Annotated in this window: 212 protein-coding genes and 5 pseudogenes (1 of these 217 only partly in view); 127 read left to right on the forward strand and 90 right to left on the reverse strand. The window is 71.5% G+C overall.

Translation table 11 applies throughout. The annotated features are described in order from the left end of the window. Positions 1-1,548, reverse strand: a 1,548-nt coding sequence (locus KUM49_RS43775) for a transposase (protein ID WP_217242537.1), incomplete at its 3' end; no start/stop codon positions are given. Positions 1,549-1,944: 396 nt separating this feature from the next. Then, the gene (locus KUM49_RS43780; protein WP_217242538.1) at positions 1,945-3,213 is read right to left on the reverse strand and encodes an MFS transporter; all 1,269 of its coding nucleotides are present in this window, start codon (positions 3,211-3,213) and stop codon (positions 1,945-1,947) included. A 737-nt stretch (positions 3,214-3,950) separates the two neighbouring features. On the opposite strand from KUM49_RS43780, the gene KUM49_RS43785 reads away from it, so the two are divergent. From KUM49_RS43785 to KUM49_RS43795, 3 genes are all read left to right on the forward strand, one after another. Continuing rightward, positions 3,951-4,952: a C-terminal binding protein gene (locus tag KUM49_RS43785; RefSeq protein ID WP_217242539.1), complete on the forward strand. Its 1,002-nt coding sequence runs from the start codon at positions 3,951-3,953 to the stop codon at positions 4,950-4,952. Then, on the forward strand, positions 4,952-6,016 hold the full coding sequence (locus KUM49_RS43790) for a phosphotransferase family protein (RefSeq protein WP_217242540.1): 1,065 nt from the start codon (positions 4,952-4,954) through the stop codon (positions 6,014-6,016). The genes KUM49_RS43785 and KUM49_RS43790 overlap by 1 nt, the downstream gene beginning before the upstream one ends. A gap of 85 nt (positions 6,017-6,101) precedes the next feature. Next, positions 6,102-6,632 carry a cupin domain-containing protein gene (locus KUM49_RS43795; RefSeq protein WP_217242541.1) on the forward strand — a complete coding sequence of 177 codons (531 nt, stop codon included), beginning with the start codon at positions 6,102-6,104 and terminating at the stop codon, positions 6,630-6,632. A 100-nt stretch (positions 6,633-6,732) separates the two neighbouring features. Here KUM49_RS43795 and KUM49_RS43800 read toward each other — a convergent pair whose 3' ends face one another. Next, positions 6,733-7,632, reverse strand: coding sequence for a LysR family transcriptional regulator (locus KUM49_RS43800; protein WP_217242542.1), 900 nt, complete (start codon positions 7,630-7,632; stop codon positions 6,733-6,735). 181 nt (positions 7,633-7,813) lie between these two features. Here KUM49_RS43800 and KUM49_RS43805 point away from each other — a divergent pair, with 181 nt between their 5' ends. From KUM49_RS43805 to hypE, 20 genes are all read left to right on the forward strand, one after another. Continuing rightward, a complete protein-coding gene (locus KUM49_RS43805) occupies positions 7,814-8,986 on the forward strand; it encodes an acyl-CoA dehydrogenase family protein (RefSeq protein WP_217242543.1) in 1,173 nt (390 codons plus the stop codon). 183 nt (positions 8,987-9,169) lie between these two features. After that, a complete protein-coding gene (locus tag KUM49_RS43810) occupies positions 9,170-9,667 on the forward strand; it encodes a flavin reductase family protein (RefSeq protein ID WP_217242544.1) in 498 nt (165 codons plus the stop codon). Positions 9,668-9,823: 156 nt separating this feature from the next. After that, complete coding sequence (gene denD, locus KUM49_RS43815; RefSeq protein ID WP_217242545.1) at positions 9,824-10,840, forward strand: D-erythronate dehydrogenase; 1,017 nt, start codon at positions 9,824-9,826, stop codon at positions 10,838-10,840. 100 nt (positions 10,841-10,940) lie between these two features. Further along, positions 10,941-11,255, forward strand: a complete 315-nt coding sequence (locus tag KUM49_RS43820) for a DUF6400 family protein (RefSeq protein ID WP_217242546.1) — start codon at positions 10,941-10,943, stop codon at positions 11,253-11,255. Beyond that, on the forward strand, positions 11,242-11,499 hold the full coding sequence (locus KUM49_RS43825; protein WP_217242547.1) for a hypothetical protein: 258 nt from the start codon (positions 11,242-11,244) through the stop codon (positions 11,497-11,499). The genes KUM49_RS43820 and KUM49_RS43825 overlap by 14 nt, the downstream gene beginning before the upstream one ends. 158 nt (positions 11,500-11,657) lie before the next feature. Continuing rightward, entirely contained in the window at positions 11,658-13,364 is a 1,707-nt protein-coding gene (locus KUM49_RS43830) for a hydrogenase maturation protein (protein ID WP_217242548.1), read from the forward strand. Between the two features lie 138 nt (positions 13,365-13,502). After that, the gene (locus tag KUM49_RS43835; RefSeq protein ID WP_217242549.1) at positions 13,503-14,591 is read left to right on the forward strand and encodes a hydrogenase expression protein HypE; all 1,089 of its coding nucleotides are present in this window, start codon (positions 13,503-13,505) and stop codon (positions 14,589-14,591) included. Positions 14,592-14,667: 76 nt separating this feature from the next. Continuing rightward, positions 14,668-16,452 carry a nickel-dependent hydrogenase large subunit gene (locus KUM49_RS43840; protein WP_217242550.1) on the forward strand — a complete coding sequence of 595 codons (1,785 nt, stop codon included), beginning with the start codon at positions 14,668-14,670 and terminating at the stop codon, positions 16,450-16,452. Then, positions 16,449-16,985, forward strand: coding sequence for a hypothetical protein (locus tag KUM49_RS43845; RefSeq protein WP_217242551.1), 537 nt, complete (start codon positions 16,449-16,451; stop codon positions 16,983-16,985). Before KUM49_RS43840 ends, KUM49_RS43845 begins: the two co-directional genes overlap by 4 nt. After that, on the forward strand, positions 16,982-17,650 hold the full coding sequence (locus tag KUM49_RS43850) for a DUF5947 family protein (protein WP_217242552.1): 669 nt from the start codon (positions 16,982-16,984) through the stop codon (positions 17,648-17,650). Before KUM49_RS43845 ends, KUM49_RS43850 begins: the two co-directional genes overlap by 4 nt. After that, positions 17,647-18,339 (forward strand): DUF6084 family protein, encoded by a 693-nt coding sequence (locus KUM49_RS43855; protein ID WP_217242553.1) that lies wholly within the window; start codon positions 17,647-17,649, stop codon positions 18,337-18,339. The genes KUM49_RS43850 and KUM49_RS43855 overlap by 4 nt, the downstream gene beginning before the upstream one ends. After that, positions 18,336-19,766: a hypothetical protein gene (locus KUM49_RS43860; protein WP_217242554.1), complete on the forward strand. Its 1,431-nt coding sequence runs from the start codon at positions 18,336-18,338 to the stop codon at positions 19,764-19,766. Before KUM49_RS43855 ends, KUM49_RS43860 begins: the two co-directional genes overlap by 4 nt. Continuing rightward, the gene (locus tag KUM49_RS43865) at positions 19,763-20,308 is read left to right on the forward strand and encodes a hydrogenase maturation protease (RefSeq protein ID WP_217242555.1); all 546 of its coding nucleotides are present in this window, start codon (positions 19,763-19,765) and stop codon (positions 20,306-20,308) included. Before KUM49_RS43860 ends, KUM49_RS43865 begins: the two co-directional genes overlap by 4 nt. 11 nt (positions 20,309-20,319) lie before the next feature. Continuing rightward, positions 20,320-20,424 carry a hypothetical protein gene (locus KUM49_RS50980; protein WP_374200275.1) on the forward strand — a complete coding sequence of 35 codons (105 nt, stop codon included), beginning with the start codon at positions 20,320-20,322 and terminating at the stop codon, positions 20,422-20,424. 125 nt (positions 20,425-20,549) lie between these two features. Beyond that, positions 20,550-20,945: a hydrogenase maturation nickel metallochaperone HypA gene (hypA, locus tag KUM49_RS43870; RefSeq protein ID WP_217242556.1), complete on the forward strand. Its 396-nt coding sequence runs from the start codon at positions 20,550-20,552 to the stop codon at positions 20,943-20,945. Between the two features lie 3 nt (positions 20,946-20,948). Continuing rightward, positions 20,949-21,734: a hydrogenase nickel incorporation protein HypB gene (gene hypB / locus KUM49_RS43875; protein ID WP_217242557.1), complete on the forward strand. Its 786-nt coding sequence runs from the start codon at positions 20,949-20,951 to the stop codon at positions 21,732-21,734. Next, complete coding sequence (hypF, locus tag KUM49_RS43880) at positions 21,731-24,124, forward strand: carbamoyltransferase HypF (protein ID WP_217242558.1); 2,394 nt, start codon at positions 21,731-21,733, stop codon at positions 24,122-24,124. The genes hypB and hypF overlap by 4 nt, the downstream gene beginning before the upstream one ends. Positions 24,125-24,155: 31 nt before the next feature. Next, the gene (locus tag KUM49_RS43885) at positions 24,156-24,476 is read left to right on the forward strand and encodes a HypC/HybG/HupF family hydrogenase formation chaperone (protein WP_217242559.1); all 321 of its coding nucleotides are present in this window, start codon (positions 24,156-24,158) and stop codon (positions 24,474-24,476) included. Beyond that, the gene (gene hypD / locus KUM49_RS43890) at positions 24,473-25,609 is read left to right on the forward strand and encodes a hydrogenase formation protein HypD (RefSeq protein WP_217242560.1); all 1,137 of its coding nucleotides are present in this window, start codon (positions 24,473-24,475) and stop codon (positions 25,607-25,609) included. Before KUM49_RS43885 ends, hypD begins: the two co-directional genes overlap by 4 nt. Continuing rightward, on the forward strand, positions 25,602-26,681 hold the full coding sequence (hypE, locus tag KUM49_RS43895) for a hydrogenase expression/formation protein HypE (protein WP_254402708.1): 1,080 nt from the start codon (positions 25,602-25,604) through the stop codon (positions 26,679-26,681). Before hypD ends, hypE begins: the two co-directional genes overlap by 8 nt. Before the next feature lie 92 nt (positions 26,682-26,773). On the opposite strand, the gene KUM49_RS43900 is transcribed toward hypE, so the two are convergent. Further along, on the reverse strand, positions 26,774-27,157 hold the full coding sequence (locus KUM49_RS43900) for a hypothetical protein (protein ID WP_217242561.1): 384 nt from the start codon (positions 27,155-27,157) through the stop codon (positions 26,774-26,776). A 179-nt stretch (positions 27,158-27,336) separates the two neighbouring features. Between KUM49_RS43900 and KUM49_RS43905 the strand changes: the two genes are divergently transcribed. Together KUM49_RS43905 and KUM49_RS43910 are read left to right on the forward strand one after the other, a co-directional pair. Then, positions 27,337-28,095, forward strand: a complete 759-nt coding sequence (locus KUM49_RS43905; RefSeq protein WP_217242562.1) for a response regulator transcription factor — start codon at positions 27,337-27,339, stop codon at positions 28,093-28,095. Positions 28,096-28,097: 2 nt separating this feature from the next. Further along, on the forward strand, positions 28,098-29,210 hold the full coding sequence (locus KUM49_RS43910) for a sensor histidine kinase KdpD (RefSeq protein ID WP_217242563.1): 1,113 nt from the start codon (positions 28,098-28,100) through the stop codon (positions 29,208-29,210). Positions 29,211-29,290: 80 nt separating this feature from the next. Here KUM49_RS43910 and KUM49_RS43915 read toward each other — a convergent pair whose 3' ends face one another. Both KUM49_RS43915 and KUM49_RS43920 read right to left on the reverse strand, forming a co-directional pair. Beyond that, positions 29,291-30,850 carry a carbohydrate-binding protein gene (locus tag KUM49_RS43915; protein ID WP_217242564.1) on the reverse strand — a complete coding sequence of 520 codons (1,560 nt, stop codon included), beginning with the start codon at positions 30,848-30,850 and terminating at the stop codon, positions 29,291-29,293. Positions 30,851-31,140: 290 nt separating this feature from the next. Beyond that, positions 31,141-32,262 carry a glycosyl hydrolase 53 family protein gene (locus KUM49_RS43920; protein ID WP_217242565.1) on the reverse strand — a complete coding sequence of 374 codons (1,122 nt, stop codon included), beginning with the start codon at positions 32,260-32,262 and terminating at the stop codon, positions 31,141-31,143. 308 nt (positions 32,263-32,570) lie between these two features. Between KUM49_RS43920 and KUM49_RS43925 the strand changes: the two genes are divergently transcribed. The 9 genes from KUM49_RS43925 (at position 32,571) to KUM49_RS50545 (ending at position 42,869) form a co-directional block, all read left to right on the forward strand. After that, entirely contained in the window at positions 32,571-34,166 is a 1,596-nt protein-coding gene (locus tag KUM49_RS43925) for an alpha/beta hydrolase (RefSeq protein WP_217242566.1), read from the forward strand. A 248-nt stretch (positions 34,167-34,414) separates the two neighbouring features. Then, positions 34,415-36,097, forward strand: coding sequence for a cellulase family glycosylhydrolase (locus tag KUM49_RS43930; RefSeq protein ID WP_217242567.1), 1,683 nt, complete (start codon positions 34,415-34,417; stop codon positions 36,095-36,097). Between the two features lie 252 nt (positions 36,098-36,349). After that, positions 36,350-37,600, forward strand: a complete 1,251-nt coding sequence (gene hemA, locus KUM49_RS43935; protein WP_217242568.1) for a 5-aminolevulinate synthase — start codon at positions 36,350-36,352, stop codon at positions 37,598-37,600. Then, positions 37,597-38,139, forward strand: a complete 543-nt coding sequence (locus KUM49_RS50540) for a GNAT family N-acetyltransferase (protein ID WP_217242569.1) — start codon at positions 37,597-37,599, stop codon at positions 38,137-38,139. Before hemA ends, KUM49_RS50540 begins: the two co-directional genes overlap by 4 nt. Next, on the forward strand, positions 38,136-39,242 hold the full coding sequence (locus tag KUM49_RS43945) for a Gfo/Idh/MocA family oxidoreductase (RefSeq protein ID WP_217242570.1): 1,107 nt from the start codon (positions 38,136-38,138) through the stop codon (positions 39,240-39,242). The genes KUM49_RS50540 and KUM49_RS43945 overlap by 4 nt, the downstream gene beginning before the upstream one ends. After that, a complete protein-coding gene (locus KUM49_RS43950; protein ID WP_217242571.1) occupies positions 39,239-40,525 on the forward strand; it encodes an MFS transporter in 1,287 nt (428 codons plus the stop codon). The genes KUM49_RS43945 and KUM49_RS43950 overlap by 4 nt, the downstream gene beginning before the upstream one ends. A 15-nt stretch (positions 40,526-40,540) precedes the next feature. Further along, positions 40,541-41,431: a LysR family transcriptional regulator gene (locus KUM49_RS43955; RefSeq protein WP_217242572.1), complete on the forward strand. Its 891-nt coding sequence runs from the start codon at positions 40,541-40,543 to the stop codon at positions 41,429-41,431. A 197-nt stretch (positions 41,432-41,628) separates the two neighbouring features. Next, entirely contained in the window at positions 41,629-42,030 is a 402-nt protein-coding gene (locus tag KUM49_RS43960; RefSeq protein WP_217242573.1) for an SseB family protein, read from the forward strand. Then, on the forward strand, positions 41,931-42,869 hold the full coding sequence (locus KUM49_RS50545; RefSeq protein WP_308407007.1) for a LysR family transcriptional regulator: 939 nt from the start codon (positions 41,931-41,933) through the stop codon (positions 42,867-42,869). Before KUM49_RS43960 ends, KUM49_RS50545 begins: the two co-directional genes overlap by 100 nt. A 63-nt stretch (positions 42,870-42,932) precedes the next feature. On the opposite strand, the gene KUM49_RS43970 is transcribed toward KUM49_RS50545, so the two are convergent. From KUM49_RS43970 to KUM49_RS43980, 3 genes are all read right to left on the reverse strand, one after another. Next, entirely contained in the window at positions 42,933-43,319 is a 387-nt protein-coding gene (locus KUM49_RS43970) for a MarR family winged helix-turn-helix transcriptional regulator (protein WP_217242574.1), read from the reverse strand. A gap of 91 nt (positions 43,320-43,410) precedes the next feature. Next, on the reverse strand, positions 43,411-43,755 hold the full coding sequence (locus KUM49_RS43975; protein ID WP_217242575.1) for a VOC family protein: 345 nt from the start codon (positions 43,753-43,755) through the stop codon (positions 43,411-43,413). Positions 43,756-44,719: 964 nt separating this feature from the next. Further along, positions 44,720-45,751 carry a LacI family DNA-binding transcriptional regulator gene (locus KUM49_RS43980; protein WP_217242576.1) on the reverse strand — a complete coding sequence of 344 codons (1,032 nt, stop codon included), beginning with the start codon at positions 45,749-45,751 and terminating at the stop codon, positions 44,720-44,722. A 263-nt stretch (positions 45,752-46,014) separates the two neighbouring features. Here KUM49_RS43980 and KUM49_RS43985 point away from each other — a divergent pair, with 263 nt between their 5' ends. Continuing rightward, positions 46,015-46,830: a hypothetical protein gene (locus KUM49_RS43985; protein ID WP_254402710.1), complete on the forward strand. Its 816-nt coding sequence runs from the start codon at positions 46,015-46,017 to the stop codon at positions 46,828-46,830. Here the strand turns inward: KUM49_RS43985 and KUM49_RS43990 are convergent. After that, a complete protein-coding gene (locus KUM49_RS43990) occupies positions 46,809-47,174 on the reverse strand; it encodes a hypothetical protein (protein ID WP_217242577.1) in 366 nt (121 codons plus the stop codon). The genes KUM49_RS43985 and KUM49_RS43990 overlap by 22 nt on opposite strands. After that, positions 47,150-47,437 (reverse strand): hypothetical protein, encoded by a 288-nt coding sequence (locus tag KUM49_RS43995; RefSeq protein ID WP_217242578.1) that lies wholly within the window; start codon positions 47,435-47,437, stop codon positions 47,150-47,152. The genes KUM49_RS43990 and KUM49_RS43995 overlap by 25 nt, the downstream gene beginning before the upstream one ends. Before the next feature lie 185 nt (positions 47,438-47,622). On the opposite strand from KUM49_RS43995, the gene KUM49_RS44000 reads away from it, so the two are divergent. The 15 genes and pseudogenes from KUM49_RS44000 to KUM49_RS49530 all read left to right on the forward strand — a co-directional run bounded on the left by KUM49_RS44000 (position 47,623) and on the right by KUM49_RS49530 (position 63,072). Next, complete coding sequence (locus KUM49_RS44000) at positions 47,623-49,644, forward strand: beta-galactosidase (RefSeq protein WP_217242579.1); 2,022 nt, start codon at positions 47,623-47,625, stop codon at positions 49,642-49,644. A gap of 200 nt (positions 49,645-49,844) precedes the next feature. Then, on the forward strand, positions 49,845-50,132 hold the full coding sequence (locus KUM49_RS44005; RefSeq protein WP_217242580.1) for a helix-turn-helix domain-containing protein: 288 nt from the start codon (positions 49,845-49,847) through the stop codon (positions 50,130-50,132). Positions 50,133-50,199: 67 nt separating this feature from the next. Beyond that, positions 50,200-51,162, forward strand: a complete 963-nt coding sequence (locus KUM49_RS44010; RefSeq protein ID WP_217242581.1) for an SMP-30/gluconolactonase/LRE family protein — start codon at positions 50,200-50,202, stop codon at positions 51,160-51,162. 165 nt (positions 51,163-51,327) lie between these two features. After that, the gene (gene crcB / locus KUM49_RS44015) at positions 51,328-51,783 is read left to right on the forward strand and encodes a fluoride efflux transporter CrcB (protein WP_217242582.1); all 456 of its coding nucleotides are present in this window, start codon (positions 51,328-51,330) and stop codon (positions 51,781-51,783) included. Then, positions 51,780-52,169: a DUF190 domain-containing protein gene (locus tag KUM49_RS44020; RefSeq protein WP_217242583.1), complete on the forward strand. Its 390-nt coding sequence runs from the start codon at positions 51,780-51,782 to the stop codon at positions 52,167-52,169. Before crcB (KUM49_RS44015) ends, KUM49_RS44020 begins: the two co-directional genes overlap by 4 nt. Continuing rightward, positions 52,166-52,540, forward strand: a complete 375-nt coding sequence (gene crcB / locus KUM49_RS44025) for a fluoride efflux transporter CrcB (protein ID WP_217242779.1) — start codon at positions 52,166-52,168, stop codon at positions 52,538-52,540. The genes KUM49_RS44020 and crcB (KUM49_RS44025) overlap by 4 nt, the downstream gene beginning before the upstream one ends. A 126-nt stretch (positions 52,541-52,666) precedes the next feature. Then, positions 52,667-53,503, forward strand: a complete 837-nt coding sequence (locus tag KUM49_RS44030; RefSeq protein WP_217242584.1) for an undecaprenyl-diphosphate phosphatase — start codon at positions 52,667-52,669, stop codon at positions 53,501-53,503. Between the two features lie 176 nt (positions 53,504-53,679). Beyond that, positions 53,680-54,357 carry a FadR/GntR family transcriptional regulator gene (locus tag KUM49_RS44035; protein WP_217242780.1) on the forward strand — a complete coding sequence of 226 codons (678 nt, stop codon included), beginning with the start codon at positions 53,680-53,682 and terminating at the stop codon, positions 54,355-54,357. Then, a complete protein-coding gene (locus KUM49_RS44040) occupies positions 54,354-55,796 on the forward strand; it encodes an amino acid permease (protein ID WP_217242585.1) in 1,443 nt (480 codons plus the stop codon). Before KUM49_RS44035 ends, KUM49_RS44040 begins: the two co-directional genes overlap by 4 nt. 32 nt (positions 55,797-55,828) lie before the next feature. After that, complete coding sequence (locus KUM49_RS44045; protein ID WP_217242781.1) at positions 55,829-56,845, forward strand: asparaginase; 1,017 nt, start codon at positions 55,829-55,831, stop codon at positions 56,843-56,845. 179 nt (positions 56,846-57,024) lie between these two features. Next, the gene (aspA, locus tag KUM49_RS44050) at positions 57,025-58,437 is read left to right on the forward strand and encodes an aspartate ammonia-lyase (RefSeq protein ID WP_217242586.1); all 1,413 of its coding nucleotides are present in this window, start codon (positions 57,025-57,027) and stop codon (positions 58,435-58,437) included. A 19-nt stretch (positions 58,438-58,456) separates the two neighbouring features. After that, positions 58,457-58,630, forward strand: a pseudogene (locus KUM49_RS49525) (N-acetylglucosaminyltransferase); the annotation flags it as partial. A gap of 583 nt (positions 58,631-59,213) precedes the next feature. Then, positions 59,214-60,143, forward strand: coding sequence for a glutaminase (locus tag KUM49_RS44055; protein ID WP_217242587.1), 930 nt, complete (start codon positions 59,214-59,216; stop codon positions 60,141-60,143). A gap of 128 nt (positions 60,144-60,271) precedes the next feature. Then, a complete protein-coding gene (gene mptB, locus KUM49_RS44060) occupies positions 60,272-61,672 on the forward strand; it encodes a polyprenol phosphomannose-dependent alpha 1,6 mannosyltransferase MptB (protein WP_217242588.1) in 1,401 nt (466 codons plus the stop codon). Continuing rightward, on the forward strand, positions 61,669-63,072 hold the full coding sequence (locus KUM49_RS49530) for a glycosyltransferase 87 family protein (RefSeq protein WP_254402728.1): 1,404 nt from the start codon (positions 61,669-61,671) through the stop codon (positions 63,070-63,072). Before mptB ends, KUM49_RS49530 begins: the two co-directional genes overlap by 4 nt. Positions 63,073-63,131: 59 nt before the next feature. Here the strand turns inward: KUM49_RS49530 and KUM49_RS44065 are convergent. The 3 genes and pseudogenes from KUM49_RS44065 to KUM49_RS44075 all read right to left on the reverse strand — a co-directional run. After that, positions 63,132-63,968: pseudogene (locus KUM49_RS44065) on the reverse strand (D-alanyl-D-alanine carboxypeptidase family protein); the annotation flags it as partial. A gap of 106 nt (positions 63,969-64,074) precedes the next feature. Further along, positions 64,075-65,217 (reverse strand): transcription termination factor Rho, encoded by a 1,143-nt coding sequence (rho, locus tag KUM49_RS44070; RefSeq protein ID WP_217242590.1) that lies wholly within the window; start codon positions 65,215-65,217, stop codon positions 64,075-64,077. 287 nt (positions 65,218-65,504) lie between these two features. Further along, positions 65,505-66,332, reverse strand: a complete 828-nt coding sequence (locus KUM49_RS44075) for a class I SAM-dependent methyltransferase (protein ID WP_217242591.1) — start codon at positions 66,330-66,332, stop codon at positions 65,505-65,507. Between the two features lie 169 nt (positions 66,333-66,501). On the opposite strand from KUM49_RS44075, the gene KUM49_RS44080 reads away from it, so the two are divergent. The 4 genes from KUM49_RS44080 to KUM49_RS49535 all read left to right on the forward strand — a co-directional run bounded on the left by KUM49_RS44080 (position 66,502) and on the right by KUM49_RS49535 (position 72,372). Continuing rightward, a complete protein-coding gene (locus KUM49_RS44080) occupies positions 66,502-67,221 on the forward strand; it encodes a nuclear transport factor 2 family protein (protein WP_217242592.1) in 720 nt (239 codons plus the stop codon). Then, positions 67,218-67,499: a YciI family protein gene (locus KUM49_RS44085; protein WP_217242593.1), complete on the forward strand. Its 282-nt coding sequence runs from the start codon at positions 67,218-67,220 to the stop codon at positions 67,497-67,499. The genes KUM49_RS44080 and KUM49_RS44085 overlap by 4 nt, the downstream gene beginning before the upstream one ends. Next, positions 67,496-68,758 carry an RNA polymerase sigma factor gene (locus KUM49_RS44090; RefSeq protein WP_217242594.1) on the forward strand — a complete coding sequence of 421 codons (1,263 nt, stop codon included), beginning with the start codon at positions 67,496-67,498 and terminating at the stop codon, positions 68,756-68,758. Before KUM49_RS44085 ends, KUM49_RS44090 begins: the two co-directional genes overlap by 4 nt. A 269-nt stretch (positions 68,759-69,027) precedes the next feature. After that, positions 69,028-72,372 carry a SpoIIE family protein phosphatase gene (locus tag KUM49_RS49535; RefSeq protein WP_308407008.1) on the forward strand — a complete coding sequence of 1,115 codons (3,345 nt, stop codon included), beginning with the start codon at positions 69,028-69,030 and terminating at the stop codon, positions 72,370-72,372. A 35-nt stretch (positions 72,373-72,407) separates the two neighbouring features. On the opposite strand, the gene KUM49_RS44105 is transcribed toward KUM49_RS49535, so the two are convergent. Next, the gene (locus KUM49_RS44105) at positions 72,408-73,760 is read right to left on the reverse strand and encodes a family 16 glycosylhydrolase (RefSeq protein WP_217242595.1); all 1,353 of its coding nucleotides are present in this window, start codon (positions 73,758-73,760) and stop codon (positions 72,408-72,410) included. A gap of 382 nt (positions 73,761-74,142) precedes the next feature. On the opposite strand from KUM49_RS44105, the gene KUM49_RS44110 reads away from it, so the two are divergent. Beyond that, positions 74,143-74,868 (forward strand): class I SAM-dependent methyltransferase, encoded by a 726-nt coding sequence (locus tag KUM49_RS44110; protein ID WP_217242596.1) that lies wholly within the window; start codon positions 74,143-74,145, stop codon positions 74,866-74,868. A gap of 358 nt (positions 74,869-75,226) precedes the next feature. On the opposite strand, the gene KUM49_RS44115 is transcribed toward KUM49_RS44110, so the two are convergent. The 3 genes from KUM49_RS44115 to KUM49_RS44125 all read right to left on the reverse strand — a co-directional run bounded on the left by KUM49_RS44115 (position 75,227) and on the right by KUM49_RS44125 (position 77,889). Beyond that, positions 75,227-76,393, reverse strand: coding sequence for a serine hydrolase domain-containing protein (locus KUM49_RS44115; protein WP_217242597.1), 1,167 nt, complete (start codon positions 76,391-76,393; stop codon positions 75,227-75,229). A 112-nt stretch (positions 76,394-76,505) separates the two neighbouring features. Then, positions 76,506-76,910, reverse strand: a complete 405-nt coding sequence (locus KUM49_RS44120; protein ID WP_217242598.1) for a nuclear transport factor 2 family protein — start codon at positions 76,908-76,910, stop codon at positions 76,506-76,508. A gap of 10 nt (positions 76,911-76,920) precedes the next feature. Continuing rightward, positions 76,921-77,889, reverse strand: a complete 969-nt coding sequence (locus KUM49_RS44125) for an acetylxylan esterase (protein WP_217242599.1) — start codon at positions 77,887-77,889, stop codon at positions 76,921-76,923. A 102-nt stretch (positions 77,890-77,991) separates the two neighbouring features. Between KUM49_RS44125 and KUM49_RS44130 the strand changes: the two genes are divergently transcribed. Next, a complete protein-coding gene (locus KUM49_RS44130) occupies positions 77,992-78,129 on the forward strand; it encodes a hypothetical protein (RefSeq protein WP_217242600.1) in 138 nt (45 codons plus the stop codon). 213 nt (positions 78,130-78,342) lie between these two features. Here KUM49_RS44130 and KUM49_RS44135 read toward each other — a convergent pair whose 3' ends face one another. The 3 genes from KUM49_RS44135 to KUM49_RS44145 all read right to left on the reverse strand — a co-directional run bounded on the left by KUM49_RS44135 (position 78,343) and on the right by KUM49_RS44145 (position 80,589). Further along, entirely contained in the window at positions 78,343-78,927 is a 585-nt protein-coding gene (locus tag KUM49_RS44135) for a hypothetical protein (protein ID WP_217242601.1), read from the reverse strand. 239 nt (positions 78,928-79,166) lie between these two features. Further along, positions 79,167-79,991, reverse strand: a complete 825-nt coding sequence (locus KUM49_RS44140; RefSeq protein WP_374200276.1) for a ferredoxin reductase — start codon at positions 79,989-79,991, stop codon at positions 79,167-79,169. After that, positions 79,984-80,589 (reverse strand): sulfite oxidase-like oxidoreductase, encoded by a 606-nt coding sequence (locus tag KUM49_RS44145; protein ID WP_217242602.1) that lies wholly within the window; start codon positions 80,587-80,589, stop codon positions 79,984-79,986. Before KUM49_RS44145 ends, KUM49_RS44140 begins: the two co-directional genes overlap by 8 nt. A 220-nt stretch (positions 80,590-80,809) precedes the next feature. Between KUM49_RS44145 and KUM49_RS44150 the strand changes: the two genes are divergently transcribed. Beyond that, positions 80,810-81,736 (forward strand): NADP-dependent oxidoreductase, encoded by a 927-nt coding sequence (locus KUM49_RS44150; RefSeq protein ID WP_217242784.1) that lies wholly within the window; start codon positions 80,810-80,812, stop codon positions 81,734-81,736. A 2-nt stretch (positions 81,737-81,738) separates the two neighbouring features. Continuing rightward, complete coding sequence (locus KUM49_RS44155; protein WP_217242785.1) at positions 81,739-82,524, forward strand: GNAT family N-acetyltransferase; 786 nt, start codon at positions 81,739-81,741, stop codon at positions 82,522-82,524. A 22-nt stretch (positions 82,525-82,546) separates the two neighbouring features. Here the strand turns inward: KUM49_RS44155 and KUM49_RS44160 are convergent, their stop codons facing one another. Next, positions 82,547-82,948, reverse strand: coding sequence for a MarR family winged helix-turn-helix transcriptional regulator (locus KUM49_RS44160; RefSeq protein ID WP_254402734.1), 402 nt, complete (start codon positions 82,946-82,948; stop codon positions 82,547-82,549). 263 nt (positions 82,949-83,211) lie between these two features. On the opposite strand from KUM49_RS44160, the gene KUM49_RS44165 reads away from it, so the two are divergent. Further along, a complete protein-coding gene (locus KUM49_RS44165; RefSeq protein WP_217242604.1) occupies positions 83,212-84,054 on the forward strand; it encodes a putative protein N(5)-glutamine methyltransferase in 843 nt (280 codons plus the stop codon). A gap of 99 nt (positions 84,055-84,153) precedes the next feature. Here the strand turns inward: KUM49_RS44165 and KUM49_RS44170 are convergent, their stop codons facing one another. Beyond that, complete coding sequence (locus KUM49_RS44170) at positions 84,154-86,145, reverse strand: SpoIIE family protein phosphatase (protein ID WP_308407015.1); 1,992 nt, start codon at positions 86,143-86,145, stop codon at positions 84,154-84,156. Between the two features lie 383 nt (positions 86,146-86,528). On the opposite strand from KUM49_RS44170, the gene KUM49_RS44175 reads away from it, so the two are divergent. From KUM49_RS44175 to KUM49_RS44190, 4 genes are all read left to right on the forward strand, one after another. Further along, the gene (locus KUM49_RS44175; protein WP_217242605.1) at positions 86,529-87,404 is read left to right on the forward strand and encodes a hypothetical protein; all 876 of its coding nucleotides are present in this window, start codon (positions 86,529-86,531) and stop codon (positions 87,402-87,404) included. A 131-nt stretch (positions 87,405-87,535) separates the two neighbouring features. Continuing rightward, entirely contained in the window at positions 87,536-87,901 is a 366-nt protein-coding gene (locus tag KUM49_RS44180) for a hypothetical protein (RefSeq protein ID WP_217242606.1), read from the forward strand. 325 nt (positions 87,902-88,226) lie between these two features. Continuing rightward, positions 88,227-90,242, forward strand: coding sequence for an NADPH-dependent 2,4-dienoyl-CoA reductase (locus KUM49_RS44185; protein ID WP_217242607.1), 2,016 nt, complete (start codon positions 88,227-88,229; stop codon positions 90,240-90,242). A 31-nt stretch (positions 90,243-90,273) separates the two neighbouring features. Then, positions 90,274-90,849, forward strand: coding sequence for a PadR family transcriptional regulator (locus tag KUM49_RS44190; protein WP_217242608.1), 576 nt, complete (start codon positions 90,274-90,276; stop codon positions 90,847-90,849). On the opposite strand, the gene KUM49_RS44195 is transcribed toward KUM49_RS44190, so the two are convergent. Then, entirely contained in the window at positions 90,846-91,382 is a 537-nt protein-coding gene (locus KUM49_RS44195; RefSeq protein ID WP_217242609.1) for a hypothetical protein, read from the reverse strand. The two genes, KUM49_RS44190 and KUM49_RS44195, sit on opposite strands and share 4 nt — an antisense overlap. A gap of 183 nt (positions 91,383-91,565) precedes the next feature. Continuing rightward, positions 91,566-92,573 carry a fibronectin type III domain-containing protein gene (locus tag KUM49_RS44200; RefSeq protein WP_308407009.1) on the reverse strand — a complete coding sequence of 336 codons (1,008 nt, stop codon included), beginning with the start codon at positions 92,571-92,573 and terminating at the stop codon, positions 91,566-91,568. 408 nt (positions 92,574-92,981) lie between these two features. On the opposite strand from KUM49_RS44200, the gene KUM49_RS44205 reads away from it, so the two are divergent. Further along, entirely contained in the window at positions 92,982-93,704 is a 723-nt protein-coding gene (locus KUM49_RS44205) for a glycoside hydrolase family 75 protein (RefSeq protein WP_217242787.1), read from the forward strand. A gap of 70 nt (positions 93,705-93,774) precedes the next feature. Here the strand turns inward: KUM49_RS44205 and KUM49_RS44210 are convergent, their stop codons facing one another. Next, entirely contained in the window at positions 93,775-94,536 is a 762-nt protein-coding gene (locus KUM49_RS44210; protein ID WP_217242611.1) for an SDR family NAD(P)-dependent oxidoreductase, read from the reverse strand. 131 nt (positions 94,537-94,667) lie between these two features. Between KUM49_RS44210 and KUM49_RS44215 the strand changes: the two genes are divergently transcribed. Beyond that, the gene (locus tag KUM49_RS44215) at positions 94,668-95,306 is read left to right on the forward strand and encodes a TetR/AcrR family transcriptional regulator (RefSeq protein WP_217242612.1); all 639 of its coding nucleotides are present in this window, start codon (positions 94,668-94,670) and stop codon (positions 95,304-95,306) included. Positions 95,307-95,321: 15 nt separating this feature from the next. On the opposite strand, the gene KUM49_RS44220 is transcribed toward KUM49_RS44215, so the two are convergent. The 7 genes from KUM49_RS44220 to KUM49_RS44250 all read right to left on the reverse strand — a co-directional run bounded on the left by KUM49_RS44220 (position 95,322) and on the right by KUM49_RS44250 (position 101,463). Next, complete coding sequence (locus tag KUM49_RS44220) at positions 95,322-95,732, reverse strand: PTS-dependent dihydroxyacetone kinase phosphotransferase subunit DhaM (RefSeq protein ID WP_217242613.1); 411 nt, start codon at positions 95,730-95,732, stop codon at positions 95,322-95,324. Beyond that, a complete protein-coding gene (gene dhaL / locus KUM49_RS44225; RefSeq protein ID WP_217242614.1) occupies positions 95,725-96,324 on the reverse strand; it encodes a dihydroxyacetone kinase subunit DhaL in 600 nt (199 codons plus the stop codon). Before dhaL ends, KUM49_RS44220 begins: the two co-directional genes overlap by 8 nt. A gap of 49 nt (positions 96,325-96,373) precedes the next feature. Then, complete coding sequence (gene dhaK, locus KUM49_RS44230) at positions 96,374-97,366, reverse strand: dihydroxyacetone kinase subunit DhaK (protein WP_217242615.1); 993 nt, start codon at positions 97,364-97,366, stop codon at positions 96,374-96,376. A 134-nt stretch (positions 97,367-97,500) separates the two neighbouring features. Then, positions 97,501-98,676 (reverse strand): pyridoxal phosphate-dependent aminotransferase, encoded by a 1,176-nt coding sequence (locus KUM49_RS44235; RefSeq protein ID WP_217242616.1) that lies wholly within the window; start codon positions 98,674-98,676, stop codon positions 97,501-97,503. Positions 98,677-98,804: 128 nt separating this feature from the next. Beyond that, on the reverse strand, positions 98,805-98,993 hold the full coding sequence (locus KUM49_RS44240; RefSeq protein WP_217242617.1) for a YbdD/YjiX family protein: 189 nt from the start codon (positions 98,991-98,993) through the stop codon (positions 98,805-98,807). Then, a complete protein-coding gene (locus tag KUM49_RS44245) occupies positions 98,990-101,143 on the reverse strand; it encodes a carbon starvation CstA family protein (RefSeq protein WP_374200279.1) in 2,154 nt (717 codons plus the stop codon). The genes KUM49_RS44240 and KUM49_RS44245 overlap by 4 nt, the downstream gene beginning before the upstream one ends. A gap of 98 nt (positions 101,144-101,241) precedes the next feature. Next, a complete protein-coding gene (locus KUM49_RS44250; protein ID WP_217242618.1) occupies positions 101,242-101,463 on the reverse strand; it encodes a DUF3311 domain-containing protein in 222 nt (73 codons plus the stop codon). A gap of 166 nt (positions 101,464-101,629) precedes the next feature. On the opposite strand from KUM49_RS44250, the gene KUM49_RS44255 reads away from it, so the two are divergent. From KUM49_RS44255 to KUM49_RS44275, 5 genes are all read left to right on the forward strand, one after another. Next, on the forward strand, positions 101,630-103,192 hold the full coding sequence (locus KUM49_RS44255; protein ID WP_217242619.1) for a sodium:solute symporter: 1,563 nt from the start codon (positions 101,630-101,632) through the stop codon (positions 103,190-103,192). Next, entirely contained in the window at positions 103,189-103,776 is a 588-nt protein-coding gene (locus tag KUM49_RS44260) for a SigE family RNA polymerase sigma factor (RefSeq protein WP_374200277.1), read from the forward strand. The genes KUM49_RS44255 and KUM49_RS44260 overlap by 4 nt, the downstream gene beginning before the upstream one ends. A gap of 110 nt (positions 103,777-103,886) precedes the next feature. Beyond that, entirely contained in the window at positions 103,887-104,222 is a 336-nt protein-coding gene (locus tag KUM49_RS44265; RefSeq protein ID WP_254402740.1) for a hypothetical protein, read from the forward strand. 102 nt (positions 104,223-104,324) lie between these two features. Then, on the forward strand, positions 104,325-104,885 hold the full coding sequence (locus tag KUM49_RS44270) for an isochorismatase family protein (RefSeq protein ID WP_217242620.1): 561 nt from the start codon (positions 104,325-104,327) through the stop codon (positions 104,883-104,885). A 170-nt stretch (positions 104,886-105,055) separates the two neighbouring features. Next, positions 105,056-105,751 carry a type 1 glutamine amidotransferase domain-containing protein gene (locus tag KUM49_RS44275; RefSeq protein WP_217242621.1) on the forward strand — a complete coding sequence of 232 codons (696 nt, stop codon included), beginning with the start codon at positions 105,056-105,058 and terminating at the stop codon, positions 105,749-105,751. A gap of 78 nt (positions 105,752-105,829) precedes the next feature. On the opposite strand, the gene KUM49_RS44280 is transcribed toward KUM49_RS44275, so the two are convergent. Together KUM49_RS44280 and KUM49_RS44285 are read right to left on the reverse strand one after the other, a co-directional pair. After that, the gene (locus KUM49_RS44280) at positions 105,830-106,180 is read right to left on the reverse strand and encodes a hypothetical protein (RefSeq protein ID WP_217242622.1); all 351 of its coding nucleotides are present in this window, start codon (positions 106,178-106,180) and stop codon (positions 105,830-105,832) included. Positions 106,181-106,275: 95 nt separating this feature from the next. Continuing rightward, complete coding sequence (locus KUM49_RS44285; RefSeq protein WP_217242623.1) at positions 106,276-106,641, reverse strand: DUF6479 family protein; 366 nt, start codon at positions 106,639-106,641, stop codon at positions 106,276-106,278. Positions 106,642-106,770: 129 nt separating this feature from the next. Here KUM49_RS44285 and KUM49_RS44290 point away from each other — a divergent pair, with 129 nt between their 5' ends. The 5 genes from KUM49_RS44290 (at position 106,771) to KUM49_RS44310 (ending at position 113,227) form a co-directional block, all read left to right on the forward strand. Continuing rightward, positions 106,771-107,145, forward strand: coding sequence for a four-helix bundle copper-binding protein (locus KUM49_RS44290; RefSeq protein WP_217242624.1), 375 nt, complete (start codon positions 106,771-106,773; stop codon positions 107,143-107,145). 112 nt (positions 107,146-107,257) lie between these two features. Continuing rightward, positions 107,258-108,427, forward strand: a complete 1,170-nt coding sequence (locus KUM49_RS44295; RefSeq protein ID WP_217242625.1) for an acyl-CoA dehydrogenase family protein — start codon at positions 107,258-107,260, stop codon at positions 108,425-108,427. Between the two features lie 9 nt (positions 108,428-108,436). Next, complete coding sequence (locus KUM49_RS44300) at positions 108,437-109,336, forward strand: oxygenase MpaB family protein (RefSeq protein WP_217242626.1); 900 nt, start codon at positions 108,437-108,439, stop codon at positions 109,334-109,336. A 21-nt stretch (positions 109,337-109,357) separates the two neighbouring features. After that, positions 109,358-111,595 (forward strand): serine/threonine-protein kinase, encoded by a 2,238-nt coding sequence (locus tag KUM49_RS44305; protein ID WP_217242627.1) that lies wholly within the window; start codon positions 109,358-109,360, stop codon positions 111,593-111,595. Between the two features lie 54 nt (positions 111,596-111,649). Next, complete coding sequence (locus KUM49_RS44310) at positions 111,650-113,227, forward strand: NAD(P)/FAD-dependent oxidoreductase (protein ID WP_217242628.1); 1,578 nt, start codon at positions 111,650-111,652, stop codon at positions 113,225-113,227. Positions 113,228-113,295: 68 nt separating this feature from the next. Here KUM49_RS44310 and KUM49_RS44315 read toward each other — a convergent pair whose 3' ends face one another. Beyond that, complete coding sequence (locus KUM49_RS44315) at positions 113,296-115,089, reverse strand: serine hydrolase (RefSeq protein ID WP_217242629.1); 1,794 nt, start codon at positions 115,087-115,089, stop codon at positions 113,296-113,298. Between the two features lie 202 nt (positions 115,090-115,291). Between KUM49_RS44315 and KUM49_RS44320 the strand changes: the two genes are divergently transcribed. The 3 genes from KUM49_RS44320 to sigJ all read left to right on the forward strand — a co-directional run bounded on the left by KUM49_RS44320 (position 115,292) and on the right by sigJ (position 118,983). After that, a complete protein-coding gene (locus KUM49_RS44320; protein WP_217242630.1) occupies positions 115,292-116,401 on the forward strand; it encodes a nitronate monooxygenase family protein in 1,110 nt (369 codons plus the stop codon). Beyond that, positions 116,398-117,951, forward strand: a complete 1,554-nt coding sequence (locus tag KUM49_RS44325; protein WP_217242631.1) for an acyl-CoA synthetase — start codon at positions 116,398-116,400, stop codon at positions 117,949-117,951. Before KUM49_RS44320 ends, KUM49_RS44325 begins: the two co-directional genes overlap by 4 nt. Before the next feature lie 165 nt (positions 117,952-118,116). Continuing rightward, positions 118,117-118,983 carry an RNA polymerase sigma factor SigJ gene (sigJ, locus tag KUM49_RS44330; protein WP_217242632.1) on the forward strand — a complete coding sequence of 289 codons (867 nt, stop codon included), beginning with the start codon at positions 118,117-118,119 and terminating at the stop codon, positions 118,981-118,983. A gap of 45 nt (positions 118,984-119,028) precedes the next feature. Here the strand turns inward: sigJ and KUM49_RS44335 are convergent. After that, positions 119,029-119,583 (reverse strand): annotated as a pseudogene (locus tag KUM49_RS44335) (penicillin acylase family protein); the annotation flags it as partial. Between the two features lie 38 nt (positions 119,584-119,621). On the opposite strand from KUM49_RS44335, the gene KUM49_RS44340 reads away from it, so the two are divergent. Further along, positions 119,622-121,121, forward strand: coding sequence for an acyl-CoA synthetase (locus KUM49_RS44340; RefSeq protein WP_217242633.1), 1,500 nt, complete (start codon positions 119,622-119,624; stop codon positions 121,119-121,121). A gap of 135 nt (positions 121,122-121,256) precedes the next feature. Then, on the forward strand, positions 121,257-122,120 hold the full coding sequence (locus KUM49_RS44345) for an alpha/beta fold hydrolase (protein ID WP_217242634.1): 864 nt from the start codon (positions 121,257-121,259) through the stop codon (positions 122,118-122,120). A gap of 33 nt (positions 122,121-122,153) precedes the next feature. Here the strand turns inward: KUM49_RS44345 and KUM49_RS44350 are convergent, their stop codons facing one another. Together KUM49_RS44350 and KUM49_RS44355 are read right to left on the reverse strand one after the other, a co-directional pair. Further along, positions 122,154-123,896, reverse strand: coding sequence for a sulfatase (locus tag KUM49_RS44350; RefSeq protein ID WP_374200278.1), 1,743 nt, complete (start codon positions 123,894-123,896; stop codon positions 122,154-122,156). A gap of 183 nt (positions 123,897-124,079) precedes the next feature. Further along, on the reverse strand, positions 124,080-125,720 hold the full coding sequence (locus tag KUM49_RS44355) for an acyl-CoA synthetase (RefSeq protein WP_217242636.1): 1,641 nt from the start codon (positions 125,718-125,720) through the stop codon (positions 124,080-124,082). A gap of 179 nt (positions 125,721-125,899) precedes the next feature. On the opposite strand from KUM49_RS44355, the gene KUM49_RS44360 reads away from it, so the two are divergent. The 8 genes from KUM49_RS44360 to KUM49_RS44395 all read left to right on the forward strand — a co-directional run bounded on the left by KUM49_RS44360 (position 125,900) and on the right by KUM49_RS44395 (position 132,464). Continuing rightward, on the forward strand, positions 125,900-126,700 hold the full coding sequence (locus KUM49_RS44360; RefSeq protein ID WP_217242637.1) for a crotonase/enoyl-CoA hydratase family protein: 801 nt from the start codon (positions 125,900-125,902) through the stop codon (positions 126,698-126,700). Between the two features lie 47 nt (positions 126,701-126,747). Continuing rightward, positions 126,748-127,689 (forward strand): Zn-ribbon domain-containing OB-fold protein, encoded by a 942-nt coding sequence (locus KUM49_RS44365; RefSeq protein ID WP_217242638.1) that lies wholly within the window; start codon positions 126,748-126,750, stop codon positions 127,687-127,689. After that, the gene (locus KUM49_RS44370; RefSeq protein ID WP_217242639.1) at positions 127,690-128,721 is read left to right on the forward strand and encodes a thiolase domain-containing protein; all 1,032 of its coding nucleotides are present in this window, start codon (positions 127,690-127,692) and stop codon (positions 128,719-128,721) included. After that, entirely contained in the window at positions 128,718-129,884 is a 1,167-nt protein-coding gene (locus tag KUM49_RS44375) for a thiolase domain-containing protein (protein ID WP_217242640.1), read from the forward strand. Before KUM49_RS44370 ends, KUM49_RS44375 begins: the two co-directional genes overlap by 4 nt. Positions 129,885-129,967: 83 nt before the next feature. Next, a complete protein-coding gene (locus tag KUM49_RS44380) occupies positions 129,968-130,210 on the forward strand; it encodes a DUF397 domain-containing protein (protein WP_217242641.1) in 243 nt (80 codons plus the stop codon). 140 nt (positions 130,211-130,350) lie between these two features. Then, positions 130,351-131,253 (forward strand): universal stress protein, encoded by a 903-nt coding sequence (locus KUM49_RS44385; protein WP_217242642.1) that lies wholly within the window; start codon positions 130,351-130,353, stop codon positions 131,251-131,253. A 58-nt stretch (positions 131,254-131,311) separates the two neighbouring features. Next, a complete protein-coding gene (locus KUM49_RS44390; protein WP_217242643.1) occupies positions 131,312-131,989 on the forward strand; it encodes an ABATE domain-containing protein in 678 nt (225 codons plus the stop codon). Then, positions 131,967-132,464, forward strand: a complete 498-nt coding sequence (locus KUM49_RS44395; protein WP_217242644.1) for a hypothetical protein — start codon at positions 131,967-131,969, stop codon at positions 132,462-132,464. The genes KUM49_RS44390 and KUM49_RS44395 overlap by 23 nt, the downstream gene beginning before the upstream one ends. Before the next feature lie 5 nt (positions 132,465-132,469). Here KUM49_RS44395 and KUM49_RS44400 read toward each other — a convergent pair whose 3' ends face one another. Both KUM49_RS44400 and KUM49_RS44405 read right to left on the reverse strand, forming a co-directional pair. Beyond that, positions 132,470-134,437: an N-acetylmuramoyl-L-alanine amidase gene (locus KUM49_RS44400; RefSeq protein ID WP_217242645.1), complete on the reverse strand. Its 1,968-nt coding sequence runs from the start codon at positions 134,435-134,437 to the stop codon at positions 132,470-132,472. Positions 134,438-134,707: 270 nt separating this feature from the next. Then, complete coding sequence (locus KUM49_RS44405) at positions 134,708-135,850, reverse strand: aminoglycoside phosphotransferase family protein (protein WP_217242646.1); 1,143 nt, start codon at positions 135,848-135,850, stop codon at positions 134,708-134,710. A gap of 244 nt (positions 135,851-136,094) precedes the next feature. Here KUM49_RS44405 and KUM49_RS44410 point away from each other — a divergent pair, with 244 nt between their 5' ends. Next, entirely contained in the window at positions 136,095-137,588 is a 1,494-nt protein-coding gene (locus KUM49_RS44410; RefSeq protein ID WP_217242647.1) for a hypothetical protein, read from the forward strand. Positions 137,589-137,641: 53 nt separating this feature from the next. Here KUM49_RS44410 and KUM49_RS44415 read toward each other — a convergent pair whose 3' ends face one another. Further along, a complete protein-coding gene (locus KUM49_RS44415; protein ID WP_217242648.1) occupies positions 137,642-139,072 on the reverse strand; it encodes a PP2C family protein-serine/threonine phosphatase in 1,431 nt (476 codons plus the stop codon). A gap of 408 nt (positions 139,073-139,480) precedes the next feature. On the opposite strand from KUM49_RS44415, the gene KUM49_RS44420 reads away from it, so the two are divergent. Next, positions 139,481-139,894, forward strand: coding sequence for an SsgA family sporulation/cell division regulator (locus tag KUM49_RS44420; protein ID WP_217242649.1), 414 nt, complete (start codon positions 139,481-139,483; stop codon positions 139,892-139,894). Positions 139,895-139,923: 29 nt separating this feature from the next. Here KUM49_RS44420 and KUM49_RS44425 read toward each other — a convergent pair whose 3' ends face one another. Both KUM49_RS44425 and KUM49_RS44430 read right to left on the reverse strand, forming a co-directional pair. Beyond that, positions 139,924-141,030 (reverse strand): chemotaxis protein, encoded by a 1,107-nt coding sequence (locus KUM49_RS44425; RefSeq protein WP_217242650.1) that lies wholly within the window; start codon positions 141,028-141,030, stop codon positions 139,924-139,926. A gap of 166 nt (positions 141,031-141,196) precedes the next feature. Then, a complete protein-coding gene (locus KUM49_RS44430; protein ID WP_217242651.1) occupies positions 141,197-142,795 on the reverse strand; it encodes an alpha/beta hydrolase in 1,599 nt (532 codons plus the stop codon). Between the two features lie 284 nt (positions 142,796-143,079). Here KUM49_RS44430 and KUM49_RS44435 point away from each other — a divergent pair, with 284 nt between their 5' ends. Then, positions 143,080-143,760, forward strand: a complete 681-nt coding sequence (locus KUM49_RS44435; RefSeq protein ID WP_217242652.1) for a chaplin — start codon at positions 143,080-143,082, stop codon at positions 143,758-143,760. A 102-nt stretch (positions 143,761-143,862) separates the two neighbouring features. Here the strand turns inward: KUM49_RS44435 and KUM49_RS44440 are convergent, their stop codons facing one another. From KUM49_RS44440 to KUM49_RS44450, 3 genes are all read right to left on the reverse strand, one after another. Beyond that, positions 143,863-144,624: a class I SAM-dependent methyltransferase gene (locus KUM49_RS44440; protein WP_217242653.1), complete on the reverse strand. Its 762-nt coding sequence runs from the start codon at positions 144,622-144,624 to the stop codon at positions 143,863-143,865. 13 nt (positions 144,625-144,637) lie between these two features. Continuing rightward, complete coding sequence (locus tag KUM49_RS44445; protein WP_217242654.1) at positions 144,638-148,936, reverse strand: aminotransferase class I/II-fold pyridoxal phosphate-dependent enzyme; 4,299 nt, start codon at positions 148,934-148,936, stop codon at positions 144,638-144,640. Between the two features lie 160 nt (positions 148,937-149,096). Continuing rightward, positions 149,097-149,582 (reverse strand): nucleoside deaminase, encoded by a 486-nt coding sequence (locus KUM49_RS44450; RefSeq protein ID WP_217242655.1) that lies wholly within the window; start codon positions 149,580-149,582, stop codon positions 149,097-149,099. Between the two features lie 158 nt (positions 149,583-149,740). On the opposite strand from KUM49_RS44450, the gene KUM49_RS44455 reads away from it, so the two are divergent. Continuing rightward, positions 149,741-150,517 (forward strand): GNAT family N-acetyltransferase, encoded by a 777-nt coding sequence (locus tag KUM49_RS44455; RefSeq protein WP_217242656.1) that lies wholly within the window; start codon positions 149,741-149,743, stop codon positions 150,515-150,517. 39 nt (positions 150,518-150,556) lie between these two features. Here the strand turns inward: KUM49_RS44455 and KUM49_RS44460 are convergent, their stop codons facing one another. Further along, positions 150,557-151,264, reverse strand: a complete 708-nt coding sequence (locus KUM49_RS44460; RefSeq protein WP_217242657.1) for a TetR/AcrR family transcriptional regulator — start codon at positions 151,262-151,264, stop codon at positions 150,557-150,559. A gap of 136 nt (positions 151,265-151,400) precedes the next feature. Here KUM49_RS44460 and KUM49_RS44465 point away from each other — a divergent pair, with 136 nt between their 5' ends. Together KUM49_RS44465 and KUM49_RS44470 are read left to right on the forward strand one after the other, a co-directional pair. After that, on the forward strand, positions 151,401-152,360 hold the full coding sequence (locus tag KUM49_RS44465; RefSeq protein WP_217242658.1) for an SDR family oxidoreductase: 960 nt from the start codon (positions 151,401-151,403) through the stop codon (positions 152,358-152,360). A gap of 61 nt (positions 152,361-152,421) precedes the next feature. Further along, positions 152,422-153,381 carry an NAD(P)-dependent oxidoreductase gene (locus tag KUM49_RS44470; RefSeq protein WP_217242659.1) on the forward strand — a complete coding sequence of 320 codons (960 nt, stop codon included), beginning with the start codon at positions 152,422-152,424 and terminating at the stop codon, positions 153,379-153,381. A 23-nt stretch (positions 153,382-153,404) separates the two neighbouring features. On the opposite strand, the gene KUM49_RS44475 is transcribed toward KUM49_RS44470, so the two are convergent. The 3 genes and pseudogenes from KUM49_RS44475 to KUM49_RS44485 all read right to left on the reverse strand — a co-directional run bounded on the left by KUM49_RS44475 (position 153,405) and on the right by KUM49_RS44485 (position 155,019). After that, positions 153,405-154,313: a GNAT family N-acetyltransferase gene (locus KUM49_RS44475; RefSeq protein ID WP_217242790.1), complete on the reverse strand. Its 909-nt coding sequence runs from the start codon at positions 154,311-154,313 to the stop codon at positions 153,405-153,407. Positions 154,314-154,451: 138 nt separating this feature from the next. Further along, a pseudogene (locus KUM49_RS50985) lies at positions 154,452-154,733 on the reverse strand (sigma factor); the annotation flags it as partial. Between the two features lie 19 nt (positions 154,734-154,752). Further along, positions 154,753-155,019, reverse strand: coding sequence for a GlsB/YeaQ/YmgE family stress response membrane protein (locus tag KUM49_RS44485; RefSeq protein WP_217242660.1), 267 nt, complete (start codon positions 155,017-155,019; stop codon positions 154,753-154,755). A 168-nt stretch (positions 155,020-155,187) separates the two neighbouring features. Here KUM49_RS44485 and KUM49_RS44490 point away from each other — a divergent pair, with 168 nt between their 5' ends. Next, positions 155,188-155,925, forward strand: coding sequence for a phosphotransferase (locus KUM49_RS44490; protein WP_217242661.1), 738 nt, complete (start codon positions 155,188-155,190; stop codon positions 155,923-155,925). A 98-nt stretch (positions 155,926-156,023) separates the two neighbouring features. Here KUM49_RS44490 and KUM49_RS44495 read toward each other — a convergent pair whose 3' ends face one another. The 3 genes from KUM49_RS44495 to KUM49_RS44505 all read right to left on the reverse strand — a co-directional run bounded on the left by KUM49_RS44495 (position 156,024) and on the right by KUM49_RS44505 (position 159,614). Next, positions 156,024-156,464, reverse strand: a complete 441-nt coding sequence (locus tag KUM49_RS44495; protein WP_217242662.1) for an SPW repeat protein — start codon at positions 156,462-156,464, stop codon at positions 156,024-156,026. Between the two features lie 124 nt (positions 156,465-156,588). Then, positions 156,589-157,962, reverse strand: coding sequence for a deoxyribodipyrimidine photo-lyase (locus KUM49_RS44500; RefSeq protein ID WP_217242663.1), 1,374 nt, complete (start codon positions 157,960-157,962; stop codon positions 156,589-156,591). Between the two features lie 74 nt (positions 157,963-158,036). After that, the gene (locus KUM49_RS44505) at positions 158,037-159,614 is read right to left on the reverse strand and encodes an SDR family oxidoreductase (protein WP_217242664.1); all 1,578 of its coding nucleotides are present in this window, start codon (positions 159,612-159,614) and stop codon (positions 158,037-158,039) included. A gap of 204 nt (positions 159,615-159,818) precedes the next feature. On the opposite strand from KUM49_RS44505, the gene KUM49_RS44510 reads away from it, so the two are divergent. After that, on the forward strand, positions 159,819-159,986 hold the full coding sequence (locus KUM49_RS44510) for a hypothetical protein (RefSeq protein ID WP_217242665.1): 168 nt from the start codon (positions 159,819-159,821) through the stop codon (positions 159,984-159,986). Between the two features lie 150 nt (positions 159,987-160,136). Here the strand turns inward: KUM49_RS44510 and KUM49_RS44515 are convergent, their stop codons facing one another. Beyond that, positions 160,137-161,090 carry a LysR family transcriptional regulator gene (locus tag KUM49_RS44515; protein WP_217242666.1) on the reverse strand — a complete coding sequence of 318 codons (954 nt, stop codon included), beginning with the start codon at positions 161,088-161,090 and terminating at the stop codon, positions 160,137-160,139. Between the two features lie 372 nt (positions 161,091-161,462). Between KUM49_RS44515 and sfnG the strand changes: the two genes are divergently transcribed. The 7 genes from sfnG (at position 161,463) to KUM49_RS44550 (ending at position 168,685) form a co-directional block, all read left to right on the forward strand. Beyond that, positions 161,463-162,584: a dimethylsulfone monooxygenase SfnG gene (sfnG, locus tag KUM49_RS44520; RefSeq protein ID WP_217242667.1), complete on the forward strand. Its 1,122-nt coding sequence runs from the start codon at positions 161,463-161,465 to the stop codon at positions 162,582-162,584. A gap of 47 nt (positions 162,585-162,631) precedes the next feature. Continuing rightward, entirely contained in the window at positions 162,632-163,849 is a 1,218-nt protein-coding gene (locus KUM49_RS44525) for an acyl-CoA dehydrogenase family protein (protein WP_217242668.1), read from the forward strand. Positions 163,850-163,902: 53 nt separating this feature from the next. Beyond that, the gene (ssuE, locus tag KUM49_RS44530; RefSeq protein ID WP_217242669.1) at positions 163,903-164,457 is read left to right on the forward strand and encodes an NADPH-dependent FMN reductase; all 555 of its coding nucleotides are present in this window, start codon (positions 163,903-163,905) and stop codon (positions 164,455-164,457) included. A 3-nt stretch (positions 164,458-164,460) separates the two neighbouring features. After that, on the forward strand, positions 164,461-165,645 hold the full coding sequence (locus tag KUM49_RS44535; protein WP_217242670.1) for an SfnB family sulfur acquisition oxidoreductase: 1,185 nt from the start codon (positions 164,461-164,463) through the stop codon (positions 165,643-165,645). Between the two features lie 26 nt (positions 165,646-165,671). Continuing rightward, positions 165,672-166,814: an LLM class flavin-dependent oxidoreductase gene (locus KUM49_RS44540; RefSeq protein ID WP_217242671.1), complete on the forward strand. Its 1,143-nt coding sequence runs from the start codon at positions 165,672-165,674 to the stop codon at positions 166,812-166,814. A gap of 121 nt (positions 166,815-166,935) precedes the next feature. After that, positions 166,936-167,376 (forward strand): peptidoglycan-binding protein, encoded by a 441-nt coding sequence (locus KUM49_RS50550; protein WP_308407010.1) that lies wholly within the window; start codon positions 166,936-166,938, stop codon positions 167,374-167,376. Positions 167,377-167,536: 160 nt separating this feature from the next. Next, on the forward strand, positions 167,537-168,685 hold the full coding sequence (locus tag KUM49_RS44550) for a hypothetical protein (protein ID WP_217242672.1): 1,149 nt from the start codon (positions 167,537-167,539) through the stop codon (positions 168,683-168,685). On the opposite strand, the gene KUM49_RS44555 is transcribed toward KUM49_RS44550, so the two are convergent. The 7 genes from KUM49_RS44555 to KUM49_RS44585 all read right to left on the reverse strand — a co-directional run bounded on the left by KUM49_RS44555 (position 168,650) and on the right by KUM49_RS44585 (position 175,995). After that, entirely contained in the window at positions 168,650-169,681 is a 1,032-nt protein-coding gene (locus KUM49_RS44555; RefSeq protein ID WP_374200280.1) for an acyl-CoA dehydrogenase family protein, read from the reverse strand. The two genes, KUM49_RS44550 and KUM49_RS44555, sit on opposite strands and share 36 nt — an antisense overlap. Before the next feature lie 93 nt (positions 169,682-169,774). After that, on the reverse strand, positions 169,775-170,467 hold the full coding sequence (urtE, locus tag KUM49_RS44560; RefSeq protein WP_217242674.1) for an urea ABC transporter ATP-binding subunit UrtE: 693 nt from the start codon (positions 170,465-170,467) through the stop codon (positions 169,775-169,777). Then, positions 170,467-171,255 carry an urea ABC transporter ATP-binding protein UrtD gene (urtD, locus tag KUM49_RS44565; RefSeq protein WP_217242675.1) on the reverse strand — a complete coding sequence of 263 codons (789 nt, stop codon included), beginning with the start codon at positions 171,253-171,255 and terminating at the stop codon, positions 170,467-170,469. The genes urtE and urtD overlap by 1 nt, the downstream gene beginning before the upstream one ends. After that, the gene (urtC, locus tag KUM49_RS44570) at positions 171,252-172,346 is read right to left on the reverse strand and encodes an urea ABC transporter permease subunit UrtC (RefSeq protein ID WP_217242676.1); all 1,095 of its coding nucleotides are present in this window, start codon (positions 172,344-172,346) and stop codon (positions 171,252-171,254) included. The genes urtD and urtC overlap by 4 nt, the downstream gene beginning before the upstream one ends. Then, a complete protein-coding gene (urtB, locus tag KUM49_RS44575) occupies positions 172,343-173,239 on the reverse strand; it encodes an urea ABC transporter permease subunit UrtB (RefSeq protein WP_217242677.1) in 897 nt (298 codons plus the stop codon). Before urtB ends, urtC begins: the two co-directional genes overlap by 4 nt. 72 nt (positions 173,240-173,311) lie before the next feature. Then, positions 173,312-174,568: an urea ABC transporter substrate-binding protein gene (gene urtA / locus KUM49_RS44580; protein ID WP_217242678.1), complete on the reverse strand. Its 1,257-nt coding sequence runs from the start codon at positions 174,566-174,568 to the stop codon at positions 173,312-173,314. Between the two features lie 314 nt (positions 174,569-174,882). After that, the gene (locus tag KUM49_RS44585; RefSeq protein ID WP_217242679.1) at positions 174,883-175,995 is read right to left on the reverse strand and encodes a substrate-binding domain-containing protein; all 1,113 of its coding nucleotides are present in this window, start codon (positions 175,993-175,995) and stop codon (positions 174,883-174,885) included. A 148-nt stretch (positions 175,996-176,143) separates the two neighbouring features. On the opposite strand from KUM49_RS44585, the gene KUM49_RS44590 reads away from it, so the two are divergent. The 4 genes from KUM49_RS44590 to KUM49_RS44605 all read left to right on the forward strand — a co-directional run bounded on the left by KUM49_RS44590 (position 176,144) and on the right by KUM49_RS44605 (position 180,092). After that, positions 176,144-176,590, forward strand: coding sequence for a MarR family winged helix-turn-helix transcriptional regulator (locus KUM49_RS44590; protein ID WP_217242680.1), 447 nt, complete (start codon positions 176,144-176,146; stop codon positions 176,588-176,590). A gap of 100 nt (positions 176,591-176,690) precedes the next feature. After that, complete coding sequence (locus KUM49_RS44595; protein WP_217242681.1) at positions 176,691-178,037, forward strand: aldehyde dehydrogenase family protein; 1,347 nt, start codon at positions 176,691-176,693, stop codon at positions 178,035-178,037. 194 nt (positions 178,038-178,231) lie between these two features. Next, entirely contained in the window at positions 178,232-179,122 is an 891-nt protein-coding gene (locus tag KUM49_RS44600) for a glycoside hydrolase family 19 protein (RefSeq protein ID WP_217242682.1), read from the forward strand. Positions 179,123-179,186: 64 nt separating this feature from the next. Then, the gene (locus KUM49_RS44605) at positions 179,187-180,092 is read left to right on the forward strand and encodes an aldo/keto reductase (RefSeq protein WP_217242683.1); all 906 of its coding nucleotides are present in this window, start codon (positions 179,187-179,189) and stop codon (positions 180,090-180,092) included. A gap of 32 nt (positions 180,093-180,124) precedes the next feature. Here KUM49_RS44605 and KUM49_RS44610 read toward each other — a convergent pair whose 3' ends face one another. Continuing rightward, positions 180,125-180,583, reverse strand: a complete 459-nt coding sequence (locus KUM49_RS44610; protein ID WP_217242684.1) for a pyridoxamine 5'-phosphate oxidase family protein — start codon at positions 180,581-180,583, stop codon at positions 180,125-180,127. A 76-nt stretch (positions 180,584-180,659) separates the two neighbouring features. Between KUM49_RS44610 and KUM49_RS44615 the strand changes: the two genes are divergently transcribed. Beyond that, positions 180,660-181,322: a 1,4-alpha-glucan branching protein gene (locus KUM49_RS44615; protein ID WP_217242685.1), complete on the forward strand. Its 663-nt coding sequence runs from the start codon at positions 180,660-180,662 to the stop codon at positions 181,320-181,322. A gap of 7 nt (positions 181,323-181,329) precedes the next feature. Here KUM49_RS44615 and KUM49_RS44620 read toward each other — a convergent pair whose 3' ends face one another. Beyond that, the gene (locus KUM49_RS44620; protein ID WP_217242686.1) at positions 181,330-182,037 is read right to left on the reverse strand and encodes a dienelactone hydrolase family protein; all 708 of its coding nucleotides are present in this window, start codon (positions 182,035-182,037) and stop codon (positions 181,330-181,332) included. A 169-nt stretch (positions 182,038-182,206) separates the two neighbouring features. Between KUM49_RS44620 and KUM49_RS44625 the strand changes: the two genes are divergently transcribed. Next, positions 182,207-182,617 carry a VOC family protein gene (locus KUM49_RS44625; protein WP_217242687.1) on the forward strand — a complete coding sequence of 137 codons (411 nt, stop codon included), beginning with the start codon at positions 182,207-182,209 and terminating at the stop codon, positions 182,615-182,617. Positions 182,618-182,641: 24 nt separating this feature from the next. After that, the gene (locus tag KUM49_RS44630) at positions 182,642-183,712 is read left to right on the forward strand and encodes an adenosine deaminase (RefSeq protein ID WP_217242688.1); all 1,071 of its coding nucleotides are present in this window, start codon (positions 182,642-182,644) and stop codon (positions 183,710-183,712) included. Here KUM49_RS44630 and KUM49_RS44635 read toward each other — a convergent pair. Together KUM49_RS44635 and KUM49_RS44640 are read right to left on the reverse strand one after the other, a co-directional pair. Continuing rightward, complete coding sequence (locus tag KUM49_RS44635; RefSeq protein ID WP_217242689.1) at positions 183,694-184,209, reverse strand: DUF664 domain-containing protein; 516 nt, start codon at positions 184,207-184,209, stop codon at positions 183,694-183,696. The two genes, KUM49_RS44630 and KUM49_RS44635, sit on opposite strands and share 19 nt — an antisense overlap. Before the next feature lie 28 nt (positions 184,210-184,237). Further along, on the reverse strand, positions 184,238-185,122 hold the full coding sequence (locus KUM49_RS44640) for a LysR substrate-binding domain-containing protein (RefSeq protein ID WP_217242690.1): 885 nt from the start codon (positions 185,120-185,122) through the stop codon (positions 184,238-184,240). A gap of 126 nt (positions 185,123-185,248) precedes the next feature. Between KUM49_RS44640 and mgrA the strand changes: the two genes are divergently transcribed. Further along, a complete protein-coding gene (mgrA, locus tag KUM49_RS44645; RefSeq protein WP_217242692.1) occupies positions 185,249-186,241 on the forward strand; it encodes an L-glyceraldehyde 3-phosphate reductase in 993 nt (330 codons plus the stop codon). On the opposite strand, the gene KUM49_RS44650 is transcribed toward mgrA, so the two are convergent. Continuing rightward, entirely contained in the window at positions 186,231-186,518 is a 288-nt protein-coding gene (locus KUM49_RS44650) for a DUF1905 domain-containing protein (protein ID WP_217242693.1), read from the reverse strand. The two genes, mgrA and KUM49_RS44650, sit on opposite strands and share 11 nt — an antisense overlap. Positions 186,519-186,613: 95 nt before the next feature. Beyond that, positions 186,614-186,982: pseudogene (locus KUM49_RS44655) on the reverse strand (nuclear transport factor 2 family protein); the annotation flags it as partial. A gap of 334 nt (positions 186,983-187,316) precedes the next feature. Between KUM49_RS44655 and KUM49_RS44660 the strand changes: the two are divergent. The 6 genes from KUM49_RS44660 (at position 187,317) to KUM49_RS44685 (ending at position 195,187) form a co-directional block, all read left to right on the forward strand. Continuing rightward, a complete protein-coding gene (locus tag KUM49_RS44660; RefSeq protein WP_217242694.1) occupies positions 187,317-187,727 on the forward strand; it encodes a hypothetical protein in 411 nt (136 codons plus the stop codon). 46 nt (positions 187,728-187,773) lie between these two features. Further along, the gene (locus KUM49_RS44665) at positions 187,774-190,113 is read left to right on the forward strand and encodes an FHA domain-containing protein (protein WP_217242695.1); all 2,340 of its coding nucleotides are present in this window, start codon (positions 187,774-187,776) and stop codon (positions 190,111-190,113) included. 9 nt (positions 190,114-190,122) lie between these two features. After that, positions 190,123-190,668: a hypothetical protein gene (locus KUM49_RS44670; RefSeq protein ID WP_217242696.1), complete on the forward strand. Its 546-nt coding sequence runs from the start codon at positions 190,123-190,125 to the stop codon at positions 190,666-190,668. After that, positions 190,658-191,647: a serine/threonine-protein kinase gene (locus KUM49_RS44675; RefSeq protein WP_217242697.1), complete on the forward strand. Its 990-nt coding sequence runs from the start codon at positions 190,658-190,660 to the stop codon at positions 191,645-191,647. Before KUM49_RS44670 ends, KUM49_RS44675 begins: the two co-directional genes overlap by 11 nt. 151 nt (positions 191,648-191,798) lie before the next feature. Next, positions 191,799-194,819, forward strand: a complete 3,021-nt coding sequence (locus KUM49_RS44680) for a CHAT domain-containing protein (RefSeq protein ID WP_217242698.1) — start codon at positions 191,799-191,801, stop codon at positions 194,817-194,819. 35 nt (positions 194,820-194,854) lie between these two features. Then, a complete protein-coding gene (locus tag KUM49_RS44685) occupies positions 194,855-195,187 on the forward strand; it encodes a CU044_2847 family protein (protein ID WP_217242699.1) in 333 nt (110 codons plus the stop codon). Between the two features lie 32 nt (positions 195,188-195,219). Here KUM49_RS44685 and KUM49_RS44690 read toward each other — a convergent pair whose 3' ends face one another. Continuing rightward, positions 195,220-196,440 (reverse strand): streptophobe family protein, encoded by a 1,221-nt coding sequence (locus tag KUM49_RS44690; protein WP_254402752.1) that lies wholly within the window; start codon positions 196,438-196,440, stop codon positions 195,220-195,222. A gap of 231 nt (positions 196,441-196,671) precedes the next feature. Between KUM49_RS44690 and KUM49_RS44695 the strand changes: the two genes are divergently transcribed. Next, on the forward strand, positions 196,672-197,826 hold the full coding sequence (locus tag KUM49_RS44695; protein WP_217242701.1) for a DUF6777 domain-containing protein: 1,155 nt from the start codon (positions 196,672-196,674) through the stop codon (positions 197,824-197,826). A 130-nt stretch (positions 197,827-197,956) separates the two neighbouring features. Next, a complete protein-coding gene (locus tag KUM49_RS44700; RefSeq protein ID WP_217242702.1) occupies positions 197,957-198,412 on the forward strand; it encodes an ATP-binding protein in 456 nt (151 codons plus the stop codon). Positions 198,413-198,517: 105 nt separating this feature from the next. On the opposite strand, the gene KUM49_RS44705 is transcribed toward KUM49_RS44700, so the two are convergent. Together KUM49_RS44705 and KUM49_RS44710 are read right to left on the reverse strand one after the other, a co-directional pair. Then, positions 198,518-199,408, reverse strand: a complete 891-nt coding sequence (locus KUM49_RS44705; protein WP_217242703.1) for an RNA polymerase sigma factor SigF — start codon at positions 199,406-199,408, stop codon at positions 198,518-198,520. 278 nt (positions 199,409-199,686) lie between these two features. After that, positions 199,687-200,460 carry a class I SAM-dependent methyltransferase gene (locus KUM49_RS44710; RefSeq protein WP_217242704.1) on the reverse strand — a complete coding sequence of 258 codons (774 nt, stop codon included), beginning with the start codon at positions 200,458-200,460 and terminating at the stop codon, positions 199,687-199,689. A gap of 87 nt (positions 200,461-200,547) precedes the next feature. On the opposite strand from KUM49_RS44710, the gene KUM49_RS49545 reads away from it, so the two are divergent. After that, the gene (locus KUM49_RS49545) at positions 200,548-200,967 is read left to right on the forward strand and encodes a helix-turn-helix domain-containing protein (protein ID WP_217242706.1); all 420 of its coding nucleotides are present in this window, start codon (positions 200,548-200,550) and stop codon (positions 200,965-200,967) included. A gap of 20 nt (positions 200,968-200,987) precedes the next feature. On the opposite strand, the gene KUM49_RS44720 is transcribed toward KUM49_RS49545, so the two are convergent. The 3 genes from KUM49_RS44720 to KUM49_RS44730 all read right to left on the reverse strand — a co-directional run bounded on the left by KUM49_RS44720 (position 200,988) and on the right by KUM49_RS44730 (position 203,575). Next, positions 200,988-201,590, reverse strand: coding sequence for a ClpP family protease (locus tag KUM49_RS44720; protein ID WP_217242707.1), 603 nt, complete (start codon positions 201,588-201,590; stop codon positions 200,988-200,990). A gap of 2 nt (positions 201,591-201,592) precedes the next feature. Then, positions 201,593-202,231, reverse strand: a complete 639-nt coding sequence (locus KUM49_RS44725; protein WP_217242708.1) for an ATP-dependent Clp protease proteolytic subunit — start codon at positions 202,229-202,231, stop codon at positions 201,593-201,595. A 132-nt stretch (positions 202,232-202,363) separates the two neighbouring features. Further along, positions 202,364-203,575, reverse strand: coding sequence for an epoxide hydrolase family protein (locus KUM49_RS44730; protein ID WP_217242709.1), 1,212 nt, complete (start codon positions 203,573-203,575; stop codon positions 202,364-202,366). Positions 203,576-203,699: 124 nt separating this feature from the next. Here KUM49_RS44730 and KUM49_RS44735 point away from each other — a divergent pair, with 124 nt between their 5' ends. Beyond that, positions 203,700-204,182, forward strand: coding sequence for a VOC family protein (locus KUM49_RS44735; RefSeq protein ID WP_217242710.1), 483 nt, complete (start codon positions 203,700-203,702; stop codon positions 204,180-204,182). 3 nt (positions 204,183-204,185) lie between these two features. Here KUM49_RS44735 and KUM49_RS44740 read toward each other — a convergent pair whose 3' ends face one another. Continuing rightward, positions 204,186-205,094 (reverse strand): SGNH/GDSL hydrolase family protein, encoded by a 909-nt coding sequence (locus tag KUM49_RS44740; protein ID WP_217242711.1) that lies wholly within the window; start codon positions 205,092-205,094, stop codon positions 204,186-204,188. 255 nt (positions 205,095-205,349) lie between these two features. On the opposite strand from KUM49_RS44740, the gene KUM49_RS44745 reads away from it, so the two are divergent. Next, entirely contained in the window at positions 205,350-206,150 is an 801-nt protein-coding gene (locus KUM49_RS44745; protein WP_217242712.1) for a VOC family protein, read from the forward strand. Between the two features lie 31 nt (positions 206,151-206,181). Then, positions 206,182-206,886, forward strand: a complete 705-nt coding sequence (locus KUM49_RS44750) for a ribonuclease H (RefSeq protein ID WP_217242713.1) — start codon at positions 206,182-206,184, stop codon at positions 206,884-206,886. 13 nt (positions 206,887-206,899) lie between these two features. Here KUM49_RS44750 and KUM49_RS44755 read toward each other — a convergent pair whose 3' ends face one another. Further along, positions 206,900-207,352 (reverse strand): SRPBCC family protein, encoded by a 453-nt coding sequence (locus KUM49_RS44755; protein ID WP_217242714.1) that lies wholly within the window; start codon positions 207,350-207,352, stop codon positions 206,900-206,902. Between the two features lie 149 nt (positions 207,353-207,501). Here KUM49_RS44755 and KUM49_RS44760 point away from each other — a divergent pair, with 149 nt between their 5' ends. Further along, positions 207,502-208,719: an FAD-dependent monooxygenase gene (locus KUM49_RS44760; RefSeq protein WP_217242715.1), complete on the forward strand. Its 1,218-nt coding sequence runs from the start codon at positions 207,502-207,504 to the stop codon at positions 208,717-208,719. A gap of 15 nt (positions 208,720-208,734) precedes the next feature. Here the strand turns inward: KUM49_RS44760 and KUM49_RS44765 are convergent, their stop codons facing one another. Next, complete coding sequence (locus tag KUM49_RS44765) at positions 208,735-210,459, reverse strand: cholesterol oxidase substrate-binding domain-containing protein (RefSeq protein ID WP_217242716.1); 1,725 nt, start codon at positions 210,457-210,459, stop codon at positions 208,735-208,737. 135 nt (positions 210,460-210,594) lie between these two features. Between KUM49_RS44765 and KUM49_RS44770 the strand changes: the two genes are divergently transcribed. Beyond that, positions 210,595-211,578 (forward strand): aldo/keto reductase, encoded by a 984-nt coding sequence (locus KUM49_RS44770; RefSeq protein WP_217242717.1) that lies wholly within the window; start codon positions 210,595-210,597, stop codon positions 211,576-211,578. Between the two features lie 20 nt (positions 211,579-211,598). Here the strand turns inward: KUM49_RS44770 and KUM49_RS44775 are convergent, their stop codons facing one another. Further along, complete coding sequence (locus KUM49_RS44775) at positions 211,599-211,940, reverse strand: hypothetical protein (RefSeq protein ID WP_217242718.1); 342 nt, start codon at positions 211,938-211,940, stop codon at positions 211,599-211,601. A gap of 393 nt (positions 211,941-212,333) precedes the next feature. After that, positions 212,334-212,762 carry a hypothetical protein gene (locus KUM49_RS44780; protein WP_217242719.1) on the reverse strand — a complete coding sequence of 143 codons (429 nt, stop codon included), beginning with the start codon at positions 212,760-212,762 and terminating at the stop codon, positions 212,334-212,336. 153 nt (positions 212,763-212,915) lie between these two features. Between KUM49_RS44780 and KUM49_RS44785 the strand changes: the two genes are divergently transcribed. Next, positions 212,916-213,416, forward strand: a complete 501-nt coding sequence (locus KUM49_RS44785) for a DUF6328 family protein (protein WP_217242720.1) — start codon at positions 212,916-212,918, stop codon at positions 213,414-213,416. A 51-nt stretch (positions 213,417-213,467) separates the two neighbouring features. On the opposite strand, the gene KUM49_RS44790 is transcribed toward KUM49_RS44785, so the two are convergent. From KUM49_RS44790 to KUM49_RS44800, 3 genes are all read right to left on the reverse strand, one after another. Then, the gene (locus KUM49_RS44790; protein ID WP_217242721.1) at positions 213,468-213,893 is read right to left on the reverse strand and encodes an SsgA family sporulation/cell division regulator; all 426 of its coding nucleotides are present in this window, start codon (positions 213,891-213,893) and stop codon (positions 213,468-213,470) included. Positions 213,894-213,955: 62 nt separating this feature from the next. Continuing rightward, positions 213,956-214,987 (reverse strand): hypothetical protein, encoded by a 1,032-nt coding sequence (locus KUM49_RS44795; protein ID WP_217242722.1) that lies wholly within the window; start codon positions 214,985-214,987, stop codon positions 213,956-213,958. 93 nt (positions 214,988-215,080) lie between these two features. Beyond that, positions 215,081-216,052, reverse strand: a complete 972-nt coding sequence (locus KUM49_RS44800; protein WP_217242723.1) for an LLM class F420-dependent oxidoreductase — start codon at positions 216,050-216,052, stop codon at positions 215,081-215,083. 85 nt (positions 216,053-216,137) lie between these two features. Between KUM49_RS44800 and KUM49_RS44805 the strand changes: the two genes are divergently transcribed. After that, entirely contained in the window at positions 216,138-217,598 is a 1,461-nt protein-coding gene (locus tag KUM49_RS44805; protein WP_254402715.1) for a serine hydrolase, read from the forward strand. On the opposite strand, the gene KUM49_RS44810 is transcribed toward KUM49_RS44805, so the two are convergent. From KUM49_RS44810 to KUM49_RS44845, 8 genes are all read right to left on the reverse strand, one after another. Continuing rightward, positions 217,590-219,215, reverse strand: coding sequence for a serine/threonine-protein kinase (locus KUM49_RS44810; RefSeq protein ID WP_217242724.1), 1,626 nt, complete (start codon positions 219,213-219,215; stop codon positions 217,590-217,592). The genes KUM49_RS44805 and KUM49_RS44810 overlap by 9 nt on opposite strands. Positions 219,216-219,381: 166 nt before the next feature. Continuing rightward, positions 219,382-220,341 (reverse strand): threonine/serine dehydratase, encoded by a 960-nt coding sequence (locus KUM49_RS44815; RefSeq protein WP_217242725.1) that lies wholly within the window; start codon positions 220,339-220,341, stop codon positions 219,382-219,384. 81 nt (positions 220,342-220,422) lie between these two features. Next, entirely contained in the window at positions 220,423-221,451 is a 1,029-nt protein-coding gene (locus tag KUM49_RS44820) for a polyprenyl synthetase family protein (RefSeq protein ID WP_217242726.1), read from the reverse strand. Next, positions 221,448-222,488 carry a tetratricopeptide repeat protein gene (locus KUM49_RS44825; protein ID WP_217242727.1) on the reverse strand — a complete coding sequence of 347 codons (1,041 nt, stop codon included), beginning with the start codon at positions 222,486-222,488 and terminating at the stop codon, positions 221,448-221,450. The genes KUM49_RS44820 and KUM49_RS44825 overlap by 4 nt, the downstream gene beginning before the upstream one ends. Positions 222,489-222,672: 184 nt before the next feature. Then, the gene (locus tag KUM49_RS44830; RefSeq protein WP_217242728.1) at positions 222,673-223,350 is read right to left on the reverse strand and encodes an AIM24 family protein; all 678 of its coding nucleotides are present in this window, start codon (positions 223,348-223,350) and stop codon (positions 222,673-222,675) included. A 114-nt stretch (positions 223,351-223,464) separates the two neighbouring features. Beyond that, positions 223,465-224,865: a CAP domain-containing protein gene (locus KUM49_RS44835; protein WP_217242729.1), complete on the reverse strand. Its 1,401-nt coding sequence runs from the start codon at positions 224,863-224,865 to the stop codon at positions 223,465-223,467. A 92-nt stretch (positions 224,866-224,957) separates the two neighbouring features. Next, positions 224,958-226,211 (reverse strand): serine hydrolase, encoded by a 1,254-nt coding sequence (locus tag KUM49_RS44840; RefSeq protein WP_217242730.1) that lies wholly within the window; start codon positions 226,209-226,211, stop codon positions 224,958-224,960. A 146-nt stretch (positions 226,212-226,357) separates the two neighbouring features. Beyond that, on the reverse strand, positions 226,358-226,434 hold the end of the coding sequence (locus KUM49_RS44845) for a hypothetical protein (RefSeq protein WP_217242797.1). 259 nt of this gene lie beyond the right edge of the window; 77 of the gene's 336 nt are visible here — the last part of the coding sequence; its start codon lies off the right edge, out of view; its stop codon occupies positions 226,358-226,360.

A 226,434-nucleotide genomic window follows, 5' to 3' on the forward strand; every position in this document is an offset into this window, starting at 1 on the left:
GGGCGGGGCGGGGCGGGGCGGTGTCGTCCGTCGCCGGATCGGGTGCCCGAGGGGGCGTTGCCCGACCGCGATGCTCGCCGCATCGTGCCGGGAAATCCTGCGTCGCGGGGTGGCCAGGGGCTTCTGCCAGTGCTGGGCACCCCAGCGAGAGGTGTAGGCCGGGTCAACCGCCACGACGGCGATGTTCTGCTCGGCGGCCATCGACACCAGCCGGGCCCTGAGCTTCGCGGTCGGGAAACGGGACAGCAGGCGGCGGAAGCGTTTGTTGCGGCCGTGCTTCTCCCGGCTGGTGCCGTCGGTGAAGTCGAGGTCCTCGATCGCGATCGCGGCGGCCCCGCACCGGCGGGTGTGGTGCAGCAGCCGACTCAGCGCGTGCCGGATCTGTGCGTCCCGGTGCTCGGTACTGCCGGTGAGGTCGTAGAAGTAGCGTTGCGGTTCGCCGACCGGGTTGCCGTGCACGTCCAACTGCCAGGCGGCGAGGTGGTCGTCGTTCATGTCCACGCCCACCACCCCCCGGACGAGGGCCGCGTCCAGAGGCAGGCTGGGGGTGGCAGCGCGCTGCCAGGAGGCGGTCACATACCAGCGGCCACGCGCCACATCGTGGTGGATGCGGTACGCCACCGCCCGGTTCGCGGTGACCCGGTCACACCACTCCTGCCCGCGGTGCGGAAACGCCACCGTCGCGTCGAGGACGTAACGGCCGTGCGGTGCATTGGCCAGATGGGCCAGCGGGGCCGGGAGCTTGACCGAGAGCCGGCCGGTGTCGGTGACGCGGATCGTCTCGTTGCCGAACCGTTTTCCGGACTCTCCGTCGGCCGCCAGGAACATCCGCTCCGCCTGCCACCGCTCCCGCCACGCCGCTGCCTCCAGCCCGGCCGCCTCAAGGTGGTGACGGGCGTTCGCGAGACGCTTGCCGCCGCGCACCACGTGCACCCGGCCCGCCTTCCAGTCCGCCTCCACTACCACGAGACGATCCTTCAAGCCATGCGGGCGACGGGACTTGGCATGCCACTCACCACGCGAGGCATAGCCGCGCACCAGCCCTGTCCGCTTGTCGGCCCTGGCGCCCAGCGGCCGGGCCAGTCGCGCCTCGATGGACGCGATCTGCCCGCGAAGCCAGGCCAGGTGGGTGGCCTGGCCGCGCCTTGCCAGCGCCCACTGGTCATGGGTGGCCTTGGTGATACTGCCCGCCCACCGCGCCGACGACCTCCCCGTCAGCGCCCGCTTGCGCACCGCCCACGAGACCGCATCATGCACCGCCCGCTTGCGCACCGCCCACGAGGCCGCATCATGCACCGCCCGCTTGCGCACCGCCCACGAGGCCGCATCATGCACCGCCCGCTTGCGCACCGCCCACGAGGCCGCATCATGCACCAACCCCTGCCGGGAGCGCTCCGCGAGATCACCCGCCGCCAGCGACCCCAGGAACATCCCGACCTCGGCGAGGACCGCCGCATCCGACTCGCTCACCCGCAGCCGATCCCGGATCGCCACCCCCGCCGGGCCGGGCACCACGAACGACGCCGCCAACTTCCGTAGCGCGCCCACCCGTTCACCCCCGCCCGGCCGAAGAGCCCCGTCACGGCAGTCAACGAGCAACCTCCGCAAAGGTCACCCATTCGACCCAAGAACTCCCGTTCCCCTCCCGAGAGCCAAGGGTCACAGCACACCCCGGACAGGGGAGCCCCCTGACGCACAGCGGAACAACCGCATCCAGCACCGGCACTCACTCACGCTCACCAGAAGGCACTCATGTTCAGTAAACCGGCAGCAGTTCCCGACCCCTTCCGGGCGATCGCCACGGGGCCTGCCCACCGCTCGGCGGTGGGCAGGCCCCGTGGCATGTCTGAGGTGGCCTTCTTGTGCTGTCGGAGGAACGCCGCCGTGTGGCACCGGGCGGGCGCCCGGTGCCACACGGCGGCAGATGTCCGGCGGACCGACTCGCTAGCGGACCGCGTTGTTGAACTTCGAGGGGCGGACGAAGGTCAGGGCCAGGGCGCCCACCAGCGGCAGCACCGTGACCTGCAGCAGCCCTGCCCGGTCCCAGCCGAAGGAGTCCACCAGGGCGGCGAAGAGCAGGCCCGAGAAGGCCGCCGGTCCGTAGTAGCTGGTGACGAAGAGCCCGGAGGCGCGTCCGATCTGCGCGGGGCGGACGGCCCGCTGTATCGCGCTGTTGGTGTTGGGGTATACGAAGCCGAGGCCGAAGGCGCCCATGAGGAAGGCGAACACGCACTGCATGCCGATTCCGGCCTGCGTCTCGTAGATGCACACGCTGATGGCGGAGACGGCCACCATGCTCAGGATCAGCAGGTTGCGCTGGTTGAAGCGGTCACCGAGCCAGCCGCCGAAGACGGCCGTCATACCGCCGAAGCCGAGGCAGCTCATGGCCAGGGCGGCCTGCCCGGAGGTGTAGTGCAGCGAGGTGATGAGGAACGTCGGGTAGAGACCGAGGAACCCGTAGATCGCCACACCGCTGAGGACCGCGTGGACGGCCAGGGCGATGGTGTTGCGGTTGTAGGCGGAGGCCGGCATGTACTCGTAGGTCTTGGTCGAGACGACCTTCTCGACGGAGTGCTCGGTGAGACCGGATTTCACGAGGAAGACGGCGGCGGCGGCGATCAGCAGGCCGGCCGCGCCGAACAGGTAGAACGGCGAGTGCCAGGTGCCGTGCATGCTCATGAGCTGTACGCCGATGAGCGGGGCGATGAACACGCCGATGGAGTAGCCCATGCCGATGAAGCCGAAGGCGAGGCCCCGCCGGTGGGCGAAGAAGGCGCCGATCGCCGCGAAGATGGCGGCGGACTGCATGCCCTCCCCGAAGCCGGAGACGACCCGGTACAGGGTCATGTCGGCGAGACCGGTGGCCAGAGGCGTGGCCATGGTGCCCAGGGAGTAGATCACGATGCTGACCAGCAGCACCGTCTTGCGGCGGAAGCGGTCCAGGAGGTAGCCCGCGGGCAGGCCGGCCAGGGCCATGCCGAGGGTGAAGTTCGTCGCCAGCAGCCCGCCCTGCTCCAGGGAGAACCCGTACTCCGCACGGATGTTGGGCAGCAGGGGAGGAAAGACCTGGCGGTCCATCGCGTTGACCATGTAGGAGAGGACCAAAACCAGGAAGCCCACCCCGATCATCGGGCGGGACAGGGGGGCCGGGGTCTTTTCCTGCGTGTCGCTTGCGGGCACCGCACTGGTGTCGACTTGCGCTGCGTGAGTCATAGCGGCTCCTGAGGAGGAATGGGCCACGGCAGGCCGCGGCGGATCCATCGCCGGTACGGGGCCGTACGGGCGATGAAGAGAAGCGGTGAGCGGAACACGGACTCGAGTCGACGGCGATGGTGTCGGCGACTGGCGGAATGAGGGCGACGGGCTGCCGCGCGGTCGGACACCGCATGCGGAATTCAGCCGTATATCGCCCGTCGGGGACGTCCGTGGCCATGGCGTCTTCGACAGCCGGACCCCGTGCGGACACTTATCGGTCACACGGTCGGCGCTGGCAGAAACCATGAGGGCGAAGTCTCTTGCGCGTCAAGGTGTGAACGCCGGATTTCTTCGGCGTTTCTCGATTTCCCGTGATGGCGGGGTTCCTCGGACCGGCGCGAGCCCCGCCGCAGGGATGCCGGCGACCGGGTGCGCGGCGCACTCTTGACGGGGAGAAGACGCGGAATGCTATCGTTAGCACCACGTGGCTGTGACAAAGTGATTCGACGTGCCCCGACATCTCGTGATCCGTTCCAGGGGCATCCCGCGGCGCCCGCACCGACCACAAGTCGGCGAGCGCCGGCGACCCCGACCCGAGCCCAGCGACCCCCTCCCCCCGCCCTGGCGGCCGACGGCCCACCGGACATGCCGACGGCCGCCCTTCCGGGTGGCGATCAGACCCGCTCATCGGACGCGACCGGGCGTGAACCCGGCCGGTCCGCAGCGGCCGCACGATTCTGCGAGGACGACCTGCCATGAACCCACCGAGCCGCCCAGGCACCGTGCTGCTCACCGACTACGCCTGGCCCGACGACTCCGTCGAGCGATCGGTCATCGAGGAGGCCGGCCACACCCTGGTGACCGGCCCCGCCGATCCCGCCTCGGCCGAGGCGATCGAGGACCTGGTGGCCGAGCACCGGCCCGCCGGAATTCTGACCTGCTGGGCCCCCGTCTCCGCCACCGCGATCGGCACGTCGCCGGATCTGCGGATCGTGGCCAGGCTCGGGGTCGGACTCGACAACATCGCCGTGGACGCCGCCACCGAGCGCGGTGTGTGGGTCACCAACGTGCCGGACTACTGCGTCGAGGAAGTCTCCGACCACGCCGTCGGCATGGTGCTGGCCTGGACGCGGGGCCTGGCCGTGTCCGACCGGGAGGTCCGCGCGGGCCGCTGGGATCCCGCCGGTGCCCGGCTGCGCCGACTGTCGACGCTGACCTGCGGCGTCGTCGGCTACGGGCGCATCGGACGTGCCACCGTGCGCAAGCTCGGTGCGTTCGGCTGCCGGATCCTGGCCCACGACCCGCATCCGCCGAAGGACGCCCCCGGAGTGGAGATGGTGGGCCTGGAGGAGCTGCTGCGCCGCAGCGACGTGGTGATCCTCCATGTGCCGCTCACGCCGGACACGCACCACATCATCGGCGCCGAGCAACTGGAGCTGATGTCACCGGGCGGTCTGCTGGTCAACGTCAGCCGGGGCGGCCTGGTGGACACCGACGGGGTCGTCAAGGCGCTGGAGAGCGGACACCTGGACGGAGCCGCCTTCGACGTACTGGAGAGTGAACCGCACGTCCCCGCGGAGCTGCTCGACCAGCGGGGAGCGCTCCTCACCCCGCACATCGCCTTCTCCTCCGACGCCTCGGTCACGGAACTGCGCCGCCGCGCCGCCGAGGAGGTCGTACGGATCCTGGCGGGCGAGGCACCGGCCCACGCCTGCAACCGCCCCCTCGGTCCGACCACCGGGTCCGGTGACCGGTGATGAGCCCGACCTCCGCACAGCTGGACCCCGGCCCCGTGCCCGACACCGCGCTGGCCGACTTCCTGACCGCCCACGCCCTCGCCGGACCCGGCGAGGCCGCCCGCTGGACGCCGCTGGCCGGCGGTGTCTCGTCCGACCTGTGGCGAGTGGACCTGCCAGGACGTTCCCTCTGCGTCAAACGCGCCCTCGCCAAGCTGAAGGTCGCCGCCGACTGGCAGGCACCGGTGTCGCGCAACGCCTACGAATGGGCGTGGATGCGGTTCGCGTCCGGGCACCGCCCGGACAGCGTGCCCGAGCTGCTGGCCCACGATCCCGAAGCCGGTCTCTTCGCGATGGCGTTCCTGCCTCCCGAGGACTACCCCGTGTGGAAGGCGCAGCTGCTGGGCGGCGAGGTGCGGCCGGCGACCGCGGCGGCCGTCGGAGAGCTGCTCGGCACCCTGCACGCGGCGAGCGCCGGCGACTCCGCCGTCACCGCGGAGTTCGCGACCGACGACAACTTCCACGCGCTGCGCATCGAGCCGTACCTGCTGGCCACCGCTGCCGCGCACCCCGGCCTGAGCGACATCCTCCAGGATCTCGCCGACCGTACGGCCACCACGCACCTGGCCCTGGTGCACGGTGACGTCAGTCCCAAGAACATCCTCGTCGGACCGTCCGGTCCCGTGCTGCTGGACGCCGAGTGCGCCTGGTACGGCGACCCGGCCTTCGATCTCGCCTTCTGCGCCAACCATCTGCTGCTCAAGAGCCTGGTGGTACCCGAGCGCCGCGCCGATCTCCTGCGGTCCGCCCGCGTGCTGGTGGAGGAGTACGTCCGGTGCGTCGACTGGGAGCCCCGGGCGGCCCTGGAGATGCGGGCCGCGTCGCTGCTGCCGGCGCTGCTGCTCGCGCGTGTGGACGGCAAGTCCCCGGTGGAGTACCTCACGGACGACCGGCACCGGCTGTTCGTACGCACGGTGGCATCGGCCCTGCTCAGGGCGCCCGCCACCACAGTTGCGGACGTCCTGGACACCTGGGCGACCGAGCTCGGGTCCTCGACAGGGCCCGGCAGCGGCCGATCCGACTGACCGACTGACGCGATCGATCCAACGGGTCCGGCGGCCCTGGCCCGGTGGATCCACGGACCCGACTGACGTGATTAAGGAGAGACACATGCGCAGAGTCGTCACCGGCCATGACGAGAGCGGCAGGTCGGTCGTCGTCAGCGACGGTCCCGTCCCGCGCAGCCGGGAGTTCACCAGCCTGCCGGGCTGGGTGTCCCGCCTGCCGTGGGCCACCGAACCCGGCGAACCGGTCGGCCGGACCGGGGAGGACCCCACGCCGAAGGTCACCAGCCTGCTGCCGGGGCCCGGCGCCACGCGGTTCATCGTGCTGACCTTCCCGCCGGACAGCGCGATGGCCGACCCGGCGTTCGACCCCGTCGCCTTCGACCAGGAGCAGCGGGCCGACTCGCCCGGTATCGCGGACCTCATGGAGCCGGACGGCATGCACACCACGCCGACCGTGGACTACGGCATCGTGCTGCAGGGCGAGATCGTCCTCGAACTCGACGACGGCCGGTGCACCCACCTCTCGGCAGGGGACATCGTGATCCAGAACGGCACCCGCCACGCCTGGCGCAACCACAGTGACCAGCCGGTCACGATGGCCTTCGTCCTCGTCGGCGCGGAACGCGACGGCTGACGCGGCAGTCGGTTCACGGCCCTCGGTCGGGGTTCCGTGCATGTCATCGGGAGGCCGAACGCCCGACGGCTGGCGGCCGACGCGCCCCGCCACACGCCCGTCAGCCGCTTGTCCGCGGAGTCTCCGGACCAGCGAGCGTGTCCTTGGCGTACTGGAGGAAGGCCCGCGCCCGGTGGGTGGGGGTGACGTGTGCCGCGTGGGCGATCACGAGCTCGACTTCGTCCAGCGGGTCGCTCAGGGGCACGGACGCCAGGGGAAGTCCCTCGACACTGGTGTCGGTCGGCCAGGACTGGATCAACGTGGCGAAGCCGAGGCCGCGGGCGACCATGCTGCGGACCGCCTCGATGCTCGAGGTCCGGTACCGGATGTTCGGCTGTGCTCCCGCGAGGGAGAACCAGTGGTCGGCGTTCTGCTGGGCCGGAGGCTCGGAGTAGATGATCAGTGGTTCGTCCGCCAGTTCGGCGAGTGAGACGGACTCGCGCTCCGCCATCGGATGACCGGCGGACACGATGACGTACGGACGGCTGGAGCGCAGCGTCGTGCAGGACAGACCGGGCTGGTCGCCGAACGCGTACAGCAGGGCCAGGTCGCAGGCGCCCTGGAGCAGGGCCTGTCGCATCTCGTCCAGCTGACCCTCGATCAGTTCGAGGTCGACCGCCGGGTGTACCTGCCTGAACCCGTCCACCAGGGGTGGGATGAGGAACGGTGTCAGGGCCGCGTAGCACCCGATCGTCAGGCGGCCGGCCAGCCGGCCTTCCTCCGCCTGTGCGCTCGCCCTGAGTTCGTCGGCCTGCGCCAGCATGGCTCGGGCACGGTCCAGGACCCGGCTGCCGGCCTCCGTGAGGAAGGCTCCCTTCGCCCGGCGTCGTACCAGCAACTGGACCCCGAGGCGGCGCTCCAGGTCGGCGATCGCCGTGGAGATGCTCGCCTGGGAGGCATGGCACCGCATCGCCGCCGCGCTCATGGAGCCCGTGTCCGCCACCGCGACGAGGTATTCCAATTGGCGTAGGGAAAAATTGGCCGCCATTTCGCTCCTGCTGTCATGGGATCCCTGAATAAGCCTTATAGGAAAGTTCTGGTTTTCCTGGCCGTAACGCGGGTGTCATCCTAAGCCGCAGTCGCCTTCTGAAAAAAGGCTCGGTCGACGACCAGCCCCCGCACATTCAGCTAGGAGCCCTTTCATGGCCACGCTTCTTGACCCCGCTCGATCCCAGGACCGACGAACCGGCGACAGTGTGCTCGGTCGAGTCGGTGCACTTCTTCCCGAGATCGCGGCACGTTCTGCCGAAGGTGAGAACGCACGGGCCGTCCCGGCGGATCTCGTCGCCGCCCTGCGCGAGGCGGGCGTGTTCCGGATGGCCCTGCCCACCGTGTGGGGCGGAGAGCAGCTGGGGCTGCTGGAGGCCGCCCGGGTGGTGCGGGAGATCGCACGAGCCGACGGCTCGACGGGCTGGACGGTTCAGGCCGCATCGATGGCCTGGTTCTTCGTACGGTCGCTGCCCCGCACGACGCTGGAGAACGAGGTGTTCGCGGGCGGTGCCGACCTGATGCTCCGTGGCGCCGTGGCTCCGAAGGGGCTGGCGACGCCGGTGAAGGGCGGCTACCGGCTCAGTGGCCGCTGGCCGCTCGCGAGCGGCCCGTTCACCCCGGACTGGATGCTCGGAGGATTCCTCGTCGAAGGGGCGCCTCCGCTGCCGGACGGCCGCCCGGACATGCGGGTCGCGCTGTTCCGGCCCGAACAGGTCACCTTCCTCGACACGTGGGACGCGGTCGGCCTGCGTGCCACACAGAGCACCGACTTCACGATGGACGACGTCTTCGTGCCGGAACACCACACGGGGCCGATGTTCGGCGACAACAACATCCCCGCTCCCCTCTACGACCTGCCGTACTCCCCGACGGGGGCCTCGCACGACGCCGTCGTACTCGGCGCCCTGGAGGGTGCGCTCGCCGATCTCTCCGCGCTCGCCGCCACCAAGCGGCCGGCGTTCAACCCCAGGGCGCTGCTCGGCGAGGACCCGGTGTTCCAGGAGAAGTTCGCTGAACTGTACGTGCGCACCGCCGCACTGACGGCCCTGTCGGAACACACCGCACGCCTCGTCATGGACCGTGCCCTCGCCGGCGAGGCGCCCACCCCGGCCGAGTGGTTCACGTACACCGGCGGCACGCAGCACATCCATCACGACGGCATCCGGATCCTCAACGAAATCATGACTCTCTCCGGCAGCGCGGGCCTCTACAACGCCAGCTCACTTCAGCGCCGCTGGCGCGATGTCCGCTGTGTTTCCCAGCACGTGGTCGGCAACAACGGTGCGATACGGCAGCTGGGCGCGGTCTTGTCGGGGAAGAGCTGAAACCCGCCGCGGGCGGTGCCCCCGAGTACCGCTCTCCACGATTTTGAGCCCGCGCCAGAAATCACCCCACCATTCTTTGGAGAAAGCGATGAATACGCCATTCACCCCCGATCCACGAACCAGTGCGAGTCCCGTTTCGAAGCGCCCGCACTTCACCCCCCGCCACCTGACGGGTGGTCTCCGGTGAGCCCTCTCAGCGCCACACCGGCCAATCCCGCTCTCCTGCGTCAGGCCTTCGGCTGCTTTCCGTCCGGGGTGACAGCCGTGTGCGCGCTCGACTCCGGCAACCCGGTGGGCATGGCGGCGAGCACGTTCACCCCGGTATCCCTGTCGCCCGCGCTGATATCGGTCTGCGTGCAGGACACCTCGACGACCTGGCCCAGACTGCGTCGGCGAAACCGCGTGGGGGTGAGCGTGCTGGCCGAGGGGCAGGACGCGATCTGCCGGTCACTGGCCGGCAAGGCCGGCGACCGGTTCACGGGCGTCGACTGGGATGCCGACGAGGAGGGCGGGGTCTACATCCACGGCGCGAGTCTCTGGCTGGACTGTTCACTGCACGCCGAACTCCCCGGGGGCGACCACACGATCGTGCTGCTCGAGATCCACGGGCTGAAGGCCGAACCCGAGCGCGAGCCCCTGGTGTTCCACAACAGCCGGTTCCGGCGCCTGGCCGTCTCGTAGGTCTCAGGGGAGGGCATCGGTACCCCCTCACAGGCGGCGGCAATCACCGCCCGACCCAGCAGGCCCGACCGGACTCCGGTCGGGCCTGCTGGGTCTTTCGGGGATCGGGCCGGGTGCGGGATCGTGGGATGTCGGGTCGCTGAGTGGGGGTATGCGGTGCGGATCGTTGTCACAGGGGCGTGCGGGTTTCTGGGGCGCCTGCTGACCGGGGAGCTGCTGACGAGGCGGGCGTTCGCCGGTGTGCCGATCACCCGGCTGGTGCTGGTCGACCGTGTCGCGTGGCCTGACGCGCCGCGGGCGGATGATCCGCTGGTGGAGGTGGTGCACGGTGATGTGGTCGACCACCTGACGGAGGTGTTCGCGGCGCCGGTGGATGTGCTGATCCATCTCGCGGCGGCGTTGTCGGCCGAGTGCGAGGCCGACTTCGACCTCGGCATGCGTGCCAACGTGGACGCCACCCGCGCGGTGCTGCAGGCGGCGCGGGCGCAGTCGGCGGCCGGCGGGCCGGTGACGCGGCTGGTGTTCGCCAGCAGTCTCGCCGTCTACAGCTCCCAGTCGGCCGGGGAACCGGCGCAGGTGGTCAGCGAGTCGACGCTGCCGGTGCCGCGATCGAGCTACGGAACGCAGAAGCTGATGTGCGAGTACCTGATCGCGGACCTGACGCGCCGCGGCGTCATCGACGGGCGGGTCGCCCGGCTGATGACCGTCGCGGTACGGCCGGGCAGACCGAACGCGGCCGCCTCCGGCTTCGTCTCCGCCATCATCCGAGAACCGCTCGCGGGACTGCCGGCCGTCTGCCCCGTCGACCCCGGCCTGCAGGTGGCCCTGTCCTCGCCGCGACGCACCATCCAGGCCATCCTGCGCATCGCCGAGGCCGAACGCGGCACCGGGCCCGGGCGCCTGGACGGCACGATGCCGGTCAACCTGCCCGCCCTGACCGTCTCGGTCGCCGAGATGCTCGCCGCACTGCGGCAGGTGGCGGGCGCCAGGGCCGCCGACCTGGTGACCGTCGTCCCCGACCCGGCCGTGGAAGCCGTCGTCGGCTCGTGGCCGGCCGTCTTCGACAACCGGCGCGCCGCCGGCCTCGGCCTGCGACCCGACGCGAGTTTCATGTCCGTGCTGCGGGACTATCTCGCCGATCACCCGGACGCGGTCACCGGCGCGTCGCGCTGACGGCGCTTGCGGCGGCGGGTGCCGCAGTGGTCGCGGTCCCGCTGTGACTTCTCCCACCTGCTCTTGCCCGAGCGAGGACGGCTTACCTACGTTCGGTCGCATGTCCTCCCCTGGTCCCGCCCTTCCCGGCGAACCGGACGATCCCGCCGCAGCGAGCAGGCCCGCGGCGGACCGTTCGGACGCCCCCGCACCGTTCGACCTGCACGTCGACCTGAGTGCACACGAAATGCTCCGGCGGGCTCATGTCCTGGCCGCTCTCGGCCCCGACTGGGACCCCGTCGCGGCGCTGCGGGGCGAGGAGGAGGCGTACGCGCTGCTGTACTCCGGCCTCAGCGTGGAGCAGCAGCGCCTGTACGACGACCTGGTCTCGGCCGGTGTGCTGCCGCGCAGAGGGGGCGGCCATGCTGCCGCTTGACCCGCAGGCCGACATCGGGCGCCGCGCCTGGGTCGCCTGCCCGAGCTGTGACGACCATCGCGGGTGCGCCACCTGCGAGCAGCGGCGTACCTGCTCCGAGCACTGGCGCTATCTGCTCTCCAACACCGGCAGCCTGCTCCACCTGCAGTGCCCTTCGTGCACCCACATCTGGTCGCACGAGACGCACTTCGGCGTCACCCGCTCCGCGTGGGGGCGTGCTGCCGGCGGCCTGTGGCCGCGGTGAGCATCCGACAGCCTTGTCCGTGATGAGGCCGGACGGCGGATCGGCACCTGCTTTCGGATGACCTCCCCGTCTGTTGACGGGGTCGAGGGGCCGACGTATTTGAGGATCGAAGCCGGTCGGGTCCTCCCTGCCTGCCGTTCGTCCGCCCGGAGGCAGCTGTGCACATCCTGCTCGTAGCCAGCGCGTTCAACAGCCTCACCCAGCGCGTCCACGCCGAACTGCGCGACCGCGGTCACACCGTCGCGGTGGAGCTCGCCCTGCCGGGCAGCCCGTTGCCGGACGCCGTACGTCGGCACGCACCGGAGCTCATCGTGGCGCCGATGCTGAGGACGGCGATTCCCGAAGAGGTGTGGACAGCGCACACGTGCCTCATCGTCCATCCGGGGCCCCTGGGCGACCGCGGGCCGTCCTCCCTGGACTGGGCGATCCACGAGGGCGCCGGCGACTGGGGCGTCACCGTCCTGCAGGCCGACGGGGAGATGGACGCCGGCGATGTCTGGGCCTGCGTACCCTGCCGGGTTCCTCCGGTGTCCAAGAGCGACCTGTACCGGGGGGAGGTCGCCGACGCCGCCCTCGCGGCCGTCCTGCTCGCCGTCGAGCGCTTCGCGGGCGGAAGCCACGTTCCGCTCAAACAGGGCGTGGGACCCCAGGCGGAAGCCCACCTGTGCGTGCGTCCGTACCTCGACCAGAGCGTCCGGCGGATCGACTGGGCCGCGGACTCCACGCGGACCGTCGTCCGCAAGCTCCGGGCGGCGGACTCGCAACCCGGTGTGCTGGATGTGCTGGCGGGCGGCGAGTGGTACCTGCACGGCGGCCACCCCGAGGGTGCGCTGCGCGGCCGGCCGGGCGAGCTCCTGGCCACCCGGGCCGGGGCGATCTGCCGGGCCACCAAGGACGGCGCGGTCTGGATCCCCGAGCTGCGGCCCCGGCGGACGCACGGGCAGCCGCCCACGTTCAAACTGCCCGCCGTCCAGGCCCTGGGCGACCGGCTGCCGCCGCTGCCCGAGCACGCCCTGCCCCTGCTGCCCGACGCGGGACACCGCACCTGGACGGACATCCGCTACCGGGAGGAGGGGAACGTGGGCTTCCTGTCGTTCTCCTTCCCGGGCGGCGCCATGAGCACCGCGCAGTGCCGACGCCTGCTGGACGCCTACCGGGAAGCGTGCGCGCGACCCACGTCGGTGCTGGTGCTGGGCGGCGAACGCGATTTCTTCTCCAACGGGATCCACCTCAATGTCATCGAGGCCGCGGACGACCCCGGCGCCGAGTCCTGGGCGAACATCAACGCCATCGACGATCTGGTCGAGGCGGTCCTGACGACGACGGACCGGCTGGTGGTCTCGGCGCTCGGCGGCAACGCCGCGGCGGGCGGGGTGATGCTCGCGCTCGCGGCGGACGAGGTGTGGTGCCGTTCGGGAGCCGTACTGAACCCGCACTACCGGCTGATGGGCCTGTACGGGTCCGAGTTCTGGACGTACACCCTGCCGCGCAGGGTGGGGACCGCGACCGCCGAGCGACTCATGGGCGAGGCGCTGCCGGTGAGCTCGGCGGGCGCCCTGTCCCTCGGACTCGTCGACCGGGAGCTCGACTGCGGCCCGCAGGAGTTCGCCCCGCAGGTCGGCGTCCTGGCCGCCCGCCTGGCGGCCCTGCCGGCCACCGCGTCACGGATCACCGCGAAGAAGACCGACCTGGACCGGCAGGAGAGCGTGACCCCGTTGGCGGTCTTCCGGGAGCGGGAGCTGGCCCGGATGCGCCGTACCTTCGACGACCCGGACGCTCCGTTCCACGCTCTGCGTCGCGCGTTCGTCCGCAAGGAGCGGCCACTGTGCACTCCGCCGCACCTGAACCCGGCTCCGGTCGCGTAAACGGGTTTGGCCGCGTCGGACGCTCACGTCACCGGAATGGCCCTCGATCAGGTCTCATCACAGCCGGGCCGCTGGTACCAAGAAGAATGTCGGCCGAAATACCGGCCTTCATCCCATACCTCCCCAGGAGGCGGTCCCATGACTGAGGTGACGCCGGACACGGTCGGCGCTGCGGACGCCACAGGCGCGCCCGCCGACGAGACACCCACGATCCACATTCTCTGGATCAACGCCGGGCTGAGCTGTGACGGCGACTCGGTCGCGTTGACCGCGGCCACGCAGCCGAGCATCGAGGAAATCGTGCTCGGCGTACTGCCGGGTCTGCCGAAGATCGCCGTCCACTGGCCGCTCATCGACTTCGAGTGCGGTCCGGTCGGCGGCTCGGACACGTTCATCGAGTGGTTCTTCAAGGGCGAGCGCGGCGAGATCGACCCGTTCGTGCTGGTCGTCGAGGGCTCCATCCCCAACGAGGCGATCAAGCCGGAGGGCTACTGGTGCGGCTTCGGGGACAACCCGGAGACCGGCCAGCCGATCACGACCAGCGAGTGGATCGACCGGCTCGCGCCCAAGGCCCTGGCCGTCGTCGCCATCGGTACCTGCGCCACCTACGGCGGCATCCACGCCATGGCGGGCAACCCGACCGGCGCGATGGGTGTGCCGGACTACCTCGGCTGGGACTGGAAGTCCCACGCCGGCATCCCGATCGTGTGCGTTCCCGGCTGCCCGATCCAGCCGGACAACTTCTCCGAGACGCTCACGTATCTGCTCTACCAGGCGGCCGGCGCCGCCCCGATGATCCCGCTGGACGACAAGCTGCGTCCGACCTGGCTCTTCGGGGCCACCGTGCACGAGGGCTGTGACCGCGCGGGGTACTACGAGCAGGGCCAGTTCGCCCTGACGTACGACTCGCCGAAGTGCCTGGTCAAGCTCGGCTGCTGGGGCCCCGTCGTCAAGTGCAACGTGCCCAAGCGCGGCTGGATGAACGGCATCGGCGGCTGCCCCAACGTCGGCGGCATCTGCATCGCCTGCACCATGCCCGGGTTCCCCGACAAGTTCATGCCGTTCATGGACGAGCCCCCCGGCGCGAAGGTGTCGAGCAACGCCAGCGGCGCCTATGGCGCGGTGGTTCGCAAGCTGAGGTCCATCACGGCCAAGACCGTGGACAAGGAGCCCAAGTGGCGGCAGACCGGCGACAAGATCACCACCGGATACCGGCCACCGTGGTGAGACCCCGCCGCAGGTGATCCACCCCCACGATCCGTCCACCCCCCTCCTCCCGCGCAACGAAGGGCACGGCACAACGATGGCACTGACTACGAAGGCGGCCGGCGACGGCAGCGGCCTGGTGGAGATGGCCTGGGACCCGATCACACGGATCGTGGGCAGCCTGGGCATCCACACCAAGATCGACTTCAAGCAGAAGCGGGTCGCGGAGTGCTACAGCACCTCGTCGGTCTTCCGCGGCTACAGCGTCTTCATGCGCGGCAAGGACCCCCGCGACGCCCACTTCATCACCAGTCGCATCTGCGGGATCTGCGGGGACAACCACGCCACCTGCTCGGTGTACGCCCAGAACATGGCGTACGGCGTGAAACCCCCGCACCTCGCCGAGTGGATCATCAACCTCGGCGAGTCCGCGGAGTACATGTTCGACCACAACATCTTCCAGGAGAACCTGGTAGGGGTCGACTACTGCGAAAAGATGGTCAAGGAGACCAACCCCGGTGTCCTCGAACTGGCCGAGCGCACCGAGGCACCGCACGCCGGGGAGCACGGCTACCGCACCATCGCCGACATCATGCGGTCGCTGAACCCGATCGAGGGCGAGTTCTATCGCGAAGCCCTCCAGGTCAGCCGCTACACCCGGGAGATGTTCTGCCTCATGGAGGGCCGCCATGTGCACCCCTCCACGCTCTATCCGGGCGGCGTAGGAACCATCGCCTCCGTGCAGCTCTTCACGGACTACCTCAGCCGCCTGATGCGGTACGTCGAGTTCATGAAGCGGGTCGTGCCCCTGCACGACGACCTGTTCGACTTCTTCTACGAGGCCCTGCCCGGGTACGAGGAGGTCGGCCGGCGCCGCGTCCTGCTCGGCTGCTGGGGAGCGCTCAACGACCCCGAGTACTGCGACTTCACGTACGCGAACATGACCGACTGGGGCCGGCGCATGTTCGTCACGCCCGGCATCATCGTGGACGGCAAGCTCGTCACCAACGACCTCACCGAGATCAACCTCGGTATCCGCATCCTGCTGGGCAGTTCCTACTACGAGGACTGGCAGGGCCAGGAACAGTTCGTCACCCACGACCCCCTCGGGAACCCGGTCGACCCGCGCCACCCGTGGAACCAGCACACCATCCCCGCCCCGCAGAAGCGGGACTTCGACGACAAGTACAGCTGGGTCATGTCGCCCCGGTGGTTCGACGGCAAGGACCACCTCGCCCTGGACACCGGCGGCGGTCCCATCGCCCGGCTGTGGTCCACCGCCCTGTCCGGGCTCGTCGACACCGGGTACGTGAAGGCCACCGGCCACAGCGTGGTCATCAACCTGCCCCGCACGATGACCAAGCCGGAGACCACCTTCGAGTGGAAGATCCCGCAGTGGTCCAACGCGCTGGAGCGCAACCGCGCCCGCACCTACTTCCAGGCCTACACCGCCGCCGTCGCCCTGCACTTCGCGGAGAAGGGGCTGGAGGAGGTCCGGGCCGGACGCACCCAGACCTGGGAGAAGTTCGAGGTGCCGGACGAGGGCATCGGCGTCGGATTCACCGAGGCGGTGCGGGGTGTCCTCTCCCACCACATGGTGATCCGCGACGGCAAGATCGCCAACTACCACCCGTACCCGCCCACTCCCTGGAACGCCAGCACCAGGGACACCTTCGGCACGCCCGGACCCTACGAGGACGCCGTGCAGAACACGCCGATCTTCGAGGAGAACTCCCCGGAGAACTTCAAGGGCATCGACATCATGCGCGCGGTCCGCAGCTTCGACCCCTGTCTGCCGTGCGGAGTCCACATGTACGTCGGCGGCGGCAAGACCGTGCAGAAGATGCACGTGCCGACCGGCCTGAGCGGACTGGGCGGATGAGCGCGGTGACGGGGACGCGCCCCGTGAACGCGGAGCAGACCGGCCGCCGTGTCGAGGAGGTCCTGGACCGTCTGGCGGGCGCCGGTGACCCGACGGCCGCCGCGGCCGCGGAGGAACTCGTGCGGTCCCTCATGGACTTCTACGGCTCCGGCCTCGCCCGCATCCTCCAGCTGCTGCCCGCTTCCGGCGAGCCTCTCGCGAAGCTGCTCGACGACGCACTCGTCGCGAGCCTCCTCGTGCTGCACGACCTTCACCCCGAGGACCGGGACACCCGTATCGCCCGGGCCCTCGACAGCGTCCCGGACCACGCCCTGGAACTGGTGGCCTTCGACGAGGAGAGCGGCACCCTGAGGCTGCGGACGCGGGCGGGCGGCGGCTGTGGCTGCGGCAGCGGCGACAGCGCCCGGCAGGCCGCCGAGGACGCGCTCGCCTGCTTCGCACCGGAGGTCAGGGCCGTCGACGTACAGGACGCGCCCGCGGAGCCCGCCCTGCTCCAGATCGGCACCGGCCCGGCGCCGGCGAAGACCCGATGAGCGCGTCCCAGGCGCCCGTGCGGCCACCCGGTCCAGGCCCGCGGACATCCGGCCTGCGCAGGTTCCTGACCGAGCGCCCGCCGCAGCCGGAGCGGTGCGAGCTGTGCGCGGTGGCGGTGCCCGAGGAGAACCACCGCCACCTCGTCGACACCGAGAAGCGCGCCCTCGCCTGCGCCTGCGTCTCCTGCGCCCTGCTGATGGAACAGCCGGGCGCCGCGGCGGGCCGCTTCCGCGCGGTCCCGGCCCGCTACCTCACCGACCCCGGCCACCGCCTCGACGACCGTGCGTGGGAGTCGTTGCAGATCCCGGTCGGCGTCGCCTTCTTCTTCCGCAACGCGGCGCTGGACCGGCTGGTCGCCCTCTACCCCAGCCCGGCCGGAGCCACCGAGAGCGAACTCGAACCGTCCACGTGGACGGAGGTCCTGGGCGGCAGCCCGCTCGCCGATCTCCTCGAACCCGATGTGGAGGCACTGCTGCTGCGCCGCACCGACGGCCGGTGCGACTGCTACCTCGTCCCCATCGACATCTGCTACGAACTGGTCGGCCGCATGCGCCTGTTGTGGCAGGGCTTCGACGGCGGGGCCGAAGCACGGGCCGCCCTCGACGCGTTCTTCGCGGACATCGCGCGGCGCGCCCGGCCCGTGGGCGAGGTGGGCCGGTCGTGACTCGGTTCTCGTTCGCCTGCACCGGTGTCCGCGCCGACCGGTACGCCGCCGGACCGACCCTCGTCTTCCGGCTGCGCGTCACCGCGGCAGACAACGCCCGCGTGCACGCGCTCGCGCTGCGCTGTCAGATCCGTATCGAACCCGCCCGTCGTGGCTACGAGACCGCCGAGGCCGACGCCCTGGCCGATCTCTTCGGCGAGCGCTCGCGCTGGGGCAGCACCCTCCAGCCGGTGCAGTTCGCCCAGGTCTCGGTGATGGTCCCCAGCTTCACCGGAGAGATCGACACCGACCTCGTCGTGCCCTGCACCTACGACATGGACATCGCCGCCAGCCGCTACCTGGCCGCCCTCACCGACGGTGAGGTCCCGCTGCTGATGCTCTTCTCGGGTACGGCGTTCACCGGCGCGGGCGGTTTCCAGGTCGAGCCGGTCCCCTGGGACCGCGAGGCGGCCTTCCGGATGCCGGTCACCGCATGGCGGGAGATGGTCGAGCAGCACTTCCCCGGCTGCGGCTGGATCCGGCTGCCCCGCGACACCATGGACGCCCTGCTCGCCCACCGCTCCCGGCACGCACTGCCCTCCTGGGAGGCGACCGTGCGGGCCCTGCTCGAAGAGAGCGGCGCCGCGGACCCGCCCGGGACGGACCCGTTTCTCGCGCTCACCGGCACCACCGGAAGGATGGATCCGTGACCGTGACCGCGTTCGCCCCCGAGACCGAGGAGCGGTTCGCCCTCGCCCGGCAGGTGGCCGACGCCGTGCTCTTCGAGGGCTACGTGCTTTACCCGTACCGGGCATCGGCGGCCAAGAACCGGCTGCGCTGGCAGTTCGGGGTGCTCGTGCCGCCCGCCTGGGGCGCCGAGTGCGAGGAGCACGACTTCCAGCACACCGAGTGCCTGCTGGAACCGAAGGCCGGCGCGACCCTGTCGGTCGAGCTGCGCTTCCTGCACGCCCGGCGGCGGACCGTGCAGCAGGCCCGCTCGGACGGCGGCTACGACACCGTTCCCGAACTCCACCTGGACGACCGGGTGTTGGTGCCCTGGGACGAGGGGGCCGAGGAACGCGTCGAGGTGGTCGCGACGGTGGACGAACTGCTGGGGGACGGCGTCACGTTTCCCTTCGAGCGACCCGCCCGCGAGGACACCGAGCCGGTTCTGGACGCGGCCGGCCGGACCGTGGGCCGACTGGTCCGGCGGTGCGAGGAGATCAGCGGCGCCGTGCGCCTGTCCGCCGACGAACTCGACGGGCCCTACCGGGCGTTGCGGCTGACCGCCATCGTCGAGAACACCACTGACTGGACACCCCCTGAGGGCCGGAGCGCCGACCGGGACGCGGCGCTGCCGCACTCCCTGGTCGCCGCGCACCTCCTGATGGCCCTCAGCGCCGGATCGTTCCTGTCGATGACCGATCCCCCCGAGTGGGCCAAGGGAGCGACCGCCGCCTGCCGCAACCTGCACACCTGGCCCGTACTCGCCGGTGAACCCGGCCGCGCCGACCTCGTGCTGTCCTCGCCGATCATCCTGGAGGACCACCCGGCCATCGCACCGGAAAGCCCCGGCGCGCTCTACGACGCCACCGAGATCGACGAGATCCTCGCACTGCGGACCGCGGCCCTGACCGACGAGGAGAAGCGCGAGGCCCGGGGCACCGACGATCGGGCGGCCGCCGTGATCGACCTCGCGGACTCGATGCCGCCCGAGGTTCTGGAACGCCTGCACGGCGCGGTACGCAGCCTGCGGGAGGTGACCGGCGCCGCCGCGGCTCCCGCCGCCGCGGACGGGTTCCCGGACGAGTACGGAGTGCCGCGCCCGGACACCCCCTGGTGGGACCCGGCGAGCGACGCCGGCTTCGACCCGGCACAGGACCGGGTCGTCGTGGACGGCCGGTCGCTGGGCGCGGGCAGCCGCGTGCTGCTGCGACCGGGCCTGCGGCGCACCGACGCACAGGACCTGTTTCTGCAAGGGCGCAGCGCGACGGTCGAGGCGGTGCTGCACGACGTGGACGGCGGCGTCCACCTGGCGGTGACGGTCGAGGGCGATCCGGGCGCCGACATCCGCCGCGAGCAGGGCCGGTTCCTGTACTTCCAGCCCGACGAGGTCACACCGCTGGAGGACGCGTGAACCTTCCCCCACCGCCGGGCCCGAAGACCCTCGTCGCAGGCATCGGCAACATCTTCCTCGGGGACGACGGATTCGGCGTGGAGACCGCGCGCAGGCTCACCGAGCGCCAACTGCCCGCCCACGTCGAGGTCGTGGACATCGGCGTGCGCGGGGTGCACCTCGCCTACCAGCTCCTGGACGGCTACGACACCCTCGTCCTCGTGGACGCCACGGCACGCGGCGAAGCACCCGGCACGCTGTACGTGATCGAGTACGACGGCCCTGGCGCGGGCGAGCCCCAGGGCGCCCCCGCGATCGACGGCCACCGGATGACCCCCGACACCGTCCTGGCGTTGCTGGGCACGCTCTGCGCCGGGACCGGCGGCGAACCGCCGCGACGCACCCTGATCGTCGGATGCGAACCGGCCACGGTCGAGGAGGGCATCGGTCTCAGCCCGCCGGTGTCCGAGGCCGTACCCGAGGCCGTACGGCTGATCGAAGAAATGCTGCGGGACGGCGAGCCGTCCGTGGCGCGCGCTACGACCACGGAGGCTTCGAAGTGAGGAGAGACGGGATGAAGAAGACCATCGTCGGTGGGGCGGCCCTCGCCGCCGCGGCCGCACTTGTCGCACAGGTACTTCCCGACATCAGGCGCTACCTGCGGATCCGACGCATGTGAACCGGGTTCACGACGAGCGCTCCCTGACGTTGCGTCGAACGGCGTACCCGGCCGACGGCGACGGCGTGCCGGGCCGTCGAACCCGGGCAGCTCGCCTCTAATGACGGCTGGGAGGACACAGACCTATGCACGAGATGTCCGTCGCGCTCGCCGTGATCGACCAGGTGGAGAAGGCCGCGGCCCAGGCCGGTGACGTCACGGCGGTGCTGTCGGTGCGGCTTCAGGTCGGTGAACTGGCCGGTGTCGTGCCCGACTCCCTTTCCTTCTGCTTCGAACTGGCCTGCGCCGGAACCGTGCTGGAGGGCGCCGAGCTCGTCACCGAAGCGGTGCCGGGGCGGGCCCGCTGCGCGTCCTGTGCGCACGAGTGGGCCGTGGGCATGCCGCCCCGGCTGACCTGTCCCGAGTGCGGCGGGGTGGACACCGACCTGCTCTCGGGCCGGGAACTCCAGATCGCCGGCGTGCACTGGGAGGACGGCCGGACGCACGCGCAGACCCGCGAACCGATCTCCGAGGAGCGCTGAACCATGTGCCGTGTGGTCGACCTGCAGCAGGCCGTACTCGCCAAGAACGACGCGACCGCGCACACCCTGCGCGCCCGCCTCGCGGCTCGCGGCACTGCCGTCGTCAACCTGCTGTCCAGCCCCGGCAGCGGGAAGACCGCGCTGCTGGAACGCGAACTGCTGCTGGCCCGCGAGCGGTCCGTTCCGGTCGCGGCGCTGACCGCCGACCTCGCCACCGAGAACGACGCGACACGGCTGGCGCGTTCGGGCGTGCCGGTCAAGCAGGTCCTCACCGACGGCCTCTGCCACCTGGAGGCAGGGATGCTCGGCGGCCACCTCGAGGGCTGGCTGCCCGATGACACCCGGCTGCTGTTCGTGGAGAACGTCGGCAACCTGGTCTGCCCGGCCTCCTACGACCTGGGGGAGACACTGAGAGTCGTCCTCGCCTCCGTGACCGAGGGCGAGGACAAGCCGCTGAAGTACCCCACCGCCTTCGGCCTCGCCCACCTGGTCGTGGTCACCAAGACCGACATCGCCGAGGCCGTCGCGTTCGACGAGGGCGCGTTCCGCGCGAACGTGGAGCAGGTCAACCCGGGCGTCGAGGTGCTCCTGACCTCGGCACGCCGGGGCGAGGCGATCGGCGCGCTGCTCGACAGGGCGCTGGCGGCGGCGGACGGGGCGCCCGTCCACACCCCCGTCATGGCCCGCAAGCCGGACACCTCGCGAGCCGGGGAGCCCGCACATCACCACCACGGCCATGGGCACGCCGTCCCGGACGCCACCGGCTCCATGGCCCAGACCCGCTCGTGAGCGGTCCGCGGCCCTCGACCGTCGTCGCGGACGACCTGCCGCTGCGCCGTCGGGTCGTCGTTCGGGGAGTGGTGCAGGGCGTGGGCTTCCGGCCGTACGTGTACGGCCTCGCCACCGAACTCGCCCTGGCCGGACACGTGACCAACACCCCGGAGGGCGTCGTCGCCGAGGTCGAGGGAACCGCCTCGGCCGTGGCCCGGTTCTGCGAGCGGATCGCCCTCCACGCGCCCCCGCTGGCCCACGTGGAGTCCGTCCACCACAAGGAGCTGCCGGTCACCGGCGGCGGCGCGTTCACGATCCTCGCCTCCCGTACCGACGGACCGGCCCGCACCCTGGTCTCCCCGGACACGGCCACCTGCGCCGACTGCCTCCGTGAACTGGCCGATCCGGCCGACCGGCGACACCGCCACCCCTTCGTCAACTGCACCCACTGCGGACCGCGCTTCACGATCGTCACCGGTGTTCCCTACGACCGGGCGAACACCACCATGGCCGGCTTCCCGATGTGCTCCGACTGCGCCCGCGAATACGCGGATCCGGGCGACCGCCGTTTCCACGCCCAGCCGGTCGCCTGCCCCGCCTGCGGTCCGCGGCTGCGTCTGCTCGTGCCCCTGCCGCCGTTCGGCGGACGGCCGGAACACGTCGGCGGGACGGACCCGGTGGCCGAAGCCCGCGCGCTGCTCGCCCGGGGCGCGATCCTCGCCGTGAAGGGCCTGGGCGGCTACCACCTCGCCTGCGACGCCACCGACGCCGAAGCCGTCAGCCGACTGCGGCGCCGCAAGAGCCGGGGGAACAAGCCGTTCGCCCTCATGGCCAGGAGCGCGGACGAGGTCGGGCACCTCGTCCGGCTGAGTGCCGAGGAGCGCGCCATGCTGGAGAGCGGCATGAGGCCGATCGTTCTGCTGCGCCGTCGTACGAACCCGTCGTACGAGGCGGAGGCCGTGCGGCCGGCCGAGGCCGTCGCGCCCGGCAGCCCCGACCTCGGTGTGATGCTGCCGTACACACCCCTGCACCATCTGCTCCTCGGCCTGCCGGGCGACGCCGTGGGCCCCCGGCTGCTGGTGATGACCAGCGGCAACGTGGCCGGTGAACCGATCGTCACCGACGACGAGGAGGCGCTGGAGCGGCTGGCGCCCCTGGCCGACGCCTGGCTCACGCACGACCGGCCGATCCATGTGCCGTGCGACGACTCCGTGGTCCGCGTCAGCGACGGCAAGCAGCTGCTCGTCCGGCGGGCTCGCGGCTACGCCCCGCTGCCGGTCACCCTTCCACTGCCCGTGCGGCCGGCCCTCGCGGCCGGCGGCGACCTCAAGAACGCGTTCTGCCTCGGCGAGGGGCGGCGCGCCTGGCTGTCCGCGCACATCGGCGACATGGACGACCTGGGCACGCAGCGCGCCTTCGAGCGTGCCACGGCGCAACTGGAGTCCATCACCGGCGTGCGCCCCGAGACCCTGGTCGCCGACCGGCATCCCGGCTACCGCTCCGCCCGGTGGGCCGAGAGGAACGCCGCCGGGCGGCCCGTCGTGCGCGTCCAGCACCATCACGCCCATGTCGCCGCCGCGATGGCCGAGCACCAACTGGACGGCACCCGGCCGGTGATCGGCGTCGCCTTCGACGGCACGGGCCACGGCGACGACGGCGCCGTATGGGGCGGGGAGATCCTGCTCGCCGACTACGACGGCTTCGTCCGGTTCGGGCATCTCGCCTACGTCCCGCTCCCCGGTGGAGACGCGGCGGTGCGCAGGCCGTACCGGATGGCGCTGTCCCACCTGCGCGCGGCCGGCATCGGCTGGTCGGACGACCTCGCCTGTGTCGCCGTCTGCCCGCGTGACGAACTCAACGTGCTGGAGCGGCAGTTGCAGCGCAACCTGAACTGCGTCCCCACCTCCAGCATGGGCCGGCTCTTCGACGCCGTGTCCTCTCTCGCCGGCGTGTGCCATCGCGCCGGATACGAGGCCCAGGCAGCCGTGGAGCTGGAAGGCGCCGCACTGAACGCGCCCGCCGACGACCCCATCACGTACGCCTTCGCCCTGCGCACCCCGGAGCCGGACGGGGACGGAGCCGTGCGAGCCGACCCGGCACCCGTCCTCGCGGCCATCGTCGGCGATCTGCGGGCGGGTGTGGAGCCGGCCGTGGTCGCGGCCCGCTTCCACCGGGCCGTGACCGCTCTGGTGCACCGGATCTGCGTACGGGCGCGAGAGCAGCACGGGCTGGACACCGTCGCCCTGACGGGAGGCGTGTTCGCCAACACCCTGCTCTCCTCGGCCTGCGCCGACGCCCTGCGCGAGGACGGCTTCACGGTCCTGCGGCACCACCTGGTCCCGCCGGGCGACGGCGGACTGGCGCTCGGCCAGCTCATGGTGGCCGCCCGCGCCACCACCGCCCACTGACCCACGCACCACCCACAGCAAGGAGAGGCCCATGTGCCTGGCGGTACCGGGCAGAGTGCTCGACATCGAGGAACGGGACGGCACCCGCATGGCCACCGTCGACTTCGGCGGCGTGGTCAAGGAGGTGTGCCTGGAGTACCTGCCCGATCTCCAGGTCGGCGAGTACGCCATCGTCCACGTCGGATTCGCCCTGCAACGCCTGGACGAGGAGTCGGCGAAGCAGACGCTCGAACTCTTCGCCGAAATGGGCCTGTTGCAGGAGGAGTTCGGCGACCCCTGGGAACTGGCCGCGGAAGCGGGACCGGTCACCGGGCACACGGGCGAGGACACCGTCGAGGAGGTGCGGAAGTGAAGTACATCGACGAGTTCCAGGACCCCGGACTGGCGCGCCGGCTCCTCGACGACATCCACTCCACGGTCACCCGGCCCTGGGCCCTGATGGAGGTCTGCGGAGGACAGACGCACAGCATCATCCGCCACGGCATCGACCAGCTCCTGCCCAAGGAGGTCGAACTGATCCACGGTCCTGGCTGCCCCGTCTGCGTGACCCCGCTGGAAGTCATCGACAAGGCCCTGGAGATCGCCTCCCGCCCGGACGTGATCTTCTGCTCCTTCGGTGACATGCTCCGGGTGCCGGGCACCGGCCGGGACCTGTTCCAGGTCCGCAGTGAGGGCGGCGACGTACGCGTCGTCTACTCACCGCTGGACGCCCTGCGGATCGCGCAGCAGAACCCGGACCGCGAAGTGGTGTTCTTCGGCATCGGTTTCGAGACGACGGCACCCCCCAACGCCATGACCGTCCATCAGGCGCGCCGCCTGGGCATCCCGAACTTCAGCCTGCTGGTGTCCCACGTCCGCGTGCCGCCCGCCATCGAGGCGATCATGTCGGCGCCGAAGTGCCGGGTACAGGGGTTCCTGGCGGCCGGGCACGTGTGCAGCGTGATGGGCGTGGGGGAGTACCCGGAACTGGCCGAACGCTTCCACGTGCCGATCGTCGTGACCGGATTCGAGCCACTGGACATCCTCGAAGGCATCCGCCGGACCGTGCGCCAGTTGGAACGCGGCGAGCACACCGTCGACAACGCCTACGCCCGCGCCGTCCGTCCGGAGGGCAACCCGGCCGCCCGCGCCATGCTGGAGGACGTCTTCGAGGTCACCGACCGGGCGTGGCGAGGCATCGGCGTGATCCCCGACAGCGGCTGGCGGCTGGCGGAGAAGTACCGCGACCACGACGCCGAGTACCGCTTCTCCGTCGAAGGCATCCAGACCCGGGAACCGGCCGAGTGCCGCAGCGGAGAGGTGCTGCAGGGACTGCTCAAGCCGCACGAGTGCGAGGCCTTCGGAACCCTCTGCACGCCCCGCACCCCCCTGGGCGCCACCATGGTCTCCAGCGAGGGCGCCTGCGCCGCGTACTACCTCTACCGGCGCCTGGACCTGCCCTCCACCACGACCACCACGGACCGGGAGGCGAGCCCCGTTGTCTGACACCACCGACCTCGCGGCCACGGCAGTGGACCCGGCGGCCTGGACGTGCCCGGCCCCGCTGCGCGACCGCCCCCGTGTCGTCATGGGCCACGGCGGGGGCGGGGCACTGTCCGCCGAACTGGTCCAGGAGATCTTCGCGCCTGCCTACGGGGGAGCGGCGCTCGCCCAGATGGGTGATGCCGCCGCTCTCTCGCTGGGCGGCGCCCGGCTCGCCTTCTCCACCGACTCCTTCGTGGTGCGGCCGCTGTTCTTCCCCGGCGGCAGCATCGGCGACCTCGCCGTCAACGGCACCGTCAACGACCTGGCCATGAGCGGCGCCCGCGCCGCCTACCTCTCCTGCGGATTCATCCTGGAAGAGGGCGTCGAACTGGACGTCGTCTCCCGGGTGGCCGAGGCGCTGGGCGCGGCGGCCCGCACCGCCGGCGTCGAGGTGGCGACCGGCGACACCAAGGTGGTCGAGGCCGGCCACGGCGACGGGATCTTCATCAACACGGCCGGCATCGGCCTCATCCCGGAGGGCGTCGACCTGCGTCCTCAGCGGGTCGTCCCCGGCGACGTCGTGATCGTCAGCGGCGCCATCGGCGTGCACGGCGTGGCGATCATGAGCGTCCGCGAGGGCCTGGAATTCGGGGTGGAGATCGACAGCGACTGTGCGGCGCTCGGCGGCCTGGTCGACGCCATGCTCGCCGTCACCCCGGACCTGCACGTGCTGCGCGATCCCACCCGAGGCGGCCTGGCCGCCGCGCTCAACGAGATCGCGGCGGCCTCCGGTACCGGGGTGGTCATCCGGGAGCGTGACGTCCCGGTGCCGTCGGCCGTGGCCAACGCCTGCGCCATTCTGGGCCTGGACCCCATGTACGTCGCCAACGAGGGCAAGCTGGTGGCCTTCGTCCCGCGCGAGCACGCCGACGCCGTCCTCGCGGCGATGCGTGCCCATCCGCTGGGTGCGGACTCCGTGATCATCGGCGAGGCCGTCGAGACACATCCCGGCATGGTGGTGGCCCGGACCGGGCTGGGGGGCACGCGGGTCGTCGATCTGCCGATCGGGGAGCAGCTGCCGCGGATCTGCTGACGCGAGGACGATCAGGGCCTGATCCGCGGATCAGGCCCTGACCGGCCGGTGCTCGGGGCAGGCCCTGGCCCGGCCGGTGCTCGGGGCAGGCTCTAACCCGGTCGGCGCTTGGACGGCGGGTCCTGCGGGTCCACGCCGGTGAACGCGGAAGCGTCCCTCGTGCCGCTGGGGCGCTTGGAGCGGCCCTTGCGTTCGGTGTCCCGCATGCCCTTCTCGTTCTCGCCGCCGTACTCCTCGCCGCGTGCACTGTCGCTTTCGACCGTGTCACCAGGAACGGACTTCGTCTCCTCCTTGGACTTCTTCCGGCCCGGCCCCTTGCCACCGGCTTGCTCGGCGTCGAAGGAGCGGCGAGCGCTCGGGTTGTCCTGCTGCCGGGTCTCATCCACATCGGGCGACCAGCCGTGCTGCCCGGTGCCCTGGTGACGGCTCGGGCCCTTTCCGTGGGAGGGCTCGGACGAGGGTGTTTTCTTCGGCATGGGCCGACCTGCCTGTTCAGTGGGGGGGACGCCGGTCACGCGTCGCCGCGATGGGGAAATTATCCCTCTTTGTCATATTTCAGGCACATTGTGCGGGCTGTGGTCCGAGTGTTCTTACGAAACGAGGACATCGAGGCCGGCGCTCCGTGCGGGAGCGAGGCCGGTGGGAGGGTGGGGGCATGCAGCAGTCGTACGCATCTCCAGGCCCCGGACCCGTTCCGCGCGGGCCCATGGACGCGGGCCGCTTTCTCGCCGCGGATGACGACCTCACCGCCCCCACCGTCGCCGAGGTCGTCCCCGGCCGTCTCGACCGCGCCGGACACGGGGTGGGCAGGGCAGAGGACGGGCCGTCCGCGCTCACATGTGCCGCCGCGCACCGGCCGGACCCGGTCGTGCTGGACCTGACGCTGCCCGGCATGGACGGCCTGGGGGTCTGCCGCCGTATACGCGCCCGCGGCCCCGTGCCGGTCGTCACGCTCACCGCCCGCGGCGACGAAGGCGACCGGATCCTGGGCCGGGAGGCGGGCGCCGCCGACTACGTGACGAAGCCCTTCGGTCCCCGTGAACCGGCGCTGCGGGTCGCATCAGTGCCGCGCCGGAGCCGACCCGCCGTCGCGGCTCGGCCCGTGCACGCGCCGGGCCTCGCCGCCACCCCGGCCGCCCCCCGCGCCACCAAGAACGCCACCGAACACGGCCTCACCCTCCGCCAGTTCGACCCGTCCGCCTTCCTGTTGCGCCACCACGGGCGCGCCCACAGCCGGGATGAGCCGATGCGCGAGGCCGGGGCCGGGGACTTCGACGACCTGTCCACCGGCACCGCCCATGCGCGCGGGCCGCGGGGCGAGGTGGAGGAGGGCCCGGCCCCGGACCGGCTGATCCAGACGGTGTGGGCCGTGGGCCACCGCCTTGACACCACGCCCCGCGAGGAGGCGGTCTGAGCATGCGCGACACCCTCCTCATCGCCCTCTTCGCCTTCCTCGGCGCCGTCACGGCCGGGCTGCTCGGGGCGGGCGCACTGTGGCTGATCCGGCGACGCTCGCTGACCGCGTCCCTCGCCGTGGTCTCCGCCGTGGCCGTGACCGCCATGCTCGCGGGCACGCTGGCCGTGGCGCAGGCGATGTTCCTGTCCTCGCACGACCTGAGCGTCGTCACCACGGTCGTCGCGATGGCGGCGGTCGTCTCCCTGGCCACCGCGCTGCTGCTCGGCCGCTGGGTCGTCGCCCGCAGCCGGGCGCTCACCGCCGCCGCCCGTTCCTTCGGTGACGGCGGTCATTTCGCGGCTCCCGACGGCCCGGCCACCGCCGAACTCTCGGCACTCAGCAGGGAGTTGGCCGCCACCAGTGCCAAGCTGGCCGAGTCCCGCGATCGCGAGCGGGCCCTGGAGACATCGAGACGCGAACTCGTCGCCTGGATCTCGCACGACCTGCGCACGCCCCTCGCCGGGCTGCGCGCCATGTCCGAGGCCCTGGAGGACGGCGTCGCCGCCGACCCGCAGCGCTACCTCCGCCAGATGCGCACGGAGGTCGAACGCCTCAACGACATGGTGGGGGACCTCTTCGAGCTCTCCCGCATCCACGCCGGGGCGCTCGCCCTCTCCCCTTCCCGTATCTCCGTGTACGACCTGGTCGGCGACGCCCTCGCGGGAGCGGACGCCCTCGCCCGCGAGTACGGGGTGGTGCTGGTCGGTGACCGCATCGAGCCGGTACCGGTCGAGGTGGACGGCAAGGAGATGAGCCGGGTGCTGGGCAATCTCCTGGTCAACGCGATCCGCCGGACCCCGTCCGACGGTACGGTCGCGGTCGCCGCCGAGCGCTCCCTGGACGGGGTGGTCCTGTCCGTCACCGACGGCTGCGGCGGCATCCCCGAGGAGGACCTGCCGCGGGTCTTCGACACCGGCTGGCGCGGCACGCACGCCCGTACCCCACCCGCCGGCGCCGGTCTGGGCCTCGCCATCGTCCGGGGCATCGTGGAGGCCCACCGCGGCCGGGCCGCCGTGCGCAACGTCCCCGGCGGCTGCCGCTTCGAAGTGACGCTCCCCGCGGCCGAGGCCTGATCGGGGAGCGTCCCTTCGGGCGGGGAGCCCGACGTGGACCGGCACCGGACCTTTGCCGGCCTCGACACCTTCTACTGGTTCTACTTGCCGAAGGTCACGACGAGGCGTCCGTCCGAAGCGTAGGACCACTTCATCGCGCCGGTGGAGGAGGAGCACCGGGAGCCGTTCGAGCCGGACCAGAACTGGTTGGTGCTGTCGGAGTTGCCGATGATCCGGTCGTTGGTGCCGCTGCCGCTGCGGCACGAGGTGTTGTCGCGGAAGACCGACGTGCCGCCGTCGAAGCTGAAGTTGCGCTCGGTGTTGTCGATGCTGAGGTTGCCCGACACGGCCATCGAGCCGGGGTTGCTGTTCCAGGTGAACCCGTGCTTGCCGTTGTGGTAGGCGATGCTGCGCCGGACGATGTGGTTCACCGCGATGTCGTCGCCGCCCAGCTTGTAGCCGTTGCGGTCACCGTTGCCGGCCTGGGAGCCGTCGGTGAGGGTGCCGTTGTCGTAGGCGAGGGAGTCCTCGATGGTCACCGCGCCGATGGGTCCGGTGTCGGTCTTGGTGTAGAGGTCCCAGCCGTCGTCGATGTTGTTGTGGGCAACGGCGTAGCGGAACACGTTGCCGGGTCCGGAGGTGAGCTTCGCGGCGAAGCCGTCGGCGTCCTCGCCGTCGGAGTCGGCGTTGTCGTGCGACTCGGCGCTCAGGACGAGGTTGTTGGACGGCCACTGGCTGCTGGGCGTGCTGGAGAGCATCCGTGAGAGCTGCAGGCCGGTGTCCCGGTTGAAGCGCGTCACCGTGCGCTCGAAGATGTTGTCGCTGCCGCCGACGAAGATCCCGTTGTCACCGGCACGTTCCACGACCAGGCCCTTGACGTGCCAGTACGAGCCGTTCACCGCGAGTCCGCGGTTCGCGGGGTCCTCTGTCTGGGCGGAGAAGTTCAGTACCGGCGTCTCACCCGGGTAGGCGGCCAGTTCCGTACGGTCGCTCGCCGTGCCGTTGTTGCCCGCCGGGACGGTGACCGTCTGCGAGTAGCGGTAGGTGCCGCCGCGCATGTAGATCGTCCCGCCGGGGGTGATCCGGCTGATCGCCGAGGTGAGCGTGGTCGGGGCCGCCTGCGTTCCGGCGGCGCCGTCGGTGCCGTTCGGCGCCACGTACAGGGCGGAGCCCGTCGGTGGCGTGGTGGTGCCGCCCACCTCGGCGTCGAGGTAGTCGATGTTGGGCAGGCCGACGGCGGCGGTGGGGCTGAGCCGGACGGTGTTGCTGCCCGAATTCACCGGTACCGTCAGCGTCCTGGTCGTCCACGCGCCCCACGTGCCGGTGGACTCGAACGACGCCGTCGTGACCGTGGAGCCGTTCACGATGACGTTCGCGGTGCGTGCGGTGGTGGTTCCGTTGGCGAAGCGGACGCTCAGTGTCGCCGTGCCCGCGGTGGCGGCGTTCACGGTGAACTGGGCGTGCGCGCCGACCGCGTTGTTGGCGTTGCAGAAGCCGCTGCCGGAGTAGCCGGCCCAGTCGGAGTCGATGGTGCCGGTGCAGACCGCCGGGGAACTCTCGGCCTCGTAGCGGGTGGGAGCTGCCTGCGCCGTGGTGCCGGAAACCACGACGAGTGTGCCGGTCAGCAGGCTGATGGACGCGATGACGGGTCTCAGTTGCATCGTTCGTCTCCAGGTGGGTTGTCTCGTCCGACCAGGGGCGGCTCGGTGAACGGGGCCAACCGGGTGCCGTGATGCGGCTTGTTCGGCATCATGAATGGGGCAGGACGCCGAACCTTGCACCCAGCTGGGAGAAAGCGCTTTCCCCGGACGGTAGAGGGGTCGCCGTGAACGCGTCAACGGTCGTGTACATGATCGTTGTTCACAGGGGTGAACTCCAATGAGTCGGTCCCGGGCAAACGAAACGGCACCGTCCGCAGACGGTGCCGTTCGCTACTGCTGGATTTCGGGGACTACGGCGTCCACTTGACGTTCGGGTTCAGCTGGCCGGTCCAGTTGAAGATGGCCATGTTGTCCCAGCCGTTGCCGCTGTTGTTGATGTCGGCCGGATCCCAGCCGTTGCCCTTGACCGCGTACCAGGTCGGTTCCCAGTAGAAGACGCCGATCGCGCCGGCGTTGCGGGCCGTGTTCTGCACGGCGGTGAAGTTGTCGGCCTGGCCCTGCCAGGTGAGCGGGTAGCCCGAGCAGCCGGAGTTGATCGAGTTGGTGGTGCTGTCCGCGTCCGCCGAGGTGAACGGGTACGCGGTCTCGGCGATGACGACGTCCTTGCCGTACCGGGACTTCACGTCGGACACCACGCTGCCCATGTTGGCCAGCGTGCCGTGCCACGGGCAGTAGTAGGACAGCCCGGTGATGTCCCAGTTGACGCCCTTGGCCTTGATGCCGTCGTAGAACCAGCGGGCATGCGCGTCGCTGTCCGAGTTGGCGGTGTGGATGATCACCTTGGTGCCGCTGTTGCAGGCCTTGGTCGCGTTGTAGCCCGACTTGAGGAGCAGGCTGAGGTTGGTGAAGTCGTTGTTCACCACCCTGCCCTCGTTCCACAGCATGCCGACGTTGATCTCGTTGCCGATCTGCACGCTGTCCGGGGTGGTGCCCTGGGACTTGAGGCTGTTGCAGACGTCGTACGTGTAGTCGTAGACGTCGGTCTGCAACTGTCCGATGTTGTGGCTGGACCAAGCCGCGGGCTTGTACTGCTTGCCCGGGTCGGCCCAGGTGTCGGAGTAGTGGAAGTCGACCAGCAGCTTGAGGCCCCTGGCCTTGACCTGCTTCGCGTAGGCCAGCACCTTCGCCTTGTTGTTGTAGCCACTGGCCGGGTTGTTCCATACCCGCAGGCGGACGTAGTTCACGCCGGCGCCCTTGAGGATGTCGAGCGGGTCCTTGGCGGTGCCGCTCGCGTCGTAGTACTTGGCGCCGAGATCGAGGGCCCGCTGCGCGGTCGAGACATCGGCGCCGAGCATGGTGAGGGTGCCCGCGGCGGAGGCGGTCGTGGGGGTGGTGAGCAGGGACGCGGGCAGGGCGACGGCTGCCATGAGCAGGGCGGCCTTCACTGTGCGACCTGGACCGTTCACGGTCATCCCGAACTCCTTTGATCGAGACGTGCGAGCCGAGCGGGGGCTTGGCATGCGCATGTTGCGGTTTCCGTGAACGTTCACAGTAAGGGAGGTAACAAGGGCTGTAAATATATGTGTCGCGCGGATTTCGTACAGGTCGCAGGCCTAATGCTGATGCGGCCTGCTTGGGTACGTGCACAGTCATAGATCACCAGGTGGTCCGGGTGTCCTGGGCACCGTTATCTGATTGATCATCAATTTCCTTGTTCCGCAAGGAGGTTCGGGCCATGCTGTGATCCGTCTGTGAACTCCTGATTCATGGAGGAACATCTGTGACGTCCAACCCCCCACCGACCTCACGCCCGACAGGCCGCCGAAGACTGGCCGTCGGAGCACTGGTCACCGCACTGTTCGGCCAGTTGCTCGCCGGAACCGCCGTCGCAGCACCCTCGGCCACGACGCCGTCACCCGGGCGAATAGCCTGGGAACCCTGCCAATCCCCGACCGGTGAGGGCACCTTCGAGTGCGCCACCATCAAGGTCCCCGTGGACTGGAAGCGGCCGAGCGGCGCCACCATCGACCTGGCCCTCGCCCGTCACCTGGCGACCGACCCCGAACACCGGATCGGCTCGCTGCTGATCAACCCCGGCGGCCCGGGCGGCTCCGGGGTGGGCTTCGCGTTCAGCGCGCCCAACTCCTTCTCGCCCGAACTGCTGGAGCGCTTCGACATCGTGGGCTTCGACCCGCGCGGCGTCGGCCTCAGCAACCCGGTGATGTGCGACGAGGACCGGGTGGCCGAGCAGGGCGGACTCCTCTACCCGGACAGCGCCTCCTCCTTCGCCGCCCTGCGTGAGGCGAACCGTGCGCTCGGCGAGAACTGCCGCGACCTCACCGGGCCGCTCGTCGACAACATGGACACCGCGAGCGTCATCCGCGACATGGAGGCGATCCGGGCCGGCCTCGGCGAGAAGCGGATCAGCTACTACGGCGTGTCCTACGGCACCGGGATCGGCCAGCAGTACGCCGAGCGCTACCCGCACCGGGTCCGTGCCATGACGATCGACTCGAACATGGACCACAGCCTCAACCCGTGGACCTACCAGAAGACCGAGACCGTCGCGATGGAGGAGTCGTACGGCCAGTTCGCCGACTGGTGCGCGCGGACCGCCTCCTGCGTGCTGCACGACCAGGACGCCCGTGCCCTGTTCGACTCGCTCTACAAGCGGGCCGACGCCGGTGAGCTGGTCCTGCCGGGCGACCCGCCCTACACCTTCACCACCCAGGACCTCCAGGGCCTCGCCTTCGGCTACATGTACGACCCGGCCACCTGGTTCCAGTTCGCCGAGGACCTCGCCTACCTGGACGCCCCCGACCCCGCGGCGGCACGGTCCCTCGGCAAGCGCGGCGAGCCGACGGAATTCGCGTACCTCCCGGTGATGTGCCAGGACTACGACTTCGACGTGCCGTCCTACGGCACGCTCGCCCGCTTCGAACGCCAACTGGCCCGCCTCGCCCCGGTCACCCGGCTCAGCTCCCTCGCCTGGACGGACCTGACCGGCTGCCAGAACTGGCCGACCGAGGTGACCAACCCGCCCCACCGGCTTCGCGTCGACGGCACCCCGCCGATCCTGGTGACCAACAGCCGGTACGACGTGGCCACCCCGCACTCCTGGGGGTCCAACGCGGCCCGCCAGATCGGCCGCGAGGCCGTGTTCCTCACGTACGACGGTGTCGGGCACGGCGACTACTGGCTGAGCCCCTGTGCGCGTGACGCCATCGACACCTACCTGATCACCCTCAAGACCCCCCGCAAGGACACCCATTGCCCTGCGGTCTGGCCGGCCGGGCCCTCCGCCCAACGGCAGTCGCCGAGCGGAGGTCTCGTCAACCCGCTGCCCGAGCTGCTGGGCACGGGAGCGCGCCGGTGAGCCGCGTGACGCGGCCTGCTCCGGCGCGGTGGTGAGCGCGGCCTGGTCCGACGCGGCCGTGAACGCGGTCTGATCGGACGAGGTCGTGAGTGAGGGGGCGCGGTCCCGGTCGGGGCCGCGCCCCCTCGTGTGCCACGTGACGATGCGTGCGCGATGTCTTGACGTGTACTTGGCATAGTGGCTTCATGGGAGCGCTCCCATGACACTGCTGATGCCTGAGTTTCTCGGCGCTCACCCCTGGAGTCGCAATGAGAACGAGAAGAAGCACGACACGAAAGGACCCGTTGGGCCGTCTGCTGACCGGCCTCGCCACCCTGCTCGGCCTCGTGGTGCTCGGCGTCCTCTCCCCTGTCGCAGCCCAAGCCCAAGTCAAAGCCCAAGCCCAAGTTCAGGACCAAGCGCAGGCCGCCGGCCTGCACATCAGTGACGGCCGTCTGCTGGAGGGCAACGGCAACGACTTCGTCATGCGCGGCGTCAACCACGCCCACACCTGGTACCCGGGCGAGACGCAGTCGCTGGCCGACATCAAGGCGCTGGGCGCCAACAGCGTCCGCGTCGTGCTCTCCGACGGCCACCGCTGGACCGAGAACAGCCCCGCCGACGTGGCGAACGTCGTCGACCAGTGCAAGGCCAACCGGCTGATCTGCGTACTCGAGGTGCACGACACCACCGGCTACGGAGAGGAGGCCGCGGCCGGAACGCTCGACCACGCCGCCGACTACTGGATCGGTCTCAAGGACGTACTCGCCGGCGAAGAGAACTACGTCATCATCAACATCGGCAACGAGCCCTGGGGCAACACCAACCCTGCCGGCTGGACCGACCCCACGATCGCGGCCGTGAAGAAGCTGCGCACCGCCGGCTTCGAGCACACGATCATGGTGGACGCGCCCAACTGGGGCCAGGACTGGCAGGGTGTCATGCGCGCCAACGCCCAGTCCGTCTACGACGCCGACGTCACCGGCAACCTGATCTTCTCGATCCACATGTACAGCGTCTACGACACCGCCCAGGAGATCACCGACTACCTGAACGCCTTCGTCGACGCCCAACTGCCCATCCTGATCGGGGAGTTCGGTGGGCCGGCCGACCAGTGGGGCGACCCCGACGAGGACACCATGATGGCCACCGCCGAGGCGCTCGACCTCGGCTATCTGGCCTGGTCCTGGAGCGGGAACACCGACCCGATCCTCGACCTGTCGATCGGCTTCGACCCCGACCGGCTCAGCTCCTGGGGTCAGCGCATCTTCAACGGCGCCAACGGCATCGCCCAGACCTCCGAGGAAGCCACCGTGTTCGGCGGCGGCAACCCGGGGGACACCCAGGCCCCGACCGCTCCCGGCGCCCCGACCGCATCCTCCGTGACGGCCACCTCCGCCGCCCTCACCTGGAGCGCGGCCACCGACAACGTCGGCGTCGCCGGCTATGACGTGGTCCGCGTCAGCGGCGGCACCGAGACCAAGGTCGCCGCCTCCGCCACCAACTCGGTGACGGTGACCGGCCTGACCGCCGCCACGTCGTACACCTTTGCCGTCTACGCCCGGGACGCGGCCGGGAACCGCTCGGCCCGCTCGGCCACGGTGACCGTCAGCACGGGCAGCGCCCCGAGCGGGAACTGCTCCGTCGCCTACCGCGCCACCAACGAGTGGTCCGGCGGCTTCCAGGGCGAGATCGTCATCCGCAACACCGGTACCGCCGCCATCAGCGGCTGGACGCTCGGCTTCAGCTTCGCCAACGGCCAGACCGTCAACAACATGTGGGGCGGGACGCCCACCCAGAGCGGCGGCACGGTGAGCGTCGCCCCCGCGTCCTACACCTCCACCATCCCGGCCGCGGGCTCGGTCACCCTCGGCTTCATCGCAACCAAGGGCACCACCAACACCGCGCCGACCGCGTTCACGCTCAACGGGACGGCCTGCGCCACGTCTTGACCCGAGACCTGGCCGGTCTTCCTGTTGTACCGGCAGTCGTCATGGACGTGTGCGAAGCGCGTCCATGACGACTGCCGCGTCCGCATCGGTCCCGGGCGCGCGATCAGGCGTCATGCGGCCCGCGCATCTCACATACGTCACCGACATTGGTGTAGGTGACATTCATATTGGTCTACTGCTCGGGACAGAGAGCCTGTCGTCGCCCTCGGGGGCGGACGAGGACAGAGAGCAGTACACCACCACATGTACCCCATGTACGAGGAATACCTGGCCGGCAAGCTGGAAGACCTCCGCGAGCGCGGCCAGTACCGGGAGTTCGTCGACATCAACCGGCGGGCGGGAGCCTATCCGGAGGCCGTGCACCGCGGCGCCGACGGTCGTCCGAGGCCGGTGACCGTCTGGTGCAGCAACGACTACCTCGGTATGTCGCAGCACCCGGACGTGCTCGCGGCGATGCACCGCGCGGTCGACGAGTACGGTGCCGGCTCGGGCGGCTCCCGCAACATCGGCGGCACGCACGCCCATTACGCGGCGCTGGAGTCCTCGCTCGCCGACTGGCACGGCAAGGAAGCCGCGTTGGTCTTCCCCACCGGCTACGGCTCGAACGACGCCACGCTCCAGTGCCTGCTGCGCGTCCTGCCGGACCCGGTCATCGTCTCCGACGAACTGAACCACGCCTCGATCATCAACGGCATCCGCAGCACCCGCGCGGACCGCGCGATCTTCCGCCACAACGACGTCGAGCACCTGGACCGGATCCTCGCCGAACAGCCCGCCGGCCGGCCGAAGATCGTCGCCTTCGAGTCCGTGTACTCCATGGACGGCGACATCGCCCCGATCCGCCAGATCGTCGAAGTCGCCGAGCGGCACGGGGCGTTGACCTACCTCGACGAGGTGCACGCGATCGGCATGTACGGCCCGCGCGGCGCCGGCATCGCGGCCGACCTGGGCGTCGCCGACCGCGTCGACATCATCCAGGGGACCATGGCGAAGGCCATCGGCGTGATCGGCGGCTACATCACCGGCTCGGCCACGCTGATCGACGCCGTGCGCAGCTTCGCCTCCGGCTTCATCTTCACCACCTCGCTGCCGCCCGCCGTCGTCGCCGCCTGCCACACCAGCGTGGAACACCTCAAGACCTCCGAGACCGAGCGCGAGGCCCTGCACCGCAAGACGGCACGGCTGCGCACGGCACTGCGAGCCGCCGACATCGAGATCATGCCGTGCAGCAGCACCCACGTCCTGCCCGTGCTCGTCGGCGACGCCGACCTGTGCAAGCGGTCCGCGCTGCGGCTGCTGGAGGAGTACGGCGTCTACCTCCAGCCCATCAACTCCCCGACCGTTCCGGTGGGAACCGAGCGCTTCCGCATCAACGTCACCCCGAACCACACCGACGAGGACATCACCCATCTCGTCCGCTCGCTCACCGAGGTCTTCACCGGCTTCCACGAGCTGACGGACCGTCGGGCAGCGGAGGCGGCGAGCGTGGGGCGGGCCGCGTGAGCGCCGCCGAAGCTCCCGCGCCGCCCGTCCGAGCCGCCGTACCGAAGGACATCGACGAACTGGTACGGCTGCGCGCCCTGCTGCTGGAGGACCCGGAATCCGCCGCGCCGTACGCCGTCGACTCCCCGGAGCAGAGCGCAGCCTGGCGGTCCCTGTACCGCGAGTGGCTGGCCGCCCGGCTCGAAGGAGCAACGCACGTGCGGGTGGCCGTCGTAACCGGCCTGGACCGGCTGAGCGCCTGTGCCACCGCCGTCGTCGACGAGCGCGCACCCTCGCCCGCCTGCCCGAGCGGCCGGGCCGGATGGATCCAGTCCGTGGTGACCGACCCCCGTGACCGCGGCCGGGGACTGGGGGCCGCCGTACTCGCCGATCTGACCGAGTGGCTGCACCGCCAGGGCGCGGACGAGATCGTCCTGCAGACCACGCACACGGCCGCCGAGTTCTACCACCGCTGCGGATTCAGGCCGACGGGCGAGGACCTGCTGTTCAAGCCGCTGCACACGCCCGCCCCTCCCGCCCGACAGAAGAGCCCCGCATGAATCAGCGACCCACCGACCCGCCCGACACGCTGCGCGTCCTCGTGGCCGGCATGGGATACGCCGGGTCACGCTTCCTGACCTGCCTGCGCAGCCTGTCCGGCGCCCCCGAACTCGGCGCCCGGCTGGAGATCGCGTACCACGCACGCCACCGCACCCGCGAGGACATCCCGTACTTCGCGTCCCTGCGCACGGCCCTGGACGAGTTCGCCCCCGACCTGGTCGTCGTCGCCGTCACGGACTCTGCGCACGCCGAAATCCTCACCGGCCTCTACGGCTACCAGGGCTTCGTACTCGCCGAGAAGCCCCTCACCTCCGGCCGCGACGACCTCGACGCCGTGGCGGACGCGCTGCGCGGGGCGTCCGGCTTCGCACTGGACCTGGTGGAGCGCTACTCGGAGACCACGACGGCTCTCCAGGAGTACGTACGCGATCACGACCTCAGCCTCGTGCGCGCCCACGCCACCTGGGGCAAGGACCGCATCAACGACCACCGGCCCACGGTCGGTGTGACCAGCGAGGTCATCCACTCCCTGGACCTGCTGCGTCAACTCGGCCCGGAGAGTGCGGAGTTGTTGGTCCAGGGCGCCGTGGGCGTCTGCTCCGACTTCTCGGTCTCGGGACCGGACGTCCTCGACAGCGTCGCCCTCACCGCCCGCCTTGGAGACGCCGTGGTCAGCACGTACAGCAGCTTCACCAACATCGTGCGACAGCGCACGGTCGACTGCGCCTTCCGCGCACCCGACGGCGGCCTCGTGTACGCCAGCACGGAGTACGACACCCCGGTCTGGGACGCCGACCACCTGCGCGTGTGGAAGCGGGAGAACGGCGCCGACGTCACCCTGTGCGAGGTCGACACCCGGGGCCGGGAGGCACCGGCCGGCCTGCGCGGTGTCGTCAAGCTCCGCCGCCTCACCGCGGACGCCCTGCGGTACGCCCATCGGCGCCAGGATCCCGCTGTGCCGTTCGCCGGGCTCGACGAGTCCCTGGACCTGCAGCGACTGCTCAACCGAATCGAAGCGACGGCCCGCGTCACCGGCCCCGCCCGCTACTTCCCGGGCGGGCGCGCGGTGATCGCCGAGGCGGACTGGGAGCGACTGGGATGACCACAGCACAGACCCCACAGACCCCTGGGACACAGGCTCCCGGCACCCCGGCGGCCCGCCCGCACAGCGGACGCTTCGTGCTCCTGCTCGCCCTCGGCGCCTTCGCCCTCGGCCTCGACGCGTACGTCATGGCCGGCCTGCTGCCGGACGTCGCGGGGGACCTGCACGTCACCGAGTCCTCCGCCGGGCAGATGGTGACCGTCTTCACCCTCTGCTACGCCCTGGCCGCACCCTTCTTCGCGACCGCCCTGGCCGGCCGTCCGGCCCGGGTCGTGCTCGGTGTGGCGCTGGCCGTGTTCACCCTCGGCAACGCGCTCACCGCCGTGGCCCCCGCGCTGCCCGTGCTGCTGATCTCCCGGGCGCTGGCGGGGATCGGCGCCGGCGTGTACTCACCGATGGCCGCCGCCACCGCCGCCGGGCTCGCCGGGCCGGAGCGGCGCGGGCGCAGCCTTGCGCTGGTCATGGGCGGCATGAGTATCGGCACGGTCGTCGGCGTGCCCATCGGTGTCCTGCTCGCCGAGCAGGTCGGCTGGCGCGGCACCCTGTGGCTGATCACCGGCCTCGGCGCCCTCGCCCTCGTCGGCATCGCCGTCCTCCTGCCGCGGAACGAGGCCGCCCCTCCGCCGCCGCTGCGCGAACGCGTCCGCATCCTCGCCGAGGGCCGGGTCGCGGGCATCGCGTGCGTGTCCCTGCTCGGCGGGATCGCCAGCCTCGGCCTGTACACCTACCTCGCCCCGGTCCTCGCCGACGCCGCGCACCTGCACCAGAACGTGTGGGCGCTGTGGGCGTGGGGGGCGGGCGGCGTCCTGGGCAGTCTCCTCGTCGGCCGGCTGGTGGACCGTACGGGAAAGCCGTTCGCCGTGGTCGGCTCCGTGCTGCTGCTGCTCACCCTGGCGCACCTGGCACTGCCGGCCGCTGCGCACGCCTCCTGGGCGCTGGTGGTGCCGCTGGTGGTGTGGGGGGCCGCCGGCTGGGCCCTCCAGGTGCCGCAGCAGCATCAGCTGATCGCCGCCCAGCCCCGTCACTCCGCGGTGGCGGTGTCGCTGAACAGCTCCGCCGTCTACCTCGGCAGCGCCATCGGTTCCGCCCTCGGTGGCATGGTCCTGGCCGCTGGACTGCGGCCCGCCTTCCTGCCGTACTGCACGGCGGCCCTGGCCGCCCTGGGCCTGCTGCTCCATCTCACGGTGGTACGGCGCTTCAGCCGACGCGGCGCCCCCGACGCCGACGAGACGGGTGTCACGAGCGCCGTTCCGGAGCCGTGTGCCAGTAAGGCGCGGGGGTGAACTAACCTGATCAATATGGACATCGGCATACACCACCTGCGGTGCTTTCTCACGCTGGCCGAGGAACAGCACTTCACTTGGGCCGCCGACCGGCTCGGTGTCTCCCAGCCCACGCTCAGCCGCCAGATCCGGCGCCTCGAAGAGGCGCTGGGCCGGTCCTTGCTGGACCGCAGCACCCGTCACCCGCAGCTCACCGCGGAGGGCCTGCGGCTCCAGGCCGAGCTCAAGGTGTTGCTGCCCCGGCTTGAGGCGGCGCTCAGACCGCCGGCCACCGACCGCCCGCTGCGGCTCGGCTACAGCTGGGGATTCCCGATGCGCCGGGGGCGCCGGGCCGTCGAGTTGATGGAGCAGGAGCACCAGGTACTGGTGGAGCTGGTGCGCCGGGACGACCGGACGGCGGGGCTCGCCGACGGCTCCGTGGACGCGGCGCTGGTGTGGGGTCGTGTCGAGGACCCGCGGTACACGGCCGTGGAGGTGCTGCGCGAGGAGCGGGTGGCGGCGATCTCCCGCCGCTCCACGCTCGCCGTGCGCGACTCGGTCAGCTGGCGTGACCTGGGCCGCCGTTGTCTGGTGCTGAACACGGTCAGCGGCACCCTCACCCCGGACGACTGGCCGACCGGGACCCGGCCCGAGATCGGCGCGGAGGCCGCCAACCTCGACGAGTACCTGCACGCCGTGGCCGCCCGCCGTGGCGTCGGCGCGTTGCCCGCCTCGGTCGCGGCCGGAAACCCGGACCCCGACGTCCGGTACCTCCCGGTCACCGGCGCCCCACCCGCCGTCCTCTCGTACGTGCGTCCGCGCACCAACCCGCATCCGCACGCCGCACACCTGGTGGCCGCGCTGACCGGGAGCACCGCCCGCCGCACCCCGAGCAAGGTGGGGACGGCGGCCTCCGGGGTCTCCTGATGCCGGGCAGGTATCACGTGCGCGAACGCCTGCCCGCCCCTGCCGTTCTGGGCCCCCTGACTCGCGAGCCGTCCCGTCATCCGTCGAGATCCGGATGAATGCTCCGGCCGCGGTCGGGTACGCGAGCAGGACCGCACTCGGGGCGATCTTGCCCCGCGCGGGCCGCACGACCGCCGCTATCAGGGGAATCATCAGTCATGGAAACACCTGCGTACGACAACACCGTCACACCGGCCCGGCGGGCGCTGGACGCGCTGGCCGAGAACACCGAGGACACGGCGGCACTGGCCACCCTCGCGAGCAGCGAGGTGCTGGTGCCGGTGCCCGACGACGCCGGTCAGGAGGATGCCGCTGATTCCAGCGTGGTGGCGCTGCCGGTCCTCGAGCAGCCGGACGGTGCCCCCGTGGTGCCCGTCTTCACCTCCGAACCGGAGATGGCCGAGCTCCTGCCGTACGTCTCCCGCTACCGTCTGGTCCCGCTGGGCGCACTCGCCGCACAGTGGCCGGCCGACGACCTGTCCCTGACCATCGACGCGAACTCCGCGCACCCGCTGACCCTCACGTCGGAGGGCGTCCGCACCCTGCTGGCGAGGCCGTAGGGGCGAGCGGATCGGGCCCGGCCACCGCTCAGCGGCAGGGGGATCGGCCGAGCGGCTTCCACCGCGCCGCCCGGACCCTGTCCCTGAGCCGGTCGGCGGTCAGCCGGCACGTCCGGAAACGGGAGAAGACCCTCGGCCTGCCCGTCGTGGAACGCGAGGGACGCGGCACGCGGTTCACCCCCGAGGGCCGCCGGCTGCTGGAACAGGCCCGCCGCATCCTCGCCGTGCACGACGAGGCCGTACGCACCCCGCTGAAATCCGACGGCGACACCGTCACCGTGGGCACCACCGAGCACGCCGCCGACCAGTTCCTGCCCCGGCTCACCGCCGCGGTCCAGGAGGTACGGCCCGGCTGCCGCGTCCGCTTCCGCATCGACCGTTCCGCCCGCCTCGTCGAGGCCGTGGAGCGGGGCAGCGTCGATGTGGCGGTGTACGTCACGGAGGCCGCCGCCACCGAGGGCACCCCCGTCGGCGGCCTCCCGCTCACCTGGCACGCCGTCCCCGGCTGGGAGCCGCCGCCCGCACCGGCCGCCGTCCCGCTGGTCGCCGTCGAGGACCCCTGCGCGATCCGCCGCCGGGCCATCTCCACCCTCGCCGCACAGGGCGTGCCCGCCACGGTCGTCGGCGACGCCGGCTACCTCGCGGGCGTCCTCGACATCGCCCCCACCGGCCAGGGCGTGGCCCTGCTCGCCGCCGTGGGCCCCGCCCCGGACGGCCTGACTCCGTACGGGGGTCTCCCCGCGGTCACCCCGATACCGATGAGCGCGCTGGCCCGCCCCGGGGCGGATCCGGCCACGGTCGAGGCCGCCTTCCCCGCGGTACGGGACCTGCTGCGCTGACGCGGAGATGCGGACCGGAGCGGTCCGGACCGGTCGGTCCGGACACCGGACATGGGGCCGGCGTCAGGCCAGCGTCCGGGCCAGCACCTCGCGCTGCAGCGGCAGCACCTCGGCGTGCAGGTCGCGGCCCTTGCGGGTCAGGGCGACCCACACGCCCCGCCGGTCCTCCATGCAGACCGAGCGCTCCACCAGTCCGTCCTTCGCCAGGCGTCCGATGAGGCGGGACAGCGCGCTCTGGCTGAGATGCACCCGCCCGGCGAGGTTCTGCACCCGGCACTGGTCGCCTTCCTCGGGCGCCTCGGAGGCGAGCACGTCGAGGACCTCGAAGTCGCTCGCGCCCAGCCCGTGCGGGTGCAGCACGCGGTCGATCTCGCACATCGTGCGCGCGTGCACCGACAGGATGTCCCGCCACTGATCTTCGAGCCGGGGACCGGCCGCGTTCACTGCCATACACCAATGTTAATGCGTGTGCATCGACATCGGACGAAGAGAACGGCTCGGGCGTGCTCGGGCCGTTCCGGATCCGGAAGGGGCAGGCGGCTCAGGCGTCCTGGACGAGCCCGACGAGGTTCCCGTCCGCGTCCTTCACCGAGGCGATCATCCTGCCGCCGCCGACCTCCTGAACGTCCTGGAGCAGTTCGGCGCCCGCGTCGAGCAGCGCGGCGAGCCGGCCCCGGATGTCGGCGACGTGCCAGTAGGGGACGGGGCCGGTCATGCCCTTGGCGTGTCCGTTCGGGTCCAGGCCGACGTCCTGGCCGGCGTCCTTGAAGCCGACGTAGTAGGGCTCGTCCGCGTACGGCTCGACCTCCAGCAGGGCGCTGAACAGGGCCTTCGCCCGGGCGATGTCCTTGACGGGGTAGACGATCGTGTTGAGACCGGCGGTCATGGCGGGCTCCTCGGTGCTGCGCGGACCGACGGATTTCGTCGGTGGTCCCACGCTAGGCCGGGCGGCGGGGGAGCGGCTTCTCCGATCCTGACCGTTTGCCGCGAGCCTGTCGGGCCACCGCCCGCCGGGAGCGGAGACACGCGGGCAGATCCCCGTGATCACAGACGTGCGCGCACTCCGGCCCGGTCGAGCGAGGCCGCACCGCGGCGATACGGGCGCGCAGGGCGTCGGCCTCCCGCCGCAGCAGCACGTCACCCGGCGCCGTCGGTGCCACTCGCAGTCGTGGTGCGGATCGCGTCCAGCGACACGCCCGCTCCTCGCTGCGCGGCACGACGGCCACCGCACGCACACGCGATCATCGGCGCGCCGTAGGGGCGAAGCCCTGCCGGTCCCGTGCCCGGGTGATCAGCCCCACCGACTCCCCGTACCGCAGCACGTGAGGGACCGGCCCGAAGTGCTCCGCGACGCCGGCCCGGTCACGGTGGCTCCCCGCGCCGCACGCGCCCACTGCTGACGTGCTCTCCGCGGTGGTTTCGGCGACCTGCGCGTCGAGCTGGGACGACGGTTCTCACCGGCCCGGACGCCCTGCCGCTGCTGTGCAGTCTCGCCAAGGCGGTGTGTGCCGCCGGGCGGTGAGCCGGGAGCGGACCGAGGGCGGGATCGCCGAGCAGCGGCAGGGCGTGGAGGGAGTCCGGCTGTTCGTGCCGGTGTCAACGTTTCCTGGCCTCGGCCACGAGTCCGCTCTGCTGCCCCGGGTCGGTTCGCGAGTCCGCCCCCGAGACCCTCGAGTTGGTTCACGAGTCCGGCCGGATGCCTCGGCTGGTTCACGAGTCCGGCCGGATGCCTCGGCTGGTTCACGAGTCCGGCCGGATGCCTCGGCTGGTTCACGAGTCGGCCGGATGCCTCGGCTGGTTCACGAGTCCGGCCGGATGCCTCGGCTGGTTCACGACTCCAACCCGATGCCTCAGGCCGACTCCCGCTTCACGAGTTCCGTCGGCAGAATCACCGCCGCCGCGTCCTCGCCGCCGATCTGCGCCAGCAGCACCCGGACCATCTCGGCGCTGATGCGGTCCCAGGGCTGCCGGATCGTCGTCAGTTCGGGCCGGGAGGCCAGGGCGGCCGGCGAGTCGTCGAAGCCGCCCACCGCCACGTCGTCCGGCACCCGCCGCCCCGCCCGCTCCAGCGCCGTCAGGACGCCCTGCGCCATCAGGTCGGAGGCGACGAAGACGGCGTCCACGTCCGGGGCCTGCGCGAGCAGCCGCTCGCCGCCGGCCTCGCCGCTGGCCCGGCTGTAGTCGCCGGAGACGACGAGCCGTTCGTCGATGGCGACGCCTGCCTCGGTGAGCACTTCCCGGTATCCGGCGAGGCGCTCGACACCGCCCGGCGTGTCCAGCGGGCCGGTGACCACGCCGATGCGGCGACGGCCCAGGGACAGCAGGTGGCGCACCATGTCCCGGGCACCGTCCCGGTCGTCGGCCGCCACGTAGCTCACCCGGGAACCGAGCCCGATCGGCTTGCCGCAGGCCACCAGCGGGACGCCCGCCGCACGCAGCTCCTCGGCGATCGGGTCCCCGGAGTGGCTGGAGACCAGCAGTACCCCGTCGACGTGCCCGGCGGTGATGTAGCGCGTGATGCGCCGCCGCTCGTCCTCGGTGCCGGCCAGCATCAGCAGCAGCGGGATGTCATGGGCGGCCAGCGCCTGGGTGCAGCCGCGCAACAGGACGTTGAAGTTGGGGTCCTCGAAGAACCGCTCCTGCGGCTCGCTCAGCAGGAACCCCACCGAGTCGGAACGCCCGGTGATCAGCGAACGCGCGTGCCGGTTGACGACGTACCCGGTCTTGCGGATTGCGGCGTTGACCGCCTCCTGGGCGGCGGGGCTGACGTAGTGCCCGCCGTTGAGCACGCGTGAGACGGTGCCGCGTGAGACCCCAGCCTCCCGTGCCACGTCGTGGATCGTCGGCGCTCTCCGCCGGGCCCCCGCATTGTTCATGGTCACGACTCTAAGGCCCCGGCGGTCCGATGACGGCCGCCCTGTCGGCGGGATGACCGCGGGGGAGGACCACTGGATGCCCATGTTCGCCCTGAGGGGCATGGCCCGCCTCTGGGGGCCCCGCCGCCTGCGACTACGCCTGTTGACCCGCACACACTCTCAGCTTGTTTTTTAAGGTCGGACCGGGCAGTGGCGACATGCGGCAGCGGGTCACCGACCGCCCGAGCAAATCCGATGGCACCGACAGCCTTCCGACGACAAACTGCCCGGTGAACACCCTGCCACCGCCGACCGACCCGCTCCTCCTGCCGGTACGAGACCCGCGCGCCCGCGACCTCGTTCTCGACTATGCGGACATGCACGCTCTGGTTGCCGACCTGGTTCTGCCCGGCGATGCGTCGATACACGTCATGAGCGCGATGGAAACCTCCCGCGAGCTCATCCGGCACTCCTCCTACCGGTACGAGTTCGCCACCGTCGCCGTCACGCATTCCCTGTTCGCCCTGGAGCACGTCCTTGCCGAGCGTCTGGCCACGAACGAACCCCTCCACGAGCTGATCGAGCGGGCCGCCGACGCAGGGCTCATCACGGCCGGACTCGCCGCCGAACTCGACCGCAGCCGACTGCTCCGTGACAAACTCACGCAGGGCGCCGAGTCAAGTGCCGCCCTCCGCCCGATCCGGGCCGTCACAATGGTGCGTGCAGTCCTCGATGCCGTCTCCCTGCTCCTTCGCCCACCGTCCGCGGCAGGGACGGCAGCGCCCGACGTGGGCGGAGCACAGCCCGAAGACGGACTCGCCCGGCTGTGGGAGGACCACCTGCGCGCACTGTTCCCCCACGGCTTCCGCGGCGTGGACTTCGACGGCGTAGATCTGGTCCTCCTGGACGCCGACGTCGCCGGCCTCGTGCAGAGAGAGCTGAACGGCGGACTCGCGGACAGTGGCATCGCTTACCTCTGGGGCTGCATCACCGACCTCGACAAGATCGTGCCCCTGATCAACGAGGAGTACTGCGCCTCCTACTTCACGAAACTTCGGACGCTGGCTCAGGTCGCAGCAGCGCCCTATATCCCCACCGCGACCTGACCACCGGGTGAGACCTGGGGCCTCCCACGACCCTCGACCTTGATGACCTCCAGGTCGTAGAGGGCAGCCCGTCTCGCCGGGTCGTCGAGGCGGCCGACGCCGGTCACCCGGTACTGAGTGCCGGGCGGGAGGATGTTCTCCGCCTCGTCGTCGGACTCGCCGACGGATGTGACGTCGAGCGTCTGGGCGCCCGGTGGCTCCTTGATGCGGAAGAACGTGCCGTCTTTCTTGCCGCGGCCCGGGTGGCGTCCTTTCGCTGGTGCTGGAGGAGACGACTCCCTGGTCGTGAATCCGTGGTCGTGGAAGACGTCGCCCTCGCTCAGGTCCATGACGTGGTTGCGCATCCCCGGTACAGGGTCTTCTCGCTGGTGGTGGGCTCCTGGGCGTCGATGAGGTCGCTGAGGACCGACACCTGCCGCCGTACGTCTTCCCTGGTGACGTCGGCCGGGAACGCGCCGAAGCGCAGGTGCCGGTTCATGTCGTCGTAGGCGGCGAGCGTGTACGCGTGGAGGACTTCGCAGTGTCCCTCGGCCGAGTAGCGGGGTTGCTGCCCATGAGCCCGCCGTTGGGGTGCCGGGTGGGGCCGCCGCCTGCCTCGTCTCCGCACGCTGAGCGAAAGTGAAAGCCGACAATTCCCTTGGCTTCTCCCGTGGCGCCGAGCTGACTGTGATCGTGCACAGCATGCTTCGCTTCCAAACCCTTGGCAAGCCTCACCCTTGTACGGTTATCTTGGCCCGCAAGCTACTGGCGCTGTGTGTGCACGTTCCCAACCACCAGAAACGGGAGAGACCCATGCCGGAGACCACCCCCAGGGGCCTCACCAGGCTCGCCTTCGGCGGGGACTACAACCCGGAGCAGTGGCCCGAGAGCGTGTGGGAGGAGGACGTACGGCTGATGCGGGAGGCCGGCGTCACCATGGTGAGCGTCGGGATCTTCTCCTGGGCGCTGCTGGAGCCCGCACCCGGAACATACGACTTCGGCTGGCTGGACCGGCTCCTGGACCTGCTGCACGACAACGGCATACGCGTCGACCTCGGCACGCCCACCGTGGTGCCCCCGGCCTGGTTCTACGGCGCCCACCCCGACGCGCTGCCCCTGACGGCTGACGGCGTACGCCTCGCGTTCGGCTCACGGGGCGCGATCTGCCACAGCAACGCCGACTACCGCGCGGCCGCCGCGAACATCACCACCCGGCTGGCCGAGCGTTACGCCGGGCACCCGGCCCTGGCCATGTGGCACGTGCACAACGAGTACGGCGTCCCGGTCTCCGCCTGCTACTGCGACTCCTGCGCCGCCCACTTCCGCCGCTGGCTGGCCACGACGTACGGGACCGTCGACGCCGTCAACGAGGCCTGGGGCACCGCCTTCTGGGGACAGCGCTACGCCGGCCTCGACCAGATCAACCCGCCGCGCACGGCGCCCACGGTCGGCAATCCGGGCCAGGCGCTGGACTACAAGCGGTTCGCGGACGCCACCATGCGCGAGAACTTCCGCACGGAGCGGGACATCCTGCACCGCCTCTCGCCCGGCATCCCGGTCACCACCAACTTCATGACCGCGTTCAGCCAGTGCGACTCCGTCGACTACTGGGCCTGGGGCCGCGAGGTCGACCTGGTCACCAACGACCACTACCTGATCACCGACGGCCGCCGCACGCACGTCAACCTCGCGATGGCCGCCGACCTGACCCGCTCGGTCGCGGGCGGCGCCCCGTGGCTGCTGCTCGAGCACTCCACCTCGGGCATCAACTGGCAGCCCCGCAATCCCGCGAAGGCCCCCGGCCAGATGGCCCGCAACTCCCTCGCGCACGTGGCGCGCGGCTCCGAGGGCGCCATGTTCTTCCAGTGGCGCCAGTCGCGGCGCGGCGCCGAGAAGTTCCACTCGGCGATGGTCCCGCACGGCGGCACGGAGACCCGTGTGTGGCGCGAAGTGGTCGAACTGGGCGCGTCCCTCGACTCGTTGAGCACCGTCCGGGGCACCCGCGCCGTCGCCGACGTGGCGGTCCTGTGGGACTGGCACTCCTGGTGGGCGCAGAACCTCCAGTGGCGCCCCAGCGAGGACCACGACCCGCGCGAGCGCGCCGACGCCTTCTACGAGGCCCTCTACGACCGCCACCTCACCGTCGACTTCGCGCACCCGGAAGCCGACTTGTCGGCCTATCCCCTTGTCGTCGTCCCCGCGCTGTACCTGATGACGGAGGCGGCAGGCCGCAACGTCAAGGAGTACGTCGAGAACGGCGGCACCCTCGTGGTCTCCTACTTCTCCGGCATCGTCGACGAGCACGACGCCGTGCACGAGGGCGCCTACCCGGGGGCGCTGCGGGACGTACTCGGCCTGACCGTCGAGGAGTTCTCGCCGCTGCTGAAGGACCAGTTGGTGCGCATCACCGGCCCCGACGGCTCCGAGCTCACCGCGGACGTGTGGACCGAGTTCGTGGTGCCGCGCGGCGCCGAGACCGTGTGGACGTACACCGACGGCCTGGCCGCCGGCCACCCGGCCGTCACCCGGCACCGCCTCGGCGAGGGCACCGCCTGGTACGTCTCCACGCGCCTGGCCGCCGAGGGCCTGGACGCCCTGCTGGGCTGGGCCGTCGAGGACGCCGACATCGGCACCCGTGCCGACCTGCCCCGCGACGTCGAGGTGGTACGCCGGACCGGCGAGTCGGGCACCTATCTGTTCGCGATCAACCACACCGCCACGGACGTCAAGGTGCCGCTGGACGTCGACGGCACGGAGCTGCTGACCGGTGAACGGGCCGCGGGCCGCCTCGGCGTCCCGGCGGGGGCCGTCCGCGTCGTCCGGCTCGACGGCTGAACCGACTCCCCTCCGCCCGTGCGAGCGCACGGGCGGAGGGGAGGGGCCTCGCACCCCGCCAGGCACAGCCCTGTGCCGAACGACCTTTTCTCGCAGGGGAGTTCGGTACCGGACAACGTCGCGGAGTCCCGTGCGCGGTGGCATCGGCTGCGCCACAGTGGGAAGACGCTGTACGAGGAGCCCGGACGGAGGGAAACGCGATGCTGAGGACTCCCACCGGCGCGAGGCGTCTTGTCATCCTGGAATGGCTGAAGGACCCGGCCGCGCACTTCCCGCCGCAGCCGTACGGCGATCCCGTGACGGACGGGGTGACCGCCGACGCCGTCGCCGGGAAACTCGGGGTCCGCCGGGCCGTCGCCGAGACCCATCTCGACCTGCTCGCGGACATCGGCCTGCTGCGCACCAGGCGGATCCGGCGCCGCACCCACTACCGGCGCGACGAGATGCGGATCGCCGAGGTGGCGCGCATGTTCGAAAAGGGCTGGTAGGCGACCGGCCCGCGGGGGTACCCGCCTGCGAGGAGGACGTGCCCCCGGCAGCGAAGGGCAGGCGCGCATGAACCGTCCCACGGCTCTGCTTCCCCGCCACTACGTGGCGATCGGCGGCCGCGGCCCCGAGGACGTGGTGGCCGACGACCGCGGCCGCGTGCTGACCGGCGTCCAGGACGGCCGGATCCTGCGCCTGAGCGGCCTGACCGACCCCGCCACGACCCGCGTCGAGGTGCTCACCAGGACCGGAGGCAGGCCGCTCGGCCTCCACCTCCTGCCCGACGACGCCCTGTTGGTGTGCGACGCCGAACGCGGACTGCTGGGCGTGGACCTCACCGACGGCACGGTACGGGTCCTCGCCGCCTCGATGGCGGGGGAGCGGCTGCGCTTCTGCAGCAACGTGGTCGCCCTCTCCGACGGAACCGTGTACTTCACCGTCTCCAGCCGCCGCTACCCGCTCGAGGAGTGGATCGGCGACCTGGTCGAGCGCACCGGCACAGGCCGGCTCCTGCGCCTGGTCCCGGGCACCGACGAGCCCGAAGTCCTGCTGGAGGGCCTGCAGTTCGCCAACGGCCTCGCACCGAGCACCGACGAGACCTTCCTGGTCGTCGCGGAGACGGGCGCCTACCGGCTGACCCGGTACTGGCTCACCGGACCGAAGGCGGGCCGCGCCGAACCCTTCGTCGAGAACCTGCCGGGCATGCCCGACAACCTCTGGCGCGGTGCACCGGACGGCCCGATCTGGGTCCCGCTGGCCGGCCCTCGCGTGCCGCCCCTCGACCTGCTGCACCGCGGCACCCCCGACGTCCGCCGCACCGCCGCCCGCATCGCCGTGCGCGCCCCGTTCCGCCCCTCCGGCACGATCGGCATCCTCGCGGTCGACGACCACGGCGAGATCGTCCACCACCTCAGCCGCCGCCGCTCCGGCTTCCGCATGGTCACCAGCGTCTGCGAGACCGACGGCCACCTGATCCTGGGCAGCCTGTGGGAACCCGGCATCGCGGTCTGCGAGGCGCCGCACCCGAAGTGACCCCGACCCGGACCGGGGTTAACCTGTTGACCAGCCGCGATCACCACGCGGCGCGGCGGTGGGGCCCGCCGTACCCGAACCGCGGCCCGGATGCCGCCAACGGTCCCTACTTGCGATGGAGCGTGCCCGCACGCCAGGGCCCCGGCGAGTAGGAGTCGTACGACCATGACAGCCCAGGAGACCGACAGCCTTCGTGTCCCCGCCCCGCGACAGCCCGTCTGGCGTGGCCAGGCACCGGTCGTCGCGGTGGTCGCGCTCGGCGGTGCCCTCGGCGCCACCGCCCGGTACGCGGCCGCTGTGTGGTGGCCCGCCCAGCCGGGCGGATTCCCCTGGGCGACCTTCTGGACCAACGTCGCCGGCTGTGCCGTCATCGGCGTGTTCATGGTGGTCATCACCGACGTGTGGGCCGCTCACCGGCTCGTCCGCCCCTTCTTCGGCACCGGCGTCCTCGGCGGCTTCACCACCTTCTCGACGTACGCGGTCGACATCCAGAAGCTGATCGACTCCGGCCATCCCCGCACGGGGCTGGCCTATCTCTTCGCGACCCTGGTCGCGGCGCTCACGGCGGTGTGGCTCACGGTCGCGGCCACCCGCCGTGTGCTGAAGTGGAGGCGGCCATGACGAGGCTGACCGGCAGCGCCCTGCGGGTGACCGTCTTCGTCGGCGAGCACGACACCTGGCACCACAAGCCCCTCTACAGCGAGATCGTGCACCGCGCCCACGGGGCCGGCCTCGCGGGCGCCAGCGTCTTCCGCGGCATCGAGGGCTTCGGCGCCTCCTCCCTGATCCACACCTCCCGGCTGCTGTCCCTGAACGAGGACCTGCCGGTGGCCGTCGTGATAGTGGACGACGAGGAGCGGGTACGGGCGTTCCTGCCGCAGCTCGACGAACTCGTCACCGAGGGTCTGGTGATCCTCGACGACTGCGAGGTCATCAGGTACGTCGGCCAGGAGGACGAAAAGGATGAAAAGGGCGATCCGGGCGCGAAGGGTAAGAGGTGGTTGTGAACTGGCTGCTGGTCGTCGCGGGTGCCATGGTCGGCGCCCCGCTGCGCTATCTCACCGACCGGGCGGTGCAGTCCCGGCACGACTCGGTCTTCCCCTGGGGCACCTTCGCGGTGAACCTCACCGGCTGTCTGATCCTCGGCCTGCTGGCCGGCGCGGCGGCCTCGGGAGCCGCCGGTTCCCACCTCCAACTGCTTCTGGGGACCGGCCTGTGCGGGGCGCTGACGACGTACTCGACGTTCTCCTACGAGACGCTCCGGCTGGCCGAGACGGGGGCGGAGTTCTACGCCGCCGTCAACGTGATCGGGAGTGTGGCGGCAGGTCTGGGGGCCGCCTTCGCGGGCGTGGCGGTGGCTCAGGCGGTGTGGGCGTAGGCGCTCGGCTGCCGGTCCGGTGCGGTTCGTCCGGCGTCCGCGTCCGGCCCGGCTCTCGTGTGCGTGTAGTAAGACGGAGCCCCCCTGAGAAGAGCCACACCCGCCTCCTGAGCAGAACTGGATCCCATGAGCGTCATCAGTGTCGGTCAGGCCGTCGTCCTCGGAGCCGTCGAGGGGGTGACCGAGTTCCTGCCCGTCTCCTCCACGGGCCATCTGAAGATCGTCGAGGGGCTGATGGGCATCCCGGTCGACGACGACTCCGTCGTCGGGTTCTCGGCCGTGATCCAGGTCGGGGCGATCGCCGCCGTGCTGGTGTACTTCTTCAAGGACATCGTGCGGATCGTCTCGGCGTGGGGCCGCGGGCTGGTGAACAAGGAGGAGCGTCACCACCACGACCACAAGTTCGCCTGGTGGGTGATCTGCGCGACCATCCCGATCGTGGCCGTCGGCCTGGCCGCCAAGCCGCTCATCGAAGGACCGCTCGCCTCGCTGTGGGTGGTGGCGGGCTCGCTGATCGTCGGCAGCGGGGTGATGTGGGCGGCGGACCAGATGGGCCGGCACAAACGCGGGGAGGACGACACCTCGTTCAAGGACGCCATGCTGGTGGGCAGTTCACAGATCCTCGCCCTGCTCTTCCCGGGCTTCTCGCGCTCCGGCGCCACCATGTCCACGGCGCTGATCCTGGATCTGGACCGGGTGGCGGCGACGCGGCTGTCGTTCTTCCTCGGCATCCCCGCCCTGACCGGAGCCGGGCTGTACGAACTCAAGGACGCCCTCGGGGCCGGCGTGGGCGCGGCGCCGCTCGCGGTCGGTACCGTCGTCTCCTTCGGTGTGGCCTACGCGTCCATCGCCTGGCTGCTGCGGTTCGTCGCCAAGCACTCCTTCAACGCCTTCGTGGTCTACCGGCTCATCGTGGGAGTGCTGCTGTTCGGGCTGCTGGCCACGGGCGGGCTGAGCGGCTGACCGACGGTGGCCTAGGCGGTCGCCCGCACGGGGTGTGAAGACACTTTCAGGCTTCACGCCCCGTGAATTCACCGTTTCAGACACCTTGACAGGGGCCTCACGACCCCCGGAGTATCACTCCCGTGAACCTGTCAGACAGCCAGACAGCCAGTCAGGGCCCGCGGCGCGTCAGTGCCATGGAAGCGGTGCTCGGGCATCTGCGAAGTGCCATCGAGCGCGGCGAGTACGCGATCGGCGACAAGCTCCCCTCCGAGGCGGAGCTGTGCCGCACCCTCGAGGTCTCCCGCCCCGTGCTGCGCGAGGCCCTCAGGGCCCTGCAGACCATGGGGCTGACCGTCTCCAAGACCGGCAAGGGCACCTTCGTGGTCGCGAGCGCCGTCGAGGACCCCACCTTCGGCGACTACGCGGCCAGCGACCTGCTGGAGGTGCGCCGCCACGTCGAGATCCCGGTCGCCGGGTACGCGGCCCGGCGCCGCACCGCGGAGAACCTCGACCACCTGGTCCACCTCCTGGACCGGATGGAGCGGGAGACCGACACCACCGCGTGGGTCGCGATGGACACGCTGTTCCACCTCGGCGTGGCCGAGGCCGCCCAGAACCCGGTCTTCCGCCGGGTCATCGAGGAGATCCGCGACGCACTGGCCCGCCAGTCGGCGTTCCTCAACGAACTGGGCGGCCGGCGCGAGCAGTCCAACCGCGAGCACCGGGCGATCGTCGAGGCGCTGATGGACGGTTCCGAGACCGACGCGGTGGAGGCGATGGCCCACCACCTCGACCGCGTCGAGACCACCCTCACCGACATCGTGCGCCCCACGCGCACGGACATCCCCACGGAAGGCGGACCCGAGGCGTGAGCGAGCAACACCTCAAAGAGGCGACCCGCGAACAGACCGCGCACGTCGACGCCGGAGACGCCGGCTACAGCAAGTCCCTGAAGTCCCGCCATGTCAACATGATCGCCATCGGCGGCGCCATAGGCACCGGCCTCTTCCTCGGTGCCGGCGGCCGCCTCGCCGAGGCCGGGCCCTCCCTCTTCGTCGCCTACGCGGTCTGCGGCCTCTTCGCCTTCCTGGTCGTCCGCGCGCTCGGCGAACTCGTCCTGTACCGGCCCTCGTCGGGTGCCTTCGTGTCGTACGCCCGCGAGTTCCTCGGCGAGAAGGGCGCCTACGTCGCGGGCTGGATGTACTTCCTCAACTGGGCCACCACCGGCATCGCCGACATCACCGCCGTGGCCGTCTACACCCACTACTGGGGCATGTTCTCCGACATCCCGCAGTGGGTGATCGCGCTCATCGCGCTCGCGGTCGTCCTCACTGTGAACCTCATATCCGTGAAGATGTTCGGCGAACTGGAGTTCTGGTTCGCGATCATCAAGGTCGGCGCGCTCGTCGCCTTCATGCTCATCGGCATCTTCCTGCTGGTCACCCAGCACCCGGTCGACGGGCACAATCCGGGCCCGTCCCTGATCACCGACAACGGCGGCGTCTTTCCACACGGCCTGCTGCCCATGCTGCTGATCATCCAGGGCGTCGTCTTCGCCTACGCCTCCGTCGAGCTGGTCGGGGTCGCGGCGGGTGAAACCGAGAACCCCGAGAAGATCATGCCGAAGGCGATCAACTCGATCATGTGGCGTGTCGGTCTGTTCTACGTCGGCTCGGTGGTCCTGCTGTCCATGCTGCTCCCGTGGAACAAGTACACGTCCGGCGAGAGCCCCTTCGTGACGGTGCTGTCCAACATCGGCGTCCCGGCGGCCGGCGGCGTGATGAACCTCGTCGTCCTCACCGCGGCCATGTCCTCGCTCAACTCCGGCCTGTACTCCACGGGCCGCATCCTGCGCTCCATGGCGATGTCCGGCTCCGCCCCGAAGTTCACGGGCGTGATGAGCCGCAGCCAGGTGCCCTACGGCGGCATCCTGCTCACCAGCGGCATCTGCGTCCTCGGCGTCGGCCTCAACTTCGTCGTCCCCGCCGACGCGTTCGAGATCGTGCTCAACTTCGCCGCGATCGGCATCCTCTCCACCTGGGGCATGATCATGGTCTGCCACCTGGTGTTCTGGCAGAAGACGCAGAAGGGCGAACTGTCCCGCCCCTCCTACCGGTTGCCGGGATCCCCCTGGACCGAGCTCGTGACGCTGGCCTTCCTCGCCTCCGTCCTGGTCCTCATGTACGCCGACGGCGGCGCCGGCCGCACCACGGTGCTGTGCCTCCCGCTGATCGGCGGGGCGCTGGTCGTCGGATGGTTCGCCATCCGCCGCAACACCGCGCGCAAGTCCACCACCGGAGCCGACGCGTGATCCACGCGCCGGCCGACCCCACCCAGGCAGTGATGCACAACAGTTCCGTCGCGGACGCACCCCTGATCCGTGAGCCCCTTCACGCTCCCGTCGCCCACCTCATACGCGGCGGGGTCGTGGAGGGCATCCACTACGGCTCCGTCGTCGTCCTCGACGCCGGCGGCCAGGTCCACTTCCAACTGGGCGACATCGAGGCCGCCTTCTACCCCCGCTCGGCCCTCAAGCCGGTCCAGGCCGTCGCCATGGTCCGGGCGGGACTCCCGCTCGACGGCGAACTGCTCTCGCTCGCCGCGGCCAGCCACTCCGGCGAGGAACACCACCTCGCCGGTACCCGGCGGATCCTGGAGCTCGCCGGACTCACCGAGGACCACCTGCGCAACGTCACCGACCTGCCCTTCGACCCGGTCGTCCGGGACGACTGGATCCGGGACGGCAGGATGCCCTCCCGGATCGCCCAGAACTGCTCCGGCAAGCACGCGGCCATGCTGTACCTCTGCAGGCTCAACGGCTGGACCCTGGACGACTACACCGACCCCGGGCACCCGCTCCAGCAGGCCATCGCCGAGATCGTCGAGGACCTCACCGGGCAGCGCATCGCCCAGGTGACCGTCGACGGCTGCGGAGCGCCCCTGTTCTCCGTCTCGCTGCACGGCCTCGCCCGGGCCACCGCCCGCATCACCACCGCCGCACCCGGCACGCCGGAGGCGCGGGTGGCCGACGCGATGCGCGAGCACGCCGAGATGGCGTCCGGCTCCGGCCGGGACGTCGCCGCGCAGATGCGGGCCGTGCCGGGGCTGCTGGCCAAGGACGGGTTCGAGGGCGTGCACGTCGCTGCGCTGGCTGATGGCAGAGCGGTTGCCGTGAAGATCGCGGACGGGGCGAACCGGGCACGGATCCCGGTGGCCGCGGCCGCCCTCGCGCGGGCGGGCGTCGACCCGGAGCTGCTCAGCGAGTTCGCGGGCGAGCCGCTGCTCGGCGGCGGCGAACCGGTCGGCTGCGTACGACCGGTGCGGGCGCTCGATCCGGTCACTTTGTCGGCCTGCGCCTGACGGCAGCAGGGCGGCTGAGCGACGTCGGGGTGCTGTGTTCTGCCGGCTGCGGGTTCGCCGTGGCCGGTCGCGCAGTTCCCCGCGCCCCTGGATGTTCTGGCCGCCGCAGTCGAATCGCTCGGCCTCCTCCACTTCCACCCGCTTCCTCACCCTCGCCCTCAGAAAGAGGCCGCACTCTCATGACCACCGCCACCCGTACCGAGCACGATCTGCTCGGCGACCGCGACGTCCCCGCCGACGCGTACTGGGGCGTCCACACCCTGCGCGCCACCGAGAACTTCCCCATCACCGGCACCCGGATCTCCGCCTACCCGCACCTGATCGACGCGCTCGCCGCGGTCAAGGAGGCCGCCGCCCTCGCCAACGAGGAGCTCGGCCTGCTGGAGCCGAGGAAGGCCGCCGCGATCGTCGAGGCCTGCCGGGAGATCCGCGAGGGCAAGCTGCACGACCAGTTCGTCGTCGACGTCATCCAGGGCGGCGCCGGCACCTCGACGAACATGAACGCCAACGAGGTCGTCGCCAACCGGGCGCTGGAACTGCTCGGACACGCCAGGGGCGAGTACCGGCACCTGCACCCCAACGAGGACGTCAACCTCGGTCAGTCGACCAATGACGTCTACCCGACCGCCGTCAAGGTCGCGACGGTCTTCGCGGTCCGTGGACTGCTCACGGCGATGTCCGTACTGCAGGACGCCTTCGCCCGCAAGGCCGTCGAGTTCCGCGAGGTCCTCAAGATGGGCCGTACACAGTTGCAGGACGCGGTGCCGATGACGCTCGGCCAGGAGTTCTCCGCCTACGCCGTCATGATTGACGAGGACCGCCACCGTCTTGCCGAGGCCGTCGAGCTGATCCATGAGATCAACCTGGGTGCCACGGCGATCGGCACCGGGCTCAACGCCCCCTCCGGATACGCCGAGTCGGCCCGTCGCCACCTCTCCGAGATCACCGGACTGCCGCTGGTCACGGCCGCGAACCTGGTCGAGGCCACCCAGGACTGCGGCGCGTTCGTGCAGATGTCCGGCGTGCTCAAGCGGGTCGCCGTCAAGCTCTCCAAGAGCTGCAACGACCTGCGCCTGCTGTCCTCCGGGCCGCGCGCGGGCCTCGGCGAGATCAACCTGCCACCGGTGCAGGCCGGTTCGTCCATCATGCCCGGCAAGGTCAACCCGGTGATCCCCGAGGTCGTCAACCAGGTCGCCTTCGAGGTGATCGGCAACGACGTCACCATCACCATGGCCGCCGAGGCCGGACAGCTCCAGCTCAACGCCTTCGAGCCGATCATCCTGCACTCCCTGTCGGAGTCCATCACCCACCTGCGCGCCGCCTGCCTCACCCTCGCCGAACGCTGCGTGGATGGCATCACGGCCAACACCGAGGCGTTGCGCGCGAGCGTGGAGAACTCCATCGGCCTGGTCACCGCCCTCAACCCGCACATCGGCTACACCGCGGCCACCGACATCGCCAAGGAGGCCCTTGCGACCGGCCGGGGGGTGGCCGAGCTCGTGCTGGAGAAGGGCCTGCTGCCGGCCGAGCGCCTGGCGGACCTCCTTCGGCCGGAGGTGCTAGCCGGCAGCGGCACGGCGCGGGCGGTCTGACGTACGGCATCCGCGTGCCCTGGACTGGTGCGAGGCCAACGCCGTGCGTGTGTCCTGCCGCCGCGGTGCCGCGTCCTGCCATCGCGAAGCCTGGCCCCGTCGCACCCGGTGCAAGGAGGGCAACCTCGCACACTTCTACGACCACTGGGGCTACAGCGACCACGACGTGGTCGCCCAGCTCGACGTCGACCACGACGCTCAACCCGCCGGGGAAGCGTGCGCCTGCCTCCAGCCGCAGCCGGTCGCCCGGCTTGAACCGCAAGGCATCGGCACGCCGGAGCGTGCGCCAGGCGGTCTTCGGCGTCCGGCCGTCGTCGCTGTCGTCTCCCCGAGGACTGAGATAGAACGTTCGTCCGTCCTTCGGGTTCTCCAGCAGGGGCACGTACGGGGTGGGCATGCCGCACCCGGCCAGTAGCACCGCCGTCGCGCACAGGCCGCCTGCGGTACTTCGCCGCAGCAGACCGGCGAACCACCCGGTGCTCTTCCTGTCGGCCTGCCGCTGCAAGCCGGTGGCTCCGTCGCCTTCGTTCCGCTGGCGCAACATCGCTCCTGTCTGCTCGATGGCCGCGCGGACCCCGATTCGTGGGGGCCGCAGGCTTTCACCCTGACGTGAGAGCCCGGGATCGGCGGGCCAGCACCCGCGGTGCGGACCAAGACATTCCTGATTGGCCTCTTGCCGTACCGCCACGGCTGCCGCACACGAGACCGGCCCGCGTCCCCACGGCCGGCGCGGGTCCCACGGCGACCCGGGGACACTCCAAGGACAGGCGTGCGGCATGATGACGCTCATGTCCCCGCAGTTCCAACCGGTCCTGGAGCGCATCGCCGCCGAGATCGAACGGACCCCCGTCCGCGGCCGGCCCGCCGACTACATCCCGGCGCTCGCGGCCTGCGACCCGCGCAGTTTCGGCATGGCCGTGGCCGAACTGGACGGCACGGTGTACGGGGTGGGCGACTGGCGGGAGCCGTTCTCCACACAGTCCATCACCAAGGTCTTCACCCTCGCCCTCGACCTGGCCCGCGAGGGCGACCAACTCTGGGAGCACGTCGGCCGCGAGCCCTCCGGCAACCCCTTCAACTCCCTGATCCAGCTGGAGTACGAGAACGGCATCCCCCGCAACCCGTTCATCAACGCGGGCGCGCTGGTGGTCACCGACCGCCTCCACACCCGTACCGGCGACGCGTCCTGCGAACTGCTCGCCTTCCTCCGCTCGGAGTCCGGCAACCCCGCCCTGGACTTCGACAAGGAGGTCGCCGCCTCCGAGTCCGCGCACGGCGACCGCAACGCCGCCCTGGCCCACTTCATGGCGTCGTACGGCAACATCGGCAACCCGGTCCCGGTCCTGCTCGACCAGTACTTCCGGCAGTGCTCCCTCAGGGCCTCCTGTGCGGACCTCGCCCTGGCCACCACGTTCCTGGCCCGGCACGGCGTGCGCGCCGACGGCACGCGGCTGCTCACCCAGAGCCAGGCCAAGCAGGTCAACGCGGTGCTGCTGACCTGCGGGACGTACGACGCGGCGGGTGACTTCGCCTACCGGGTGGGCCTGCCCGGCAAGAGCGGGGTGGGCGGTGGCATCATCGCGGTGGTTCCGGGGCGTTGCACGCTGTGCGTGTGGAGCCCGGGGCTGGACGAGCGAGGCAACTCGGTGGCCGGGGTCGCGGCCCTGGACCGCTTCACGACCCTGACGGGCGTGTCGGTCTTCTGACCGGCGAGCGGTCCCGGAACCGGTCCGGCAACGTCTCCTCACATGCCGGTCACACAGGGGCCCCCGCCCGGAGACGGGTACGTCGCTTTACGGCCACCCGACGTTGACACGCTTCCCGAGTGTTGGCCATGGCTTTCCCCGTCGATCTCCGCCGCTGCCAGGTACTGGGCCTCGCCGGAACCGCCTTTCTCGCAGCGGGAGGTGAGACCGCGGGAGCCCTTCCGGTGCGTGAACTCCTGGCTCCGGCCTCCGCGCACGCCGTGCTCGGTCTGGTCGGCGCGTACTTCGGTGTCGTCCTGCTGATCGCGGCCTGGATCCTGCTCGGGCGGCTGATCCACGGATCCGAGCCGCCCGGCCCGCGCGCTGTGACGGGGATCCTGGTGCTCTGGGCGGCACCGCTGCTGCTCGCGCCCCCGCTGTTCAGCCGGGACGTGTACAGCTACCTCGCGCAGGGCGCCATGGTCGACGCCCACCTGGACGTCTACGCGCATGGCCCCGCCCGGCTCGGCGGCCCGCTCGCCGCCGAGGTCTCCCCGTTGTGGCGGCACACCGGAGCCCCGTACGGCCCGGTCTTCCTCGGCATGGCCTCCGCACTGTCCGGACTGACGCGGGGCGAACTCCCCGCCGGTGTCCTCGGGATGCGGGTCGTCGCGCTGCTCGGCGTCGGACTGATGGCCGCCGCGCTGCCCCGGCTCGCCCGGCACAGCGGCGTCGACCCGGCCGCCGCGCTCTGGCTCGGCGCCCTGAACCCGCTGGTCCTGCTCCACCTGGTCGCCGGCGCCCACAACGACGCCATCATGCTCGGCCTGCTCGGCGCCGGCCTGGTCGCGGCCCTGGGCCGGTGGCCGGCGCTGGGCGCCGTCCTCGTCACTCTTGCCGCGCTGGTCAAGGCGCCCGCCGTACTCGGGCTCGCCGCGGTCGTCGTCCTCCAGGTGGGCGCGGGACACGGCCGTACGAAGGCCGTCGTCACCACCGCGCTCGCCGCGTCGGCCACCACGGTCGCCGCGACCGCCGTCGCCGGCACGGGATACGGCTGGGTGGGCGCCCTCGACACCCCCGTCTCGCCGCGGAACTGGGCCCTGACCAGCCTGCTCGGCCGGGCGACGCGGGCGCTGCTGGAGCGGGTCGGCAGCGATCTGGCGCCCCTTGCGGTCCCGGCGTGGCACGCCTTCGGGATCGTGGCGGCCGTGGTCGGCGTCCTCGTCATCTGGCTGCGGCTGCGTCCCCGGCCGGTGTACGCGCTGGGCCTGAGCCTGGCGGCCGTGGCCGCCCTCGGCCCGGCGATCCGCCCCTGGTACGCCCTGTGGGCCCTGTTCCTCATCGCCGCCGCGGCGCCCAGCGCCCCGGTGCGGCACCGGGTGGCCGCCGTGACGGGTGTGCTCGCGCTCGCCACCCTGCCCAGCGGCGGTCCGGCCGACACCGGGCAACTGGTCCTGGCGGTCTGCGGCGGTCTGCTCGCCGTGGTCGTCCTGTGGCACGTCCACCAGGCGGCTCCGGCGCCCGCCCCGGCGCCGGGGCGGGCGGCATGATGCCGGCCCGCACCGACCGCGCGAGGCTGCTGTTCGTGCTCGCGCTCGCCGCCGTCGTGACCGTGTTCACCGCGAGCGTGCCGCTGCTGCGCGACTGGTTCGACCTGCGCGTCTACCACGGGGCCGTGGACAGCTGGGTCCACCACGGCGGGCGGATCTACGACTACCGGGTGCCCGGGACGCCGTACGGCTTCACCTATCCGCCGTTCGCCGCCGTCGCCATGCTGCCGATGGCGATGCTCGACCTGCGCGCCGCGATCGCCGTCGCGCTGCTGCTCAACCTCGCCGCCCTGGCCGTGGTGCTGCGCATCCTCACCGGACCGGCCTGGCGGCGTTACGGCTGGTACGGCTGCGCCCTGGGCGCCTGTGCGCTCGCGCTGTTCGAACCGTTGCGCGACACCATCAGCTTCGGCCAGGTGAACCTCCTGCTGCTGGCACTCGTACTCGCCGACGCCCGGCTGCTCACCACCGGCCGGGGCCGCTGGGCGGGGGCCGGGATCGGTCTCGCGGCCGCGGTGAAGCTCACGCCGGTGCTCTTCATCGGGCTGCTGCTGCTCGCCCGGCGCCCCCGGGCCGCCGCGGTGGCGAGCGCCGTCACCGCCGCGGCGACGACGCTCGCGGCCTGCGTGGCGCCCGACGCCTCGCGCTTCTACTGGACCGAGGCGATGTGGGACACCACCCGGGTGGGCCGACTGGACTACGTCTCCAACCAGTCACTGCAGGGGGTCCTGGCCAGGCTGGGTGAACCGGACCGCGCGGTGTGGGCCGTGGCGGTCCTCCTGGTGCTGTGCGTGTGGGCGTTCCGCGCCCGCCGGGCGGTCGCCGCGGGGGAGTGGACGACCGCGTTCGCCCTCACCGGCCTGACCGCCTGCCTGGTCAGCCCGATCACCTGGGTGCACCACCTGGTCTGGCTGCTGCCGTCCTTCGCGGTTCTGGTCCGCGCCGGGCACCCGCGGACCGCGGGCGCCCTGTACGCGGTGCTGTGCACCAGCGTGGTCTGGCTGTGGTTCGACGACGCGTCCGGTGTCGGAGGATTCCTCGGTGGCAACGCCTACACCTGGATCACGCTCGGACTGCTGCTGTGGCTGCCGGTCGGTCAACTCCGCTCGGCAGCAACGGCCTTGCCCCGCAGCACCAGCACCAGCACCAGCGCCACGGCCCCGGCACCGAGCGCGGCGGCACCGGCGATCGCCCCCGTCCGGGGCCAACGAGGCCCGGTGTCCGTGGCGGGCAGCGCAGCCGCGGGCAGTGCGGTCGCGGACAGTGCGGCCGGTCCGGAGCGCGGCTTCGCCCGGAGTGCGTCGAGCGAACCCACCGGCTCCACACGACCGGCCGCGGCGAAGCCCCAGTCGAGCAGTTCCCGGGCTTCCTCGTACACGGCGAAGCCGCCGCCCGCCTGAGGGTTCATCACCGTCACGACGAGCGTGCGCCCGTCCCGGCGGGCGGCGGCGACGATCGTGTTGCCGGCGTTGCTGGTGTAGCCGTTCTTGATGCCGATCAGCCCCCGATACCGCCGCACGCCGTCGTCTCCGGTCAGCAGCCGGTTGGTGTTCCGGATCGGGTACGACCGTCCGCGGCGGCCGGGGAACCTGGCGTCGACCGTGCCGCAGTACCGAGTGAACTCCGCGTTGCGCAGCCCTGCCCGGCCGAACACCGCGAGGTCGTAGGCCGAGGACACCTGCCCCGGCATGTCGTACCCGTCCGGTGACACCACCCGCGTGTCCCGGGCGCCGAGGGCACGCGCCTTGGCCTGCATCCGCGCGGCCGTGGAGCGCCAGCCGCCGCTGAGTCCGGCCAGCACGTGCACGGCGTCGTTGCCGGAGTTGAGGAACACCCCGCGCCACAGGTCGGCGACCCGGTAGGTGCGGCCCTCCGCCACTCCGACCAGGCTGCTGCCGGAGCCGATCCCGGTCAGTTCCGCCTCACGGACCGTGTGCCGGATGCCGCGCGGGAGGGCCGGCAGCACGGTGAGGGCGAACAAGGTCTTCAGGGTGCTGGCGGGAGGCAGCCTGCGGTGCGCGTTGTGTGCGGCGAGCACCTCGCCGGTGCGGGAGTCGGCCACCAGCCACGAGAGCGCGGAGACGTCCGGCACCCCGGGCACCCCGGCGCGCGCCCGGATCTGGGTTCCGGAGCGGTACAGCAGGGCGGGCTGCGGGGTCGCCGCCCGCGGCACGCCGGGCGGGGAGGGGTCGGCCCCCGTGTGCCCCGCCGCGGCAGCGGGCGCGAACGCGAGCAGGCCCACCGCGCAGAGCGCAGAGGCGGCCAGGGCAGCCCGGGAAGTAAATCCGATCGTCATACCGCAAACGTAGGAATGAAGTCGTCGCACAGGGCGCTGCCCGGGCCGAGCGGGGCCCGCGAGCACCCGGATGCCGCATGCCGGGCCGCCGTTCCCGGGCGATTCGTCAGTCGGCGGGCAGCGTCGGCCGGATACGGCGCAGGAACGTCGCGTTGTCCGGGGTTTCACGCATCCGCTCCAGCAGGGTCTCCATGCTCGGCTGGCCGTCGCGGGTCTGCAGGGCTCGGCGCAGACCGCGTACGGCGGTCAACTCGGCCGGGGACAGGAGGAGTTCCTCGCGGCGGGTGCCGGAGGGGTTGATGTCGACGGCCGGGAAGACGCGGCGGCCCGCGAGGTCTCGGCTCAGGCGCAGCTCCATGTTGCCGGTGCTCTTGAGCTCCTCGAAGAAGAAGTCGTCGGCGCGCGAACCGGTCTCCACCAGGGCGGTGGCGAGGATGGTGAGCGAGCCGCCCTCCTCGGCCAGGCGGGCGGCGCCGAAGAACCGCTTGGGGCCGATCAGTGCGGTCGCGTCGACACCGCCGCTGAGGGTGCGGCCACCGGCGGCGGCCGCGTTGTTGTGGGCCCGGCACAGCCGGGTCAGGGAGTCGAGCAGGATGACGACGTCCTCGCCCTCCTCGACGAGCCGCTGGGCCCGCTCGATGACGAGTTCGGCGAGTGCGATGTGCTGCCTGGGCGCCTTGTCGAAGGTCGAGGCGTGCACCTCGCCGCGCACGGAGCGCCGCATGTCGGTGACCTCCTCGGGGCGTTCGTCGAGCAGCACCACCATCAGCCGGGCCTCGGGATGGTTGCCGGCGACGGCGGCCGCGATCTGCTGCAGGAGGACGGTCTTGCCGGTCTTGGGCGGGGCCACGATGAGCCCGCGCTGTCCCTTGCCGACGGGGGCGAGCAGGTCGGTGACGCGGCCGGTGAGCCCGGCCGCCGGGTGTTCGAGACGCAGCCGCTCCTGCGGGTGCAGCGGTGTCAGCTCGCGGAAGTGGCGACGGCCCCGCTGCTCCTGCAGGCCGCGTCCGTTGATCCGGGCGACTTCGCTGAGCACCCGCTGGGCGCCGCGTACGCCGTCGATGTGGTCGCCCTTGCGCAGGCCGTACCGGCGGATCAGCTGGGGAGGGACCTGGAGGTCGGAGGGCGTGGGGTGGAGGTCCAGGGGGCGCAGGTGCCCCTTCCCGTGCGCGTCGATGTCGAGGACGCCGGTGGCGACTCGGGCCGGGGCCTGCTGCTGGACAGGAGGGTGTTCGAGTGTGGTGGTCATGAGGGGTGGTCCTTTCACGGACGGAAGTGCTTGGGGCATGCGGAGGAAGGAAGGGGTGAAGCCGCGAGGGGAGGCGGAGCGAAGACACGCCTCGGCGGCGGGAACGCACCTCGGGCACGGCGCATGAGGCCTGCGACGAGGTGGTGCTGGGAAGCCGATGTGCCGGCCGTGGAACGGCGGGCGGTGCGGCTGGTGGAGAGGAACTGGCACCGGCGCCCGGAACGGGCGTACACAAGTGCTGACAGCAATGTACCACGCGGTGCGCGGTCAGGTCAGTGACGCGGGACTCAGCGTTGGGCCAGCAGGCCGTACAGGAGGGGGATGCGCGGCTCGGGGAGCCGCCACCAGCCGGACGGCGTACGGACCATCCGCGGCCAGCGCTGCCAGGGCAGTTCGTCGCTCTCCCGCAGTCGTCGCACGGTCAGTCCCGCTCCCGTCAACGCGCCGACGACCTCTCCTATTCCGTGCATCCACTCGTAGCTGTCGGTGGCGCCCTGGACGGGCGGGCCGTCGGTGTAGGTGTGGGTCGCGTCCCGGCGTACGGGGCCCTCGCCGCCCAGGTAGTTGTGGCGCAGCAGCAGCTCGGGTCCCTCGCCGGGGGCGGGCTTGGGGCCCAGCGAGTTGAGCAGCGGATGGAACTCGACGATGTACAACCGGCCTCCGGGACGCAGGAGTTGGGCCACGACCCCCGCCCAGCGCTCCAGGTCGGGCAGGTAGCACAGGGCGCCCTTGCCGGTGTAGACGACGTCGAACCGCCGTCCTTCCAGGGCCTCGACGGCGTCGTAGACGTTCGCGCACACGTACCCGACGTCCAGCCCCGCCTTGGCCGCGATGTCGTTCGCCGCCGCCACGGACGCCTCGGAGAAGTCGAGGCCGACGGCCCGGGCCCCGCGCCGGGCGAAGGCGAGCGTCTCGGTGCCGAGGTGGCACTGCAGATGGAGCACGTCGCGGCCGGCGAGGTCACCCAGGTCGTCCCACTCGAAGGCGCCGAACCAGCGCTCGGGGTCGAGGTCCTGGTCGAGTCCGTAGAACCGGCTGGCGAGGTGGACGGGGGTGCGGGCGTCCCAGTTCGCCCGGTTGACCCGCATCAGCCGCTCGTGCTCGTCGGTGGTCATGACGGCATCCAACCGTGAACGGTCCCGGACCACCAGCCAGAGGGAAGCGGCGGCGGGCCCGCCCTTCGCCCCGGCCTCCTTTCGTACGACTCGTGCGACCGGCATGTCGATTTCGCGGGGTCCCGTTCGTCGGTGGGGTGTAGGAAGCTCAAGAGCACCGGGAGGACCCATGAAGTACATGCTGCTCGTCTGCGGTGACGACACCGCCGACGCCTCGGGGATGGCTCCCGTCGAGCCCTGGGTCGAAGGGCTCGGCGACCGCGGCGTACGACTGCACGGCCACCGGCTGGCCCTGCCCACCGACGCCGTCACCGTCCGGGTGCGCGACGGCGAAGTGCTGCGCACCGACGGGCCGTTCGCGGAGACCAAGGAGTATGTCGCGGGCTTCGACGTGCTGGAGTGCGACAGTCTTCAGGAGGCGATCGAGGCGGCCGCCCAGCACCCGGTGGCGGCCATCGGGGCCATGGAGGTGCGCCCCTTCTGGGAGGACGAGGACCACGAGGGCGAGATCCGCCGGCTCGACGCCGAACTCACCGCGGCGGCCCGCGAACGTGACGTCGACCGACTGCTGGCCTGCTACGCGCCGGACGTCGAGGCCTTCCACCTGGCCACCGGTCAGGAACCGCACGGCATCGACGCCTTCCGCAAGGCGGCGGACGCGGTGTTCGCGTCCGTTGACGGGCCCGTCACCCGCGAGGTGCTGGAGTTCCGCGTCCATGTCGACGAGAGCATCGCCTTCGGCCACGCCCTCGTGCGGCTGCGCGCCCCCCGCGCGGACGGCGAACCACTGGACGACATGGTGCGCGTGACCACCGGCTACCGGAACATCGGGCCGCGCTGGGTGATCGCCCACGAGCACGTGTCGGTCGCGCTGGAAGGACGGCCGTGAAGTACCTGCTGTTCGTCTGTCTGCCGGCGGGCGCCGAGGACGCACGCCCCTTCGACGGGGCCACCGCGCGTCTGCGCCCGCCGGACGACGCGACCACCGTGCGGGTCGAGGACGACGAAGTCCTGCTCAGTGACGGGCCGTTCACCGGGGACGACGCGTACGTGACCGCGGTCGACCTCGTCGAGGCCGACGACCTGGACGAGGCGATCGCGCTCGCCGCCCGGCACTCCTGCCTGGTCCGCGGCGGTCCGGTGGAGGTGCGGCCGGTCTGGGAGTGAACAAGGGGCGCGCGGCGAACGACGTCGAGAAAGCGGTCGCCGCCGCCTTCCGTGAGGAATGGGGCCAGGTCGTCGCCACCCTGATCAGGGTGACCGGCGACTGGGACCTCGCCGAGGAGTGCGCCCAGGACGCCTTCGCCCAGGCCCTCGGCCGGTGGCGCCGTGACGGGGTGCCGCTCCGCCCCGGTGCCTGGCTGACGACGACCGCCCGCAACCGGGCCGTCGACGTACGGCGCCGGGAGGCGGTGGGCGCGGAGAAGCTGAGGGAGGTGGCGGTGCTGGCGCGGGACGAGCCGTCGTACGAGGGCGAGGGTGAGGACGGCGGGGTGGGGGACGACCGGCTGCGGCTCATCTTCACCTGCTGTCACCCGGCGCTGCCGATCGAGGCCCGGGTCGCGCTGACGCTGCGCACGCTCGCCGGGCTCACCACACCGGAGATCGCCCGCGCCTTCCTCGTCCCCGAGGCGACCATGGCGCAACGCCTGGTGCGGGCCAAGCGGAAGATCCGCAACGCCGGCATCCCGTACCGCGTGCCGCCCGCCCATCTGCTGCCCGAACGGACGACCGGTGTGCTCGGCGTGGTCTACCTCCTCTTCAACGAGGGGTACGCGGCCACGTCCGGCGCCGATCGCGTCCGGGCGAACCTCTGCGCCGAGGCGGTCCGGCTGGCCCGAGTCCTGGCCCGCCTCATGCCGGACGAGCCCGAGGTGCTCGGTCTGCTCGCCCTCCTGCTGCTGCACGACGCCCGCCGGGCCACCCGGGTGGACGCGGCCGGCGATCCGGTGAGCCTGGAGGACCAGGACCGTACGGTGTGGGACCGGGCGGAGGCCGAGGAGGGCGCCGCCCTGCTGGAGAACGCACTGCGGCGCGGCCGCCCCGGCCCCTACCAGATCCAGGCCGCCGTCGCCGCCTGCCACACCACCGCACCCACGGCGGCGGAGACCGACTGGGCCGACATCGCCGGGCTGTACGGCGAACTGGAGCGGTTCGTGCCGTCGGCCGTGGTCCGCCTCAACCGCGCGGTGGCCGTCGGCATGTCGGAGGGGCCGCAAGCGGGCCTCACGCTGGTGGCGGAGCTGGAACGCGAGGGCGAGCTGGCCGACTACCACCTGCTGCCCGCCACCCGCGCCGACCTGCTGCGCCGCGCCGGGCGTCCCAGGGAGGCGGCCCAGGCGTACGAGCGGGCGCTGGAGCTCGTGGAGAACGACGCGGAGCGGCGGTTCCTGGAGCGGCGGCTCGTGGAGTGTCGATCCGCGTAGCGGCCGTTCGTCGGTGGAGTGACAACAGCTCCCACCACCGGAGGCCTGGCTGAGCGCTGTGCGCCGTGATGACCGACCGACGGCACCGGCCGCCCCCGACGCGTACGACGGGCCGGGCACCCCCGACGTCCGGCCGGCGGCGCTCCGCCTGGGCCGTTGACCGGCATTGTGATGCCAGTCACAGAAGGGCTAGGGTGAAGTCGCTCGGAGTACGCCGGGCGGCGTGTCGAACCGCGGTGCGCGACCCGGCCCGTCTCCGGGTGAGGGAAGTGATCCCCTTGTCCGTCGCCTGGGACGACATCGGCGGACTCGTCGATGCCCACGAACGTTTCCTGGCCGGGGCGCTCGTCGACGCCACGGTCCGGGACTCGGTGCTCGACTCCTGGAAACGATGCAGGTCGGCGGGGCTCGAGCCGGACCAGCTGCTGGTCCCGTACGCCCCGGACCTGATGCTGGAGGACCGGTTCCTGCGCGCCGCCGACCCGGTTCTGGCGGATCTGAGCGCGTCGCTCACCGAGGTCGGCATGACCATCGCTCTCTGCGACGCGAGAGGCCGCATGGTCCAGCGGCTCGGCGGCGACCGGCAGCTCCGCGACCGCCTCGACGAGGTGCGGTTCGCGCCCGGCTTCGACGCTTCCGAGCGGGTCGTCGGCACCAACGGCGTCGGCACCGCGCTCGCCGAGCGAAGCCCCGTCTTCGTCGTCGGCCGTGAACACTTCGCCGACTGCCTCCAGCCCTTCGCCTGCGCCGGAGCGCCCGTCCGCGACCCCTTCAGCGGACGTATCGAGGCCGTCCTCGACCTGACCTGCCTGCGCACCGACAGCGACCCCACCATGCTGCGGCTGGTCCGCGAGGCCGCCCGCGGCATCGAGGCACGGCTGCTGGAGCAGTCCACGCAGCGCGAGCGGGCGCTGCTCGCGGCGTACCGGCGAGCGGGCCCCGACGTGGGCGGGTGGCCGCGCCAGCCCCGACTCGCGGCAGCCGACCTGGGAGACGGCCGCGGCGACGGCGGCCTCGGCCGCATCGACCTGGCAGTACTGCGGGAGAAGGCCGAGGAACTCCTCGCCTCGCCCCAGCGCACCCTCGACGAGGTCGTCCTGTCCGGCGGCCGTGTCGCCACCTTGCTGCGCCGCCCGGTCATGGGCGCGGCGGGCGAGACCGGCGTGGTGGTCGAGGCCCGGATCCTCGGCGGACCACGACTGCGCCAGGCCGGATCAGCGGCGGCGGGGACGGGCTCGACGAGTCTGCCGGAGGCCGGGGTGACCGGGTCCGGATCGATGGTGGCGGGGGTGGCTGCGGCGGGACCGCCAGGGGCCGGGATGACGGCTGCCGAGGTGACGGCTCTCGGCGTGACGGGGGTCGGATCGGCGGCGGGCCCGCCCGGGGCCGAGGTGACCCCGGCCGGACCCGCCAAGGACGGGGCGCCTTCGGCGGGACCGGCAGAGGCCGGGATGACGGCTGCCGAGGTGACGGCTCTCGGCGTGACGGGGGTCGGATCGGCGGCGGGCCCGCCCGGGGCCGAGGTGACCCCGGCCGGACCCGGGGAGGACGGGGCGCTTTCGGCGGGACCGGCAGAGGCCGGGACGACCGCCGCCGGGACGCCCTCGTCCAACAGCGTGACGGACGTGCCGCCCGCACCCGCGCCGACGGCTGCCCGGGCCCTCGCGGAGGCGCCGGCCGCGCCGGTACCCGTGCCCGCGCCGACCGCGGGCGCCGGCACACTCCTGCCCGCCCCGCCCGCCAAGCCACCCGTGCCGACCCTGCGCCCGCTCGTCGCCGTGCCGTCCGTGACCGTCCCCGCCGCACCACAACCCGCGCCCGCCGCGGACACCGACTCCTCGTCGGCCCGCACCCGGCCCGGCGAGGACGACGGCGGGACCGACGACCGCCTGCTGCTCGTCGGCGAGCCGGGGGTCGGTCGGCTCGCCGTGCTGGCCCGCCGGCGCCTGGAGCTGTTGCACGACGCCGGCGTCCGCATCGGCACCACCCTCGACGTCACGCGCACGGCCGAGGAGCTGACGGAGGTGGCCGTCTCCCGGTTCGCCGACTTCACGGCCGTGGATCTCCCGGACGCGGTGCTGCAGGGCGACGAGCCGGGCCCGTTCGGATCCGGTGGCCAGTTGCGCCGGATCGCGTTGGGCTCCGTCCAGAAGGTGCCCTACCTGTACGGCGTCGGCGACCCGGTCCACTACCTGCCGTCCACCCCGCAGGCCCGCAGCCTGGAGAGCAGGCAGTCCGTACTCGAACCCGTGCTCGTCGAGGCCGAGGGCTGGCTTGCCCAGGACCCGGCACGGCTCGAACAGGTCCTCGCGGCCGGCATCCACTCCCTGATCACCGTGCCGCTCCGAGCACGCGGTGCGACCCTCGGCGTGGTCAGCTTCTACCGCTCCGAGAAGCCCGCCCCGTTCGAGGAGGACGACCTCTCCCTGGCCCAGGAACTGGCCGGCCGCGCGGCGATCTGCATCGACAACGCCCGCCGCTACACCCGCGAGCACAACACGGCCCTCGCCCTGCAGCGCAGCCTGCTGCCCCGGGGCCGGCCCGAGCAGAGCGCCGTCGACGTCGCCTACCGCTATCTGCCCGCGCAGGCCGGGGTGGGCGGCGACTGGTTCGACGTCATCCCGCTCTCCGGCGCCCGGGTCGCCCTCGTCGTCGGCGACGTCGTCGGCCACGGACTGCACGCCGCCGCCACCATGGGCCGGCTGCGGACCGCCGTACACAACTTCTGCTCCCTGGACCTGCCGCCCGACGACCTCCTCACCCACCTCGACGACCTGGTCGGACGTCTCGACCGGGGCGAGGGCTGGGCGGTGGACAACAGCCAGGCCGACTGCGGAATCGTCGGAGCGACCTGTCTGTACGCCGTTTACGATCCGGTGTCCCGGCGCTGCACCCTCACCCGCGCCGGGCACCCCTTCCCCGCCGTCGTCGCCCCCGATGGCACGGTGGAGTTCGTCGAGCTGCCCTCGGCGCCGCCGCTCGGACTCGGCGGGATGCCCTTCGAGACCGTCGAGCTGGAGCTGGCCGAAGGCAGCCAACTCGTCCTCTACACCGACGGCCTGATCGAGGACCGGCACCGGGACATCGACTCCGGCCTCGACCTGCTGCGGACCGTCCTGGCCCATGCCGACCGGGCGCCGGAGGACACCTGCGAGGCGGTCCTCGACGCCCTGCTGCCGGAGCGGCCCAGCGACGACGTGGCCCTCCTCGTCGCCCGCACGCACGTCCTGGGGCCCGATCAGGTCGCCCAGTGGGACCTGCCCAGCGATCCGGCGGTCGTCTCCCGTGCCCGCGCGGCGGTCACCGAGCAGCTGGCCGCCTGGGGCCTGGAGGACCTCGCCTTCTGCACCGAACTCATCGCCAGCGAACTGGTCACCAACGCCATCCGCCATGCCACCGGCCCGGTCCAGCTCCGGCTGCTCCGCGACCGCGCACTCATCTGCGAGGTCTCCGACGGCAGCAGCACCTCACCCCGGCTGCGCCGCGCCCGCACCGAGGACGAGGGCGGACGCGGCCTCTTCCTCGTCGCCCAGCTCACCGAACGCTGGGGGACCCGCTACACCCCGAACGCCAAGATCATCTGGACCGAGCAGCCCCTGCCGCACACCTCATGAGGCGACCAGCGCGTTGGTCGGGAAATCCGACAGGGTCAGTGCTGCCAGACCCTCACATAGTCGACCATCATGTCGGCGGGAGTCAGCCTTGGACCGCCGTGCTGATCGCTGACCCCGTTGTTGAGGATCAGGTACATCGGTTGTGACGTGATTCCGGACGTGATCTGTCCGACCTGCTTTCCGTCGTAGTAGTAGGTGACGGAACCCGATTTCCATTCGGCGCCGTACGTGTGCCATCCGGTGAAGTCACCGGACGCGCAGCCGCCGGGGCCGCCCGCATCGGAATGGAAGTGGTAGCACGCGCGGCCGCCCAGCCCTTCCATGACGTCCATTTCACCGTCGGTCGGCCAGTTCTGCCCGTCGGTCCAGAAAGCGGGCCAGTTGGCGATCTGTGAGTCGGACCCCGGTGAGTAGATTCTGGCCTCGAAAGCGCCATAGGTGAACTGGGCTTTGTCGTTGCTCTCGACCAGGCCGGAACGGTACGGGTAGGTGATGCCGTTGACCGTGGTCTGCTGCTGAACTGCCGTCAGGTGCAGCGAGCCGCCGCTGACACTGACCTGGGACGGGGCGTAGGCACCGATTTCGGCGGAATTGACCGGCTTTGTGGTGCAGGTGGGGCAGCCCAGCCAGTTGGGGTTCCACTTCGTGGAGTCGAGCGTGGTGCCGCTGAACTCGTCACCGAACACCTTCCGCCAGGTGCCGGGTATGCCCAGCGGAAGGGCCGAGTCGGTCACGGGGGTCTGGGTGGGTGTGGGTGCCGCGGTGGTGCCAGGGGTGACGGTCGGGCTCGGGCTGGTGCTCGGGCTGGGTGCCGAGGACGGGGCAGGGCTCGCACTCGCGGTGGGGCTAGGAGAAGTGCTCGCGCTGCCGGAGGTGAACGTCTTCGCCGGGGGCAGTTGGTACCGTTTGCCCTGAATCTTGTAGGTGACGAAATAGGTGTACGTACCTGCGGGAAACGTGCGGCTGCCCGACGTGAAGGTCGTCCCGGAGGTGCCCAGTCTCGCTGAGGTCGTACCAGGAAAGTCGAAGTGCGAACCGTTTCCTGAGCGCGCGGCGACCGTCAGTTCCTGCACTTTTGTCGTGCGGTCGGAATGGAGTGTCGCGGTGGCCGCGAATTGTCCGCCGGGTGTTGCCGCGACCGACAGGGAGTCGACGGTCACGGTGGCCGATGTCGATGCGGGCTGGCTCGCTCGCGCCGTGGTGCCTGCGGCGACAACTGCCGCGGCGAGGAACAGCGGCGACAATTTGTGGACCATGGTGAGCCGGGGACGGCGTCTTGGTTTCTCGCTTTTGGTCATGTGCATGTGGTGGTCAACCTTTCCCCCCGCGTGTCCGCCTGTGAGTTCGCGATGGAGTGACTCGAACGCACTGGACTTTGCGGGAGTCAATTCCGGTCCGCAACCACCGTGTGCACCGCGGGACGGGTTCGTTAAATCCTCCCGTTCTCAAATGTGTATGTGTCGGGGGCCGGTTGAGGGAATCGAGCCCCGTGCTGTGATGTGCGCCATAGCGGTTTCGCTTTCCCTGTATATGGGACCTAATGGGCAAGTCGCCCGATTCTTGACGGAAGTGCCGGGTCGCGGAGTCCGGCCCGGCTTGCGGGCACGCGGAAGACAGCCGTCCGTGCACCCCAGAACTCCACCACCGCATCCCAGCCACAGCCGCGCCATCGAGGTCGATCGGCGGCGCCTCCTCGCGTACCGACCAGGCGGCCCGGTTGTGCTCACCCGAACCGCGCTTCCGCCTCCCGGTGCGCCTAAGCTGATCCGGGTGTTCAGCCCCGAAGGCCCCAGTCTCCGCGAGCTCGCCGTCCAGGCGCTGTCGTCCGTCGAACGCGGTTACGACCTGCTCGCCCCGAAGTTCGACCACACCCCCTTCCGCACGCCCGAGCCGGTGCTAGACGCCGTCGCCTCGGCGCTGGGGCGCATGGGCCCCTTCGACGCCGGGCTCGACCTGTGCTGCGGGACCGGCGCCGGCGTGCCCGTGCTGGCACAGGTGTGCCGGCGGAGCGTCACCGGGGTCGACTTCAGCGCGGGCATGCTCGACGTCGCACGGGAGCGCACCAGGCCCGCCGGGCCGCAGGTGTCCTGGGTGCGCGCGGACGCCCGTGCCCTGCCGTTCGGCCCCGCCTTCGATCTCGTCGTCAGCTTCGGTGCCTTCGGGCACTTCCTGCCGCGCGAACTGCCCGGCCTGTTCGCCCAAGTCCACGGTGTCCTGCGCCCTGGCGGGAGCTTCGTCTTCCCCGTGCTCGCCCCGCCGCGCCCCACGTCCCCCGCCTACTGGATGCTGCTGGGCTTCGACGCCGTGATGCGGGTGCGCAACGCCGTGTGGCGGCCGCCGTTCGTCATGTACTACCGGGCCTTCCGGCTCTCGGAGGTACGGCGGGAGCTGGAGCGCACCGGATTCGAGGTGGACCTGCACACCCTGCCCGAGTTCGGGCGCCGACGGGACGGCAGCCCGCGGGTCCGGATGGTCGTCGCCCGACGGCTGCCGTAGCCGGGCACAGACGTCTGACCCCGGGGGGCCAGGCGAAGCGGCGTACCGACGGCAGGAGTTCTCGCTCCGAGACCCCGAATGATCGCCTCCTCCGCGCGCGGCCGGGCTTCACCGGGACGGGCTTGTCGCAGCTGCCCGGGTGTGGCGGGCCCGCCGTGTGCCACAGGCTGCCCGCCTTGCCCGCGTGCACCCGGCTGCCTTCCCCGGCACCTGCCGCCCCCGCCGCGACCGGCCGGTCGGCGCCACGGGATGCGGCTGCCCGCCACGGCAGTTGAGCGATCCGGGCGTCGATCGCCTCGACGCCTCGGGTTTCCGTCGTGCAGCGGTGCTTACGGCATCCGCGCCGAGGCCGGTGGCGTCACAACGCCCCGTACAGGGCGTCGATCAGTGCCATCTTCCGCGGGTCGTCGGCGATGTGAGGCCCCATGCGGTTCATCACGTACCCCAGTGACACTCCGGCCTCCGGGTCGGCCAATCCGCACGAGCCGCCGAAGCCGTCGTGTCCGAAAGCCCGCGGGTTGGGCCCGTACGACCCGTTCGGCCCGCTGAGCCACAGGCCCAGGCCTATCTCCGTGTCATGCTCGAAACCGGCGCCCAGCACCAGGTCGCGGCAGCTGCCCTGCCCCTCGCGCACCCGCTCGGCGGCCTCGGGGGAGAGGACGCGGTGACCGTCGTACGAGCCCCGGCCCGCGAAGACGCCGTAGAGCGCGGCGACGGCCCGCGTGGTGCCGTGGCCGTTCGCGGCGGGAACCTCGGCCGCGCGCCAAGCGGGCGTGTTGGCCTCGGCCGCGCCCACCGGAGGGTTGGCGATCGCGGCGATCGCGGCGGGCGTCAACTGACGGAACACCGCGGCCTGTTCACTGCTCGACGCAGCCGGCGGGTGCACCAGCTCGGCGACCCGCCCGGCCTCCTTCTCCGGCAGCCCGACGGTGAAGTCGATCCCGAGCGGAGCGGTCACCTCCCGCTCCAGGAACGCACCCGGCAGCAGCCCCGACACGCGTCGTACGACCTCCCCGACCAGGAAGCCGTACGTCAGCGCGTGATACCCGGACCGGGTCCCCGGCTCCCACCAGGGCTCCGTCGCGGCGAGCCGCCCAACGGTCAGCTCCCAGTCGCAGAGCTGGGCGAGGGTGTGCGGCTCGCGCAGCCCCGCCAGCCCGGCCCGGTGCGAGAGCAGATGCCGTACGAGGACCTTCTCCTTGCCCGCCGCGGCGAACTCCGGCCAGTACAGGGCCACCGGCGCGTCGAAGTCGAGCAGCCCACGGTCGGCGAGGATGTGCGCGCACAGGGCGACCGGGCCCTTCGTCGTCGACCACACGTTGACCAGCGTGTCGCGCTCCCACGGGCGGGTGCCCGCCGCGTCGGACCAGCCGCCCCACAGGTCCACCACCGTCTCGCCGCCGGCCACCACGGTGACCGCGGCACCCAGCTCCCCGCGGTCCCGGAAGTTCTCCTCGAACACCGTGCGCACCGCGCCGAAGCGCTCGTCGCAGTGGCCGTGGACCGCCGGCTCGTTCTGGGACATAAACCCTCCGTCGCCTTCCGGAAGTCCGGGCCGCCGTGCCGCGACCCGGGCCCCAAGAACATACCGACTGGTCGGACCGGGCGGAAGGTGTCGTACACGAAGGCGGAAGGCCTCAGAGAAAGAAGAGCGCCCCTTCCGGCTCGCGGTGACCCGCGATCGTGTGCCAGTAGTCGCGGGTCTCGACCGCCAGGCCGGCTCCGTCGAACCGCACGAAGACGCAGCCGGCCAGCGTGGACGCCTCGCCGGCCTCCTGGGAGAACACCCGGAACTCGGCCACCGCGACCCCGTCCCGGCCGACGACCGGCGGCGAGAACCGGACATCCGTCACCTGCTCCTGGGCGAACGACCAGCGCAGGTACTCCGCCAGTCCGGCCCGGCCGCGGTGTGGCTCGCGGAAGGGCATGGAACGGTGCACGCAGTCCTCGGCGTACAGCTCCAGCAGCCCCTCCACGTCGTACCGGGCCCAGGACCGCTCCCAGACGCGCACGAACCGCTCCGCGGCCTCATCCGGCTCCACGCGCGGCCTCTCAGGCGTACGACCGCAGCCAGCGCACCTTGGCCGCCTCCTGGTAGGGCCCGCCGCCCTCGTGGTCGTTGAAGTCGTACACCTCGATCGTCTTCTCTTCGTGCGCCCAGCCGTTGAAGGCCGCGAAGACGGTGGAGGGCGGGCAGGTCTGGTCCTCCAGAGCCACCGAGAACAGGGCGGGGGCCCGGCCGCGGGACGCGAAGTGCACGCTGTCGAAGTAGGAGAGGGTGCGCAGGGCGTCCTCGGCGCGGCCGCGGTGCGTCTTGAGGTAGAGGCCGATCTCCCGGTACGGGTGGCGGTCCGTGAGCGTCGCCGCGCGCGGGTAGTCGCACAGGAACGGCACGTCCGGCGCGACGGCCGCCAGGTCCGGGACCAGACCGCCCACCGCGATCGTGATGCCGCCGCCCTGGCTGGCACCGATCGCCACGGTGCGCGCGGGATCGGCCAAAGGATGCGAGCGGGCGGCCTCGACGGCACGCACCGCGTCCGTGAACACCCGGCGGTAGTAGTAGTTCTCCGGGGCGTCGATGCCCCGCGTCATGAACCCGGGGTACGCGGGCGCGCCGCCCACCGGGTCGGCGGTACCACCGCCGCCGCCCCAGGCGCTGCCCTGACCGCGGGTGTCCATCACGAAGTGCGCCCGGCCCGTGGACGCCCACAGCAGATGCTCGTGCGGCAGACCGCGCCCACCGCCGTACCCGACGAACTCCACCACCAGCGGGATCGGCGCGGAGACCTCGGCGGGGATCGTGAACCAGCCCTTCACCGGGTGGCCGCCGAACCCGGAGAACGTCACGTCGTACACCTTGACGGTGGACAGACCCGTGTCGACGAGTTCGAAACGGGCGTCCAGATCGTGCTCGCGTGCCTCCTCGAGCGTCTTGGACCAGAACGCGTCGAAGTCCTCGGGCTCGGTCGACGCGCTGCGGTACTCGCGGAGCTCGTCGAGCGGAAGGTCGAACTGGGCCATCTGGAACCGCCTTTGCGGAGAGAGCGTGCGGATGATCACACCGTACGGTGATGATCGGACGACTCGCCAGGTCTTTTGCCTCGCACGCGACTGCACGGCCCCATGACGTCTGCCGTCGAAGCGCCGGTCGAGCTGGTGGAACTGCTGGTCAGGGACGCCGAACTGCTCGTCGTCGACGGGGGCGGGGTATCCCGGGCGGCTGCGTGCGGTCACGGGTGGTCGGGTCACCGGTCCCGCTGACTGGGACGCGCGGACGAAGTCGCCCGGTCGGCGCGGTGAGACCCGGTGGAGGGTTGGCCACGCTGCGGGCCCGCTCGGGCGTGGACGACGGTGGTCGCCGTGAAGGTACGGGGCGACCGGGGCGAACCGGTGCTGCCGGGACCGGCGGACGCGCTGCGGACCCATGGCGGAATCGCGCGGGGTATGCGGCGGCAGAACTGGTCGCCGGGCCGGTCACGCCCTGCGGCGCGTCCACTGCGGCTCGGTGAGGGCCCAGTCACGTTCCCACTCGGCCATCCGGCGACGGTTGGCCGCCCCGCGTACGACGGAGTGGCCGAGGAGCACCACCGCGGCCGCGCCGCCGGCCGCGCACGCGCCGATGGAGAGCGTGTGCTGCCAGACCGCGCTCTCGTCCGGCGGCGGGAGCACGCTGCGGCCCTTGCTGTCGAACCACACGTCCACCACCTCACCCCGTTGCGACCCCGCCGGCACACGTGCGCTGGCCGTCCGCGGGCCGGCTCCCGGCTCCGTCCAGCGCACGGTGGCCCGGTGGGCGTGCTCCCGGCCGCCCTGCACCGAGGGCAGTGAGCCGGCGGTCCTGCCGATGACCTCCGCGCGGACGCGATGGCGCTCGGCGCGCTGTTCCACCGCGGCCGCGCGGGCCTCGGAGTGGGCCCATGAGGCGGCGAACGCCCCGACCAGGGGAGCTCCCACACAGATCAGCACCGCGACGGCCAGCACCGTCCACGCCTCGACGACGTCCGACCGGCGCCGCAGCGGACTGCGCCGCCAGCGCCAGCCGCGCACCCGGGTTCGCATGTCGACCTCCGCACCGCGCACGCCTGCGAGTGCCCCCAAGCATCCAGTACCCGTTTCCCCGGCATCGTTCACCGGCGGCCCCGCGTTCGGGCCGCCGGACAGGAGTGCCCAACAGGGTGGTGCCGAAACGCCAAAGGGCTCCGGGGGCTCCGGGGGCCGCGTGAGCCGGCCACGAGGGCACGGCGGTCACGTTCGGTGACGCGCAGGGCTCTGCCCGCGACGCGTTCGGTTCCCGCCCGTCAGCCGAAGCGTTCGATCCGGATACGGTCCACCGGCTGACCTGCCTCGACCAGCAGCCGCGAGGCGTGCTCGGCGAAGGCGTTGGAGCCGCACACATAGGCCTCCCACCCACCCGGAGGCTGCTCGGCCAGGAGCGGCGCCACATGTGCGGCGGACACACGTCCCACCGGCGCACCCTCCGGCGCGCTCCGCGTGAACACCGGCGTGGTCTCGGCGCCCAACTCCCGCGCGTAGATGAGCTCTTCGGGGCCGCGCGCCGACACCAGCATCCGCAACGGCACGGACAGGCCCCGCGCCCGGTGGTGGCGCACCATCGACATCAGCGGTACGACACCGGAGCCGGCGCCGATCAGCAGCGCCGGCCGGTCGCCGGGCCAGGCGAAGAATCCGCTCAGCGGACCGCGTACCTGGACCTCGTCGCCGGGCCCCGCCACCGTGTGGAACCAGCCCGAGACCTCGCCGCCCTCCACGTGGTCCAGGGTCAGCTCGATGTGCCCGGAGTCGTCGGGGGCGGACGCGATCGAGTAGTGGCGCTGCGCCGCGTAGCCGTCCTCGGCGGTCAGCCGCAGCATCAGGTGCTGGCCGGGCAGATGTCCCGCCCAGGCGGGCACCGCGAAGCGGTAGGTGGAGGCGCGCGGGGTCTCGCGGCGGATCTCGGTGAGCGTGGCGGTCTGCCACATCGAGGCGGCCCGGTTGCTCACGGCGATCCGCCCGGGCACGGCGAACCGCGTCGCAGGCGTGAAGCCGGAAGGAACGGAGTCGGGGGACACGAAGCCGGCGGTGGTGGAGGCAGGGGGACCGGGGGAAGTGGACGTCTCAGTCACCGGAGTACCGCTGCTCCTCCCAGGGGTTGCCCCGCTCGTGATAGCCGTTCTGCTCCCAGAAACCCGGCTCGTCGTGGTCGAGGATCCGCAGGCCCGCGATCCACTTGGCGCTCTTCCAGAAGTACAGGTGCGGCACCAGCAGCCGTGCCGGCCCGCCGTGCTCGGCGGCCAGTGGCTTCCCGTCGTACTCCCAGGCGATCCAGGCACGCCCGCCGGTCAGGTCGGCGAGCGGGAGGTTGGTGGTGTAGCCGGTGTGGGAGTAGGCGACGGCATGGGTCGCGGAGTCCTGCGGCCGCACCACGTCCAGGAACGTGTCCAGCGAGACCCCGCCGAACCGCACCCCGAACTTCGACCAGCTCGTCACGCAGTGGATGTCGCCCTCGTAGGCGGACGCGGGCAGCTCGTGCGCCTGTGCCCAGTCCCAGGTGCGGGGCGCCTCGACCAGCCCGTCGACTCGGAACGTCCAGTCGGCGGGCGTCAGGTCGGGCGTGACCTCCGCGGACAGGACGGGCCAGTCGTCTCCGGCGTCGTACTGGCCGGGCGGCAGCCCCGGGTTGTGGAGGCGGGCGCGTCCGGTGAAGCCTCGGGTGACGTTCATATGGGTCCAGCGTGTCAGCGACGGCAGTTCCTTACGCGCTCAACCGTACGCGCACGTCGGAGATGCCCCGGCTTCGGGGCAGCCCGCGATCATTAAGGGCGCGTGAACTCTCCGGCGCCCCGGGAATAGCGGACCGCCGCTCCTCCTTGCCGACTGGTGTCGCAACCCGTGTCTCATACATCCGCCTGACCGGCGGCGACAGCGAAGGAGCGTGGCAGCAGTGCCCAAGGCGTACGTCTTCACGAGGTACGGCGGTCCGGAGACCGAGGCCCTCGTCGAGGTGGCCCGGCCTGTGCCGGGCCCCGGCCACCTCCTGATCGCGGTACGAGCCGCCGGCGTCAACCCCGTCGACTGGAAGCTGCGCACCGGCTTCCGCCGTCCCGGAGGCACCGGCGACCGCGAGTTCCCCGCCGTCCTCGGCAGCGAGGCCTCCGGGGTCGTCGAGGAGGTCGGCGAGGGCGTCGAGGGGGTCGCCGTCGGGGACGAGGTCTTCGGCAACACGGCCGCCGGCGCCTACGCCGAGTACGCCCTGCTGCCCGCCGCGGTGGCCGCGCACAAGCCCGCCGCGTTGTCCTTCGCCGACGCCGCGACCCTGCCCGTCGCCGCCGCGACCGCGTACGACGGGATCCGCCAGCTCGGCCTGCCGTCCGGCGCGACCCTGCTCGTCACCGGCGCGGGCGGCGGCGTCGGCGCCGCGGTCCTGCAGCTCGCCCGCGCCTTCGGACTGGGCGCCGTCGGCGTCGCGAGCGTGGGCAAGAAGGACTTCGTCGAGTCGCTCGGCGCCGTGCACGTTCCCTCCGGGCCGAACTGGGCCGAGCGGGCACGGGCCGCCGCGCCCCAGGGCGTCGACGGGGTCTACGACCTCGTGGGCGGCGACGTGCTGTCCGAGGCGGCGCGGTTGCTCACCGACCGGACGAAGCTGATCACCGCCGGTGCCCCGCCCGAGGACGTGGAGCGGCTGGGCGGCGCCCGGGTGGCCCGAGCCCGCAACGCGGCCGTCCTGGAGGCGGTGGCGCACCTCGTGGTGAACGGCGACCTGAACCCGCGCATCACCGAAACGTTTCCGCTCGACCGGGCCGGCGAGGCCCTGCGCACGGTCGAGGGCGGCCACGCCCGCGGCAAGGTCGTGATCGAGGTCGCCCGATGACCATGGAAGCCGCACAGGCCACGGACGGGCCCCGGCCCACCGCGCAGTCCGCCGACCGCCCGCGGACCGGCGAAGCCGCCCACGTCCTCGACAACCCCGCCCGCGCCGCGCTGACCGGACCGCATGCCCACCTCGCCGAGCGGCACGGCCGGATCCTGCGCTACCCCATGGACGTCACACCGTGGCTGGCCCTCTCCGATGAGCCCGACGCCGACGACTGGGCCGACCTCGCGGCCCTCGCGGGCCCCGGCGCCGAGGTGCCGCTGCTCGGGTTCCGCGGACGTGTCCCCGACGACTGGGAGATCACTTTCCGCATAGAGGGCGTCCAGTTCGTGGACGACGGTCTGAGCACCGCCCCGGAACCCGAGGCGGTCCGCCTCGGCCCCGACGACGTGCCCGAGATCCTCGACCTGGTCGCCCGCACCCGGCCCGGCCCCTTCCTGTCCCGCACCATCGAACTCGGCACCTACCTCGGCATCCGGCGCGGCGGAGCCCTCGTGGCCATGGCCGGTGAGCGGCTGCACCCGCCGGGCTGGACCGAGATCAGCGCGGTCTGCACGGACCCCGCCTTCCGCGGCGAAGGCCTGGCGACCCGGCTGATCCTCGCCGTCGCCCACGGCATCCGCGAGCGCGGCGAAACCCCGTTCCTGCACACCGGCGCCGGCAACACCGATGCCATCCGGCTCTACGAGTCCCTGGGCTTCCGCCTGCGCCGGACCACCGCCTTCATGGCCGCCCGGGTGCCGGAACGGCTGCCCGAGGGACGTACGGCCCTACCGGTGTCGTAGCCGCAGGGAAGCGGCAGGGGAGTCAGTCCTCCTCGGAGCCGACCGCAGGCCAGGCGTTGTACCGCAGGAGATACCGGGCGAACCGCTCCAGGTCGTCCGCCGGCCAGTCCGCGAGCCGTTCCCGGAAGGCCGCGCGGCGGCTCTCGGTGACCTGGGCCAGGATGTGGCGGCCCGCCTCCGTGAGGTCCAGGACCTGGACGCGGTGGTCCTGCGGGTCCTGGCGCCGCTCGACGAGCCCGGCTCGCTCCAGGGCGCTCACCTGGCGGCTGACCGTGGACTTGTCGAGGGCGTAGTGCGCGGCCAGGTCGGTGGCGCGGCAGCCGCCGCTCTCCTCCAGGTGGCCGAGCAGGGTGTACGAGACCAGCGACAGCTCCGGATGCATCCGTCCGGCCGAGGCCCGGGCCCGGCGGGCGAAGGACGTCATCTCGCGATGGATGGTCTCCACGGCCGCGTCGTGGGCGCTTGCTGCGGGTGCTTTCACGGTTCCTCCCTCAGGCCACTGGTTGCATAATACAACTCGTGATCGTTGGGGTAGTGTGTCCGCGCTGTGCCCGTCGTGAACGACCAAGGAGGTGAGACCCATTACCGCTGTGTCAGGTCGGGTGCTCTCTCCTCGAACCGGCGCGGATCACCGCCAGTAGGCGGCCGCGAGAGCACCCTTCGGCTTCCGAAAGGCTCTCGGCTTCCATGCCTCAACTTTCGCCCTCGTCTCCTGCCTCTCCGTCGTCACCCGCTTCCCCTTCTTCGCCGCCGTCCTCCCGCTCGTCCCATGACGCCGTCGTGGCCGCGCTCCGCGCCGCCGGCTGTGTCTTCGCCGAGGACGAGGCGCGGTTGATCCTCGACGCCGCCCGTACCCCGGCCGAGCTGGCCGCCATGGTCGACGGCCGCGTCCTGGGCCGGCCCCTCGAACTCGTCCTGGGCTGGGCCGAGTTCCGGGGGCTGCGGATCACCGTGGAGCCCGGCGTCTTCGTGCCCCGCCGCCGTACCGAGTTCCTCGTCGGGCAGGCCGTCGCCCAGGTCCCCGACGCGTCCGTCGTGGTGGACCTGTGCTGCGGCTCGGGTGCCGTCGGCGCCGCCCTCGCCACCGCGCTCGGCCACGTCGAACTGCACGCCGCCGACATCGAACCCGCCGCGGTGCGCTGCGCCCGCCGCAACGTGACCGCCGTCGGCGGTCACGTCCACACGGGCGACCTCTTCGACGCCCTCCCCGCAACACTGCGCGGCCGCGTCGACATCCTGGCGGCCAACGTGCCGTACGTCCCCACCGGCGAGGTCGCCCTCCTGCCCGCCGAGGCGCGCGACCACGAGCCGCTGGTCGCCCTCGACGGCGGTGCGGACGGCCTGGACGTCCTGCGCCGGGTCGCGGCCGAGGCCCCCCGATGGCTCGCCCCCGGTGGCTGCCTCCTGGTCGAGACGAGCGAACGCCAGGCGCCGGCGGCCGTCGAGGCCTTTCTTCGCAGCGGTCTCAAGACGCGCCTGGCCGTGTCCGAGGAGATGTACGCCAACGTGGTGGTCGGAACCCGGCCGTAGTCGGCCGTGGCGCGACCGTGGGCCGACGGCGTTGCGCCCGCCAGGGTGTTGCCGGGCGGAGCCTTCGGTCGCGCCCCCGGTCGCGCCTGCCACGTCAGGTCAGGGGGTGGTCTGCACCCGGGCGATGAGCAGTGCCACGTCGTCGGAGTTGTCGGGCTGGTGCAGGGTGCGCAGCAGGAGGTCGCAGACCTCCTCCAGCGGGCGGTCGGGGCCGTCGAGCAGGGCCAGCAGGGCGTCCAGGCGTTCGTCGAGCGGGTGTTGCCGGGTCTCGACGAGGCCGTCGGTGTAGAGCACCAGCCGGTCACCGGGTTCGAGGTCGACGGTCGTGGTGGAGAAGGCGACGCCGCCCACGCCCAGCGGGGCCCCGGTGGGCAGATCGAGCAGCTCCGGTGGGCGGCCCGGACGCAGCCGGGCGGGTGGCAGGTGCCCGGCGTTGGCGATCCGGCACTGCCGCAGCTCCGGGTCGTGGACGACGTACACACAGGTCGCGATCGACTGGTCCGGGCCGTCGGTGATCCGGTCCAGATGCTCCAGGAGCCGGGCCGGGTCCAGGTCGAGGGAGGCCAGCGTGTTCGTCGCCGTGCGCAGTCGGCCCATGGTCGCCGCCGCGTTGAGACCGCTGCCCATCACGTCGCCCACCACGAGCGCGGTCTTGCCGCCGTCCAGCGGGATCACGTCGAACCAGTCGCCCCCGACCTCGGCGGTGGCGCCGGCGGGCTGGTAGCGCGAGGCGACCTCCAGGCCGCCCGTCACGGCCGGATGGCTGGGCAGCAGGCTGCGCTGGAGGGTGAGGGCGGTGTCGCGGGCGTTCTGGTACCAGCGCGCGTTGTCGATCTGCACGGCCGCGCGGGACGCCAGTTCCCGGGCGAGCAGCACGTCGTCCTCGGTGAACGGCAGCGGGCTGCGGGTGCGCTTGAGATCGAGGGCGCCGAGCACCTCGCCGCGCGCGATCAGCGGCACCGCCAGATAGGAGTGCACGCCCGCCCGGGCCAGCAGCTCGACCGCCTCGGGGGAGCGGGCGATGCGGGGCAGGTCCCCGGCCGCGACCTGCGCGACCAGGACCGGCTGTCCGGTGCGCACGCATTCGGTGACGTGGCGGTCGGGGGCGTACCGGGCCACGTGTCCGGGCGGGTCGGCGGCACGCAGGGCGTCCGGGGCGCGGTCCGCCTCGACGGCCAGGGCCCGGATGACGGCCGGTTCCGCCGGGCCGAGCGTGCTGGGCCTGCCCTGCACCACCGCTTCCAGCAGATCCACGGCCGCGATGTCGGCGAGGTCGGGCACGGCGACCTCGGCCAGCTCCCGGGCGGTGCGGTCCAGGTCCAGGGTGGTGCCGATCCGGGCGGAGGCGTCGGCGACGAGGGCCAGGCGCCGCCGCGCGGCCTCCGCCTCGACGGCCGCCCGGTGCTGCTCGGTGACGTCCGCCACCGAGCAGGCCACGCCCAGTACGGTCCCGACCGCGTCCTCCAGCCGGTAGAGCGAGACCGACCAGGCGTGCTCCTCCGCGGGATCGGCCGGTGTCCGGCCCACGCTCCGCTGGTCGAGCAGCGGCCGTCCCGTCTCCAGCACCCGGCGGGCCGCGGACTCGAGGGCCTCGGCGTCGATGTCCGGCAGGACGTCGCCGATGGCGCGTCCGACGTGGTCCTCGGCCGGGATGCCGTTGATCCGCTCCAGCGCCGGGTTGACGGAGACGTACCGCAGGTCGGTGTCGAGGACGGCCAGCCCGGTCGGGGACTGCGCGACCATCCGCGTGGACAGCGCCACGTCCCGCTCCAGCCGCCGTAGGGTCGACTGGTCGGCGGCGAGGCCCAGGGCGTAGACGTCGCCCCGGTCGTCGAGAAGCCGCATGTTGCGGAACTCCACCAGCTTCGTGGTGCCGTCCTTGTGCCGCACGGGGAACGCACCGGCCCAGCCCTGACCGGTCTCCATGACGTCGGCGAACAGCTTGGCGACCAGGTCGACATGCTGCTCGTGGATCATCAGGTGCGCCGCGTAGTGCCCGAGCGCCTCCCGGGCCGGGTAGCCGAACAGCTCCTCGGCCTGCGGGCTCCACAGCACGATGCGCCCTTCGGTGTCCAGGACGATCGATGCCACCCCGAGCACGTCGAGGAGCCCGCTCGGCTGCACCGGACCACGCACCGGCCGCGCGGCCGGGTCGCCGGACCGTACCTGCTGCTCGCCGCCCTCGGTCACCGGGCCCTCCCGGCTGCTCTCATTGCACGCACCGCCTTCGGCCGCCCTCGCGGCACGCAGTTCCCCCGTATGACTCCACTTGTTCTACCGCGTCCAGCCGTCTCTGTGACGTCACCGGGGGCTTCTTCCACCATCCCGCAACACGGCGGTGGCCGTCCGGCGAAGCCGGAGCACGGCGTCGTGACCGAGCCGACACCCCCGTCAGCGTATTGGTCTGTACATGACCATCCGGGCGGGCCACACTGTCCGCCGAGTACTCCCACCCCCCCCCGGAGGAGCCTTCCATGCCCCTGCGCGCCCGGCAACGTTGTCGGGCGGTCCTCGTGGCCGCCGTCGCCCTCACCGCCGCCACGGTCCTGGGAACCGCCCCACCCGCCTTTGCCGCCGACACCTGGACCGAGGCGGGCTCCGACCGCGCCGACCCGCTGACCGAGAGCCAGGGACTCACCTCCGTCGAGGTCCCGGCCGGGGCGGCCAACCGGTACACGGGGATCGGCACCATCCCCGTCGGCCTCAGCAGCCGCGGCTGGAACCACGTGGGCGACCCCGACACCTCCTACGACGGCCACTACATCGAGCCCTACCAGCGGGACTCCGGCACCACCAAGATGTTCCGCGTGCAGTCGCCGGACGGGACCTGGTCGGAGTACGTCCACACGCTGGGCTCCGGGGAGGCGCTGAACAACTCCTGGGTCGCCGTCTCGCCCGGCGGCCAGTGGATGCTGGCGGGGGAGTACGGCACCATGAGCCGGCTGCTGGTCTTCCCCACCCCGGGCGTCAACCCGGCCACCTCGCCCTCGGCGAACCTCCCGCAGGCCGCCACCGTCCGCCTCGACCACGCCGTACGCGACGTACAGGGCTGCGACTTCCTCAGCGCGACCCGGCTGCTGTGCTCCTCGGACGATCCCGCGGGCACGCTCTTCGGCATCACCAAGCCGCTGCTCCAGATCGACCTGACGGCCGAACCCAACGGCACGTCCGACGTCACCGGCCACGTCACCGCGCTGCGTCAGCTGCCCCTGCGCAGTTCCTGCTCGGGCACCTTCGAGGCGGAGGGCATCGACTACGACCGCCGTACCGGCACCCTGCGCGTGATCGTCGTGTCGCCGGGGTTCTGCGTCCTGACCGACAGCACGACGTACCGCTTCACGCGGGGCTGACCGTGCCGGCCGAGGGTGTGGGGCGGCGCCGGTAGTGCTCTGCCCGCGGTGGTGCTTATCTGGGGGTGGGGTGCGGTACCGCAGGGTTTGCCCCGCGGCACCGCAGCGCGGCCACGAGAGGAGCGATCACGATGGACAGCGAGCGACCGCACCCGGAATCCGTCTCCGTGGAACTGAGCGGCAGCAAGGAGGACGCCCGGATCGTGTTCGACACCCTCTGCGCGTGCTTCGGGTCCGACCGGGGCGCGGAGGACGTACCCCGGGACCACCACGAGGTGCGTCCGACCGTGTGGCTCGGCACCTTCGACGTGGCCGACGAGCACGAGGGCTGCCCGCCGGCCAGTCTCGGCTCGTCCGTCATGGCCGACGTGCAGGGCGGCTACTGGGCCGTCGACCGGTTCCGTACGACTCTGGACTCCCTCTTCACCGTGCATGACCTCACCACGGTCTCCGGCGACCAGGAGAGGGAACTGCACGTGCGGCTGGAGAGCCACTAGAACCGGGCGCGGCCGGCGCGCGGGACGAGTGGGCGACGATCGGATCGTCAAGCCCGCCGCGTTCCGCGCCGGCCGTCCCGGCGGCGTGCGACGCATGTGCGCGCTCGCGGCCTAGGGGCATCGGGCGGGGGCCCGGCCGCGCGCCGCCGTGCTCGTCGAAGATGCCGTCGAGTCTGCCGCGCGCCGCACGTCACCCTCCGTGCGGACTTCCCCGGCGTCCGACGTGGTCGGCATCACCCCTCCCCGATTGTGCAACTAGTTGCATAAAGCGGGTCCGGTCCTCTAGAACAAGAGGGCACGACACCGCCGCGCACGGAGGGCCCTGATGAGCCGTTACCCGCACCTGCTGTCCCCGCTCGATCTGGGCTTCACCACGCTGCCCAACCGCGTCCTCATGGGGTCGATGCACGTCGGCCTGGAAGAGGCCGAGCGCGGCTTCGAGCGGATGGCGGAGTTCTACGCCGCCCGGGCGCGCGGGGGAGTGGGCCTGATCGTCACCGGCGGTATCGCCCCCAACGACGAGGGACGGCCGGGCGAGGGCGGCGCGAAGCTCACCACCGACGCCGAGGCCGAGCAGCACCGCGAGATCACCGAGGCCGTGCACCGCGAGGGCGGCCGGATCGCGATGCAGATCCTGCACTTCGGCCGGTACGCCTACCACCGGGACCTCGTCGCCCCCAGCCCCCTCCAGGCGCCGATCAGCCCCTTCGTGCCGCGCGAGCTCACGGACGCCGACGTCGAGAAGACCATCGACGACTACGTCCGTACCGCCGGCCTGGCCCGGCAGGCCGGGTACGACGGCGTCGAGATCATGGGCTCCGAGGGCTACCTGATCAACGAGTTCATCGCCGCGCAGACCAACCACCGCACCGACCGCTGGGGCGGCTCGTACGAGAACCGCATGCGTTTCCCCGTCGAGATCGTCCGGCGGGTGCGCGAGGCCGTCGGCGAGGACTTCATCCTCATCTACCGGCTGTCCATGCTGGACCTGGTCCCGGGCGGCTCGACGCTCGACGAGGTGATCACCCTCGCCCAGGCCGTCGAGGCCGCCGGGGCGACCATCATCAACACCGGCATCGGCTGGCACGAGGCCCGCATCCCCACCATCGCCACCTCGGTGCCGCGCGGCGCCTACACCTGGGTGACCAAGCGGCTGATGGGCCAGGTGTCCGTCCCGCTCGTGACCACCAACCGCATCAACTCCCCCGAGGTCGCCGAGGAACTGCTCGCCGACGGCTGCGCGGACATGGTGTCCATGGCCCGCCCGATGCTCGCCGACCCCGACTTCGTCGCCAAGGCCGCGGCCGGCCGCCCCGAGGCGATCAACACCTGCATCGGCTGCAACCAGGCGTGCCTCGACCACACCTTCAGCGGCCGGATCACCTCCTGCCTGGTCAACCCGCGCGCCTGTCACGAGACCGAGCTGGTCCTCGCCCCGACCCGGCTGCGCAGGCGGGTGGCCGTCGTCGGCGCGGGACCGGCCGGTCTCGCCTGTGCCGTCAGCACGGCCGAGCGCGGCCACGCGGTGACGCTCTTCGACGCCGCGAGCGAGATCGGCGGCCAGCTCAACGTCGCCCGCAAGGTCCCCGGCAAGCAGGAGTTCGACGAGACCCTGCGCTACTTCCGCCACCAGCTCGACGCCCACGGTGTCGACGTACGGCTCAACACCTGGGTGGCCGCCGAGGACCTCGCCGACTACGACGAGGTCGTGGTCGCCACCGGCGTCACCCCGCGCACCCCCGACATCCCTGGCGTCGACCACCCCAGCGTCGTCGGTTATCTCGACGTCCTGCGCGACGGCGCCCCCGTCGGCGACCGCGTCGCCATCCTCGGCGCGGGCGGCATCGGTTTCGACGTCGCCGAATTCCTGACCGACGGCGGCGACAAGACGAGCGAGGACCCGGCGACGTACTTCCGCCAGTGGGGCGTCGACATGGACTACGCGGCACCCGGCGGACTCACCGCCCCCGAGCGTCCCGCCCCGCCGCGCACCGTCCACCTCCTTCAGCGCAAGACCACCAAGGTCGGCGCCGGCCTCGGCAAGACCACCGGCTGGATCCACCGCACCGAACTCAAGCACCGCGGCGTCACGATGGTCCCGGGTGTGCGCTACGACCGGATCGATGACGCCGGCCTGCACGTCACCGTCGGTGACACGAGCACGGTGCTGGAGGTCGACACCGTCGTGCTGTGCACGGGGCAGGATCCGCGCCGTGACCTGTACGAGGCACTGCTCGCCGCGGGCCGCAGCGTCCACCTCATCGGCGGTGCCGACCTGGCCGCCGAACTGGACGCCAAGCGCGCCATCAAGCAGGGCACCGAGCTGGCGGCGGCACTGTAGGGCCGTATGACGGCCTCCCTAGGATGACCCCATGTCACTCCCGCACGCGATCCTCACCGCCCTGCTCGAAAGGCCGTCGTCGGGCCTGGATCTGACCCGCCGGTTCGACCGGTCGATCGGCTACTTCTGGTCGGCGACGCATCAGCAGATCTATCGCGAGCTGGGAAAACTGGAGGCCGAGGGCTACATCAGGGCGCTGCCCGCCGAGCAGCCGGCGCGCGGGCAGAAGAAGAGCTACGAGGTCCTGCCCGCCGGCCGCGCCGAACTCGGGCGGTGGACGGCCGCGGCGCAGGACCCCAAGCCGCACCGCGACGCGCTGCTCCTGCGCCTGCGCGCCGCGGCCGTCGTCGGCACCGCGGGTCTGGAGTCCGACCTGCGCCGCCATCTCGACCTGCACCGGCTGCAGTTGGCCGAGTACGAACAGATCGAGCAGCGCGACTTCCCGCCCGGCCACGACAGCGCGCAGGCCAGGCTGCAGCACCTGGTCCTGCGCGCGGGCATCGAACTGGAGACCTTCTGGACGCAGTGGCTCACCGAGGCCCTGGCGGAACTGCCCGCTCTCGAAGAGGGGCTCGGCCAGGGCCCGCCCGGCGGATCGGGTCCCTAGAGCCGGTAGGGCTTCGAGCGGCGGCGCAGGAACCAGACGGTGGCCAGGGCGCCCGCCCCCACCAGGGTTCCTCCGGCGACCAGCGTGAGCGTGCCGTAGTCCTTCGTCGCGCCGCCCACGCCGCCCATGACACCCCGCGACGGCGTGGCCGTGGCGGAGACCGTGGGAGTGGACACGGGGGTCACGATGACCGACTGGGTGCCCGCGGTGCTGTTGTCCGCGCAGCGGACGATGACGGTGTAGGTGCCCGCGCTCACGCTCGACCAGGCCGCCGACTGAAGGTTGCTCGTCCCGGACAGCGACACCTGGCGGCCCTGTGCGAAGGTCGCCTGGCTGCTGTTCAGGAGTGAGGCCGTGCCCCAGTTGCCGTTGACCTGCGTACAGGCGCTGGTCGTGACGGAGACCGTGGACCCGGTGGTGCTCACGGAGATCCCCGGGCCGGCGGCAGCCGGCGTCGCGGTCAGGGCGAGCGGCAGCGCGGCGGCGGCTGCCACGGTCAGGCCGGAGCGGAGCAGAAGCTGAGTAGTGTCCATGGACCTGTTCCTCCGGCGGCACGGTTGGCGGTACATCCCTTGCGCCGCCGAGGATTGGGAACGCCCGTGCTGCCCTCAACGGGAAGCCAACGTGCCCACGGCCCGTCCCGCATGCGGACGGCGTCCGGTCGGGTGACGCCTTCCGTCGTCCGGCCGCGGTGGGAGCGGAGGCGGGAGCGGTCGTCACGGCCGCGGGGTGGCGCCCGTGGTCACCGTCCGCTCCGCGGAGAAGCCTCCCCAGGTGCCGTCCGGCAGCTTCGCCCGGATCCGCACCCGATGACTGGCGCCGGCCTCCCGTCCCAGGTAGAAGCCGTATGTCGCCCGGTCGCGCGGCGCGGACCCGCCGAACACCAGCGAGGTGGCGGGGCGGCCGTCGAGGTGGACCTGGTACTCCGTGACCGTCCCGCCCGTGCGTGGCGGCACCCAGGCGAGGTCGAGGTGATACGCCCCGTCGGCGCGCCGGGTCGTCGCCTCGAAGCCGGTGGGAGCCGTGTCCCGCCCGTCGTCGGTGCCCGCTGTGGTGAGGCGCAGCGGAGCACCGGCGGGCGAGACGTTGTCGGCCGCGTCCCTCGCCCGCACGGTGAAGGAGTAGCGGGTGCCCGGACGCAGCCCCGTGACCACGGTCGCCGTCTGGTTCCCGCCCACACTGTGGATCTTCGTGGGGCCCTGGTGGATGTCGTACGACGCCACGGCCCGGTCGTCCGTCGAGGCGGCCCAGGACAGCTGGACCGCCCGGCTTCCGGCCGCTCGGCCCCGCAGCCCGCCCGGCCGCGTCGGGGCCGAGCGGTCCGCCGCCACGACCGCCGGAGTGGTCGCCCGCACCTCCTGGCTGCGGGGCCCGAGGCGCCCCTCGGTGTCCCTCGCCCGCACGGTGAAGACGTACACGGTGGACGGCCTGAGCCTGGTGACGTCGACCATGTGCCGAGAACCCGGTATCTCCTGGATTTTGGTGGTGTCGCGATACACCTCATAGGCGCCGACACCGGGGCCGGCATCCACCGACAGCGCGTTCCACATGACGTGCACGCTCGTCGCACTGCCGGCGGTGGCGGTGACGCCCGTCGGTGCCGCGGGCGGCCGGCCGCTCTCGCCGTCGGCCGTCCCGTCCCCTCCGCAGGACGCGATCAGCGCGAGCGCTCCGCAGAGCGCGAGGCGACGGGGCAGGGAAGCGAGGACGGGAACGCGTCGCACGGCTGCCTCCCGGAGGGCATGGCGGGCATTGGTCCGGACCAATATGGCGCGCTGGCGCGAGCACATCAAGGGGGCGTGGGGAGCGGGCGCCATTCGGTGACCGCCCGGCGGCGGCCGTCCTCGGGGGTGTCGGCGACGGCGCGTCGGACGTTTCGTATGCTGAACGCCCTCGCGGCTGAACTCCCCCTGCAGAGTGGGCGGTTCACGCCGCCGCGCGGGCCGCTGTCGTCGCTGATCCCGCGCCGGTGCGGGCGGCCGGGAGGCCGGAGTCCTTCGCGGACCCGGGCTCCCGGCCCCTGTCGGCCGCTCTAGGACGTGCTCCGTCCGGCCCCCCAACAGTGGCCGCGTGATCGACGCGCCGTCAGATTGGGCTGAGTGTCCGGCAACGCCTCCCAGGAGGTTCTCATCGTGCGTGCCCAGTCACTGACGCTGGCCGCGGCAGGCGCCGCCCTCCTCGCCTCGACGGCACCGCCCGCCACCACGCCGGTCGCGGTGCCCGCCGCCGAGCCCCGCGTCGTCCGGGAGGAGAGGGTGTCGCGGAGCGCGGGCGACGTCCGAGCCGCCGACCTGCTGGCAAAGGTGCGTGACTGCGTCCCCGTCTCCCGCGGCCGCTATCGCAGCGACGACGGCAGGCCCGCGAGCACGCCCGTCTGTGGTACCCGGGACGCCGTGTTCTGGCGGGCCGACCTGGACATCGACTGCGACGGCCGGGCCGGCCGCCGCTGCAACCGCCGCAGTGACCCGCTCTTCTCCGACGCCACGGCCTATCCGCAGTCCGACGGCCGACACCTGGACGCCGAACGGCTCCCGTACATCGTCGTGCCCGGCCCGAGCCGCATCTGGAACCACGGCGACGACGGCGTACGCGGCGGATCGGTGGCGGCCGTCGTCCACCGCGACCGCGTGCGCTACGCGGTGGTCGGCGACGTCGGCCCGCGCGACCTCATCGGCGAGGCGTCCTATGCCACCGCCAAGGCCCTCGGTATCCGCCCCGACCCGCGCGCCGGCGGCACCGACTCCGGCGTCACCTACATCGTGTTCAAGGACACGCAGGTGGCGCCCATCGAGAACCACGCGGCCGCCGTGATGGTCGGGGAGCGGCTGGCGCGGCAGTTCGTCCGCGGTCGGTGACGACCCGTCGGGGCGGTCCGTGCGGACCGGTGACCGTCTCGTGGGGCGCCGGTGCCCACCCGGCGGTGCGTCAGACCGCGGACCAGCCGTCGTCGACCGGCAGGACCACGCCGTTGATGTTGCTCGCCGCGTCCGAGGCGAGGAACACGATGGCGGCGGCCTGCTCCTCGGGCCGGGCGACGCGGCCGAGGTTGACGAAGTGCGGGCCGAGCGCCGTCGGCCCGTGGGCACCCTGCTCGACGTCCACGACGATGCGGGTCGCCGTACCGCCCGGCGCGATGGCGTTGGCCCGGATGCCCTGCTTGCGGTACATGACCGCGAGGTTCTTCGTCAGCCCCACCATCCCGTGCTTCGAGGCCGTGTACGCGGCGCCCGCCGCGCTGCCGCGCAGGCCCGCCTCGGAGGCGGTGTTCACGATGGCGCCCTTGCCGGCCGCCAGCATGTGCGGCAGTACCGCGCGGGTGAGCAGGAAGGGCGCGGTGAGGTTGACCCGGATGACCCGCTCCCACTCCGCGTCGCTCACGTCCGCGAGCGCCGACATGCGGTCCATGATCCCGGCGTTGTTCACCAGGACGTCCACCCCGCCGAAGCGCTCCACGGCGGTCGTGGTCACCTGGTCGACGACGGCCTGCTCGCTCAGATCGCCGGTGACGGCGACCGCGCTCCCGCCCGCCTGCTCGATCTCCTCGACCGTCTGCTGAGCACCCTCGGCGTTGAGGTCCGCCACCACGACGCGCGCGCCCTGCGCGGCGAAGGCCAGTGCGGCGGCCCGTCCGATGCCCGAGCCCGCCCCGGTGACGATGACGCTGCGTCCGTCGAATCCGCCGACCATGTGGGGCTCCTGTCAGTAATTTCGAAGGTGAGATGCCCGGTGCGTCCACACCCTACGACTTCATGTCTGCGAGTGACATAAACTCGACGGAGAGAACCCGGAGAGGGACCGCCACCCAGCCGGAGGAACCGATGACCGCCCCTCGCGTCCGCACGGGACGACCACCCCTGACCGAGGAGCGCAAGGCCGAGATCAGGCTGGAGATCGCCCGGGCCGCGGTGGACCTGTTCGTCGCCCAGGGCGTCACGGCGACCACCGGTGAGCAGATCGGACAGGCGGTCGGCGTCTCGGCGCGGACCGTGTGGCGCTACTTCCCGAGCAAGGAGAGCTGCGTCCGGCCACTGTTCTCACAGGGCATCGACGTGATCGCCGCCTGTCTGCGGGACCGGCTCCCCGGTCAGCCCCTGGAGGAGCTCTTCGACCGGACGCTCGCGAGGGAGCTCGGTCCGGTCGGCGGCCCCGCCCGCGCCACCGTCGGCGCCCTGGTCCGGCTCACCCGCACCGAGCCCGGACTGCGCGCCGTCTGGCTCCGGACGTACGACGAGGCCGAGCCGGCGTTCGCCCGCGCACTGGCCGACCGGGCCGGGCTCGCCCCCGAGGACCTGCGGCCGACGATCCAGGCGGCGATGTTCAACGCCGCCCTGCGCGCCGGGGTCGAGCACCACGCCTGGCGCACGGCCGACCCGTCGGCCGACCCCGCGACGGCGGAGGCCGAGCTGGTCGCCACGCTGCGCTCGGCCCTCGCCGTCGCGGCCGAAGGGGTCATCTAGCCGTCCGAAGGGGCATCACACCTTCCGGTAGGTGTACGCCTCCACGGCCGCCGCCTCCACCGCCGCGAGGTCGGCTCCCGTGGCCGCCGTGACGACCGCGGCCACCGCCCCCTCGACGAACGGGGCGTCCACCAGGCGGGTGTTGGCGGGGAGTTCGTCGCCCTCGGCGAGCAGCGCCTTCACGGTGAGGACGGCGCTGCCGAGGTCGGCGAGGACGGCGACGCCGGCCCCCCGGTCCACGGCGGCGGCCGCGGCGGCGATCAGCTCCGCGCTGGTACCGAGCCCTCCGCCCTCGGTGCCGCCCGCCGGGGCGACGGGCACCTCGGGGCCGCCACCCGCCAGCCCCTTGGCCAACTCGGCCACCGACGCGGCGACCTCGGCGCTGTGCGACACCAGTACGATCCCGACCAGCTTCCCGTCACTCACCGGCCGCCTCCGCGAGTCCCGCCACGAGGAGCGACGCCGACGTGGCACCGGGATCCTGATGCCCGATGCTGCGCTCCCCGAGGTAACTCGCCCGCCCCTTGCGGGCCTGCAACGGCGTGGTCGCCAGGGCGCCCTCCTCGGCGGCGGACCGGGCCGCGACGAAGCCGTCGCCGAGCGCGTCGAGGGCCGGCACCAAGGCGTCGATCATGGTCTTGTCGCCGGGCGCGGCTCCGCCGAGCGTCCTGACCGCGTCCACGCCCTCGCGCAGCGCCTCGGCGAACCGCTCCTCGCTGACCTCGCCGGCGTCACCGAGCGCCTTGCCGGTGCGGCGCAGCAACGTGCCGTACAACGGCCCCGAGGCGCCACCGACGGTCGAGATGAGTGTGCGACCGGCGAGCATCAGGACCGCCCCCGGCGTGTCCGGCGCCTCCTTGTCCAGCGCCGCGGTCACCGCGGTGAGCCCGCGCCGCATATTGCTGCCGTGGTCGGCGTCCCCGATGGGCGAGTCGAGGGCGGTGAGCCGTTCCGCCTCGCGGTCGACGGACGTGGCGGTCGCCGTCATCCAACGGCGGAAGAAGTCGGCGTCGAGCACTGGATCTCCTTGCGTGGTCGGTACGTCGTGTCCGCTGGGCCTCGCCCGCTCACACCCCCCAGCGCAGTCCCGCCGTCTTCACCGGCGCGTCCCACAGACGCAGCAGTTCCTCGTCGATCTGGCACAGGGCGACCGAGGCGCCGGCCATGTCCAGGGAAGTGACGTAGTTGCCGACGAGGGTCCGGGCGACGGCGACCCCGCGCTCGGCGAGCACCCGCTGCACCTCGGCGTTGAAGCCGTACAGCTCCAGCAGCGGCGTCGAGCCCAGGCCGTTGACCAGGACGAGGACGGGATTGCGCGGGGTCATGTCGTCCAGGATCGCGCCGACCGAGAAGTCGGCGATCTCCCGCGAGGTCATCATCGGCCGCCGCTCCCGGCCGGGCTCGCCGTGGATTCCGATGCCCAACTCCAGCTCGCCGGGCGGCAGATCGAAGGTCGGGCTGCCCTTGGCCGGCGTGGTGCAGGCGCTCAGCGCGACCCCGAAACTGCGGGAGTTCTCGTTGACCTGCCGGGCGATCGACTGCACCCGCTCCAGGGGCTGCCCCTCGTCGGCCGCGGCCCCCGCGATCTTCTCCACGAAGAGCGTCGCACCCGTGCCGCGCCGCCCGGCGGTGTACAGGCTGTCGGTGACCGCCACGTCGTCGTCGACCAGGACCTTGGCGACCTGGATGCCCTCGTCCTCGGCGAGTTCGGCCGCCATGTCGAAGTTGAGCACGTCGCCCGTGTAGTTCTTCACGATGAACAGCACACCGGCACCGCTGTCCACGGCCGCCGCCGCCCGCACCATCTGGTCCGGCACCGGTGACGTGAACACCTCGCCGGGGCAGGCCGCGGAGAGCATCCCGGGTCCCACGAAGCCACCGTGCAGCGGCTCGTGCCCCGAACCCCCGCCGGAAACCAGGGCGACCTTCCCCGCCACGGGGGCGTCCCGCCGGACGATCACCCGGTTCTCGACATCGACGGTCAACTCGGGATGGGCGGCCGCCAGGCCACGCAGCGCATCGGCGACGACGGTCTCGGGGACGTTGATCAGCATCCTCATGGGTACCTCCTGGTGAGACTGGAAGATGAGCCTCTGACCTCTACGGGAAGTATCAATGCTCAGGCAGCGTCGGTCACCTTCACGGGCGGGCGCCGTCGGTCTCGGCGCGGCGATGGGGGCGACCCGCCGGCCGCCTACCCGAGCGTGGCCAGGAACTTCCCCAGGCGGGCGATTCCCTCGCGGAGGTCGTCGGCCGACGCCGCGTAGGAGAGGCGGACGTGGGTGTCCGCCGTGCGGACGCCGAAGTCCCGGCCAGGGGTGAGCGCCACGTGCGCCTCCTGGAGCGCGCGTTCGCAGAACTCCCACGAGGTGAGTCCGGTGTGGGCGACATCGAAGTAGACGTAGAACGCGCCGTCGGGCGGGACGGGGACCGGCAGGCCGATCCGGGCCAGGCCGTCGAGGACGAGCGCGCGCCGCTCGGTGAACTCGACCCGGCGTTCCTCGCAGACCGCCAGGGACTCCGGGCTGAAGCAGGACAGGGCCGCATGCTGCGCGGGAGTGGACGCGCACAGGAAGTAGTTCTGGGCCAGACGCTCCAGCGCCGGCACGAGGACCTCGGGAACGACGCACCAGCCCAGCCGCCAGCCGGTCATGCCGAAGTACTTCGAGAAGCTGTTGATGACGATGGCGTCGGGGTCGTACGACAGCGCGCTGCGCGGCGGCTCGCCCTGGGCGTCGTGGTCGCCGAGGTTGAGGTAGATCTCGTCGACGATGCGCCACGCGTCGCGTTCGCGGGCGAACTCGCAGATGGCCGTCAGCTCGTCGGCCGGGACGGAGGTACCCGTCGGGTTCGACGGGGTGGCGATCATGACGCCGCGGGTGCGGTCCGTCCAACTCGCCCGTACCGAAGCGGCGTTCAACTGGAAGCGGGACGCGACGGTGGTGGGAACGAGCGTGACGTCCGCGCCGAAGCTCTCGACGATCTGACGGTTGCAGGGGTACGACGGGTCCGCGATGAGCACCTCGTCGCCGGCGTCGACGAGGGCCGCCGTGGCCAGTACCAGGGCGGCCGAGGCGCCCGCGGTCACGACGACCCGGGCGGGATCGACCTCCACTCCGTGCCGGTCCCGGTAGAAGCGCGCGATCGCCTGCCGCAGCGCGGGCAGCCCGAGCGCCGCCGTGTAGGTCATCGGCCGGCCGTCCATGGCCTCGCGCATCGCGTTCCGTACGGCCTCAGGCGCGCCGAAGTCCGGTTCACCGAGGCTGAGCTTGACGACGTGGTGGCCCCGGGCCTCCAGCGCCGCGGCATGCTTGCCGAACTCCATGGCGTAGAACGGGGCGACGGCCCGGGCACGTTGCGAGATCCTCATGCGGCGGCCTCCGGCTGATCGCGTACAGGGGCACAGTTTATGCGCCGAGCCGGGCACGAACGTGTGCGGGGCGGGTACCGGCCTCACGGCTCTGAGGTGCACCCGCCCCACGGTCGGTGACCGGACTGTCAGCAGCAGCGGCTCTGCGGGTGGCTCTCCCGGTGGAGCGTGCGTTGCACCTGGTACTCACGGCGGGTCGGTAGCGGCGCGAGCGGGTGGTGGCGTCGATGCCGGTCGCAGTAGCGGTCGTACTCGGCCTCACCCGTCAGCTCGCGCAGGTACCAGTGCACCGCCCGCGCCCACTGCCGGACCCTCATGTGCGGGCTCCCGTCAGCGGTTCGGCGGCCTGCTCGGGTACGTCGATGCGCGACTCGACGTACGGCGCCTCCGTGGTCGGCAGGGGAGAGGCGGACCGTACGGCGCGTACGCACACCACCGCGGCGTTCACGATCACCACGGCGACCAGCAGCAGGAAGAGGGAGATGAGTACGCCGTCGACGGTGGAGTTGGTGACCACGGTGTGCATGTCGTCGACGGTCTTGGCGGGCGGCAGGATCTGACCGGCGTCGATGGCGTCGGCGTACCGCGCGCGCTGGGTGAAGAAGCCCACCCTGGGGTCGTCGGAGAAGACCTTCTGCCAGCCGGCGGTGAAGGTGATGGCGACCACCCAGGCCAGCGGGACGCCCGTGACCCAGGCGAAGCGCAGCCGTCCGGACTTGATCAGGACCGTGGTGCAGACGGTGAGGGCGATGGCGGCGAGCAGCTGGTTGGCGATGCCGAAGAGCGGGAAGAGCTGGTTGATCCCGCCCAGCGGGTCGGTGGCGCCGGTGTAGAGGAAGTAGCCCCAGGCGGCGACGACGAGGGCACTGCACAGCCAGATCCCGGGCTTCCAGGTGACCCGGCCGATGGGCTTCCAGACGTTGCCGAGCATGTCCTGCAGCATGAACCGGCCGACCCGGGTGCCCGCGTCGACCGTCGTCAGGATGAACAGGGCCTCGAACATGATCGCGAAGTGGTACCAGAAGGCCTTCATCGCCGTGCCGCCGAAGACCCCCGAGAAGATCTCCGACATGCCGACGGCCAGGGTGGGCGCGCCGCCCGACCGGGCGATCAGGGTCTGCTCCTCGACCGCCTTGGCCGCCTGCGTCAGCTGGTCGGGGGTGATGGTGAAGCCGAGACCGGCCACCGCGTGGGACGCGGACTCGGCCGTCGTGCCGAGGAGACCCGCGGGGGCGTTCATCGCGTAGAAGAGGCCGGGTTCGAGGGTGGCCGCGGCGATCAGCGCCATGATCGCGACGAACGACTCCATCAGCATGGCGCCGTAGCCGATCAGCCGGACCTGGGACTCCTTCTGGATCAGCTTGGGGGTGGTGCCCGAGGCGACCAGGGCGTGGAAGCCGGACAGCGCGCCGCAGGCGATGGTGATGAAGAGGAAGGGGAAGAGGGAGCCGGCGAAGACCGGACCGGCGCCCGAACTCGCGAACTCGCTGACCGCGTCGGCGCGCAGCACGGGGGCGGCCACCACGACGCCGACCGCGAGCAGCGCGATCGTGCCGATCTTCATGAAGGTGGACAGGTAGTCGCGCGGCGCGAGCAGCATCCACACCGGCAGGACCGAGGCGAGGAAGCCGTAGCCGACCAGGCAGAAGACGAGGGTCGTCGGGCTGAGGGTGAAGGTGTCCGCGAGCGAGGAGTTCTGGATCCAGCCGCCGCCGACGATGGCCAGCAGGAGCAGCGCCACCCCGATGAAGCTGGTCTCGACGACCCGGCCGGGGCGGATTCGGTGCATCCAGAAGCCCATGAACAGGGCGATGGGGATGGTCATGGCGACGGAGAAGGTGCCCCAGGGGGAGTGCGCGAGGGCGTTGACCACGACCAGGGCCAGCACACCCAGCAGGATGATCATGATGGCGAACACGGCTACCAGGGCGGCGGCGCCGCCCGCCCGGCCGATCTCGTCGCGGGCCATCTGCCCCAGCGACTTGCCGTCCCGCCGCATCGACAGGAACAGCACCACCATGTCCTGCACGGCCCCTGCGAAGATCACCCCGGCGACGATCCACAGGGTGCCGGGCAGGTACCCCATCTGGGCCGCGAGCACCGGCCCCACCAGCGGTCCGGCGCCGGCGATCGCGGCGAAGTGGTGGCCGAGCAGCACCCGGCGGTCGGTCGGCTGGAAGTCGACACCGTCCTCCAGACGTTCGGCGGGGGTGGCCCGGCGGTCGTCCGGCCTCAGCACACGGCGGGCGATGAAGCGGGAGTAGAAGCGGTAGGCGATGGCGTACGAGCCGAGTGCGGCCACCACCAGCCAGACCGCGGAGATCTCCTCACCGCGGGCCAGGGCCAGGACGCCCCAGGCGACGGCGCCCAGCAGCGCGACGGTCACCCACAGCACGATCGACCGCGGGGACATGCGGGACCGTACGGGCGGCGGCTCCTGTGGCGCCGGGAGACCGGATTCGGGCATGACTGACGTAGGCATGGCGGCTCCTCACCTCGGGGGTGATGTTGTGAGAGGACGTGCGTGAAGGTCAGCGACCGGGACGTGACTCCCGTTCGCCCGGATCAGGGATCGCGGTGTTCGTGCCTGGTCAGCGCGTACGCGCCGAGCAGACACAGGCCGCATCCCGGCACCCAGGCGAGCTGGTACCAGTAGAAGAACGGCGTGCCCGCGAGCCATGGGCTCGCGCCGGCGTACCAGGGAACCCACAGCAGCCCCGCCGCGGGCGCGAGGAGCAGCACGGCGACGGCGACGCGCCGTAGCCGGGGATGACCGGTCCGTGCCATGACCTGCGCTCCTCTCCCGCTCGCTGTGGGTCTGTGCAAGAGTTGCCCACCCGCCGGAAGTGGTTGACAGCGGATTTCCAGAAGATTTCCGCCGGTGTTCCGTCAACCGAACCAGCCGTCTGCGCAACCAACCGGTGAGATCCAGGCACACCAAGGACGGTGACCCATGGCCGACGGCGCCATGACCGCGACGTTTCTCGCCGTGATCGGCGGAGCGTCGCTGCTCGCCGTGACGGCACGCCGTCTGCACCCCAGCGACCGGCTGCCCTCCCTGGAGGGCTGGGCTTTGGCCGACCGGAGTCTGGGTCCGGTGTGGACCTGGTTCCTGCTCGGCGGCACGATCTTCACCGCGTACACCTTCACCGCCGTCCCCGGCCTGGCGTACGGCAACGGGGCGCCCGCCTTCTTCGCGGTGCCGTACACGGTGATCGTCTGCCCGCTCGCCTTCGTGCTGCTGAGCCGCCTGTGGACCGTGGCCCGCCGGCACGGCTACATCACCGCCGCCGACTTCGTGCGCGGACGGTACGGGTCGCCGCCGCTGGCGCTGGTGGTCGCGCTGACCGGGATCCTGGCGACGATGCCGTACCTGGCGCTGCAACTGCTCGGCATACGCGCCGTGCTGACAGCCGGGGGCGTGTACCCGCGCGGGGCGGGCGGGGACCTGGTGATGGTGGCCCTCTTCGCCGGGCTCGCGGTGGCGACGTACCGGCACGGACTGCGCGCGCCCGCTGTCATCTCCGCGCTCAAGGCGGTGGCCGTGTTCGTCTCGCTCACCGCCGTCTGCTGGCTGGTCCTCGACCGGCTCGGCGGCCCCGGCCCGGTCTTCGACGGCGCCGCCCGGCGGCTCGGCGGGACGGACACGGCGCACTCCGCCCTGCTGCTGTCGCCCGCCCAGCAGCCCGCCTACGCCACGCTCGCCCTCGGTTCCGCGCTGGCCCTGCTGATGTACCCGCACGTCCTCACCGCCGGGTTCGCCGCCGACGGCCCCCGCACCCTGCGCAAGGTCTCCGTGGCGCTGCCCGCCTGGACGGCGCTGCTCGCGCTCTTCGGCTTCCTCGGTGTCGCCGCCCTCGCGGTGGGCGTACGGGCGCCGGAGGGCGGCGCGGAGGCCGCCGTGCCGATGCTGGTCGACCGGCTGATGCCGGGGCCGCTGGCCGGGCTGGTGTTCGCCGCGATCACCGTGGGGGCGCTGGTCCCCGCCGCCGTGATGTCCATCGCCGCCGCCACCAGCTTCGTCCGGAACGTGTACGTCGAGTACGTCCATCCCACCGCCACGCCCAAACGGCAGGTGCGCATCGCCAAGGCGGTGTCGCTGACCGCGAAGGTGGGCGCGGTCGCGTTCGTGTTCGGGCTGCGCGACCAGGACGCGATCAATCTCCAACTGCTCGGCGGCGTCTGGATCCTGCAGATCTTTCCCGCCGTGGCCGTGGGACTGTTCACCGGCCGGCTGCATCCACGGGCGCTGCTGGCCGGCTGGGCCGTGGGCATGGCGGCCGGAACCGTCCTGGTGGTGCGGGAGGGCTTCTCGTCCGTCGTACCGGTCGGCTTCGGCGGCCCCGCGGTGGAGATCTACGCCGGGCTCGTCGCCCTCCTGCTCAATCTGACCGTCGCCGTGGCCGCGACCCCCGCCCTGGAACGTCTCGGCGTCCCGCGCGGCGCCGACCTCACCGACCTACCGACCCGCCTGGCCGTCAGGCGGCGCCCCGAGACGGGAGCGAACAACTCGTGAGACGCAGACAGAACATTCCCCTCACGCTGCCGCCCGTGCCGCCGCCCGCCCTTCCGGCCGATCCCCTCGTGCCCACGGTGAGCGACCCGGCCGACGTGGAACGGGAGGCCGCCCTGGCCCGCCTGTTCGAGCTGCACTACGCCTCGATGCTGCGGCTGGCCGTGCTGCTCGGCGCGGACGACCCGGAGAACGTGGTGGCCGAGGCGTACTACCAGATCTACCGCAAGTGGCGGCGGCTGCGGGACACCGCGGCGGCCGAGGCGTACCTGCGCTCCACCGTCTGCAACCTGACCCGTATGCGGATACGCCACCTGCAAGTGGCCCGCAGACACGTGGAGAACCCGCCGGAGGAGGTCGTCGCGTCCGCCGAGAGCACCGCCCTCCTGCACGACGACCAGCGCGTGCTGATCGACGCCCTGCAGCAGCTGCCGGCCCGGCAGCGCGAGGCGCTCGTGCTGCGGCACTGGCTCGGATTGAAGGAGAGTGAGATCGCCGCCGCGATGGGGATCTCCTGCGGGTCGGTCAAGACACACACGGCGCGCGGCATCGCCGCCCTGAGTCAGGCGATGGAGGCCCGGCGATGAACGACACAGGTCGAGGCCGCACCGAGAACGAACGCACGGCGACCGAACGCACCGGAAGCGAACACACGGAGAAGGACCGCACGGAGAAGGCCCGCACCGAGAAGGACCGCATGGAACACGAGCGCGGCCGGGCGCCGGAAGGCGCCCTGGACATGGGCCGGACGGAACGAGAACTGAGCGAAGCCCTGGAGGCGCTGGCCGGCGGAGTACGGGCCGCGCCCGACGCCTACCGCACGGCCCGCGGCGAGTGGCTGCGCCGCGAACGCCGCCGCCGGCTCGTCCTCACCGTCCTGATCGCGGTCGTCTTCACCCTGGCCACGCTGATCGGCCTGTGGGTCCTCAACCAGGCCCCGGCCGACCCCGGCGTCATCTTCTCCGGCGCCCAAGGACCTGTTGTCCAGGCCCGAGCGACGGCCGGGCCGGGGTGGCCGGGCCAGTCGGGGTAGTCGGGGCAAGGAACGCGCGGTACGCAGCTCGGGCCGGCCCGCCTGTCAGTGGACGGGGCTACTGTCGTGGGCATCCGAACACGGCCTGAACCAAGGGACGTCATGACCACACTCGACAACCGTCCGAACACGGCACTCCTCGTCGTCGACGTACAGAAGGGCGTCGTCGAGGAAGCCCACGACCGCGACACGGTCGTCGCGAACGTCGGCAGTATCGTCGAGAAGGCACGGCACGAACGGGTCCCCGTCGTCTGGGTCCAGCATTCCGACGAGCAGCTCGTGAAGGGGAGCGACGACTGGCGGATCGTCCCCGAGCTGACCCCGGGCATCGGCGAGCCGCTCGTCGAGAAGAACTACGGCGACTCCTTCGAGGACACCATGCTCGAAACGGTGCTGTCGGGCCTTGGAGTCGGGCGGCTCGTCGTCGTCGGAGCGTCGACGGACGCGTGCATCCGCTCGACGCTCCACGGCGCGTTCGTCAGGGGATACGACACGACCCTCGTGGGCGACGCCCACACGACGGACGACCAGACGGCGTGGGGAGCGCCGCCGCCGGACCAGGTCATCGCCCACACGAACCTGTACTGGAGCCACCAGACGGCGCCGGGACGGACGGCGGGGACCGTCAAGGCCGAGGACGTCGACTTCGGCGGTACGGGCTGACGGACCGGCGAACTGGATCTCAGGCAGCCTTGCACCTACGGTCGAAGAGGTCGCCCGCCGGCGGCAGCAAGCAAGGGTGGCGACGACGCACCCGAGAGAGCCGCGCGATCACCGTCCGTCGCGGCAGTGCCCCTGTCTGTTCGGGACGGACCGTGCTTGAGGAGATGACGATGGCGAAGATCCTTTTTGTGATGACAGGCGCCGACCAGTGGACGCTGGCCGACGGCAGCACGCAGCCCACGGGCTTCTGGGCCGAGGAGGCCGCCGTGCCGTACCAAGCCTTCAAGGACGCGGGGCACGAGATCACCGTGGCCACCCCCGGCGGCGTGGTCCCGCCCGTCGACGAGGGCAGCCTCAGCTCCGACGCCAACGGCGGCCCTGAGCAGGCCGCCAAGATCCGCGCCGTGCTCGAGACGGCCCCCGAGTTCCGGTCCCCGATCACGCTGACCGAGGTACGCCTCGACGACTACGCAGCGGTCTACGTCCCCGGCGGCCACGGCCCGATGGAGGACCTGGCCGTGAACGCGGACTCCGGCGGCATCCTCACGCGGGCGGTGGGCAGCGGGATGCCGGTCGGCGTGGTCTGCCACGGCCCGGCGGCGATGCTCGCCTCGGTCAGGGAGGACGGCACCAACGCCTTCGCCGGCTACCGTGTCACCGCCTTCACCAACACCGAGGAGCAGCTCGCCGGCAACGCCGAGCGCGCCAAGTGGCTGCTCCAGGACCGCCTGACCGAGGCGGGCGTCAAGGTCGAGGTCGGCGAGCCCTGGGCCCCGCACGTCGAGGTCGACCGCAACCTCGTGACCGGCCAGAACCCCGCGTCCTCCGCGCCCCTCGCCACCGAACTGCTGAAGAAGCTGGCCTGAACCCCCTGCCGTGGGCAACGGCAAGGCGCGGACGGGACGGCGATGATGGCCGCCCCGTCCGCGCGCCCGCGCTCGCCGCTACGTACGGTCACCCTTCGGCTTGCCCCGCTGGTCCGGGGTGCCGTGCGGCGGCGGGCTGAAGGGCTGCGGCGACGTCGCGGGCGACACGCGGGAGCCGGCGGGGGAGGCGGTCTGCTCGGGACGCAGGGCGCCCGGGTCGCCGGACGTCGGCTCGGCGCCCGCCTCCAGTTGCTCGAGACGTGCCGTCAGTACCGCGGTCACCGGGACGCGGTCGGCGTGCGTCCGCTCGTATGCCAGCAGCTCCTCGACGTCCTGCGCGGTCAGTGACCGTACGCGGCTCTCCAGGCCGCCGATCGGCAGCTGGTCGTAGTCGGGCAGCGGCAGGCTGTCGCGGCCGGAGTCGGCCATGGATCTCACTTCCCTCAGTGCTGTGGGCTCCACGCGTCTGTGATGGCCCCTGTGAACACGGTGCTACGGCCGGCCGGGTGCCGGCGGCGCCGGTGTCAGCGCCCGCCCGCCCCGCCGCTGCCGAAGGAACCGCTGCTGCCCTCGTCCCAGCGGGGCCGGTCCTTCGGTGCGCTGGTCCGGGTTCCGGCGTTGCCGTGGCCGGGCAGCTGGTGCGGGGTGAGACGGTGGTCGCTCTCCGGGACCTCGTCGGGCTCCCGGTGCTCCCGCACCTCTCGCACCGGACCGCCCTCCGGCGGCCGCGGCTGCTCCTCGGGCGTCGGCCGCGGCGGCTCCCGGCGCTTGACGCGGACACCCAGAGCGAAGGCGCCGATCAGCACCGCCACGACCACCACACCCACCACGACCAGGCCGACGCCGAGAGCGCCCCGGCCTGCGGCGATGTCCATCCATGAGGTATCCATGGCACGCGAGTACCCCTGGCGTCGTCGGTGAACCGACGCCCCACCCGATCGGGCGACAGGCCCCGAAAACACGCCGGAACCCTGGAAAACACCGGGTTTGGCCCGCTCGGCGGCGGCTACCCGGCCGGGGTGACATCGACGACATCCCAGCAGGAGCTCTTCCGGTTCCTGGAGGACAGGTTCGCCTGCGCCCAGGCCTGCACCGAGTGCGCACGGGCCTGCGCCCTGCGTGCCAGCCTCGTGGATCCGGACGCCACCCAGGAACAGGAACTCGTACGCCGTAAGGGCATCATGTGCGCGGAGGTCTGCGACGCGACCTGCCGGGTGCTCTCCGAGCAGAACCACCTGGACGAGGAGGGCATCCGCGTCCAGCTGGAGTGGTGCCGGTCCGTGTGCCTGGAGGCCGCCCACGTCTTCGACCAGCACCCTGGCGCCGAGGACGGCGCGAAGGCGTGCCGGGAATGCGCGCAGGCGTGCTCGGACTTCATGGCCACGCTGGTCTGAGGGTCGGGACGACCAAGGCGTCCGAGGCACGCGTCCGCATGCCCATTCCCAATTTCTGAAACACGTTCTACCGTGTGCGCCGTCAGGACCGGCCTGGGAGCCTGGAGGCGCCGTGCATCTCGATCACACGCCCGAGCAGCAGCGGCTGCGCACCGAACTGCGCGTCTACTTCGCCCAGCTGGTGGCGGATGCCACCATCACCGACCGGGCCGCCCAGAAGCGCTTCTACCGCGACACGATCCGCCGCCTCGGCGGGGACGGCTGGCTCGGCGTCGGCTGGCCGAAGGAGTACGGCGGCCGGGGCCTGACCGCGATGGAACAGTTCATCTTCTTCGACGAGGCCGCCCAGGCCGGCGTACCGCTGCCGCTGATGGCCCTGAACACCGTGGGCCCGACGATCATGCGGTACGGCACCCAGGAGCAGAAGACGTACTTCCTCCCGAAGATCCTCTCCGGTGAGATCGACTTCGCGATCGGCTACAGCGAGCCCGACGCCGGCACCGACCTGGCGTCCCTGAAGACCCGTGCCGTCCGCGAGGGCGACGAGTACATCGTCAACGGCCACAAGATCTGGACCACCAACGGCGACACGGCCGACTGGGTCTGGCTCGCGGTCCGCACCGACCCCGACGCGCCGCCGCACAAGGGCATCACCATGCTCCTGATGCCGACCACCGACCCCGGCTACTCCTGCACCGTCATCAACACCCTCGCCTCGCACGACACCACGGCCAGCTACTACGAGAACGTCCGCGTTCCCGTTGCCCACCGGGTCGGCGAGGAGAACCAGGGCTGGCGGCTGATCACCAACCAGCTCAACCACGAGCGCGTCACCCTCGCCGCGCATGGCACCATGGCGATCCGCGCCCTGCACGACGTCCAGCGCTGGGCCATGGAGACCAAGCTGGCCGACGGCCGCCGCGTCGTCGACCTGCCCTGGGTCCGCCGCCTCCTCGCCCGCACCCACACCAGGCTCGACGCGCTCAAGCTCCTCAACTGGCGGATGGTGAACGCCGTCCAGGACGGCACCCTCACCCCGCAGGACGCCTCAGCGGTCAAGGTGTACGGCTCCGAGGCCCGCCGGGACGCGTACGCCTGGCTCATGGAGATCGTCGGGGCCGCGGGCGCGCTGAAGGAGGGCTCGGCGGGCACGGTGCTCCGGGGCGAACTGGAACGCGGCTACCGCTCGGCGGTCATCTTCACCTTCGGCGGCGGCAACAACGAGATCCAGCGGGAGATCATCTCCTGGATCGGCCTGGGGATGCCGAGGGTGCGGCGCTAGCCTGCTGAGATGGCGGAACCCCGGATAGGCGATCCAGGACTGTTCGGTCCCGACTCGGTGACCTGGCAGATGCACGGTGATCCGATGATGTGGATCGCGGGCGTCCGTGCCCTCTACCTCCAGGCCCTGCACCCGCGCGCGGTCCGGGGCGTCATGCAGAACTCCGACTTCCGGGCCGACGCCTGGGGCCGGCTGTTCCGCACCGCGAGCTTCGTCGGCACCACGACGTACGGCACCACCGAGGCCGCCGAGAAGGCGGGAGCCCGGGTCCGGAAGATCCACGGCAAACTGGGGGCGACCGACCCCGGCACCGGCGAGCGCTACGGCGTCGACGAACCCGAGCTGCTGCTGTGGGTGCACTGTGCGGAGATCGACTCGTATCTGCAGGTGGCGCGCCGCTCCGGCTTCCCGCTCACCGACGCGCAGGCCGACCGCTACCTGCGCGAGCACCGGGTCAGCGCCCGGCTGGTGGGCCTCGACCCGGACGCCGTACCGGCCGACCGGGCCGAGATGAACGCCTACTTCGCGAAGGTCCGGCCCCAGCTCGCCGCCGGAGAAGAGGCACGCGCGGTGGACGACTTCCTCCTCCGCCCTCCGACGCACCCTCTTCTCGTCCCGGCGCGCGAGGTGCTGTGGCGGCGCGTGGCGCATCTGGCGTACGCCGCTCTGCCGCCGTTCGCCCACGAGCTGTACGGCAGGCCGGCCCCGGAACCCGCCACCGTCACCCGCCAGTTGCGCGCCACGGGGACCCTGCTGCGCTGCATCCCCGCACGTGTGCGCTGGCAGCTCCCGCCCAAACACATCCTGCGCGCCATGTCCCGTCTGGGACCGGGCTCCCGCCCGGCGCCGTACAAACTCGGACGACAGCTCGCCATACTGGACGGGTCAGGGGAGGGCGGGGCGCGGTGACGACGGGGGCGGTCGCAGGAGATGGGGGACGACAGGCTTATCCAGGGCCGGTACCGGTTGCTCGAGGTGATCGGGCGCGGTGGCATGGGCGAGGTCTGGCGGGCGCGGGACGAGTCGCTGGGCCGGCATGTCGCCGTGAAGTGCCTCAAGCCGCTGGGCGCGCAGCACGACCAGGCCTTCACCCGGGTCCTGAGAGAGCGGTTCCGGCGCGAGGCCCGGGTGGCGGCCGCCCTCCAGCACCGGGGCGTGACCGTCGTCCACGACTTCGGCGAGTACGACGGCGTCCTCTACCTCGTCATGGAGCTCCTGGAGGGCCGTAACCTCAGCCAGCTCCTGGAGGACAACAAGCACCCGCTGCCCGTGGCGGACGTCGTCGAGATCGCCGACCAGGTCGCCGCCGCCCTCGCGTACACGCACCGGCAGGGCATCGTGCACCGTGACCTGAAACCCGCGAACATCGTGCGGCTCACCGACGGCACGGTGAAGATCTGCGACTTCGGCATCGCCCGGCTCGGCGCGGACATCGGCTTCACCTCACGGCTGACCGGCACCGGCATCGCGATGGGCACCCCGCACTACATGTCGCCGGAGCAGATCGGCGGCTCCGAGGTCGACCAGCGCAGCGACCTGTACTCGCTGGGCTGCGTGCTGTACGAGATCGCCACCGGGGCACCGCCGTTCGACCTCGACGACGCCTGGTCGATCCTCATCGGCCACCGCGACACGCCGCCCCGCCCGCCGCGCAGCCACCGCTCCGAGCTGCCCGCCTACCTGGACCAGGTCATCCTCGACCTGCTGGCCAAGGAGCCGGGGCAACGCCCGCACGACGCCAGGGAGCTGGGCCGCCGGATCGATGCGGGCCGGTCCACCCCGGCCTATGTGCCGACCGTCGTCACCCCGCAACCGGACCTGCGCCCGCCCGAGCTCGCACGGCCCCGCGAGGTGCGCCTGCCGTCCTGGACGCGGGGCATGACCACCGGCCACAAGGCCACCGGCGCCGGCCTGCGCACCACACCCCCGGACGCCGACGCGGGCCTCACCGGCGAGTGGATCCCGCGCTCCCTCACGGGCCGGATGGAGGAATCCGTACCGGACGTGCCGCCCACCCCCTCCGCGGAAGCGGTCACCGCGCTCGCCGGACGGCACAACGCCGGGCTCAGTCTGGGGCGGCTGGGCCGCTGGGCCGAGGCGGGCGAGGTGCACCGCGCGGTCGCCGCCGAACGCGAACACCTGCTCGGCCCCGACCACCCCGACACCCTGGCCAGCCGCTACGAGGTCGCCTTCACCCTCAGCCGCACCGGCCGCGCCGCCGACGCGCTGCGGGAGTACAAGCACGTCACCCGGGCGAGAAGCATCGCGCTCGGTCCGGACCACCCCGACACCCTCGCCGCACGCCAGGAAATGGCGTACGTCCTCGGCCAGTTGGGCCGCCACTTCGACGCCCACCAGGTCTACAACTCCGTCCTGGCCGCCCGCGAGCGCGCCATGGGCGCCGACCACCCCGACACCCTGCGCTGTCGCCACAACCTGGCCTTCAACCTGAGCAGACTCGGGCGCCTGGAGGACTCGTACCGCATGGCCTGCGAGGTGGCGGCCGCCCGCGCCCGCGTCCTCGGCGCGCACCACCCCGACACCCTGGTGACCCGCTACGAGGTCGCCTACGCACTCGGCCAGCTGGGTCGCTGGCCGGAGGCTCTGCAGACCTACCGCGAGGTCGCCGAAGCCCGCGCCCGGGCCCTCGGCCCCGACCACGCCGACACCCTCGCCGCTCGCTACGAGATCGGCATCAGCCTCGGCCGCCTCGGCCGCAGCGCGGAAGCCCTTCAGCTCTACCGCGACCTCATCGACGACCGCACCCGTGTGCACGGCGCCGCCCACCCCGAAACCCTCCGCGCCCGGCACGGCCTCGGCGTCAACCTCGGCCGCCTCGGCCGCTGGGAGGAAGCCCTCGCCGAGTCCCGCGACGTGTGCGCCGTCCGCGAGCGCGTCCTCGGCCCCGACCACCCGGACACCCTGGTCAGCCGCCGGGAGGTCGCCGTCGGCCTCGGCTGGCTCGGCCGCTGGCCGGACGCGCTCACCGAGTACCGGCGCGTCGCCGACGCCCGCGAGCGCGTCCTGGGCGCCGACCACCCCGACACCCTCGCCAGCCGCAACGACGAGGCCCACTGCCTGGAACAGCTGGGCCGGGGCGCGGAGGCGGTCGAGCTGTACCGGAGGGTGGCGGCGCTGCGGCAGCAGCGGGCGTCGGGCTCCCGCTGACTCCGACGCGGTCCATCTCTGGCCGATGTGGATCACTCCGTGTTACCAAGAACCATGGCTGCACACGAGGGACACCCGGGACACCGCACGTACGACGCCGTCATCGTCGGCGGTGGCCACAACGGCCTCGTCGCCGCCGCCTACCTGGCCCGGGCCGGACGGTCCGTGCTGGTGCTGGAACGGCTGGACCACACGGGGGGCGCAGCCGTCTCCACGCGGCCCTTCGCCGGCGTGGACGCACGGCTGTCGCGCTACTCCTACCTGGTCAGCCTGCTGCCGAAGAAGGTCGTGCGGGACCTCGGCCTGGACTTCCGCGTCCGGACCCGCACCGTCTCGTCGTACACCCCCGTCGAACGGGACGGCCGGCCGACCGGGCTCCTGGTCGGCGGGGGTGAGCGGCGCACCCGGGAGGCGTTCGCGCGGCTCACCGGCGGGGAGCGTGAGTACGAGGCGTGGCAGCGCTTCTACGGCATGACCGCCCACGTGGCCCAGCGGGTCTTCCCGACGCTCACCGAGCCGCTGCCCGGCCGTGACGAACTGCGCGCCCGCATCGACGACGAGGACGCCTGGCGGACCCTTTTCGAGGAGCCGATCGGGGCGGCGATCGAGGACCGCTTCAGCGACGACCTGGTGCGGGGCGTGGTCCTCACCGACGCCCTCATCGGGACCTTCGCCGACGCCCACGACCCCGCTCTCCCGCAGAACCGCTGCTTCCTCTATCACGTGATCGGCGGCGGCACGGGCGCCTGGGACGTACCCGTCGGCGGCATGGGCGCCCTCACCGACGCCCTCGCCACGGCAGCCCGTGACGCGGGCGCGGTCCTCGCCACCGGGCACGAGGCCGTACGCATCGACACGGACGGACGTACCGCCGAGATCACCTACCGCACCGCCGAAGGGGAGGCCGTCGCGACCGCTCGGCACGTCCTCGTCAACGCCTCACCGCAGGAGCTGGCCGTGCTCACCGGCGACGAGCCGCCCGCCCCCGCCGAGGGCGCCCAGCTCAAGGTGAACATGCTCCTCACCCGGCTGCCGAGGCTGCGCGACAACTCCGTCGACCCCCACGAGGCGTTTGCCGGCACCTTCCACATCGCCGAGGGCTACGAGCAGCTGGCCACCGCCCACACCCAGGCCGCCGCCGGCGAACTGCCCACCGCGCCGCCCTCCGAGATCTACTGCCACTCGCTCACCGACCCGACGATCCTCGGCCCGGACCTCGTCGAACAGGGCTACCAGACGCTGACGTTGTTCGGTCTGCACACACCCGCCCGGCTCTTCGACCGGGACAACGACACCGTGCGCGAGGAGCTTCTGAAGTCGACCCTCGCGCAGTTGGACGCCCATCTCGCCGAGCCGCTGGCCGACTGCCTGGCGACCGACGCCGACGGGCGGCCCTGCATCGAGGCGAGGACACCGCTGGACCTGGAGCGCGACCTCAGGCTTCCCGGCGGCAACATCTTCCACCGCGAACTGACCTGGCCCTACGCCCAGGAGGGCACCGGCCGCTGGGGTGTGGAGACCCGGCACGCGAACGTGCTGCTGTGCGGGGCGGGTGCGGTACGCGGGGGAGGGGTGAGCGGGGTACCGGGGCACAACGCCGCCATGGCCGTGCTGGAGCAACTCGACGGCTGACGCTCAGAGCCGTGTCCCTCGTCGCCCGCGGCGCCGTGCCGGCGACGGAGGCGACGCGGTCGGAGCCGTCAGTCGGCGGACACGGTCCAGCCCTTCGCGTCGATCCGTGCCGCGTCCGCCGGACGTGCCGCGTCGAAGAGGACGCCGTCGGCCGTCTCGACCCGCAGCCCGTCGACGTAGGCGCCGCGGCCGACGTACAGCCGGTCGGTCGTGTACCGCCAGCGCAGGCCCAGGTGCCGGGCCGCCGGGAGGGCCGCCCCGAGCCGGTGCCAGACGCGCCCGGACCAGCCGGTGACCGTGCCGGCCGGGTGCTCCCGCGGCTCGTCGCCGTGGCGGGTGGTGGTGAACGGGACGGGCTGCCAGGTCGTGCCGCCGTCCGTGGTGGCCTCCAGGACGAGGACATCGGCCGGCTCGGTGTCCCACCACAGCGCGCAGCGCAGCCGTGCGGCGCCCGAGGCCGTGTCGAGCGCGGGCAGTGCGAGGGTGGCGGTGGTGTTGCTCGCCATTCCGGAGAACCAGGCGGTACGTCCGTACGCGGGGCGGACCCGCACGGCGCGCGCCATGTTGTTCCCCGCGGCGACCCGGGGAGCGGAGCCGGACCGCCAACCGCGCACCGGGTGGACGGAGTTGCCGAGGACGACGAGGAAGGAGTCGGTCGTCGGGTCGAGTACCAGCGAGGTGCCGGTGAAGCCGGTGTGTCCCGCCGTACGCGGTGTGGCCAGCGCACCCATGTACCAGTGCTGGTAGAGCTCGAAGCCGAGGCCGTGCTCGTCACCGGGGAAGGCGGTGTTGAAGTCGGTGAACATCAGCTCCACGGACTGCGGCCGCAGGATGCGGGTCCGGCCGTAGGCGCCGCCGTTGAGCAGCGTCCGGCCCAGAACGGCCAGGTCCCACGCGGTGGAGAACACGCCCGCGTGGCCGGCGACGCCGCCGAGACCGAAGGCGTTCTCGTCGTGGACCTCGCCCCACACGAGTCCCCGTTCCAGTCCCGACCAGGGCTTGCGGGCGTCCTCCGTGGCCGCGATCTTCGGCTTCCAGTCGGCGGGCGGGTTGTAGCGGGTGTGGTGCAGGCCGAGCGGGGCGGTGACCTCGTCGTGGAGGAGGGTGTCCAGCGGGCGGCCCGTGATCCTCTCCAGCACCAGCTGGAGCGCGATCAGGTTCAGGTCCGAGTAGAGGTAGGTGGAGCCGGGCGCGTTGAGCGGCGCCTCCTTCCAGATGAGCTGGAGCTTCTCCTCGTACGTCGGCGCGTTGTACAGCGGGATCCAGGCGCGGAATCCCGACGTGTGGGTGAGGAGCTGGCGGACGGTGACGTCCTGCTTGCCCGCGCCGCCGAACTCCGGGAGGTACCCGGCGACCTTCCCCTCCAGCTCCAGCGCGCCCCGCTCGATCTGCTGGACGGCGAGGATCGACGTGAACAGCTTCGACACCGAGGCGAGGTCGAAGACGGTGTCCTGCGCCATGGGGATCTGCCGGTCGGCCGGGAACTCGACGCCGCTGTCGGTCTTCTCGTCGTACGCCTGGTAGCGCACCGCCATCCCGACGGGCTGATGCAGGGCCACGGTGGAGCCGCGGCCGGCGAGCAGCACGGCGCCCGCGTACCAGGGGTGTTCGGGGGAGGGGGCGAGGAACGCCTCGGCGTCGGTGACGAGTTGCCGCAGGTGGGTGGAGAGCAGACCGGCGCGCTCGGGGGAGCCGTGGCGCAGGGTGGGATGGGCGGTCCGCGGGGCGGCGGAGGCCGGGCCCGCGGGGAAGGGCGCGATGGCGAGGGCGCCGCCCAGCGCGAGGGTGCGTCGGCCCAGTTGACGCCGGGTCATCCCCGGCCCGTGTCCGGCCGTCGCTCTGCCCGCCGAGTCCTCCGTCATGGGTGAACCTCCCGCTGCCTGAAAGTATCTTTCCGGGATCACCTTGCGCTGTGAAACCCTTGTGTCAGGTGAGCGGTGTGTCAACCGGGCGCGCAGGCGTTCGCGCGGCCGTCCGTCCGGACGGCTGTGCCGGCGCGCAAAAATCTGACGGAGCATCAGAAATGCTCTTCCGTCGTCCGGAGGACTGCGGCATCCTGCGCCCATGCAGACGGAGCTGAGCAAGACACTGGGAGTCGAGCACGCCGTCTTCGGCTTCACGCCGTTCCCCGCCGTCGCCGCGGCCATCAGCCGGGCCGGCGGCTTCGGAGTGCTCGGCGCGGTCCGCTACACGGCCCCCGACGACCTCAAACGCGACCTCGACTGGATCGAGGCCAACGTCGACGGCAGGCCGTACGGGCTGGACGTCGTCATGCCCGCCAGGAAGGTCGAGGGCGTCACGGAGGCGGACGTGGAGGCGATGATCCCCGAGGGGCATCGCCAGTACGTCAAGGACACCCTCGCCAAGTACGGCGTACCCGATCTGGCCGAAGGGGAGGCCTCGGGCTGGCGCATCACCGGCTGGATGGAACAGGTCGCCCGCAACCAGCTGGACGTCGCCTTCGACTATCCGATCAAGCTGCTGGCCAACGCGCTGGGTTCACCGCCCGCCGACGTCATCGAGCGTGCCCACGCGCAGGGCGTTCCCGTCGCCGCGCTCGCGGGCAGCGCCCGGCACGCCCGCAAGCACGCGGAGGCGGGCATCGACATCGTCGTGGCGCAGGGCTACGAGGCGGGCGGCCACACCGGTGAGATCGCCTCGATGGTGCTCACGCCCGAAGTCGTCGACGCGGTCGGCCCGTTGCCCGTGCTCGCGGCCGGCGGCATCGGCAGCGGCCGGCAGGTGGCCGCCGCGCTCGCCCTCGGCGCCCAGGGGGTGTGGCTCGGTTCCCTGTGGCTGACCACCACCGAGGCCGACATGCACTCGCGCGCCCTGACCCGCAAGCTCCTCGCGGCCGGGTCCGGCGACACGGTCCGCTCGCGCGCGCTGACCGGGAAACCCGCACGGCAGCTGCGCACCGAATGGACCGACGCCTGGGACGACCCGGACGGACCCGGCACGCTCCCCATGCCGTTGCAGGGACTGCTGGTCGCCGACGCGGTCTCGCGGATCCAGAGGTACGAGGTGGAGCCACTGCTCGGCACGCCCGTCGGGCAGATCGTCGGCCGGATGAACAGCGAACGCAGCGTCCAGGAGGTCTTCGACGACCTCACCCGCGGCTTCGAGGAGGCCGTCGACCGCGTCAACCGGATCGCCGGAAGGAGCCAGGAGTGACGACTCAGTCCCTCAACGGATTCTGGGCCCAGGCCGCGGCCGACCCCCAGCGCCCCGCCCTCGTCGCGCCCGACGGCGAGGAGTGGACGGCTGGACGGCTGCACGCCGAGACCAACCGGATGGTGCACGGGCTGCGCGCCGCCGGGCTCGAACGTGGTGACGCCTTCGCCGTCGTCCTGCCCAACGGCGTCGAGTTCCTCACCGCGTACCTCGCCGCCAGCCAGGCCGGGTTCTATCTCGTTCCCGTCAACCACCACCTCGTCGGCCCCGAGATCGCCTGGATCGTCGCCGACTCCGGCGCCAAGGTGCTCCTCGCCCACGAGCGGTTCGCCGGGCCGGCCCGCCACGCCGCCGACGAGGCCGGCCTCCCGGCCACCCACCGGTACGCCGTCGGCACGGTCGAGGGCTTCCGGCCCTACACCGAACTCCTCGACGGGCAGCCGGAGTCGGCGCCCGCCGACCGCACTCTCGGCTGGGTCATGAACTACACCTCGGGCACCACCGGCCGCCCGCGCGGCATCCGGCGTCCCCTGCCGGGCAAGCTCCCCGAGGAGGCGTACCTCGGCGGCTTTCTCGGCATCTTCGGCATCCGGCCGTTCGACGACAACGTGCACCTCGTCTGCTCGCCGCTCTACCACACGGCCGTGCTCCAGTTCGCCGGCGCGTCCCTGCACATCGGCCACCGACTGGTCCTGATGGACAAGTGGACACCCGAGGAGATGCTCCGCCTCATCGACACCCGCCGGTGCACCCACACCCACATGGTCCCCACCCAGTTCCACCGGCTGCTGGCCCTCCCGGACGACGTCAGGGCGCGCTACGACGTCTCGTCCATGCGGCACGCCATCCACGGCGCCGCCCCCTGCCCCGACCACGTCAAACGGGCCATGATCGACTGGTGGGGACACTGCGTGGAGGAGTACTACGCGGCCAGCGAGGGCGGTGGAGCCTTCGCGACCGCCGAGGACTGGCTGAAGAAACCCGGGACCGTCGGCAAGGCCTGGCCCATCAGCGAGCTCGCGGTCTTCGACGACGACGGCAACCGGCTGCCGCCCGGCGAACTCGGCACGGTCTACCTGAAGATGAACACCGGCGGCTTCTCGTACCACAAGGACGAGGCCAAGACCCGCAAGAACCGCATCGGCGACTTCTTCACCGTCGGCGACCTCGGCGTCCTCGACGAGGACGGCTACCTCTTCCTCCGCGACCGCAAGATCGACATGATCATCTCCGGCGGGGTCAACATCTACCCGGCCGAGATCGAGTCCGCCCTGCTCTCCCACCCCGCCGTCGCCGACGCCGCCGCCTTCGGTATCCCGCACGACGACTGGGGCGAGGAGGTCAAGGCCGTCGTCGAACCGGCCCCCGGCCACGAGCCGGGCCCCGCCCTCGCCGCCGCGCTCCTCGACCACTGCGCCGAACAGCTCGCCGGGTACAAGCGGCCCAAGAGCGTCGACTTCATCGCTCACCTGCCGCGCGACCCCAACGGCAAGCTGTACAAGCGGCGGTTGCGGGATCCGTACTGGCAGGGCCGTACACGACCGGTCTGACCGGCCTTCACCTTCCCGTGCCGGCTCCTCGGACCCGGCACGATCTGCGGCGGCGACCGGCCGTCCGGTCACTCCGGGTGGCGCGACAGGGACGCGGCGGAGTTGACTGGGGGCACCCGCACTGGCGGCGACCACCGCAGCGAACGTCTGGGAAGGACATGGGAATTGGAAACCCCCGAGCCGGCGACCGAGCAGTTCGAGACCTACCGCCCCCTGCTGCTCGGCCTCGCCTACCGGCTGCTCGGCAGCATGGGGGACGCCGAGGACGTCGTCCACCACGCCCACCTGCGGTGGACCGGCACCGACCAGGCCCAGGTCCGCGGTCCCCGGACCTACCTCGTCACCGTCCTCACGAGGTTCGCCGTCGACCGGCTCAAGTCCGCCAAGGTGACCCGCGAGGCGTACACCGGGCCCTGGCTGCCCGAGCCGGTGGCCACCGGCTCGCTCGGCCCGCTGGGCACGGCCGCGCTGCGGAACACCGTCGCCTACGCCACCGTCCACCTGATGGAGCGTCTGTCACCCCCGGACCGCGCGGCTTTCGTGCTGCACGAGGCCTTCGAACTTCCGTACGGCGAAATCGCCCGCATCCTCGACGCCACCGAGACGAACTGCCGCCAGATGTACCTGCGCGCAAGCCGCCGGCTCGCCGCCGGACGCGACCGGTTCACGCTCTTGGACGACGACCACGCCAAGCTCCTGGCGCGGTTCCTGGAGGCCGCGCAGAGCAGGGACCAGGCCCGGCTGACCGCGCTGCTGACCGAGGACGCCGTCGCCTGGAGTGACGGGGGCGGCAAGGTCAGGGCGGCCCTGTGGCCCGTCGAGGGCCGCGAGCGGGTCGTCGCCTTCGCCGCCGACCTGGTCGCCCGCTACCCCCTCGGCACCCCGCGGCGCGTGGACGTCAACGGCCGGCCCACCCTCGCGATCACGGTCGACGGCATCGACCAGGTCGTCACGATCGACGTGCGGGACGACCGCATCGACGCCATCTACGTGGTGCTCAACCCGGACAAGCTCGGCCGCATCACCACCTGAACCGGCAGTGCGGTCCCGCCCCGTGGGAGGGGCGGGACCACACGATCAGCGCTCGCGGACGAAGACGATCCTCAGCGCCGCCGAGGACAGGATGTCCCTCTCGCAGAACCGGGACGTCACCCACTTCTCGCCGGAGAACAACCGGGTCTGGTCGCTGTGGTGCGGCGAGTTCGGGTTCGAGGACTGGGAGTACGTCAGCAGCGTACGGGCGACCGGGCACCGGCTGCCGTCCCAGCCCACGGCCTATAGGTAGCTGGAGCCGGTCGTCACCTCGGTGTAGCCGCCGCCCGCCGGGTTCCACACCGGCTCGATCTTGTTCCACACGCCCAGCGACTCGGTGCCGCCCGGAACGGGGATGCGCCGGTCGTTCCGGACGACGAACTGGTGCCGCGCGAGCGGGGAGCCGAGCGCGATGCCCGCAGCCCGCAACTCGGTGACCGCGTCCGCGAGGGCGGTGGTGAAGCCCGGCGCGGCCGTGTTGAGCGTGTGCGGCGTGCGGACCGGGTCCGTCGCCGGGAACGGCACCTTCCACAGCTGCCCGGCCGGCACGGAGGCCGTCAGCTTCCGCCAGAACCGGTCGAAGAGCAGCGCACCCCGGTGCTTGACCTCCTTCTTCCGCGGACCGAGGATCATGTGTCATGACGCCCGGACACGGCAGCACGGTTGACGGAGTGCTGCGACGCAGCGCCCGACGCACCCCGGCACGGGTCGCGGTGGAGTACGGCGACCGCTCCTGGACCTACGAGGAACTCGACGAGGCGGTGTCCCGCGCGGCGAGCCTCCTGCTCGGCCAGGGCCTGGACCCCGGTGACCGGGTCGGCGCCTACGGCCACAACTCCGACGCCTATCTGATCGGCTTCCTCGCCTGCGCCCGCGCGGGCCTCGTGCACGTACCCGTCAACCAGAACCTCACCGGCGACGACCTCGCGTACCTCGTCGGTCAGTCCGGCAGCTCCCTGGTCCTCACCGACCCGGATCTGGCCGCACGGCTCCCCGCCGGAGTCCGCACGCTGCCCCTGCGCGACGCCGAGGACTCCCTGCTGGCGCGGCTGGCCACCACACCCGCGTACGACGGTCCCGAAGCGCGCAGCGAGGACCTGGTGCAGCTGCTGTACACCTCCGGGACGACGGCCCTGCCGAAGGGCGCGATGATGACGCACCGCGCCCTGGTGCACGAGTACCTGAGCGCGATCACCGCACTCGACCTCAGCGCGGGCGACCGGCCGGTGCACTCGCTGCCGCTGTACCACTCGGCGCAGATGCACGTGTTCCTGATGCCGTATCTCGCGGTCGGCGCGACCAACGTCATCCTCGACGCGCCGGACGGCGACCGCCTCTTCGACCTCGTCGAGACCGGCCGCGCGGACAGCCTCTTCGCCCCGCCGACGGTGTGGATCGGCCTGACCAATCGTGCGGACTTCGCGGCTCGTGACCTGAGCGGTCTGCGCAAGGCGTACTACGGCGCGTCGATCATGCCGGCGCCCGTGCTGGAGCGGCTGCGCGAACGCCTGCCGAAGCTCGCCTTCTACAACTGCTTCGGGCAGAGCGAGATCGGTCCGCTGGCCACCGTCCTCGCGCCCGACGAGCACAAGGGCCGCATGGACTCCTGCGGCCGGCCCGTCCTCTTCGTGGACGCCCGCGTGGTCGACGAGGACGGCAAGGACATGCCCGACGGCACGCCCGGCGAGATCGTCTACCGCTCCCCCCAGCTGTGCGAGGGCTACTGGGACAAGCCCGAGGAGACGGCCGCCGCCTTCCGCGACGGCTGGTTCCGCTCCGGCGACCTCGCGGTGCGCGACGCGCACGGCTACTTCACGATCGTCGACCGCGTGAAGGACGTCATCAACTCCGGTGGCGTACTGGTCGCTTCCCGCCAGGTCGAGGACGCCCTGTACACGCATGACGCCGTCGCCGAGGTCGCCGTGGTCGGCCTGCCCGACGAACGGTGGATCGAGGCCGTCACGGCGGTCGTCGTCCGGCGCGGCGAGGTCACGGAGGAGGACCTCATCGCCCACGCCCGCGAGAAGCTTCCCCACTTCAAGGCACCGAAGCGGGTGGTGTTCGTGGACGAGCTGCCGCGCAACGCGAGCGGGAAGATCCTCAAGCGGGAGCTGCGGGACCGGTTCGCGGGTGCCTGACCTCGACGACAGGACCCGGCGGGGGCGCACGGACCTCTCCCGTGGTGTTCGGGGTCAGTGATCCAGGCGGCCCGGACGCGGGCAAGGGGGCGGCGGAGATCTTCTCGGCGTGCCGGGTCCGCATAATGGGGCGCCATGCCCACCTTCACCGCACCTGACGGGACCCGGCTCGCCTACCACCTCCGAGGCGACGGCGATCCGCTCGTCGTGCTGCCCGGCGGTCCGATGCGGGCCTCCGCCTACCTCGGAGACCTGGGCGGGCTCGGCGTACACCGCCCACTGGTGCTGCTCGACCTCCGCGGGACCGGCGACTCGGCCGTGCCGGCGGATCCGGCCACCTACCGCTGCGACCGGCTCGTGGACGACGTGGAGGCGTTGCGGCACCACCTGGGGCTGGAGCGCATGGACGTGCTCGGTCACTCGGCAGGCGGCAGCCTGGCCACGCTGTACGCCGCCCGGTACCCGGAGCGGGTGGGTCGGCTGCTGCTCGTCACCGCCACGCCCTGGGCGCTGGGCATGCCGGCGACGGCCGAGGACCGGTTGGCGGCGGCCCGACTGCGGCAGAGCGAGCCGTGGTTCGAGGAGGCGTTCGAGGCGTTCGCGGCCTGGGTGGCGGGAACGGGTGACTTCGACCCGGTGTTCGCGCCCTTCTTCTACGGGCGCTGGGACGACGCCGCGCAGGAGCACGAGGCGCGCGGCGACGAGGAGTGCAACGACCAGGCCGCCGACGTGTACGGCTCCGAGGGCGCCTACGACCCGCCCGCGACCCGGGCCGCCCTGGCCCGGCTGACCGCACCCGTCCTCGTCCTGGCGGGCGAACTCGACGGCGGCCCGTGCCCCGGCCTCGCCCGCCGTGCCGTCGACGCCTACCCGAACGCCGAGTTCACGGTCCAGCCGGGCGCCGGTCACCACCCCTGGCTGGACGACCCCGAGTGGTTCGTACGGCGTGTCCTCGCGTTCCTGGACGGAGACGGCCCCGCTCTGCCCGCGCCGCGGTGAAACGTGTGACCCGGGACGGACGCCTGCCCGGCCCTACTTGGCGTACGCCGTCATGAAGCGGTCGCGGAACTTGTCCATGCCCCACTGCGGGGCGTTCCCGGCGGGCTTGAGGCCGTCCGTCCAGCCCCAGTCGGAGATCCGGTCGAGCACCTTCGGGTCCTTGGCGACGATCGTGATCGGCACGTCCCTGTTCGCGCTGCCCCCGGTGACGGTCGGAACCGGCTGGTGGTCGCCGAGGAAGACGAGGACCGTGTTCTCGTCGCCGTAGCGCTCGAGCCACTGGGTGAGGCTGTCCACGGAGTACTGCACGGCCTTGCGGTACTCGGTACGCACGCGCTCCCGGCTCTTCCAGACCTCCGTCGGATTGGTGCCCTCCTTCTTGATCTGGTTGAAGACCGTGCCGTCACCGAGGTCGTCCCAGTCGATGGTGCGGGGGATCGGCGACCAGGGGTTGTGGCTGGAGGCCAGGATGATCTCCGCCATGATCGGGTCGCGGTTCTTCTTGCCGTGCTCCAGGCGCTGGAAGGCCTCCATGCTGAACTGGTCCGGCACCGGCGACCAGCTGAAGTAGGGGCCCTGGTAGCCGAGGTGCGTGGAGTCGTAGATGTGGTCGAGGCCGAAGTACTTGCCCTCGGGCCAGTTCTTCCGTACGCCGGGGACGATGCCGACCGTGCGCCAGGCGCCGGTCTTCTGGAAGTAGCTGGTGAGCGTCGCGCGGTCGCCGGTGGTCAGGCTCAGGTACCGCTGCTGGTTCTTGATCCAAAGACCGGACAGGAAGGTCGAGTGGGCGAGCCAGCTGCCGGCCCCCGCCACGGGCGACTTCAGCCAGCCGCTGCGCGAGTCGAAACCGGCCGCCTCGAGCCGGCTCGTGCCCTCCGCGAGGGTCGCGTCCATCTCGGGCGCCATCGCCGGGTCGTCGAGCGCGACCCGGCCGTAGCTCTCGACGAAGGTGAACAGGACGTCCTTGCCGCGCAGTCCGGTCAGCAGCTGGTCGGGCGGGGTGTCGGCGAAGGCGTCGGCAGCGGCCTGCTTCTGGAAGACCTTGGCGTCCCCGAGGCCGTTGCGGACGTACTCCACACGGTTGGCGAGGACCTCGGAGTTGCCCTTGCTGGCGAAGGGGGATCCGCCGGACTGCACGCCGAGGGTGAAGCAGGCGACCCACGCGGTGCCGAGGACGAGGGTGGTGGGGACCGCCACGGTGCGGTGTCGGTCGACGACGGTCGCCAGCCGGATCACCGCCCACGTGCTCAGCGCGAGCACGGCGACGAGGAGGACGATCACCCCGGTCACCACGAGCAACTGGCCCGATCGCCCGAACGACTCCCTGAGGAAGTCCGTCGCGTCGTTCAACAGGATCCAGTCGAAGACGAGGTCGAACGGCCGGGCCAGGAACTGGTAGAAGCCCATGTCGGTGAGTTTGAGGACGGTGAACAGGCCGAGGAACAGGCCTGAGCCGATCGCCACGAACCGACGGGGTTTGGGCGGCAGGGCGAGCAGGACGACCGCGAGAAGGATCGCCTCGACGGGGAGGCGGAGGAACGAGAAGTAAGTGGTCCGGTCGAGGCGATTGGGCAGGAGCAGCGCGAGCCCCACCAGCACGACGGCCAGGACGCTCGTCCCCACGGACACGCCACGCGACGCGCGGGGGTGGCGACGCCGCCAGCCGAACCAGCCGGGGGAGGGGGCGACGGGCCGGGGATCGTCGGCGGACTCCTCGGGCCCCGGTGCCTCGCCGGCCTCGGACGACCGGGTCTCCTGCACGACGTCCTCGGCCACCTCTTCCCCCGCGACCCCTCCGTCACCCGTATCCGCCTCGCCCCCAGCGGTATCCGGCAGTTGGCGAGAGCGAGTGAAGAGTGACACCCGGAGGTCCTTCCGTGCGGTCGTGCGAGGGCATGGCAATCAGGGCTCGAAGGCCCAGCCTGCCATCTCCCAGTACGTCCGCACGGCGCCTGCGGTTCAAGCGGACGGCCCCGGAATTGATCCTTCCGCCGATGTCGCCACCTCCCGGGCCCAGCGGTAGTCCGCCTTGCCGCTGGGTGACCGGCGGAGCGTCTGCGCGACCACCAGCCGGCGCGGGATCTTGTAACCGGCGAGCCGGGAACGGCAGTGCGCCTGGATCTCCTCCAGGGACGGCCGTACCGCCCCCTCTCGCACCTGCACCACGGCCGCCACATGGTGGCCCCACGTCGCGTCCGGAACCCCGGCGACCAGCGCGTCGTAGACGTCCGGATGGGACTTGAGCGCCTGCTCGACCTCCTCCGGGTACACCTTCTCGCCGCCCGTGTTGATGCACTGCGAGCCGCGTCCGAGGACGGTGACCACGCCCTCCTCGTCGACGGTGGCCATGTCGCCGAGCAGCACCCACCGCTCGCCGTCCTTCTCGAAGAAGGTCTCGGCACTCTTGCGCGGGTCGTTGTAGTAGCCGATTGGCACGTGCCCGCACTGCGCGACCCGGCCCACCTCGCCGACGGCGACCGGTTCGCGGGTGGCCGGATCCACCACCTGGGTACGGGAGTTGACGCGGACGCGGAAGCCGCGTTCGGGGCCGGAGTCCTCCGTCGCCGTGCCGTTGAAACCGGACTCGGAGGAGCCGAAGTTGTTCAGCAGCATCACGTTCGGGACGAGCGCCTGGAACTGCCTGCGCACCGTGTCCGACATGATCGCCCCCGACGACGACACGCTGAACATCGAGGACATGTCGATGCCCTTCATGGGGCCTTCGAGCGCGTCGATCAACGGTCGCAGCATCGCGTCGCCCACCAGCGACATGCTGGTGACCTTCTCCCTCTCGATCGTCCGCAGTACCTCCTGGGGGGCGAACTTGCGGTGCAGCACGACCCGTTGACCGAAGTTGAAGCCGATGAACGCCGTCAGGGTGGACGTGCCGTGCATCAGCGGGGGAGCGGGGAAGAAGGTGATCCCGGCGCCGCCGGCCGCGACCCGCTCGGCCAGCTCCTGCGGCTTCTTCACCGGCTCGCCGGTCGGCGCGCCGCCCCCGAGCCCCGAGAAGAACAGGTCCTCCTGGCGCCACATCACGCCCTTGGGCATGCCGGTGGTGCCACCGGTGTAGATGATGAACTGGTCGTCGCCCGAGCGGGTGGGGAATCCGCGCTCCGGGGAGCCGGAGGCCTCCGCCCTCGCGAAATCCACGGCAGCCACCTCGGCTGCCCCCGGTGCCGGCGTCCCGACCCGCACCATATGCCGCAGCGCGTCCGTGTGCGGCAGCGCCGCCGCGACCCGGTCGGTGAACTCCGCGTCGAAGACCAGGCCCACCAGGTCGGCGTCCCGGTACAGGTAGACCAGCTCGTCCTCCACGTAACGGTAGTTGACGTTGACCGGGACGATCCGCGCCTTCAGGCAGCCGAGCACGGCCTGGAGGTACTCGACGCCGTTGTAGAGGTGCAGGCCCACGTGCTCGCCGGGCCGTACCCCGCTGTCGGCCAGGTGGTGGCCGATCCGGTTGGCGGCGGCGTCCAGTTCCGCGTACGTCAGCCGGCGCTCCGCGCCCGTACCGGGGTGGTCGATGTACACGAGCGCCTCGCGGTCCGGGACCACGTCGACGACCGACTCGAACAGGTCGGCAAGGTTGTACTCCACCGCTCCTCCTGACCTCGGACGGGCCCTGGCCCTTCGACGGTTCGCCGGTCATCTGAGCAAAGGGCGCCGCAACTGTGAAGAGTCCGCGTCGAATAAATCTGACTGTGTGTCAGAAAACCCTTGAAGTGCCCAGGCGCCTCCTGCAACCTGTTCTCGTTCTTTCAGAGGGGAGATGGGCAATGGGTGGGACGGAACACCTCACCGTGCGGCGCCACGGCGCCACACTGGTGCTCACGCTCAACAGGCCCGACGCCAAAAACGCGCTCTCGCTGTCCATGCTCGTCGGCCTGTACGACGGCTGGACCGAGGCCGACGAGGACGACGAGGTGCGCTCGATCGTGCTGACCGGCGCGGGCGGCGCGTTCTGCGCCGGCATGGACCTCAAGGCCCTCGCGGGGCAGGGCATGGAGGGCGAGCAGCACCGGGACCGCCTCAAGGCCGACCCGGACCTGCACTGGAAGGCGATGCTGCGCCACCACCGCCCCCGCAAGCCGGTGATCGCCGCCGTCGAGGGGTACTGCGTCGCCGGCGGCACCGAGATCCTCCAGGGCACCGACATCCGGATCGCGGGCGAGTCGGCGACCTTCGGGCTGTTCGAGGTCAAACGCGGGCTCTTCCCGATCGGCGGTTCCACCGTCCGGCTGCAACGCCAGATCCCGCGCACCCACGCCCTGGAGATGCTGCTCACCGGCCGCCCCTACACCGCCCGCGAGGCCGCCGGCATCGGTCTGATCGGCCATGTCGTCCCCGACGGCACGGCACTCGACAAGGCCCTGGAGATCGCCGAACAGATCAACGCCTGCGGTCCGCTCGCCGTCGAGGCCGTCAAGGCATCCGTGTACGAGACCGCCGAGATGACCGAGACCGACGGACTCGCCGCCGAACTCGAACGCGGCTGGCCCGTCTTCGACACGGCCGACGCCAAGGAGGGCGCCCGCGCCTTCGCGGAGAAACGACCGCCCGACTACAAGCGCGCCTGACCTCGCGTACCAGCGCGTCCGCCCTCCCGCAGAAGGAGACACCCGGGATGCCCGAAGTCCTCAAAGCGCCGCTCGTCGTCGAGTTCCCCTTCACCCGCTCCCTGGGCCCCGTCCAGAGCGCCTTCCTCACCGGCCTGCGCGAACGCGTCGTCCTCGGGGTGAAGACCGCCGACGGCCGCGTTCTCGTTCCGCCCGTCGAGTACGACCCGGTCACCGCCGCGGAGATACGTGACCTCGTAGAGGTGGCCCCCACCGGCACGGTCACCACCTGGGCCTGGAACCACGCCCCCCGCCGCGGCCAGCCCCTGACCACTCCCTTCGCCTGGGCCCTGATCCGCCTCGACGGCGCCGACACCGCCCTCCTGCACGCCCTCGACGCCCCGGGCCCCGACGCCGTCCACACCGGCATGCGCGTCCGCGTCCGCTGGGCCGGCGAACGCGTGGGCGCCATCACGGACATCGCCTGCTTCGAGCCGTACGACGGCGACCGCGCCGGGCCGGCGGGCCACACCGGGGAGTTCGAGGATCCGGTCACCGGCATCGTCGCCCCGGCCCGCCTCGACTACACCTACTCGCCCGGCCGCGCCCAGTCCGCGTACCTCCACGCCCTCGCCGAACAGCGGGTCGTCGGCGAGCGCTGCCCGTCGTGCCGCAAGGTGTACGTCCCGCCGAGGGGCGCGTGCCCCACCTGTGGCGTGGCCACATCGGAACAGGTCGAGGTGGGTCCGCGCGGCACGGTCACCACCTTCTGCATCGTCAACATCAAGGCGAAGAACCTCGACATCGAGGTCCCGTACGTCTACGCGCACATCGCCCTCGACGGCGCCGACCTCGCCCTGCACGGCCGCATCGCGGGCATCCCCTACGACCGGGTGCGCATGGGCCTGCGCGTCGAACCCGTGTGGCCGGCAGGCGGCGGACACCCCGACCACTACCGGCCGACCGGGGAGCCCGACGCGGACTACGAGACGTACAAGGAGTTGGTGTAGATGCCGCCCCTCAGGGAGGTCGCCGTCGTCGCCTTCGCGCACACCGGCCACCTGCGCAGCGCCGACGAGCTCTCCGAAGTGGAGATGCTCATGCCCGTCCTGCACGACGTGCTCGACCAGACCGGCCTGAAGACCGCGGACATCGACTTCACCTGTTCCGGCTCCTGCGACTACCTCGCCGGCCGGGCCTTCTCCTTCACGCTCGCCCTCGACGGGGTGGGCGCCTGGCCGCCGATCTCCGAGTCCCACGTCGAGATGGACGGCGCGTGGGCGCTGTACGAGGCGTGGACCAAGCTGCTGACCGGCGACGCCGACACCGCACTCGTGTACTCCTACGGCAAGTCCTCACCCGGGTCAGTCCGCGACGTCCTGACCCGCCAGCTCGACCCCTACTACGTGGCACCCCTGTGGCCCGACTCCGTCGCCCTCGCCGCCCTCCAGGCACAGGCACTCATCGACGCGGGCGAGACCGACGAGCCCGCGCTCGCCGCCGTGGCGGACCGCAGCCGCAACGCCCCGCCCGGCACGGCCTCGCGGCGGGACTACGTCGTCCGGCCCCTGCGCACCGGCGACTGCCCGCCCGTCGGCGACGGGGCCGCGGCCGTCGTCCTCGCGGCGGGGGACCGGGCCCGGGAACTGTGCGCCCGGCCCGCCTGGATCCGCGGCATCGACCACCGCATCGAGGCACACGGCCTCGGCGTCCGCGACCTGACCGACTCGCCCTCCACCCGGCTGGCCGCCGAGAAGGCAGGCGCCTTCGAACGGCCCGTCGACACCGCCGAGTTGCACGCACCCTTCAGCTCGCAGGAGGTCGTCCTGCGCAAGGCGCTCGGGCTGGACGACGAGGTGAGGATCAACCCCTCCGGCGGCGCGCTCGCCGCCAACCCGGTCATGGCCGCCGGGCTCATCCGCATCGGCGAGGCCGCCGCCCGCATCCACCGCGGCGCGTCCGACCGGGTCCTCGCCCACGCCACCTCCGGCCCCTGCCTCCAACAGAACCTGGTCGCCGTACTCGAAGGGGATCCGCGATGAGCAAGGAGCCCGTGGCCGTCGTAGGCGTCGGCCAGACCAAGCACGTGGCGGCACGCCGGGACGTGTCCATCGCCGGGCTCGTGCGGGAGGCAGCCCGCAAGGCCCTGGACGACGCCGAGCTGGACTGGGCGGACATCGACGCCGTCGTCATCGGCAAGGCGCCCGACTTCTTCGAGGGCGTGATGATGCCGGAGCTGTACCTCGCCGACGCGCTGGGTGCCGTGGGCAAGCCCATGCTGCGGGTGCACACTGCGGGCTCGGTCGGCGGGTCGACGGCGCTCGTCGCCGCGAACCTGGTCGCCGCCCGGGTCCACGCCACCGTGCTCACCCTCGCCTTCGAAAAGCAGTCCGAGTCCAACGCCATGTGGGGGCTGTCCCTGCCCATCCCCTTCCAGCAGCCGCTGCTGGCCGGGGCCGGCGGGTTCTTCGCCCCGCACGTACGCGCGTACATGCGACGCAGCGGCGCGCCCGACACGGTCGGCTCCCTCGTCGCGTACAAGAACCGGCGCAACGCGCTGAAGAACCCGTACGCGCACCTGCACGAGCACGACATCACCCTGGAGAAGGTCCAGGCCGCGCCCATGCTCTGGGACCCGATCCGCTACTCGGAGACCTGCCCCTCCTCCGACGGCGCCTGCGCCATGGTCCTCACCGACCGCGCGGGAGCCGCCCGCTCGCCCAGGCCGCCCGCCTGGATGCACGGCGGCGCGATGCGGAGCGAACCCACCCTCTTCGCCGGCAAGGACTTCGTCTCGCCGCAGGCCGGCAAGGACTGCGCGGCCGACGTGTACCGGCAGGCCGGGATCACCGACCCGCGCCGGGAGATCGACGCCGTAGAGATGTACGTGCCGTTCTCCTGGTACGAGCCCATGTGGCTGGAGAACCTCGGCTTCGCCGACGAGGGCGAGGGCTGGAAGCTCACCGAGTCGGGGGTCACCGAACTGGACGGGGACCTGCCCGTCGACATGTCCGGCGGCGTCCTGTCGACCAATCCCATCGGCGCCTCCGGCATGATCCGCTTCGCGGAGGCCGCGCTCCAGGTCCGCGGGCTGGCCGGGGAACACCAGGTGGAGGGCGCGCGGCGGGTGCTCGGGCACGCCTACGGGGGCGGATCACAGTTCTTCTCCATGTGGCTCGTGGGGTCCGAGCCGCCCGCCTCCTGAAAGGTCCCCCTCACGTGGCCTGTCGGCGTCCGGGACCGATCGCTAGGCTGGCCGCGGACGACGCAATCGGGAGGAGCACGGACGTGGCCGAGACCACCATCCAGCAGCAGCCGCTCATGGGCTGGGACAAGCCCGAGCTGGACCTCAGCACCGCCGACTGGCACTCCAGCAGCCGCGGCCTGGGGGATGTCCAGATCGCCTTTGTCGAGGGATTCATCGCGATGCGCAACAGCGGCCGGCCCGATAGCCCTTCCCTCATCTTCACGCCCGCGGAGTGGGGCGCGTTCGTGTCGGGCGCGAGGGAAGGGGAGTTCGACCTGACCTGAGCCGACGGGCCGGCGGGCCGATCCGGCGGTGTTCCTACCGTTTTTCCGGACACGCGACCTCCAGCGCTCTCCTGACGCCGACGCCTGAGCAAGGCTGACCGGCAGGAAACGGAAGGTCGTACTCCGGAGGTGAGGAACGCATGGGCACTCTGCCGGTGGTCGCGGCGGTCGACGGTTCGGACGACGGTCTGCGCGCCCTGGACTTCGCCCTCGACGCCGCCCGCCGGCGCGAGGCACCGCTGCGGGTGGCCCATGTGCGGCAGTACGCCGCCTGGGCCCAGCCCGAGGTCCTGGCCGCCGGACCGCCCGACCCGGACGACGACCCGGTGCTCGACCAGGTGCGCGGCCATCTGGCGGGCCGGGAGGGCCTGCCGCAGGTCGAGTACCTCGTACTGGAGGGCGCCCCGGCCGCGCTCTTGCCCGAACTCGGCTCCACCGCGCAGCTGTTGGTTCTCGGCTCGCGGGGCCGCGGCGGCTTCGCCAGTCTGCTGCTCGGCTCCAACGGCATGGCCGCCGCCCGCGACGCCGAGTGCCCTGTCGTCGTGGTGCCCCGACCCGGGCGAGAGGTGCACGGCGAGGCACCGGCCGCGCCGGGCCCCCGTGTGGTCGTCGGCCTCCAGGTGGACAGCCCCGACGAGGCCACGCTCGCCTTCGCCTTCACCGAGGCCGCTCTGCGCGGCGCACGCCTCCAGGTCGTCGCCGCCTTCGCGTGGCCGATCCAGGACTGGGCGGTCCCCGGCGAACTCGCCCCGGTGATGATCGACCAGGGCGCCGTCGAGAACGAGACCCGCGTCCTCGCCGAGGGCTTCCTCGCCCCGCACAGCGCCCGCCATCCCGGCGTCCGGGCCGAGCCGTACGTGGCACCGGGCGACGCGGCCGGTCACCTCGTCGCCGCCTCGAAGGACGCCGACCTGGTCGTCGTCGGCCGCCACCGACGCCGTCTGCTGGCACCCGCCCGCATGATGGGCTCCGTCACCCACGCCGTCCTGCTGCACGCGGCAAGCCCGGTCGCGGTGGTGCCGCCGGCACCGCCGGAGGACTGAGACACCCCTCAGCCACCGCCCTCGGCTAATGGATGCGGCCGCACCTATCATTAGCTCCATGCAGGCCACGCTCAGCAGGGACGCCCGCCTCGCCCTCGACCTCGCCCTGACCGTCCGGCACGACGGACACGGGCAGGTCGCCGACGACCTCACCGACCCCGCAGGGCTCACCGCCTGGGTTCGCGCCCGCCCCGACGCCCTGCCGGAGGCCGCCGCCTTCGTCGCCGACGAGGCCGTGCTCGCCGCCGTCCGTGACCTGCGTGCCGCCGTCCGTGCCCTGTTCGCCCGAGCCGTGCGCCCCGCCGAACCGAGCGCCGCCGACCCGGCCCGCCTCCTGCCCTTGCCCGAGGCCGTGCGGCGGCTCAACGAGGCCGCCGCACGCACGCCCACCGTCCCCGTACTGCACTGGGCCGAGGACGCCGAACCCGTCGTACGGCACGAGGCCGCCCAGGGTGGCGGCGAACTCACCGCGGCGCTCGCGCACGCCGCGATCGCCTTTCTCGACGGTCCCGAGCGAGTGCGGCTGCGGGCCTGCCACGCGCCGCGCTGTGCGCGGTACTTCCTCAAGGAGCACCCGCGTCAGGAGTGGTGCAGGCCGTCCTGCGGCAATCGCGCCCGCGTCGCGCGGCATCACGAACGGCACCGCGACCGCGCCCAGCGGAGAAGAGCCGCCCGCACGCCACGCGAGGGGTCCGGGCACGTACCATTGCGGCATGTCGTTCCTCCGCCGCCGTAGCGCCACGCCCGCCGGGCCCGACTTCGACGTACTGGCCATGGACCCGGGCGACTGGCCCGGCAATCTGGGCGCCGGTCTGCTGCCCGCGCCCGACGGCAGCTGCCAGGGCGTCTACCTTCGCTACGACCTCTTCGGCGGCCGCGGCCCCGCGATGATCATCGGCAATCTGCCGGAGGGCTCCCCGGCCCGCGACGTCACCGAGGACGAGATCCCCTTCGAGGTCGGCCAGCTGCTGCTGGCGCTGGAGAACGACGAGGAGGTGACCGTCGTCGGCTCCGAGGACATGCCGGTGATGCAGGGCGACAACCTCCTGATCGTGCGCCGCCTCAAGCTGTCGGAGAGCCGGATCTCCTGCGTGCAGTTCGACCGCAGCGACAACGTCCTGGTGACCATCGCCGCCTGGGACCGCCCCATCACCGACGACCTGTACGCCCTGCTGAAGCCGCTCCCCGCGGAGCTTTTCCAGCAGGACTGAGGCGACTACCCGGCCGACCGCGCCACGCGGACGTCCGCCGCCCGCACGAACGCCACCCGGTGGCCGAACTGGATCTCGTAGTACAGGTCCTCGGCGGCCACCACCTGGTGGGAGGCCTCGCCGAACGTCACCGCGTAGTAGTACTCGCCGGGCACCTTGTCCCCGACCACGTACCGCTGGTCCGCCGGCAGCTTGTACGGCAGCGGCGACAGGGCCTGGGCGGGTACTCCCGCCGGGTACGCGGACGCCTCCGGGTAGGCACGCCCGTAGACCGGGATGCTCGCCGACCCGTTCTTGGGCGTCACCACCAGGCCCGTCGCGTGCACCGCGGTCGGGTTCTTCCTCGCGTTCTTGAACCAGGCCTTCTGGCCCAGGTACCAGATCGCCGTCCAGTCCCCGTCGCGGCCCGCGACCGCGTACTGCTGGCCGGTGGAGACCCGTGAGGACAGGTCGTTCACCCCGGTGCCCGGCGTCGTCCCCAGACCGATGTCCTTGATCAGGGGGTAGGACTCGCCGGGCCCGGAGTGGAGCCGCACCGCGCTGGACCCGTGAGCCGCGCACGGCTCACCCTTGGCGACGCAGCCTGTGTACCCCGGCTGGTTCGTGGCGTAGTCGGGGCGGATCGTCACCAGGCCGCCGTTCTTGCCGGCCGTGGACTCGAAGGGACGGCCCAGCAGGGCGAAGTAGTGCCCCCAGTCCCAGTACGGGCCCGGATCGGTGTGCATGCCGCCGACGGTCCCCGCGGTCGGACCCGGCACGTTGTCGTGGCCGAGGATGTGCTGCCGGTCCAGCGGGATGCCGTACTTCTTGGCCAGATACGCCACCAGCCGCGCCGACGACCGGTACATCGCCTCCGTGTACCAGGCGTCCGGGCTGGCCAGGAAGCCCTCGTGCTCCAGGCCGACCGACTTGGCGTTGACGTACCAGTTGCCCGCGTGCCACGCCACGTCCTTGGCCTTGACGTGCTGGGCGATGTGGCCGTCCGTGGAGCGCAGCGAGTAGTTCCACGACACATAGGTGGGGTCCTGCACGAGGTTGAGGACGCCTTCCCAGGCGCCCTCCGTGTCATGGACGACGATGTACCTGATGCTCTGGGACACCGGACGGTTCCCGGTGTCGTGGTTGCCGTAGTCGCCCTCGCCGAACTCCTCGTAGGGAGCCGGGATCCACTCGCAGGACACCGTCTTCGGGCACTCCGTGCCGTCCGCGGCCCGTGGCCGCAGGCCCGTCCGCGTCAACTGCGCGAGGTCGGGGGCGAGAGCGGGCTGGGCGGCCAGGGCGACCTGCTGACCGGCGTCGGTGGTGCGCTCCTCGCCGGTGCGCAGCACGTCGAACACGTCGTTGGCGTACGCCGCCCCCGTCGCGCTGTCGTCCGCGCCGGAGAAGCGGGCCACCGCCCCGTACCAGTCCGCGGGATCCTCGCTGAGCGGTTCGCCGAGGTCCTGCTGAGCGGCGGCGAGCAGTGCGGCGCCGCCCGCCACGTTCGCGGCGGGATCGGTCCGCAACCGCTCGGCGGGCAGGCCGGTGAGCTCGGCCGCCTTCGGCAGGGTCTTGAGACGGGCCGGGAGGGCGGCATTCTCCGGCACCTTCGCCTCGGGGTGCACCGGTGGGCGGGCGCTGTCGCCGCGCGCGTCCTCCGTCCCCTCGCTGTGGTGCGGCGCCGCCTCGGCGAGCGCGGTGCGGGCGTCGGTGAGGTGCATCGGACCATAGCCGCCGGTCACGCTGGGCGCCCCGGCGTGCGCGTCCCAGCGGGACTGCAGGTAGGAGACGGCAAGAAGCACACTCTGCGGCACGTGGTACTCGGCGGCCGCGGCGGCGAACGCCGACTGCAGACCGGCCGCGGAGGCCCGGGCGTCGGGCGGGGCCGCGCCGAGCAGCGGCAGCAGCAGGGCGGCGCAGCCCACCGCGCCCGCGGTCCTTCGGAAACGTCTGTGCCCGGCTGCTCGGTCGGTGGCGATGGCGGATTCTCGCAATGCAGCCTCCTGGGACGGTCGAGCGCGACGCGCCGTGCGGGGCCGGGTCCGTCAGTGGTACCGGCCTGCCGACGATCCGTCAATGATGCCCAGAAGCAGGCGATTTCCCTCGTCAGGCCAGGTGGGCGGGGAGTTTCGCGGCGGCGCCCCGCGGGCCTGCGGGGCGTCAGTGGCGTACACCGATGGGCGATGCCGGACGAGCCGTGGATCCGGACATACGACGGTCCGCGGTGCGCCGTTGACGTGGCGCACCGCCAACCGTCGTCCCCGTCAGCGAGTGCCGACCGCCGCGCGCACGGCCCGGCGGGCCAGCTGGCAGTCGTCGTGCAGCCGCCTGAGCAGCAGCCGCTGTTCCTCGCCGGACGGCGCAGCACCCGGGTGGGCCACTCCCGGTGCCGCCGGGGTCGTGTCGTGCATCGAACGCTGCACGGCCATCTCGTAGGTACGGATCTCCCGGGTGAGGACGAGCATCAGGTTCACCAGGAACGAGTCCCGCGACGCCGGGCCCGCCGTCTGGGCGATCTGGCTGATCTGCCGCCGGGCCACCGGCGCGTCGCCGAGGACCGACCACAGCGTCGCCAGGTCGTAGCCCGGCAGGTACCAGCCCGCGTGCTCCCAGTCCACCAGCACTGGACCGGCCGGTGACAGGAGGATGTTCGACAACAGTGCGTCGCCGTGGCAGAACTGGCCCATGCCGTGCCGGCCCGCGGTCGCCGCGATGCCGTGCAGCAGTTTCTGCAGGTCGCCCAGATCCCGGTCGGTGAGCAGCCCCAGCTCGTGGTACCGGTTGATGCGTGTCGCGTAGTCGAGCGGGGCGTCGAAGGTGCCCGCCGGCGGCCGCCAGGCGTTCAGCCGGCAGATCGCGCCGAGTGCCGCCCGGATGTCCGCCCGGGGCGGGGCCTCCGCAGGGTGCCGGTGCAGTGCCGCCACCCGGCCCGGCATCCGCTCGATCACCAGCGTGCAGTTGTCCGGGTCCGCCGCGATCAGTCTCGGCACCCGCACCGGAGGGCGGTGCCGGACGAACGAGCGGTACGCGGCTATCTCGTGACGGATCCGCTCGGCCCACACGGGGGAGTGGTCCAGTAAACACTTGGCGACCGCGGTGCTGCGTCCCGTCGTACCGACCAGGAGCACGGAGCGTCCGCTGCGGCGCAGCACCTGCACCGGGGCGAACTCCGGGCAGATCCGGTGCACCGACGCGATCGCCGTGCGCAGCTGGGCGCCCTGAGGGCCGGACAAGTCGAGTCTCCCGCTGACGGGTTGGGTGCCGACCCCTGGAACGCGCCGCGTCCTGCCCGCACCGAGCACGGGAGCCGCCGGACGCGCGGGGTCGAGGTAGGGGCCGCCAGCACCCGCCGGACGGGGGTGCAGCGACCGGGGCGGGGCGGACACGGAGGACGATGCTGTGTACATGGGCGAAACAGATCCCTTCGTGTGCCTGCGACGACAGTGCGCTGCCCGGCCCGGTCGCCCGGGTGCACCCTGGGGAATGCATCCCTTGTTCCAGAAGGCGACCGGGTCGGGGTGGCGCTTTCCTACCTGACACCCGATGCCCCGTGGCACACCATCTGGCGTGCCCTGGCGAAGCCTGGCGAATAGTCGCCCGGCAACTCTCACCGGGCTACATTCAACTCAGCCGAGTACCTGGGGGCTTGACGTGAGCGGACAACCCAACACCCGTCTGTCGGACCTGTTCGGCCTCGCCGGCTGGTCCAAGGGCGAACTCGCGAGGCTGGTCAACCGGCAGGCGGCGGCCATGGGCCACCCCCAGCTCTCGACCGACACCTCACGGGTGCGGCGCTGGATCGACACGGGAGAGATCCCGCGTGATCCGGTACCGCGGGTGCTGGCGGCCCTGTTCACCGAGCGTCTCGGCCGTGTCGTGACCATCGAGGACCTCGGTCTGGTCCGGCACGGGCGTGCGGGGAAACGGCAGGGCGGCGGGAGTGCGGAACATCCCGACGGAGTGCCGTGGGCGCCCGAGCGGACTGCTGCGGTCCTCACCGAATTCACGGGAATGGACCTCATGCTCAACCGACGCGGCTTGGTGGGCGCGGGTGCCGCGCTCGCCGCGGGATCAGCACTCAGCAGCGCCATGCACGACTGGCTGCACACCGATCCGGCCCTGACCGCCGATGCTCCCCAGTTCGACGACCCCCTGCACGCCGATCCGGCCGGGTTCGACCGCTACGAGGCCGCCCCCATCGGATCGCAGGAGATCGAGGAACTGGAGCGCTCCGTCGAGGTGTTCCGGGCCTGGGACGCGGCCCGCGGCGGCGGACTGCAACGCAAGGCGGTCGTGGGCCAGCTCAACGAGGTGGGCGGCATGCTCGCCTACCGGCACCCCGACCATCTCCAGCGGCGCCTGTGGGGCGTCGCCGCCAACCTCGCCGTCCTCGCGGGCTGGATGTCGCACGACGTCGGCCTGGAGCCCACGGCCCAGAAGTACTTCGTCATCGCCGCCCACGCAGCAAGAGAGGGCGGCGACCGGCCCCGCGCGGGGGAGGCGCTCTCCCGGGCGGCTCGCCAGATGGTGCACCTGGGCCGGCCCGACGACGCACTCGACCTCATGAAGCTCGCCCAGTCCGGCTCCGGCGACGAGGTGCTGCCCCGTACCAAGGCGATGCTCTACACCATCGAGGCCTGGGCGCAGGCCTCCATGGGCAAGGGCCAGGCCATGCGCCGCACCCTCGGACAGGCGGAGGACCTCTTCGTCTCCGACCGGGGCGACGTGCCGCCGCCGAGCTGGATGCAGACCTTCAAGGAGGAGGATCTGTACGGCATGCAGGCCCTGGCCTACCGCACACTGGCCGAGCACGAGCCGGGCGCGGCCGTGCACGCCCAGTACTACGCGGAGAAGGCGCTGGCCCTGCGCATCGACGGCCGGGAGCGGTCGAAGATCTTCGATCATCTGTCCATGGCCTCCGCCTGCTTCATCGCGGACGACCCCGAACAGGCGGACCGGTACGCACGGCTGGCCCTGATGGCGATGGGGTCGAACTCCTCGCGCCGCACCTGGGACCGGCTGGGCCAGATGTACCGGCTCACCGCCGAGTACTCCAGCGATCCGAAGATCCACGAGCTGCGGGAGGAGATCAGGCTGGCGCTGCCGAAGACGAGGGGGAAGAGCGGCAGCAGCGCCAAGGCATAGGAACCCTCACGGCACCGGAACCGGGCGCTGTGCCTTCCGGTCCGCGGTCCTCGTCACGCGGTCACCCTGGCGACGAGCACACAGGCGTCGTTCTCGCGCTCGGCCTCGCCGAACTCCTCCACGACCATCCGTACGCAGTCCTGTGCGGTGCGCGCCTCGCCGAACCGTGGGGCCAGGTCGAGGAGGCGGTTCACGGCCGCCGTGCCGCTGTGCCCGGGCACCAGCCCGTCGGTGTGCAGCACGAGCAGGTCGCCCGGCCGGAGGGTCTCTTCGGTCTGCTCGTACACGGCTCCTGACGTCGCGCCGAGCAGAACGCCGTCCGGCGCGCGCAGCCTGCGCCCCGTCCCGTCGCGGAACAGCAGCGGGGCGGGGTGTCCCGCCTGCGCCCACACCAGGGTGCGGGTGTCGGGTCGGTAGCGGCAGCAGACCGCGCTGCCGAGGGCCGGCTGCACGGTGGCGTCGAGCAACTGGTTGAGCAGAGCCATCAGTTGACCCGGCTGGGTGCCGGCCATCGCCATGCCGCGTACGGCACCCAGCAGGGTCGCCATGCCCGAGGCCACGGCGACTCCGTGGCCGGTGAGGTCGCCGACGCTGAGCAGGGTCTCGCCGTCGGCGAGTTCCAGGGCGTCGTACCAGTCGCCGCCGATCGTCGCGCTCGTCGCCGACGGCAGGTAACGGGCCGCGAGTTCCAGCGTCTCGGGGCCCTGGTGCGGGAGCCGCAGGGAGCCGCGCCACGGCGGCAGCACGGCTTCCTGCAGCTCGACCGCGAGCCGGTGCTCGGCCTGCGCACGGTGCCGGTGACGCTGTAACGAGTCACGGGTCTCGCTCACCGCCCGCTGGCTGCGGCGCAGTTCACTGACGTCCCGCAGCACCGCCCACATGGACGCGGTGCTTCCGTCGGTGTCGAGCACGGGCTCGCCCATCATGTGCACGGTCCGTACGCCGCCGTCCGGGCGCCGCACGCGGAACTCACCGTCGATGGGCTTGGCGTCGACGAGGCAGTCGGTGACCATCGCCGTCAGCTTCGGCCGGTCCTCGTCCAGCACCAGCGACGGCAGCTCGTCGAGGGTCAGCGGGGGAGCGGCGGGATCCCGGCCCAGAATCTGGTAGAGCTCTCCGGACCAACTGGCCTCGTCCGTCAGCAGGTTCCACTCCGCACTGCCGACCCGGCTGAGCAGCGAGCCGCGTCGGGGAGCGGGCGGCACGGCCCGGACGGCGGGCGCCGCCTCCGGCGACTCGGGAGCGGGTGGCGGGCCGTCCCGCAGTTGTGCCAAGTGCTCGTCCAGGTCGTCGAGTTGGTGCAGCGCGAGGTCGCACAGCGCGCGCTGCCAACGTTCCTGCGGGTCCAGACCGTCACTCTGCGTGTCCCGGCGTACGGCATCCACGTCGCCCTTGAGCCGGCGCGCCTGCGAGATGAGCGCGTCGACCGACCCGTGTCCTGGCGGTTGGGCAGCTGGGCGGTCCGCAGAGAGATGGGACGGCATGACGCACTCCGATGCGGGGACGGTACGACCAAGGCGGACGGAAGGACCGTTACGACTGTTGCACAGCCCGCGACACCCTGTAAGGGATTCGGCGACACCCGATACGGTGGTGCTTCCGGCATATGCCACAGTCTTCACGGGGTGAGTTCGACGTACGTCTGACGTACGACATCAGGTGGCTCAAGTCGTAGGCGACGTACGTGACTTGAGGGCCTTCGGGGGGCGGACACCGTGTTCAGTTATATGTTCGACGGCCCTGTGTTCTAGGGAGTGTGGCATATCTGGAACGGGCCCTGCCAGGGGGTGTGCGCGGGGTGAACGGGGCGCGGATGTGACCTGTGATGCAGGTCACATTAATTGATGTCGGGTTCGGCGTAATGCGAACGGCATCTGCGAGCTCGTAAGAGCATGGACATCACGATCGAGCAGCCCGCCCGCGCCCGCCTGATCACCGCGGAGAGCCATGAACTGCCCGTTCCCGCCACGCTCCGCTACACCTCCGCAGACCCGCTGGCGGTGCACGTCGACTTCCCGCCCGAGGTCGCCCTGGACGGCGAGCGGGTCACCTGGACCTTCGCCCGCGCCCTGCTGGCGGACGGGCTGACCGGTCCGGCGGGGGGCGGCGACGTGCACCTGTGGCCGTGCGGCCGCGGCCGCACCGTCGTCGAGCTGCACTCGCCGTGCGGGCTGGCCCTGCTCCAGTTCGACACCGCCGCCCTGCGCCGGTTCCTGCTGCGGACGTACGCCGTGGTGGCCGCCGGCCAGGAGGATCTCGGCGCCGCCGTCGAGCAGGGGCTGGCCTCGCTCTTCGGCGGCGTCTGACGTGCCTCGGTGCCGTGCCGTGACGGGGTTCAGTACCGCAGGACGCCCGCGATCCCGTCCGCGTCCGCCAGTGTGCCGTCCGGCACGAAGCGCACCTCGGCGCCGGTCTCCAGGCACTGCTCGACGATCTCGTCCACGATGTCCTCGCGGGCGTCCAGGTCGCCGCTGACGGCCGGGACCAGATGGTCCCCGCCGTCGTCACGTACCGTCACCCGGAAGTTCTCCTCGACGGCCAGCAGCCGTACGCGGCCCTCGCGGGCGCTCTGCCACAGTTCGTCGATCCCGGCCGCGAACGCCCGGTGGCCGCGGGCCGATTCGAGCTCCCGCGTCACCGCGTCGGTGTTCTTGCGCGCCTCGGCGGCCACCAGGGGCCGGACCGCCTGCCACACGGCGTCGGGCGTGCCGTGCGCGAGTCCGCCGTGGGGGACGTGGACGGCGCTTTTGGTGACGCTGCCGACCTCGTCCATCAGGGACAGCGCGGCCGTCTCGCCGGTGACGTACAGCGGCCTGGGTGTCTCGCGCAGAACCGCGCTCATCGCGGTGTCCGCCTCGCGCAGGAACTGGCGGGTGCCCTCGTCCCGGAAGGTGCTCGGCTGGTCGCCGACCCGTTCCTGGCGTTCGGCGTCGAAGTTCTCGCGGCTCCGGGTCAGCCTGGTCAGCGGGAATCCGCCGGTGTGGTCCTCGCTGACGCGGTCCGTGCCGCCGCTCCACAGCGTGACGTGGTCGGCGGAGACCGAGAGCACCCAGAACGGCTGCTCGGCGGCCTGCGCCGAGACCAGGTTGCGGGTCAGGAAGGTGTCCGAGAGCACCACGCGTTCGGGCACCGGGCGGGCGAGCGACCACACCTGGTGCTCGCCCGGGGCGGCGAAGATCACCAGGCCGTCCTCGGCGTGCGCCAGGTCGATCTCGGTGAGGGCCTGGTCGAGCTGCCGGGCGACGTCGAGGCGCCGGTCCCGGGGGATCGCGGGGTCGGCCTCCAGCTGCTTCTTGGCCTCGGCCACGACATTGCGCAGCCGGACCGGATCCTGGGCGTTCTCGGGCTCCCGGCGGTGTGTCGGCGTCAGCACCGACACGGCCGGATAGGGGCGCGGGCGCCGCAGCTCGGTGAGGGTCGTGGGACTGAGTGCGTGCTCCATACCAGCACGATAGGGCCGAATCGCCGATCGGGCATCAGGGGTGATCGAGTCGGGCATTACCGGCAACTCGCTTACGGGGTCGCTCGAGTCGCCGGACGACGTGGCCGTCAGTCGGCCGGACGACGTGGCCGTCAGCCTGAGACCGGCCGGACGGCCGTGGCGTACGTCAGCGGCCGTCGCGCTCCGGCCCGCAGGAGCTGCCGTCGGGCGGCAGGGAGCCGTACAGCAGGAACGCGTCGACCTTGCGGTGCACGCACTTGGAGGACGCGTAACCGGTGTGCCCCTCGCCCTTGTTGTCGAGCACCACGGCCGAGTCGCCCAGACGCTCGGCCGTCTCCACGGTCCAGCGGTACGGCGTCGCTGGGTCGCCCCGGGTGCCCACGAGGAGCATCTTCGGGGTACGGACGTCGCGGACGCCGTCGCGGATGAAATCGGTGCCCTTGGGGCGGCCGTGGCACATCAGCACCTCGGTGAGCCGGTATCGGCCGAACACCGGCGAGGCCTGCTCGTACTCGGCGCGCAGCCGGCCGAGCTGCTGGGAGATCCGGCGGGCGCTGGGGCGGTCGGGATCGTCCGCGCAGTTGATCGCCATCAGCGCCGCCGGAAGATTGTCGAGCGGAACGTCCTCCTGGTCGACCAGGCCGCCGTCCGTCCCGTCGCCGGCGCGCGGGGCGACGCCGTCAGCGGCACGGACGTTCGAACCGCCGCCGGAGAACCACAGGAGCGGCCGGGTGTCGCCGTCCTCGACCAGTGAGGCGAGCGCCCGCTGCAGGGACGGCCACAACTGCCTGCTGTAGAGCGCCTGGCCCATGGCGCCCACCAGGTCCTGCCCGGTGAACTCCTCGCCGAAGTCGGTCGGCACCGGGTCCTGGTCGAGCGACTCGACGAGACGTTCGACCTCCTCCCGGGCCGTGCGCGCGTCCGTACCGAAGGGGCAGGCGATGTCCTGAACGCACCAGTCGACGAAGTCCTCCAGCGCGGTCTGCTGACCCGCAGCGCCCGCCATGCCCTGCTCGGTGAGTGGTTCGGTGAGCGTGTCCACGCCGTCGAGCACCATCCGGCCCACCTTTTCGGGGAACTGGGCCGCGTACACCGCGCCGAGCCGCGTTCCGTAGGAGAAGCCGAGGTAGTTGAGCTTCTTGTCGCCGACGGCCTGGCGCATCACGTCGAGGTCGCGCGAGGCGTTCACCGTGCCGATGTGGGGCAGGACGGGCCCGGAGTGCTCGGCGCAGGTGCGGGCGGCCTTCCGCAACTGTTCGAGGACGCCCTGCGGATCGCCGTCCATGTCCGCGTCCTCGTCCACCGTGACCTCGGCGGAGCCGTTGCCGCACGTCACAGGCGAGGACCGGCCGACGCCGCGGGGATCGAAGGACACCACGTCGTAGCCGTTCGTCAGGCTCATGAACTCCTTGCCGCCGGCGGCGAGTTCGCTGACGCCCGCGCCGCCCGGACCTCCGAAGTTGAGCAGCACCGAGCCACGCGACTTGCCCGTCGCGCGATAGCGCGCGAGGGCCAGGTCGAGGGTGCCCGCCCGGGGTCTGGCGTAGTCGAGGGGGACGGTGACCTTCCCGCACTGGAGGTCCTCGGGCATCTCCACGCCGTCGCACTTCGACCAGGCGACCTTCTGGCGGTAGAACCGCGCCAGGCCGGCCTCGGAGTCGTCCGCGGACGTCGCAGGCAGGCCCGAGCCGAGCAGGGCCAGGCCGACACCGACGGCGATCGCGCACCGCCGGAGTATGGGCCGAGTCGACAGCTTGGCCGGCATGAATGCCTCCAGGGACGCCTGCCGCGGACCGGGTCCGGCGCCCGGTCCGAGCGCCCTCGATCACGATAGGCGCACCTCGCGGGGCCCGCCTCCGGACGAGCGGGACGGCGGCGGCGGCCCTACCCTGTGCCCCCTCCATGCGCATGCGACGGTTTTGCCGACAGTTCGATGACCGTGACGCTCGATGGGGTGAAAGGCCGATAAGCCATAACTCCGATGGTTCACCTGCCGTTTTATCCGGTGCGGGCGAGCGCCCGTGACCATGTCTGGAAGGCAGGGACCCCATGAGACGGGTTACCCGAAACGGTGTGATCGCCGTCGCCGCCGCGTCCGGCGCGATGGCGGTGACGATGCCCGCGTACGCGGGCTCCGGCGCGGACGGCGCCGCGGCAGGCTCGCCCGGAGTGATCTCCGGCAACACCGTGCAGCTCCCGGTGCACGTCCCGGTGAACGTGTGCGAGAACACCGTGAACGTGGTGGGGCTGCTCAACCCGGCGGCGGGCAACAGCTGTGCCGCCGAGGACGGCGGTGGCGACGCGGCCGGGACGCCCGAAGGAACCTCCACGGACGGCGGGGCGACCGCGAACGGGGGCGGAAAGGATTCACCGGGCGTGCTGTCCGGCAACGCCGTGCAGCTCCCGGTCCACGCTCCGGTCAACGTCAGCGGCAACAGCGTGAACGTGGTCGGCATCGGCAACCCGGCCGTCGGCAACGAGTCCGTGAACACCTCCGGCGACCGGCCCGCAGACCCCCGCACGCCCGGGCAGCCGGCGCCGGAGCAGACTCCGCCGCCCGGGGCCAACGCGGGTCCGCGGCCGGCGCCGCCCGCCCCGCGGCCGCACTTCACCGCCGAACTCGCCGAGACGGGCACGGACCAGACCCTGCCCGCCGTCGTGGGGAGCGCGGCGCTGATCCTCGGCGGAGCGGCCGTGTACCGGCGCTACCGCCCGCGCGCGGCGCGCTGACCGGCCCCCTCGACCAAGGACGGAAGGCCTTGCCGGGCTCGACCGGTGGGGCCTTTGCCGTGGCGGCGACGCGGTCGGCCGGCTCCCGCACCGTCCAGGTGTTCACGCCGACACCGCCGTGAGCAGCACCATCCCCGAGTCCCCGTAATCGGGCAGCGTCGGGTCGGCGTCGATACGGGTGACGGCCAGCTCCCGGGTCAGCGGCGCGAACACCTCCGTGACGACGTCCGGGTCGACCGGACAGCCCGGCCAGCGCGAGGCGGGCCCGATGCGATACGTCGGCATGTTCTCCATGAACGCGGCCACCAGGTAGCCACCGGGCGCCACACAGCGCACGAAGAGCCGGCAGAAGTCGGCGAACTCGGCGCGGTCCTCGGTCGCCCCTTCCGCGACGAAATGCATGGACGCCAGGTCGTACCGGCCCGGCGGGAGGTCACGGACGTCGCCGTGGACGACGTCGACGTGCGCCAGCGCCCCGGCCAGGGTCGCGGGCAGGGCCGGGTTCAGCTCGCGGCACAGCCCGTGGAACGGCACCCAGCTGGCGTCGGGCCCGCGCAGGATCTGCCGCTCCAGATAGGCGACATTGCCGGCCCCCGCCTCGACGGCGTCGATACGGCGGCTCGCCGAGGCCGCGAGGATCAGCGGGTAGAGGTTCGGGCCGGCCCCCCACTCCACCGAGCGGCCGAGGCTGCCCGGCGCGAGCCGCCGGTAGAACGCCGAGTGGTGGGCGATGACCGCCGCGTCCGACGGGTGCACCTCGCGGTAGTTCTCGGCGAGGTAGTCCGCCACCGGCCAGCTGTCCCAGTCCACGTCGTCGTTGTGCGTCGTGGTGATCTCACCGGACTTCGAGACTCTCCAGGTCATCGGCGTGGTCCTCTCAGCCCTCGACATGGCCTTCTCGCTCCTTCGACCGAATGGGGAACCGTGCCGCCAGCCGGGTCAGCGTGCCGGTCAGGCGGTCGATGTCCTCGTCGGAGTTGAGGGCCGTGAGCTGGACGCGGAAGCCCACCCGGTCACGCGGTACGAGCGGATACGCGGCCAGCGTCACGTAGATGCCCTCCTCCCACAGGAACGCGGCGACCGCGTCCAGGTCGGCCGGGTTCCCCAGCGGGATCTCCACGATGGGGAGCCGGTCCGTGTTCAGGATGGCGATGCCCAGGCCGTCGAGATGGTCGAGCACCCGGACCGTCTTGCGGTACAGGTCGGCACGCAGCGCGTCGCCGCGGTGGTCGTTGACGTCCAGCCCGGCCAGCGCCGTGGCCAGGGACGCCGTGGGAGAGGGGCCCGAGTACAGGTAGGGCGCGGCGGCCGTCTTGAGGCGGTTCTTCAGGTCGGTGGGCAGAGCGAGGAACGCGAGCAGCGACGAGTACGCCTTGGAGAAACCGCTGGCCAGCACGATCCCCTCGTACGACTCGTCGGTGTAGCGCACCACCCCGTTGCCGCGCGAACCGTACGGACAGGGCTCGGTCGGCCCGTGCTCCCCGATCACGCCGAAACCGTGCGCGTCGTCGACGTACAGCGTCGCGCCCCGGTCGCGGCACAGCGTGGTCAGGGTGGGCAGCTCGGAGACGTTGCCGCTCATGCTGTTGACGCCGTCCAGGCAGACCAGCTTGGTCGCGCCTGCGGGCACCGCGGAGAGCAGCTCCTCCAGTTCCTCGGGCCGTTCGGCGTGGAAGCGGTGCAGGGTGGCACCCTGCCCGCGCGCGACGACGCAGCCGTCGCACACCGTGCGGTGGGCGGTCGCCTCGACGAAGACGTGGCCCGCGTCGGCGAGGACCGGGATCACCGTGGAGTGGATGACGGTCAGCGTCGGCAGCAGCAGTGTGTCCGGCGCGCCCAGCAGGGCGGCGAGCCGCTCCTCGATCTCGGGGTACAGCCGCGGGCTGCCCAGCAGTCGAGACCAGCTCGGGTGGGTGCCCCAGCGCCGTACGGCGGGTTCGATGCGGGCGGCGATCTCCGGGTCCCAGTCGAAACCCAGGTAGTTGCAGGAGGCGAAGTCGATCAGCCAGTGGTCGCGGCTGCGGATGTGCCGGCCGCGCACCTCGTCGATGACCGCGTCGGTCATCGGGCTGGTCCGGCGTAGATGGTCCAGGTCGGCCCAGCGGGTCTCCCGCTTCGACGTTTCGTGGCGTGGCGTCTTGCGCGCGGCACCGTTCGCGGGCGCGCGGCTCATCCCGTCACGCAGCACTCGCTCGCTCTGCTCCACCGTCATCGGCCGCGCGAAGAGGAAGCCCTGCCCGAACCGGCAGCCCATGCCCGCCAGCAGATCGCGCTGCGCCGCGTCCTCGATCCCCTCGGCGATCACCTGGAGTCCCAGCGTGTCGGCGAGGCGCACGATCCCCTCGACGAGCGCGCCCTGCTGCGAGTGGCGCGTGATGTCGTCGATGAACGTCTTGTCGATCTTCAGTACGTCGATGGGGAAGTCCCGCAGATAGCGCAGCGAGGAGAAGCCGGTGCCGAAGTCGTCGACCGCGATGCTCACGCCCAGGTCCTTCAGCGCCCGCAGCATGTCCTGGATCTGGCTGTCGTGGCGCAGCAGCACCGTCTCGGTGAGTTCCAGCTGCAGCGATCCCGGCGCCAGTCCCGGCGTCCGCAGCACCTGGTCGACCTGCTCCACGAACCCGACGTCGCGGAACTGGCGGGCGGAGACGTTCACGCTGAGGTAGGGCGGCGCGCCCGGGCCGGGCAAGTGCTGCAGTCCCGTGATGTCCTGCACCGCGTTCTCCAGGACCCACGACCCGAGAGGCCCGATCTGCCCTGTCTCCTCGGCCAGGGTGATGAACTGCTCCGGCGACGCCGGCGGGTTCGGGGCACCCGGCCAGCGCACCAGCGCCTCGAAGCCGACCACCTCGCCCACGGTGATGTCCACGACCGGCTGGTAGCGCAGGGTGAACTCCTGGTCGTTGACCGCCCGGGCGAGCCGGTTCTGCATGTCGTGCCGCTCGACCATCCGGGCCCGCAGCATCGGCTGGAAGCGCCGCCACTGTCGCTTGCCGGCCGTCTTCGCCGCGTAGAGGGCCAGGTCCGCGTGGCCGAGCAGTTCCTGCGCGTCCGCGCTGTCGCGCGCGGTGGCCACGCCGACGCTCGCGGACACGGTCACGGACTCCTCGCCGAGTACGAACGGCCTGGTCAGCGTCTGGATCACCTGGGCGGCCAGCAGTTCGGCGTCCAGTGGTTGCCGTGCGTCCTCCATGAGTACGGCGAACTCGTCGCCGCCCAGCCGGGCCGCGGTGTCGGTACGCCGCAGCGTCCCGGTCAGGCGCCGCCCGACGTCGGTGAGGAGGCGGTCGCCCGTCGAGTGCCCGAGCGTGTCGTTGACGAGCTTGAAGTCGTCCAGATCGACGAAGAGCAGACAGGTCAGGGACGACTCCCGGCGGCCGCGCAGCAGCGCGCGCTCGATCCGCTCCAGCAGCAGCGTCCGGTTGGGCAGTCCGGTCAGCGAGTCGTGGAAGGCCCGCTCGGTCAGCTCCTGCTCCAGCCGGCGCTGCTCGGTGACGTCGCGCAGCGTGACCACTAGTCCGGCCACGGTGCGCTCGTTCCGGAAGTCGCTGCATCGCACCTCCACCTCGACCCGCCCGCCCCGGTGCCGTATCCACCAGTGGTCGTGGGTCGTCCGCGGCCCGTCGTCCCGTATCGCGGTCAGCTCCCGGATCGCCCGTTGCCGGTCACGGGGGTCCAGCAGGTCGGGCAGCGCCGTACCCGCCAGGTCCGCGGTGCCGAAGACGGACGTGGCGGACGGGCTGACGTACCGGATGGTGTTGTCGTCCTCCAGGATGAGGATGACGTCGGAGGTGTTGCGCACGAGGGTGCGGAAGTACGCCTCGCTCTCCCGGCGGACGACCTCCTCGCGGAGCACGACACGATCCATCGCCAGTCCCGCGTGCGAGGCGAGGATCTCCATGGAGCTCCACGTCTCGGTGAGCCGCCCGGGCGGACCGGCGACCAGCAGGACGCCCCGTCCCTCCGAGGCCGTTGGACGGTCGGGCGGGGTCATGGGGCACACCAGGACCGTCGGCAGGCTGCCCAGTTCGGCGGTGAGGTCGGGATCGAGGTCTTCGGCGGCGACGAACCGGGTGTGGCCGGGGGCCAGGCCCGCCGCCCGTTGGGCCGGCAGCAGCAGGGTCCGGTGGTGGACCGTGGACCCGAGGAGCGCGTCGACGGCCGACTCGCACGACCGCGCCACCTCCTGTTGCCGGACGGCCGACACCAGCGAGGCCGCGGCCGAGCGCAGCGCCTGTTCCCGTGTCACCGCCTCGCGATGCGCCACGACCATCCCGGCCAGACGCAGGATGACCAGCAGGAAGAGCACGCCGCAGAAGGCGGCGATCACCGCGGCGTCGTGCGGCGCGCTGGTGAGGCCTTCGTACAGCAGGAGCCCCGGTGCGATGAGCGTCGCCACGGCGAGCAGGACCAGCCGGCGCGGCGGCGGGAGCAGTGACGCCCGCTGCGGCACGGCCGCGGTCAGTTCCACCATCGACGGGTGCAGCGCGGCCAGGCCCCAGGCCGTGTAGAAGACGATCCACCCGACGTCCAGCACCGTGCCCGCCTGCCACATGTCGTTGAGCTGCAGGATCCCGTACGCGATGTCGAAGCCGAGCAGCGTCACCGTGCCCACGACCAGCAACTGGAGGGACCGGTTGCGCCCCTCCAGCGAATGCGGGGTCAGCAGCCGGGCCAGCAGCGCCAGGACCAGCACGTCGCCGAGGGGATAGGCGATGCTGATGGCACGTTGCTGCCAGGTCAGCCCTTCGACCTCGGTGAGCGGCTGGACCAGGTAGACCCACACCGGCAGCGCGAGCCCCGCGGTGAAGATCATCGCGTCGAGGAGGCTGGGCAGGTCGCGGCCCGCCCAGCGGTAGCGGACCAGGCCGAACAGCCCGGCGGCGAACAGCGGGTAGGTGGCCAGGTAGAAGGCGTCCGCGGGGGAGGGGAACGGGTTGGAGGCGTGGAAGTACTCCTCCATCGCGTTGAAGTACGTGTCGCCCGTGATGAAGGTGAGCAGTCCGGCCGCGAGGATCCACCAGGGCCAGCGGTGTGCGGGGCGGTACACATGCGCGCCGGTCACCACCGCGACCACACCCGCGAGGCCGATGACGGCCCAGAGGGGAGTATGGGCCGCCGGCACCGTCATGTAGACGCTCGTGGCGGCCGTCGCCACCGCGAGATGAGCGGTCATCAGCCGATGTGCCGACAGCAAGGCAAGCGCCTCCCCCCGACGGAGGGAGACCGGGCGGTCCACCTGGCCTGGGTCTTCCTCGATCGTAGGCACCGCGGGCCGCCGCCTGCATCTCGGGCGGGTCAGGGCGGTGCCGCACCGGTCACGGGCCGTGTGTCCGTCAGTGCACGCCGCGATGGAAGCGGCGGTGCAACGCGCGAACCTCATCGGTCAGTTCGGGCACCGGGCCCTCCGCCAGCACGTCGGGGGCGACCTCGTTGACCGGCAGGGTGCGCACCGGCGGCTCGGGCACGCCCAACTCGGCGAGCCAGCCGGCCAGTTGCTCCGACGAGGCGACGTACACGATCCGCCCGAGGCCCACCCAGGCGTGCGCGGCCGCGCACATCGGGCAGTGTTCGCCCGAGGTGTACACGGTCGCGGCCGCCCGCTCCTCGGGGGACAGACGGGACGCCGACCAGCGTGCCAGCTCGAACTCGGGGTGCCGGGTCCGGTCGCCGGAGGCCACCCGGTTGTGGTCCTCGGCGAGCACCGTGCCGTCCGCCCCCACCAGCACCGACCCGAACGGCTCGTCCCCCACCTCCAGCGCCCGGGCCGCCAGCTCCACACAGCGGCGCAGGTACGGCAGCTCCGTGTCCTTCACGGCCATGGCGAAGAACCCTCCTCGTGACGTGGTCTCCGTGCCGCAGCCTACGGTCGCGGGCGCGCGGCCGGAAAGGCAAGGCCGACCGGCGGCGGTGCGGCCACCGGAGGGGGACCACTGTTAAAGCTGTTGCCCCGGCAGGGCCCGGGTGCTGGAGTGAGCGCATGGATCATGCCGCGATACTCGCCCTCTATGACCGGGACATGCGGGAAGGCGCTCAGCCGGACGGTCCCGGCGCGCGGATCGAGCGCGCGGGGCGTGTGGTCCGTCAGGTCTCCGCCGTGCACGGCTGGAACGGCGTCGTCTGGTCGGACCTGGACGAGGCTGGCGCCGAGGCGGCGATCGCCGAGCAGGTCGCCCACTACTCCGGTCTCGGTCTCGACTTCGAGTGGAAGCTCTACGGGCATGACCGGCCCATGGACCTCGGGCCGCGGCTCGAGGCCGCCGGGTTCACGCCCGAGCCGGAGGAGACGCTGATGATCGCCGAGGTCGCCGATCTGGTCCTGGACGCCGAAGCACCCGAGGGCATCCGCTTCCTTCCGGCCACCGACCGGGCGGGCGTCGACCTCGTGGCGGAGGTCCACGAGAAGGCGTTCGGCACCGACAGCACCCGGCTGCGCCACCAGTTGACGGACCGGCTGACGGACGACCCGGACACCGTCGTGGCCGTCGTGGCGCTCGCCGGCGACACACCGGTCAGCGCCGCCCGCATGGAACTCGTGCCCGGCACCCGCTTCGCCGGTCTCTGGGGCGGCGGCACCGTCGAGGCCTGGCGTGGCCGCGGCATCTACCGTGCCCTGGTCGCCCAGCGGGCCCGCGCCGCCGCCGACCGCGGCTACCGCTACCTCCAGGTCGACGCCACCGGCCAGAGCAGGCCCATCCTGGAGCGCCTCGGCTTCCATGCCCTGACCACGACGACGCCCTACGTGTACGTGCCGTAGCCCGTTCCTCCTGTGCGACCGTCAGTGGCCCCTCGCGGCTCAGTCGAGGCCGAACGCGTCCGCCAGGGCGTCGACCTGGGCTGTGACCAGGGTGTCTCCGCCGTGGCCCATGCCGGCGAACTGGCCTGACACCTCCAGGCTGACCGCGCCGTGAAGGTGCGCCCACGCGAGCACCGCTCCGGCCAGCGCCGGGCCCTCGGCCCCGGCGGCCACCTGCCCGCGCGCCCAGGCGGCCACCGCCGGATCGTCGTCCGCCCAGGCCTTCATCTGTGCCGCCACCGGCGCCACCGCCGCCGACGGTTCGGACCCCTCGAAGGCCCGTAGGAAGGGCGAGAGCACCGCCCGCGCGCTGTCGAGCGTGTCCGGGGGCGCCGTGTAGCCCGGCACCGGCGTGCCCTGGATCAGCAGATAGCGGTGCGGCTGACTCACCGCCCACTCCCGGCAGGCCGCCGCGAGCGCCCGCATCCGCGTGCGCGGTGAGGTGTCCGTGGCCAGCGCCTCCCCGGCTGCCGTCACGGCCGCCGCCAGGTCGGCGTACGCGTCCCGGATCAGGTCCGTCAGCAGCGCGTCACGGCTGTCGAAGTAGCGGTACAGGGCCGGCCCCGAGAGACCGACCTCCTTGGCGATCCGGCTCAGGGCCACGGCCGCCGTGCCCCCCTCGGCCAGCTGCCGGAGCGCGATCTCCTTGATCTCCGTGCGCGTCTGCTCGCGATAACGGGCCCTCGGACTCTGCACGCTCCCGGCCATGAGCGGCTCCCTTCTCGATGCGTGTGACACACCTTAATGGCAGCCCGAACCCCCCACTGTTGCTAGCGTTACTCGCAAGAGTTACAGTCTCTAACAGAAGTGATGAGCACTCGCTCCTTCAGGGAAAGGGATCACCATGACTGCCCACGCCAACGCCGTTCGCTCCCTGCACACCGTCCTCGGCTCCGGCCCCGCCGGCACCGCGCTGGCCCGTGAGCTCGTGCGCCGGGGTCACGCCGTGCGCCTGGTCGACCGCAAGGGACAGGGGCCGGCCGTCGACGGGGTCGAGCGGTACGCCGCCGACGTCGGCACGGCCGAGGGGGCACGCGAGGCCATGACCGGGGCCGCCGTCGTGTACCACTGCGTCAACGTCGCCTATCACCTCCAGGCGGAGGTGATGCCCCGCGTCCAGGAAGCCGTTCTCGCGGCCGCCGAGGCCTGCGGCGCGCGGCTGGTCGTGCTCGACACCCTCTACCCGTACGGCGAGACCGGGGGAGCGGTGATGACCGAGGACTCCCCGTGGAAGGCGACCAGCCGCAAGGGCAGGATGCGCGCGCAGCTCGACGAGAATTACCTCGCCGCGCATCGCGAGGGCCGGGTCGGGGTCGCCCTCGGCCGGTCCGCCGACTTCGTCGGCCCGGGGGTGCTCAACTCGTCGCTCGGCGCGGCCGTGTTCCCGGGCGCGCTCACCGGCGGGCAGGTCCTCGGCCTCGGGGACATCGACCTTCCGCACAGCTACACGAGCATCGCGGACGTGGCCCGGGGCCTCGCGACCCTCGGTGAGCGTCCCGAGGGCGACGGCCGTGTCTGGCACCTGCCGACCGCGCCCGCCGTCAGTACACGCGAGATCCTCACCATGATCGAGAAGCGGGTGGGCCGGACCCTGGACGTCGTGATCATGGCGGAGCTCCGCCCCTTCGGGCCGTTCGACGAGCAGTTCGTCGCCGAGTACGCGGAGATGTTCTACCAGCACACCGAGCCCCAGATCGTGGACTCCTCCGCGTTCGAGCAGACCTTCGGCGTCACGCCGGCACCGCTCACCGACACCGTCGACGCCACCGTGGCCTGGTACGGCGAGTGGCTCGCGCGGCAGTGACGCCAAGGAGGGCGACGCCGCCGGATGTCACATCCCCGGCGGCCCGATCCGTCGCACGGACATGGCGACCAACGACACGACCCACCAGAGCCGGAGCATCCTCCTCGCGGGCGCGACCGGTGTCCTCGGACGGCACATCACCCGTGCCCTGACCGAGTCCGGCCACAAGGTCACCGGACTCGGCCGCGGACCGGCGGCCGGCATCCGCGCCGACCTCATGGACCGCGACGCGCTGCTCCGAGCCGTCGACGGACACCGCTTCGACACGGTGATCCACGCCGCGACCGCTCTGCGCAAGGCCCCCATGCGCCACCGCGACATGAGCGCCACCAACGCGTTGCGCACCGAGGGCACCGCCCACCTCGTCGAGGCCGCGCAGGCCGTCGGCGCGCGCCGCTTCGTCACCGAGTCGATGGTGTTCGGATACGGCTACGGCGACCACGGCGACCACCCGGTCACCGAGGACGACCCCTTCGGTCCGCCCGGCACCACGCCCGAACGGGAAAGGCACCTCGCGGCCATGCGCACCAAGGAACAACTCACCTTCCACACCCCGGGGTTGGACGGCATCGCACTCCGCTTCGGCCTGTTCTACGGCCCCGGCGGCACCGACGCCCTCCTGACCCTGCTCCGCAGGCGACAGCTGCCCGTGCCCGACGACCACGGCCGGGTCCTGCCGTGGGTGGAACTCGCCGACGCGGCGCGGGCGGTGGCGGCTGCCGTCGAACGCGGCCGGCCCGGCCAGGCGTACAACGTCGCCGACCGCACGCCGCTCGGCTTCCGGGCGCATGTCCTGTGCGTGGCCGAGGAGTTCGGACTGCCGAAGCCGATGACCGTACCGCTGTGGCTGATGAAGCCGATGTCGTACGCGCACACGGTGATGTCCACGACTCTGCGCGTCTCCACGGCGAAGGCGGAGCGGGAACTGGGCTGGACACCGGTGCATCCGTCGGCCCGGGACGGCCTCGCGGCGATGAGGGGCACGGCGGGCACGGCGGGGACGGGGGCATCAGGGGCATGAGGGGCCCCGGGTAGGTGAGCGGGCTACGGCGCCATGGCCCGGGGAGTGGTCTGCAGGTCGAGCTGGTACTCCACCGACCGATGCGTCGGTACGTAACCCAGCGCCTCGTTCACCGCACGCATCGGCGCGTTGCTGTCCGCCGTGTCGGTGCACAGCCCGGCGAGTTCAGGGTGCCGTGCCCGGGCCCGGAGGATCGAGGCGGCCTTCATCCAGCGGGCGAGGCCGTGGCCGCGGTGCTCGGGAAGCACCGCCGTACCGTAGTGCCGGCCGTCGCCCCGGCCGTCCCCGGGGACGACCAGCTCGGAGAACCCGACCACCGAGCCGTCGGACCCGTCCACGGCGGCGACGGTGTGCAGCAGGTCTCCGCGCTTCGCGACCGCCTCGGCCACCGCGATCACCCGTTCCACGTCCCAGACGACGGTGCCGTAGTCGGTGCCTTCCATCGGCATGTCGTCCATGGCCCGCCGCGCGTCGGCGTAGGACCGCGCCAGCTCGGGCGGCACGGTGCCGTCCCACTCCGTCAGCCGATACCCCGGACGAGGGAGCCGGGCGATCCTCCCGATCGCCGCGAGGTCGGCGTCGGCCAGCGGCAGCCGGGCGTACGTCAGTCCCAGCACCCGGCGAAAACCCCGTGCCGCCAGGAACAGGTCGGCGGGGGAGTCCCGCTGGGCCTGCGCGAGCACCGACCGCCGCCCTTCCTCGCGCGCCGCCGTGACGGCGGCCTCCAGCAACCGTGTGCCCACGCCACGCCGCCGTTCCGCCCCGTGCACCGCGATGTCCAGCTCGGCGAGGTGCTCCTGGCCCGCCCTCGTGAACAGCCGGAGAAACGCGGACCCGAGCGGAACGCCCTCGGCTCCGGAGGCCAGCCAGGCCAGACGACGGCTGGAGGCGCCCGCCTCGGGATCGGCGAGCGGGGTGATGCGCGGGGTCAACGGGGCTCCGTCACGGTCGGTTCGGGCGCGAGCGGCCGAAGCTAGCCGTCGTGACGTGCCGTCCGCAACGCAATTCCCGGGCGGGGGCGGGCGGGGCGCCTGGGGCGGTTCGGGCGCGACGCGCGGCGCGCGAGAGGTGCCAGTGATGGTCGGCACGGCGTACGCCTCGAACGCGCAGCCCCGCCCGGCGTCGTAGTGGTCGACGGCCTTGACGAGGCCGAGGGCGGCCACCTGGTACAGGTCCTCCAGGGACTCGCCGCGGCCCCGGAAGCGGACGGCGATCCGCTCGGCCACACGAAGGCAGGCGAGGCGCGCCCTGCCTGGGCAGGGCGCGCCTCGCCTCACCCGCGGTGCGCATCTCTCGCGCGCCGCGTCCCCACCTGCATCGTCGCCTTGCCCTACGCGTACGCCGCCTGCGATCCGCCACCAACCGCACGCCTCAGCGGCGGCGTGCCTTCGACCGGTCCAGTGCGCTCACGCCGAGCGCGGCGAGGCCGATCTGGATGAGCCACTCGACCCAGTCCACGCCATCGGTGTCGGCCACGCCGAACGCGCCGGCGATCGCGGAACCGATCAGCGCGGCGATGATGCCGACGAGGATCGTCCACAGGACTCCGATGCGCTGGCGCCCGGGGATCACGAGCCGGCCCAGGACACCGATGACGATGCCGATCACGATCGCACTGATGATGCCGTCGATCTCCATCTCCGCCCCTTTCGTCAAGACCCACGCATTTGCGTCGAGGCCCCCGCACCAGTGCGTCTGCCCCCGGGAACCGCGGACAGTCCGGTCCCGTACCAAGCATTGGCCAAGGCCGGGACGACGCACGGATACTCCTTGTCGGAGCCGAGCGGTGACAGGGAGGCGGTCGGGGTGGAGGAGACGTCCCTCGAAGGCGGTGCCGTCAGCGAGGTCGTGCGGATCGGCGCGACCGTGCGGCGCACGCCGACGGCACGGTCGCCGTACGTGCGGGAACTGCTCGCGCTGTTCGAGCGGCGGGCGTGGCCGGGTGCGCCGCGCTTTTTGGGGACGGACGAGCGGGGCCGCGAGGTGTTCGGCTACATCGAGGGGCGGTCGGCGCTTTCCGCGCGGGACCGGGCCGCCGCCCGCACCGACGCGAGCCTGGTCCGCGTCGCCCGACTGGTCCGCGCCTTCCACGACCTGACACACGGCACACCCTCGGCCGGTGACCGGGACGTGGTGTGTCACAACGACCTCGCCCCGAAGAACACCGTGTACGCCGTGGACGGCGACGAGTGGCGGCCGCTGGCCTTCGTCGACTGGGATCTCGCGGCTCCCGGCGAACGCGTCCACGACGTCGCCCACCTGTGCTGGCAGTACCTGGACCTGGGCCCGGAGGTGAGCGACGTGCCGGAGGCGGCGCGCCGCGTCCGTCTCGTGTGCGACGCCTACGGACTCGACGAGCGGGGCGGCCTCGTCGACACGATCCTGTGGTGGCAGGACCGCTGCCGGCGGGGCATCGACGCCGGCGCGGACCGTGGGGAGCCTGTCATGGTCGCCCTGCGTGAGGCCGGGGCCGTCGACGAGGTGCGGGGCGCCTGGGAGTGGGTCGCCGGGCACCGTAGCGAGCTGGGCGCCTTGCTGGGCTGACGTCGACGCCGTGCGTCCCCTCACCAGGCGTGCGAAGGCCGGTCCGCGCGGGCGCGGGCCGGCCCGGGTGCGCGTTTGTCCTCCGTCGTTGTGGGCGCCTACGCCCTCGGGGCGCTCTTCGCCGCCGTAGCGATGCACATCAGCCCCAGGACCACAGCGAGGGCACCGATGATGATGTTGTTCCAGATGACCCCGGCGTCCGGGCTCTCGCCGACGATCCACGGCGAGACGATCATCCAGACGCCCAGCGCGCACATGGCCCAGCTCAGGCCGTACATGCGCTCGGGAGCCCGGGTGAACCCGAGGGCCAGCAGGCCGATCGCTATGCCCACGATCAGGTTGTGGGTCACGAGGTCGGGCTGGCTCGTCGTGTAGTGGAGTATCCACGGGGACACGGCACAGTACAGACCGAGCAGGAACACCGGTCCGTCCACGAGTGCCACATCGCGACCGGCGAGCATGTGGGCGTAGCGTTCCCGCATCTCTGGAGCATCAGGGTGGGTGGTGATGTCACCTCGGGTGGGCGAGACGTTGGCCATGACTCGTCTCCTTTGACTTGCTTGGCCTGACCGCGTCGGTGCGGTATGCGGTGTAAACGCCGCGTAAGTGCATTCTGCTCTTATTTCCCCTTTATGTGTAGAGGCGGGTGCCTGGGCCGCCTCCTCACTCGCGGCCGCGGGCCTGTCTGAAGCGGGCCAGCCCGTCGGACAGCCCGATGATCGGGTCCGGATAGTCGATCGCCGCCCGGTCCAGGCCTCGGAGATTCCAGGGTTCGTGCACCGACGGCCCGGCGAGGCCCGTCAGTTCGGGCACCCAGCGCCGCACGTACACCCCGTCGGGGTCGTGCCGCCTTGCCTGGGCGGTCGGGTTGAGGACCCGGTGGGGGCGGGTGTCCGTGCCGGTCCCGGCCACCCACTGCCAGTTGAGCTGGTTGTTGGCGACGTCGCCGTCGACCAGCAGGTCGAGGAAGTGCCGGGCGCCGACGCGCCAGTCGACGTAGAGCGTCTTCGTCAGGAAGGAGGCGGTCAGCAGGCGTGCGCGGTTGTGCATCCAGCCTTCGTGGCGCAGCTGGCGCATGCCCGCGTCGATCACCGGGTATCCGGTGCGGCCCTCCTTCCAGGCCTCGATGTCCGTGCGGGCCGTGCGGTCGGACCGCCAACGGTCGTGTCTGGTGCGGTAGTCGGCGGTGGCGACGCCCGGCCGCGCCGCGAGGACCTGCCGGTGGAAGTCACGCCAGGCCAGTTGCCGTACGAAGGCCTCCGCGCCGGGGCCGCCCGTCCGGCGCGCCCGGTGGACCAGCTCGACAGAGGAGAGGGTGCCGAAGTGCAGGTGCGGCGACAGACGTGAGGTGGCGTCACCGGCGAGGCCGTCGTGCCGGTCCTCGTACGCGGCGACGCCGTCCCTCAGCCATGCCGACAGGCGTTTCCTGCCTTCCTGCTCGCCGCCCCGGGCCAGTCCCCCGGAGACTCCGGAGAGGCCGTCGCGGGTGGGGAGTGCCTCGGCGCCGATGCCGTCCGGCACCCGTACGGCACGTGGTGCGGTGAGAGGGTCGCGCAGGTGCCGGCCGGACCACTGGCGGAAGTACGGGGTGAAGACGGCGAAGTGGTCGGAGGAGGCAGGAGCGACCGCGCCCGGCGCGAGGGCGGTGGTCACCGTGTCGTGCACGCGCAGCCGGCGCCCCTGCGCCGCCAGGGCCAGACGCAGGCGTTCCTCGCGCCGGTGCGCGTAAGCGCTGACGTCGGCCGCCAGGTGCACCTCGTCGGCGTCCGCCTCGGCGGCCACCTTGCACACCTGGTCGACCACGTCCCCGGAACGGACGACGAGCCGGCCACCCCTCTCGCGCAGACCGGCGTCCAGCTCCCGCAGGCAGTCGGCCAGGAACGCCAGCCGGTTGGCGGCGGCGAAGCCGGCCCTGTCCACGGCCCGGTCGCGTACGAACAGGGGCACCACCTGGCGGTCCCCGTCGGCTGCCGCCCGCAGGGGAGGGTGGTCGTGCAGCCGCAGGTCGGCGGTGAACAGGACGACCGAGACGTTCATGACGCGTACTCCGGGGACGAGGGGAAGGTGCCGGTGGTCTGTTTCCGCGATGGCCGCCTTCGTGGATGCGATGGTCAACGAGCGGGCGACCGGTCGGGCGCGGGAGTGAGCGGCGCGCGGGCCGCGGCCTTCGCGATGTTGCGCGCCATGCCGCCGAACACCAGGGCGTGGAAGGGGGAGACGGCCCACCAATAGGCGTGCCCCAGCAGCCCGCGGGGGTGGAAGAGGGCCCGCTGGCGGTAGCGCGTGCGGCCCTCGCGGTGCGCCTTGCCGCCGCTCGCGGAGTCGGTCCCGTCCTCCTCCTCGCCCTCCGTCTCGGCGTACATCTCCAGCCAGGCCAGACCGGGCAGCCGCATCTCCGCCCGCAGCCGCAGCAGCCGCCCCGGCACGATCTCCTCGACGCGCCAGAAGTCCAGCGAGTCGCCCGCCCGCAGCAGGGCCGCGTCCCGGCGTCCCCGGCGCAGACCGACCCCGCCGAACAGCCGGTCCAGCCGGCCCCGCACCGCCCAGGCGAGCGGGAACGAGTACCAGCCGTTGTCCCCGCCGATCCCCTCGATCACCCGCCACAGTGCCTCGCGGGAAGCGTCCACCGACAGCTCCCGGTCGTCCGTGTACAGGCTGCCGCCGGCCCAGTCGGGGTCGGTGGGCAGCGGATCGCTCGGGGCGCCGGGAACGGAGGCGGACGACCAGCGGGTGGCCACCTGGGCGTCCCGGACGCGTCGCAACGCCAGCCGTACGGCCTCGTCGAAGCCGACGGGATGGCCGGGCGGATCGGGAACGTACCGGGCGATGTCGTGTTCGTGGCACACCACCTCGTGCCGCAGCGACTCGGTGAGCGGCCGTGCGATCGCCGCGGGGACCGGGGTCACCAGCCCGACCCAGTGGCTGGAGAGGCCGGGGGTCAGAACGGGGACGGGGACGATGACGCGGCGCGGAAGCCCGGCGACGGCGGCGTACCTGCTCATCATGTCCCGGTAGGTCAGGATGTCCGGCCCGCCGAGGTCGAAGGCCCGGTTCACGTCGTCCGGCATGCGTGCGCTGCCGACGAGCGCGCGCAGCACGTCCCGTACCGCCACGGGCTGGATCCGGGTGCGCACCCAGCTCGGGGTGACCATCACCGGCAGCCGCTCGGTGAGGTAGCGCAGCATCTCGAAGGAGGCCGAGCCGGAGCCGATGACCACCGCGGCCCGCAGCACGGTCGTGGGAACGCCCGAGCCCAGCAGGACGCGGCCCACCTCGGCGCGGGAACGCAGGTGCGGCGACAGTTCCCGCTCGGGCACGCCCGTGGGCGTGAGGGCGCCGAGGTAGACGATGCGACGCACCCCGGCGGCGCGCGCTCGCTCGCCGAAGATGCGCGCCGCCTCGCGGTCGGTCTCCTCGAAGCGGCTGCCGGTGCCCAGGGCGTGCACCAGGTAGTAGGCGACGTCGACGTCCCGCAGCGCCCCGGCGACGGACGTGGCGTCGGTGACGTCCCCACGCACCACCTCCACGTCGTCCGCCCACGGATGGTCGCGCAGCTTTCCGGGGGAGCGGGCCAGACAGCGCACCCGATGCCCCTCGGCAAGCAGCTCAGGTACGAGCCGGCCGCCGATGTACCCCGTGGCGCCGGTCACCAGGCAGCGCAGCCCCGGCCCCGGGTCGTCCGTTCTCATCACGCCTCGCTCCCTCGGTATCGGTGTTCCCGTCATCCCTTCCACCGATCGGGCCGAATCGGACGCGGAGATCCGCGTGGGATTCGACGGAGGTATCCGGTGGGTTGCGCGGAGCGACACATGCCCAGGCCGTTCGCGGGCAGGCGACTCGTACGAGAGTGGTGATTCTGGAAGTCGAGAGTCGAGCTGGAGGTGGCTGCCGCTATGGGCGCGAAGGTGTTGGAGCGGTTTCCTGCGGGGGCTCCGCGCGGATCGTGGCCGGCGGAGGAATACGCGGCGGCGCGTCGCGCCGCGGGCGAACCGGCAAAGGTCGTGATGGACCTGAAGTCGGACGCGTTCCTCGTGGTGGTACCGGCGCACGAAGAGGACTAGTTCCAGGGCCGGACCGGCTGATCACGTCGCGGGACATCCGTGGCGCCTCATCGACGCAGACCGGCGTGCCAGCCCCCGCGTCTGCGGCATGATCCGCCGGACAGACCCTGGTCGAGGCCGGGTTCCGGGGCCTGGCCGGAACGGGCGGGCTCAGCGCCCGCCGAGCGTTCCGCCCAGGTCCCGGGCCCGGCGTACGAACACCTCGTACAGGTCCTGCGCCGCCCGCGGCACCGATTCGGCCTTGCGGCGCTGGAGCATCAGCAGCACCCGGGTCGTGTCGCCCTCGATCGGCCGGCAGGTGATCGTGCCGAGCCGCGAGCGCAGCGAATGGGGGTCCCCCCGGCCGAAGGCTGGGGGAGGATCCCCGGCCACGCTGAAGTCCGGCAGGACCGTCGCCCCGAGCCCTTCGGCGACCATCAGCTTGCCCATCTCAGCGCCGTCGATGGAGTACGAGAAGGCCGCGGCGCGGCCGTCCAGGAGCCGGTGGACATAGCGGTGCATGACATAGCCGGAGCGCATCGCGATCAGCGGCTCGGCGAGCAGTTCGTCCACCGTCACCGCGGCCCGTGAGGCGAGCGGGCTGTCGGGGCGCACGCACACGACCGGCCGGCCGTGCAGCAACTGGGTCGACTCGACGCCGGCGGGCACGTCGTCGCCGTCCAGGTGGTTGACCAGGCCGAGGTCGAACCCGCCCTCCGACAAGGCCCGGTGAATCTCCGCCTGCTGTGCGCCGACCACCTCGACCTGGGTGACCGGATGCACCGCGCGGAAGTCGCGGACCACGGGGACGAGCAGCGGCACGGTCGCGGCGTTCACCGTGCCGGCGCGCACCATACGGCTGATGCGGTGCTGCTCGCCGGCCGCCACCCGCAGCCGGTCCACCGCCTCCAGCACATGCACGGTGTACGGCAGCAGTTCCCGGCCCTCCGCGCTCATCGTCGCCCCGGACCGTTTGCGCTCCAGGAGGTCGACTCCCGGCTCGCGTTCCAGGTTTCTGACGGTCTCGCTCAACCCGGGCTGTGACAGGCGCAGTTCCTCCGCCGCTCGGCGCAGGGAACCGAGCCGTGTCACCGCCGCGATGTATTCCAGCTGTTCGGTCCGCACCTCAGCAGAATGCGGATGATTTCACGGGCCGTTCAAGGGTTTCCCTGTCGCACGTTCGTGAAATTCAACGGTCCGCGATACGAGACCGGTCGGGTTTTCCTTGACGGCCGTCGCGGCCGACTGCGACGATCGACGGCATGAAGATGCGACTGGACCTCACGCGGCGACGCCATGTCGACCTCGCGCGCGTCTCCAGCGCCTCCTGTTGCTGCGCGGCCTGATCCCTCCGATCCGCCGCCGTCCCCTTTGCACGCCGCACCCGCCCCTGTCGCCGGACAGGTATGTGCCGCGTTTTCACTTCACCGCCTGAATTCGGCGCACGCATGCCTTTCGAATTCGGCGTGACTCCCCGTTCCGCAACAGGAGTTCCGCATGCCCGCAGCACCCCTGCAATTCGCCTACTGGGTCCCCAACGTCAGCGGCGGCCTCGTCACCAGCAAGATCGAGCAGCGCACCGACTGGGGCTACGACTACAACCGCGAACTCGCCGTTCTCGCCGAGAACAACGGCTTCGACTACGCCCTCAGCCAGGTCCGTTACATGGCCAGCTACGGCGCCGAGTACCAGCACGAGTCGACCAGCTTCAGCCTCGCCCTGCTGCTCGCCACCGAGCGCCTGAAGGTCATCGCCGCCGTCCATCCCGGGCTGTGGCACCCCGGAGTCCTCGCCAAGCTCGGCGCCACCGCCGACCACCTGTCGAAGGGCCGCTTCGCCGTCAACGTCGTCTCCGGCTGGTTCAAGGGCGAGTTCACCGCCCTCGGCGAGCCCTGGCTGGAGCACGACGAGCGCTACCGCCGCTCCGAGGAGTTCATCCAGGCCCTGCGCCAGATCTGGACCGAGGACCACACCGAACTCGCCGGTGACTTCTACCGGTTGCGCGACTTCTCCCTCAAGCCCAAACCGCTCAACACCCCCGAGCGCCCGCACCCGGAGATCTTCCAGGGCGGCAACTCCACCGCCGCCCGCGCCATGGCCGGCCGCGTCTCGGACTGGTACTTCTCCAACGGCAAGGACTTCGACGGGGTCGTCGAACAGATCGAGGACGTCCGCAAGTCGGCCGCCGAAGTCGGCCGCCGCCCACCGAAGTTCGGGCTCAACGGCTTCCTCATCGCCCGCGACACCGAGGCCGAGGCCCGCGACACCCTTCGGGAGATCGTCGCGCAGGCCGACACCGAGGCCGTCGAGGGCTTCGGAGCCGCCGTGAAGCAGGCGGGGCAGTCCGCCGCCGACGGCAAGGGCATGTGGCAGGACTCCACCTTCGCCGATCTGGTGCAGTACAACGACGGGTTCCGCACCGGTCTGATCGGCACCCCGGAGCAGATCGCCGAGCGCATCGTCGCCTACAAGAAGCTCGGCGTCGACCTCTTCCTCCTGGGCTTCCTGCACTACCACGAGGAGGTCGAGTACTTCGGCCGCCGGGTGCTGCCCCTCGTACGCGAGCTGGAGGCCCGGCTCCCGGGCGCCGAGTCCGCGTCCGTCCACGCCCACGTCTGACCACCCCCACAGCTTCCGCACCGCACTGCGAGAGAGGTCACCCCCGCATGAGCACCGTCACGCCCACCGACTGGCAGCAGAGCCCCGCCCCGCAGACCGCCGAGGACTGGATCGCCCGCGCCGCCGAGGTCGCCGCCGTCCTCGCCACCGACGCCGCCGCACGCGACCGGGCCGGCGCCACCCCGTACGCCGAGGTCCGGCTCCTCAAGGACTCCGGCCTGGTCACCCTGCTCGGCCCCACCGAGCACGGCGGCGCGGGCCAGGACTGGCCGACCGCCTACCGGGTGGTCCGCGAGGTCGCCAAGGCCGACGGCTCCATCGGCCAACTCCTCGGCTACCACTACCTGTGGAACTGGGCGGCCCGCCTGGTCGGCACCCGCGAACAGTGGGAGCACGTCGAAGCGGAGGCCGCCAAGAACCGCTGGTTCTTCGGCGGGGCCGTCAACCCCCGAGACAAGGACGTGACCGTCACCGAGGACGGCGACGCCCTCGTCTTCACCGGCCGCAAGTCCTTCTCCACCGGCAGCAAGGTCTCCGACGTCACCGTCCTCGAAGGCGTCCTGGAAGGCACCGACAGCCACGTCTTCGCGATCGTGCCCTCCGACTCCCAGGGCCTGACCTTCCACGACGACTGGGACAACATCGGCCAGCGCCTCACCGAGAGCGGCGGCGTCATCCTCGACGGCGTGCGCACGCCGTGGTCCTCGGCGGCCGGCTACGTCGACAAGGTGTTCCAGCCGCGGACCTACAACACCCTCAACGTCCCCACCATCCAGCTGGTCTTCGTCAACTTCTACCTCGGCATCGCGGGCGGCGCGCTGGAGACGGCCGCCGCCTACACCCGCACCAAGGCGCGGTCCTGGCTGCACGGCGGCCACGAGCGGGCGGTCGACGAGCCCTACGTCATCGACACCTACGGCGACCTCACCGCGAAGCTCTGGGCTGTCGAGGCCCTCGCCGACACCATCGCCGCCGAGGGCCAGAAGCTGCACGACGACCCCGACGCGGTCACCGAACAGGCCCGCGGCGACTTCGAGGTCCGGGTCGCCGCGGTCAAGGCCCGCGCCACCGACGTCGCCCTGGAGATCTCGAACCGCATCTTCGAGGTCACCGGCGCCCGCTCCACGGCCACCGCGGAAGGACTCGACCGCTTCTGGCGCAACGTCCGCACCCACACCCTCCACGACCCCGTCGCCTACAAGCGGCGCGAGGTCGGCCGCTGGGTCCTCGAAGGCGAACTGCCCGAACCCACCTGGTACTCCTGACCACCGGGGGCGCCTCCCGAGCGGAGGCGCCCCTCCTCCCCGAAAGAGGACCCATGGCCACCGTCCTGTCCGTCTCCGGCAGCCCCTCCGCCTCCTCCCGCACCGCGAAGCTCCTGCGCCACCTCGACGGCCGCCTCGCCGCACAGGGACACGAGGTGATCCCGCTCGACGTCCGCACCATCCCGGCCGAGGCCCTGCTCGGCGCCGACTTCCGGCACCCCGCGATCGTCGAGGCCACCGAGCTCTTCGAACGTGCCGACGGTCTCGTCATCGGCACCCCCGTCTACAAGGCGGCCTACTCCGGCGTCCTCAAGGCACTCCTCGACCTGCTGCCGCAGTACGCCCTCGCCGGCAAGACCGTCCTGCCCCTGGCCACGGGCGGTTCGACCGCCCACGTCCTGGCCATCGACTACGCCCTGCGGCCGGTGCTGAGCTCCATGGGCGCGGCACACATCGTGCAGGGCTGGTTCACCCTCGACAAGGACATCACCGCCCACGAGGACGGCACCCTCACCGTCGCCCCCACCGCGAGCGAGGCCCTGACCCACGTGCTCGACCAGTTCTCGACCGCCCTCGGCCGTACGCCCCTGCTGGCCGCGGCGGGCTGACCCGTGACCGCGAAAGTCGTCGCCGACGACCTGGAGGCCCTGACCGTCGCCCGCGCCCTCGCCGACGAGTTCCGCGCCACCGCCTCCGAGCGGGACGCCGAACGCCGGCTGCCCCGGAAGGAGCTGGACCGCCTCACCGCCACCGGCCTCCTCGCGGTCACCGTGCCCGCCGAGCACGGGGGAGCGGACGTACGCCAGGAGACCCTCGCCGAGATCTTCCGGCTGCTCGCCTCGGCCGACGCGAGCCTCGCGCAGATCCCGCAGAGCCACTTCGTGTACGTCAACGTGATCGACCGCCAGGGCACGCCGCAGCAGCGGGAGTTCTTCTTCGGCGAGGTCCTCGCCGGGCGACGCTTCGGCAACGCCCAGTCGGAGGCGGGCACGCGACACGTCCAGGACATCCGCACCCGCCTGGAACCCCGCCCCGACGGCTCGTACACGCTGACCGGCGTCAAGCACTACTCCACCGGCGCCCTGTTCGCCGACTGGATCCCGGTGCTCGCCCGCGCCGACGACGACAACCTGCAGGTGGCGTACGTGCCCCGGGACGCCCCGGGGCTCACGGTGATCGACGACTGGGACGGCATGGGCCAGCGGACGACCGCCAGCGGCACCGTACGCCTGGAGGCGGTACCGGTACCCGCCGACCGGGTCCTCCCGCACCACCTCACCTTTCAAGGGCCCCAACTCCACGGAGCGGTCGCCCAGTTGCTGCACGCCGCCATCGACGCGGGCATCGCGGGCGGAGCGCTCGCCGAGGCCGCCGAGTTCGTCCGCACCAGAAGCCGCCCCTGGTTCGAGAGCGGAGTCGAGACGGCCGCCGAGGACCCGCTGCTGATCCAGCGGTTCGGCGAACTCGCCATCCAGGTACGCGCGTCCGAGGCGCTTCTCCGGGAGGCCGCCCGTGCCGTGGACTCGGCCCGCGCGGACCTCACCGACGACTCCGCGGCCGAGGCGTCCATCGCGGTCGCCGCGGCCAAGGCGCACGCCGCGCAGACCGCCGTGGAGGTCGGGAGCGCCGTGTTCGAGGTGTCCGGCACCCGTGCCGCGCTCGACTCCCTCAACCTGCACCGCCACTGGCGCGACGCGCGCACCCACACCCTGCACGACCCGGCCCGCTGGAAGGTCCAGCACCTCGGCAGGTACGTGCTCACCGGCACGCGGCCGCCGCGCCACGGCCTCCTTTGAAAGATCTTCCGGAACGGAGACCCCACGTGTCCCTCACCTTCCACTGGTTCCTCCCCACCAACGGCGACAGCCGCCATGTCGTCGGCGGCGGCCACGGCACCCCGGCCACCGCCTCCGGACGGGACCGGCCCCCGACGGTCGCCTACCTGAGCCAGATCGCCCGCGCCGCCGAGGACCTGGGCTTCGAGGGTGCGCTCACCCCCACCGGCGCCTGGTGCGAGGACGCGTGGCTGACCACCGCGATGGTCGCCCAGCAGAGCGAACGCCTCAAGTTCCTGGTCGCCTTCCGTCCCGGGTTCGTCTCACCGACACTCGCCGCGCAGATGGCCTCCACCTTCCAGCGGCAGACCGGCGGACGACTCCTGCTCAACGTCGTCACCGGCGGCGAGAGCCACGAGCAGCGGGCCTACGGCGACTTCCTCGACAAGGACGCGCGGTACCGCCGCACCGGAGAGTTCCTCGAGATCGTCCGGGGGCTGTGGGAGGGCAAGACCGTCGACCTGCACGGCGAGCACCTTCAGGTCGAGGACGCGAAGCTGGCGCGTGTGCCGGACCCGGTGCCCCAGGTGTACTTCGGCGGGTCCTCGCCGATCGCCGGCGAGGTCGCCGCGAAGTACGTCGACGTCTACCTCACCTGGGGCGAGCCGCCGGCCCAGGTCGCCGAGAAGATCGCCTGGGTCAGAGGGCTCGCGGCGAGGCAAGGGCGGACGGTGCGGTTCGGCATCCGGCTGCACGTCATCACCCGGGACACCTCCGAAGAGGCCTGGGCAGAGGCGCATCGGCTGCTCGACGGGTTCGACGCGGAGACCGTGAAGTCCGTCCAGGCCGGGCTGGCACGCAGCGAGTCCCAGGGGCAGCAGCGGATGCTCGCGCTGCACGGCGGCAGCCTCGACGGACTGGAGATCCATCCGAACCTGTGGGCCGGTATCGGGCTGGTGCGCGGGGGTGCGGGGACCGCGCTGGTGGGCAGTCACGAGGAGGTCGCCGAGCGGATCAAGGAGTATGCGGCGCTCGGCATCGAGGAGTTCGTGCTGTCCGGGTATCCGCATCTGGAGGAGGCCTACTGGTTCGGCGAAGGGGTGTTGCCGCGGCTGGCCGCGCACGGCGTGTGGCGCCATCCGTTCCGCACGGAGAGTGCCCCCGTGGCGCAGGTGCCCTTCGCAAGCTGAATGGGGCCCGGAACGAGTCGGCGGCCCGAATTCAATGAATATTCAACTGGCCGTTGTTCGCGGGTATTTCCCGCAGTTTCCCCAAGTCGAACTATTCCCGATCCGTCACTAGCATGGACGTATGAACGGCACACCTGAGTTCTACGTGGTAAGGGAGGGCGACACGCTCTCCGAAATCGCGGCCAGGCATCATGTGTCCCTGGCCCAGATCCTGGAGTGGAATCCTCAGATCAAGAACAAGAACGTCATTCACCCGAAGGACCGGATTCGTGTGGTCGCGCCCAGCGCAGGGCACGGCGGCGGGGACGAGCCCTTTCCGGGCAAGGACTTCTTCCGGCCGTCCGTGAGCAGCCCGATCATCCAAGCCATGGGCTGGCGCCTCATCGAGGAGGGGTGCTCGGCGTATCCCGACGAGCCCGACTTCCGGTGGAACGAGGCGGACCGGCAGTCCTATGCCAAGTTCCAACGGAAACTGGGCTTCTCGGGCAGCGACGCCGACGGCATTCCGGGGCGGGTGTCGTGGGAGAGACTTCATGTGCCCGCCCTCCACATGAGTGAATAGCCCGCCCGGGCGACAAGAGGGACCGGCTGTGGCTACTTCCGAGGCGGCTCGGGAAAGGACGTGGGCCCGTACACGCCGGCGGCTCGAGGCCGGGCTGAGTCCCCGACGGCCGCGGTCGCCCTGGCGGGCACGGGCCAAAACCCGTCTCGCCTATCTCGAGGTGCAGCTGAGGCGCGAGCAGGCCAAGCCGCCCTCGGACGACCGTGAAGCCCTCATCAAGGGAACGGCGGTTCATCTCGGCAATGCCTGCTCGGCTGCGGACGAGTCGTTCGGCTGGCGGCGCTTGTGGTCGAGTTCGACCGCACAGGAAGGCGTCTGGTCGAATCTGCGCAGTGCCGAGGTGCTGCTGTTCCAGCTGGCGTCCGACGCGGAGGTCGCGGGCCGCGCCAGTGAGGTCATGGCGCTGGTCAAACGCCATCTGGACAAGGACGATCCGCAACGGGTCAGCCTCGTCCAGCGGATCCGTCACATCGTCTCCGGTGAGATGACCCTCCCCGACCGTGAGTTGCTGACCCGGGCCCTGGACAGCGCGTACACCGCCCTGGACGCGGAACTGGCCAGGGTGAGGAGTTTGCGCAACATCCTCTGGACGGCCACGTTCGTGGTTCTGGCCGGTGTGGCGGGCCTCGCCGTCTACGGCTGGTTCCACCCACAGTCGCTGAGCCTGTGCTTCGCGCCCCAGTTCGGCCCCGTGGGCGCGGGCGGCATGGACATCGTCTGCCCCAGCAAGGACTACAGCAACGAGCCGGCCGGCAGCGTTCCCAGCAGTTTCGCCCAGTCGAGGGACATCCTCACCGTCGAGATCGCCGGGCTGGCCGGCGCGGCGTTCACCGTCATCGCGTCGCTGCGCCGCATCCGGGGAACCAGCGCCCCCTACATGCTCCCCCTGGCGTCGGCGGTCCTGAAATTCCCGACCGGCGCCCTGTCCGCCTTCCTCGGGGTACTGCTGATCAGGGGCGCCTTCGTCCCCGGGCTCAGCGACTTGGACAGCAGAGCGCAGGTCCTCGCCTGGGCCGCGGCCTTCGGCGCCGCACAGCACCTGGTGACCCGACTGGTGGACGACCGTGCCCAGATGACGCTGTCGGAGGTGGGCAGGCCCACCGACTCGGCCGTCGATCCGGAGAACGCCGCCGTCATGGAGGGCAGCGCGCACGAGGAGGCCTGGACGAACGGAACACCGACCGCCCGGGACGGGGGCGGTGAAGGAGCCCACGGTGGCCCGGTCAAAGAAGCGCCGCCGGAACAGCCGGAACCGGGCCGCCGCCGGCCGGCCTCAGCTGGTCAGAGCGGCGAGGTGAGCCGTGCGTGACTCCCGCGTCTGACCCTGCACCAGCAGGAACAGCGCCTCCCTGGCCAGGCGTTGGGCCCGGTTCGTCAGCAGCATCGAGCGGCCTCCCGCGCTCACCACGGCCGCCGTGGTGGCCGCCTGCAGCACCTCGTACGCCTGTGTCTTGAGCGCGAGGCGTTCCGCGACCCGCTCATGGGGCGCCGCGTCCGCGGCCAGGGCGTAGGCACGGCCGCGCACTTCGCTCAACCGGGCGCGCAGGGGAGCCGCCGTCTCCTCGTCCAGGAAGGGCAGGGCCGCCTCCGCGACGCCGAAGGCCGCCGGGTTGGCGTTCACCGTCTTGAGACGGTCCGCCGCCGCCCAGCGGTCGTACGGGGTGCGCAGGGCCACCGCCTCCTCCGGCAGCCACAGGCCGTCCAGCTCCAGCGAGACCGTGCGGGCCGCGGTGAGGGCCGCCAGGTGCATCGGATCCGATGCCCGTAGGCCCGGCTGCTCCCTCGCCTCCGTGAAGGCGAACAGGGCCTCGTCCGCGTCGGTCACTCCGGCGAGCATCATGACGTCGTTGAGCCCCCACCCCGTGTACCAGGGCACCGCCCCGTCGAACCGCCAGCCGCCCCGGTCCCGGGTGACCCGGACGGGCGTGCGCGGGTAGGCCCGCAGGTGGGCGTACGCCACCCCGGACAGCAGCTCGCCACTCGCCAGCCGGGCCAGCAGGCGCTCGCGCACCGGGCCCTCGCTCTTCGCGAGCGTCAGGACCGGCGTGTGGTGCTGCGTCTGCACGAACCAGGTCGAGCAGCACGCCCCGGCCAGGATCTCCGTCGTCTCCCGTACCACCGCACCGGGCGCCGCGGCCCCTCCGTACTCCCGCGGCGCGTTCAGGCCGAGCAGGCCCGAGCGCCTGATCTCGGCGAGATGGCTTGCGGGCACCTGGGTCTGGTCGACCCGCTCGGCGTGCGGTGCGAGCAGGTCGTCCGCGAGCCGGCGGGCGCGGACGACGAGGGGATGCGGGTGCGCGGCGATGGTCATGGAGGAAATCCTCCCGCGGCCTTCGTGCGCGGTGCCGGTCCGGGGTCCGCCGTTCGTGCGGGCACCGTCGCACGAGCCGCCACCGCGTCACACGCTCAGCGCCTCCCGCACGGACCGCTCGGCATCCTGGCCGCCCTCGCCGGAGGAGGTGACCCGGCCGGCCTCCAGGACGTAGTACCGCTGTGCCGCCCGCATCGCGAAGCCCACGTGCTGCTCGACCAGGAGCACCGACAGCCCGCCGCGGGCCGCCAGGGTGAGGATCGTGTCCTCGATCTCGGCGACCACCGACGGCTGGATGCCCTCGGTCGGCTCGTCCAGGAGCAGGATCCGAGGCTCCGTCACCAGAGCTCGCGCGATGGCGAGTTGCTGCCGCTGACCGCCGGACAGCAGCCCCGCCCGGCGGTGGGACAGCGCCCGCAGCGCCGGGAACAGGTCCAGCGCCTCACCGATCGCCGCCCTGCCGCGCTTGCGGCCGTCCGCGACGAGCTGCAGGTTCTCCGCCGTGGTCAGGTGCGGGAACGCCTGCTGGCCCTGCGGGACGTACGCCATCCCGCGCGCCACCCGCTCGTGCGGCTTGCGCCGGGTGATGTCCTCGCCGTCGAGGCGGACCGTGCCGCCGCTCGGCGTGAGCAGTCCGACGGCGGCCCGCAGCAGGGTGCTCTTGCCGGCGCCGTTGTGCCCGAGCACGGCGGCCACGCCGTCCTTCGGCACCTCGACGGTGACCCCGTGCAGCACGCTGCTGCGGTGGTAGCCGACCCGGACGTCCTCGATCTGCAGCATCACGCCTCCTGTACGACCGCGGTGTCCGAGGCGCCCTCGACGGCTGACGCGTTGGCCGCGTGCCCGAGGTACACCTCCTGCACCTTCGGATCGGCCTGGACCTCGGCCACCGTCCCCTCGCTGAGCACCTTGCCCGCGTGCAGCACGCTGACGCTGCGCGCGAAGGACCGCATGAAGTCCATGTCGTGCTCGATGACGACCACGGTCCGCTCCTCGCTGATCCGCTGGAGCAGTTCGCCGGTCGCCTGGCGCTCGTCGTGGCTCATGCCGGCGACCGGCTCGTCGAGCAGCAGCAGCCGTACGTCCTGCACGAGCAGCATGCCGATCTCCAGCCACTGCTTCTGGCCGTGCGCGAGCGTCCCGGCGAGGGAGTCGGCGAGCTCGGTGAGCCCGACCGTCTCCAGCGCCCTGGCGACCGGCTCCGGAACGTCCTTGCGGCGCCGCAGCATGGTCCACATGCCGCGGCCGGCGCCCGCCGCGATGTCCAGGTTCTGCAGGACCGTCAACTCCTCGAAGACGGTGGCGGTCTGGAACGTACGGCCGATCCCGGACCGGGCGATCCTGTGGACGCTCCGCCCGAGCAGCTCGTCGTCGCCGAAGCGCACCGAACCCGTCGCCCGCACCAGTCCGGTGACCGCGTCGACCAGGGTGGTCTTGCCCGCGCCGTTCGGCCCGATGAGGAAGCGCAGATCGCCGGGGTGGACGTCGAGGTCCACCCCGTCGACGGCGGTGAAGCCGTCGAAGGACACCCGCAGTTGCCGTATCTCGAGACCTGAGAGCTCACTCATGCCGCTTCTCCCACCGGTACGACGGGTGCCTGCTGCTCCGGCGCCATCGGGGCTCTGCGCCGGCGTACGAGCACCGCCAGCGAGGCCAGACCGCCGGGCAGAAACGCCAGGGCGACGATGAACAGCAGCCCCTGGAAGTACGTCCAGGCCGCCGGGAACTCCTCCGACAGGGCCGTCTTGGCCCAGGCGACCGCGACCGCGCCGAGCACCGCGCCGGCCAGGATCGCCCGGCCGCCCACGGCGGCGCCGATGACGAACTCGATGGACGGCACGATGCCGATCAGCGCGGGCGAGATGATGCCGACCGCCGGGACGAACAGCGCGCCCGCGAGGCCGGCCATGCCCGCCGCGACGACGTACGCGACGAGCTTGACCGTGGCCGGGTCGTAGCCGAGGAAGCGCACTCGCTCCTCGGAGTCCCGTACGGCGACCAGCAGTTCGCCGTAGCGGCTCTGGATCAGCTGACGTGCCAGGGCGATCAGGAGCAGCAGGACGGCGGCGATGACGAAGTACACCATCCGCTGGTTGACCGGGTCGTCGAGGGAGTAGCCGAAGAAGCCCTGGATGTCGGTGAGTCCGTTGGTGCCGCCGGTCGTGGCCTGCTGGCCGATCAGCCAGATCGCGAACGCGGCGGCGAGGGCCTGGCTGAGGATCGCGAAGTAGGCGCCCTTGACCCGGCGCCGGAAGACGAACAGGCCGAGCACCGTGGCGACCGCCATCGGCAGCAGCACGGTCGCGGCGATCGCGAACAGCGGGTTCGCGAACGGCTGCCACCACCAGGGGAGTTCGGTGGCGGTGCCGTACAGCTGCATGAAGTCGGGGAGGTTGCCGGGCCCGGCGTCGGCGATCTTCAGGTGCATCGCCATGGCGTAGCCGCCGAGCCCGAAGAACACGCCCTGGCCGAGCGTCAGCAGACCGCCGCGGCCCCAGGCGAGGCAGATGCCGACGGCGACGATCGCGGTGCACAGGTACTTGGCGAGCAGCCCGAGCCGGAAGTCGGACAGCACGAGCGGGGCGAGCGCGAACAGCGCGACGGCGGCCGACGCGAAGCCTGCCGCGGCCCGCGCGGAACGGCCTTTCAGCGGGTTCATACGAGACTCCTGGTCCGCAGCGTGTACAGCCCCTGGGGCCGCCACTGGAGGAACGCGACGATGGCGACGAGCACCAGGACCTTGGCGACGCTGACGGTGGTGGAGTACTCGAGGACCGACTGCAGCGCACCCAGCACGAAGGCGACGATGACCGTGCCCTTGAGCTGCCCGATGCCGCCGACCACGATCACCAGGAAGGCGTCGATGATGATGTTGGTGCCCATCGTCGGCCCGATCGGGCCGACCAGTGTCAGTGCCACCCCGGCGACGCCCGCGAGCCCGGACCCGAGGAAGAACGCGGTGCGGTCGACCCGGCTCGTGGAGATGCCCGACACCTCGGCGAGGTCCCGGTTCTGCACCACGGCCCGCACCCGGCGGCCCAGCGGCGTCAGCCGCAGCGTCAGCGACAGCGCGACCACCGCCGTGACCGCCAGACTCAGGATGAACAGCCGGCTGTTGGCGAAAGTGAGCGGGTCGTCGCCGCCGATCACCGTGATGTTCCCGGTGAGCCAGTCGGGTGCCCGGGTCTGCACATTCGGGGCGCCGAAAATGTCCCGCGCGAGTTGCTGGAGCATCAGCGAGACGCCCCATGTGACGAGAAGCGTGTCAAGTGGCCGCAGATACAGGCGTCGTATCAAGAGCCATTCGAGCAGCGCGCCCAGGGCACCGGAGACGAGAAAGGCGAGGGGCAGCGCGAGGAGAAGTGACATTCCCGCGCTGGAAATGGACTTCTGGAGGACGTACGTGGTGTAGGCGCCGGCCATGATGAACTCGCCGTGGGCCATGTTGATGACGTTCATCTGGCCGAAGGTGAGGGAGAGACCGAGCGCGATGAGCAGCAGGACGGCACCGATGCTGATGCCGGTGAAGGTCTGACCGAGGATCACGGTCATGCGGCGGCTCCCGGGAGGGGTGCGGGCGGGCGCGGGGGCCCCGGCGGTGCGAGGCCCCCGTGCGACGAGCGGTCAGGACAGGCCGGAGGCCCAGGGGTAGCCCTTCAGGTACGGGTCCGGCTTGATGGGCTTGCCGGAGTCCCACACCTGCTCGATCAGACCGTCGCTGCCGATCTTGCCGATCCGGGCGGTCTTGTAGATGTGCTGCGAGGCACCGTCCACGGTGACCAGGCCCTCGGGCGCGTCGAAGGTGATGCCGTCGGAGGCGGCCTTCACCTTCTCCGGGTCGAAGGACTTCGCCTTCTCGACCATCGCCTTCCACAGGTAGACCGAGGTGTACGCGGCCTCCATCGGGTCACTGGTCGGCTTGTCCGCGCCGTACTTGGCCTTGTACGCCTTCACGAACGTGGTGTTCGCGGCGCCCGGAGTGGTCTGGTAGTAGTTCCAGGCCGTCAACTGCCCCTCCAGGTACTGCGTTCCGATCGACTTGACCTCCTCCTCGGCGATCGACACCGAGACGACCGGCATGGTCGCGGCGCTCAGGCCGGCGGACTTGTACTCCTTGAAGAAGGCCACGTTCGAGTCACCGTTGAGGGTGTTGAAGACGGCGTCCGCCTTCGACGCCTTCACTTTGTTGGCGATCGTGCTGAACTCCGTGGAGCCGAGCGGCGCGTAGTCCTCGCCGAGGATCGTCATGCCGTTGGCCTTCGCGTACGCCGTGATCTCCTTGTTGGCGGTCCGCGGGAAGACGTAGTCGCTGCCGACCAGGTAGAGCTTCTTCTTGCCCTGGCTCTTGAGGTAGTCGAGGGCCGGGATGATCTGCTGGTTCGTCGTGGCGCCCGTGTAGAAGATGTACGGCGACTCCTCCAGGCCCTCGTACTGCACGGGGTAGAAGAGCAGCGACTTGTTCTTCTCGAACACCGGCTTGACGGCCTTGCGGCTGGCGGAGGTCCAGCAGCCGAAGGTGGCCGCGACGTTGTCCTCCTTGATCAGCTTGGTGGCCTTCTCGGCGAAGGTCGGCCAGTCGGAGGCGCCGTCCTCGCTGATCGGCTTGATCGTCTTGCCGAGGACACCGCCCTTGGCGTTGATCTCCGCGATGGCGAGCTGCAGCGAGTTGCGTACGGTCACCTCGCTGATCGCCATCGTGCCGGAGAGCGAGTTGAGCAGGCCGACCTTGACCGTGTCGCCGCTGGTGTCGATCTTCGCGGCCTTGTCGGACGAGCCTGCCGCGTCGGTCTTCGCGCCGCACGCGGAGAGGGCGACGACGGCTGCGAGCGCCGCGGTACCGGCCAGAAGCCGACGCCGGTGAATGCTGGGAACGCTGGACAAAAGAACCTCCTTGTCCCCTGGAGGACACCTGAAAGGGAAGGAAAGAACAGCTCTTCAGGCGCGGTGGTGACGCGAGCGTCCAGCTTTCCCTTGTTGGTGTACCGGCTGGTTCCCTGAAGTGCGGTCCACAGCCTCAAGTCAGCCTGTTTCCGAAGCGTTTCGCGATACTTAACCGGCTGTATCTTCCGACTCTCCGCGGGAAACGAAACGGGAAACAAAAAAGCCTCGGGGCGAACTCCTCACCGGAATTCACACGACGCCCGAGGCATTCTCTTTACTTCCTGCGTGAAGTATCGAGGCGAGGTCGGTACATGTCAAGGGCGGGCCGGGTCGAGGTCCAGCTGGGTCAGCACGTCGAAGTCCACCCCGTCCGCCCGGGCCAGGTAGATCCGCTGCCGTACGTGGCTGTCCCGCAGCCGCAGCAGCCCCCGCGGCCCCTCGTACGACACCGACTCGGCCGCCCTGCCGATCGCCGTCACGTCCAGGGTCCGCGCGCCGGCGATGAGCGCCGCGAGCAGCAGCACGCCTTCGTAGCAGGATTCGCCGAGGCTGCCCGCGGCCGGCGCCTCGACGCCGAACCGTCCCGCGTACTGCCCGTGGAAGTCCAGGGTGTCCTGGTTCGCCAGCGAGGCGAAGAACCCGGCGGTGCTGTACAGGTCCCCCGTGGCCGTGGGGCCGCTGGCCATCAGCATGTTCTCGTCCATGAGCGTGCTCAGCCTCAGGCAGCGCTGGTCTAGCCCGGCGGCGGCGAACGCGCGGTTGAAGCGCACGGCGTCACTGCCCACCAGAAGCATCAGGACGGCATCCGCCTGCGACTCCTCGATGCGGCTCAGTACAGCGTCGAAATCGTGCGTGCCGAGCGGGAGATAGGCCTGGCCGCAGATGCCGCCCCCGGACTCGTGCGCGTAGGCGCGGGCGGCCCGGGCGGTGCGGCGCGGCCACACGTAGTCGTTGCCGACGACGAACCAGCGGCGCACCCCGCGCTCGCCCGCCAACAGTCTCAGCGCCGGGCGGAGTTGGGCGTCGGGTGTCTCGCTGGTCAGGAAGACGCCCGTGGTGTGCTCGCCGCCCTCGTACAGCGCGGTGTAGACGTACGGCACGCGGTGCGCGATCCGCGGCGCCAGTGCCTGGCGCACCGAGGAGATGTGCCAGCCGGTGACGCCCTGGACGACGCCCAGCCGCACCAGCGCTTCGACCCGGTCGGCGATCTCCTCCGGCTCGGCGCCCCCGTCGACCGGCAGTAGCCGCAACTCCCTGCCGAGCACCCCGCCCGCCCGGTTGACCTCCTCCATGGCGAGGCGCGCGCACAGCTCGCAGGCCGGCCCGAAGATCCCCGCCGCGCCCTGCATGGGAAACACGAGCGCCACGCCGATCGTGGAGTCGTCGACTGTGAACCAGTCGAGCGGGTGGGGATCGAGCTCGAACATGTGGTCATGATTCCGGGTCCGCCCGGTGAACTCCAGTGCGTCTCGTGGACCGGGCGGCGGGGGAGTGCGGCGCAGGCGCGAGCAGCGAGACGGTCCTTCGCGGAAGCGGCACTTGTACGATGTCCGCACCCCGGGACCGAGGAGAAGGATGCCCACCCCACCTCCGCGCCAGCCCCAGGATCTGATGCAGCTGTTGACGCGGGCCGAACGACTGGCCGCGCGGAGGCTCCAGACCGTCCTCGACGAGGACGGCTGCTCGCTCGATTCCTGGCGGGTGCTCGCGCTGCTCGCCGACGGCGAGGGGCACAACATGACGGCGGTGGCCGAAGCGGTGTTCCTGCCGCCGCCGACGCTCACCAAACTGGTCGACCACCTCGTCGACCAGAATCTCGTCCACCGGCGGGTGGACCCCCTGGACCGCCGCCGGATACTCGCCCACCTCACCCCACGCGGCCTGACCTACTGGCGGCGCATCAGCCGTGAGGTCCGCGAGCGCTGGCCGGTCCTGAACGAGGGCGACGACGAACTGCTGCGCGCCCTGCTGGAGCGGCTCGTCGACACCCTGGAAGGGGCGTCGGCGGAGTCCTCCGGCTGATCACGGGCTGTTCCACCAGGATCGCGCACGGTGTTTTCCGTGTGTCCGGAATTATTTCCGCACCAGAATAGTTGGCCTATACACCTGATGGGGAACGCCCATGACCGACCAGCAGCGAGGCACTGTGAACCAGCCCACCCCCGAGCAGCCCGCCGACATCGTGGCCCGCCTGCGCGCCACCTTCCGCACCGGCCGCACCAAGCCCGTCGAGTGGCGAACCGCCCAACTTCGCCGCCTGCGCGAGATGCTCACGGACAACGGCGCCGACCTGGCCGCCGCCCTCCATGCCGACCTGGGCAAGAGTGCCACCGAGGCCCACCGCACCGAGATCGGCTTCACCGTCCGCGAGATCGACCACACCCTCGACCACCTCGCCGACTGGCTGCGCCCCGAACCGGCCCCGGTCCCCGAGCACCTCGGCGCCGACGCCACGGCCTGGACGCAGTACGACCCCCTCGGTGTCGTCCTCGTCATCGCCCCCTGGAACTACCCCGCCCAGCTCCTGCTCGCCCCGGTGGTCGGCGCCCTCGCCGCCGGCAACGCGGTGGTGGCCAAGCCGAGCGAAATGGCCCCCGCCACCTCCGCCGCGCTGGCCCGGCTGCTGCCCGCCTACCTCGACACCGACGCGGTCGCCGTGGTCGAGGGCGGCATCCCCGAGACCACGGCCCTGCTGGCCGAGCGCTTCGACCACGTCTTCTACACCGGCAACGGCACGGTCGGCCGCATCGTGATGCGCGCCGCCGCCGAACACCTCACCCCGGTCACCCTCGAACTCGGCGGCAAGTCCCCGGCGTTCGTGGACCGCGGCACCGACCTCGACGTCGTCGCCGACCGGCTGGTCCGCGGCAAGTTCCTCAACGCCGGCCAGACCTGCGTCGCCCCCGACTACGTCCTGACCGACCCGGCCACCGCCGCCGCCCTGGAGCCGGCGCTCGCCCGGGCCGTCGAGGCCCTGTACGGCAGCGACCCGGCGGCCTCCGGCGAGTACGGCCGCATCGTCAACGAACGGCACTTCGACCGCCTGTCCGGCCTGCTCGACTCGGGCCGCGTGGTCGTCGGCGGCGCCGGAGACCGTACGACGAAGTACCTCGCGCCGACCGTGCTCGCCGACGTCGACCCCAAGTCGCCCGTGATGCAGGAGGAGATCTTCGGTCCGATCCTGCCGATCGTCTCGGTCTCCGGCCTCGACGAGGCGATCGACTTCATCAACGACCGCGACAAGCCCCTGGCGCTGTACGTCTTCTCGGAGGCCGACGAGACGCGGCGCCGGATCGCCGACGAGACCTCGTCCGGCGGTCTCGGGTACGGTCTGCCGCTCGCCCATCTCACCGTCTCTGACCTGCCGTTCGGCGGCGTGGGGGAAAGCGGGATGGGCAACTACCACGGCCGCTACTCGATCGAGACGTTCAGCCACCGCAAGGCGGTGCTGCGCAAGCCGTTGCGCTGACCCGGTCGCGTTGACACGAGTGAACTGGTCTATACCCTTGACTGGTACATACCAAAGCGGTTGAGTGTGGCTCCACACCCCCCACCCACGGCCGCCCCCACGCCGTGGCCGGTCCTTCCGGCACGTGCGCACAAGGGTCCGCCTCGCGCTGCCCTTGTCGGGGAGCGGCCGTGCTCCGCAGAGGAGTTGACCTCGTGTCGAGACGCCGCACAGCCGCAGTCGTGACCGCACTCGTCCTCGGCAGCACCGCGCCGATCACCCTGCCCGCCACCAGCGCCACCGCCGCCCCCTGCTCCAGCTACCCGAGCTGGGCGGCCGGCCGGTCGTACGCCGCCGGGGACATCGTCCGCTACACCGACGGCAAGGCCTACATCGCCGAACACGCCAACCCGGGCTACGACCCGACGATCAGCACCTGGTACTGGGAGCCCTACGCCTGCGACAGCGGCCCCGGCACGCCCGTCGGTACCTTCGTGGTGAGCGAGGCGCAGTTCAACCAGATGTTCCCGAGCCGGAATTCCTTCTACACCTACCGCGGCCTGACCGCGGCCCTCAGCGCCTACCCCGGCTTCGCCAACACCGGTGGCGACACGGTGAAGAAGCAGGAGGCCGCCGCGTTCCTCGCCAACGTCGGCCACGAGACCGGCGGGCTGGTGCACGTGGTCGAGCAGAACACCGCCAACTACCCGCACTACTGCGACTGGAGCCGGCCGTACGGCTGTCCGGCGGGGCAGGCGGCGTACTACGGCCGCGGCCCGATCCAGCTCAGCTGGAACTTCAACTACAAGGCCGCGGGCGACGCGCTCGGCATCGACCTCCTGGGCAACCCGTGGCTGGTGCAGAACGACGCGGCCGTCGCCTGGAAGACCGCCCTGTGGTACTGGAACACCCAGAGCGGACCCGGCACCATGACCCCGCACAACGCCATGGTCAACGGCGCCGGCTTCGGCCAGACGATCCGCAGCATCAACGGCTCCCTGGAGTGCGACGGCAAGAACCCGGCGCAGGTGCAGAGCCGGGTGACCAAGTACCAGCAGTTCTCCCAGATCCTCGGGGTCTCGCCGGGCGGCGGTCTCTACTGCTGAGGTGCCGTAAAGGAGTTCGCAAAGTGCCTACGGCGGTGAATCGCCCGTATGCCAGACTCCGCCGATGACCTCCGAAACGATCACCGCGGACGCCGCGGGCACCTGGAAACTCGGCGACCTCACCGTCAACCGCATCGGTCTCGGCGCGATGCGGTTGACGGGCAGCGCGGCCTTCCACCACGGGACACCCAGCGACCGGGAACGCTCGATCGCCGTCCTGCACCAGGCGGTCGAACTCGGCGTGAACCACATCGACACGGCCGCCTTCTACTTCTCCGCCCTGCGCTCCGCCAACGAACTCATCAACAGCGCGCTGTCGCCGTACGCCGACGACCTGATCGTCGTGACCAAGGTCGGCCCGTACCGCGACTACTCGGGGGAGTGGGGTACGTCGGCCCGCCCCGACGACCTGCGTGGCCATGTGGAGGAGAACCTGCGCCAGCTCGGGCGCGACCACCTCGACGTCGTCAACCTCCGCCGCATGCGCCAGGACTCGATCGCCGAGCACTTCGGGGCCCTGGCCGAACTGCGCGAGGCGGGCCTGATACGGCACCTCGGGATCTCCGGCGTCGAACCCCGCCACCTCGCCGAGGCGCAGGCCATCGCGCCGGTGGTGTGCGTGCAGAACCGGTTCGGGCTCGACACCCACGACCCCGCCACCGATGAGATCCTGCGGTTGTGCGGCGAACAGGGCATCGCCTTCGTGCCGTTCTACGCCGTCGCCGGCGAAGCCGGGCCGCAGGGCGCCACCACCGCCCACGACGAGGAGGTGCTCACCGTCGCCCGGGCCCACGGCGTGAGCCCCGCCCAGGTCAGGATCGCCTGGACCCTCCACCAGGGCCCGCACGTCCTGGCCATCCCGGGCACCGGCAACCCGGACCACCTCGTCGAGAACGTGGCCGCGGGCGCCGTCCGCCTCACCGACGAGGAGCTGACCACGCTCAACGGGCTGCGCCAGAAGGCTGGTTGAGGACACTCCTTCGGGTGCAGCTCAGTCCCGCCTCAGACCACCCACACCCCATCGCGCATCAAATACCGCCCGCGCATCTCGTGCTCCCCGTGCCAGGCCTGCACGGCGCGCGGCCGGACTCGGAAGAAGGCGTACGACGCGCTGTCCTGCCTCGGATCCCAGCCCGTCTTCGCCACGAACGCGCCGACCGCCGATTCCGGCACGGCCCACCCCTCGAACGTCCGCACCTCCCCGTCGAGCAGCACGACGTCCTGGGTGTCCCCGAACGCGAGCCGGGCCCGGCCGCCGTCGCGCAGATTGCGGCCCGTGGGGCTGGTCAGCCGCGTGCACATCCACGCGGCGTCCCCGTCCCACATGAACCACAGCGGCACCAGGCACGGCAGCCCGTCGGTGTCGGCCGTGGCCACCCAGACGTCCAACTCCCCTTCCAGGCGGGCCAGTACGTCCTGCTTGCGCTGCTCGGCGGTGCGGGCCGGCTCGGTGATCTTCATAAAGGGGACGCTACCCCCCGGGCGCCGATGCGACAGTGTGAAGGCCCGCATCGATCACGGAAAGGGAGCTGCCGGAATGGCCGTCATCCACCACACCACCCTGAAGCCGACCAAGCTCGAACTGCTCACCGCCTGGCTGCCCACCCGCCCCTGGTACTCCGGAGGCCCGGGCGAACCGGAACTGGCGAAGGCCGGCGGCTTCCGGCTGGACGATCCGGCGGGTGAGGTCGGCATCGAGTTCATGGCCGTCACCGACACGTCCGGCGCCCAGCCGGCCACCTACCTGGTGCCGCTGACCTATCGCGGGGCCCCGTCGGACGGGGCGGAGCACGCCCTCGTCGGCACCATGGAGCACGGAGTGCTGGGACACCGCTGGGCCTACGACGGCTGCCACGACCCCGTGCTGGTGGCCGAGTTGCTCGCCCTGATCGAGGGCCGCGCGGAGGCCCAGGCCCAGAGCGTCAACCACACCCCCGACCGGGACGTCACCCGCTCCTACGGGGGCGAGGCGCCCGCCCCTTCCGCCGCTCTCACGGTCACCGACGACGAAGAGGGCACCCGGCTGTCCCTCCCGCAGGGTGCGACGCTCCGCCTGCACCGTGTCCTGCGCCCGGCGCCCGGCGGCGCGCCCCTCCTGCCGCAGGGCGCGATCGGCCACGTCGCCGCCCCGTGGAGCGCGCCGGACGGCGCACGCGCAGAGGGACTGTTCGCCGTCCTGCGCCCCGGTTCCGCGACCTAGGGCCGGTTCAGCCCAACTGCTCGTGCAGGAAGGGCACGGTGCTCTGCCAGGCGCGGGCGGCCGACTCGGCGTGGTGAACCGGGCGGCCGTCGTTGAAGAACGCGTGGCCGGCCGGGTAGTGGCGGAAGTCGGGGACGATCCCCGACTCCTGCTGAATGGCGTCGGCCAGCCGCTCGACCGTCTCGGCCGGGATGCTCTCGTCGAGTTCGCCGAAGTGACCCAGGATCTGCGCCTTGAGCCCCGAGAAGTCGGGCATCTCCCCCTGGATGACGCCGTAGAACGGCACGGCGGCGCTCACTCGCGGGTCGGCAGCGGCCAGGTACAGCACGAAGCCGCCGCCCATGCAGAAGCCGACCGCGCCGACGGTGTCCGAGGTGACCTCGGGCAGCGACAGCAGGTGGTCGACGGCGCCGGAGAGCAGTTCGACACCGCGGGGGACGGGGAGGGCCTGCATCATCCGTAGGGCCTCCTGGCTCTCGTGGGCCACGTTGCCGCCGTAGAGGTCGGGGGCGAGGGCGACGAAACCCTCCCGTGCGAGCCGGTCGGCCACGTCGGCGATGTGGTCGGTCAGGCCCCACCACTCCTGGATGACGATGACTCCCGGTCCGCGCCCGGAGGGCGGCAGCGCCAGGTAGCCGTGCGCGGTGGTCCCGCCACTGGGGAAGGTGACGTTCTGACGGGCCGGGGCACCGGTCGACTTCGGCAGTTCGGTCATGGCACTCGACTCCTGTACGGCAGTACGTGGTGGGGGCGCGGCCCCCGGACGTGATCTCCACCCTGTCACGCAGGCGACGGCCTCCCTCACGGCCCCCTCCGGACGGACTGGCGCACAACAAGTTTTACGTATAACCTCTCCCGTCAATCACCCCTCCCGGAAGGCCCCGATGAGACGCATCGCCCTGGTCACCCTCGTCGTCGACGACTACGACGAGGCGGTCCGCTTCTACACCGAGGCCCTCGGTTTCCGGCTCGTCGAGGACACCCCGCGCCCCGACGGCTCCCGCTGGGTCGTCGTACGGCCGAGCGCGGAGCCGGGTTCCGATCTGCTGCTGGCCCGCGCGAAGGGCGACTCGCAGCAGAGCCGGGTGGGCGACCAGACCGGCGGGCGCGTCGGCTTCTTCCTGCACACCGACGACTTCGCCCGCGACCACGCCCGCATGCTCGCCGCGGGCGTGACCTTCCTGGAGGAGCCGCGCCACGAGCCGTACGGCTCGGTCGCCGTCTTCCAGGACCTGTACGGAAACCGCTGGGACCTGCTCCAGCCGGCCACCGACCTCCAGCCCGCCACCGACTGAGAACCACTGCCGAGGAACACGCACATGACCGCGCCCCGCATCGACACCGAAACCCTCCGCCGGCTGCCCAAGGCCGTGCTGCACGATCACCTCGACGGCGGTCTGCGCCCCGCCACCGTGGTGGAGCTCGCGGACGCGGTCGGCCACACCCTGCCGACCACCGACCCCGACGCCCTCGCCGCCTGGTACTTCGAGGCCGCCAACTCCGGTGACCTGGTCCGCTACATAGCCACCTTCGAGCACACCCTCGCCGTGATGCAGTCCCGCGAGGGCCTGTTGCGCACCGCCGAGGAGTACGTCCTCGACCTGGCCGCGGACGGGGTCGTCTACGCCGAGGTGCGCTACGCCCCCGAGCTGATGGTCAACGGCGGGCTGGCCCTGCCCGAGGTCGTCGAGTCCGTCCAGGAGGGCCTGGCCGCGGGCATGGCGAAGGCGGCGGCCGCGGGCACCCCGGTGCGGGTCGGCACCCTGCTGTGCGGCATGCGGATGTTCGACCGCACCAAGGAGACCGCCGACCTGGCCGTCGCCTTCCGCCACGCGGGCGTCGTCGGCTTCGACATCGCCGGCGCCGAGGACGGCTTCCCGCCCGCCGACCACCTGGCCGCGTTCGAGCACCTGCGCCGCGAGAACGTGCCCTTCACCATCCACGCCGGCGAGGCGCACGGCCTGCCCAGCATCCACCAGGCCCTTCAGGTGTGCGGCGCCCAGCGCATCGGCCACGGCGTCCGCATCACCGACGACATCGTGGACGGCAAGCTCGGCCGACTGGCCGGCTGGGTGCGCGACCGCCGTATCGCCCTGGAGATGTGCCCGACGTCCAACCTCCAGACCGGCGCGGCCACCTCGATCGCCGAGCACCCGATCACCGAGCTGAAGGACCTGGGCTTCCGCGTCACCCTCAACACCGACAACCGTCTGGTGTCGGGCACGACGATGACCCGCGAGATGTCCCTGCTGGTCCAGGAGGCCGGCTGGAGCGTCGAGGACCTGCGCACGGTCACGGTGAACGCCCTGAAGAGCGCGTTCGTCCCGTTCGACGAGCGCCGGGCCCTGATCGAGGACGTCGTGCTGCCGGGCTACGCGTCCGCGCTCTGAAGCAGCCCGCGGACGTAGGCGGCCTGTCCGACGTGCTGGAGATCGTCGGACAGGACGCTGACCAGGCGTACGGCCAGGGTGACCGGCGGATCCCAGCGCTCGTCCACGACGCGCTCGAAGTCCTTGGCGGTCAGCCCGCGCACGTACCCGAGGGTCCGTTCGTGCACGGCGTCGTAGTAGCCGGTCAGCAGGTCGCCGGAGTCGACCCGCACCTTGGCGACCTTCGCCGAACTGTGCCCGTAGCCGGTGTCCCGGCCAGGGAGGTCGAGTCCGAAGCGCTTCTCCCAGCCCTGTGACAACCAGACCTGGTCGAGCCCTGAGGCGTCGGCCACATGGTCGTCCTGGACCCGGGTGAGATGCCAGACCAGCCACGCGAGGGAGTTCGCGCCGGCGGCGGGACGGGCGTTCAGGTCGTCCGGGCCGAGGCCCTCGACCGCGGCATGGACCTCTTCCTGGATGCGGCTGTACGCGTCGATGAGAATGTCCTTGGCATGCATACGGTCCACCATCGCGCACCAGCGTCCGTCACGCGCCCTCTGTCCCCAGAAGCGTCATCAGCGCCCGCGCCGCCGGGCTGGCCGCCTCCGGGGGCGGCAGCAGCGCGACCGTCTCGTACGCCGCCTCGTCGGTGCCCTTCAGCGGGAGAGCGGTCAGTGCCTCCCGCTTGTGCCGGAAATGCCGCGGCACGACGGCGATGCCGAGGTTCTCGTCCACCAGGTCGAGCAGGCTGTGCACGTCGTTCACCTCCAGCGCGACCGTCCGCCGTACGCCGGCCGCGGCGAACGCGGCGTCGGTGATGCGGCGCGGCCCCCAGTCGGGGTGGAAGTCGACGAAGACCTCGCCGCCGATCTCGTCCGGCGTCACCGCCGCGCCGCCGGTCGCGAGCCGGTGGCCGGCATGGCACAGCACGGTCATCGGCTCACTGGTCAGCGGTACGGAACGCAGCTGGTCGGAGTCCGCCTGCGTCCGGACCGCGAACGCCAGGTCGAGCCGGCCGGCGGCGACCTCCTCGGCGAGGGCGCCCGCGCCCGCCTGCCGCAACCGGATCTCCACGTCCGGGTGAAGCCGCCGGAACGCGGCCAGCAGCCTCGCCACGTGCACGCCCGCGATGCACTGCTCGGTGCCCAGTGCCAGCGTGCCACGCAGCACGCCCTGCACGGCGGCGACGGCCTCGTGCGCCGAGCGCACCTGCGCCAGGATCCGCTCGGCCTCACCCAGCAGCGCCCGCCCGGCCTCGGTGAGCGTCACCCGCCGCGTGGTGCGGACGAACAGAGGGGTCCCCAGCTCCCGCTCCAGGGCGCGAATGGAGGCGGACAGGCCGGACTGGGACACCAGCAGCCGTTCGGCGGCCCGGGTGAAATGCTGGTCCTCGGCGACCGCCACGAAGTGCTGAAGATGGCGCAGTTCCATGATTGAGAAGCTTATCCGCTGAATTCCATCGGATTCTCCTGTTGGACCACTGCCCCAGGTCGCGAAAGAGTGGGCACCGGTTCTCAGGGAACCTGGTTCCACCGTGCCAACCCTTCTGGAGTCGCGTTGTACACCGCACACCCCGACCGCTACGCGGACATGCCCTACCGGCGCACCGGACGCAGCGGCCTGAAGCTGCCCGCGCTGTCGCTCGGCCTGTGGCACAACTTCGGCCCGGACCGCTCGGTGGAGACCCAGCGCGCGATCCTGCGCCGCGGCTTCGATCTCGGCATCACCCACTTCGACCTGGCCAACAACTACGGCCCGCCCCCCGGCGCCGCCGAGTCCGCCTTCGGCGAGGCACTGAAGGACGACTTCGCGCCGTACCGCGACGAGCTGGTCATCTCCACCAAGGCCGGCTACCTGATGTGGCCCGGCCCGTACGGCGAGTGGGGTTCGCGCAAGTACGTCCTGTCCTCGCTCGACCAGAGCCTGAAGCGGATGGGCCTCGACTACGTCGACATCTTCTACTCGCACCGCCCCGACCCGGAGACTCCCCTCGAAGAGACGATGGGCGCCCTGCACTCGGCGGTCCAGCAGGGCAAGGCGCTCTACGTCGGCCTCTCCAACTACTCCGCGGAGCAGACCCGGGAGGCCGCCCGCATCCTGGGCGAGCTGGGCACCCCCCTGCTCATCCACCAGCCCCGCTACTCGATGCTCGACCGCCGCCCCGAGGACGAGGGTCTGCTGGACGCGCTGGACGAGCTCCAGGTCGGCTCCATCGTCTTCTCCCCGCTGGAGCAGGGCCTGCTGACCGGCCGCTACCTCGACGGCATCCCCGAGGGCTCGCGGGCGGCCAGTGACAGCCCCTTCCTGAACTCTGACGCGGTGACCGAGGACCTGGTGGGCCGGCTGCGCGACCTGGACGACATCGCCAAGTCCCGCGGGCAGACCCTGGCCCAGCTGGCGCTGGCCTGGGTGCTGCGCGGCGGCCGGGTGACCTCCGCCCTGGTCGGCGCGAGCAGCGCTCAGCAGCTGGAGGACAGCGTCGGCGCCCTCGGCAACCTGGACTTCGACGCGGACGAGCTGGCCCGGATCGACGCGGTGATCAAGCCGTAATCCGCTCCTCGAGCCGCACGGTCACGGTGTCGCCCTCCTCCTTCCCGATCGCCTTGCGCACCTCGGCCTTCACGGGCAGCTTGTGGGTGCCGTCGCCCAGGGCCATGAAGGAGCTGCGGAAGGGGTGCCCGTCGATCGTGCCGCGCACCTTGACCAGTCCTCGGGTGCCGAAGAACGCGACGGAGTCGGGCCACAGGAGATAGGTCCAGCCGCCCTCCTGCGGGCTCTTGCGCAGGACGGCGGTGAATTCGGTGTCCAGTTTCGCGGTCGTACCCATGATGTTCTCTCCGCTCCCGGTGGTTTCTTCTCAGGGAGACCGCCGGGAGCGGGAGAACTCATCGCCGGACCGGTCCTCAGTCTCCCGCGGGTATCCATCCGGTCCAGGAAGCCGAGCACGGTCCTGATCCGCCCGTCGGTGTCCAGCGTGATCACGCCGGAGCCGGCCACGGGCGCCGAGCCGTCGCTCTCGTTCACGAGCTCCCAGGAGAAGCGTGCCGTGTGGTGGCGGCCGTCCACCGTGCCGGTGAGCCGGAAGGTGAAGCCCGGGAACTGCGCGTGCGTCGCCGCGATGACGGCCGCGATCCGTTCGTGGCCGTCGACATCGCTGAACGGGTCGGTGTAGGTGCCGTCCGCGGCCCAGGCGGCCGCGACCGCCGTGACCCGGGCCTCGGTCTCCCGGGCGTTCCAGGCCTCGAAATAGCGGGCGACGGCGCTGCCGTACCGGTCGGTGTTCGCGGGCATGGGCGATCAGCCTCCATCGAGGTCGTTTCCGCTGGTCGGAACCGGGGTCCGCGTGTCGGCGACCCGGTACCGCAACCATGCCCCGACCGCGGCGGACGGTCGATTGCCCCCCAGGTGATGACGGCATCGCCATGTACTCGCCATTTTTCGGCCATGAAGGGCCGTGAATATGCCAGGAGACTGGCCAAAAAGTCGTGGTGACAGTGTTTCAGTAGTGAACATACTCGACTGTTAGGACTTCACATCCAGCGAAGCCCCAGTCACGCACAGCACATGAGCCGCAGGGAAAGCGAGGCCCGGCCGACAGGCTAGCGAAGCAGCGGGGGAGTGGATCGTGCACGACGAATTCCTGTGCCATGTCACGGGGTACGGCACTTGCGGCGGCCGACGCGTCGGCGTGCCCCTCGGAACCTACCGGGCCCCCACCCTCGCGCTCGCCCTGTGGTGGCTGCGCGACCGCGCCGCCTGGATCGCCGAGCGCCTCGACCCCCAGCCGGAGGCCGACCACTTACCGGCCGGCGCGCTCGTCCCGGTCGCCGCCACGGTGCCCGACGTGCCCGCCGTGCTCCGGAACTGGTGCAGGGATCCGGCCCAACAGGAGCGGGTGGCCGACGAGTTGGCCGCGGGGCGGCTGGTGCGGATCGCCGCCAGCGACGACACCACCGAGTACGAGCTGCTGGCGGAGTCCGTGGACGCCCTGCGCATGCAGCGCACCGCCTCCATGCTGTTCACGCCCGTGGCCTGACGGGCGACGCCGGGCGCGGATCGGTACCAATCGGTAGAATTCAGGTATGGCGAAGCGGCCGGTGGCACCCACGGCGCCCGAACTCGTGGTGGAGACCGAAACCGGCTCCACGGTGATGAGTCCGGGCCACGACTACCACGTCGGCCGCGATCCGTTGTGCGACATCGTCATCGACGATGCCCGGGTCTCGTGGCACCACGCGGTGCTGCGGCCCGAGGCCGACCACTGGACCCTCGAGGACGAGAACAGCACCAACGGCACCTACGCCGACGGCCGCCGGATCCACGAGTGGGGCGTCGGCCCCGGCAGCGTCATCCGCTTCGGCAGCCCGGCCGACGGCCCGTGCGCCGTCCTCGCCGGCCTCCCGCCCCCGGAACCGGAACGCCCCTCCGCGGTCTCGATGCCCGCCCTGACCAGCACCTTCCGGCAGCCCACCACCGTACGGCCGCTGCCCACCCGCACCGTCCGCATCGGGCGCGCCGAGGACAACGACCTGGTCATCGACGACCTGGGCGTCTCCCGCCGGCACGCCGAACTGCGCGCCCTGCCGGACGGGACGTACGAGATCGTCGACCTCGGCAGCCACAACGGCACCTTCCTCAACGGCCTGGCCGTCACCCGCGCCCTCATCGGCCCCGGCGACATCGTCGGCATCGGCCACTCGGCGTTCAGCCTGGTCGGCGACCAGCTGCAGGAGTACGTCGACACCGGCGAGGTCTCCCTCGACGTGCAGGACCTCACGGTCGCCGTCGACCACGGCCGCAAGACCCTCCTCGACCACGTGTCGTTCCCGGTGGGCGAGAAGTGCCTGCTCGCCGTCGTCGGCCCGAGCGGCGCCGGGAAGTCCACGCTCCTCAACGCCCTGACCGGACAGCGCCCCGCCGACCACGGCACGGTCCTGTACGACGGCCGTGACCTCTACCGCGACTACGCCGAACTGCGCCAGCGCATCGGCCTGGTCCCGCAGGACGACATCCTGCACTCCCAGCTGACCGTCCGCAGCGCCCTGTCCTACGCCGCCGAACTGCGCTTCCCGCAGGACACCGCGAAGGCAGAGCGCCGCGCCAGGGTCGACGAGGTCATCCGGGAACTCGGCCTGGAGGAGCGGGCACGGCAGCCCGTGCACAGCCTGTCCGGCGGCCAGCGCAAGCGCGTCAGCGTGGCCCTGGAGCTGCTGACCAAGCCGTCCCTGCTGTTCCTCGACGAACCGACCTCGGGCCTGGACCCCGGCATGGACCGCTCGGTGATGCACATGCTGCGCGGTCTCGCCGACGACGGCCGCACGGTCATCGTCGTCACCCACAGCGTCCTCAGCCTCGACGTCTGCGACCGGCTCCTCGTGCTCGCGCCCGGCGGGAAGATCGCCTACTACGGCCCGCCCGAGGACGCCCTCGCCTACTTCGGCTTCACTCAGTGGCCGGAGGCCTTCGAGGCCTTCGAACGGGACCGCGACCGCGACTGGGCGGGGGAGTTCCACACCTCGCCGTCCCGGCGCCGGTACGTCCAGGACGCGAGCGCGCAGCCCCGGCGGCCCCGCGAGGGCCCCGTCCTCATCACAGCCCCGGCCAGACCGCGCAGCCGGGGCGCCCAGCTGGGCACCCTCGTGCGCCGGTACGCGGCCGCGCTCAGCGCCGACCGCACCTTCCTCGCCATCATGATCGCTCTGCCCTTCGTGATGGGCGCCATGGGCCGAGCCCTGGCCGGCAGCAAACTGACCCAGGAAACAGCCATGAACGCGCTGCTGATCCTGTGCGTCGGCGGAGTCCTCACCGGCGCGGCCAACGCCGTGCGCGAACTCGTCAAGGAACGCGTGATCTACCAGCGTGAGCGGGCCGTGGGCCTGTCCAGATCCGCGTACCTGATGTCCAAGGTCGTCGTCCTCGGCACGATCACCGTCCTGCAGGCCGTCGTACTGACCCTGGTCGCCCTGCTCGGCGTCGACCTCAACGCGCCCGGTGGCGAAGGTGTGTTGATGCCGCCCCTTGCCGAAATCACCGTCGCCGTCGCCCTGCTGGCGTTCACCGCGATGATGCTCGGCCTGCTGGTCTCCGCGATGGTGCGCAAGGAGGAGGTGACGATGCCGCTGCTCGTGCTGCTCGCCATCGTCCAAGTGGTCTTCTGCGGCGCCCTGCTGAAACTCGACGGCGTGCCCGGGCTGGAACAACTGGCGTGGCTGGTGCCCTCACGATGGGCGCTCGGCGCGATGGCCGGCACCGTCGGCCTGGCCCGGATCGTGCCCGGCGAGCTCACCGGCGATCCGCTGTTCGAGCACTCGGCCGGGGTGTGGCTGCTCAACGTGGCCATGCTGGTCGTCCTGTCGGCGGCCTTCGGATTCTTCGTCTCCCGGCTGCTGCGCCGGCACGAGCCCGCCGTGATGCGGAAGTAGCGGCGCGCGATGACAGCCCCAGGATTCCGGCCCACCCACGTCGTGCCCCAGAACGGCATGCCCGCCTGGGAGGCCCCCGACCCCGCCCGGCCCACCGTGCCCCTCGACGCGCTGCTGCCGGTCCAGCTCGCCGAGCGACGCGGCGACTGGGCGTACGTCCTGTGCGCCAACGGCTGGTCGGCCTGGGTCGACGGCCGCCACCTGGTCGCCGTACCCCAGGACCCACCGCTCGCCCACGGCCCGCTCGGCCATACCGCCGACCCCCGCCCCCTGCTCACCCGCGCCGAAAACGCCCTGGCCCGCTACCGGGCCGCGGTCGAGGAACTGACGGCCGGTGCGCTGGAGGGGGAGGCCTTTCGCGTGCGGACGCGAGGACTGCGGCTCGGGGTCGTCGTGGACGGGGAGTCGATGTGGCTCTACGACGACGAACGCGGGCGGTGGGCGTACGCGGACGGGACCCGGCTCAGCACCTACGCCACGGACGACGGGCCCCGCGCCGCCGCCGCGGATCCCGGACACGCCCCCACCCAGGTCGTGACACCTGATGGCCCATGAATCGAGCCTCTTCTCAGGGCGGCCCTCCGAGCTGATCGGCAAGCAGGTCGCCGGCTACCGCATCGAGCGCGAGATCGGACGCGGCGGCATGGCCGTCGTCTACCGCGCCCGGGACCTGCGCCTGGACCGGACCGTCGCCCTCAAGCTGCTCGCCCCCGAACTCGCCCGCAACGACACCTTCCGCCGCCGCTTCACCCACGAGTCCCACGTGGCCGCCGCGATCGACCACCCGAACATCGTGCCGGTCTTCGAGGCGGGCGAGACGGACGGCATCCTGTACATCGCGATGCGCTACGTCCCCGGCAGCGACCTGCGCCACCTCCTGGACCGCGACGGACCCCTGCCGCTCCCGACCGCGATCCGGATCGCCGCCCAGGTCGGTTCCGCGCTGGACGCGGCCCACGAGCACGGCCTGGTCCACCGGGACGTGAAGCCCGGCAACATCCTGGTGGCCCGCGGCACCGACAGCGACCACCCCGAGCACGTCTACCTCACCGACTTCGGTCTGACGAAGAAGTCCCTGTCCCTGACCGGCTTCACCACGGTCGGCCAGTTCGTCGGCACGCTCGACTACGTGGCCCCCGAGCAGATCTCCGGACGCCCCGTCGACGGCCGCTGCGACGTCTACGGCTTCGCCTGCGTCGTCTACGAGACCCTCGCGGGCCGCCCGCCCTTCCGCCGCGACGACGACATGGCCCTCCTGTGGGCCCACCAGTACGACGAACCGGCACCCCTGACCGAGGCCCGCCCCGAGCTCGCCCCCCACCTCGACACCGTCTTCGCCAAGGCCCTGGCCAAGAGCCCCGACGACCGTTACGACTCCTGCCTCACCTTCGTCGCCGCCCTGCGTGGCGCCCCGGCGGGCGGCCACCCGCCGACCGAGGTCGCCCGGGACGTCGTGGCCCCTGCACCCGACCGGCCGAAACCGCCGCCACGGTGGGCCGAACCGGTCATCGGGCAGCTGGGCCGCCAGCCCTGACCGAGTCCACCCAGGTCCTGCACCGTTCGGATCGACGTGCGAGCGGGTTGACCTCGGCTCATCATGGAGAGGTAAGCCAACCGGCCCCGCCTGTCATCAGAGATACGCGGGAGGCCTGCGACCATGCGGGTCTTCCGGGAACGGGGTGGCGATGGCCACCGTCCTGGAATTGCAGATCTGCCCACTTCATCCGGACGATTGCGAGTATGAGGTCCGGGTGGTGAAGGCGGCAGCGGGCGGAGAGCCCCGGGCCTCGATGACGCTCGACGTCGACGAGTTGCTGTCGCACCGGAGTGAGCTGGAGGACAAGGTCCTCGCCTCCGCGGCTGCGACCCGTCGGGTGGTGCCGATGAGTGAGCAGGCCGTGCAACAGGTAGGCCGTCAACTGTTCGACGCGCTGTTCGCCGGCCCGGTCTCCGGAACGTACCGAGCGAGCCTGGGCGTGGCACGGGAGCGACAGGAGCGGCTGCAGATCGTGCTGCGGATGGAGGCACCGAAGCTGGACCTGCTTCCCTGGGAGGCACTCTTCGACTCGCACGACGGGACCTATCCGTGCCGACGCTGGCCGATCGTCCGACACCTGCCCGCCTCGTACACACCCAGGCCCCTTGCTGTGGAACTGCCGCTGCGGATCCTCGTAGTGATCGCCTCGCCGCGCGGGCTCCCCATGCTGGACACCGACGCCGAACGCGAACGACTGGAGCAGGCCCTCGCGGCACAAGTCACCCACGAGGAGGTGGAGTTGGTCTGGGTGACGCAAGCGAGCTGGACAAGTTTGCAGTCCCGCCTGCTGAGTGGCCGGTGGCACGTACTCCACTTCATCGGCCACGGGTACTACGACACTCTCTCCGACGAGGGCCAGATTGCGCTCGTGAGTGAGGGCGGAGGCGGCGGCGCTCAGATGGTGGACGCTTCCAGTCTGGCGGACCTGTTGGGGGAGGCGGATCCCCCTCCACGACTGGTGGTGCTGAATTCCTGCTCGTCCGCCATGGGCGGGGTGGACGACAGGTTCTCCAGCGTGGGAGCAGCCCTCGTGCGAGGTGGTATCAGCGCGGTGGCGGCGATGCAGTTCGCGGTCAGCGACCAGGCCTCAGTGCATTTTGCCCAGGGGTTCTACACCGCATTGGCTCATGGCCGTCGCATCGACGATGCCGTCAGGAGCGGAAGAATCTCCATACTCGGTGGCAGCAAGTCCCTGGAATGGATTACTCCAGTGCTGTACGTGCGTGGCGAGGCAGACAGCCTCTTTGACGTGGCCGCATCGCCGCCCAGGCCGCAGGTCCCCGAACCTGCCGCATCGCATCCGCCGCACGTTGACCCGCAGCCATCCGTTGACCTCAACAAACGCCACGCGCAGTTGCGCACGCTTCACGCCATGGCCGGCGCACAGTTGCGCATGGGTCATCCCGGCGAAGCCATCAAGCTGCTTGACGACTTGCTCATCCTGGACCCGAAAGATGCCGACGCGGCCATGCTTCGGCAAAAGGCTGCCGACCAGCAGCAGATCGTCGAGCTCCGTCATCGAGCGACAGAGGCGGAGGAATCTGAGGACTGGCCCAGTGCGATCGACATCTATGATCAAATTCTGCAGAAACAACCGGAGGACCAGGACGCTGCCGGACGACGCAACTTCTGTCGTGATCGCCGCCGTATCACGCATCTCCAGGAAGAATTGCGCATCCACGCGGACGCGGGCCGGTGGCAGCCAGTCCTGGACGTCAGTGAAGAAATCGGCCGACTGGATCCGAGTGCCGCCGATCCTGACCGGCTGGCCACGAGGGCCCGCGAGGCGATGAAAGAGGCGCAACGGGCAGCCCAGTTGGTGCGTTTGTACGCCCAGGGTCTGGCAGCTGAGGAAGCGGGAGACTGGTCCACCGCGATCGACACCTACGAGCAGATCCTGCAGCTGGATCCGGAGTCCCGGGATGCCGCCACGCGAAGCGAGTTCTGTCGCGACCGTCGACGCATCGCTGTTCTCCGGGAAGAACTGTGCCGTCATGCGGGCGAAAACCGATGGCAGGCAGTTCTGGACGTCAGTGAAGAGATCAGTCAGTTGGACCAGGATGCCGCCGATCCCGACGGGCTGGCCACGCGGGCCCGTCAGGCGGTGAAGGAGGCGCAGCGCGCAACCCGTCTGGACCATTTGTACGTCCGAGCCCTCGCGGCCGAGGAGGTGGAAGACTGGTCCAGCGCGATAGAGATCTATGATTCCCTTTCGCGTGACGGCGATGGGTACCGAGACAGCGTAAGGCGTCGCGACCTCTGCATACAGCGTCGGAGGGACGGCGAGCCGGCGGCCGATTCCCGAGATGACTCGACTGCGCCCCCCGTTTGGTCAGTCGAGCTAGCCGCCCCTTGCGGAGCCCTTGCGTGGAACCCGAGCTGGCAGATAATAGCCGTCAATATTCGATCCGACGCACGCATTCGCCTTTACGACTTCAGTGGTGAAGAACAACTGGATTTCAGAACCGGAGACAAGTGGGGTCCTTATGCCGTCGCTTTCAGTTCGGACGGCACGCGCCTTGTCGGGAATTTCAGGCAAGGCTGCAAGATATGGGACACCCAAACCGGAGAAAAATACCGTCAGATCCGCTTCCCGGCGGGGATGACCTCGGCGGATTTCAGTCCGGACGGCACACGACTCGCTACCGGACTCTACGGCTACGCCTTTGTTTGGGATGTCGAGACGGGAAAGCAAGTGTTCCAGTCTCGTCAGCGAGCAGCAACCTCAGTTGCCTACAGCCCGGATGGCAGTCGACTGGCCATCGCTGATCAAGGTGGGCTGAGTGTATTTGACACGAGCAGCGGCCGGGAAATCGGAAAAGATCATAGAGGATTCTTGAATGCCGTGGCTTTCAGTCCGGACGGTACGTATCTCGCCACCGCCAGTGAAGACTGCGTAGTGCGCATCTGGGACGTCAGTGCTCGCGTGCGCGAGGCCTGCGAAATAGCCCACGACTACCCGGTCGGTACAGTGGATTTCTGCCCGGACGGCAACCATCTCGCCATGGGAGGTGAAGACCAGGTAGCTCGTGTGTGGGACATCTTCGACGCGGTCACGGTTTTCGAGATGACTCACGAATACCCTGTTCTGTCGGTGCGCTTCAGCCCGGACGGTGCCCGTCTTGCTACCGGCACCCTGAACGCCGTCACCGTGTGGGAATTTCAATAAACAGCAAGGGGCGCCTGGGAAAAGGGGAAGCATTCATGGGACGACTTGTCGAATTCCCTGCGGAAGACGGTGGTACCGTGCTGGTCGAGGTGAGCGGCCAGTCAGTGGGGACAGTGACCCGTGGAATTTACGGCCCGTCGATCTCCGAGCGGGCGCAGCAGACCTTCGAGGACGCAGTCCACCACGTGCAGCCCGCCATGCGGGCGATAGTTTCCCATATCCAGTCCGCAGCGCAGTCTCCCGACGAGATCCAAGTCGAGTTCGGCCTCAACATGCACGCCCAGGCAGGCGCCTTCATCGCCGCTGCCGGCGCCACCGCCAATTTCACCGTCACCCTCACCTGGCACCGGAACGGATCGCCATCCTGAGTTTGATCTTCAGGACGCCATCTCATGTGGCATCAGGGCTTCCTGGCGTTCACCGCCGCGCCCCGCCGCCGCACCGGTCTGGCCAGCAGGCCGCCGAGGAACCCGGTGACCAGCCCCCACAGCAGGGCCAGGCCGATCGCCGACCACAGCTCGGGCTTCAGGAACAGGTCTCCGCCCAGATCCCCGCCCAGGTCCCCGATGCCGAGGACCGACAGGCCGTAGTTCGCGGAGATCCGGCCGACCAGGCAGATCATCAGCACGGTCAGCGCGAGGGCGACCGCCATGTGCACGGCGTGCTGCCAGGCGCGCATCCGGGCCGGGGAGCGGGCCGCCATGACGAAGGCGGCGGCCGACAGCAGCACCGCGTTCACGACCACCAGCCACCACACCCTGCCGTCGTGCTCGGCGAGCGCGCCCAGGTTCAGGGTGGCGGTGTCCGAGGAGCGCAGCACCTCGTCGAGGACCTGCGGCATCGGCAGCCCGAAGGGTCCTTCCACCCGGCCGTTCCAGGTGGCGCCGAGGCCGATGGTGAGGGTGAGCCAGACCAGGTTCGGCATGCCGAGCAGGATCACCGCGACGGTCTCGGCCGCGTGGCCCCGCGTCGCCGCGACGACCAGGGCGATGACGATGCCCAGGGCGACGTAAGCGAGCAGCAGCAGGACCATGGCGTACGCGGCTGGCCGCACCGATGCCTGGAACCGCAGCAGCCGGGGCGGCAGCGGTGCCCCGCGCGAGACGAGAACGGCCAGCACCAGGACCCCGACCAGCCACAGCAGGCCGAAGAACAGGGTCGGCGGCACGTCCGTGGTGAAGCCGACCTTCGGCGACACGCCGAACAGGTCCCCGAGATCACCCAGCGTTTCGTCGCCGAGGGAGAGCTGGAAGGTCTGGCGGGCCGCCAGGGCGAGGCCGATCAGCGCGAGCAGCCACAGTACGGCGATCCGTGCCGCCCACCCGGCCAGCTCCCCCGCCCCCGCGACCGCCCGGTGCCGCAGCGGCCGAAGGAAGCCCGCACCGAGGACCAGCGCCCCGACGAGCGTGACGGAGAGCGGGATCACGGTGAGCCCCGCCTTCGTGTCGGCGAGCGCACCGGCGTTCCCCGACAGCTCGATCGTGCCGCCGACGGCCGCCACCACGGTCGCCGCCACCACCCGGGGGAACGCGTTGTCCGGAAGGTCCGCCGCACCGGCCGCCCACAGGCCCAGCCCGGCGACCACCACCATGGCGAGCAGCGCGGCCAGGACCGTAACCATCGCCTGCACCCAGCCGTGGCGGGCGACGACGGCCTCGTCGGAGCGGGTTCGGACACTCACGCTGCCACGCTAAACAGCACCCGGGCGGCGCGCCCGCCGGGAGGGCCGTCCGCGTCGGCTTGCGGGCAGCACGGGAGCTGAGCACACAATGGGAATGTTCCGAAGAATAAGCGGCAAAGCACCCAAAGCGCAGACAAAGACGCTGGAATCCCCCGTCGGGAAGAAGAGCTCGTGAGCGTCGAACCGCCGTCCTCCGGCCGCCCCACAGGACCCCCCTCCGGCCCGCTGTCCGGCCCCTCCCAGCCGCCCTCGGGGCCGCCCTCGCAGCCCCCCGGCAGCGGCGGGGCGCACGCGCCGGAACCGGGCCGCCCCTGGTGGCGGTCCGTCCCACGCGTTGCGGTCCTGGCCACCCTGGTGGTCGCCGCCGTGCTCCTCGCCGTCGTCTTCACCCGGCCCGACGGCGGGGGCGGCGGCTCCGCCAAGGGCGGCGAGGTCTTCCTCCAAGCCGCGGGCAAGACCGGTCCCGACCCCTTCACCGAGTCCACGGCGACCGACAGCTCCGCCCCGCCGCTCTCGGCCTCCCCGACCACCGGGTCCGCCCCCGCCAACGCGGTACGCGGCGTCGACGGCGGGGCCCCCGGCCTCTACGGCGGTACCCGCAACGTCTCCAGCTGCGACGTGGAGAAGCAGATCACCGCCCTCCAGGCGGCCCCGCCGAAGAACAGTGCGTTCGCCTCCGTCGCCGGCGTGGCCCCCTCCGAGGTCCCCGCCTACCTGCGCTCTCTCACGCCCCTGCAACTGCGCATGGACACCCGCGTCACCAACCACGGCTACCGCGACGGATCCGCCACCAGCTACCAGGCCGTCCTGCAGTCCGGCACCGCCGTCCTCGTCGACAACCGCGGAGTGCCCCGGGTCCGCTGCGCCTGCGGCAACCCGCTCACCCCGCCCGTCGCCCAGCAGACCGCGCCCCGGCACACCGGCGACTCCTGGCCGTCGTACAACCCGTCGAACGTGGTCGTGGTCGCGCCCGCCGCGCAGGTCGTCAACGTCTTCGTGATCTACGACCCCGACCGCGGCGACTGGTTCGCCCGGCACCGCGGCGACACCGGCGGCAAGGACAAGAAGACCGACCCGCCCACCCACCGTCCGACCCCCTCGGTGAGCCTGTCCACGCCGACGTCACCCGACTCCTCGTCGCCGCACACCTCCACCGCCCCGTCTTCGCCGAGCTCCGAGTCCGCGCCCTCCTCCCCGGCCACCCTCGACCCGGATCCGAGCAAGCCGGAGTCATCCGTTTCCTCGCCGCCACAGCCCCCGCTGGCGCCCGACACGACGCCACAGTCCGAGTCCATCGAGTTGCCCCCGGCGTCCCCCGAGTCGTGAGGCCGTGAGGCCGGGCTGTTCGGTCAGGCGTAAGCGCCGTCACGGCGAATCGGGGACTGGGGTGCGCGGCTCGGGGTACGAGGACTGGTGCAGCAGCGTCCGGCCAGTCCGGCTTCCGAGAGAGAAACGCATGATCGAGCATCTGGACGGGGCAGTGATACCGACTGGTTTCGACGTGCCCGTGGAACCGCTACGGCGGGCGGCGCACTACACGGGCGAACCGGGATGCATAGCGGAGGCGAGGTCCTTCGCCGCGGCGTTCCTCGAGCAGCTCAGGACCGAATGGTGCGCCGACGTGGCGAACCGGGCCGAGGACGCGGTGCTCCTGGTGGTGAGCGAACTGGTCACCAACGCCGACCGGCACAGCAACGGGCCGTACATCCTGGAGCTGGAGGGCACGGACGCCGAGGTGGCGGTGATCGTCTACGACAGCAGCGCCGCCCTGCCCCGGCGTTTCCCCAAGGATCCCGAGCGCATCGGCTGCCACGGCCTGGAGATCGTCCACGTGCTGGCGGCCGACCTCGCCGTCGAACGGGTTCCGGTCGGCAAGCGCGTACGCGCCGTCGTGGGCATCGGCGGAGAGTGAATCCTCGATCCGCGATCAGCCCGGTCGATCGATGTTCCTGTGCCCGGTCGCGGGTGCCGCCCCGTACTTGCATCTGGGGCGGCACCCGCTCTCGGTCTGTCCGGATCAGGCGCAGCCCAGCTCGCCCAGCATGCCCTCGCGCAGGCGCAGGATGATCCGCTTGATCAGCCGCGACACGTGCATCTGGGAGCAGCCGAGGCGTTCGCCGATCTCCGCCTGCGTGGCCTCCTCCACGAACCGCATATGGATGATCTGACGGTCGCGCTCGCTCAGTTCGGCCATGAGCGGGATCAGCGACTGGAAGTCCTCCACCAGCCGCAGGCCGTTTTCCTCCACGCCGATGAAGTCGGCGAGAACGGCCTCGCCGCCCTCGGGACCGTCGCCCGTGAGCGCGGCGTCCAGAGAAGAGGAGTTGTAGCCGTTGGAGGCGATCTGCGCCTCGACGACCTCGTTCTCGGAGATGTTCATCAGCGTGGCGAGCTCAGCCACGGTCGGCTCGCGGTCGAGACGGCTGGCGAGCTCCTCACGGGCCTTGGCCAGCTCCACACGCAGCTCCTGGAGCCTGCGCGGCACATGGACCGCCCAGGTGGTGTCACGGAAGAACCGCTTGATCTCACCCACGATGTAGGGGAGGGCGAACGAGGTGAACTCGACCTCGCGCGTGAGGTCGAAACGGTCGATGGCCTTGATCAGGCCGATCATGCCGGTCTGGACGATGTCCTCCATGTCGTCGCCGCGACCGCGGAACCGGCCGGCCGCGAAACGCACCAGGGACATGTTCATCTCGATGAGCGTGTTGCGCGCGTACTGGTACTCGTGGGTGCCTTCCTCGAGTTCCGTCAGGCGCTGGAAGAACTGACGGGACAGCTCTCGCGCATCACGCGGAGCCACGGTCCGCGGATTCTCGACTCCCGGCAGCGGTCCGTCACCCGTCGTCCGGGTCCTGGCGGTCTCTTCGACGACCTGTGCCTCCGACCGGATCACGGCGGTGTCCATTACCTCTCCCACGAAAGTCACGGCTCGACGTCTGCCTCTTCGGCCTCGGTTGCCATTGGGTCTGGATACGAGTATCGGGCTGCGAGTACCCACACAGCGGCGACGTATGCACGCCGGCCGCCGAGCGGTTCCTCGTCGTAGCGCGTACCCGGACTGTGACGACACATGCTTCTTCTGTGGCGCCGCGGCGGAAATTCGGTGGCGAGGCGCGTCGCGGACGCCGATACATGCCGGTATGGGCTACTTGGCGGCATCGGGATCGAGGAGTGTGGCGCCGCTCAGGTACGGGTGGCGACGATCAGCTCGTGCAGGTAACGCTTGGTGACGCTGCCGCCGTGCCGGTTCTCGATCAGTTCCCGGATGCAGGCGAGCAGCCCTTCCCGGGACGCCTCGTCGAGCGCCCGGTGGCCCGAATACGTGAGCAGTACGTCGATGTACTGGTCGGCGCTGTACGTGATGTCCTGGAGGTGCCGGGTCGCCACGACGTTCTCGAAGCGCCCGCCCCGCTCCAGCTCGCCGGTGTCGCCGGCGATGTCCGACTGGTCCTGCAGACGCAGCCCCGGGGGAGTGGCCGGATCCCAGCGTTCGTAGCAGCGCTGGGCCTGTGCGAAGAAGTCCGTGCTGCCGCCCGCCACATGTTCGGTGGTGACGACCGCGAGCCGGCCTCCGGGGCGCAGCGCGTCCGCCGGCTTCCGTACGCGCAGGGCCGGGTCGAGCCAGTGGAACGCGGTGGCGCAGACCACCAGGTCGTACGGCTCACGCGGCAGCCGCCACTGGTCGAAGTCCGCCACCTCCACGTCCACCAGGGGAAACCCCTGGAGCCGCCGTCGGGCCACGGCCGCCATGGCGGGCCCCAGCTCCACGGCCGTGATCCGGCAGCCGAACCCGGCGAGCGGAACAGTGAGTTGGCCGGTCCCCGGAGCCACCTCCAGGACCCGGCTGCCCGGTCCGAGGCCCGCGACCCGCGCCAACTCGTCCACCAGGGCTCGGGGATAGCGGGGACGCGCCCGGTCGTACAACTCCGCGACCTCGTTGAACGTGTCCCGCAGCACTCGCCCACGCCCTTTCGCCGTCGCGATTCCACCCAGGGCGGAATGCCGATGTCTTCCCCTGAGGCGCGGGAAACCTAACCTGAGAAGGTGAGCAGCCAAGCGCCGAACCAAGCCCGCGTGATCCCCCTGCGCCCGCCCTCCGCGCGCCCCGGGACCGCCCGCCCCGTGTCCGAACGTCCCGCCACCGCCCCGCCGGAGCCCCCAGCCAGGGAACCCCTCTGGCGGGACCTGGTCGGTGACGTCCTGCGTCGCGAGCGCCTGGCGCAGGAGCGCACGCTCAAGGATGTCGCCGACGCGGCCCGGATCTCCATGCCGTACCTCTCGGAGGTGGAGCGCGGCCGCAAGGAGGCCTCCTCGGAGGTCCTCGCGGCCGCCGCCCACGCCCTCGGCTTCGGCCTCGGCGACCTGCTGTCGCTGGCGCAGGGCGAGCTCACCCGGCGGGCCCGGCCCGCCAGGAGCCACGGCCGCTCGACCGCGCCGTACGACGGGCTCTGCCTGGCCGCCTGACGGCCCCGCCGGCCGGCGCCTCAGACCGCCACGAGGCGCCGGCTCACCACTTCGTCGGCCAGCCCGTACGCCACGGCCTCCTCTGCGGTGAACACCTTGTCGCGGTCCATGTCCGCGCGCAGCGTCGCGACGTCGTGGTGTGTGTGGCGGGCCAGTACCTCCTCCACCTGGGAGCGGATCCGCACCATCTCCTTGGCCTGGAGGGCGAGATCGGTCACGGTGCCCTGCCGTCCCCCGCTGGCCGGCTGCCCGAGCAGCACTCGCGCGTGCTCGAGGACGAACCGCCGCCCGGGGTCCCCTCCGGCCAGCAGGACGGCCGCCGTGGAGGCCGCCTGTCCGACACAGAACGTCGAGATCGGCGCCTGTACGTACGTCATGGTGTCGTAGATCGCCATCAGTGAAGTGAACGATCCGCCGGGGGAGTTGATGTAGATCGCGATCTCGTTCTCGGGGGCCGCCGACTCCAGGTGGAGGAGTTGGGCGATGACGACATTGGCGACGCCGTCGTCGATCTCGGTGCCGAGGAAGATGATCCGCTCCGACAGCAGCCGGCTGAACACGTCGTACGACCGCTCGCCCTGCGGGGTCCGCTCGACGACGTTCGGAATCGTGTAGCTCCCCATGGTCACAGCCCCATCCGTCGCTTCGAGGCCGCCGGGCGGACATCCGCGAGGGACTCCACGACCCGGTCGACCATGCCGTACTCCTGGGCCTGTTCGGCCGTGAACCAGCGGTCGCGGTCACCGTCCCGCGAGATCGTTTCCGGGCTCTGTCCGGTGTGCTCGGCGGTGATCTGCTCGATGGTCCGCTTGGTGTGCTCCAGGTTCTCCGCCTGGATCTCGATGTCCGCGGTGGTGCCGCCGATGCCGGCCGACGGCTGATGCATCATGATCCGCGCATGGGGAAGCGCGTACCGCTTGCCGGGCGCGCCCACACTGAGCAGGAACTGGCCCATGCTGGCGGCGAAGCCCATCGCGAGCGTGGAGACGTCGTTCGGGATGAGCCGCATGGTGTCGTAGATGGCGAGCCCCGCGTGGACGGATCCGCCCGGGCTGTTGACGTACAGGCTGATGTCGGTGCGCGGGTCCTCCGCGGACAGGATCAGCAGCTGGGCGCAGATCCGGTTCGCGGAGACCTCGTCGACCTGGGTCCCCAGCAGGACGATGCGCTGCGCGAGCAACTGGGCGGCCAGGTGGTCGTCGAAGCGTGTGGGCGAGGTGTCGCCCTCCCCGGCCCGGGGCGCGAGGGTGGGAAGTGGAGTCATCGGTTCTCCTCGTGGTGGCGGGGATGCCGTCGACTCCACTCTTGACCGCGGACGGTGCCGGGACGCTGATTCTCTGCCCGTGGCAGATTCGCTGGGAGCAGAGGGCCAGAGCGGGCGGTCAGCCCTCCCGCGTCAGCCCACACCCTTCTCGCGCAACTGCCGGAAGAAGCCGCGCACATCGTCCACCAGCAGGTCGGGCTCCTCCATCGCCGCGAAGTGTCCGCCCCGGTCGAGCTCCGTCCATCGCACGATGTTCTCCGTCAGCTCCGCCTTGTGGCGCAGCGGGATCTGCGGGTCGCCCGGGAAGGACGCCACCGCGGTCGGGGCGGTCGAGGGTTCGTCCGGAGCGGCGATCCGTTCCCCTCGGGCGTGCGCCCGCTCGTAGTAGACCCGGGCGGACGAACCCGCCGTCCCCGTCAGCCAGTACAGCATCACGTTCGTGAGCATCAGGTCCCGGTCGACGGCCTCCTCGGGAAGCTCCTCGGAGTCCGTCCACTCCCGGAACTTCTCGACGATCCAGGCGAGTTGGCCGACCGGCGAGTCCGCCAGCGCGTACGAGAGGGTCTGCGGCCGGGTGGACTGCACGTGGAAGTAGCCCGTCCCGTCCCGGAACCACTCGGCCCACCGGCGCCACGAGGTGAGCGTGCGCTCCCGCTCCTCGGGGCTCAGCGCCGCCAGCTCCTCGGAGGTCGGCTCGGTGGCCGCCTGTGCGCCGGGCAGCAGGTTGAGGTGGATGCCGATGACGCGGTCCGGGTGCACGCGGCCCAGCTCGCGGGAGATGGCGGCGCCCCAGTCGCCGCCCTGCGCCCCGAAGCGTTTGTAGCCGAGGCGGGCCATCAGCTCGACCCAGGCGTCGGCGATCCGGCGCGCCTCCCAGCCGGTCTCCCGGGTGGGCCCGGAGAACCCGAAGCCGGGAATGCTCGGGAGCACGAGGTGGAAGGCGTCGGCGGGGTCACCGCCGTGTGCGGCCGGGTCCGTCAGCGGTCCGGCGATCTCGAGGAATTCGACGATCGAGCCCGGCCAGCCGTGCGTGATGACGAGCGGGGTGGCGTCGGGCTCGGGAGAGCGGATGTGTGCGAAGTGGACGTGCGCGCCGTCGATCTCGGTGGTGAACTGCGGCCACGCGTTCAGCCGCGCCTCGGCCGCCCGCCAGTCGTACTCGTGCCGCCAGTGACGCACCAGCTCACGCAGGTAGTCCGACGGGACGCCGTACGCCCAGCCCACCCCCGGCAGCTCGTCCGGCCAGCGGGTGCGGTCGAGACGGTCGTGCAGACCGTCGAGATCGCTCTGCGGGATGTCGATGCGGAAGGGCTGGATGCCCCTGGGGTCGGGCGATGACGTCATGGCCGCGATGCTAGTTCCGAACGGTGTAGAGGCCACCTGGATCAATGGGGCCTGCGGCCGATGAATTCCGGGGCGAGGGTCGGTCGATACAGGTGACCGTGTTCCACGCGCCCAGGAGGTACGCATGACCACCGACGGACTCACCACGTGTCTCTGGTTCGACGGCCAGGCCGAGGAGGCCGCCCACTACTACGTCTCGGTCTTCAAGAACTCCAGCATCGGCAAGATCGCGCGCTACCCCGAGGGCGCGCCCCAGCCTGCCGGCAGCGTCCTGACCGTCGAGTTCACGGCCAACGGCCACAAGTTCCTCGCGCTCAACGGCGGCCCCCAGTTCACGTTCACCGAGGCGGTCTCCTTCATGATCTTCTGCCAGACCCAGGAGGAGGTCGACCACTACTGGACCAAGCTCACCGAGGGTGGCGGCGAGCCCGGCCCCTGCGGCTGGCTGAAAGACAGGTACGGCCTGTCCTGGCAGGTCGTCCCCGACCGCCTCATCGAGCTGACCACCGACCCGGACCGGGAGAAGGCCGCCCGCGCCACCCAGGCCATGATGGAGATGGGCAAGATCGACATCGCGGCCCTGGAGAAGGCGGCCGCGGGCGGGTGACCCCTAATCGCGGAGGCTCTCGCCGACCACCCGCGTGATCTCCCGGGCGATGCGCAGGATGCCGGGGGAGCGGACCGGGCAGGGCTTCGGCGTGGCCGTCGTGGGGGCCAGGCAGAAGTGCAGGGGGTCCTTGTCGAGGTGGAGGGCGGTGCGGTCCCGGCCGGGCTGGGTGCAGTAGTCCGGGTGGTCGTGCTCGTAGGCGGTGCACGGCAGGTACTGGACCCAGGTCTGGCGGGCACCGGCGGGGCTGACCGTCTTGCCGGCGTCGGCGACGAGGTCGCCCGAGGCGGCGGCCCGCTCCTGGTAGATGCCGTTCACGCGCCGGACCCGGTCGGGGGTCATCGGGTCCGGGCCCTGCTGCACCCACACGATCCTCGGCCGCTTCGATCCGCCGGCCGCCGCGATCTGCTCGGTGAGCCGCTTCACGTCGGCGGCGTACCGCTCGAAGTACTCGGTGGGTGAGGCGTTGTGCGTGATGCCGTCCATACACCAGGTGTAGCCCCAGGCGTTGCCCCAGAACTGCAGTACCACGATGTCCGGGCGCAGCGACCGCACCAGGACGGCCGCCTTGTCCCGGTCCGGTACGAGCGACCGCGCCTTCGTCCCCTCCAGGTAGTCGCACACCGTGGTCCCCGAATAGGGGGCACTCGTGTACTTCGCGCCCAGGTCACGTTCCAGCTCCTGCCCGAGCACCCGCTGGTTCTCCATCGCGAGGGAGTCGCCGAGGTACAGCACGGTGGACGCCTTGACCGGGGCACGCGGCGAGGCGGCCGGCCGTCGGTACTCGGTGGAGGGGGACGAGGCCGGTACGTCGGGGGAGGGCGGAGCGTCCTCCGGACCGGACGACGGATCCGTGCACGCACCGAGCAGCAGCCCGACGAGCAGTACCCCCACGACCCACACCCTGCGCATGCGACAACTCCCGCCCCGGCCGGCGAAACGGCTCCCCAGGCAAGCACAGCCGGGCTCGGGGCGGAAGACCTGAGACCGGCCAAGACCACGACCGTGGACGACGCCGCCGTGCACGCGGCGTGACCGAAGCCGATCCTCCTTGACGCCGCGAAGGGGACCTGACCGTTCGACGCGCGGTCGGGCGGACAGATGGCTAGCGTGAGGAAGCGGACCACCGGAAACGGACCACCCACCGAGTCGGAGAGGGCCGCGGACATGGCCGTACAACCTGAGGGAACACCCTGTTGGGCCGATGCGATGTTCAGCGACGTCGAGGGAGCCAAGAGCTTCTACGGCGACGTCCTGGGCTGGACCTTCGGCGAGACGTCGTCGGAGTACGGCAACTACACCCAGGCCTACGTGAACGGCAAGGCCGTCGCCGCCGTCGTACCGCCGATGCCCGGCCAGGAGGGGCAGTCGCAGTGGTGCCTGTACTTCGCGTCGCCGGACGCCGCGGCCACCGCCGGCAAGATCCGTGAGAACGGCGGCGAGGTGGTGATGGAGCCGATGCAGGTCGGCGACTTCGGCACCATGTGCCTGGGCCGCGACCCGAGCGGAGTCGTCTTCGGCGTGTGGCAGGCCGGCGTCCACGAGGGGTTCGAGGCGCCGCCCGAGCAGGTCGGCGCGTTCTGCTGGGCCGAGGTCTTCACACGTGAGTCCGAGAAGTCGGACGTGTTCTTCCCGGCCGTCTTCCCGTACACCGCGAAGCAGATGCAGGACGAGGGAGTCGACTTCCGCCTGTTCGAGGTCGACGGCAACACGGTCCTGGGCCGCATGAAGATGACCGACGAGTTCCCGCCCGAGGTGTCGCCGTACATCAACGTCTACTTCAACGTCGAGGACTGTGACGACGCCGTCGCCAAAGCCACCAAGCTCGGCGGGGTTCTCCGGTTCGGCCCGATGGACAGCCCGTTCGGGCGCTTCGCCGCCCTCAGCGACCCGCAGGGCGCGAACTTCTCGGTGATCGACGTGACGACCACTTCGGGAGAGATGCCGCAGGTCTCGGACGTGTCCTGAACGGCGTCCGGACGCCCCGCGCGGCCATGGCATGATCGAGCGCATGCGTGAACGTGTTGTGGCCGCGTGCGACGGGGCTTCGAAGGGAAATCCGGGACCGGCGGCCTGGGCGTGGGTGGTCGCGGACGATGTGGAGTCCCCGGCCCGCTGGGAGGCGGGGCCGCTCGGCAAGGCCACCAACAACGTCGCCGAACTGACCGCCCTGGAACGCCTGTTGGCCTCGACGGACCCGAACGTACCGATCGAGATCCGGATGGACTCGCAGTACGCGATGAAGGCCGTCACCACCTGGCTGCCCGGCTGGAAGCGCAACGGCTGGAAGACCTCGGCCGGCAAACCGGTCGCCAACCAGGACCTCGTCGTACGTATCGACGAACTGCTGGAGGGCCGCTCGGTCGAGTTCCGCTATGTGCCGGCTCACCAGGTCGACGGCGACCCGCTCAACGACTTCGCCGACCGCGCCGCGAGCCAGGCGGCGATCGTGCAGGAGCCCGCGGGCAGTGGTCTCGGTTCGCCGGAGCCGCCGCCCGCACCGGACGCGCCTGCGGCCCGCACTCCGCGTAAGCGGTCCGGCGGTGGCAAGGCGTCCGGCGGGAGCGGCGGCTCCGCACGGACCATCAAGGCGAAGTTCCCCGGCCGCTGCGTCTGCGGACGCTCGTACGCGGCGGGGGAACCCATCGCCAAGAACGATCAGGGCTGGGGCCATCCGGAGTGCCGCACGGCGGCAGCCGGATAGCGCGCGGCGGCGGTCACAGCACCGCGCCGCGCCATTCCCCGGTCTCCTGTCCGCGCTCCTCGATGAACTTCTTGAAGCGCTCCAGGTCACCCTTGGTCTGCCGCTTCACGAACCCGAGCTTGTCGCCGACCTTCTCGGTGACGGTGTCCGGATGGAAGTCCATCTGAAGCATCACCTTGGTGTGCTGGTCGTCGAGCCGGTGGAACGTCACCGCACCGGCCTGCTTGGCCTCGCCGCCGATCGTGGTCCAGGCGACCCGCTCGTCCGGGATCTGCTCGGTGATCTCCGCGTCGAACTCCCGGTGTACGCCGTTCACACTGGTCACCCAGTGCGTGAGCGTGTCCGTGCGCTGCTCGATGCGCTCCACACCGTTCATGAACTCGGGGAACGTCTCGAACTGGGTCCACTGGTTGTAGGCCGTGTGCACGGGGACACCGACCTCGATGGATTCCTCGACCTGCGACACAGGTCATCGCCTCCTTCGTCTCGTCGGGTTGAAGGGCGCGAGTACCCGTGACCTGCGGAGCAAACCCCGCACCGGCGGCGTCAGTCGGCGCCGAACGCGTGACCTGCTACTCTGCGTTGCCCATCGACAGCGTTGGGTAACATCTAGGGGTGCGTGTGAAGGTCGCCTGCGTCGGCGGCGGGCCCGCCGGCCTGTATCTCTCGATCCTGCTGAAACGACGGGACCCGTCCCACGACATCACCGTCCACGAACGCGACCCGGAGGGCTCGACCTACGGCTGGGGCGTGACTTATTGGCGTGGACTGCTGGACAGACTTCATGAGTGCGACCCCGAGTCGGCCCGCGCCGTGGAGGAGCACTCGGTCCGCTGGAGCGAAGGCGTCGCCCACGTACGGGACCTGGCGGCCCGTCACAAGGGCGACGAGGCCTTCGGCATCGGCCGCCACCGCCTGCTGGAGATCCTCGCCGACCGCGCCCGTTCCCTGGGGGTCCGGCTGGAGTTCGAACACGAGATCACCGAGGACAACCTCCCCGACGCCGACCTGGTGGTGGCGGCCGACGGGGTGCACAGCGCGCTCCGCACCGGCCGTGCCGACCACTTCGGCTCACGGGTCAGCACCGGCCGCAACCGGTACATCTGGCTCGGCACCACCAAGGTCTTCGACGCCTTCACCTTCGCGTTCGTCGAGACCGACCACGGCTGGATCTGGTGTTACGGCTACGCCTTCGGCCCCGAGCACAGCACCTGTGTCGTCGAGTGCGGGCCTGAGACCTGGACCGGTCTCGGCCTCGACGAGGCGCACGAGTCCGACGGCGTGGCCCTTCTGGAAAAGCTCTTCGCCCACGTACTGGACGGCCACCCCCTGATCGGGCGCTCCGCGGGCCGGGCCGGCGCCCAGTGGCTGAACTTCCGCACCCTGACCCACCGCACCTGGCACCACGACAACGTCGTCCTGCTCGGCGACGCGGCCCACAGCACGCACTACTCCGTCGGCGCCGGCACCACCCTCGCCCTGGAGGACGCCGTCGCCCTGGCCGACGCCCTCGGCGACCACGCGTCTCTCCCGCACGCCCTCACGCACTACGAGCGGCGGCGCAAGTCCGAGCTCCTGGCCGTCCAGAGCGCGGCCCGCTACAGCGCCCGGTGGTACGAGAACCTGCCACGCTACATCCATCTGCCACCGGACCAGATGTTCGCCCTGCTCGGCCAGCGCCACTCGCCCCTGCTGCCCTACGTCCCGCCCCAGCTGTACTACCGGATCGACAGGGCCGCCGGACAACTGGAGGCACTGCGCCGGTTCAAGCGCTGGCTCGGCCCCAAGGTGGCGCGGACCGTTCACGCGAGGGCGCTGGCGTCGCGCGAGTGACCCCGCCGCGGAGCCTCATCGGAACAGCCGGTCGAGGAAGCCGTTCCCGAAGACGCGGTGCGGGTCGAGCCGGTCCAGCGTGCCGGCCGCCTGCCCCCACACGCTCTCGCCGAACGAGGCGGGCACGACCGACCCCAGCACCTCCTCGTCGCTCCACACGGCCTCGTCCGTGTACGCCCACCCCTTGGACCACTCGACCCGGGTGAGAGCGTGCCCGCCGTCGTAGGTGCCCAGCAGGAACCGTTCGATCTCGCGCAGGAACATCTCCGCGTACGGCGTGCCGGGCAGCGTCAGCACGTCCAGCCAGACGGCCGTGTCCCATTCCGGGTGCTCCTCGCTCGGCCGCAGCGCCGACAGCAGCGGGGTACGGGCGCCGTCCAGTTCGGCCTCGGCCGGCTCGTCGAGACCGGTCACCCGGATCTCGACGGTGCCGTTGACGGGGAAGCGGCCCCGGGCCGCGTACGCCGCCAGCCGCTCCCGGTAGTAGGAGGTGAACTCGGCGAGGACACGCTGCACCTGGTCCCGGGAGGTGAGCACCGCGTAGCCGTTCGCCGTCACCCGGAGCGTGGTGGGCTTCAGATACAGCAGCGTGTTCTTGGAGGGTCCCCAGATGTCGGCGGACAGTGTGGTCACGAGCCCGAGCGCCGCCGCGTCGTACTGCGCGTTGCCGAGCACCGGCGCCAGATACCAGGCCGCGTCCGAGACCATCCGCCCGGCCAGGTCCGCCACGGGTCTCGGGACGTTGTCGGAGAACGGGTAGTTGTACGGCGACGTCACTCGCCGCGAGGTGAGCGGTCTGGTGGGGGAGACGCTCCACACCTTCAGCCACGGGAACTCCGTGAAGGCGAACCAGATCGCCTCGACCCGCCCGGACTCCTCCAGGAAGCTCGCGAACGTCCGGCCGTCCTGCCCGGGTGCCGCGAACAACTCGCCCGCCGGGATGTCCACCCGGCTCACACACCGCAGGTTGGTGTTCGCCCCCACCCGCAGCACCACCTCGGTGACCAGGGCCCGCCCGAGATGGGTGAGGAGCGCGGCGCAGTCCGCCTCGTCGCGGCGGAACGTCCGCAGCACGTAGGCACCGCTGCCCTCGTCCCACACCACCGCCGTCAGCGACAGCACCCGATTGCTCAGCGATCCGTAGGTCTGCCCGGGCAGCCGCCGTTCGCCCTCGGCCGGTACGGCGGTGCCGTGCGCGTCGACGGCCAGCGCTCCACCGAGCGTGAGGTCGCCGGGAGCGGGCGCGGCCGTGACACCGAGGCCGCGCTCCTCCAGATAGGTGAGCAGCGCCTCCAGCGTGACGCCCGTACCGGCCCGGACGGACGAGGCGGACTCCAGGGCCAGGCCGGTGAGATGGGAGGCGGTGTCGACGAGAAGGACCCGTGCGTCCGTCGCCGTCCCCTCCGTGACGGTCAGCGGCGACCAGCCGTGCGAGGAACCCCGGGCGCGTACCGTCCAGCCGTGCAGCCGGGCCCAGTTGACGACGGCGACCGCCTGCCGGCCGTCCTTGGGCGCGCAGGCCCACAGTCCGTCGGCGGTGATCTCGCCGACCCAGTTCCGGTACGCCGAGCGGTAGAGGGCGACGCCGGCCGGGAAGTCCGGCAACTCCTCGGCCGCGACCGCCGGATCGGCGGCCACCAGGACGGGTACGGCGGCCAGGGCGGCGGCGGAGCGGAGGAAGCCGCGTCGGGTCCATGACGAGTCTTGCGATGAGCAGTTGCCTACTGAACGATCAGTCACATGGTCACGCTAGGCGCCGGTTGACACGTGCATGCCTTCCACTTGATCCCATCACTCGTTCGGGTGAAAGATGCACAGGTGGCGGGCCGGAGCGGCCGGTTCCGCACGGGTGGCCGCGGGTGACAGACTGACGCCATGGACGAGCGCACATTCGGCAGGTCGCAACAGCACGCATCCGTCATCGGTCTCGGCACCTGGCAGCTCGGTGCGGACTGGGGAGACGTCGACGACAAGGAAGCCCTCACGGTTCTGGAGGCGGCGGCAGAGTCCGGGGTCACCTTCTTCGACACGGCCGACGTGTACGGCGACGGGCGCAGCGAGCAGACCATCGCCGCCTTCCTGAGCGGCCGGCCCGACCTGCACGTGCTGGTCGCGACGAAGATGGGCCGCCGCGTCGACCAGATCCCGGAGAACTACGTCCTGGACAACTTCCGGGCGTGGAACGACCGTTCCCGGCGCAACCTCGGCGTCGACCGCATCGACCTGGTCCAGCTGCACTGCCCGCCCACGCCCGTCTACTCCACGGACGAGGTGTTCGACGCCCTGGACACCCTGGTCGAGGAGGAGCGTGTCGCCGCCTACGGCGTCAGCGTCGAGACCTGCCAGGAGGCGCTGACCGCGATCGCCCGGCCGGGCGTGGCCAGCGTCCAGATCATCCTGAACCCGTTCCGCATGAAGCCCCTCGTCGAGGTGCTGCCCGCGGCCCGGGAGGCCGGCGTCGGCATCATCGCCCGCGTCCCGCTCGCCTCGGGTCTGCTGTCCGGCAAGTACACCAAGGACACCGTCTTCCCCGAGAACGACCACCGCACCTACAACCGGCACGGCGAGTCCTTCGACCAGGGCGAGACCTTCTCCGGCGTGGACTACGCGACCGGCGTCGAGGCGGCCGCCGAGTTCGCCGCGCTCGCCCCCGAGGGGTACACCGCGGCCCAGCTGGCGCTGCGCTGGATCGTGCAGCAGCCCGGCGTGACCAGCGTGATCCCCGGCGCCCGCTCGCCCGAGCAGGCCCGCGCCAACGCGGCCGCCGCGAAGCTGCCCGAGCTGCCGGAGGCGACGCTCACCGCGATCCGCGAACTGTACGACCGGCGGATCAAGGACCAGGTGGAAGGCCGCTGGTAGGTCCCCGGCCCCCGTACCGGTCAGGGTGTGAGGAGCAGCTGGCGTTCCCGCTCCTGGTCGCCCGACGAGACTCCCTGGTCCTGCGCGGAGAAGGCGCGGGCCAGGGTGTCGCTCGCCTTCTCGACGGCTTCCGGCGTGCCCTGCACGGTGACCGTGACCGGCGCGGACAGATGTCCGGCGCTCCCCTGAGAGGGCCCTGCCCCGCCGGCGGCGAACGTGGCCGTGTGGACCGTGGCGTTCGTGTCGGTCGGCAGCTCGTCGGGGGCGCCGAAAGCGGGCTCCAGGGCGCGTACGACCTTCTGCGCGTCGTCGGCGCTGCCGCCGGAGAGTGTGACAGTGAGTTCGGTGCCGGGCGTGGTCAACGGGACTCCTCGAATGGTCGGCGTCGGGGGCGGACGGGACGGCTGATGCGGGTGCACCGCGCGTCCACGGGCCGCTCGTGCTCCGTGTAACCGCCCGGTGATCGCTGAAACAGCCCCTGTCGCACCGGCCACCGACGCTGAGAGAAGGCCACCCTTCGGAGAGAACCGGTCCCTACGAGGGAGCCGCGGCTCGTAGGAGGCGGCCTCAAGGGGGCCCTTGAGAGGGGCGGCTCCTCAGAAGGAGCCGCCCCTGAGGGCGGCGGCCTCAAGGGGGCCGGCTCCCAGGACAGCGGCCCCCAGGGGGAGCCGTGCCAACGGCAGAGCCCCCAGGGAGAGCCGCACTCAAGGGCAGCGGCCCCTCGGAGGGGGCCGCTGCCTCACAGGTGCCGCGGCTCAGATGCGGCCGCCGGTCAGGCGGGTGACCGGACCGTAGGTGTGGCGCTCCGCCCGGCGGCCCGCCGCGAAGGACGCGGCGCCCAGCGCGGTCAGGCCGGCGCCGACACCCGCGGCGACCAGCTTGCGGTGGCTGAGCACCGTCCATGCCGTCTTCGCGCCGGCCGCGACCTGTCCCGACGCCGAGACGATCGCCTGGCGGCTCACTTCGACGCTCTTGGCCGCGGTGTGTGCGGCCGCGCTCGTCGCGTCGGCCGCGCGCTGCGCGCCGACCTTCGCGGCCGACGCCGCCTCGTCGGTCTTCGTGGCCGCGGCCCGGGCGGTCCCCGTGGCCGGGGCCGTCGCCTTGTCCGCGGTCTGCCGGGCCTTGGAGGCGGCGGCCGAAGCGGTTGCTGTCTTCTTGCTCGTGTCCTTGTCCGATTCCGTCATGGGATCCGCATTGCCGTTCGACTCCATCGCAAACACGTTCCGTCACGTCCCGTTTCTCTCGATACCGCCACAGGCGGACGGTCGGTCAGAAACGCGCGAAACAGGGAACACGGTGCTCAGGACGTAGCGCGGTTCGATCGGCGGGGAGGAAGCTTGTCGGCCACCGAAGGCGAAGCAGCCAGGCACAAGACGGGACGCAACGAGACCGAGGAGGAAAGAGCCGACAGGAAGTGGGCGGAACTCATCCAGGAAGTCAGGGTCGCCCAGACGGGCGTGCAGATCCTGTTCGGCTTCCTGCTCACCGTCGTGTTCACCCCGAAGTACGCGGACCTGACGGACACCGACAAGACCATCTACATCGTGACCGTCGTCCTGGGCGCCGCCGCCACCGGCGCGCTCATCGGCCCGGTCTCCCTGCACCGCCTGGTGTCCGGGCGCAGGGTCAAACCGCAGGCGGTCGAGGCGGCCTCCCGGCTGACGTTCGTCGGCCTGGTGCTGCTGCTCGCCACCATGACGGCCGCGCTCCTGCTGATCCTGCGGGTCGCGACCCACGACGGGTACGTCCCCTGGCTGGTCGCGGGCGTGGTCGCCTGGTACTTGGTGTGCTGGTTCGTCGTACCGCTGCTGACCCGGCGGCGCAACACGACGCAGTGACGCCGGCCCACCCGTGCGCCCGAGCGGCACCGGCCGACTCGGGCGCACGGGTCAGCCGCCCGCGATGACCTCCTGCAGGAAGTCGTCGATCCGGACCTCTTCCCGTCCCGGCGCCACGACCTCGCGGGTCTCCCGCAGGAAGGTCGCGATGGCCGGAGCCCACGCGAAGACCACCGCACGCTGGCGGCCCCCGTCGGGCCGGGCGTCGCCGAGGAACTCCATGCACAGCTCCTCCCACACCCCGGTCGAGACGGGACCCATGCGGACGTCGCCCACCCCGACCGGGCGGCTCAGTCCGGCCATGAGCATCTCCCGGTCCAGCCGCCACCGCGCCAGGACCCGGCCGTCATGGCTGAACACCACGGTGACGGCGAACGGGTCCGCCGCGTCGTAGCTCAGATGGGCGAGCACGGGGAAACGCTCCGTGCCGCCCGTCTGGAGCTGCACGACGAGGGTCTTGTGCACGAAGGAGTTCACGAGGGGGCCTCCGAAAGGAACAGTCGTAGAGCCCTCTAGTACCCCCGTCCCGCACAAGATGCTCAGCCTTCCGGGTGATTCCCCCGCGCCCCGCGAAGGGCCGTGATGGCAGTGGCGATGGCGTTCTGGAGATCCTCCAGCCGCTGGACCATGTCGTCCTCGTAGAAGTCCTGGGCATCGTCGAAGGTGAGTTCCTCGAACACCCGGGTGGCCTTCTGCAGGCTGCTGTAGAACTTCGTCCGCCGTTCCTGGACGCGCAGTTCGGGGTCGGCCTCCACGGCCTCGACGACGAGCGACTTCATGGTGTCGTACGCCTCGGTCGCCCACTCGCCGGTGTCCTCGTCCTCCTCCAGTTCGTCCAGGAGGGACAGATGCCGCTCGGCCTCCTGGCGCAGGTCGACGGGCGCGTCGATGGTCTGGCCGGCGGGGGTCTTGACCTGCCCGGACTCGGCGATCTGGCGCACGTAACCGATCCGGTCGGCGGACCGGCTCTCGGTGGCGACGGCCTTCTTGAGGTCGTCGGTGCGGACGACGTCACGCGCCAACTCGGCCTGCAGTTCGGGGTCTTCCCGCATCCGGTCGAGGAGTGCGCTGCGGGCCGCGCGGGCGGTGGAGGGGTCGGCTAGGATCGCGGCCCGCAGCGCGGTCGGGTTCTCGGCGACCTCCAGCGCCTTGGTGGGGCGGATGCCCTCGGCCTCGGCGGCCTCCGCGATGGCCGTACCGCGCTCGGAGGTCGCACTGCTGCGGGAGACGTAGTAGCCGAGCCACACGTCCGCGTCCGGCAGTTCCACCTCCTGACCCGGTGCCAGCGCCTCGAAATGCGGGACGAGGCCGTCGTCGGCGGCCCGGTCCCACGCCTTGTAGTAGCGCATGACGCGCTCGGGCGAGCAGCCCGCGAGTTCGGCGAACTCCTTCGCCGACACCTTCGGTGTCTCGTCCGCGCCCTGGCCGCCGGGCCGGACGCTGCGCGCCACCATCAGACCGAAGGCCCAGCCTCCCGTCCGCGCGTAGACGCCGAACTCGCGCGCGTCCCGCGCCACGAGGTCGGACAGGGGCACGGGGGACGTCTCGGACGGGACGATCGCAAGGGTCACGGGTCATTCTCCTGGGCAGGCTGGTCGGACCGCACACGGTGCAGGCGGAAGCCTATGGCACCCGCGGGCGCCGCCGGGGCGGCCCGGGCCCGCTCAGTCGAACGCGTCGTGCAGCGCCGGCAGCAGGGTCTTCTCCGCCCAGTCGAGATACGCGGGCTGCGAGTCCCCGCCGATCTGCACCAGCGCGATCTCGGTGAAACCGGCCTCGGCGTACGGCCGTACCGCCTCGACGAAGTCCTCCGGGTCGTCGCCGCACGGGATGGAGGCGGCGACGTCGTCGGGCTTGACGAACTGCGTGGCCGACTCGAAGGCATCGGGGTGCGGCAGCTCGGAGTTGACCTTCCAGCCGTTGCCGAACCAGCGGAACTGGGCGTGGGCGCGCTTGACCGCCGTGTCCCGGTCGGGGTCGTAGCAGACCGGCAGTTGGCCCACGCGCGGCTTGCCGGCGCCGCCGTGCTGGTCGAAGGCGTCGAGGAGCCCCGCCTTGGGCTCGGTGGCGATGACCAGGTCGGCCAGCCGGCCCGCGAGGGAGCAGGACCGCTCGCCGGAGACGGCGACGCCGATCGGCGGCGGCTGGTCGGGCAGATCCCACAGCCGGGCCGACTCGACGTCGAAATGCGTCCCCCGATGGTTCACATGGCCGCCCTTGAAGAGCGCGCGGATGATCTCCACCGCTTCTTCGAGCATCTCGTGCCGTACGTCGACGGCCGGCCAACCGCCGCCGACCACGTGTTCGTTGAGGTTCTCGCCCGAACCGAGACCCAGCCGGAACCGGCCCTCCGACAGCAGTTGCATCGTCGCCGCCTTCTGCGCGACGACCGCCGGGTGGTACCGGACGGTGGGACAGGTGACGTACGTCATCAAGGGGATGCGTGAGGTCGCCTGGGCGGCCGCGCCCAGCACACTCCACGCGTACGGGGAGTGACCCTGTGAGCGCAGCCACGGGAAGTAGTGGTCCGAGGTCACCGAGAAGTCGTAACCCACCTCCTCGGCCCGTACCACGTGGTCGACGAGCTCACGGGGGCCGGCCTGCTCGGTCATCATCGTGTATCCGATTTGCACCATAAGAGCCGGGTCCCCTGTGAGGGGCGGGGGAAACGGGCCGATGGGGCCTCTCGATGACGGCCGGGGATCGGGAGAGGATGCCGGTATGAGTACGCGCCGTCTGCCTGTCCGCCCCTTGCCCACGAGCACCCCTGCCGCCCAGGGTGTCGACGCGTCGGGTGTCCACGCCTTCCTCGACGCCGTCGAGGCCGCACCGGGCATCGAGCCGCACAGCCTGATGATCCTGCGGCACGATCATGTGGTGGCGTCCGGCTGGTGGGCGCCGTACACCCCCGATCGTCTCCACCTCCTGTACTCCCTCAGCAAGAGCTTCACGGCGACGGCCGCGGGGTTCGCGGTGGCCGAGGGGCTGATCGGGCTGGACGATCCGGTGATCTCGTACTTCCCGGAGCTCGACGCCGACATCACCGACCCGCGCAGCCGCGCGATGCTCGTACGGCATGTGGCGTCCATGTCCAGCGGTCACCTCGACGAGACCTGGGAACGGGCCCGCGCGCTCGACCCGGAGGAGTTGGTCCGCGGCTTCCTGCTGCTGCCGCCGGACCGGGATCCGGGGACCGTCTTCGCCTACAACCAGCCCACCACGTACACGCTGGCCGCGATCATCGAGCGGGTCACCGGCCAGTCGGTGAGCGCCTACCTGCGGCCGCGGCTGCTGGATCCGCTGGGCATCGGCGAGGTGGCGTGGACGCGGGACGGGGCGGGCCGCGAACTGGGCTTCAGCGGTCTGCACGCCACCACCGACGCGATCGCCCGCCTCGGTCAGCTGTACCTGCGGGGCGGCATGTGGGAGGGCCAGCGGCTGCTGCCCGAGGGGTGGGCGGCCGAGGCGAGCCGGGTGCACGTGGCGAACGCCGACGGCACGCCGGAGGGCGCACTGTCGGACTGGCAGCAGGGCTACGGCTTCCAGTTCTGGACGTCCCGGCACGGCTACCGCGGCGACGGGGCGTACGGGCAGTACTGCCTGGTGCTGCCCAAGTACGACGTGGTGGTGGCGATGACCTCGGCGAGCGAGGACATGCAGGAGGTCCTGAACCTGGCCTGGGAGCATCTGCTGCCCGCCTTCTCTCCCGGACCGTTGTCCGGCCGGCAGGACGAGGACGCGGCCCTGGCCGAGCGGCTGACCCGGCTGGAACTGCCGTCCGCCCCGGGCAGGCAGGCACCGCCGGACCGGGTGGAGGCCTGGTCCGGTGCCGCGTTCGCCCCGGACGACGTCGCGCGCGAGACCGTGGGCGCGCTGACCGAGGCTCAGGTCTCGGCGGACGGGGACGGCTGGCGCCTGACGCTCGTCGAGGACGGTCACCGGCTGGAACTGCCGCTCGGGCAGGGTGGTTGGACCGTCACCGAGGGGCCGGTCCCCGTCGCGGTCAGCGGGGGATGGACCGACCCGGACACCCTGGTCGTCGACGTGGCCTTCCTGGAGACGCCGCACCGTCTCGTGGTGACGTGCTCGCTCGCGGACCGGACCTGCACGGCGCGGTGGCGCACGGAGCCGCTGCAAGGACGGCGCCTGCGTGCGATGAGGGCTCCGCGCGGGTCAGTCTGAGGGCTGCCGGAAGGTCTTCAGGAAGGTCTCCAGCGCCTCCTTGTTCGCGTTCTCGTTCCAGTCCGCGGCCGGGGTCGTCCAGCGCAGCGAGTAGCCGTGGCCGTCTCCGATGAGAAGGCCGCGGCCGAACGTGCGCACGCGGGTGCCGTCGACATCGGCCAGCCACTCCATGTCGGCGGCCTCGCGCCCCTGGTACGTCGTCGCGCGGATCTCGCCGATCCGCCGGTAGTCGCCCGACGTCTTGAGGTCCGGCTCCACGTCGTCCCGCCAGACGGCCACGGCGTCCTCGCCCACGCGCTCGCTGTAGGTGACGGCGAGCGTGCGCGGGTCGCCCTTCGCACCGAGGACCACTCGGTACGCCAGATCCGACTGGCGCGTGGTGTTCAGCGGCTTCCAGCCCTCGGGGAGAGCGACGGAGAAGCCCTCGGGGGAGTGGTACAGGCTGTATCCGGGGGGCAGCGCGTTGCCCGGCGGTGTCGATTCGGGCGTGGGCGTGGGCGTCGCGGTCGGAGTGGGTGTCGGTGTCGGTGGTGAGGGGGACGGAGTCGCCGGCGGGCCGGACGTCTGCGCGCCTCCTCCGCTGCCGGGCGCGACGGCGGAGGCGGACGGGAACGGACTCGGCGGCGAGTCGCTCGCGGAGGTACTGGTGCCCGGCAGCTGGCGGGTCACGGCGAGGACGGCGACGGCGACCGCGACGACGGCCAGTGCGGTGCCGGCGACCATGGTCCGTCTGCTCCACCCCGTCCCCGCCGCGTACATCCCGCGCAGCCTCGGCCTGGACATGGAACTCACGGCCATGTCCGGGTCCTCGTTGAGCACCCGGGTGAGCGCCTCGCGGACCACCGGGCGGGTCAGCCGTTCCTGGGAGGTCTTGCGCAGCAGCCCCTGCACGGTCTGCGTGAGCGGTCCGGCCCGCAACGGCGAACGCAGCGGCAGCCGGTCCACGCCCTTCAGGGTGCTCTCGGGCCGGTCCCGGTCCCGGTAGGGCGGACGGCCCTCGATCATCGTGTAGAGGATCGCGCCCAGCGCCCACAGGTCGGCGGCCGGCCCGATCCGCTCGTCACGGGCCTGCTCGGGGGAGGCGTACGACGGCACGGTGACCCGGGGTGCGAGGGTCGCGCCGGCCAGGCCGAAGCCGGTGACGACGATGGCGCCTCCCTCCCGTACGAACACCTGGCCGGGGCTGAGTTCGCCGTGCGTGATGCCCTCGCCGTGCGCCGCCTCCAGCACGTCGAGCAGTTCCAGGCCGATGCGCGCCGCGCGCAGGTAGCTGAAGGTGCCCTGCCGGCCGACGAGTTCCCCCAAGGGGATGCCGTCGATGCACTCGGTGACGGTCCACAGGGTGTCGGCCTCCACGACGGCGTCGACGACCGGGGCGACCCGGCCCGGGCACAGCAGCCCCATGGTCTCCGACATCCGGATGACCCGAGCGGTGGCCCGGCGTGCGCTGTCCCCGTCCGGGTCGGCCGGCAGCCCGATCTGGGTGAGCAGACAGGGCCGTTCGACCTGGATGTCCTCGCCGTACCAGCAGATGCGGTTGGTCTCGCGGTGGAGGACCTCCAACAGCCGGTACCTTCCGGCGACCAACTCTTGTGCGGAGACGTGCGCCTTGACCATGTCATCCCTCGCTGAACCCCTGGCTCTCACCTTTCACACAGGTACGGCGCTCGCGGCGCGATGTGTTCAATGAATCCTCAACGGAACGGCGTCTCTTTTCTTTTGTTCACGAGCTGTACGAGAGGTCAGTAGGAACTGTCCGTCGAGTGGCCGGAGTTGACCTGTCTCAGCGCAGACCGAACCGTTCCGACCAGGCCATCACGTCACCGGTCGTCGTGTTGCCCCCGCACACCACCATGCCCAGCCGGGCTCCCTCGCCGACCCGCTCCAGGACCTGCCGGGCCGCGGGGAGCAGACAGCCGGAGGCTGGTTCGGCCCACACCTTGGCGTGGTCGGCGAGTTCGAGCGAGCCCCGCACGGCCTCCCGGTCGGGGACCACGAGCACCTCGGGGACCAGGGCGGACACCTGGTCGTAGGTCAGTTGTGACACGGAGGGCGCGCTCAGCGTGGAGACGATCGACGACAGCGGTACCGGTACCGGGCCGCCCGCCGCCAGTGCCCGGGACATGGACTCGGCACCCTCGGTCTCCACACCCCAGATCCGCAGGCCCGGACGGCGGGCACGCAACGCGGCCGCGACACCGGCGACCAGTCCGCCGCCCCCGACACTCACGAGCACGTCGGTGAGCTCACCGGCATCCTCGGCGAACTCCAGTCCGACGGTGCCCTGTCCGGCGATCACCACGGGGTCGTCGAAGGGGTGCACCAAGGTCAGCCCCTCGTCCCGCAGCCGGGTCACGAGCGAGAACGCGCCGTCCATGTCGTCGGTCAGCCGCACCGACGCGCCCGCCTCCCGCACGATCTCGAACGAACGGGCGGGCGCCGAACGCGGCATGACCACCGTCGCCTTCACGTCGAGGGCCGCCGCCATGACCGCGAGGGCGATCCCGTGGTTGCCGCCGCTGACCGCCACGACCCCGGCGGTCCGCTCGGCCCCGCTCAGCGACAGCAGCTTGGCCGTCGCCCCGCGCACCTTGAAGGAGCCGGTGCGCTGGAGCAGTTCGAGCTTCGCCGTGACGGGGACACCGAGGAGCGTGGACAGGCCGGGGCTCGGCACCGTCGGGGTGCGTACGACGTGTCCGGCGATCCGCTCAGCCGCGTTCTCGATCTCCGTGATCCCGATCAAGTCAGTCATCCTCCCGGCGCGGGGCGATGATCCACGCCGCCTCGCACCCTGGCGTGCGGCGCGGCGCGGGTCAACTCGGAATCAGAGGTCGCGCCGTACGAGGAAACCCAGCAGAGACCGCAGGTCGGCGGCTGCGCCCTGCGTGATCGGCACGTCGGCGAGGGCCGAGTCCACGGCGGTGACCTGGCGGCGCGCCTCGGCCAGCGCCGCGGCCCGGCCGCCCGCCTCGTCGACCAGCGCGGCCGCTTCCCCGGGCTCCTCGGCGGATTCCAGGAGGGCGACGAGCCGTCCCGTCGCGGGGCCTGGCGCGTCGAGCGCCGCCAGTACCGGGAACGTCTTCTTCCGCTCCCGCAGATCGCCGTGGACGGGCTTGCCGGTGACGGCCGGATCTCCCCAGATCCCCAACACGTCGTCGACGATCTGGAAAGCGACCCCGAGGTGCCGCCCCGCCCGGTCGAGGGCGGTGACCGTGGCGGCCGGCGCTCCGCCGAGCAGGGCGCCCAGCGCGGCGGCGCAGCCCAGCAGCGCGCCGGTCTTGTGTTCGGCCATCGTGCGGTACGCGTCCGGCCGCACCCGGCGCCGCCCCGTCCACGGACGCGAGGCGAACAACAGGTCGTCGGCCTGCCCGCGCACCAGGTCGCCCAGCGCTCCGGACAGCAGACGCAGGGCCGCGGGGCCGGCCGTCGGCGTCGCGGCGAGCGTCTCGACGGCCAGGGCGAACAGCGCGTCACCCGCGAGGACCGCCGGACCGGTGCCGTACGCCTTCCACACGGTCGGGCGGCGGCGCCGGGCCGCGTCCCCGTCCATGATGTCGTCGTGCAACAGGGAGAAGGCGTGCACCAGCTCCACCGCGACCGCCGCGGGCACCCCCGTCCGCCCCGACGCACCGGCCGCCTCGGCCCCCAGGACGGCGAGCGCCTGCCGCACCCCCTTGCCGCCGGACGCGACGGCGGGCCCGCCGCCCACCTCGCACCAGCCGAAGGAGTACGCGGCCATCTCACCGACCCACGGATGCATCCGTCCGACGGCGTCCCGCAACGCGGGCCGCACCAACGCGCGGCAGCGGTCCAGGACTTCGGGCGCGGCTACGGCCGACGTCAGTGCCGTCACCGTACGGCCCCGGCCCGCAGGCCGAACTCGTCCTGCGCCCGCGCCACCATCTCCCGCGCGTGCCGCAATCCGATCCGTTCCAACACACGGGTCAGGTCCGCCAGTTCGGCTGCGGTCTCGGCGCGGTCGCGGCCGAGCCGGGCCAGGGACTTGGCCAGTCCGAGCCGGGCCAGCGCCTCCCCGCGCGGCTCGCTCATGGCGCGGAACTCCGCCAAAGCCTGCTCGTACAGGTCACGGGCCTCGGCGTAACGCCCGGCGCGGTACAGGACGTTGCCGCGCATCTTGTGGTTGTACGCCAGCGCGCTGGACAGCTTCATCGTGCGGCACGTCGTCTCCGCCTCGGACAGCAGGGCGAGCGCCCGCCCGGTGTCGCCGTCGCGCACGGAGACGACGTCGGCGAGCCCGCGCAGCGCCCAGGCGTGCCCCCGCCGGTCGTCGGCGCGCGCGGCGATCCCGGCCGCCTCCTCGAACATCGCGTACGCCGTGTCGTACGCACCGGTGTTGCGGTGCATCTGCGCGATGCCCTCCAGCGCCCACACCGTGTGCCGTGCCTCGCCGCGTCGGCGGGCCTCGGCGAGCAGCTGCTCGTGCAGCCTGCCGACGGCCTCGTAGTCACCCTGGATACGGCCGGTCTCGGCCAGGCCCGCCAGGGAGTAGCCGCGGACGACGATGTCTTCGCCGCGCTCACCGAGTTCGGCCGCGAGCTCCAGAAGTCGTCGGGCCAGGGCCAGGGCGCCGCGTTGTCGGGCCAGTGTGCCGCCGCTCCACAGCGCCCACGCCATCGCCGCGAGGTCCCCGGCCGACCGGGCCGCCCGGTAGCTCGCCTTCCACGCCCGGTCCGCCTCCCCGATCCGACCGAGCCGGCGGTGCGCCTCGGCGACCGCGAGCCCGGAGCGTGCCGCCTCCCCGTGCTGCCCGGCCCGCTCGGCGGCCCTCAACTGCTCGGTGCCGGCGGCCAGTACGTCGGTGAGTGAGGAGTTCACGGACAGGGTGGTGAGGGCGCCCTGGTACTCCGGGGCGAATGCCTTGCCGTACATGCATGCCTTTCGGTCCGTACACCCAGCTGCTATTCAGCGCGTGTATAAATCGCGTGTATACGCAGTGTGTATAGTGCGGCGGAAATCAGCCCCGGCCCGAAGGCCGGGGCTTGGTCTGTCGCCGATCAAGACGCGGGCGGAGCCGAACGGGTTGCCCGTGAGGCGCAGATCACCTCACGAGGCCTCAGTGCTGCTGGGGCTTCTGGGGCGTGGCCTCGCTCGGCCGGACGACGACATGCCCCTGACCCTGGAGCATCAGCTGCACGGCCTCGCCGGAGCCGCCGCGCAGCATCGACCCGATGGACTGTGAACGGTGCAGCGAGGTGGTCAGCCCTGCCGTCCAGCCGACGATGGCGTCCGTGTCGACGTACACCGGGTACTGCGGCGAGACCGGAATGACCAGCGGATCGCCGTCGCACACCAGGCCCAGCTTGCCCTGCCCGCTGAACACGCTGTTGAACAGGCCGCCGCCGGTCATGCCGGCGCCCTTGACGGTGGCGATCCGGTACGACAACGAGGCGTCGAAGCACAGGACGTTGCGGCCGTTGACGGTGAACTCGTCGCCGGGGTCGATCTCGACGACGAAGCAGTTCTGCGCCTCGTGCGCGAACCAGGCCTCGCCCTGCCCGCGCACCGCCATGAGGGGCAGCCCCTCACCGGTGACCGCGCGCTTGAGCATGCCGCCCACGCCCTGGCCCTTGCGCTCGAACTGGAGACTGCCGCGGTAGGCGATCATCGCGCCCTGGCGGGCGAGCATCTCGCCGTTCACCGCGTACTTGACGCACTTGGAGTTCTCGACCGTCATGCCCGGCGCGGCGGCCGGCTGCACCATGTGCTCGCTGGAAAACAGATCACCCTTCATGCAGGCATCCTGTCCCGGAGGAACACCTTCCGCCAAGATCGCGGACGGGGGCGCTTTCGGTACGGCTGTCCCGGGTGCGGCTGCCTGGGCAAGTGATGCCTCGGGACGTCCTCCTCACGCGCCGAACAGCTGTGTCCAGTACGTGCCCGCCGGGCCGCCGCCCGCGAAGCCGATCCCGAGGTGGGTGAAGGCGGGCTTGAGGATGTTGGCCCGGTGCCCCGGGCTGTTCATCCAGCCCTCCACGACCTCGGCCGCAGAGCGCTGGCCGCAGGCGATGTTCTCGCCGATCGAACGCCGTGTGGAGCCCGCGGCGGCGGCCCGGTCCCAGGGCTGGGTGCCCTCGGGTGAGGTGTGGGAGTAGAAGGCGCGGGCCGCCATGTCCGCGCTGTACGCCTGCGCGGCGGCGGCCAGCAGCGGATCCACCGCGAGGGGCGCCAACCCGGCCCGGGCGCGCTCCCGGTTGGTGAGCGTGACGACCTCGGCCTGCGCACGCGCCAGCTCGGCGGGCGTGAGGGGCCTCGCCCACAGCGCGGTCCAGTACGTGTCACCGGAGCGGGCGTCGGTGACGTACGCCAGGCCGGCGTGGGTGAACGCCGGGTCGTGCACGGTCCGCCGGGGCTGTTCGGTACGCAGGCAGTACGCCACGAACTCGGCGGGGGTGCGTGGCCCGGAGACCAGGTGCTCGCCGATCGTGACGTACGCGTATCCGGCCGCGGTGACGCGCTGGTGGACGGAGACACCGTCCGCGCCCTGAACGCCGAGCCGCCCGGCCGAGGCCATGGCGGCCGCGTGGGCGCGTGCCGCGGCGGCGAGGCGGGCGTCGAGGGAGACCGGCGGCGAACCGACGGCGGAACGGGCGGAGTTGACCAGGCCGAGGAAGCCGTCGGACTCGGGGCCGGGTGGCGGCGGTGCCGGGCGGGCCGGGCGGGCCGGAGAGGGGACGCGGGGTGCCGGGCGGGCGAGGGGTGGCGCGCCGGGCGCCGGGCGGGTCGTCGACGGGGCGAACGTCGACGGGCCCGGCGGGGACGGCTGTGGGTCGTCGGCGACGTCCACCCCGAAGTCGCGGGCCAGACCGGCCAGGCCGTCGGCGTAGCCCTGCCCCAGGGCTCGAACCTTCCAGCCGTCGCCGCGCCGGTAGATCTCCGCGAGGAGCAGGACGGTCTCCTGGCGCGGGCGTGGCGGGGCGAACCGGGCGAGCGGGCGGCCGCCCGCGCCGGTGACGTGCAGGGTGGGGGCGGGCAGCCGGCCCAGGGGAGTGGCGGGATCGGCGGCGCTGACCACCACCGTGACCCGGGTGGCGCCGGCCCGCAGACCCGGCGGATCGACGGTCAGCGTGTCGCCGTGCAGGCGGGCGCCCGCAGCGGACGGCTGGTTGTAGAAGACGAAGTCGTCGTCACCCCGGACCTTGCCGTCGTCGTCCGTGATGAGCGCGGACACGTCGAACGGGCCGGGGACCCGGACGGTCACGGCACCGTCCGGGAGGGGCAGATTGCCCCCGGGGTCCAGTTCGCTCATCGTGCCGCTCCGCTGTCGTCGTCCGGGACCCCTGGGGGCTGTCCGGACAACGTGCGTCAGCGCACGGGCGTTCCCGCCCGCCCGGCCGGCGGTCAGTCCAGGCCGATCCCCGGGGCGATGTCCTCGTGCCGTTCGACCGGCGTGGCGGATCCACGCGTCGCCCTGCTCCGCTTGCCGCAGAACGCGGACTCCAGCGTGCCCAGCATCGTGTTGAGGACCGTGCCGTTGTTGGACGTGTTGGCGAGTGCGCTGAGGCTGCGCCCGCCGTGCTTCGTGGTGAAGGCGTACGTGTAGTAGCCCTGGACGGCACCCGTGTGGCCGTACACGGACACACCGCACGACAGGGTGCGGCGGCGCAGCCCGAGCCCGTACGCCTGATTGCTGCCCGCCGGCACCCACCGCTTCATCTGCGCCAGCTGCGCGGCCGAGGTCAGCCGGCCGCCGAGCAGTGCGGTGAGGAAGGTGTTGAGGTCCCGGGTGCTGGAGATGAGGGCGCCCGCGCTCTGCGCCCAGGACGCGGTCTGTCTGGTGGCGTCGACCAGCGCGCCGCCCGTCTGGTCCGGGGCGAGGTACCCGCGCGCGTGGCGGCCCGGGATCCTCGTGGCGGGGTGCACGTAGAAGGTGTCCCGCAGCTGCAGGGGCGTGATGATCCGGTTCCGGTACTCGGTGCCCACTTTGTGGCCGGTCAGTTTCTCGACCAGCATCCCCGCGATGACGAAGTTGGTGTTGGAGTAGGAGTGGACGGCACCCGGCGCGTTGGTCCGCGGCCGGCGCAGCGACCGGTCCACCAACTGGCGGGGGGTGAAGACCTTCGTGCGGACCGCCTCGAATCCCGGGACCGTCCTCGCGAACATCTCGTTCGTGTAGTCGTACAGTCCGCTGCGATGGCTCAGTAGGTGCCGGACGGTGATCCGGCTGTCGGGCAGCAGCCCCGGCAGATGGCGGTTGACCGGGGAGTCGAGCGTGAGCTTCTTCTCGTCGACCAGTTGCAGCAGCACCGTCGCGGTGAAGATCTTGGTGACACTGCCGATGCGGAAGCGGTCCCCGTCGTCGATGGTCCGCCCGGTCTTCCGGTCGGCGACACCCGCGGCGGCCAGGCGTACCGTGCCGCCGCCGTTGCTGCCGCCGCTGTCGATCCGCGCCATCGCGCCGGGAGCTCCCTGCTTCAGGGCGGTGCGCAGGACGCTCCCCAGGCCGGTGAGATCGGGTTTCGGCAGGGCGCCGGCCGAGCTGGTGCCGGCCTCGGAGGCCGTCGATTCCCGGGGTGCGGCATGCGCGGGAACCGCCAGGAGCGACAAGAGAACCGCCCCCGCCACCGTGCCCCTGCGCGCTGTTGCTGATGCCATGCGACTGCACTCCTGTTCCTGTCGGAGAGTCACATCGACACAGCAACCACAGGGTTGGTCACGTGGTCACTCGGTGATCACTGCGCGATGCGGATGCGCGCAGTATCGCTGCCGAATCGCCCGAAACCGGCTATTTCGGGTCTGGTTCACCGCTGCTCCACCTGCTCGCGCACGGAGAACACGACATCGCAGGACGGGCATCGGCCCTCGCCGAACACATACG

The organism is Streptomyces sp. AC555_RSS877 (assembly GCF_019049245.1).
Lineage (GTDB): Bacteria > Actinomycetota > Actinomycetes > Streptomycetales > Streptomycetaceae > Streptomyces.

What these genes read in the sequence shown, in the direction of transcription:
- KUM49_RS43840 (WP_217242550.1), top strand. Translation starts at nt 14,668, where the DNA reads ATGGCACTGACTACGAAGGCGGCCGGCGACGGCAGCGGCCTGGTGGAG.
- aspA (WP_217242586.1), top strand. Translation starts at nt 57,025, where the DNA reads ATGACCACCGCCACCCGTACCGAGCACGATCTGCTCGGCGACCGCGAC.
- KUM49_RS44680 (WP_217242698.1), top strand. Translation starts at nt 191,799, where the DNA reads ATGGCCACCGTCCTGGAATTGCAGATCTGCCCACTTCATCCGGACGAT.
- KUM49_RS44165 (WP_217242604.1), top strand. Translation starts at nt 83,212, where the DNA reads ATGCCTCAACTTTCGCCCTCGTCTCCTGCCTCTCCGTCGTCACCCGCT.
- KUM49_RS44240 (WP_217242617.1), bottom strand. Translation starts at nt 98,993, where the DNA reads ATGAGGGTCCGGCAGTGGGCGCGGGCGGTGCACTGGTACCTGCGCGAG.
- KUM49_RS44730 (WP_217242709.1), bottom strand. Translation starts at nt 203,575, where the DNA reads ATGACGTCATCGCCCGACCCCAGGGGCATCCAGCCCTTCCGCATCGAC.
- KUM49_RS44280 (WP_217242622.1), bottom strand. Translation starts at nt 106,180, where the DNA reads ATGGCCGACTCCGGCCGCGACAGCCTGCCGCTGCCCGACTACGACCAG.
- KUM49_RS44135 (WP_217242601.1), bottom strand. Translation starts at nt 78,927, where the DNA reads ATGCGAACCCGGGTGCGCGGCTGGCGCTGGCGGCGCAGTCCGCTGCGG.
- KUM49_RS44670 (WP_217242696.1), top strand. Translation starts at nt 190,123, where the DNA reads ATGACAGCCCCAGGATTCCGGCCCACCCACGTCGTGCCCCAGAACGGC.
- KUM49_RS44235 (WP_217242616.1), bottom strand. Translation starts at nt 98,676, where the DNA reads ATGAGGATCTCGCAACGTGCCCGGGCCGTCGCCCCGTTCTACGCCATG.
- KUM49_RS43905 (WP_217242562.1), top strand. Translation starts at nt 27,337, where the DNA reads ATGCAGCAGTCGTACGCATCTCCAGGCCCCGGACCCGTTCCGCGCGGG.
- KUM49_RS44455 (WP_217242656.1), top strand. Translation starts at nt 149,741, where the DNA reads ATGGATCATGCCGCGATACTCGCCCTCTATGACCGGGACATGCGGGAA.
- KUM49_RS43930 (WP_217242567.1), top strand. Translation starts at nt 34,415, where the DNA reads ATGAGAACGAGAAGAAGCACGACACGAAAGGACCCGTTGGGCCGTCTG.
- KUM49_RS44465 (WP_217242658.1), top strand. Translation starts at nt 151,401, where the DNA reads ATGACTGCCCACGCCAACGCCGTTCGCTCCCTGCACACCGTCCTCGGC.
- KUM49_RS44830 (WP_217242728.1), bottom strand. Translation starts at nt 223,350, where the DNA reads ATGAAGGGTGATCTGTTTTCCAGCGAGCACATGGTGCAGCCGGCCGCC.
- KUM49_RS44640 (WP_217242690.1), bottom strand. Translation starts at nt 185,122, where the DNA reads ATGGAACTGCGCCATCTTCAGCACTTCGTGGCGGTCGCCGAGGACCAG.
- KUM49_RS44840 (WP_217242730.1), bottom strand. Translation starts at nt 226,211, where the DNA reads ATGGCATCAGCAACAGCGCGCAGGGGCACGGTGGCGGGGGCGGTTCTC.
- KUM49_RS43945 (WP_217242570.1), top strand. Translation starts at nt 38,136, where the DNA reads ATGAATCAGCGACCCACCGACCCGCCCGACACGCTGCGCGTCCTCGTG.
- KUM49_RS44115 (WP_217242597.1), bottom strand. Translation starts at nt 76,393, where the DNA reads ATGTCCCAGAACGAGCCGGCGGTCCACGGCCACTGCGACGAGCGCTTC.
- KUM49_RS44745 (WP_217242712.1), top strand. Translation starts at nt 205,350, where the DNA reads ATGGCCGTACAACCTGAGGGAACACCCTGTTGGGCCGATGCGATGTTC.
- KUM49_RS44190 (WP_217242608.1), top strand. Translation starts at nt 90,274, where the DNA reads ATGTCACTCCCGCACGCGATCCTCACCGCCCTGCTCGAAAGGCCGTCG.
- KUM49_RS43820 (WP_217242546.1), top strand. Translation starts at nt 10,941, where the DNA reads ATGTCCTCCCCTGGTCCCGCCCTTCCCGGCGAACCGGACGATCCCGCC.
- dhaK (WP_217242615.1), bottom strand. Translation starts at nt 97,366, where the DNA reads ATGAGGATGCTGATCAACGTCCCCGAGACCGTCGTCGCCGATGCGCTG.
- KUM49_RS44300 (WP_217242626.1), top strand. Translation starts at nt 108,437, where the DNA reads ATGGCGGAACCCCGGATAGGCGATCCAGGACTGTTCGGTCCCGACTCG.
- KUM49_RS44510 (WP_217242665.1), top strand. Translation starts at nt 159,819, where the DNA reads ATGGGCGCGAAGGTGTTGGAGCGGTTTCCTGCGGGGGCTCCGCGCGGA.
- urtE (WP_217242674.1), bottom strand. Translation starts at nt 170,467, where the DNA reads ATGCTGCAGATCGAGGACGTCCGGGTCGGCTACCACCGCAGCAGCGTG.
- KUM49_RS44010 (WP_217242581.1), top strand. Translation starts at nt 50,200, where the DNA reads ATGAACCGTCCCACGGCTCTGCTTCCCCGCCACTACGTGGCGATCGGC.
- KUM49_RS43975 (WP_217242575.1), bottom strand. Translation starts at nt 43,755, where the DNA reads ATGACCGCCGGTCTCAACACGATCGTCTACCCCGTCAAGGACATCGCC.
- KUM49_RS43805 (WP_217242543.1), top strand. Translation starts at nt 7,814, where the DNA reads ATGGCCACGCTTCTTGACCCCGCTCGATCCCAGGACCGACGAACCGGC.
- KUM49_RS44835 (WP_217242729.1), bottom strand. Translation starts at nt 224,865, where the DNA reads ATGAGCGAACTGGACCCCGGGGGCAATCTGCCCCTCCCGGACGGTGCC.
- KUM49_RS44630 (WP_217242688.1), top strand. Translation starts at nt 182,642, where the DNA reads ATGACCGCGCCCCGCATCGACACCGAAACCCTCCGCCGGCTGCCCAAG.
- KUM49_RS44315 (WP_217242629.1), bottom strand. Translation starts at nt 115,089, where the DNA reads ATGACGGAGGACTCGGCGGGCAGAGCGACGGCCGGACACGGGCCGGGG.
- KUM49_RS44080 (WP_217242592.1), top strand. Translation starts at nt 66,502, where the DNA reads ATGAAGTACATGCTGCTCGTCTGCGGTGACGACACCGCCGACGCCTCG.
- sfnG (WP_217242667.1), top strand. Translation starts at nt 161,463, where the DNA reads ATGCCCGCAGCACCCCTGCAATTCGCCTACTGGGTCCCCAACGTCAGC.
- KUM49_RS44770 (WP_217242717.1), top strand. Translation starts at nt 210,595, where the DNA reads ATGGACGAGCGCACATTCGGCAGGTCGCAACAGCACGCATCCGTCATC.
- KUM49_RS43970 (WP_217242574.1), bottom strand. Translation starts at nt 43,319, where the DNA reads ATGGCAGTGAACGCGGCCGGTCCCCGGCTCGAAGATCAGTGGCGGGAC.
- KUM49_RS43795 (WP_217242541.1), top strand. Translation starts at nt 6,102, where the DNA reads ATGCGCAGAGTCGTCACCGGCCATGACGAGAGCGGCAGGTCGGTCGTC.
- KUM49_RS44180 (WP_217242606.1), top strand. Translation starts at nt 87,536, where the DNA reads ATGGACAGCGAGCGACCGCACCCGGAATCCGTCTCCGTGGAACTGAGC.
- KUM49_RS44285 (WP_217242623.1), bottom strand. Translation starts at nt 106,641, where the DNA reads ATGGATACCTCATGGATGGACATCGCCGCAGGCCGGGGCGCTCTCGGC.
- KUM49_RS44470 (WP_217242659.1), top strand. Translation starts at nt 152,422, where the DNA reads ATGGCGACCAACGACACGACCCACCAGAGCCGGAGCATCCTCCTCGCG.
- KUM49_RS44590 (WP_217242680.1), top strand. Translation starts at nt 176,144, where the DNA reads ATGCCCACCCCACCTCCGCGCCAGCCCCAGGATCTGATGCAGCTGTTG.
- KUM49_RS44030 (WP_217242584.1), top strand. Translation starts at nt 52,667, where the DNA reads ATGAGCGTCATCAGTGTCGGTCAGGCCGTCGTCCTCGGAGCCGTCGAG.
- KUM49_RS43950 (WP_217242571.1), top strand. Translation starts at nt 39,239, where the DNA reads ATGACCACAGCACAGACCCCACAGACCCCTGGGACACAGGCTCCCGGC.
- KUM49_RS44155 (WP_217242785.1), top strand. Translation starts at nt 81,739, where the DNA reads ATGGAAGCCGCACAGGCCACGGACGGGCCCCGGCCCACCGCGCAGTCC.
- KUM49_RS43785 (WP_217242539.1), top strand. Translation starts at nt 3,951, where the DNA reads ATGAACCCACCGAGCCGCCCAGGCACCGTGCTGCTCACCGACTACGCC.
- ssuE (WP_217242669.1), top strand. Translation starts at nt 163,903, where the DNA reads ATGGCCACCGTCCTGTCCGTCTCCGGCAGCCCCTCCGCCTCCTCCCGC.
- KUM49_RS44440 (WP_217242653.1), bottom strand. Translation starts at nt 144,624, where the DNA reads ATGACCTGGAGAGTCTCGAAGTCCGGTGAGATCACCACGACGCACAAC.
- KUM49_RS44460 (WP_217242657.1), bottom strand. Translation starts at nt 151,264, where the DNA reads ATGGCCGGGAGCGTGCAGAGTCCGAGGGCCCGTTATCGCGAGCAGACG.
- KUM49_RS50550 (WP_308407010.1), top strand. Translation starts at nt 166,936, where the DNA reads ATGAACGGCACACCTGAGTTCTACGTGGTAAGGGAGGGCGACACGCTC.
- KUM49_RS44160 (WP_254402734.1), bottom strand. Translation starts at nt 82,948, where the DNA reads ATGACGTCCTTCGCCCGCCGGGCCCGGGCCTCGGCCGGACGGATGCAT.
- KUM49_RS44385 (WP_217242642.1), top strand. Translation starts at nt 130,351, where the DNA reads ATGGGCACTCTGCCGGTGGTCGCGGCGGTCGACGGTTCGGACGACGGT.
- KUM49_RS44270 (WP_217242620.1), top strand. Translation starts at nt 104,325, where the DNA reads ATGACCACACTCGACAACCGTCCGAACACGGCACTCCTCGTCGTCGAC.
- KUM49_RS44310 (WP_217242628.1), top strand. Translation starts at nt 111,650, where the DNA reads ATGGCTGCACACGAGGGACACCCGGGACACCGCACGTACGACGCCGTC.
- KUM49_RS44585 (WP_217242679.1), bottom strand. Translation starts at nt 175,995, where the DNA reads ATGTTCGAGCTCGATCCCCACCCGCTCGACTGGTTCACAGTCGACGAC.
- KUM49_RS44430 (WP_217242651.1), bottom strand. Translation starts at nt 142,795, where the DNA reads ATGCCGGCCAAGCTGTCGACTCGGCCCATACTCCGGCGGTGCGCGATC.
- KUM49_RS44370 (WP_217242639.1), top strand. Translation starts at nt 127,690, where the DNA reads ATGCCGCCCCTCAGGGAGGTCGCCGTCGTCGCCTTCGCGCACACCGGC.
- crcB (WP_217242582.1), top strand. Translation starts at nt 51,328, where the DNA reads ATGACAGCCCAGGAGACCGACAGCCTTCGTGTCCCCGCCCCGCGACAG.
- hemA (WP_217242568.1), top strand. Translation starts at nt 36,350, where the DNA reads ATGTACGAGGAATACCTGGCCGGCAAGCTGGAAGACCTCCGCGAGCGC.
- hypB (WP_217242557.1), top strand. Translation starts at nt 20,949, where the DNA reads ATGTGCCGTGTGGTCGACCTGCAGCAGGCCGTACTCGCCAAGAACGAC.
- KUM49_RS44210 (WP_217242611.1), bottom strand. Translation starts at nt 94,536, where the DNA reads ATGGTCGGCGGATTCGACGGACGCAGCGTCATCGTCACCGGGGCGGGC.
- hypA (WP_217242556.1), top strand. Translation starts at nt 20,550, where the DNA reads ATGCACGAGATGTCCGTCGCGCTCGCCGTGATCGACCAGGTGGAGAAG.
- KUM49_RS44345 (WP_217242634.1), top strand. Translation starts at nt 121,257, where the DNA reads ATGCCCACCTTCACCGCACCTGACGGGACCCGGCTCGCCTACCACCTC.
- KUM49_RS44375 (WP_217242640.1), top strand. Translation starts at nt 128,718, where the DNA reads ATGAGCAAGGAGCCCGTGGCCGTCGTAGGCGTCGGCCAGACCAAGCAC.
- KUM49_RS44810 (WP_217242724.1), bottom strand. Translation starts at nt 219,215, where the DNA reads ATGGTCAAGGCGCACGTCTCCGCACAAGAGTTGGTCGCCGGAAGGTAC.
- urtD (WP_217242675.1), bottom strand. Translation starts at nt 171,255, where the DNA reads ATGAGTGAGCTCTCAGGTCTCGAGATACGGCAACTGCGGGTGTCCTTC.
- KUM49_RS44685 (WP_217242699.1), top strand. Translation starts at nt 194,855, where the DNA reads ATGGGACGACTTGTCGAATTCCCTGCGGAAGACGGTGGTACCGTGCTG.
- KUM49_RS44705 (WP_217242703.1), bottom strand. Translation starts at nt 199,408, where the DNA reads ATGGACACCGCCGTGATCCGGTCGGAGGCACAGGTCGTCGAAGAGACC.
- KUM49_RS43915 (WP_217242564.1), bottom strand. Translation starts at nt 30,850, where the DNA reads ATGCAACTGAGACCCGTCATCGCGTCCATCAGCCTGCTGACCGGCACA.
- rho (WP_217242590.1), bottom strand. Translation starts at nt 65,217, where the DNA reads ATGACCACCACACTCGAACACCCTCCTGTCCAGCAGCAGGCCCCGGCC.
- KUM49_RS44610 (WP_217242684.1), bottom strand. Translation starts at nt 180,583, where the DNA reads ATGAAGATCACCGAGCCGGCCCGCACCGCCGAGCAGCGCAAGCAGGAC.
- KUM49_RS44145 (WP_217242602.1), bottom strand. Translation starts at nt 80,589, where the DNA reads ATGAACGTCACCCGAGGCTTCACCGGACGCGCCCGCCTCCACAACCCG.
- KUM49_RS44395 (WP_217242644.1), top strand. Translation starts at nt 131,967, where the DNA reads ATGTCGTTCCTCCGCCGCCGTAGCGCCACGCCCGCCGGGCCCGACTTC.
- KUM49_RS44665 (WP_217242695.1), top strand. Translation starts at nt 187,774, where the DNA reads ATGGCGAAGCGGCCGGTGGCACCCACGGCGCCCGAACTCGTGGTGGAG.
- KUM49_RS44425 (WP_217242650.1), bottom strand. Translation starts at nt 141,030, where the DNA reads ATGGAGCACGCACTCAGTCCCACGACCCTCACCGAGCTGCGGCGCCCG.
- KUM49_RS44055 (WP_217242587.1), top strand. Translation starts at nt 59,214, where the DNA reads ATGATGACGCTCATGTCCCCGCAGTTCCAACCGGTCCTGGAGCGCATC.
- KUM49_RS44445 (WP_217242654.1), bottom strand. Translation starts at nt 148,936, where the DNA reads ATGACCGCTCATCTCGCGGTGGCGACGGCCGCCACGAGCGTCTACATG.
- urtB (WP_217242677.1), bottom strand. Translation starts at nt 173,239, where the DNA reads ATGACCGTGATCCTCGGTCAGACCTTCACCGGCATCAGCATCGGTGCC.
- KUM49_RS44780 (WP_217242719.1), bottom strand. Translation starts at nt 212,762, where the DNA reads ATGACGGAATCGGACAAGGACACGAGCAAGAAGACAGCAACCGCTTCG.
- KUM49_RS43790 (WP_217242540.1), top strand. Translation starts at nt 4,952, where the DNA reads ATGAGCCCGACCTCCGCACAGCTGGACCCCGGCCCCGTGCCCGACACC.
- KUM49_RS44805 (WP_254402715.1), top strand. Translation starts at nt 216,138, where the DNA reads ATGAGTACGCGCCGTCTGCCTGTCCGCCCCTTGCCCACGAGCACCCCT.
- KUM49_RS44495 (WP_217242662.1), bottom strand. Translation starts at nt 156,464, where the DNA reads ATGGCCAACGTCTCGCCCACCCGAGGTGACATCACCACCCACCCTGAT.
- KUM49_RS43910 (WP_217242563.1), top strand. Translation starts at nt 28,098, where the DNA reads ATGCGCGACACCCTCCTCATCGCCCTCTTCGCCTTCCTCGGCGCCGTC.
- KUM49_RS44255 (WP_217242619.1), top strand. Translation starts at nt 101,630, where the DNA reads ATGGCCGACGGCGCCATGACCGCGACGTTTCTCGCCGTGATCGGCGGA.
- KUM49_RS44035 (WP_217242780.1), top strand. Translation starts at nt 53,680, where the DNA reads ATGGAAGCGGTGCTCGGGCATCTGCGAAGTGCCATCGAGCGCGGCGAG.
- KUM49_RS50980 (WP_374200275.1), top strand. Translation starts at nt 20,320, where the DNA reads ATGAAGAAGACCATCGTCGGTGGGGCGGCCCTCGCCGCCGCGGCCGCA.
- KUM49_RS43885 (WP_217242559.1), top strand. Translation starts at nt 24,156, where the DNA reads ATGTGCCTGGCGGTACCGGGCAGAGTGCTCGACATCGAGGAACGGGAC.
- KUM49_RS44185 (WP_217242607.1), top strand. Translation starts at nt 88,227, where the DNA reads ATGAGCCGTTACCCGCACCTGCTGTCCCCGCTCGATCTGGGCTTCACC.
- KUM49_RS44045 (WP_217242781.1), top strand. Translation starts at nt 55,829, where the DNA reads ATGCACAACAGTTCCGTCGCGGACGCACCCCTGATCCGTGAGCCCCTT.
- KUM49_RS44605 (WP_217242683.1), top strand. Translation starts at nt 179,187, where the DNA reads ATGACCTCCGAAACGATCACCGCGGACGCCGCGGGCACCTGGAAACTC.
- KUM49_RS44265 (WP_254402740.1), top strand. Translation starts at nt 103,887, where the DNA reads ATGGAACACGAGCGCGGCCGGGCGCCGGAAGGCGCCCTGGACATGGGC.
- KUM49_RS44625 (WP_217242687.1), top strand. Translation starts at nt 182,207, where the DNA reads ATGAGACGCATCGCCCTGGTCACCCTCGTCGTCGACGACTACGACGAG.
- KUM49_RS43850 (WP_217242552.1), top strand. Translation starts at nt 16,982, where the DNA reads ATGAGCGCGTCCCAGGCGCCCGTGCGGCCACCCGGTCCAGGCCCGCGG.
- KUM49_RS44595 (WP_217242681.1), top strand. Translation starts at nt 176,691, where the DNA reads ATGACCGACCAGCAGCGAGGCACTGTGAACCAGCCCACCCCCGAGCAG.
- KUM49_RS44320 (WP_217242630.1), top strand. Translation starts at nt 115,292, where the DNA reads ATGCAGACGGAGCTGAGCAAGACACTGGGAGTCGAGCACGCCGTCTTC.
- KUM49_RS44620 (WP_217242686.1), bottom strand. Translation starts at nt 182,037, where the DNA reads ATGACCGAACTGCCGAAGTCGACCGGTGCCCCGGCCCGTCAGAACGTC.
- KUM49_RS44405 (WP_217242646.1), bottom strand. Translation starts at nt 135,850, where the DNA reads ATGTACACAGCATCGTCCTCCGTGTCCGCCCCGCCCCGGTCGCTGCAC.
- KUM49_RS44525 (WP_217242668.1), top strand. Translation starts at nt 162,632, where the DNA reads ATGAGCACCGTCACGCCCACCGACTGGCAGCAGAGCCCCGCCCCGCAG.
- KUM49_RS44500 (WP_217242663.1), bottom strand. Translation starts at nt 157,962, where the DNA reads ATGAACGTCTCGGTCGTCCTGTTCACCGCCGACCTGCGGCTGCACGAC.
- KUM49_RS44245 (WP_374200279.1), bottom strand. Translation starts at nt 101,143, where the DNA reads ATGCCCGAATCCGGTCTCCCGGCGCCACAGGAGCCGCCGCCCGTACGG.
- KUM49_RS44195 (WP_217242609.1), bottom strand. Translation starts at nt 91,382, where the DNA reads ATGGACACTACTCAGCTTCTGCTCCGCTCCGGCCTGACCGTGGCAGCC.
- KUM49_RS44390 (WP_217242643.1), top strand. Translation starts at nt 131,312, where the DNA reads ATGCAGGCCACGCTCAGCAGGGACGCCCGCCTCGCCCTCGACCTCGCC.
- KUM49_RS44250 (WP_217242618.1), bottom strand. Translation starts at nt 101,463, where the DNA reads ATGGCACGGACCGGTCATCCCCGGCTACGGCGCGTCGCCGTCGCCGTG.
- KUM49_RS44075 (WP_217242591.1), bottom strand. Translation starts at nt 66,332, where the DNA reads ATGACCACCGACGAGCACGAGCGGCTGATGCGGGTCAACCGGGCGAAC.
- KUM49_RS44215 (WP_217242612.1), top strand. Translation starts at nt 94,668, where the DNA reads ATGACCGCCCCTCGCGTCCGCACGGGACGACCACCCCTGACCGAGGAG.
- KUM49_RS49530 (WP_254402728.1), top strand. Translation starts at nt 61,669, where the DNA reads ATGATGCCGGCCCGCACCGACCGCGCGAGGCTGCTGTTCGTGCTCGCG.
- urtC (WP_217242676.1), bottom strand. Translation starts at nt 172,346, where the DNA reads ATGAACCCGCTGAAAGGCCGTTCCGCGCGGGCCGCGGCAGGCTTCGCG.
- KUM49_RS44020 (WP_217242583.1), top strand. Translation starts at nt 51,780, where the DNA reads ATGACGAGGCTGACCGGCAGCGCCCTGCGGGTGACCGTCTTCGTCGGC.
- KUM49_RS44360 (WP_217242637.1), top strand. Translation starts at nt 125,900, where the DNA reads ATGGGTGGGACGGAACACCTCACCGTGCGGCGCCACGGCGCCACACTG.
- KUM49_RS44275 (WP_217242621.1), top strand. Translation starts at nt 105,056, where the DNA reads ATGGCGAAGATCCTTTTTGTGATGACAGGCGCCGACCAGTGGACGCTG.
- KUM49_RS44725 (WP_217242708.1), bottom strand. Translation starts at nt 202,231, where the DNA reads ATGACTCCACTTCCCACCCTCGCGCCCCGGGCCGGGGAGGGCGACACC.
- mptB (WP_217242588.1), top strand. Translation starts at nt 60,272, where the DNA reads ATGGCTTTCCCCGTCGATCTCCGCCGCTGCCAGGTACTGGGCCTCGCC.
- KUM49_RS43780 (WP_217242538.1), bottom strand. Translation starts at nt 3,213, where the DNA reads ATGACTCACGCAGCGCAAGTCGACACCAGTGCGGTGCCCGCAAGCGAC.
- KUM49_RS44720 (WP_217242707.1), bottom strand. Translation starts at nt 201,590, where the DNA reads ATGGGGAGCTACACGATTCCGAACGTCGTCGAGCGGACCCCGCAGGGC.
- KUM49_RS44415 (WP_217242648.1), bottom strand. Translation starts at nt 139,072, where the DNA reads ATGCCGTCCCATCTCTCTGCGGACCGCCCAGCTGCCCAACCGCCAGGA.
- KUM49_RS44175 (WP_217242605.1), top strand. Translation starts at nt 86,529, where the DNA reads ATGCCCCTGCGCGCCCGGCAACGTTGTCGGGCGGTCCTCGTGGCCGCC.
- KUM49_RS44690 (WP_254402752.1), bottom strand. Translation starts at nt 196,440, where the DNA reads ATGGTTACGGTCCTGGCCGCGCTGCTCGCCATGGTGGTGGTCGCCGGG.
- KUM49_RS44130 (WP_217242600.1), top strand. Translation starts at nt 77,992, where the DNA reads ATGACGTCTGCCGTCGAAGCGCCGGTCGAGCTGGTGGAACTGCTGGTC.
- KUM49_RS43955 (WP_217242572.1), top strand. Translation starts at nt 40,541, where the DNA reads ATGGACATCGGCATACACCACCTGCGGTGCTTTCTCACGCTGGCCGAG.
- KUM49_RS44750 (WP_217242713.1), top strand. Translation starts at nt 206,182, where the DNA reads ATGATCGAGCGCATGCGTGAACGTGTTGTGGCCGCGTGCGACGGGGCT.
- KUM49_RS44420 (WP_217242649.1), top strand. Translation starts at nt 139,481, where the DNA reads ATGGACATCACGATCGAGCAGCCCGCCCGCGCCCGCCTGATCACCGCG.
- KUM49_RS44505 (WP_217242664.1), bottom strand. Translation starts at nt 159,614, where the DNA reads ATGAGAACGGACGACCCGGGGCCGGGGCTGCGCTGCCTGGTGACCGGC.
- KUM49_RS44650 (WP_217242693.1), bottom strand. Translation starts at nt 186,518, where the DNA reads ATGGGTACGACCGCGAAACTGGACACCGAATTCACCGCCGTCCTGCGC.
- KUM49_RS44000 (WP_217242579.1), top strand. Translation starts at nt 47,623, where the DNA reads ATGCCGGAGACCACCCCCAGGGGCCTCACCAGGCTCGCCTTCGGCGGG.
- KUM49_RS44340 (WP_217242633.1), top strand. Translation starts at nt 119,622, where the DNA reads ATGACGCCCGGACACGGCAGCACGGTTGACGGAGTGCTGCGACGCAGC.
- KUM49_RS43825 (WP_217242547.1), top strand. Translation starts at nt 11,242, where the DNA reads ATGCTGCCGCTTGACCCGCAGGCCGACATCGGGCGCCGCGCCTGGGTC.
- KUM49_RS43990 (WP_217242577.1), bottom strand. Translation starts at nt 47,174, where the DNA reads ATGCGCAACCACGTCATGGACCTGAGCGAGGGCGACGTCTTCCACGAC.
- KUM49_RS44485 (WP_217242660.1), bottom strand. Translation starts at nt 155,019, where the DNA reads ATGGAGATCGACGGCATCATCAGTGCGATCGTGATCGGCATCGTCATC.
- KUM49_RS44125 (WP_217242599.1), bottom strand. Translation starts at nt 77,889, where the DNA reads ATGGCCCAGTTCGACCTTCCGCTCGACGAGCTCCGCGAGTACCGCAGC.
- KUM49_RS44435 (WP_217242652.1), top strand. Translation starts at nt 143,080, where the DNA reads ATGAGACGGGTTACCCGAAACGGTGTGATCGCCGTCGCCGCCGCGTCC.
- KUM49_RS44450 (WP_217242655.1), bottom strand. Translation starts at nt 149,582, where the DNA reads ATGGCCGTGAAGGACACGGAGCTGCCGTACCTGCGCCGCTGTGTGGAG.
- KUM49_RS44740 (WP_217242711.1), bottom strand. Translation starts at nt 205,094, where the DNA reads ATGCGCAGGGTGTGGGTCGTGGGGGTACTGCTCGTCGGGCTGCTGCTC.
- KUM49_RS44675 (WP_217242697.1), top strand. Translation starts at nt 190,658, where the DNA reads ATGGCCCATGAATCGAGCCTCTTCTCAGGGCGGCCCTCCGAGCTGATC.
- KUM49_RS43960 (WP_217242573.1), top strand. Translation starts at nt 41,629, where the DNA reads ATGGAAACACCTGCGTACGACAACACCGTCACACCGGCCCGGCGGGCG.
- KUM49_RS44700 (WP_217242702.1), top strand. Translation starts at nt 197,957, where the DNA reads ATGATCGAGCATCTGGACGGGGCAGTGATACCGACTGGTTTCGACGTG.
- KUM49_RS44735 (WP_217242710.1), top strand. Translation starts at nt 203,700, where the DNA reads ATGACCACCGACGGACTCACCACGTGTCTCTGGTTCGACGGCCAGGCC.
- KUM49_RS44800 (WP_217242723.1), bottom strand. Translation starts at nt 216,052, where the DNA reads ATGGTGCAAATCGGATACACGATGATGACCGAGCAGGCCGGCCCCCGT.
- KUM49_RS44615 (WP_217242685.1), top strand. Translation starts at nt 180,660, where the DNA reads ATGGCCGTCATCCACCACACCACCCTGAAGCCGACCAAGCTCGAACTG.
- KUM49_RS44825 (WP_217242727.1), bottom strand. Translation starts at nt 222,488, where the DNA reads ATGTACGGCAAGGCATTCGCCCCGGAGTACCAGGGCGCCCTCACCACC.
- KUM49_RS44305 (WP_217242627.1), top strand. Translation starts at nt 109,358, where the DNA reads ATGGGGGACGACAGGCTTATCCAGGGCCGGTACCGGTTGCTCGAGGTG.
- KUM49_RS43900 (WP_217242561.1), bottom strand. Translation starts at nt 27,157, where the DNA reads ATGCCGAAGAAAACACCCTCGTCCGAGCCCTCCCACGGAAAGGGCCCG.
- KUM49_RS43835 (WP_217242549.1), top strand. Translation starts at nt 13,503, where the DNA reads ATGACTGAGGTGACGCCGGACACGGTCGGCGCTGCGGACGCCACAGGC.
- KUM49_RS43920 (WP_217242565.1), bottom strand. Translation starts at nt 32,262, where the DNA reads ATGACCGTGAACGGTCCAGGTCGCACAGTGAAGGCCGCCCTGCTCATG.
- KUM49_RS43845 (WP_217242551.1), top strand. Translation starts at nt 16,449, where the DNA reads ATGAGCGCGGTGACGGGGACGCGCCCCGTGAACGCGGAGCAGACCGGC.
- KUM49_RS44365 (WP_217242638.1), top strand. Translation starts at nt 126,748, where the DNA reads ATGCCCGAAGTCCTCAAAGCGCCGCTCGTCGTCGAGTTCCCCTTCACC.
- KUM49_RS44005 (WP_217242580.1), top strand. Translation starts at nt 49,845, where the DNA reads ATGCTGAGGACTCCCACCGGCGCGAGGCGTCTTGTCATCCTGGAATGG.
- KUM49_RS44635 (WP_217242689.1), bottom strand. Translation starts at nt 184,209, where the DNA reads ATGCATGCCAAGGACATTCTCATCGACGCGTACAGCCGCATCCAGGAA.